Below are 216,818 nucleotides of genomic sequence, written 5' to 3'. Positions count from 1 at the left end.
GAAGGACCTACCGATGAACTGAAGTCAATTTTACCATTCACCGAGACCGTGTGATGACGATCTATTACGTCGACGCATCTTCGTCCGCAGCGAGCGACCAGAACAGCGGCCGTTCCATGGCCACTCCGTTCGCGAGCCTCGACGCGGTCAACAAGCTCAAGCTGCAGGCCGGCGACACCGTCGCGTTCAAGGCGGGCACGACCTACACCGCCTCGGCGGCCGGAACGGGCGCCCTGAACATCGCGGCATCCGGCACGGAGGCGGCRCCGATCACCTTCACCACCTATGGACTGGGTGCCGCGGCCGTCATCAACAACAACGCCKCGGGCTACTCGGATGGCATCAACATCGCCAATTCGAAATAYATCGTCGTCGAAGGYCTGAACATCGGCGCGGCCGGACARGCCGGCATCAACGTCATGAAGACGTCGAGCTACGTGACGRTTCGAAACATCGAGGCGAGCAACGTCGGCGAAGGCGTCATGCTCAACGGCACGAACAACCTCGTCACGCGGAGCTATTTTCACGATCTGAAGATGATCAAGAATACGCCCGACATCAAGGATGACGATTACGGTGCGGTCGGGATCCTGATCGGCAACAGCAACAACGAAGTCTCGTTCAATCGCGTCACCAACGGCAAGGCCGCCAGCTACGACTACACCTACGACGGCGGCGGCATCGAGCTGTTCGGCAACATGGACAACATCAAGATCCACGACAACTGGGTCGARAACAGCGTCGGCTTCATCGAGGCCGGTGGCTACAACAATTCCTTGACGAACATTTCCATCACCAACAACGTCAGCCTGAACAACAACGGCTTCATGGTCCTGCACAAYGGTGGCGGCGGATTCGCCAGCAAGTTCTCCAACGTGGACGTCAGCCACAAYTCGGTCATCGAACAGAACAACAGCACSAAGCAGATGGCCAGCGTCTTCCTGGACGCCGCCTACAAGGCAGGGCAGATCGCGTTTCACGACAAYGCCATGTACCTGAAYACGGGCGATTCGTTCTTCAAGCAGACCGGCGACTATCACTACAACAACGTCTTCTACATGCCCTCGTCGGCGACGCATCTCTACAACAAYTGGGAGATGACGCTGAATGCCGGCGAACGGTTCTCGACGCTGAGCCTGACCGGGGACGTCTCCATCGTGCAGGCCCTCGCCGCCCAGTCAGGGGGTGCGGGCGCCACGCTCGTGACGACTTCCGTGGTCCCGGCGGCAAGCCCCACCACCGCGGCCACGGCGGCAGCCACCGACGGGAGTTTCCGCGCCATCTACCGGTTCTTCGACACCAACACGGGGGATCATTTCTACACCACGAGCGGCGTCGAAAAGCAGCAGATCCTGAGCACGATGCCGACGTTCAACTTCGAGGGCTCCCCCTGGGGGACGCCCGACCAGAGCGCGCTCACCCACGACGTGTTCCGTTTCCTGGAGACGAAGTCCGGCACGCACTTCCTGACGGACAGCGTCGCGGAACGGGACCAGCTGATCAATTCCGCCTCGAGCTACCATTACGAGGGCGTCGCCTTCCAGGCCTACAACGATGCGAGCGGTGCCGGGCACATGACCCTGGAGCGCTTCTACAACAAGGTGACGGGGCTGCATCACTATGCGGGCAGCGCCGAGGAGGCCGCCGGCATCAACAACGGCGCGGCCGGCGCCGGCTGGGTCGACGAGGGCAAGGCCTTCGTCGTCCATGCTCCGTCCGACACCATGCTGTTCGCCTAAGGGCTTTGCCGGGAGACCGGGCTCGGGACGGGCGCTCGACGCGGCATTGGCCCGCTCCCGGCGCCGGCTCGATCGGGCCGATTTTCACCCTGGCGGATCCGCGAAGCGGCACCAGTCCTGCTTGCCCGGACGAGGCGCCCCTTCAACCCGCCACGGAGATCCCAGGCATGAAGCGCGAAGACCTCACCGAGAAACTCCTCGACATCAAGCGCGAGAAGGGCTGGACCTGGAAGTACATCCAGGACGAGATCGGCGGCATCTCGCCGATCCTGATCACCGCCGCCTGCATGGGGCAGATGAAGCTGCCGAAGGCCCAGGCCGCCAAGGCCGCCGCCCTGTTCGGCCTGTCGCCGTCCGAGGAGCGGATGCTGAACGAGGCGCCCTACCGCGGCTCGATCGCCCAGATGCCGCCGACGGACCCGCTGATCTACCGCTTCTACGAGCTGGTGATGGTCTACGGCACCACCTGGAAGGAGCTGATCCAGGAGGAGTTCGGGGACGGCATCATGTCGGCGATCGACTTCAACATGACCATGGAACGCGAGCCCAACAACAAGGGCGACCGGGTGAAGATGAACCTCTCGGGCAAGTTCCTGCCGTACAAGTACTACGGCAACGAAGAGGGCGTGCCGGAATACGGCTTCAAGGAAGGCTGAGCGGCCGGCCGGCGCGCAGCGCCGCGGCAGCGCTCCGCGCCGGCACGCGCAGGGTGCACCGCGTCACGGTCCGCTGCGACCGCGACGCCATCCTGGCCCGGCGATCCGACCGCGGCGCGCCCTGCGTCGTTCCGGGGCGCCGCAGGCGCGCCCCGGATGGCGTCCCGGTACTGCCGGGGATAGGAGGCGAAGCCCCCCGGCCGGGATGGGTCGCACCGACGCGAATGGTGTCCTTCGAACCTCACTCCATCGTCGGCGCGAGCTTCTTCACGCTCTCGACGTCCTCGCCGAGCCAGGCCGCGTTCTTGGCCGTGCCGTCGAAGGTGGCGGAGGTCTTGAACAGCTCGTACTTGCCCTGGAGCGCGTAGGGCTTGCTGCGCTCCAGGAGTTCGGCCACCGTGGCCTTGTCCATCGGCCGATAGGTCTTCACCGCCTCGAAGGCCTGGTCGAGGTCGCGCTGGCTCTCGATGCCGGTGATCACGACGCTGGTCGGCAGGTTCAGGGAGAAGTGCAGGTATTCGAGCGGCTTGATCGGCGCGTCGCTCTTCAGGATGACCCCGTCGCCGAAGGTCTTCATGCCCAGCGCCGCGATGCCGTGCTGGACGAGATAGGGCAGCACCAGGTGCCCGAACGAGCGGAAATGCGCGTCCATCACGTTGAGGGGCATCTGCACGGAATCGAACTCGAAGCCGCGCTCCGCGGCGACCTCGAGCATCTGCAGGTGGATGCGCGGATCCTTGTGGCCGGTGAAGCCGATGTAGCGCAGCTTGCCGGCCTTCCGCGCCTCGACGAAGGCCTCCATGGCGCCGCCCTCGGCGAAGACCCGGTCCGGGTCGTCGAAGCGCAGGATCTCGTGGTGCTGCACGAGGTCGATGCGGTCGGTGCGCAGGCGCTTGAGGGATTCGTCGATCTGGCGCATCGCCTCCTGCTTGGTGCGCCCGTCCATCTTGGACATCAGGAAGACCTTGTCGCGGTAGCCGCCCTGCGCGAGGGCGGCGCCCATGCGCAGCTCCGAGCGTCCGCCGTTGTAGTCCCAGCAATTGTCCATGAAGGTGATGCCGCGATCGATGCCGGCATGGATGAGGCGGGTCGCCTCGTCGTCGGAGACCGCGTTCTTGCCGAGGTGGAAGCCCCCCATGCCGATCGCCGAGATCTTCTCGTCGTGGCGGCCGAACGGACGGTAGAGCATCTCGCCCCGGCGCTCGCCGAGATCGGTGCGGAGCGGCAGGTCGGCCGGGTCCCTCGGCCGGGTATCGGGCAGGCCGGGGGCGGTCACGGCCGCGCCGGCGCTGGTGGTGGCGGCGAGGCCGGCGCCGGCGGCGGCGCCCTGAAGGAAGCTGCGGCGTTCCATGTCTGCTCTCCGGTGTGATGGGGGGTAATGCGGAACGGGCGCGGCATGTCAGGCCCGCGCTCCGTCGCTGGACGTGAGATCCGAGAGGGCCCGCGCGGCCTGGAGCAGGCGCATCGCCGCGCAGGCGGCCCCGTAGCCGTTGTCGATGTTGACCACGGTGATGCCGGGGGCGCAGCTCGCCAGCACGGCGTCGAGGGCGGTGCGGCCGCCCGCGGCCACCCCGTAGCCGACGGAGGTCGGCACCGCGATCAGGGCGCTGGCGACGAGGCCGCCGACGACGCTGGGCAGGGCCGCATCCATGCCGGCGGCCACGATGAGAATCGGGTGGGCGCAGATCTCGTCGAGCCGCCGGGTCAGGCGCCAGAGCCCCGCGACGCCGACATCGGCGAAGAGGGTCGAGGCGTGGCCCTGATAGGCCAGAGTCCGCTCGGCCTCGCGGGCGACCGGAACGTCGGAGGTGCCGGCGGCGACGATGCCGATCCGGGCCGGCCCGGTGATCGGGCGGGCCTGCCCGAAGATCGCCGTCCGCGAGACCGCGCAGTAATCGATCCGCGCGCGGTGCGGCGCGGCGAGGGCCGCGTGCTTGTCGGCGTCGAGGCGCGTCAGCAGCAGCGGCGCACCGCGCGCGGCGGCGGCGTCCAGGATCGCGTCGATCTGCACCGGCGACTTGCCGGCGGCGTAGATCGCCTCCTCGAGGCCGATCCGCTCGGGTCGGGCGAAGTCGAGGACGAACTCGTCGGCGACGCTCATCGGGCCGCCCCCGTCAGGAAGGCGCTGCCGGTGCGGTAGGCCATGAAGCGCACCGGTGCCTCCGGCAGGTTCGCCGGCGCGCCGGCCAGGATCTCCGCCGCCAGGGCGCTCCGGCGCGAGCCGTCGAGCGCCGCGAGACTGTCGGGGTCGAGCTCCACCACGATCCCGGCGGCCCGGACGCGGCAGCGCACGGCGCGCCTCGGACCGGTCGACGCGTCGAGGGTGCGGCTGACCAGGCCCTCGACGGCATGGATGAAGGCGAGGGTCTCGGGCTCGATCCGGATTCCGGTCTCGACCCGGCTCGACAGGCAGGGCGCCGCCGGGAGTTCCGCCACCGCCCCGAGGCCGAGGTCGCGGGCGAGCGCCCGCACCGCGGCCTTGTCCAGTCCGGCCTCCACGTAGGGATGGCGCACGCCGTGCTCGCGCGCGGCGTCGAGACCCGGCCGGTACTCGCCGAGATCGTCGAGATTGGCCCCCGACACCATGGTCCGGTCGGTCACCCGGCGAATGGTGGCGTAGAGGTTGGTCTTGCAGAAGAAGCAGCGGTTGACCGGGTTGGCGCGGTAGTTCGGATCGGCGAACTCGCCGGCCTCGACCACGCGCAGGGACCAGCCGGCCCGGGCCGCCGCGTCCCGCACCCGCCGCGTCGCCTCCGCGGGCACGGCCGGCGAGGCCGCGTGCACCATCAGCGCCCGGTCGGCCCCCAGGAGGCGGTGGGCGGTCTCGGCAAGAGTCAGGCTGTCGACGCCGCCGCTGACCGCGACCGCGAGCGGCCGGGTCTCCCGGAGGGCATCGTTCAGGCGCTGCCGGGGATCGAGGCTCATGCCGCGCCCCCGTTCTCCGAATCGGCCCGGAGCGCGAGCGCCTCGGCCGCGCGGCGCAGGCCCGCGCGGGTCGCGTGGGTCTCCTGCGGGACGGCATCGTCGGCCTCCGCCTTGGCGGTGCGCCCGCCCGGCCGGTCGACCACCTTCACCCGCACGGGCCGGCCCTCGACCGTGACCGTGTGCATCCGGCGCGGCAGGGCGGCGCCGGAGACGACGCGATGGCGCAGGCCGATCGTGGTGGTCTCGCGGAAGCAGGCCGCCACCGCCGCGTCGAGGGCGCCGGCGCGGGCGAGCGCCCGGACATGGGTCATCATCCGCCCCTTCTTGCCGAAGACCGGCATCTGCACGACGTCGAAGATGTCGGGATGCGCGCGCAGGCGGTCGAGGCCCATGCCGAGATCCTCCGCCGACTGGTCGTCCACCTCGAACTCGATCACGCCGAGGTCGCGGTGCTCGCCGCTCCCGCGGGCCGCCGCCGCCTCGTAGACCAGGACGCGCAGGCAGTTGCTGAGGCCGGGCAGGACCTTGGTGCCGAAGCCGATGCCCGAGCCCTTCAGCAGCCGCGGCGCGGCGGCGCGCGGCGGCGCGATGTCCCGCAGGTGGCGCAGGATCGCGGCGCCCGTGGGGGTCACCCGCTCGCCCGGCACGCCGTCGTCCAGGGTCTCGAAGCCTTCGAGGAGGAGGCTGGTGGCGGGGGCCGGCACCGGCAACGGCCCGTGCTGGGTCCGGACCCGTCCCGAGCCGAGGGGCAGCGCCGACACGCTCCAGGCCTCGGCGTCGAGGGCCGCGATCAGGTGGGCGGCCGCCACGATGTCGGCGATCGAATCCCAGGCGCCGACCTCGTGGAAGGCGACGTCCGCGACCGCGATGCCGTGGACCCGCGCCTCGGCCTCGGCCAGGCGGGTGAAGATGCCGATGGCGTGATTCCGTACGGCCGGATCGAGGGGCGCGGCCTCGAGTTCCGCGCGGATGCGCGACCAGTGCCGGTGGCCATGCGCCGCGGCTGCGTCGCCGTGGGGATGCCCGTGCACGGATTCGTGCGCATGATCGTGATCGTGATCGTGATCGGGGTGCCGGTGGACGGGCGCGGCCTCGGCGCGGCCGCCCTCCGTCCCGCGGCGCGCCACGCGGAAGCGCCGGCCGGCCAGGATGCCGTCGTTGTGGCGGACGAGTTCGCAGGACACCTCCGGCAGGGTGGCGCGGATGCTGTCCAGCACTCCGGCTTCCCGATCGGGAAAGGCATCGAGGAGCGCGGCGGCGAACATGTCGCCGGCGATGCCGCCGAGGGCGTCGAGGTGGATCTGCATGCGCGTTCGCGTTCGTTGTCCCGTCACCGCAGAGGGCGAACGCGACATCGTTCGGAAAGGTCCGGCGGCAAGCGCCCGGGCGTGGGGACCGAAGGCCGCAGCGGCCGCGCTCAGTCCGCCCGCATCTGCTGCGGCCCGCCGGTCTTGGCTCCGGGCGAGCAGCCGCAGGCCAGGGGCCGGCCGCCGGCCTTGGTCGGCAGGGTCTCGCAGGTGACGAGGTGCCGGAGCAGCCGCTCCATCTGGGCGATCTGGTAGGGCTTCTGCATCACCGGCACGGCACCATAGGCCGGCTCGATGCCGGCCAGGCCGTAGCCGGTGGCGAAGATGAACGGGATCCTGCGCTCGAAGAGCACGTCGGCCACGGGGTAGCTGCAGGTCTCGCCGAGATTCACGTCGAGGATCGCCATGTCGATGTCGGCACCGCGGGCCAGGGCCACCGCCTTGTCGAGCCGCATGGCGATCTCGACCTCGCAGCCGAGGTCGAGCAGCATGTCCTCGCCGAGCATGGCGACCAGGCTCTCGTCCTCGACCAGCAGAACGCGTCGTCCCCCGAGGTCGATCATCGTGCGGCCCGCCCCGTCACCAGGTCCTGGCCGTGCCAGCCGAGGGCCGTGAGCGGGACGCACAGGTGACAGGTCACGCCGGTCGGCGCGAAGGCGAGGGTCGCGGTGCCGTCGAACTCCATCGGCAGCTGCCGCTCGATCAGGCGGCTGCCGAAACCCTTCCGCGTCGGCTCGGTGACGGGCGGACCACCTTGCTCCGTCCAGACGAGGTCGAGCCGCTCGCCCGCACCGGTCGGCTCCAGGGTCCAGGACACGCCGACCCGTCCCTCGGGGACCGAGAGCGCGCCGTACTTGGCCGCGTTCGTCATGAGTTCGTGCAACGCCATCGCCAGGGTCACGGCGACCTTCGGGTGCAGGCGGGTATCGGGGCCGACGAGATCGAAGCGGCCGGTATCCACCTCCGCCAGGGCATGCGGCGCTAGGGCGCCCTCGACCACGCTGCGCAGGTTCGCGCTCTGCCAGTTCTGCGCGGTCAGGACGTTGTGGGTGTTCGACAGGGCGACCATGCGGGCGTCGAAGGTCTGGCGCGCCGCCGTGTCGGTCTTGCCCCGGAACGTCTGCGCCGCGATCGACTGGACCGTCGCCAGGGTGTTCTTGACCCGGTGGTTCAGCTCGTTGGTGAGCAGGCGCTGGCGCTCGGCCGCCGCCTTCTCCTCGGTGATGTCGCGGACCTCGATGATCGTGCCGATGATCCGGGCCTCGTCGTCGCGGATCGGGCTCGCCGTGAAGCCGACCGGATAGAAATGCCCGTCCTTGTGGACGAACACCTCCTCGCCGCGCTCCTGATTGTTCTCCGGGAAAGCCCGGTCGATCGCGCATTCGGCGAGCGGAAAGGGCCGCCCGTCCGGATAGGTGTGGTGGACGATGTCGTGGAGCGGGCAGTCGCGGGCGAGCACCTCGGTCAGGCTGTATCCGGTGAGGAGTTCCGCCGCCCGGTTCATGTAGACGCAGTGCTGGCGGTCATCCATCAGGAAGATCGCCACCGAGGCGTTGTTCAGGACCGCGTTGAGGCGTCGCTCGGTCTCGTGAAGCTGCGAGTCGCGTCGCAGGGTGGGCAGGGTAGTGGTCGTCGTATCGAACGTCTGCATCGGTCCAAGGCTCGGCACGAACGATCGTTTCTCGGAAATGGACAGCGCGGGAGCTGGCCGTGAGCGGTTCAGCGGCATTGCGTGTCGCGGACCGCGGGGCGGGAACCTCGCCCTGCAGGCATAGGTCAACGGTCGGCGCCTACCGCAATCCACGGTTTGGGCATTGGTTCCGATTCCGCCGCGATCGTCCCGGACGGTGCGTCATCGACGGGCTGCCGGGCGTCGGCTAGGGAGGCGTCAGGCACCGCGAATCGTGTCGGGGAGCGGTGGCCCCCGGTGCGAACGGCTCCGCCCAGGACGAAACGGGGGCTCATGGACGACGCGCTCGAACGGCTTCGTCTGAAGGAACAGGCACTCGAAGCGGAGATCGCGGCGCTGCGGGCGCAGCGCGACGCCATGGTCCGCTCACCCGAACCGGGCCAGCGAACCTCGGCCGCGAGCGCCGACCTCCTGTTCACGGCGGCGGAGAAGACCCGCATGCCGATGATCATCACCGACCCGAACCAGCCCGACAACCCGATCGTCTTCGCCAACCGGGCGTTTCAGGACCTGTGCGGCTACGGGGCCGAGGAGCTGCTCGGGCGTAACTGCCGCTTCCTCCAGGGCGCCGGCACCGATCCGGCCGAGGTCGCCCGGGTCCGCGACGCCATCGCGGCGCGGCGCGACGTGGTGGTGGAGATCGTCAATTATCACCGTGACGGCGGCGCGTTCCGCAACGAGCTCTACGTCAGCCCGGTCTACGACCCGGACGGGCGGCTGATCTACTTCTTCGGCAGCCAGCTCGACGTCACCCGGTTCCGCACCGAGGAGGGCAAGCTCGCCGAGAGCGAGGCGCGCTACCGGACGCTGTTCGACGCCATCGATGCCGGGTTCTGCATCGTCGAGATGCGGTTCGATGCCGGCGGCCGTCCGGTCGACTACCGCTTCCTGGAGGTGAACCCGGCCTTCGAGCGTCAGGCGGGCCTCGGCGACGTGGTGGGCTGCTGGGTCAGCCAGGTCATCCCGGACCTCGAGCCGCGCTGGCTCGAGACCTACGGCGAGGTCGCCCTCACGGGTCGGCCCGCGCGGTTCGAGAGCGGCGCGGTCGCCCTCGGGCGCTGGTTCGACGTCCACGCCCTGCGGGTCGGCGAGCCGGTCCAGCACCGCGTGGCGATCCTGTTCAACGACATCACCGACCGGCGCGAGGCCGAGACGCTGCTGCGGACGACGGCGCGGGATCGGACGGCCGAGCGCGACCTCGTCTGGCGTGCCAGCCGCGACCTTCTGGTGGTCTGCGGGTTCGACGGCCTCTACCGGGCCGTGAACCCGGCCTGGTCCGAGATGCTGGGCTGGCCGACGGACCTCCTCGCCGGATCGCGCTTCGACGACTACCTCCATCCGGACGACGTGCCGGCCGCGACCGCCGCGTTCACGCGCCTGACCGAGGGCGGCGTCCTCGACAACCTGGACGTCCGCATGCGGACGGCGGACGGCGACCTGCGCTGGGTGTCGTGGAACGCGATTCCGCAGGGCGACCACTTCTATGCCGCCGGGCGCGACGTCACCGAGCGCAAGGCCCTGGAGGAGCAGCTGCGCCAATCGCAGAAGCTCGAGGCGGTGGGCCAGCTCACCGGCGGCGTCGCCCACGACTTCAACAATCTCCTCACGGTCATCAAGTCGTCCACCGACCTCCTCAAGCGGCCCGACCTGCCGGAGGAACGCCGCCAACGCTACATCGGGGCGATCTCCGACACGGTCTCGCGCGCCGCCAAGCTCACCGGGCAGCTCCTCGCCTTCGCGCGCCGACAGGCCCTGAGCCCGGAGGTCTTCGACGTGGCGCGCGGCGTCGCCTCGGTGGCGGACATGGTCGGCACCCTCACGGGCGCCCGGATCCGGGTGGAGACCGAGGTCGATCCGGGGCTCGCCGCCGACGGCACGCCGCTGACCTGCCTCGTCGATGCCGATCCGAGCCAGTTCGACACCGCCCTCGTCAACATGGTCGTGAACGCGCGTGACGCCATGGACGGCGAGGGCCGGCTCCGGATCCGGGTGAGCCGGGCGCTCGCGATCCCGGCCGTGCGGGCGCATCCGCGGGTGCGCGGCGATTTCGTCGCGGTCTCGGTCTCGGACACGGGGTCGGGCATCCCACCCGAGGTCATGGAGCGGATCTTCGAGCCGTTCTTCACCACGAAGGGCGTCGGCCAGGGCACCGGCCTCGGCCTGTCCCAGGTCTTCGGCTTCGCCAAGCAGTCCGGCGGCGAGGTCGTGGTGGAGAGCGCCGTGGGACACGGCACGACCTTCACCCTGTTCCTGCCCCGCGTCCGGGGCGCGATGCCGCCGCAGGCGGTCCTGCCGGAGCCGGCCTCCCTGGCCGATGGGCACGGGACCCGGGTGCTGGTGGTCGAGGACAATCTCGAGGTCGGCGCCTTCGCCACCCAGGCGCTTCAGGAACTCGGCTACGTCACCCGCTGGGTCACCGATGCCGAGCAGGCCCTTCAGGTGCTGGAGCCGGCGGAGCGCGCCTTCGACGTGGTGTTCTCGGACGTGGTGATGCCGGGCATGAACGGGATCGACCTCGGACAGGCGATCCGGAGCCGCCATCCCGGACTGCCGGTGGTCCTCGCCTCCGGCTACAGCCACGTCATCGCCGAGCGGGGCACGCACGGGTTCGAGCTGCTGCGCAAGCCCTACTCGGTGGAGGACCTCTCCCGCATCCTGCGCCGGGCCGTGGCCCAGGGTCAGCGCGGCGACGCGTGAGGAAGCCGGCCGGATCGCCGGCCTGCGACCCCGCCGGGAAGAACCCGGGCGCCGGGATGAACCCGGGCGCGGGCCTCCGGGTTGACCCGCGACACGGCGGCGTGACGGACCGGTCCTCGGCCCCGTCGCGCCGTGCAACCATCGGGACACCAGACATGAGCGACGGCGCCACCGCGAGCGACAGCCCCTTCATCAAGGGCCGGAATGCCCGCCTCTACGGCAAGCAGCGCGAGAGCTGCCCCTATGCCGAGGGAAGCGAGGACCGCGCGGCCTGGATCCAGGCCTTCGACGAAGCGGCGGATGACCGCCCGGAAACCGAGACCGGGACCATCGACCCCCAGGCCGCCGCGAAGCCCTGACCCGCCTCGACGGGCCGGGGCGGCCAGGTGCCCCGGCTCGCATCAGCCGTTGAGGATGCGCCGCTCGGCCTGGAGGTAGCTCGGGCTGAATTCCGCCAGTTCGCTGAGGCGCTGCCAGTCGAGAATGGTCAGCCGCCTGCCGGAGAGCGCGATGAGGCGCTGCTTCCGAAGGGCCTGGAGCGACCGGTTGACGTGCACGTTCGACAATCCGACCGTCACGGCGATGTCGGTCTGCGTCACCGGCAGGTCGTAGGTCATGCCCCGCACCAGTCCGACACTGCTCAGGCGCAGGTGCAGTTCGCAGAACAGGTGCGCGATGCGCTCGATCGCCGTCCGGCAGCCGATGTTGACGATCCACTCGCGCAGGGTCGCCTCGTTGATCAGGATGCACATCCGAAGCGCCTGGCGGACGGCCGGATGTTGCCGCACGACCGCCTGCAGCGCTTCCGAGGGCACCCGTGCGACCCGGCAGGGCGAGAGCGTGCTGATGGTGTGATCCATCCGGTTGATCAGCCCGGTCTCCAGCCTGCAATGATCGCCCGGCAGGAGAAAGGCGGTGATCTGGCGCGCCCCGTTCTGACGGAACTGGTTGCGGCAGGCGAACCCCCTGAGGACGATCAGGACCCCGTCCGCCGGCTCGCCCTCGCGCAGGATGTCGGTGTGGGCGGGGTAATCCTTGGCGCTCGCCACGAGGCGCGAGACCGCCTTGCGCGCCTCCGCCGAGAGGTCCTGGAAGGCTTCGAGCTTCTGCAACAGGGCCGAGGCCGGCACTTCCGCCGCCGGGAAGACGGGGCGATCCTCGACCGCCGGATGTCTGAGGGCCTGCACCATCTCACAAATTCCGGATCGCGGTTTCGTCGAGGGCGCTGACGATGTCCGCGGGCCTCGCGGATCTCTCCGGCCCCGGGGCGCCGGAGGCCCTTTGCCTCACGGGGCCGTCCCGCCGATCGGACGCGTGAATCACGAAGGCAACTCCGCGGCGGCGCAGGCTGCGCGTCGCCCATGCGCGGCCGGCGTCCCTGAGCCGCGCTTCGAGTCCGGTGCGTTCGCCCGGCCCTGGCGGCGTTTCATCCGAATCGGCGGCAACGGCCTCGTCGGCCGGCAAGACCAGCCCGCGTGGCGGTCCATCCCTATCCATGAAACGCCTCCCCGATGTCAGAAGTCGACCAATTCCAGAGATATTGCACTCCAGATAAGACCTTAAACACCAATCGACGCAAGTGCAGCTTTCGATTCCGATCTGTACGAATTCACGCAATGAACTGAGGTATGATACCCGACAATTCATCCTCGAATCCGATTGGCGAGCGCGTCCCAACCTAGACTTGTCGATCGCTCGCTCGCCTGGCAGGTTGGTGCCACCTGGACGGCCCCATGGCGTTCGGCCTTCATCGCTGGTGACCGGCCGCGTCGGAGCGCGATCCTCCGTGACGACAGAAGACGCCTGCCATGCGGTCTGGGGACCCGAATCTCCCGCGCGCCGGGCGGCGTCGCTCGCCCGCCGCCCTCTCCACACAACGGGCTCGGTCTGGCGATGATGCCGACGGATACCCGCGCACGCCCCGGCGGACGGTCTTGGCGATGGGTGGATTCGCTCATCGGAATCCGTCACGCCCCGCAGGGCCTCGAAAAGGCCGTGACCTCGACACGTGCTCGTGGTCGACCGACGCGCAATCGGCCCCTCCGCAGCGGGCCGCCCGGCCTTCGGATCACCGGGCGGATAATCCGTCGATCGGTCTCGAAATGCGTACGTTGGTTTATAAAATTTGAATTCAAGAGATTAATAACTGTTCTATACAGATAACCAGACCTATCTACGACACGAACTTGCGATTTCGAGCCATATCCGCGACCCTGATTCGAGCGTGATACCGAGGACTTGGAATGGAAATCGCCCGTTTACTTCACACTTTCGCGGGTCCGTTGATGGCCCTCGCGGGAACGATGCCGTCCTGGCGCCGACCTTCCGCGCCGCCGCCGCCGCTGCTCGCGGGCCCGGTGGAGCGGACGCATGACTTCCCGGCCGTCCAGCCGAAAGAAACGCCCTATTGGCCGGAGCGGTCTCACATCCTTTCGGGCAAGCCGGAGCAGAGTGCGACCTACATCTACAAAAGTCCCGACGGATTGTTCGCGGCCGGAATCTGGACCTGTCAGCCGGGCAAGTTCCGCATCGACTTCGGGCGAGCGGAGTTCATCCAGCTCATCGAAGGCGTGGTCACGGTCACCGACGCGGAAGGCGTGTCGAAGACTTACCGGGCCGGCGACGCCTTCGTGACGCCCGCGGGCTTCTCCGGCACCTGGGACGTGGTCGAGCCGGTCAAGAAGCACTTCACCTGGTACGGCCCCGAGCCGGTCTGGTAGCGCGGGCGCCCTATTCCGCGGCGTCGATGATCCGGAAGCCCTCGATGCCCTGGCGCTCCGGATTGATCGCCGCCAGCGCCCGCTTGGCGGCCTCCAGCGGGTGCTCCGCCTCGATCCTCACGGAGGTCAGGTCGGGACTCTTGTAGACGGTGACGATGGTGTCCATCACCTCCGTCAGCGTCGTGCGCTTGTCCTCCGGCGCCGCGATGAGGAGTTGCAGGCCCCAGGCCTGGTAGAGGTCCACCAGGGCCTGGCTGTTGCGCACGTCGAGCTTCGAGAACGCCTCATCCAGTAGGCAGAGGCCGAGACCCGGGTTCTCGTCTCCGGTCCGATCGCCCGGATAGTAGGCCGAGGCGAGCGAGGCGGCGATGGCGACGTAGAACGGCGCCTGTGCCTCGCCCCCGGACCCGCGCAGGGCGCGGTTCGACATCGTGGTGCGGTTGCCCGCCCGGTCGCGCATGCCGATCTCGTAGACGAAGTAGTTGCGGTAATCGGCGAGCCGCGCCGCGCTCTCCTCCCCGGCGATCAGGGCCGTGATCTCGTCGATGGCCGCGGAGAGCGGGCCGTCGGGGATCGCGCCGCCCTCGTCCGGCAGGATCGCCTGGGCGGCGTCCGGCGAGCGCGCGACCTCGGTCGCCAGGGCGTGGACGGCAGCGTAGCGACGGTCGACCTCCGCCTCGAAGGCGTAGGTCTGCCCGGTGAAGGTCTGGCTCGACAAGCGCTCGTTCAAGGCATCGAGGCGCGCGCGGACGCGCTCGAACTTGTCGGCGAGCCGGGTCAACAAGTCCTCGATCATCAGGCGGCGCATCTCGTTCTCCGCCCGCCGCGCCTGGTCGCGATAGCGGCGCAGCTCGTGTCCCGCCACCTCGTCATGGGCGCGCTGTGCCCAGCCGTAGCCGAAAGAGGCCGGCGCATCGCCGGTACCGAGCGGATTCTCGATGCGCCACTGGACGCAGTACTCGGCAAGATCCCGCTCCGCGGCACGTCCCTGGGTCCGGGCCGTCTCCGCCGCCTCGCGAGCCCGCGCGCGGGCCGTGTTGGCGAGACTTGCCAACGCCTTCGCGTCGAGGTCCGACCGCTCGGCGCGCAACCCGGCCAGCGCCTGCGGGTCGAAGGCGCCCGGGCGGACGAGGCGGATGCGCATGCTGTCGCCGCCGGTCCAGCGCTGGTAAGCGGTCCGGCGCGCCTGCAGCGCGGCGCGGGCCGCCTCGCGGCTCGATGCCACCTTGGCCTTCAGGCCAGCCTCCTCGCCCAGGAGGAGGTCGCGTTTCGGCTCCAGCACCTGGACGAGTTCGGTGAGGTAGGCCGAACGCTCCTTGGCGAGCTCGACGAGTTCGGCTTCCAAGACGCCGGTCTCGGCGCGCTCGACGCTCTCCCGCTCGGTGGTCAGGCTGCGGCGCCGGCCCTCGATGGCGTCCGCCTCGGCGCGGAGTTCCGCGAGATCGAGGCTGGTCTCGGAGAGCCGACGCGTCAGGGCGGCGGCGATCCGGGAGGCTTCGCGCAGGACGTCCGCTTCCGCCCGCGCCCGGCGCGCCTCGGCCACCGCCTGTTCCCAGTCCTGGCGGCTCTCCGCCGTGGGTCCGCGATGCCCGCGCGTCATCATCAGCTGGACGGGCCGAACCACGGAATAGGCCATCCCCGAAGTCGAGCGCCCGCTCGGGGCCACGGCGCGGCTCATATGAACGAGCGCTGCATCGTTCGGAGCGAGGTCGTAGCCGCCGAGGCGTGCACCGAGGAACGCCTGGGCATGGGGATCCGCCGTCGCGATCAGCGCGAGGGGACCCTCGTCGTCGCGCCCGCCGCGGCGCCGTGCCGTATCCGTCGTCTTCACGAGCAGGCAGCGATAGAACTGGCTCTTGCGCGCTTCGAGGTGAGCGAAGGCCTCGTTGAGCCGGTCGGGCTGCACCACCAGCGCCTCCCGTGCCCCGCCGAGGAGGCCTTCCAGCGCCTGCCCCCACTTCGGATCGGTGATCTCGGCGAGTTCGCAGATCGGCGTCGCGACGATGCCGCGGCCCGCCAGTTCCTCGCGAAACGCCGCTACGTCGGCGGACAGGCGCGGCGCCGAACTCCGACCTGCGCTCGGCGCCGGCGCGCGCGCCTGCGCCTCGTTCTCCAGAGACCGGGCGCGCAGGGCCGCATCTTCCGCTGCCCGTTCGAGGGGCGTCGCGATCTGCGGCATTCCCGCAAGTCCGCCGATGAGCGCCGCGAGGGGACCGTCCGAGCGCAGGGTTTCTTCCGGATTGGCCTCCCGCCGCAGACCGGACCGGGCGCAGGCTTCCACCAGACGGGCGGCCTCGGGCGAAACCTTACGGATCTCGCCGATGTTCACCGTAAGCTTGCCGGCGTCGAGCACGATGCCGACCAGTTCGCCGACCCGGGCGGCGAGGTCGCGTCGATCGCGGGCCAGCATGGCGAGACCGGCATTGGAGGCGGCGAGCCGGCCCTCGGCGGCGGTGCCCGCCAGGAGCGCCTTCTTGCCGGCGATCTCGCCGTCGATCTCACGGACGAAGCCCTGACTCGTGGCGACGCTCTCCCGGGCGATCCGCAGGCGCTCGGCGACATCCCTGAGGGCCTGGCGCGCGGTGACGTTGTCGAGGATACGACGCCGCAGGTCGGCATCTGCGGCGCGCAACTCGCCGAGGGCCGAGGCGAGGCTCGCCTCCGCCCAGGTTTCGTAGCGCCCCAGGATGCGGGCAAGCTGGGACAGGCGCCGCTCGAGCTCCTCAATGGTCTCGAGGAGGCGCCGCCAGGTTTCCACCGATTGGCGGATGCGCGCGACATCGAGGGGCTCGGGCTCGAGCACGAAGGAGCGGACGAAGGCCGAGGAGTCGAAGATCGGCTTGAAGGCGACCGCATTGGAGAAGGTGCGCAGGAAATGGCGCGGCTCCGGCACCGCGGCCCCCTCGCGCAGCATGCCGAGCAGCTCGGTGGTGAAGCGCTCGCCCGACGCCCGGTACTCGTCGAAGGTCTCGCCGCGGGTCCGCAGGTCCTTGGCGATCTCGGCCCAGGGCGCGACGAAGCTGCCGCCCGGCGCCTCGCGGACGTAGTCGGCGACTTCGAAGCGGTGTCCGACATGGACGAAGCGCGACAGCGTGGTCTCCCGGCTGTCCTCCGCTCGGGCCGCCAAGGCGAGCCCGGCCGAGACGACCCGGCCCGTGGTTTCGTTCTCGAAGACCAGGACGATCAGGGTCTCACAGGCCTCGCGAGTGGGACGCCCGCCCTCTGCCGGGTCGCTGATCCAGCCGAGACAATAGTCCCGCACCGTGCGGGCGCTGCGCCCGGAGGCCGAGGCGTTCAGGGCGAGCCGGCTCGCGTTGTTACCGGCGAGCACCGTGCCGACCGCGTCGAAGATCGTCGACTTGCCGGCGCCCGTGGGTCCCACCAGCGCAGCGGCGCCCCGGATCCGGATCTGCTCGCGGCGGATCAGGTACCAGTTCGAGAGAACGATGTCGGTGAGGCGGTACACGGCCGGTGCTGGAAGTCCCGAAGCGAATGTGATCGCCTCGGAATGGACGCTGTGCGCCGCCGATGCAAGCCGCGGCCCGACCCGGCCTGGGGACGTATCACCCGAGTCCCCGTGGGGTGGCGCAGTCCGGCGGCCACGGACCGGTGCTGGCGACGGCACCCGCTTTCCCCGGTACGTCCGCCCCGGAAGGGGCCTGATCCGTCAGGCCTCGGCGTCGCCGCGCGCGGCGCCCCAGGCCCGGACCTGATCCATCCAGGCATCCGGCGACAACACCGCGATCCCCGGCAGCACCATCAGGGGCGTGATCTTCTCGACCTTGTCGCGTTCACCCAGGCGCAGGCCGCCCTTGCGGGAGAACAGGCGCAGGATCTCGGTGAGGCGCGCCTCCTCCGGCGGATCGCTGCGCGTTGCGGTACGGATCGACTCGACGATGTCGTCCGTGGTGCATTCGACGACGCCGTCGGTTGTGACCCGATGGGCGCGCAGGCCCTCCTCGTAAGCGAGGCGGAGGGCGAGCAGCACCAGCGTCTCGTCCTTGCGGAGGCGCTCCGCCTGGGCATCGTGGCGGACGCCTTCGGGTGGGACCCGCAGGCACACCATCTGGTCGCGGTGCATTACTTCGAAGCCGTAGCCGAGGCACGCGAAATAGGCCTGGAAGAAGGGTGCGTAGTGTCGGGCCAACTCGTAGGAACGCCCGATGCCCGGCGTTCCGCCATAGATGCACTGGCTCTTCAGCATCACCTGAAGGGCGCGCGTGAGTTCTTCTTCCGAAGGTGCACGCGCGCCGGGCGGGGGCGGCTCCTCGCCGTCGAGAATGGCGCGAAAGGCTTCGAGCATGACGGACTCCGCGGACGCGGAAGGCGCCCGCGCCGGTCGGTGTCTCTAGCCCCTCCCCGCGCGTCGCGCCAAGGGCGGGACGCGCGTCCGCGTGCGCCGCTCAGGCAGCGACGGCCGGTGTCGCCCGGAACAGCGAGAGACAGGCTGTGTCGCGATGCATGCTGAGGATCGAGGCGCGGTCCAGGGAGGGATTGGCCGCGAGGACGCGTTGCACCTCGGCCACGATGGTCTCGTACCGGGCTGAATCGTAGTTCGGCTCCAGCGGACTCACCGCGATGTAGGTCTCGACCACGAGAACCCGCTCGCAGCGCTCCCGACCGACTTCAGCGGCAATCCAGGCCGATTTGATGAGGCATTTGGCGGTGGTCATGGGCGAACGCTCCCGCAGACTTTCGTCTCTCCGGTTTCGCATCTTGCGCGCGAAATCCCGTGAAGCATGAACCCGTCCCGGAATTTTGCCAAGGGCCAGGATTAAAACACATCGAGTCGTCGACACTTGAACGAAAGCAAAGAAAATCGGAGTCGAGTGCCCCCCGAACGTAACGGTGCAAGACGCGATCACCGCCGGAGCGCGGGCGCCCTTTCAAGCAGGAAATCCGGGCAGTCGAGCCAGCCGTTCGAGACCCGTCCCTCCACACGGGAGAGCCGATAACGGGCACGCAAGGTCCCATCGAACAGGACGTCGATCTCGCGCAGACGCTGGAAGACGACGAAGTCGTCGACGTCGGCGATGTGGATCTGCGATCCGCGAATGGCACGCTCACGCCCGAGGTGGGTCTCGATGAAGGTGACGATGCGCTCCGGAGTCACGGCGACACGCTCGCGGAAGGCATCCTTGGCAGCGATGAAGGCTTCCACAACCGGGTCGAGGGCGATCTCCGGCAGGGGCTCGGATTCGATCGCCGCCCTTCGCAGGCGCGGGGCGTAGCAATGCGGCTCCCCGATCGGCGGCCGGAAGAGTGAGACCTGCGGGTCGGGAATCCCGTCGAGGTCATCGTCGGCGCCGGCTACCGCGCGCAGGGCCGCGGCGGTTCTCTCGATCCGGTCGGAATCGCGGTGATCGAGATAGCGCAAGGTGGCGGCGATCCGGCGCTCGAGCCGGGCGACGATGTCGGCGACGGCGTCGATGTGACGGTCGAGCCCCTCGAAGATCGCCAGGATCTCGGCAAGGTCGCCCCGGACGGCCCGCTCGGCGCTCTCTCGGTCGGGCGCTCGCCCCTCGCGCAGGCCCGCATCGGTGAGCGCCCGCAAGGTCAGGGGATCGCGCAGGGCCCGGCCAGCCTCGCGCACGATGCCGGACCGGAAGCGAAACGGATTGAAGCGGGTGTGCAGCGTCCGGTAATCGCTGACGAGGTGCCGGGCCACGAACTCCTCGAAGTACAGGCGTAGGGCGACCCCCTGGTCCGCCTCGCACAGGATGCGCTCCTCGCTCTTGCGCATCGACCCGGCGAGACTGCGCAGGTGGCTCAGGAAGGTCCGCGCCGACTTGGCGGCGTTGACCAGCGCCTCGGAACGTTCGGTCGGATTGGCAATGGCGCTTTCGAGGCTGCCCAGCACGTCGAGCACGGCACCGCCGTAAGAGCGCCGCTCACCCCTGTCGAGGCGCGCCAGTTCCTCGATCACCATCCGCGCTTCGGGGTCGAATTCGACGACCGGGACGTAGCGCTCGCGCCGCTCGACCAGCCAGCCGGCGTCGAGAAGGCGGCGATAGACCACCGAGCGCCGCTCGCCGGGCTCGAGCGGCGCCGCGCCCTCGTCGTCGACCTCCCGGTCGACAAAATCCGCGGTGAAGTCGCCGATCGCGGTCAGGAGTTCGCTTTTGCGCAGGGGCTCGGCGGTATCCCCGAAGACGCGACCGTGCAGGTGTAGCAGCAGAGCTGCGTTGAAGGCCCGGCTCGGCGAGGCGAGCGGCTTGAAGAGGTCGTCGGAAAGATGCGTGAACAGCATGATAGGCCCGGCAGAGATGAGCCTCGACCGGCGCGGAGAGTCAAATCGCTGGCGGAAAGACGCGTGCGTCTCCTTGAACTCGGGCCGCCGTCGCCGCGTTGATCAATGGTCGTTCGCGTCCCGCGAAGCCGTCCGTTTTCGTGGAGCCTGCGATGCCACCCCACCACCGGAGCGCCCTGCTCCTCGCCTTGTCCGTCCTTGCGGCCCCGACCCTGTCCGGAGGCCGTGCGTACGCGCAGCCGGCCGCGGAACAGCCCGGGGCGGGCTTCCTGCAGGCACGTCCCGGAGCGATGCGCGGCTCGAAGATCATCGGCCTGCCGGTGGTCGGCATGGATCACGTACGGGTCGGCTCGATCGAGGACGTGCTGATCGGCGACGACGGCAAGGTTCAGGCGGTGGTGATCGGAGTCGGCGGCTTCCTCGGCATCGGCGAGAAGCTGGTGGCCGTTCCCTACGACGCCGTCGCCTGGAACATGAAGGATGTCCCGCTCACGGGCGGTCCGACCTCGGTGGCGACGCCCGAGACGAAACCAGGCCCGCAGGCCGCCGCCGAGGTCAAGCCCGAGACCATGCCCGGTGCCGACACCACGCGCGACGTGCTCGGCGCCGTGCAGGACAAGCATACCGATCGCGTCACGTCCGCCACCGGCACCATCGATGAAACCAAGAAGCCGGCGGCCGGTCGCGCCACGGCCCTGGCCGGCGGCGTGCCGTTGGAGGCGGAGATCCGCCTGACCAAAGCCCAGATCAACGCCGCGCCGGCCTTCCAGTACGGCGCGGCCCGCAAGGCCGAGCAGTAGCACGGAGGGAGGCCTCACCGATGAACCGCACCCTGACACCAAGTGCCTTCCTCTGGATGGCGACCCTCGGCACGGCCCTCGCACAAGCGACGAACCCGGCGCCCCCGATCCCGGAACGCGGGCCGGCCGGCTCGAACTCCTCGGCCGCGAATGCGGCGGCCACGGATTTCAACTGGGTCTGGCTCAGCCTCGTGATCGCGGTGGTTGCCCTCGCCATCTGGTACGTCGCGCGTCGGCGCCAATCGGGCAACATCCGCTGAGTGCCATCGACGGCGGAGCGATCTGGCATCCGCGCGGCCGTCGGTTCGATGGGTGATCGCCTACTGGCCAGCGCTCGGGAAAAAGAGTTGCTTGCCCTCGATCTTGTAGCTCGCGATGGCTGCCTGGCCATCCCGGGAGACCAGCCAATCGATGAAGGCTTGGCCCTCCTTGGCCTTCACGCTCGGGTACTTGGCCGGGTTCACCAGCATCACGCCGTAGGGATTGAAAAGGCGCTTGTCGCCCTCGACGAGGATGGTGAGATCGCCGCGGTTCTTGAACGAGAGCCAGGTTCCGCGATCGGCCAGGAGGTAGGCTCCCAGGGCAGAGGCCGTGTTGAGGGCCGGTCCCATTCCCTGGCCGATGTCCCGGTACCAATCACCCTTGACCGCGCCCAGATCGACGCCCGCCTCCTTCCAGGTCCGCAACTCTGCGCTATGGGTGCCGGAGCGGTCACCGCGCGAAACGAAGGGAACCCGAGCGGTGGCGAGCTTGCCGAAGGCCGCGACCACGTCGCCGCCGCGTACGCCGGCCGGGTCGGTTTTCGGGCCGATGAGGACGAAGTCGTTGTACATCACGTCCCACCGCTTGGTGGCGAAGCCCTCGGCGAGGAACTTCTCCTCGGCCGCGCGGTCATGGACCAGCACCACGTCGGCATCACCCCGCCGGGCCGCATCGAGGGCCTGACCGGTACCGAGTGCTACGACCTTCACGGTGATACCCGACTTCGCTTCGAACAGCGGCAGCAGGTGCTTGAACAGGCCGGATTGCTCGGTCGACGTGGTGGAAGCGACGACGATCGAGGCCGGGTCGGCCTGGACGGCGGAAGCGGCGCCGAGGGCGAAGAGCAGGCCGAAGGTCAGGAGGCCGCGGCGAAAGATGTCCAAGGGAGTTCTCCGGTGATGTAGGCCCGCGTCTCGGGAGCCTGGGGCGAGGTGAGGAGGGCTCTGGTCGGACCCTGCTCGACGGCGCGTCCGCGCGCGAGCACGACGGCCTCGGCGGCGAGCCGCGTGACCTGACCGAGATTGTGGGAGACGAGTACGACCTTGGTACCCCGGCGCGCGATGTCGAGGATCAGGCCCTCGACCAGTTCGGTGGCGCCGGGATCGAGATTCGCCGTGGGCTCGTCGGCCAGCAGGAGATCGGGCTCGACCGCCCAGGCGCGCGCCAGGGCCAGGCGCTGCTGTTCACCGCCGGAGAGGCGCGTCGCTGGCGCTTCCGCACGATCGCCGAGGCCGACGCGGGCCAGGGCCGCACGGGCGCGGCCCGTTCGCTCGGAGCGCAGCAGGCCGAGGGGTTCCAGCGCGATCGCGACGTTGGCGAGGGCGCTCGCGCGCAGCAGGGCCGGTCGCTGAAAGACGAAGGCGCGGCGCATGGGACCGTCGCCGACGATCCGCACGGACCCGGCATCGGGCCTGAGCAGGCCATCGATGACCCGCAGGGTCGCGCTCTTGCCAGCGCCGTTCGGGCCGATCAGTGCGGTGATGCCGGCCGCGGAGATGTGCGCGCTGAGTCCATCGAGGATGGTGGTGCCGTTGCGGGCGAGCGCGAGGTCGCTGAGTTCGATCGCAGGCATCCGGTCAGCCGTAGGCACGCGCGGCGTGCGAACGCAGGAGCGCCGCCACCGCGTTGACCAGGATCACGAGGACGATCAGCACCAGACCCAATGCGAGCGCGAGGCTGAGGTCCCCCTTCTGGGTCTCCAGGGAAATCGCCGTCGTCATCGTGCGGGTGTGCCCGTCGATGTTGCCGCCGACGACGAGGACGGCACCGATCTCCGAGATCGCCCGTCCGAAGGCGGCGAGCGCCGTCGTCACCAGCGAGAAGCGGGTGTCGTGAATGAGCGCCAGCGCTCGGCGCGGCGCCGAGAGCCCGAGCGAGCGCAGCTGCTCGCCGAGATGCGCCTCGGAATCCGCCACCACCTGCCGCGTGAGGGCCGCGACGAGGGGCGTCGCCAGCACGACCTGAGCCGCCACCATGGCGCCCGGGGTGAACAGCAATCCGAGGGAGCCGAGTGGACCGGAGCGCGACAGCACGAGGTAGAGCACGAGCCCGACGATGACCGGAGGCAGGCCCATGAAGGCGTTGAGGAGACCGACCAACACCGGCCGGCCCGGAAAGTCGGCCACCGCCAGGAACGCGCCGACCGGAATCCCGATGCAGAGCCCCAACCCAACCGCCGTGAGGCTGACGCGCAGGGAAAGCCACGCGATCGCGAGGACGTCGCGGTCGAGGGTCGCCAGACGCGAGATCGTTTCCTGGAAGGTCTGAAACATCGGAACCGGGCTGTGCGAACCCTTGCGGGATGATACGGGGTCACCAGAAAGATCAATAGGAAAGTACTTGCCGATGCGCGCGTCGATGCCCCTGGCGCTGCAAGCCGACGGCGACTGGAACGGCCTCGCTCTGCGAGCCACCTTCGCCCTGCTCGACGCCCTGGCCCGCTCGAACTCCCTGCTCGCCGCCGCGCGACGACTGGGGATTTCCTATCGCTCGACCTGGAGTCGGGTCACCGCCCTGGAGACGGCACTGGGACAGCCGGTGGCGGTCAAGACCAAGGGGCACGGCACCGTGCTCACTCCCTACGGCCGCGCCCTGCACGCCACCCTGGCGGAGATGTACGACCGGCTCGGCCCCGTCCTTGCCGCCGAAGCGGCGCGAACGGCCGAAGCGCTGCGGGGCCTGGACGTCCGGTCGCCGGCGCCGTTGCGACTCGCGGCGAGCCACGATCCGCTGCTCCTCCGCATCATCGACGCGAATCCCAGCATCGAACTCGCGGTCGCCGGGAGCCTCGATGCGCTCGCGCATCTCCGCGCCGGGACGACGGAGGCCGCCGGCTTCCACTACGGTTCGGAAGGCCCAGTACCGCCGCCGTTCGATGCCCTCTTCCGCGACCCGGATCTGACCGTGAGGCCGCTGTTCCGGCGCCAGCAGGGGCTGATGCTGCCGCAGGGCAACCCGCACGGCGTGACGGGCGTCCGGGACATCGCCCGCCTCGGCCTGCGCTTCGTCAACCGCCAGCGCGGGGCCGGCACCCGCATCTGGTTCGAGCGGCTCTGCGCAGAAGCCGGCCTCGAGACGGGAGCCATCAGGGGCGCCCAGACCGAGGAATTCACCCACCAGGCCGTCGCGGCGCTGATCGCCACCGGGACGGCGGATGCCGGGATGGGAACGCCCGTGGTCGCCGAGCGCTTCGGCCTCGCCTTCCACCCGTTGGGCTGGGAGACCTACTACCTCGCGGCCCGAACCACCGTCGATGAGACGGTGCTGGCGGGACTGACGGAAGCCGCCGACGACGCGGCTGGAGCCACCCTCGGCTACCAGAGCACGGCGTGCGGATAGAAGGTGAGGATGTCCCCAGGCGCCACGGCCGTCACCCCGTCGCCGAGTTCGACGAGCCCGTCGCTCTCCGTCAGCGACGAGAGCACACCGGCGCCCTCGCGGGGATACTTCACCGCCTCCAGGACGGCATCGGAGCCGAGGGCGACGCTGACGCGAACAAATTCGCGCCGGCCCGCCTTCTTGCGATAGGCGAAGGCGGCTCGGACGGGCTGGCCGAGGGGCGCGACGTCCCTGCCTCCCCCGAGGCGCGCGAGGAGCGGGCGCACCACGAAGAGCAGCGTGACGTAGACGGCGCCGGGATTGCCCGGCAGCCCGACGAACGGCGTCCCGTCGACGACACCCATCGCGACCGGACGGCCGGGCTTGATCGCCAGACGCCAGAACATCAGGGCGCCGACCGCCTCGACCGCTGCCTTGACGTGGTCCTCCTCCCCGGTCGAAACGCCGCCCGAGGTCAGGATCAGGTCATGGTCGCGTGCGGCCTGCCGCAGACGCGCGGCGAGCGCGCCCGGCTCGTCGCGCAGGATCCCGAGATCCGCGACCTCGGTACCGAGGCGGGTGAGCAGCGTCGCGAGCATCACCCGGTTCGAATCGTGGATCGCGCCGGAGGGCAGCGGCGCACCAGGCTCGGCGAGTTCGTCGCCCGTTGAGAACAGGGCCACGCGCAGGCGCGTGCGCACGGCGATCCGGTCGTGCCCCGAGGCTGCCGCAAGAGCAAGGTCCTGCGGCCGCAGGCGCCGCCCGGCCGGGATCGCGCAGGCGCCGCGGGCAATGTCTTCGCCGGCATCCCGGGCATTGGCGCCGCACTTCAGCCCGGGGGGCAGTGCGACCACGTCGCCTTCGCGGCGCACATCCTCCTGCATGAACACCGTGTCGGCCCCGGGTGGCATCGGGGCACCGGTGAAGATCCGGATCGCCCCGCCATCGGTCGCGATCGCCCCGGCGGCGGCGCCTGCCGGAAGCCGGCCTCGGACCGGAAGCCGCGTCTCCCCCTCGGGAGCGAGATCGCGATGGCGGATCGCGTAGCCGTCGACGGCCGAATTCGGAAACGGGGGCACGTCGTGCAGCGCCAGGACCGTTTCGGCAGCGATCCGCCCATCGGCCTGGACAAGGGGCAGCCATTCGGTGCCGGCGAGAACGGGCAGGCGCTCGCCGATCAGCGCCACGGCGTCCTCGATGCGCATCAGGGCACCGCCGAAGGCGAAGCAATCGTCGGTCAGCTGGGCCATGGCCCCTCCACATGCGCCAGCGCCGTCTCCAACGGCTCTGCCAGGGCGAGAACCAGATCGGCAATTTTCGCGATGGCGTCGAGGTCGACCACAGGTACGGCGGCATCCGCGAAGGCCCGGTCGCTCGCCACGGCGACGATGCGGGGGTCGTCGGGGTGGATCGGCGGCTTGCCGTTGGCGACGCGATGGACCTCCAGCTTGGCGTGGGCCTCGCGCTTGAAGCCCTCCACGATCACGAGGTCACAGGGCGAGAGCCGGCGCAGAAGGTCGCCGAGTCGCGCTTCCGGCGCGTCGCCGACCTCATGGATCTGAACCCAGCGCCGCGACGAGGACACGATGATTTCGGAGGCCCCCGCCTCGCGGTGAACATAGGAATCCTTGCCCGGCTGGTCCACGTCGAAGGCGTGGTGCGCGTGCTTGATCGTCGCCACCTTCACGCCGCGGGCGACCAGCAGCGGGATCAGACGGGACAGGAGCGTGGTCTTGCCTGCTCCACTCCACCCGGCGAGGCCGATGACCCGAGCGGGATTCACGATGCCTCCGCGGGCGAGAACCCGGCTTCGCTGAGGCCTGCGCGCGTCTCGGGCTCGCGCAGGCAGGCGAGGAAGGCGCCGAGGGCTGGCCGGTCACGGTGCTCGGCCCGATAGGCGAAATCGTAGCGCTCGTCGGCGAGGGGCAGGAAACCGAGGCCGTAGGCCCGCGCCACGGTGGCGATGGCGACGCCCCAGTCGGCCCGTCCCTGCGCCACCGCCGCCGCGACGGCGTTGTGCGAGCGCGGCTGGTTCCAGAAGCCCGGCGGGCGGGCACCCTTGAGGAGGCCGTCGACGAGGGCGCGGGTGCCCGAACCGGTGTTGCGGTTGACCAGGACGGTCTCGGGTTCCGCCAGGGCCGCCGCCACGGCCTCCTCCGCTGAGCGGCCTTCGAACAGGGGATGGCCCGGCCGGAAGACGACACCCTGAAGGCGCCCCCATCCCTCGGCCAGCACCATGCCGGGCGAGAGGAACGGGCGGTTGTAGATTCCCGTCTCGGCATCGAGCAGATGCATCGCCGCGAGGTCGCACTCGCCCCGGGCCAGGGCGGCGAGGCCACCGGCGGAGCCGACCCAGATGGGCCGCGCGCGAATCCCCCGCTCCGCCAGCCGACCGATCACCCGGTCCAGGCCGACGCAGTGGCTGCCGATGATCGTGAGGTCCGGCGGCCGGACGCCGGCGCCGAGGCGGGTGACGGACACCGACTCACCGGCCTCCGTGCCGGCACGGGCGGCAGGGATCGTGAAGAAGCCGTCGGCCTGCGAGAAGGCCGTCACCGAGCCGGAGCCCTTGGGCAGCGGCAGGGCGCGCAGGCCCGTCTCCGTCTCTGCCAGGGCGGTCATCACGAATTCCGTGCGACCGCGCTCGGAGGGAACCCGCTGGGGCAGGATCGCCGCGACGCTGGTCTCCTCCCGCGGCGGCAGACCGGCCATCGCCCGCACCAGCGGCACCACGACATCGTGGAACGTGAACATCGCCGAGGTCGGAAAGCCCGGCAGCACGACGATCGGGGTTCCCTCCGCCACCGCGAGGCAGAGCGGCTTGCCGGGCTTGAGGGCAACGCCGTGCACGAGAATGCCAGGCTCGCCGAGACGCTGGAGAATGCGGTGCGAGACGTCCCCGGCGCCCTTCGAGGTCCCGCCCGACAGAACGACGATGTCGCTCCTGGCGATGGCATCGCGAAGCGCGGCCTCGAGGGCCGGCTCCTGATCTCGAACGATGCCGAGCGGCCTCACCGTGCCGCCGTTCTCGGTCACCGTGGCGGACACGATCGGCCCGTTGGAATCGTAGATCGCTGCCGCCACCAGCGCTTCGCCCGGAGCGACGAGTTCGTCGCCGGTGGAGAGCACCGCGACGCGTGGGCGGCGGACGACGTCGATGGCCGCGAGACCGCAGGCGGCCAGCATGCCGATCTCCCGCGCGGTGATCAGCATCCCCTTGCGCAGAACGGTCTCGCCCGCGGCCATGTCGGAACCGGCATAACCGATGAACTGGCCCGGCCGCGCTGGCTGGGCGAGGTCGATCGAGGGGCCGTCCGGCCGAAATTCGGTCTGCTCGATCATCACGACCGCGTCGGCGCCCCGCGGAACAACCCCGCCCGTGGCGATCGGCGTCGCGGTGCCGGGCGTAACGGCCAAGGCCGGCGCGACCCCGCAGGCGAGGATCTCGCGATTGAGGGCCAGCCGGCGCGGCAACGCCTCTCCGGCGCCCTCGGTGTCGGCGGCGCGCAGCGCGAAGCCATCGACCAGAGCGCGGTCGAAGGGCGGCACGTCGATGGGCGAGGCGACGTCGTGGGCGAGAACCCGTCCGAGCGCGTCGGCGAGTTCCACGGTCTCGGCTGGCAGGGCTCGGTGCGGCACGGCCGCCCGGAAGCGCTCGACCGCCTCCTCACGACTGACGACGGTGAGGAACTGCTCCTGGCGGGCGGCCTGGGCCAGACGGTCGAGGAAGGCGCTCTCGTCAGAGGCGATGGCGGTGGGCATGGCGGCGCTCAAAGGGGCAGGCCCGAGACGATGCTGCCGGCCGGGGATCCTTCGGAATCCGGTCCGACGAGGATCGCCGCGTCGGCCTGGATCAGGCTGGTGAGTGCCAAGTCGCTGCTGCCGAGCGGCAGCAGCCCGTCGGGCATCCTTCGGGCATAGACGACCTCGCTCAGTCCGATGGTGGAGACGACCTTGCGCAGGAGCGGCGCGGAGATGCCGGCGACCGGCACGGCTCCCGACAGCGTCGCGATCAGAGCGCGGCCGAGGGTCAGGAACGCGCTCAGCGCCGCATCGGGTCGTCCCGGCAGCAGCAGGACCGCCCGTCCTCCGACCTCGCCGAAGCCCGTGGTCTCTCCCGGCTTCAGCGCGATTCCGTGTGCCTTCAGGGTTCCGGCCAGCGATAGTCCGGCGGCAGCGTGATCGTCTCGGCCGAACCCGGTGCCGCCGATCACCAGGACGGCGTCGCCGTCCTGCATCCGGAGCACGTCCGCGAGCGCCTCCGGGCTCCGAGCAGCCGCAATCTCGGCGACCGTCGCACCCGCCTCGACGATGAGGTCTGCGAGGAGCGACGACAGGGTCTCACGCTCCTGTGCTCCGGCGACGATCAAGGTCAGCCGCGGACGGCGCAGGGGCAGGCTTCCGATCCCGGCCGCCTGGACGGCCAGGCGATGCAGGGGCGTGATCCGCTGGCCGGTCGCCACGAGAAGAGCGCCGGAAGCGGCCTCCGCGCCGGCGGCACGGACTCCCTCACCGACCGGCGCATCGGCCACGATGGACGCGCCCTCGATCGCCTCGGGCGGTAAGATCGTATCGGCGCCTTCCGGCAAGCGGTCCCCGGCCTCGATCCAGGGCGGCTTACGCTGAGCGGGGATCGGGGCATAGGGCGAGGCGCCGACGACATCGGCCCCACGCACGACCCAGCCGTCCCGCAGGGCGATCGGGACATCCGGCATGGCACGCGGCGCATGACAATCGTCCGCACAGATCCCGCCGACGACCTCGCCGAGGGGAACCGCCTCGGGAGCAACCGGTGCCACCCGTTCCATCAGCGAACGGACGGCCTCCGCCAGAGGCATCAGGGCCGAGGACGCGGTACGATGTGAGCCGGTTTCCGGTGCGGGCGAGCCGGACTTCGTCGCGATGGCGCTGCGGGCGTGAGCGATCATGTCCCGAGCGATGCGCCATCGACGAGCGATGATCAAGCACCTCCCGAGCATACCGCGTCACCGGGTCCCGTCCTCGTGCAGGGACATCGACGAGGCGGATCGTCTAGATTCGGATGCCGGGCTGATCTGCCGGCGCGTCGTGGCGGGAACAGCGTTGCGGGAAATCATCAAAGCCTTCGTGTTGCGGATGCCTGCCCTGCGGACACTCGCCCTCTGCTGGCTCGCCCTCGGCGTGTCCGGGTCTGCGGCTCATGCGCAGATGCACGGGCATGGCGGCCCGGTCCGAGCCCTGGCCGTCGCTCCCGGGGGCGGCCTCGCGATTTCCGGCGGCTTCGATCAGGCCGCGATCCTCTGGGCGATCGACATGGCGACGGCGCTCACCGTCCTGCGTTTCCATGACGGAGCGGTCAACGCCGTCGCGGCGCTCGCCGATGGCGGGTTCGTCACGGCCTCGGAGGATGGCCGCATCGCCGTCTGGCGCGCCGGTCGGCCCGAGCCCGAGCGGATCTTCGCCGAGCATGCAGGGCCGGTGGCAGGCCTGGCCATTTCTCCCGACGGGATGCTGTTGGCCTCGGCCTCGTGGGATCGAACCGCGCGCATCCGGCCGATCGCCGGTGGTCCGGCGCGGGTGCTCGAAGGACACCAGGGCAACGTCAACGCGGTCGCCTTCCTGCCGGACGGGCGGCCGGTCACCGCCGGCTACGACGCGACGCTGCGGATCTGGCCGTCTGCCGAAGATCGGCAGAGCGTTCCGGTGGTCCTCACGCTGCCCACTATCCTGAACGCCCTGGCGGTGACCCCGGACGGCGAGGTCGCCGTCGCCGGCGGAGACGCGATCGTACGCCTGCTTGGCTCGGACGGGACGGTCCGAGCGGCCGTCGAGGTCGGGCCGAACCCGGTGATCGCCCTTGCACCCTCCCCCGACGGCACCCGGATCGCGGCGGCGACAGCCGGCGGCGCAGTCGCCGTCATCGATCGCGCGGCAGGCACGATCTTGCACCGCCTCGTCGGTCCCGGCCTCCCGGTCTGGTCCATCGCCTGGCGACCGGACGGACGCGAACTGCTCACCGGGGGCGGCGACCGTCTGGTTCGGCGGTGGAATGCACTCACCGGCGAGCCGATCGGCCCCCTGGCGATGCCGCGCCCGGCCGATGCGCTGGCCGCGTATCACGGAGATCGCGGCGCCGAGGTGTTCCGGGCCTGCGTCGCCTGCCACGCCCTCACCCCCGAAGACGGGCCCCGAGCCGGTCCGACGCTCGCCGGCATCATGGGCCGGCGGATCGCGACCGCACCGGGCTACCGCTATTCCGACGCCCTGAAGGGCATGGACCTCGTCTGGGACGCGCGAACCATCGCGCAGCTCTTCGAGGTCGGCCCCGCCCGCTACACCCCCGGAACGCGCATGCCGGAACAGACGATCACCCGGGTGGAAGATCGCGAGGCGCTGGTGAAGTTCCTGGAGAGCGCCACGGCGACCCGCTGAGGCGGCCTCACAAATCCCGGATCATGTAACGCGCCTCGCTTCCGTAGCTCGCGAGTTTCGCGGCCATCGCAGGATCGGCCTCGCAGATCTCGAAGCCCTGGCCCTGCCAGAACGGCACCGTCCGGTTGACCGCGACCAGAGCGAGGCGCCGGAGACCGGCCACTCGTGCCCGCTCGACCAACATCGCGAGGCCGGCGCGGGCATGTCCGGATCTGGAAATGGCGGGCTCGATCCCGAAATCGTGCAGGTAGGCGCTCCCCTCCGCCATGGGCACCGGCGCCAACGATTCGTTCAAAGGCGGGATCTGCCCCGGTGGCCAGGGATACGCCACGGCGTAGCCCCCGACGTCTCCAGCCTGATGGCTGAGGGTCAGGCAGAGGCGGGCGCCCAGCGCCAGCCGCTCGGCGAAATGCACCGCCTCCTCCGGATGGTCCGGGAACAATCGGTCGGCCAGGGCGACGACTCGATCAAGGTCGCGAGGCGCCATGCTTCGCCACGTCCAGGCGTTCACGGCCGCGATCCGCCCAGCTAGATCGCCTCGCCGCGAGCGGCTCGCTCACGCAGGTAGTCTTCCGTGGTGCGCGGACGATCGCGCTCCGGTCCGGCATGGGGATCGAAGCCCTGATTCACCGCGACCTCGACACGACAGTCTTCGCACATCATGAGCGCCTGAACGCGCGCTTCGCCCGCCTCGCCACGGAACATCCAGTGCCGATCGCGCAGCTTTTCCACGACCCGTTCGATGGTGCTGCGCGTGCCGAAGGGCTTGGCGCAGGCGAGGCAGGCGAAGGGCTCCTCCTCCTTCACCACCCGGCGCGGCGCGGCCCAAGCCTCGAAATCGACCCCGGGCTTTAGCGTGATGACGTTCTCGGGACAGGTATTGGCGCACAGGCCGCACTGGACGCAGAGGCTCTCCTCGAAGGCGAGCAACGGCCGATCGGCGCTGTCCGAGAGCGCATGAGTCGGGCAAGCGCCGACGCAGGCGAGGCAGAGGGTGCAATCCGCGGTGCGGAAGTCCAGACCGCCGAACGGTGCTCCGGCGGCGAGCGCTATCCGCGCCACCGGCTCGGGCGCGGCCGCATGCATCTCGTTGAAAGCGAAGCGTAGAACCTCGCGCTTGCCGCCGATGGGCATGAACCGTGACGGCGCGCGGGCCGTCCGTCCGGCGGAGATTGCAGCCAGAGCAGCTCCCAGTAGGTCGGGGTCATCCGTCTCGATCAGCGAGACGACGGGATCGGCCGCAGCACCGCCGTAGCCGAGGCCGCGCGCCAGGGTGTCTCCGAGGGTCGCCGCCCGGCGCAGGCTGTCGAGATCGTGCTTCGGACGGCCGCGGGCGAGGATCCGGACGCCCGCAGCGCCGTGGGCGAAGAGCGCCGCGAAGGATTCCGGTCCGAGCTGGGTGATTTCGTTCAACCGCACGGGCAGGACCCGGGCCGGCAGCCCGTCGCCATGGCGGGCCAGCGCATCGATCAGGGGTTCGCCATGCGCGCCATCATGGAAGAGCACGACCGCGTCACGTCCCCCGGCCGCCTCATAGGCCAGCATCAGCGCACGCAGGCGGCGCATCAGCGCATCGGCCGGCGGCAGGGCGTAGGCGGCGGCCCCGGTCGGGCAGACCGAGGCGCAGTTTCCACAGCCGGCGCAGATGTAGGGGTCGATCGTCACCGTATCCCCGGCCGAGCCGATCGCCCCGGTGGGACAGACTTCGAGACAGCGGGTGCAGCCGGTGATGCGCGACCGCGAATGCGCGCAGAGGTCGGCGTGAAAATCCACGAAGCGGGTCTTGTCGAAGATGCCAACGAGGTGCGACGCCTCCGCGATCACGCGCTCGACCGCCGCCGGGTCACGCGGATCGGCCCGCATGTAGCCGAGCCGGACCTCGTGGGCGGGAAACAGGGCGGTGCCCGCGCTCACGTCGATGACGATGTCGCAGGTCGACGTGGCACCGTTGCGGCTCGGACCGAACAGGAGGTGCGATCGGGAGGACGGCGCCGGCAACGCATAGTCGTCGATCCGTAGCTCGAAGGCGCCGAGGCGGCCCTTGGCACCGGCGACGGTGCCCTGCACGATCGGAAAGTCGTTGCGCAGCGGCGGCTCGACGGACTCGGGCCGGGTCAGCAGCACCGTCACGTCGAGGTGCTCGGCGAGCCGGCGTCCGACCTCGATGGCGGTCGCGTCGCGACCGTAGATCAGCGCCACGCCGTGGCTCTCGATCGGCACCGTCACCGCATCCGGGACGGGCTCGGCGGAGGCCGCGAGCAGCGCCGCTATCTTGGGACCGGCCTCGCGCGCTTGCGACGACCAGCCTGCCGTCTCGCGGATCTTGGCATAGGCGACACGGTCTTCTGCGCCGAATTCGGACGCGACCTCTTCGAAGAGCGGAGATTGCAGCGTGCAGGACACCGTCACGGGCCCGTCCGCCCGCAGAGCGTTGCGAAACAGGTCGAGCTCTCGGCCACAGAGTTGGTCGGCAAGCTTCAGGGAGCCCGTGCAGCCGCGCGCGATCGCATCGGCATCGAGCGGCATCGTCTTCTCGCAGGAGCAGGCGAATACGATACGGTCTGACACGGACGGATCCTGGATCGAGCGGAAGAAGGATTACGACGGCGGATGCGCGTGCGTGGCGTCGCCTCTTCGCGTCGTCGTTCGTATGCCATATACTCAAATGGTTCAAAACTATGATCCGGCATCACCGCGCAGCGACGTCGCGTCCCGCGCGCATCTTGCGACTTGTGACGCCGTCGTCGGCAGGACATGTCGTGGACGGGCGTCTGCCACCCAGAATCCAACGTCGAGCTCCTTCCGCCTTCCGATGACAGTCCGCCACGCCACGACCGCGACAAACCTGGTCCTGCCTCCCGCCTTCACCGCCCGGGTGGTTTCGTCGGCTGCCGGCACGTTCCGTGAAGCGGTGGCGCTGGCGAAGCGCGATGGGGCCGACGCTGCCGGAGCGCTGCTTCTCGCCGAGCGCGCGGACGTGCTCGACGTCGCGGTGATCCTGGCGCCGGAGGAACCGCTGTCCTCGGCTCGGCGCGCCTTCCTCGCGGCCATGACGGCGCTGGCCGATGCGGTCGGTGCCCACGGGCCACCCGAGATGCCGCTGACTTTCGGCTGGCCCGATGTCCTGATCTTCGACGGCGCGCGGCTCGGCGGTGGGCGCTTGGGCTGGCCCGACGGCTGCGACGAGCATTCTGTCCCGGACTGGCTCGTCTTCTCCGCGATGCTGCTGCTCTCGAAGGCGGAGATCGGCGATCCGGGGCTCACCCCGGGCTCGACCGCGCTCGACGAAGAGGGATTTCCGGCCGACATCCGCGATGCGCTGGTGGAGAGCTTCGCGCGCAATCTCAGCCGCACGTTCTCCGTTTGGACCGAGGACGGCTTCGAGGGAATCGCGGCGCGCTACCTGGCGCACCTTCCCACCCCGGTGGGTGTGCCGGTGCGCATCGACCGAGCTGGCGACGTCGTCCTCGGCGGGTCCGAGCACTGGCCGCTGGCATCCCTGCTGCGCGCGTCAGCATGGCTCGATCCGGAGACGGGATCGGTCCGGCTATGACTTCACTCAAGCTGCCGCGTACCCTGCGGCTCGACCCTTCGGACACCTTCGTCTTCGCGCATCCGGCCGAGCCCGGCGAGTGGGCGGTGACGGGATCGTTCCTGTTCTGGGACCAGGACCTGACCGTGCTCGAAGGCAAGGCTCGCTCCGCCTTCCGCTCAGGGTTCGTCGGGGTCAACTCTCTGGGCTTCTCGACCCTCGTGGTGGTGAGCGAGGCCACCGAGGCCGAGCGCGACGCAGCGGTGGAGGCCCTTGCCCACCACATCCACGAACGTCTCGGCGCACCGAACCGCGAAACCGCGCGGGCGTCGGCCCGCGAAGAAATCGATTTCGCCGCCTCGCTCTGCTTCGTGCCGATCGGGAGCGTCGTGGCGATGCACCGGACGCAAAAAGCGGGCGAGATTTCGGAAGCGTTCCGGACGCTCCACCAGCGGACTGGCGGAACGCCGGGTGCCGATCGCCTGCACGCCCAGGCCCGCGCCTTCCGCTTCGTGGAGACAGATGACGAGGAGCACGAGGAGCGGGCCGACCTCATCGGCCTCGCGCGGTCTCCGACAGCCTCGGGAGCCTGATCGATGGCGCATTTCGCAACCGGAGAGGCCCCGCGATGACCGAATTCTGGGTCTCCAGCGGCCACCACCTGACGCAGCGCACGGCGGGCGGCGGGCTGGCGGTCACCGATGAACTGATCCTCGCCTACCTCGCTCGTCCCGAGCTGGTGCCGCCGGAGGAGGCCTGCGCGGCGGAGCGCAGGCTCTACGCCGACCTGGTCGCCGCCCCGCGCCGCGCGGTGCCGCCCGAGACCGTGGCGGCCATCGCGGACTCGGATGCACGGGAGAACTGGGAGGTGCTCCTCGCCTTCCGCGACCGTCTGCTCGACGCACGCTCGATCGAGGCGGCCTATCTCGGGATGGTCCGCCAGGGCCTGCAGGGAATCCCGTCCCTGTTCCTCAATCAGCTCGTGCACCTGATCCTGCGCAACGCCCTCGACGGCTGCGACGACCCGTTCGTGCTGCGGGCCGCCGAGTTGATGTTCCGGCCCCAGCGGATCAGCCGTCTCGATGGGGCCGTTCTCCTGGCCGATGCCGAGGTGATCGAGGCGCGAGAAGGCAGTGCGCCGCTCTCGCCGCTGGTTGCCATGCTGGGCAAGGACGCGGCGAACGAGCTCGACATCCTCAACGAGGACAACGCTTGGAGCTATTGGAGCCGGTCCGATGCCTTCTCAATGGCCCTGAACCTCGGTTCCAGCACGCGCAGCCGCGAGGGCCTTGCCCGGGTGATCGAAGCCTTCGTCGGGCACCTCCTGAACGTCGAGGTTCGGGTCGCGCCGCTCGACCGGCTGGAAGATCCCGATTGGCGCTGGTTCGTCGGCCTCGACGCCGAGGCGACCCGGATCGGCAACGCCCTGTGGCGAGGCGAGACAGTCTCGGGCGATGACCGGGAGCGCGTGATCGCGATCTTCAGCCTGAGCTTCGCGGACCGAAGCCGCCTGGACGACTCGATCGGTGACCGGCCCGTCTACCTGTTGCTGGCCGCGAACGAGGCGAAGCTCGTCGCGATGAAGCCGCAGAACCTGATCGTCGGCTTCCCTTTCAAAAAGACCGAGGCGTCCTGCTGATGCCGAACGATTTATCAAGCGTTGATGCAATGAACGCCGGGCAGGTGTCCCGCGGACCCATGCAGGATCGGGCCATGCCCCAGAACCACTTCGAGGTCGGCATCCTCGTGGCACGTCGGCGCCTGCGCGGCCCCTGGGCGACGCATGCCTGGCTTCCCGTCGCCGCACTTCCGGCTGCGCCCCCTGTGGCGAACTGGACGATGCTCTCGGAGACGGAGGAGGAGACGGTTTTCTATGCAGGCGCCTATGAGGTCCTGCTGCACCCTGCGGAAACGTCCCATTACCGCGACAATCTCGTCTCGGGTCGACCCTCTCTGTGGGTCGCCCTCCGGAAGCTCGGCGAAGACGCCTACGAGATCGCAACCGTGACGGCGGACCCCTACGAAGGTGAGGCGATGGCCGAAGGCATCGGTGAGATCGTGGAGACCGTGCCGATGCCGACGGAGTGCCAGGGGATCCTGCTCGCCTTCTTCGAGGCCTTCCACGTCGAACGGAAATTCGAGAAGCGCAAGCGCGACCGCGCCGACCCGGAAGCGCTCGCACGCGGCGGTCAGGGCAAAGGGCGCGGCGAATGAGCGAAGGGATCCTGTCGCGCTGGGCGCGGCGCAAGCGAGAGGTTCGTCGCCAGGAACGCGTGCAGGCGGTGCCGGTGATGGAGACGCCCCATTCCCCGCCCGAACCTCAGTCGACCATCGAAGCGCAGTCCACGCAGGAATCGACGACGCAGGCCGAAAGCTTGGCGGAAGCGATCGCCCGATTGCCCAGGATCGAGGACTTGACCGCCGAGACCGAACTCGCGCCCTTCCTCCGAGCCGGTATTCCGGCGGTCCTACGGAAGGCCGCCCTTCGGAGGATGTGGTCCGTTGATCCGGCCATTCGCGACTTCGTCAGCGAAGCACGGGAATACGCCTATGACTGGAACACGCCCGGCGGTGTTCCCGGACTCGGTCCGATGCTGCCCACGGACGACATCAAGGCAATGGTCGAGCGCATCATGACGGGCCATGCCCCGCAGCCCGCCCCTGAAACCTCCGCGAGCCAGGAGGAAGAACACGAAGCGGAGCTCGTTGTCGCGCCGGTCGCGGAAGAGGATCCGAGCGCGCCTCAAGTGCTTGCGGCACAGGTCGAGCCAAACCCGCACGTTGTCGAGGATGGCTGTCATCCGTCCGAAAAAGCCACGCGCACGTTTCAATCGCCACCGATTGTATCGCGCCTGCGACGCCATGGCGGCGCGATGCCAAGCTAATCCCAAGAAACGCGATTGCCGTTGCGCGAAACGCTTTTTATTATCAATCCAAACTAAGCTGTCTCTCAGGTGGAGCGGCGCGGGGCCGGAAGGGTAGAGGAGTCGAATGCGTTCCGGTGCGTCGTTTTCAGAGCCCTCGGCCGAAGCGGGTCTCGGCGTGGCGGACTGGATCGACCCGGCCGAGGCAAGGAACTTGGCCGTGGATGAGGTCGATTACCTTCGCGCCCAGCAATACGATCTTCTCGCGGTCCTCCTCGGACGTTCTCCGACGTCACAGCTCCTCGATGCGCTGGCAGGCCTCAAGGGCGGGGATAGCGTGCTGGGACGGGAGGTGGGCGCTCTTGCCTCCGCCGCCAGGACGAATTCTGCGGATGTCGTCGAGCAGGAATACTTTTCCCTCTTCGTCGGTGTCGGACGCGGAGAGCTTCTCCCCTACGCTTCCTACTACCTGACCGGCTTCCTGAACGAGCGTCCCCTCGCCCGGGTTCGCGAGGATCTTTCGGCGCTTGGCATCGAGCGAGAGCCAGGGACGACCGAACCCGAGGATCACCTCGCGATTCTCTTCGATGTGATGGCGGGCCTCACGGCCGGACGGTTCGAGGCGAAGCCCGGCGCGGCACGCGCGTTCTTCCTCCGGCACATCGCGCCGTGGGGCGAGCGCTTCTTCGCCGATGTGGAGCACGCCAAGTCGGCGCGCTTCTACCGTCCGGTGGGGGCGCTGGGACGCGCCTTCCTCGAGATCGAGGCGGCGGCTTTCGCGATGGATGCCTGAGGCATTCATCCCTTTGGATCATCGCGTTCCGCCCATTTCGGGCGAGAGTCGCTTGAGGAGTTTGAGCGATGGGACAGGATCAGAAGGACCAGCTCGGCCGTCGCCAGTTCTTCCGTGCGCTCGGCGGCGGCACGGTGGCGGCTGCGGCCGGCATGGCCTCGCCGCTCTCGGTCACCGAGGCGCAGGCCTATGACCCCGGCACGGACGAGACCCGGTCGCGCTACCGCCTCACGGACGAGGTGAAGGCGTTCTACCGGACGAACGGCTACGAGACCCTCCAGAACAGCACGAACGCCGGAAAGAAGTGAGCCTGCGATGCTGACGAAGCGCAAGAGCGGCGAGGCGAGCCGCACCAAGCATCAGGCCGTCGCCGCGGGCCTCGCGGCCGGCGTGCTCGACCGGCGCGGCTTCCTGAAGAAGTCCGGCCTGACCGCCGGCGCCCTCGCGGCGGCCGGCACGATCCAACTGGGGTCGGTTCGTCAGGCGCGCGCGGCCGGGTCTTCGGCCACGTCGCCGGACGTGCAGATCAAGAAGAACGTCTGCACTCATTGCTCGGTCGGCTGCACCGTCACGGCCGAGGTGGTGAACGGCGTCTGGGTCGGCCAGGAGCCGTCATACGCGAGCCCGATCAACCGCGGCACGCACTGCGCCAAGGGCGCGGCCATCCGTGAGCTGGTCTCGTCCGACCGCCGCCTGAAGTACCCGATGAAGCTCGTCGGCGGGCAGTGGCAGCGCGTCTCCTGGGAGCAGGCGATCGAGGAGATCGGCGACAAGCTCGGTGCCATCCGTGAGAAGAACGGCGCGGATTCGGTCTACTGGCTCGGGTCGGCCAAGTTCACCAACGAGGCGGCCTACCTGATGCGCAAATTCGGTGCCTTCTGGGGCACTAACTCCGTCGATCACCAAGCGCGCATCTGCCACTCGACCACGGTGGCGGGCGTCGCCAACACCTGGGGTTACGGCGCCCAGACCAATTCCTACAACGACATCCGCAACGCCAAGACGATGATCATCCTGGGCGGCAACCCCGCCGAGGCGCACCCGATCTCCATGCAGCACGTGCTGTCGGGCAAGGAGATCAACCGCGCGAACATGATCGTCATCGATCCGCGCTTCACCCGCACGGCCGCCCATGCCACCGAGTACGTGCGCATCCGCTCCGGCACCGACATCCCGGTGGTCTGGGGCATTCTTTGGCACGTCTTCCAGAATGGCTGGGAGGACAAGGAGTTCATCAGCCAGCGCGTCTACGCCATGGACGATGTCCGCAAGGAGGTCGCCAAGTGGACGCCCGAGGAGGTCGAGCGCGTCTCCGGCGTGCCCGGCGAGCAGCTGCGCCGGGTGGCTGAGAAGTTCGCCAAGGAGAAGCCCGCGACCCTGATCTGGTGCATGGGCGCGACCCAGCACACGGTCGGCACAGCCAACGTGCGCGCCCTCTGCATCCTGTGTCTCGCCACCGGCAACGTCGGCAAGCCCGGCACCGGCGCGAACATCTTCCGCGGCCACACCAACGTTCAGGGCGCGACCGATCTCGGCCTCGATGTCACGTCGCTGCCGCTCTACTACGGTCTCGTCGAGGGCGGCTGGCGCCATTGGGCCCGTGTCTGGGACGTGCCCTACGAGTGGCTGCAGTCCCGCTTCGACGAGGTTCCCGCCGCCGCCGGCCGCAAAGCCCGCTCGCGCAAGGAGAACATGGAGGCGCCCGGCATCACCTCGACACGCTGGTTCGACGCCGTGAACCTGCCGCCGGAACAGATCGACCAGCGCAGCCCGATCAAGGCGTTCATGGTGTTCGGCCACGGCGGCAACACCGTGACCCGCCTGCCCGAGGCGATCGAGGGCATGAACAAGCTGGAACTGCTGGTGGTCGCCGACCCGCACCCGACCACCTTCGCGGCCCTCGATGCCCGGCAGGACAACACCTACCTGCTGCCGATCTGTACCTCCCTCGAGATGGAAGGCTCCCGCACGGCCTCGAACCGCTCGCTGCAATGGGGCGAGCAGATCGTGAAGCCGGCCTTCGAGTCGAAGAACGACTACGAGGTGCTCTACCTCCTGGCCAAGAAGCTCGGCTTCGCCGAGACGCTGTTTAAGAACATCAAGGTCGAGAACAACGTCCCGTCCGCCGAGGACCTGCTGCGCGAGATCAACCGTGGCGGCTGGTCGACTGGCTATTGCGGCCAGAGCCCGGAGCGGCTGAAGGCGCATATGCGCAACCAGCACAAGTTCGATCTCATCACCCTTCGGGCGCCCAAGGACGACCCGGAGGTGGGCGGCGACTATTACGGCCTGCCCTGGCCGTGCTGGGGCAAGCCGGAGTTGCGCCATCCCGGATCGGCGATCCTCTACAATACGTCGTTGCACGTGAAGGACGGCGGCAGCACCTTCCGGGCCCGCTTCGGCACCGAGCGCAACGGACAGACCCTGCTGGCCGAGGACAGCTTCACCAAGGATTCGGACCTTACCGACGGCTACCCGGAATTCACCTTCGGGGTGTTCAAGAAGCTCGGCTGGGACAAGGACCTGACGGCGGACGAACTCGCCACGATCCTGAAGATCGGCGGCGACAAACCCGACACCGTGAGCTGGGCCACCGACCTGTCGGGCGGCATCCAGCGGGTCTGCCTCGACCATGGCGTGATCCCGTTCGGCAATGGCAAGGCTCGGGCGAATGCCTGGAACCTGCCCGACCCGGTGCCGGTGCACCGCGAGCCGGTCTACTCGCCCCGTCCCGATCTCGTGGCCAAGTACCCGACCCGGCCCGACGAGCGGCAGTTCCGCATGCCGAACATCGGCTTCTCGGTGCAAAAGGCGGCCGTCGAGCGCAACGTGGCGCGCGACTTCCCCATCATCCTCACCTCGGGCCGGCTCGTGGAATATGAGGGCGGCGGCGAGGAGACCCGGTCGAACCCGTGGCTCGCCGAGCTGCAGCAGGACATGTTCGTCGAGATCAACACGGGCGATGCCGCCGAGCGCGGCATCAAGGACGGGTCCTGGGTCTGGGTCACCGGCGCCGAGAACAGCTCGAAGGCCAAGATGAAGGCGCTCGTCACCGACCGCGTCGGCAAGGGCGTTGCGTTCATGCCCTTCCACTTCTCGGGTTGGTACGAGGGCAAGGACATGCGCGACTACTACCCGAAGGGCACCGACCCGGTGGTGCTCGGCGAGAGCGTCAACTCGGTCACCACCTACGGCTTCGATCCTGTGACGGGCATGCAGGAGACGAAGTGTACCCTATGCCAGATCAAGGCCGCGTGAGAGGAGCGCATCGACCATGGCCCGTATGAAGTTCCTCTGTGACGCCGACCGTTGCATCGAGTGCAATGCCTGCGTCACCGCCTGCAAGAACGAGCACGAGGTGCCTTGGGGCATCAACCGCCGTCGCGTGGTCACGCTGAACGACGGCAAGCCCGGCGAGCGCTCGGTCTCGATGGCGTGCATGCACTGCACCGACGCACCCTGCGCGGCGGTCTGCCCGGTGAACTGCTTCTACACGACGGCCGACGCCGTGGTGCTGCACTCCAAGGACATCTGCATCGGCTGCGGCTACTGCTTCTACGCCTGCCCCTTCGGCGCGCCCCAGTATCCGCGCGTCGGAAACTTCGGCTCGCGCGGCAAGATGGACAAGTGCACCTACTGCTCGGGTGGTCCTGAGCCGGACCTGTCGGTGGCCGAGTACGAGAAGTACGGCTCGAACCGCCTCGCCGAGGGCAAGCTACCCCTCTGCGCCGAGATGTGCTCGACCAAGGCGCTGCTCGCCGGCGACGGCGAGATGATCGCCGAGATCTACAAGCAGCGCGTGATCAAGCGCGGCTACGGCTCCGGCGCCTGGGGCTGGAAGACGGCCTATCGCGAGACCGTGGCGCTCTGATCGCCTCCTCGCCCCAAGGGCCGGCGGCAATCCGCCGGCTCCGCGACGACACGCCATCGAAAGGAACGCCGATGCGGCGGTCAGTTACGCTCCTCAGCACCCTCGTCGTCGCGTCGACGCTCCTGGCCGCGCCGGCAGCGTTCGAACCGGTGCAGGCCCAGAATCCGATGACGCAGGACGGGCAGAACCCCATGGGCGCCAAGCCCACGGCGGATTCGGTGAACGAAGAGTTTCTCTTCAAGAACGCGGACAAGATCACCGGTCGGATCAGCATTCCGGACCGGAAGGCCGCGAACCTGATCCAACCGCAGGGTCGCGAGTACCAGTCGTTCCGCGAGCATTACCTGCCGTGGATCGGTGCCGCCTTCATCCTCGGCATGATCGCCGCGCTGGGCGCGTTCTTCCTCTGGCGCGGGCGCATCCTCACGGAGCACAGCCAGGAATCTGGCCGGAAGATCCTGCGCTTCAACACCTTCGAGCGCTTCACCCATTGGATGACGGCCGTGTGCTTCATCATCCTGTCACTCTCGGGCCTGAACTACATCTTCGGCAAGCGCCTGCTGATGCCGCTGATCGGCCCCGAGGCCTTCGGCGCCCTGGCGCAGTGGGCGAAGTACAGCCACGTCTATCTCGCCTGGCCGTTCATGTTCGGCGTGGTGATGATGTTCGTGGTCTGGATCAAGGACAACATCCCCAACCGTCTGGACTGGGCCTGGATCAAGGCCGGCGGCGGGTTCATCGGCAAGAAGCACCCCCACGCGGCCCGCTTCAACGCGGGTCAGAAGGGCGTCTTCTGGATGGTCGCCGGCTTCGGCGTCGCCATGAGCGTGACCGGCCTGATGATGCTGTTTCCCTTCGCTCTGCTGGACATCAACGGCATGCAGGTCATGCAGGTGATCCACTCGTTGATCGGCATCGCCTTCATCGCGGGCATCCTGGCCCACATCTACATTGGTACGCTCGGCATGAAAGGCGCCTACGATGCCATGGGCAGCGGCAAGGTGGACCTTGCCTGGGCGCGCGCGCACCACGATCTCTGGGTGGAGCAGGAGCAGGCGAAGACTGCGAGTGGGCCACAGCTGTCCGGGCGCCATCCCGCTGCTGCCGAATGACCATTCCAGCTGCCTGACGATGCCGGGACGGCAACGAGGAACCCAATTATGAAAGCCTTCATCCTCGCCGTCATCGCGGCCATCGGGCTCGGCGTCGTCGCCATGTACGCGCTGACGAGCAATCAGAAGTTCGCCTACCAGGCCTTCGCGACATCCGGCGCCCGCGTGTCGGAGCCGGGCACGAACTTGGTCGGCGAGAAATGGAACGGCGATCCGCGGACCAACGACACCAGCGAGTCGGCTCACGGCAAGGCGACCGGCGAGCCGTCACATCCGAAGCGGTCCTAAGCCTCCTACGATCTCGCACCGAACCAAGAGCCCGGACTTCAGGGGACCGCAGATGATCCGACACCTGCCCATCGCCGCGCTGCTGCTGTCGAGTTCCGTGCTGGCGCCCGCGGCCTACGCCCAGGACGCGGCGGCCGCGCAGGTTTCGAAGGGGCCGGCGAACCTGTGTAAGGAGTTGGTCGTCTTCGTGCAGAAGCCCGAGGAGAAGAAGCAGGAGGCCGCGACGCCTCCGAAGCAGGCGACAGCCGTATCGAATGCCTCGGGCAAGAGCGACGGACAACCGTCGGCGGCCGGTGGTGATCCGCAGCAGAAATCCGGTCTGAGCGGACCGGCAAACGCCGATACGAAGGCTCCGACCAGCGACACACGGGCGCCCGTCAGCGACGGCAAGACCGTCCTTGCGCAGGCCAATGCTGCCGCCAAGTCGCCGCCACCGGCGGGTGCCACCGCGCCGAGCCCCAAACCCGATCCGGCTCTCATGGCGCAACTCGATGCGGCGGCTGGAGCGAACGATCAAGTCGCTTGCCGCGCGGCGGCTCGCGCCATGCGGGTGGCCGGCGTCATTATGCCCCCGCCCCTTCTCGCCCTCGCGGCCCTGAACCCGAAATTCTTCGCGGAGCCCCGACCCTGAGCGTGGTCGACGACGTGGATCGCAGGGTCGAAGCCCTCCCCCGGCGTCCGCCGATCGGACGCGATACAACCCTGTGCATGTCATTGTCGGCGCGACCGGGGCATTTCGGCTCCCGTTTCCACAACCGACTCTACGCACTTCTCGGGCTCGACTACATCTACAAGGCCTTCGCCACCAACGACCTGCCGGGAGCGGTCGCCGGAATCCGCGCCCTCGGCATTCGCGGTTGCGCGGTCTCGATGCCGTTCAAGGAATCGGTGATCCCCCTCCTCGACGCCCTCGATCCGTCCGCGCAGGCGATCGACAGCGTCAACACCATCGTGAACGAAAGCGGCCGGCTCACCGGTTCGAACACCGACTACGTCGCCGTACGTGGCCTGCTGGCGCAGCACGGCATCGATCCGGCGACGCGCTTCCTCCTGCGCGGGTCCGGCGGCATGGCCAAAGCGGTCGTGGCGGCCCTGCGCGACGCCGATTTTCGGGACGGGACGATCGTCGCGCGCAACCGCGCGGCGGGTGCTGCCCTGGCGGAACGATACGGATACTCCCACGCGACCGAGCTTGGCGACCGGACGGCACCGCTCCTCATCAACGTGACACCGCTCGGGATGGAAGGCCCGGATGCCGCGACTCTCGCATTCCCGGAACCGACGATCGTCGCCGCTTCGATCGCTTTCGATGTCGTCGCCCTACCCTCGCGGACACCGTTCCTGATCGCCGCGGAGCGTCTGGGAAAGTCCTGCATCACGGGGCACGCCGTGCTCGTGCGACAGGGCCTCGAGCAGTTCATCCGCTACACCGGCGTGACGCCGACGCTTGCGCAGGTGGCCGACGCGGCGGCCTTCGCCCGGACCTGACCGGGCGACGGCGCGCGGCCGATCAGCCCTCGGCCACCGGGTGATTGCCCATGATCTCCAAGGCGCGCACGAGGGCGGAATGGTCCTTGTCGCCGGCGCCGTTGGCCACGCAGACCGAGAAGAGCTGCTGGGCCAGCGCCGTTCCGGGCAAGGCGAGGCCGAGGGACTTGGCGCCTTCCAGGGCGAGGTTCAGATCCTTCTGATGCAGGGCGATGCGGAAGCCCGGATCGAAGGTCCGCTTGATCATGCGCTCGCCGTGCAGTTCGAGGATGCGCGAGGTGGCGAGGCCGCCGGTGATCGCCTCACGGACCTTGGCCGGATCGGCTCCGGCCTTCGAGGCGAAGAGCAGCCCCTCGGCCACCGCCTCGATCGTCAGCGCGACGATGATCTGGTTCGCGACCTTGGCGACCTGGCCCGCGCCGGTGTCGCCCACATGCGTCACCGTCTTGCCCATCAGGTCGAAGAGCGGCTTCACCCGCTCGAAGGCGTCCGCCTTGCCGCCGACCATGATCGAGAGCGCGGCGTTCTTGGCGCCGACCTCGCCGCCCGAGACCGGCGCATCGAGGTATTCCACGCCTCTCTCGGCGAGGCGCGCCGCGAAGTCACGGGTCGCGATGGGCGAGATCGAGCTCATGTCGACCACCACCGTCCCGCGCTTGACGCCCTCGGCGACGCCGTCCCCACCGAACAGCACGGCCTCGACGTCGGGTGTGTCGGGCAGCATCAGGATGACGACGTCAGAGCGCTCCGCGACCTCCGTGGCGGTCGCACAGGCGTTACCGCCGGCCGAGACCAAGGCCTCGGGGACCTGCCGGCGAGTCTTGAGGGCGAGGCTGTGTCCGCCAGAGATGAGGTGGCCGGCCATGGGCGCGCCCATGATTCCGAGGCCGATGAATCCGACGTTCATGTCCGTCTCCCAGGTGGTTGCGTCAGCGGAAGCGTGCGGCGAGCGCTTCGGATGTGCGGGCGAGCAGACCCATATCCGAACCGACGGCGGTGAAGCGGGTGCCCGCCTCGATGTAGCGATGGGCGAGTTCCTCGTTGGCGGTGAGGATGCCGGCATGCTTGCCGCTGCCGCGGATGCGGGCGATGGTTTCCTGCACCACCTTGACGACGTCGGCATGGTTCTGCTGGCCGAGGTAGCCGAGGCTGGTGGAGAGGTCTCCGGGTCCGATGAAGACACCGTCGACGCCCTCGACACCCGCGATCTCCTCCAGGTTGTCCAGGGCGCGGCGCGACTCGATCTGCACCGCGACGAAGATCTCCGCTTCGCAGCGAGCATGGTAATCGGGGATGCGGCCGAAGCGGGCGGCCCGGGGCGCCTGCGAGAATCCGCGCACGCCGCGCGGGGCATAGCGCGTCGCGGCGACGGCGCGACGCGCCTGGTCGGCATCGTCGATGTTGGGGATCATCAGCGACTGCACACCGGTGTCGAGAATGCGCTTGATGGTGATGGGCTCGTCGCTCGGCACCCGAACCATCGCGTGGGCCCGGCTCTCCATCATCGACTGCACCTGCGCATAGACGTCGCGCAGGTCGTTGGCCGAGTGCTCCATGTCGAGGAGCAGCCAGTCGAACCCCGAACCGGCGACGACCTCGGTCGAGATCGGGCTTGCGAGGCTGCACCACAGGCCGATCTGCTGCTCTCCGGCGTTCAGGGCCGACTTGAACCGGTTGGTGAGGATGTCGGTCATCGTCGCGTCTCCAAGATTTCTGCGGTTCGCGTGGACGAAGGGGTCATCTGACGAGGCAGGGGCGCTTGTTGTCGAAGGTCCAGTCGGGAATCAGGAACTGCATCGCCGTGGCGTCGTCGCGGGCGCCGAGGCCGTGGCGCTGGTAGAGTGCATGCGCGGCCTCCACCTCGCCCCAATCGAGTTCGATCCCGAGGCCGGGACGCTCGGGCACCTTCACGAGGCCGCCCTTGATCTGCAGGGGCTCCTTCGTCAGGCGCTGGCCGTCCTGCCAGATCCAGTGCGTGTCGATGGCTGTGACCTGGCCGGGCGCGGCGGCGGCCACATGCGTGAACATCGCCAGCGATACGTCGAAGTGGTTGTTCGAATGCGAACCCCAGGTCAGCCCGTGGTCGCGGCATAGCTGGGCGACGCGGACCGATCCGGCGAGAGTCCAGAAATGCGGATCGGCCAGCGGAATGTCGACCGAGCCGAGTTGGATGGCGTGGTTCATCTGCCGCCAGTCGGTAGCGATCATATTCGTCGCGGTGGGCAGGCCGGTGGCACGCCGGAACTCGGCCATGATCTCGCGGCCAGAAAATCCATCCTCGGCGCCACAGGGGTCCTCTGCGTAGGCGAGCACGTCGCCTCGGCCCTTACACAACGCGATCGCCTCCCTCAGCGACCAGGCGCCGTTCGGATCGAGGGTGACGCGTGCCTTCGGAAAGCGCTCGTGGATCGCGGTCACCGCCGCGATCTCCTCTTCGCCGGACAGGACGCCGCCCTTCAGCTTGAAATCGTTGAAGCCGTAGGTCTCGTAAGCGGCCTCCGCGAGGCGTGCCACCGCGTCGGGAGTCAGGGCCTCTTCGTCGCGCAGGCGGAACCAGCCATCGCCGTGCTCCGGCTCTCGGTAGGGAAGATCGGTGCGGCGGCGGTCGCCGATATAGAAAAGGTAGCCCAGCATCTCGACGGCGTCGCGCTGCTGGCCCTCACCGAGAAGGGCCGCCACCGGTACGTCGAGGAACTGCCCGAGCAGGTCGAGGAAAGCGGATTCGACGGCCGCGACGGCGTGGATGGTCACGCGCAGATCGAAGGTCTGGAGACCCCGGCCACCGGCATCGCGATCGGCGAAACGCGTACGCATCGCGTTGAGCACCGCCTGCCAATCGCCGATCGGCCGGCCGATGACGAGGTCGCGGACATCCTCCAGCGTGCGGCGAATGCGCTCGCCGCCGGGCACTTCGCCCAGGCCCGTGGCGCCGGTGGAATCGGAGAGAATGACGAGATTGCGCGTGAAGAACGGGCCGTGGGCGCCGCTGAGGTTGAGCAGCATGCTGTCGCGACCGGCGACCGGCACCACTTTCATGGCGGTCACGGTCGGGGTGCGGGAGGCGCCTTGCGGAGATGGAGCTGTCGAATCGAAGACCATGAGCATTCTCCCGAACCAACTGCCGCGGCGTCTGCGCACCGTCTGGCGTCCAGAGTTCTAGAAATCTCGACGATGTCGGTCCAAGCCAAAGGATGGATCGATCGATGCCGACATCGCATCGATCGCCGGTCCGTTTCAGCTCAGCTCTCGCAGGAGCGCGCGCAGATGAGTCAGGAGCGGGACATCGCTATCCCGCTTCCAGGCCAAGTGAAGCTCGGCCGGTCGTGACACAGCAAGGGTGAGAGGCCGAAAGGCGATGCCCTCGAAGCGCAGGCGCTCGGCCGCCGCCGGGACCAGGGCGATCCCGATACCGGCGCGCACCAGGGCCAGGATCGAGTGGATCTGGGTGAGTTGCTGGACGACGCGCGGTTGCAGGCCGGCTCCGGCGAAGAGACCGGTCAGCAGATCGTGGAAGTAACTCGCCTCATGTGGCGCGTAGCCCACGAGGGACTCGCTGCGTAGGTCTTCGAGGCCGAGGGTCGTTCGGTCGGCCAGAGCATGATCCGCCGGCAGCGCGACGACCAGCGGCTCGGCGAGCGCCTGCTCGGCTTCGAGTTCGGGATGGTTGACCGGCGGGCGGATGAAGCCTGCATCGATCTGGCCCGAGAGGATCGCCTCGATCTGATCCTTGGTCACCATCTCGCGCAATGAGAGGGTCACCTCCGGCATCGCGCTTCGACAGGCGATGACGAGGCGCGGCAGGAAATCGTAGGCCGAGGCCGCAGTGAACCCGAGCTTGAGGACGCCTGCCCGTCCGGCAGCGACCTGACGCGTCACATAGGTCGCCGTCTCTGCGAGTCTCAGGATCCGCAGCGCTTCGGGCAGGAAGCTGCGTCCGGCGGCGGTGAGCCGTACCGAACGGCTTGTCCGATCGAGAAGCTGGACATCGAGAACCCGTTCCAGAACCTGGATCTGCCGCGACAGCGGCGGCTGGGTCATGTTCAACCGAGCGGCGGCCCGGCCGAAATGCAGCTCCTCCGCGACGGCGGCGAAGCAGCGGAGTTGGCCGAAATCGAGCATCACGCCTCGCAGCGACGATGCGGCCGCGGGGTTCCCCACGGCCGCGGTTCCATGCCGGTCCGAGGAAAAGGCGCCGTCTAGCGCAGTTCCACGCGTTTGATCTCCCCGACGATGACGAGATAGCAGAACACCGCAACGAGTGCGTTCAGGCCAACGAATACCAGGGCGCCGTTGAACGACCCGGTCTGCTGGACGATGTAGCCGATGGCGATCGGCGTGGTGATGCCGGCGGTGTTCCCGAAGGTATTGAAGAGGCCACCGTTCAAACCGCCGGTAGAGCGTGGCGACGTGTCGGAGACCACCGCCCAGCCGAGAGCCCCGATGCCCTTGCCGAAGAAGGCCAGAGCCATCAGGCCGATCACCACGGCATCTGCCTGGACGTAGTTGCAGCCGATGATGCTCATCGAGAGCAGCATACCGCCGACGATTGGAATTTTCCGTGAGGCGGTCAGCGAGTAGCCGCGCTTGAGCAGCAGATCGGAGAGCCAACCACCCAGGATGCCGCCGATGAAGCCGCAGAGCGCCGGCAGCACCGCGGCGAAACCGGCCTGCAGGATCGACAGGCCGCGTTCCTTCACGAGGTAGACCGGAAACCACGTGAGGAAGAAGTATGTCAGCGTGGTGATACAGTACTGGCCGATATAGATGCCCAAGAACATGCGGTTCGAGAGAAGCTGTTTGATCGCTTTGCCCGCATCGGCCTGCGCACCGGCCCCACGCCCGTCCATGTCGAGCAGCGCCCCACCCTCTTCGATGTAGTCACGCTCGGCCTGGTTGATCGCCGGGTGCTCCTTCGGCCCATGGATCACCTGGGTCCAGAGCAGAGCGAAGGCGATGCCGAGGGCACCCATCAGCGTGAATACATGGTGCCAGCCGTAATGGTGCACCACCCAGCCCATCAGGGGAGTGAACAGCACCGTCGCGAAGTATTGCGACGAGTTGAAGAAGGCCGAAGCGGTGCCGCGCTCGGAGGTGGGAAACCACGCCGCAGTGATGCGCGCGTTGGCCGGAAACACGGGGGCTTCGGCCAGACCGACGAGAAGGCGCAGGCTGAATAGCACGGCGACCGCGGCGAAGCCGGTGAAGAAGCCCACCGCCCCCTGCATCAGGGTGAAAGTCGACCACAGGAAGATGGCGGCGGCATAGACCCACTTGGCGCCGTAGCGGTCGAGGAGCCATCCGCCGGGCAGCTGTGCAAGGACGTAGGACCAGGCGAAGGCCGAGAACACGTAACCCATGGAGACGGCGTCGAGGCCGAGATCCCTAGCAAGCGATGGACCGGCAATCGAGAGCGTCGCGCGGTCGGCATAGTTGATGGTGGTGGCGATAAACAGCATCGTGACGATGAGGAGCCGTACACGGCTCCGCTTCGCCGCGGTCATGACCAGACCGGCGCCCATGGCGTCTCTCCCTGAGAGCGGACCACCCGGCCTTCGCCTCGGTGGACATCGGTCATTCTCGTCGGCGCCCTGGCGGGACCTCGGCGACCGTTTGCAGGACGAAGGCTACGGCGCGTTTCTGCTGCCCGTCCAACTCAAAGACTGGATGGATCGATACCGGAACGGCATGGATAGCGTGGGGTATCGGCACCGCTCTACGGGAGGCCCGGTCCCGTGCCGTCGGGGAATCGAGGCGCCGTCAGGGTCTTCCCCGAGGACTTTCGGGCTCGTGGATCCTCGGTGAAGAATACCTGCAACACGCGCTCCAGCTCGCGGTTCGGCCTCTTCATACCGGTGATGAAGCGCGAGATCCGCGGCTGGTTAATGCCGAGTTCCCAGGCAAGGCGCGCTTGGCTCCATCCGGAGCGATCGAGAAACTGACAGACGTCGATCGGCTGGATCGGCATCGCTCCACTCAATCCAATCGATTGCGCACGATCTGCTTAGGGTAGTGATCGAGCCCGTCGGCGCCTATACGAATGTCCGAATTAATCCGATCCAAGTTCATCACGTTGCCGTGAACGCCGTGATCGTTCGGATTACTTTCGGCTATCGCGCTTTACGTATGTCAGGTCACCAAAGTGATCTGAGAGGAAACTCCATGCGGTATACGATCTTCGGTGCCCTGTTCGCCGCACTACTCCCGATGGCAGCGCACGCGGAGGGCGATGCCGCAGCAGGCGAGAAGGCGTTCGCTCCCTGCAAGGCCTGCCATGCGTTCGGCAAGAATGGCGTCGGGCCCAACCTGACGGGCGTCGTCGGGCGCAAGGCGGCCTCCGAGGAAGGTTACACCTATTCGGCAGCCCTCAAGGGGGCCGGGATCACCTGGGACGAGGCCAACCTGCACGAGTGGCTGAAGAATCCGAAGGCGAAGGTGCCCGGAACCAAAATGGTCTTCGCCGGCTATCCCGACGACAAGAAGATCGACGACGTGATCGCCTACCTGGCGACCAAGAAATAGGGCGGAAGAGGTCTTCCCCGACCTCCACCAACCTAATCGTCAGAGATCGAAACGCCGCTGGGATGGCCCCAGCGGCGTTTCTCCTCATACATAAGGCGGCATTATTTATTGCGGCGCCGGCACCGGCTGTTGCATCGGAGCTGTCGTTTCAGGCGCTTTGGGGTCAGCCGCACTCGCGGTCTCGGTGGATTTCGCGAGTTCCGGATAGGCATCGATCACGTGAGCCCCGTTCAGCGGCTTGCTGACCCCGTTGTGACAGGTGGTGCAGTTCACCTTCGGCACGTCGCCAAGGGCGCCGAGGCGGTTCGGCGGGAAGGTCGACAGCAGCGGCTCAAGATAGTTGCCGTTGATGTCCCGCACCATCCGGATGCCGTGCCAGGCGGTGGTCCTCTGGGGCGTGCTCTGCGACCAGTTCGAGATCGCCCGGGTGTTGTGGCAGAAGGTACAGTTCACCCCAAGACCTTCCGACATATGGATCATCAATCCGTAGGTCTTCTCCGCATCCTGGATCGGCTTGCCCTTCGTCGTCGGCAGCGCCGTTGTCGCGTTCACACGGATCGCGTTGTTGTCGATGTTCTTGTCGGCGAGATACTCTGTGAGCGTATCGTAGGGCAATGAAGCCAGGCCGACCGAGGGCGCGGCCATGTTCTGCCCGTTGTTGCGGGCGATGAAGCCGCCTGGCCGGTTGGGACCCGGCTGGGTGAACCAGATGTTGGCCGGCACCGGCTGCCCGCGGTGACAGGTGTAGCAGGTCACGCCGGCGCCACCCACGTGATTGTCCTTCCAGGAACTGTTGATGTGCTGCGTCATCTGCAGCATCCGGCGCGCGACCTTCTTCTGATATAGGCTGTCGTCGGCCATGTTCTCGGTATTGTGACAGTAGGTACAGCCCTGCTCGGGGCTGACCCATTCGGTCATCGAAGCCATCAGCCGATTGAATTCATTGACGCTGACGTTCTTGAGGACCTGGACGTTCTCGTAGGTCGTGCCGGCGAGTTCCTCGCCGGGCTCGGCCGGATCGGCGGGAGCCGGCGCGAGGTTGGCCGCCTTGGTTTCCTCGACGCCTTCGCGGGTATGGACCTGTGCCATCGCAGTGCCACGAAAGCCGTTCTGATGGACCGCCAGCGGCGGTCGATCCCAATCGGTCAACCCCACCATCGCCACCGTGAGAAAGAAGGCGATGGAGGCTCCGAGGACGGTGAAGAAGGTCTTCATGGAGCTCCCCCGGGAATGGTGGTGGGCGACACGCTCAACGGATCGATGACCGGCGGATAGACCTGCGGATAGGACGGGGCGACGCCGTGCTTGACCGCCCAGAGGTACCAGTTGTCGACGACGGTGCCGGTGAGCAGGATGCCGATGCCGCCGGTGAGCGTCGTCAGGACCGCGAACCACCAAGCCCAGCGGTGAACCGACTCCATGGTGGCGTTGAAGCCCATGGTCCAGCGCCAAAATAGGGCGGCGCGCTCCGTTGCGGTCCCGCGGTCGACGATCTGGTCGATCTCACGCTCGCCGCCGAAGCGGCTCACAGCAAGGATGGTCCCGCCATGCATCGCGAAGAGCAGCGTCGACCCGTAGAGGAAGACGATCGAGAGCATGTGGAAGGGATTGTAGAACAGGTTGCCGTAGCGCAGTGAGAACGCGGCGGTCCAGTCGAGGTGCGGGAAGATGCCGAAGGGCACCGCCTCGCTCCAGGACCCCATCAGCACCGGCCGGATGAAGCCGAGGACGAGGAACAACCAGATCGCAGAGGCGAAGGCCCAGGGCACGTGGTAGCCGAGGCCGAGTGCCTTGGCCCGGCGAAACAGGCGCAGCCACCAGAGCAGCACCGAGGCGGTGAGGAAGAACCCCGCGATCAGCCACCACCCGCCCTCGGCCAGGGGTGGCAGGACCCGCAGGCCGTATTGCGGTCGAGGCGGCTCGAGGGCAAGCCAGGGAAGCTGGCGCACGAATTGAATCGGGTCCCAATTCACGCTCGCCCACATGTTGAGGCCGATGATCTCGAAGGCGATCAGGCCGCAGGCGAAGGAGAGTGCCCCGAGATAGCCGATATAGATCGGGCCGACCTGGGCGTTGCCGATGAGGCCGAACAGGTAGGAGTTGAATGGTGTGCCCCAGCGCTTGTTCGAGTCGACTGGGATGCCGAGGTCCGGCGAGATCGGGCGGACCTGAACTTCGGAGAAGATGTTCTGGTAGTAGGCCATGGTGTCGCGAGCCTCCCTTTTTCGAGATCAGCGCCAGACCGGGAGATTGAGCCACCAGCCCCACCACTCGGGCCAGCCACGGGTCCAGATCGGACCGCTGATGACGATGCAGACCGCGCTCCAGAAACCCGCCGACAGGGCCAGGAACAGGCCGAGCCGATGGATGCCCAGGGTTCCGATCGAGTAGCCGATAGTGTCGCGGAAGAAGGTGTCCTCGTGCTCGGGGGTCTTGACCACCTCTCCCTTGCCTGGATTGGTAGAGGACAGGATCAATGAGCCGTGGAGCGAGAGCGCCAGCGTCGTCGTGAAGAAGAACGTCACCGCCAGCATATGCGCTGGATTGTAGTGGAAGTGCAGGTACTGGTATCCGGTGTTCGAGACCCAATCGAGATGGGAGAGGATACCGTAGGGGAAGCCGTGTCCCCAGGCACCCATCAGCAGGGGCCGGATCACCACCAGCGTGACATAGGCGAAGATCGCAACCGAGAAGGCGAAGGGCACGTGGTAGCCGATGCCCAGCTTACGACAGATCTCGACCTCCCGCAGAGCCCAGGAGGAGAAGGCGCCCACCGCGCAGAAGGTGATGATCTGCCAGAGGCCGCCCTCCTGGAGGGGAGCCAGAGCGAGCCCGTATTTCAGGTCGGGCGGCGCAATGTTGATCTGCCAGATGTTCCAGGTCGGCCCGAGCGCCGCGCCGTAGATGATCAGGGCCGTGCCGAGCACAGAGAAGAACAGCGTTGTGACGCCGAAGAAGCCGACATAGAACGGCCCGACCCAGAAATCGAACAGATCTCCGCCGACCAGCGTGCCACCGCGGACGCGGTATTTTCGTTCGAAACTCAGCATCGCCATCGCGACCTCCCAGGCCCATCACCAGACTTGTCGGCGATGGTCGACGGGTGGCTCGTGGCCAGCCCGCCGATCATCCGTTTTCGAGGTACTCTGCTTTCGATGCCGGCCTGGTCAGGCGGGCATCGTCGGCAGAACCAGTGTCTGCGCGTTGGCGGCGCGCGGCGCCTTGGGACCCTCCAGCCAGTTGAACCGGTCGGTGCTGAGTAGAATGAAGTGGATCAGCAGCGCCAGAATGAACAGGAAGGTGAAGAGCGCCACCAGGGTGCGGCGCGGATCGAAGAGAAGCCAGACCTTGTGCATGATGAGGGTCCTTCTCAGGAGAGCAGGGAGACGACGCCCTGGGCCGCCGTCTCGAGGGCGGCGTAGCCCTTCGGTCCGGGCAGCCACGGGCGCCATAGCCACACGAGGATGTGGGCGACCACGGCGATCGCCGTGAAGATGATGAAGCTCGTCAAGAAGATCGCGTGGAACTCCTTGGCTTCCGGTTCCGTCAGCCCGGACAGGCTGCTCGGTTTCTCGACAATGCCATTGGCCATCGGTTCAAACCTCCGCTTTGACTAGCCGCGCCCGTGGGACGGGAGACGGCGGGGTGCGCCTGCGGCCGCGCGGCGCGGCTTCGGCGGTCCTTCCCGCCAGTTCGGACGGGAGGTCGATCGGGGGCGGGCATAGGGCCTCGACCCGAGGGCAAAACAGGTCAGGGAGGCGCCGCAGCGAACTGCGGTTCCTGCCTGGGGAGGGTCACCCCATGAAGACGAAGGGGATCGCCGAGACGGCCATCGCCCGCGCCTCCGCGAAGACCGAGCGACGTTGCTGCGGCAATGTGCTCTTGGCCTGGGGAATCACACGCTGCGCGAGTGCGGCGACCAGGAAGAAGGGATAGGTGGAGGCCAGGATGATCCGAAACTGGACCTCGTCCTGATGCAGGCGCGACACCGGATTCAGCGAACGTTGCATGGGATGAGTCTCCTCCTGGCGTTTCGCGGCGGGGCGCATCTGGTTCGGGACGCGCGGGGTCGGCATCGACCAGCTGGACGGCGCCGCGCCGTACCAGCCGGAAAGGGAATGGGGGTTGAGGCCGGAAGGTGCGCTCATGCGGCAGCTCCCAGGCTGGCTTCGGCGCGGGCGCGCTCGACATGGTCGATGCCGACACGCGTCCCGCCCTCGACCCGGGCGACGCGCTCGGCCGCGTCGCGCAGACGCTTGGCCGCCGAAATCCGCACCAGCACGGGATGGGCCTCGACGAGCTCGTCGAGACGGGCGCGGGCCGCCTCGTCCCAGGCCAGCTCGCGGTGGAGGCGCGCCGGGGTCGCCTCGACCTTGTCCATGTCGCGCGCGAGCGGCAGGATGTGGAAGAGCATGTCGAAGAGCGCGTTGCAGACCTCCTGGACGAGGTAGGTCGCCCCGGAAAAGCCCATGAAGGGCGTGCCGGTGTGCCGCCGGATGATCGCTCCAGGGAACGAGGCCGGCACGAACACGGCGCGGGCGCCCGCTTCGGCCGCGTACATCCGCTCGTTGAAGGACCCGAAGAGGACCAAGGGCGGATTCTTCGCGATCATCTCGCGAATGGCGGCGTTGTCGGTCTTCGCACCGGCCCTACGGGACACCGAAAAGTGGCAGGGCAGCCCCATCTCGTCCTCGAGAAAGTGCCGGACACCCCGCGCATAGGTCTCCGAGGCCACGATCCCGAAGCTCGCCGTCCCGAAGAAATCCTGCGTCACCGAGCGCCAGAGATCCCAGATCGGCTTGATCGTGGTGTGCTTCTCGCGCTCGATGAACGGCTCGGGATCGAGGCCGAGTGCCTCGCCGAGAGCACGCAGGAACCGCGTCGTCGAGAGGATGCCGATCGGCGCCTGGAAGTAGGGACGCTCCAGGGCCTCGCAGAGCAGGCGGCCGAACTCGCGGTAGAGACAGATGTTGGCATCGGCATTTACGAGCGCGGGCACGTCGGCGAGGTGCGAGCCGAGGGGAAAAACGAGGTTCACCTCGGCGCCGATGCCCTCCACCAGGCGGCGGATCTCAGCCAGATCCGAGGGCATGTTGAATGTGCCGTAGGCGGGCCCGATCAGGTTCACCCGCGGCTTCACGCCCTCCTGGCGCTCAGGTCGCGCCGGAATGCCCTTCTTGGCAAAGCGCTTCGCGCCGTATTCCTGCCAGAGCCAGGACATGGCCCGGTCGGCGGTCTGCCACTGGTCCTCGTCGATGGTGCGCGGCAGGAAGCGTTGGAGGTTGGTGCCCTCGGGGGTCACGCCGCCGCCGATCATCTCGGCGATGGAGCCGGTGACGACCACGCTCGGCTGAGCCGGGTCCAGGGTGGCGTGCGCCCGCTTCATCGCGGCCTCGGTGCCGTGGCGGCCGAGTTCCTCTTCGGCGAGGCCCGTGACCACGATGGGCAGTTCGTGCGGCGGCAGGGCGTCGGTGTAGTGCAGCACCGAGGTCACCGGCAGGTTCTCGCAGCCCACCGGACCGTCGATGACGACCTGCAGCCCCTTGATGGCGGTGAAGACGTAGACGGCGCCCCAGTAGCCGCCCGCCCGGTCATGGTCGAGGACGAGCATCAGGCCATCTCCCCGATCGGATCGTGGGCGGGCTTCGCTCGTACCGCGGAAGCGACGTTTCGACGGAGCTTCGGCACGTCTTCCCAAATGCCGGCGGCGTGGCCCTCGCCGACGCCGTCAAAGAAATCCCGCATGGCATCGAAGCGCGCGCGGTTGCCCAGCGCGGCATTAATGACCTTGGCGAGGGAGCCGGCTCCTGCCACGCCCATGAGCGGACGGGCCGAGATCAGGTTGGTGAAGTAGAGGGCGGGAATACCGAGCGCCTTGGCCTTCTGCACCACGGGCGTGGTGCCGATGGCGAGGTCGGGTCGGACATCCATCAGGGCCGCGAGGTCGTCCTCGAGGGACGCCCGGTAGCGAACCGTGACGCCACGGGCCTCGAGCCAGTCCCGGTCGGCCTCGGAATGGGGGGTACGTGGGCAGGCGGTGCCCACATAGGCGAGGTCCGCACCACTCTCCACAAGGAGGCGGCCAACCAGCAGTTCGGAGCCTTCGTAGCCCGACAGCGTGATTCGTCCCCGAATGGGGTTGGCGGCAAGCGCACCCTGGATCATGGGCAGGACGCGGTTCTTGGCCGCCTCCACGGTGGCGCGCGGCACGGCGCAGGCCTCGCCGATGCGATCGAGCCAGTCGGCGGTGCCGTCGTGCCCGACGGGTGCCGAGCCGACGATCGGCCGACCGGCCGCTGAGAACTCGCGGAGCGACGCGGTATAGAAGGGATGGATCGCCGCCACGGCGGTGCAGTCGAGCGCCGCGTAGAGCTCGCGCCATTCCCGTGTGGGCACCACGGGACCGGCACTCAGGCCCAGCGGCTCCAGCAATCCGCCGATGACGACCGGATCGGCCGGGAACATCTCGCCGAGGAGGGCGACGGTCGGGCGCTCGGCCCGGCCGGTGCGGGGCGCCTGGACGGGTCCCTGCTCGGCCTCGGCGCGCGCGAACTTCAGCATCGCGCCGGCCAGGACGTCCTTGGCCTCGGCATGGGTGGGGACCCCGAAGCCGGGAACGTCGATCCCGATGATGCGGACTCCGTCGATCTCCTTCGGCAGCAGGCGCAAGGGCACGCCGGAGGCCGTTGGCACGCAGAGATTGATGACGACAACCGCGTCGTACTCGGTGGGCTTGGCCACATGGAAAACCGCTTCGCGGATATCTTCGAACAGCTTTCCGGTAACGAGGGTCTCGGAGTTGAACGGCACGTAGCCGACGCTCCGCTTGGCGCCATAGAAATGCGAGGTGAAGGTCAGGCCGTAGACGCAGCACGCCGAGCCGGAGAGGATCGTCGCCGTGCGGCGCATCCGCAGGCCGACCCGGAGCGAGCCGAAGGCCGGGCACATGCTCTGGGGCTGATCGTGCGGGCCGGTCGGATAGTCCTTCCGGAGTTGCTCCAGGGTGTCGGACATGCCGGCGGCCTCGGCGGCCGCCCGCATCGTGTCCTTGCCGGAATGGCAGCCGAGGCCGTCCCCCTTCACGGCCGCAAGGTTCACGACCTCGGCCGAAGCGGACGGCACCGGGGCGAGGCTCGAAGCCGGACGCTCCTTACGGGCGCGGAGATCGGCGATGTCGAGGGTGACGGCCATGATGCGTCAGACCTCGTCGTAGACGACTTCGAGGGATGGCTTCACGACCTGCGCCGTGCCGCACATGTCCTCGAAGGTGGCGGGTACCAGGGTGACGCCGCGGCCGACGGCCTCGCCCTTGAACAGGCCCAGGAGACCGTCCTGGTTCAGGGGCGTCGGATGGTTGGGGGTCGCCGCATGGACGTTCTGCGCCAGGTCGGCGAACAGCGATCCCCATTGGCTCTCGGGGCGCCCGATGATCTCGTAATTCGCGCTCTTCTTGCGGATGTCGTCGTCGGCCGGGATCGAGGCGAGGACCGGGATGCCGACGGCGGCCGCGAAGGCCTGGGCCTCGCCGGTGCCGTCGTCTTTGTTGATGACGAGGCCGCCGACGCCGACGTTGCCGCCGAGCTTGCGGAAGTATTCCACCGCCGAACAGACGTTGTTGGCGACGTAGAGCGACTGGAGATCGTTCGAGCCGACGACGATGACCTTCTGGCACATGTCGCGGGCGATCGGCAGGCCGAAGCCGCCGCAGACCACGTCGCCGAGGAAGTCGAGCAGGACGTAATCGAAGCCCCACTCGTGGAAGCCGAGCTTCTCCAGCAGCTCGAAGCCGTGGATGATGCCGCGTCCGCCGCAGCCACGCCCGACCTCGGGCCCGCCGAGTTCCATGGCGTAGACACCATCGCGCTTGAAGCACACGTCGCCGATCGCGACCTGCTCGCCGGCGAGCTTCTTCCTGGTCGAGGTCTCGATGATCGTCGGGCAGGCGCGTCCGCCGAACAACAACGAGGTGGTGTCGCTCTTCGGATCACACCCGATGAGCAGGACTTTCTTGCCCTGCTGGGCCATCATGTAGCTGAGGTTGGCCAGCGTGAACGACTTGCCGATTCCGCCCTTGCCGTAGATCGCGATGATCTGCGTCTCCTTGGTGGCCTTCACCGGTACGGGATCCGGTTCGATGCCGGCCTCCGCGCGGAGCGCCTCGGAGGCCTTCAGGGCCGCGCCGTTCAGCTGCATGTTCATGCGGCTCTCCAATCCAGGATCATCTTCAGGCACTCCGGCTCGCCGAAGGCCGTGCGATAGGCGTGAGGAGCGTCCGCGGCCGGGCGCCGATGAGTGACGAGGCCGTCGAGGGAGAGACGGTCCGCAGCGATCAGCGCCAGGGTCGCCGTGAGGTCCTCCGGCCGCCATTGGGCAGCGACGCGGATACGCGCTTCGCGCAGGAAGGCCGGAGCGAAGTCGAACTCGAGTCGACCCTCGTAGAATCCGGCGAGGACGATCTCGCCGCCTTGGGCGAGGCGCGCGATGGCCGTATCGAGGATCGCGCGGTCGCCGCTGACATCGAGGATCGTCGCGTAGTCCCGCCGGGCATCCCCATCGGGCGCGACGACCAGATAGGCATCACCGCTCGAGCGGCGGACGGGATTGGTTTCCCAAACCTTGGGGCTCCCGCCGAGCGCCCCGGCGATCCGCGCGACGAGACGCCCAAGGACGCCGTGGCCAACGATCAAGAGAGGACGCTGCAGATCGATGCCTGCGAGGGCATGGCGTGCGGTGGCCGCCAGCGCGATCAAGGTTCCGCGCTCGCCCAACGCGTCGTCGATCGGAACCAGCCGGCCACCAGCACTGACGAGATGAGAGGCCGCCCCGCCGAACAACCCGCGCACCGGGCCAAAGCAGCGGGCGCCGGGGACGAACACGGTCTGTCCGACCCGAACTCCACTGTCGGCCCCGGCCTCCACGATTTCGCCGACGGATTCGTAGCCGGGCACCAGCGGGTAGCCCATTCCGGGAAACGGGGGCATCCGGCCCGTCCAGAGCAGGCGCTCTGTTCCGGTGCTGATCCCGCTCCACCGCACGGCGACCACGGCGTCGGCCGCGGTGGGATCGTCGAGCACCAAGCTCTCGATGCTGAGCTTGCCGGGATCGTGGAGGACGACAGCGTTCGTCTGCATCGAGCCTGCCCTCCCCTGATCCACCGACTCGGCTCGTTTCGCTTCGAACCTGTTATGTCATCCTAGATAGACACTTTTGAACGTCAAGCATAACTTACACTGGTCGGTGTCTTATTGCGTGGACACCAGAAGGCGGGCCAGGAGTGGACGACGGGTGGAGATCTCGCGGGTCTGCCCGAATCCGGCCTCGCGAAGCAGCGCGGTCAGTTCTTCACGGGTGCGGCAATGCCCGCTGCCCATCGCCAGAAGGTAGAATCCGAAATACGCGTCGGTGATCTGTTCGGCGCCGGGCGTGCCACTCATGGGTTCGGCGAGGACGAGGCGCCCGCCCGGCGGCAGCGCGTCCCGGACGGCCCGAAGCAGGATGCGAACGGTCGCATCGTCGTGATCGTGAACGATCCGCACCAGGGTGATGACGTCGGCGCCAGGCGGTAGGGGGTGGGAAAGGAAGCTGCCGCCGAAAGTCTCGAAGCGGCCATCGAAACCGGCCCGGGCCAGTTGCCCGTGCGCGCGTCGCGCGACCGCCGGCAGGTCGAACAAACGGAGCCGGAGGGCAGGTGCCGTTCGGCCGGCCGCAGCAAGAAAGGCGCCTTCGCCACCGCCGACATCCATCAGGCAGGCGTGTCGCCGCATCGGGTAGGCATCGAGAATATCCTCGGCGATCAAGGCCTGTGACGCCGACATCAGACCGCTGTAGGGCGCGACCGCGTCCGTCTGCAGGGCGGCCCCATCCTCACCCGCATAGGGCCAATAACCCGCCAGACGCGTCCGCCCCGCTTCCCCGCGCAGGAGTGCAACGGGATCGCGCAGATCGTCATAGAGCAGGGCGTGGTGCTCGATCATTCGGCCAATCGACGGATTGCCCACCAGGGCAGCACCGAGATCCGCCAGCAGGTAGCGGCCATCCGGTAGACGCCGGATCAGGCGCAGCGAGGCCGCCGCCTTGAGGAGTCGCGCGGCAGCCTCGGAGGATAGCCCCATACGGGCGGCCAGAGCCGCCTCGGACATGGGTCCATTCGAGAGCAGGCCGAAGAGATTCAGGCGGACGCAGGCGAGAAGCGTCTGCGAGTAGGTGAACCCGGCGCAGAGATCGAACAGCGCTCGCGTATTCGAACGCGCGATGCGTCGCGTCAGCGGGAAGCCGGCGGCCCAGCGCTGGAACCGCGGGTCGGCCACGATGCGGGCCCGAAGGGCATACCATCGGGCGCGGAGTCCGCCGCGGCCGAGCGGCATCTGGGGATCGAGTGCGGCGCTCCGCGCCACGTCAGGCCAGTTCCTGCGCAAGGCTCGCCGGAAGGAAGAGGCGCGTCTGCGCCACGATCTCGGCACGAAGGATCTCCGCACCGGGACAGTCGGGAATCACCTCGACGGCCTCGCGCACGAGGCGCTTCAGGCGCGCCAGTGCTCCACCCATGCCGAGAAGTGCAGCGGCGTTCGGTCGGCCCAGGGTCGAGTCGCGACCAACGGGCTTGCCGACCTCTTCCTGTCGGCAGGCGACATCGCGCAGGTCATCGGCCACCTGATAGGCTTCCCCGAGGCATTCCCCCAGGAGACGCCAGGGCAGCGAGGGTGCGCCGGCCGCGGCCGCACCCGTCACCGTCGCGGCGGCGAACAAAGCCCCGGTCTTGGCCTGCTGGTACTCGGTGAGCGCGACGGTCGGTTCGGATTCCCAGGCCTGGCCCGCGGCGATTCCGGACGGTGAGCCGGCCGCCCGGGCGACGAGGCCGACCAATGCGGCCAGACGCTTGGGGCTGCGCGCCGCGCCGCGGGCGAGAGTCTCGAAGGCGGAGACGATCAGTGCATCCCCAGTCAGCACCGCCAGAGGCTCGCCGAACGCCGCATGGACCGAGGGCTGGCCGCGCCGAAGCGGCGCATCGTCGAAGCAGGGTAGATCGTCGTGCACCAGCGAAGCGCAGTGCAGAAGTTCGATCGCCGCAGCCGCAGCGTCCGAGGCTGACGGATCGTCGTCACCGCAGGCGCGAGCGACCGAGAGACAGAGGCGCGGACGGATCCGATGTCCACCCGGGAAGACAGCATACCGGATGGATTCTGCGAGCCGGGGCGGAGCACCGGGAGCCTCGAGATGGGCGACGGCGGCGTCGAGGGCCTGCTCGATGCGACGGTTGGCGTCCATGGCCGTCTCTCCTGTGTCACTTGTACTTGCTATTACAAACTGTCAGTATTTATTGACAGTCGTCAAGACAGAACCGCATGACGGAGAAACCTGCGTGAAGGTCGTCATCATCGGCGCCGGAATCGGGGGGCTCGTGGCGGCCTTGAAGCTCGCCGCCGCTGGGCTCGACGTGACGGTGCTGGAGACCAGCCCGCGACCGGGGGGCAAGATGCGCCGCGTTCCGGTGGGCGACAGCGCCGTCGATGCCGGGCCGACCGTCTTCACCATGCGCTGGGTCTTCGAGGAGATCTTCGCGGAGTGCGGCGCCGACCTCGCCGCCCATGTCGGGCTGGAGCCGGCCGCGATCCTGGCCCGTCATGCCTGGGGTCCGGGCGAGCGATTGGATCTCCACGCAGACCCGGAGGCCTCGGAGGCGGCGATCGCGGACTTCGCCGGGCCGCGCGAGCGCGACGGATACCGTCGCTTCCGCGCCCGGGCCGCCGAGGTCTACGCGACCCTGGAAGGGCCGTTCATCCGCGGCGAACGCCCGAGCCCGATCGACCTGACGCGCCGGGCTGGGCTCTCCGGGATGGGCGACCTCTGGCGGATCCAGCCTTTCACAACTCTCTGGCGCGCGCTCGGCGACTACTTCGCCGATCCGCGCCTCAGACAACTGTTCGGCCGCTACGCGACCTATTGCGGCTCGTCGCCCTTCGCGGCGCCCGCGACCCTGATGCTGGTGGCACATGTGGAGAGCCAGGGCGTCTGGCACGTGGCCGGCGGTCTCAGCCGGCTCGCCGGCGCGGTGGCCGACCTCGCGGCGGAGCGCGGCGCGGGGTTCCGCTACGGTACCGCGGCCCGCGGCATCGCCCTGCGGGGCGGCCGCGTCGTCGGCGTCGACCTCGACGACGGTGAGCGATTGCCGGCCGATGCCGTGGTCTGCAATGCCGACGTGGCGGCCCTCGCCGATGGCCTGCTCGGACGCGAGGCCGCTCGGGCGGCAGAGTCCGTTCCGGCCGCCGACCGTTCGCTCTCGGCGGTCACGCTCTGCCTGCAGGCGCGTGCCGACGGCTTTCCGCTGTCACGGCACACGGTGTTCTTCTCCGGCGACTACGCGGCCGAGTTCGCGCGCATCCGAGCCGGGCACCTGCCGGACGATCCCACCGTCTACGTCTGCGCGCAGGACCGGAACGAGGCGCATGCGCCGTCGGGCCGGCCCGAGCGCCTGCTCTGCCTCGTCAACGCCCCGGCCCGGACCTTCAGATCCTCGGAGATCGAGACATGCGTGACCACGATGCGGCGGCGCCTGAGCGCGAGCGGGTTGACCCTCTCGGAGATCGCGGAGCCGGTGACGACGGGACCGGCGGAGTTCGCGCGCCTGTTCCCGGGGTCGGGGGGAGCGCTCTACGGGCGGGCGTCCCACGGCTGGATGGCGTCGTTCAAGCGCCCGGGCGCCCGCACCCGGATCCCGGGCCTCTACCTCGCGGGGGGCAGCGTGCATCCGGGGCCGGGGGTGCCGATGGCGGCGCAGTCCGGGCGAATCGCGGCGGACAGCCTGCTGCGGGACCGGAGTGGCGCCCGCGCTTCGATACGCGGGTGGATCGCGACGGCTACGTCTGGTGGTACGTCGATGCCCTGAGCGAGGACGGACGCCAGGGCCTGACCATCATCGCCTTCATCGGAAGCGTCTTCTCGCCCTACTACGCCTGGGATCCGGCCCGCGACCCGTTCAACCACTGCGCCGTCAACGTCGTGCTCTACGGGGAGCGGGCCAACCGCTTCTGCATGACCGAGCGCGGCCGCGCGAGTCTGAGCCGCGATGCCGACCACATCCAGATCGGGCCGAGCGGCCTGTCGTGGGACGGGACCACGCTGACGATCCGCCTCGACGAGGTGACGGCGCCGATCCCCTCGCGGGTTCGAGGAACGGTGCGCCTGCGGCCGCCTGGCTTCACCCCGGGACCGCACCACCTCGATGTGCGGGGCCAGCACCGGTGGTGGCCGATGGCGCCCTCGTCGCCCGTGGAAGTGGCCCTGGAGGAGCCCGGGATCGCCTGGCGCGGGACCGCCTACTTCGACACCAACCACGGTGACACCGCGCTCGAGGCGGCCTTTCGCGACTGGACCTGGTGCCGGGCCGACCTGCGCGACGGGGCGGCGATCCTCTACGACGTGAACCGGACCGACGGCACCCGGCAGGAGCTGACCCTGTGCTTCGCCGCCGACGGAACGCCCCGGGACATCGATCCGCCGCGGCGGGTCGCGCTGCCGCCGACGCGGTTCTGGCGCATGCCGCGCGACACGCGCAGCGACGATGAACGTGTCGAGGTCGCGCGGACTTTCGAGGACACCCCCTTCTATGCGCGCTCGTGTATACGGTCGACCTTGCGCGGCGAGCCGGTCCGGCCGATCCACGAGAGTCTGTCACTCACGCGTTACAGTCATCCGCTGATCCGGTTGATGCTGCCGTTCCGGATGCCGCGCCGGACGCGCTGAGGCGGCTCAGGCCGGCGGGTCCTTCGCCCGCTCGGCCGCGGCGCGTTCGGCCTCCGCGCGGTCGCGCCGGATGCCGCGCTTGAGGACGACGAGCTGCCAGATCGCCAGCCCAAGGGCGAGGGCGAAGACCAGGCCGATGTCGAAGGCGGCGAAGAGCGGGTCGGTCACGGACCGACCGGCACGGCGCCCTCGCGCTCGCGCAGGGTCTCGATGAGGTCGAGGACCCGGGCGACCTGACCGGGAACGTTCCACCAGGCCGGCGGCACCGGTACGGGCTGGGCGGCGACGGCCTCCACCAGGAAGGCGGTCTCGGCCAGGGCCGGCGCGGCATGGGCCGGTACGGCGGCGAGCGGCAACAGGGCGCGGACCATCAGCGCGGCCTTGCGGCGGCCCGGAACGCGGGCGCGGGTGGTGACCGGGTCGAGCCCGCCGCGCTCGAGGTCGCGGCCGATCTCGGCGTAGATCAGGCGGGCGGCGCGGATGGCGGGCCGGCAATCCAGGGGCAGCCCGGGGATGCCGGCCTCCGCGCGGAGGTAGAGGGTTTCGGCGACGGCGAGGAGGCGCCCGACCACCGCCCGGAGTTCCGGGCCGGCGACGGGGTCCGCCAGGAAGGCGTCCGGGTCGAGGCCGGCCTCGCGCATCCAGGCGAGCGGCAGGTAGAGGCGCCCCGCCCGGGCGTCCTCGCCGACGTCGCGGGCGATGTTGGTGAACTGCATGGCGACGCCGAGGTCGCAGGCGCGGGCGAGGACGGCGCCGTCGCGCACGCCCATCAGCACGGTCATCATCGCGCCGACGCTGCCGGCGACCCGGGCCGCGTAGGCGGTGAGGTCGGACAGGGTCTCGTAGCGCCGCCCCTGGGCATCCCAGGCCAGGCCCTCGATGAGGGCGGCCGGCAGGGCCTGGGGCAGCTTGTGGGCGACGACGAGGTCGGCCATGGCCCGGTCGGCGGGCGCGTCGCAGGGGGCGTCGTCGTAGATGCGCGCGAGGCGCGTGGCGAGGCGGCCCAGGGCCGCCGGCCGGTCTCGGGCCGGCACGTCGTCCACCGCGTCGTCGGACAGGCGGCAGAAGGCGTAGAGCCCGTAGGCCGGCCGGCGGATCCGGGCCGGCAGCAGAGCCGAGGCGGCAAAGAAGCTGCGCGAGCCGTCCCGGATCGCGGCCCGGCAGGCGGCGTGGTCGGCGGCATCCGCGTGGAGCGTCGCCCAGAGCGGGGGCCGCTCCGGTCCGGGCCTGATCGCGTCGAACAGGGTGCGTTCGGACCGAAGGGATTCGGGCCGGACGTTGTCAAGCGAAGAGACGCGCATCCGGCACCACCGTGTCGAGGACCTTGGCCGAGGACAGGACGCCGGGCAGCCCGGCACCCGGATGGGTGCCCGCGCCGACGAGGTAGAGATTGCGGAACGCCGAGGAGGCGTTGTGCGGCCGGAACCAGGCCGATTGCGTCAGCACGGGCTCGAGACCGAAGCCGGAGCCGCGGAAGCTCAGGAAGTCGTCGGCGAAATCCGCCGGCGTGGTGACGCGGGAGGTGACGATCGATTCCGAAAGGCCCGGCATCACCGAGGCCTCCAGGCTGTCGGCGATGGCCTTCCGGTAGGGCTCGGCCAGCACCGACCAGTCCTGCCCGCCGGCGAGGTTCGGCACCGGCGCCAGCACGTAGAACGCGTCGCAGCCCGGCGGCGCCAGGAGCGGGTCGGTGGCGGTGGGACGATGCAGGTAGAGGCTGAAATCCGGCGCCAGCACCTTCCGGACGAAGATGTCCTCGATGAGTTCGCGGTAGCGCGGTCCCATCAGGATGGTGTGGTGGGCGATGTCGGGAAACTGCCGGTTCGTGCCGAAGTACCAGACGAATAGGCCCATCGACGAGGACGAGGCCTTGAGCTTCGCCCGGTGCCAGGACCGGCCCTCCCCGCCCAGGAGGGTCAGGTAGGTCTCGGCGGAATCGGCGTTCGAGACGACGATGTCGGCGGCGATGCGGGTACCGTCGGCCAGCGTCACCCCGGTGGCGCAGCCCGCCGCCACGTCGATGCGGGCGACCTCCGCCCGGTAGCGCATGGCGCCGCCCTGTCCCTCGATCAGTCCGACGAGGCCGTCGACCAGGCGGCCGGTGCCGCCCATGGCGAAGTGCACGCCCCAGCGGCGCTCCAGATGGGCGATCAGGCAGTAGATGGCGCTGGCCCGGAAGGGCGAACCGCCGATCAGCAGGGGATGGAAGCTGAAGATGGTGCGCAGGCGCTCGTCGCGGATGTGGCGCGCCACGAGGTCGTAGACCGAGCGATGGCCGCCGAGGCGCAGCAGGGACGGCGTGATCCGCAGCATGTCGCGGACCGAGGAGAAGGCGACGTGCCCGAGTTCCTCGAACCCGACCCGGCAGATCGCGGCGCTGCGCTCCATGAAGCGCTCATAGCCGGGGACGTCCTCGGGGGAGAACCGGGCCACCTCGGCCCGCATCGCCTCCGGGTCGCCGCTGTAGTCGAAGGTGGCGCCGTCGGGGAAGCGGATGCAGTAGAAGGGCAGCATCGGCGCCAGGGTGACGTCGTCGGCCATGCGCCGTCCGCACAGGCTCCACAACTCCTCGAACAGGAAGGGCGCCGTCACGATGGTCGGCCCGGCATCGAAGGTGAAGCCGTCCTGCCGGTGGACCCGGGCCCGGCCGCCGGGCTGCTCCAGGCGCTCCAGCACCGTCACCCGGTAGCCCCGCGCCCCGAGGCGCACCGCTGCCGCCAGCCCGCCGAAGCCGCTGCCGATCACTACCGCGTGCGGGCGCGGAGACCGGGTCGTCGCGAGGCTCGGCGAGTCGGCGAGTGTCAACATAGAGTGACACTATTCCTGTCAGCCCGTCGGGTGCAAGCGCGATTCTGTGTGCGCCCGATCCGAAGGCCGCCCGGCTTGGTCCCCCCAAGCTGCGGGTGTTGGAAAAGCTAGCGCCGAGACTCGGTCATCATCCGCACGGCGAGACCGGCCAGGACCGTCCCCATGATCCAGCGCTGGATTATGGCGAAGGACGGGCGGCGGATCAGGAACACGGCGATCGACCCGGCCGAGATCGCGATCAGGGCATTGACGAGGACGCTCAGCACGATCTGGATGGCTCCGAGGCTCAGCGCCTGGGCGAAGACGCTGCCGTGGGCCGGATCGATGAATTGCGGCAGCAGCGACAGGTACATCACCGCGATCTTCGGATTGAGCAGGTTCGTCAGGAAGCCCATGAGGAACAGCTTCCGGGGGCTGTCCTGCGGCAGGGTCTTCACCTCGAAGGGCGAGCGCCCGCCGGGTCGGACGGCCTGCCACGCGAGCCAGAGCAGGTAGACCGCGCCGACGATGCGGATCGCGTCGTAGGCATAGGGCACGGCCAGAACCAGGGCCGTGATGCCGAAGGCGGCGCAGAGCATGTAGACCACGAAGCCGAGGGCGACGCCGCCCAGCGAGATCAGGCCCGCCCGCGGTCCCTGACAGATCGAACGCGAGATCAGGTAGACCATGTTCGGCCCCGGCGTCAGGGCCATGCCGAGGGCGATCGCCGCGAAGGCGAGGAGGCTCGTGGTTCCGGGCACCGTGTGGTCCATCTGCGTGAGAGGTCGGGGGCGGCCGGCGGCGGGATCCGCGTTCCGGCCGGGCGGCTCGACGGGCCGAGGCCCCGTCATCGGGGATCGGCGTCGGGAGTGCGCTGCAAATCGTGGGCAGGCGGCGCTGCGGATCATCGGGGAACATTCGCGCGCGACGACGGGTCGATATCACGAAGCCGCCGAACGAAAGGACCTAGCCATGCCGCAGATGTTCGATTGGATCTTCTTCGCGATCGTCCTTCCCCTGCCGGCCTATCTTCTCTGGGACTGGTATCAGCATCGTTCCGATCCCTCGGCGGGGCGGCAGGCCGGGCCGCGCTAGCGCGGCTTCTCGAGCTGCCAGGTCAGGTGGGTCCGCACGGTCGGCCAGTCCGGCGCGACGATGCTGTAGACGCAGGTGTCCCGCAGGGAACCGTCCGCGAGGCGCTGGTGGTGGCGCAGGATGCCGTCGAGCCGCGCGCCCAGGCGCTCGATCGCCCGCCGGCTCGCCTGGTTCATCACGTGGGTGCGGAACTCGACGGCGAGGCAGCCGAGCCCGTCGAAGGCGTGGGCGAGCAGCAGGCGCTTGGCCTCGGTGTTGAGGGGGCCGCGCTGGACGCTGGCGGCGTACCAGGTCGAGCCGATCTCCACCCGCGGCCCGGCGGCGTCGATGTTCATGTAGGTGGTCATCCCGACGGGGCGTCCGCCGGGTCCGTCGAGGACGGTGAAGGGCAGCATCGTGCCCGCGGCCTGCAGGTCGAGGCGGCGCTCGATCTCGGCCGCCATCCGATCCGGGGCCGGAACGGCCGTGTACCAGAGGCGCCAGACTTCGCCGTCCCGCACCGCCTCGGACAGGGCCGCGGCATGGTCCTGCGCCAGCGGCACGAGTTCGACATGCCGGCCGGTGAGCGTGAGGGGCGTCAGGGCCATGGGGAGAAACCTCGCGGACGGGCGCCGGGCCGGCGCCGTCGTCGGACAGCCCGCAGCGGACATCCTGCGCCCGTCGGTGCGGCCGGGCCGCGTCCGCGTCAAGTCCCGGCGGGAGGGTGCTCGGCGGCCTGCTCCCGGTAGGCCGCGACGATCTCGTGGGCGATGCGGTCCGGCGCCTCCTCGTGGGCGAGGTGCCCGAGGTTGCGGAGGAGGCGGACCCGGGCGTTGGGCAGGCGGTCCTTGAGGGCGAAGGCGGTCTCGGGGGCGATGGCCTTGTCGTCCCCGCCGACGAGCAGCAGCGTCGGCACCGCGAGCCGGGCGATGTCCCGGTCGAGGGCGGCGAGGTTCCAGTTCGCCATCATGCCGAGGGCGCCGGCGACGTGGCCCGGGCGGCGGAAGAGGCGCCGATAGAGGTCGAGGCCGCGGGCATCGAGGCGCGAGCCGGTGCCGCGGATCAGGCGCTCCACCGCCGGGCGGTCGGCGGTCCAGGCGAAGATCCGCGGGGTGACGGGGTTCAGGAACAGCATCCGGGCGAGCCCCGGGAACAGCACGGAGGCGAGGCCGGGAAACGGCGTCAGCGCGCCGTTGAGGGCGACCAGCAGGCGGGGCGTCAGACCGTCGAGGCAGAGCCGCACCAGGATCGCCGCGCCGGCGGAATGCCCGACCACGAGATCGGGAGACAGGTCGAGGGTCCACAGCAGGTCGCGGATCGCCGCGGCCATGCCGGGCAGGGACAGGCGCCCGGCGGGCAGCGGGTCGGTGAAGCCGTGGCCCGGCAGGTCCGGGGCCACGACCCGGAAGTGCCCGGCGAGCAGGGGCGCGAGGCCGGCCCAGGAATGGGTGGCTGCGCCGGTGCCGTGCAGGAGCAGGACGACGGGGGCCTCGGGCGCCCCGAATTCCTGGACGTGCCAGGTCAGGTCGGAGGCGCGGACGAACCGGCTCGCGGCGCGGTTAGGCCAATCCGCGCCGTCGCGCTCCCATTGGGGCCGGTCGCTCGGCGCAGGCATCGCGGATCCTTCAGCGTGCCGAGCGGATCGCGGTGCTCATGGCCGCGGCATCGGCATAGGGAAGCGGGACATAGCGCGCGCCCATCGCTTCGGCGAGGCGCCGCGCGGCCTCCTGCGGCCGCGCGGCGGTGTCGATGAGGATCGAACGGATGTCGGCGGCGCGCAGGAGGCCGGCTGCGTTCAGGGCCTCGGCGCCGGCCGCGGCCCGGCCGGGCGCACCGGAGCGGGCGATGTTGGCGCGCCCGTCGGTGAGCACCACCACCACCGGGGTGCCCCCGCCGCGCCGGACGGCGCGGGCGAGGTCGACGGCCGCGTCGAGGCCGGCGGCGAGGGGCGTGCCCCCGCCCCCCGGCAGGGCCGAGAGGCCGCGCCGGGCGCGCGCCAGGGCGCGGGTCGGCGCCAGCACCACCTCGGCCCCGCTCCCCCGGAAGGCCACCAGGGCGACCCGGTCGCGCCGGACATAGGCCTCGGCCAGCAGCAGCTCGACGGCGCCCTTGGCCTCCGCCAGGCGTTCCAGGGCGGCGGAGCCGGAGGCGTCCACGGCGAAGATCGTGGTGGTCTCGCTGCGCTGCCGGAACCGGGTGATGCGGAAATCGGCGCTGCGCACCTCGATGAGACGCGGGGCGCCCTGCGCGCCGGTCCGCAGTCGCTGCCAGGGCGCGGCCGCCCGCAGGGTGGGCAGGAGGGCGAGGCGGCCGGCGCGGGGCGAGCCGGGCCGGGTTCCGGCGGGACGCCCGCTGCGGGGCGCCTGCATGACCGCGCCGACGCGGCCCGCCTTCGGCGACGACGGCGCCGAGCCGGCCTGGGCCAGGCGGGCGAGGAGATCCGGCGGGATCGCCGCGCGGGCGGCCTCGACGAGGCTCTCCGCGCCCGGTTCGAGGCCGGCGTCGGAGGGCGCGGACTCGTCCGGCGCGGGCGGCTCGGGGCGCTCCGGGGGCGCGGCCTGCGCCTCTTCCGGGCTCGGGGGCAGGCGCATCGCGCGCGGGGCGAGGACGAGGCAGGCGGCCTCGCGCAGGTTCTTGGGGCGGAGCGTCCGGCCGCCCGCCAGCAGGCGGGCGACCCGCAGCGCCAGCAGGGGCGCGCGCAACGAGAGGATCCCGAGTTCGGCCGCGACCGCGCAGAGGTCGGCGACCGCACCGTCGGGATCGACGTCCGGCGCGGCCGGGTCCGGCGCGGGTTCCGGTCGATCGCCGCGGGTGTCGCCCCAGGCGATGCCGGTCAGGTCGAGGCGGAAGGCCAGGCGGTCGGCCAGGGCCTCGGGAACCCGCGCGTCGTCGCCCTCTCCCTCGTCGAGGAGGATCAGGCCGATCCGCGCCGGTGCCCGCGCGGCCAGTCCGTCGCGCTCGGCGCGGATCTCGCCGGCATCCAAGGCGGCGGCGAGGCGGGCGGCGGTGCCGGGCGACAGGCGCTCGGCCATCGGCACGACCACGCACCCGCCATCGGCCTCGGCGAGGAGGCCGGACTGGGCGATGGGCCGCCCCGCCGCCAGGGTCGCGGTGAGGTCGAGGCCGCCGAGAAGGCGGTCGTCGGCGATCCCCGCCGGCATCCGGCGCAGGGGCCGGCCGGGTCCGAGTTCGCCGGCGAGGTGGTCGAGCCAGAGGTCGCGCACCGGGCCGGCCCCGGCCCGGACGAGGACGCCGCCGCAGCCATGCGGATCGGCGGCGGCGAGGCGCGCCACGCGCAGGGCGTCGGCCCAGGCCGGGCTCATCGGGCGGGGCTCATGGGGCGAGGAGGTCCTCCACGGCGCGGGCGACCCGCGCGGTGGAGCCGGATTCGTCGAGGGGGTTGCGGCGCAGGCGGTGGCGCAGGGCCGAGGGGGCGATCCGCGCCAGATGGTCGAGATCCACCGTCTCGGCGCCCTCGTAGGCGGCGAGCGCCCGGGCCGTGCGCATCAGCGTGAGTTCGCCGCGCAGGCCGTCGGTGCCCAGCGCGAGGCAGAGGCGCGCGGCGGCCTCCAGGGTGGCGTCGGGAACGCTCAGGCCGGGAAGCCGGGCGCGGGCGGCGGTGAGCGCCTTCCGGATGGCGCGGTCGGCCTTGGCGTAGCCCGCGCAGAACGCGGCCGGATCGCGCTCGTAGGCGTCGCGGCGGCGGACCACGTCGATGCGGGTCGGCAGGTCTGTGGGCGTCGTCACCTCGACGGCGAGGCCGAAGCGGTCGAGGAGCTGGGGCCGCAGCTCGCCCTCCTCCGGATTGCCGCTGCCGACGAGGACGAACCGGGCGGGATGGCGGATGCTCAGCCCCTCGCGCTCCACGGTGTTCACGCCGGAGGCGGCGACGTCGAGGAGGAGGTCGACGAGATGGTCCTCGAGGAGGTTGACCTCGTCGATGTAGAGGAAACCGCGATTGGCCCGCGCCAGCAGACCCGGCTCGAAGGCCTTCTCGCCGCGCGTCAGGGCCCGCTCCAGGTCGAGGGCGCCGACCACCCGGTCCTCCGTGGCGCCCAGGGGCAGATCCACCACCGGGACCGGGACGGACTCGGCGGGCAGCACCGCCTGCTCGCGGCAATGGTGGCAGTGCTCGGCCGGCCGGCCGGGATCGCAGGCATAGGGACAGCCCACCACCGCCGCCATCGGCGGCAGCAGGGCGGCGAGGCCCCGGATGGCCGTGGACTTGCCGGTGCCGCGGTCGCCGAACACCAGGACGCCGCCCACCGACGGGTCGACCGCGGCGATAAGCAGCGCCCGGCGCATCTCGTCCTGGCCGACGATCGCGGAGAACGGAAAGGTCGGTGCGGCAGCCGGGAGGCTGCGCGGTGCCTTGTCCGGCGCCGCGGCCCGAAGGATCGGCGGCTTCTCGCGCGCGGACACGGTGGAGACCGGTTTCAGAGGCATCGCGCGGATCGATCCGTTCAGGTTCATGCGCTTGGTCTTTCCTGGTCCCGGCGCCCGGTGTGCAGCGCCTTCTGCCCTCCCCGGGAGACCGCGGCCCGCGTCGGCGGGATCGATGAAGGGGGGCGTGGCGTTCGGAAAGGCCGCCCCCTCTCGCGGGACGTCGTCCCGGCCCGCACGCTCCGCAGGCACCCTCCCTCGAACCGCGGGAGGGCTCGTGGCGCGGCCTACTCGGCCGCGACCCGCTGCACGCCCATCCGGCTCCAGATTGCGCTCAAGGCGCCGACCAGGTGGTCGATGTCCTCGTCCGAGTGCAGCGGCGAGGGCGTGATGCGCAGGCGCTCGGTGCCGCGCGGCACGGTCGGATAGTTGATCGGCTGGACGTAGATGCCGAACTCGTCGAGCAGGGTGTCGCTGATCGCCTTGCACAGCACCGGATCGTAGACCATCACCGGCACGATGTGGCTCTCGTTGGACAGGTAGGGAATGCCGGCGGCGTCGAGGCGCGCCCGCACCGTGGCCGCCCGCTCCTGATGCCGGGCGCGCTCGGCGCCGCTGGCCTTGAGGTGGCGGATGCTGGCCGCCGCACCCGCCGCGACGGCCGGCGGCAGCGAGGTGGTGAAGATGAAGCCCGAGGCGAAGCTGCGCACGAAGTCGCAGAGCCTGGTCGATCCCGTGATGTAGCCGCCATGGACCCCGAAGGCCTTGCCGAGGGTGCCCTCGATGACGTCTAGGCGATGGGCGAGGCCGTCGCGCTCCGAGATGCCGCCGCCGCGTGCCCCGTAGAGCCCGACCGCGTGGACCTCGTCGAGATAGGTCAGCGCGCCGTGCGCCTCGGCGACGTCGCAGATCTCCGCGATCGGGGCGATGTCGCCATCCATCGAGTAGACCGATTCGAAGGCCACGATCTTCGGGCGGGCCGGGTCGACCAGGCGCAACTTGCGGTCGAGGTCCTCGGGATCGTTGTGGCGGAAGATGTGGCGCTCGGCCCGGCTGGCCTTGATCCCCTCGATCATCGAGGCGTGGTTGCCGGAATCCGAGAAGACGGCGCAGCCGGGCATCTGCGACCCGAGGGTGCCCAAAGCCGCCCAGTTCGAGACGTAGCCGGAGGTGAAGAGGAGGGCCGCCTCCTTGCGGTGCAGGTCGGCGAGCTCGCCCTCCAGCAGCACATGGTAGTGGTTGGTGCCCGAGATGTTGCGGGTGCCGCCGGCTCCGGCGCCGCAGCGGTCCAAAGCCTCGTGCATGGCGCCGAGGACGGCCGGGTTCTGGCCCATGCCGAGATAGTCGTTGGAGCACCAGACCGTCACGGGCCGCGTCCCGGCCGGGGTGTGGTGCGTCGCGTGCGGGAACCGGCCCGCCTGCCGTTCGAGGTCGGTGAAGACGCGGTAGCGCCCCTCGCGATGCAGGCCGGCCAAAGCAGAGCCGAAGATCTCTTCGTAGTTCATGCCCGTCCCCTTCCCTCGTTGCACGGCGGGTTCTGGCCCGCTCGCCTCTCCTGCCGCCGCGGCGGCGTCGATTGGGCCGGTCCGCCGGGGCGGTCCGGGTGACGTCAGTGGCTCTCCGCCTCGGCGAGGCGCGGCTCGCTCGCGCGGGCGCCCTCCCGGCGCGCGGCCGGGACCGGCGACGGCAGCGGACCGGAGCGGGACACCTTCGGCAGGCTCCACTGCCAGAGGGCGGCCGAGGGCAACGGCAGCATCAGGAAGCCGTGCTCCAGGGTGGCGAGCGCCATCAGGGTCGCCAGGATGCTGAAGCCCGCGACCTCGTGGGCCGTGATGCCCTCGGCCAGAGCCGCCAGAGCCAGGGCGGCGGTGGCGAGGCCGGCCGCCGTCACCGAGACCGGGAACAGCGGGTTCATGGCGCGCACCCGCAGGTAGCTGCCGAGATAGGCGAGGTGCTCGGGCAGGAACTCGGCGTTGAGGTTGCGAACCCCGAGGAACAGGTTGAGGCGGGCCGAGAGGTTCATCCCCCAGAGGACGAGGTAGGTCCACAGGGCGAAGTGGTTCGGCTGGCGCCAAGTCAGGGCGAGAATCGCGAGGCCGCCGGCGACGATGGCCGCCTCGTGCCACAGGCTGGTGGCCGCCGCCGCCCGGAAGCGCGCCAGGCCCCGGGCGCCCGGGGGACAGCCGACGGCGCGCGGGCCGGAGACGAAGCCCATGTAGTAGCTCATCTCCTGCCAGCCCCAGACCACCAGGGCCGCCGTGAAGGCGACGTACGCGCTTCCCGCGCTGGCGTCCCCGGCCGAGGCGCCGATGGCCCAGAGCGCCAGGGCGAGCACGCCCGTGCCCGCGACCATGCTGGCCGCGTGGGTGGCGCGCGGGCGATGGTCGAGGAGCAGGATGAGGCCGGTGGAGAACCACCAGACCAGCACCGCGTAGAGGGCGGGGAGCGCGTAGGCCGCCATCCTACCAGACCGGCTCGAGGCGGATCTCCGCCGGCATCGGGTTGTCGAGGGTCGGCAGGGCGTAGAGCCGGGCGAAGTTCACCGCCGAGGCGGCGATCCAGGCGCCGTGCTTCAGCTTGCCCAGGAGGCCGCCCTGCGCCTTGGCGTCGGCGATCCCGATGGAGCAGGCCAGGAGCCGGTCCAGCGCCTGCTTGAAGCGCGGGTGTTCGAGGTCGAGGGTGAGCGGGAAGGTCTGCTTCGAGATCTCGGAGGTGATCCGGAAGACCTGGAAGTCGTAGTCGCTCGGATCGACGCCGAGCGCCTCGTGGAAGGCGGGGCGGCAATGGTCGCGGACATACATGGTCGCGAAGACCGCGAGCAGGAAGAACTTGATCCAGTAGCGGTTGACGCCGGAGGTCAGCTTCGGGTTGGCGCGCATCAGCAGCGCGAACGCCTCGCCGTGGCGGAACTCGTCGTTGCACCACTTCTCGAACCACTTGAAGATCGGGTGGAAGCGGCGGTCCGGGTTGCGCTCCAGCTCGCGGAAGATCGTGATGTAGCGGGCGTAGCCGATCTTCTCGGACAGGTAGGTGGCGTAGAAGATGAACTTCGGCCGGAAGAAGGTGTACTTCTTCGACTTGGTCAGGAAGCCCAGATCGACGCCGATGCCGAAATCCTTCAGCACGTCGTTGATGAAGCCGGCATGGCGCGCCTCGTCGCGGCTCATGAAGCCGAACAGCTCGCGGATGTCGGGATTCTTCGCGCGCTTGCGCATCTCGGCATAGAGCACGCAGCCCGAGAACTCGGCGGTGATCGACGAGACCAGGAAGTCCATGAACTCCTTGCGCAGGGCCGGGTCGAGCCCGGACATGTCGAGATCGAATTCCGCGTTGCGGGTGAAGTGGCGCTTGTTCGGGTCGGCGCGCAGCTCGGCGATGAGCTTGTTCCACTCCGCCCGCACGGGCTCGACATCGGTGCGGTCGAGCTCCTCGAAATCGGTGGTGTAGAATCGCGGCGACAGGAAGGTCGTCTCCTGGGCGGCCTTGGTGCCCTCGTTCATGGGGAACTTGTGTGCGATTTTCGGGGTGGGCTGCTGGATCGCTGCGGTCACAGGCGCCTCCTCTCGGAAAAGCTGACTTCGTAGAGTTCGGTGAGTTCGAGATGGCCCGCGAGCTTCGTCCAGAGGCGTTCCAGGCGTCCGGCGCGGGTCACGGTGGCGGTGCGCCGGACGACGAGGCGCTCGCCGTAGGGGACGGAGGTCGGGGCGTCGTGCACCTGCACGGCGTCGCCGGGCTCGATCTCGAAATTGGCGTCGAGGACCACGTGGGCATGCAGACTTTCCGAAGTCTGCTCGATCTCGACGGTACAGGGGACGTCGACGGTGCGGCGTCCGTTCAGCCAAGCCATCATGGTGCGGCTCCCTTCGCGCCCTTCGCCGAATTCCTTGACGGTTCGGCGTTCGTGGGCGCCCTGTCACAAGACCCCGGAATACTGTCCGATGGCAAGGCGGTCGGGCACACATCTTGGGCGAGCCTGGATTCGGCGGGCATCAACCGGGCGAAGGCGGCGTAGTTCGACGGACCGAAGGCGCCGAAATCCACGCTGCGGCCGGTGAGCGAATCCTCGAGGCGCAGCGAGCCGTCGTCGAAGCGTGTCAGCCGGAACGGCACCCCGCGGGAGAGGCCGGCCCGCAGGCGGCCCTGCGCGAAGCCCCGCAGGGTGGCGCGGATGAAGTTGTCCTCCCCCGGCCGGACCGTGGCGACGAGGTCGCCCCGCTCCGCGTCCCGCAGCGCGATCGAACCGTCCGCCGCATCGTCCACCCGCAGGGCCAGGCTCTGAACCGGCCGGGCCGGCTCCATCCGCGTGAGGCCGACGCTCTCGACCCGGCCGACCGTGATGGCCAGGACCACGAAGGCGACGAGGAGGCCGACCCCGGCGACGAGGCCTCGCGAGGTGCGGCCGGCGGTCCGTGCGAGGGGATGCGGGTTCATCGGATCAGCTCGCCGTCGCGAGACGGGGACCGGGTGCCACGCGCGGCCGCAGCACGATGGGTCCGGCCACCTCCTCCGGCACTTCGCGGTGCGCCGCGAGGGCACGGGCCAGGATCTTGGCGACCTCGCCGCCCTGCGCGACCGTACGCAGCATCGGCTCGGGCCGGTTGACGTGCCAGGGCCGGGCATGCGGCCAGAGGTGCAGGTAGGCGATGCGGTTGCCCGGGCGCAGGCGTAGGGGCAGGTCGGCGCTGCCGTCGCCGTAGAGGTGGCAGCCGGCCGCCTCCACCAGGGCGAAGGGCAGGTTCAGGGTCATCGGCAGGGCGATGCCCACCCGCATGACCACGCGGCGGTTGGTGATGGTGTAGGTGGTGGTGCGGGCCGAGAGCCAGCCGAGGAGGGCCAGGAGCAGAACCGCGCCGGTTCCGATCGCCAGGGTGGGCAGCGCCAGGGACGCGGCCTCCAGCGTCCGTCCGGACAGGGCCGCCGGGAGCGCCGCCCAGAGGGCGAGCCCGGCGAACCAGACACCGACGAGGGTGAGATGCAGCGCCCGGAAGGCGATGCCGAAGCCGCAGGGGCGGCCCTGCCAGAGGATATGCTCGCCGGCCGGCAGCGGGGCCGGCAGGCCGGGCGGTGCATCGAAGGCGTTGGCGGGGAGGTGCGGCGCGGGCCGCTCGGTGGACCGGCTCACAGGATGGCCTCCTGGCGGGTGGGGGTCGCGTAGAGGGTGCCGCCGCCGAAGAAGGCCATGATCCGCTCCTCCTCGTTGAGGGTGACCGAATCCGGATCCTTGGTGGTGGGGATGTCGGCGAACTGGTGCGCCAGCAGCGCCTCGGTCGTGACCTTCTGCGAGAAGCGGCCGGTCCGGCAGAAGGTGGCGGGCATCAGCACCCGCCGGCCGCCGGCCCCGAGCTCGACCTCGTAGTAGCGCACCATCGACTCGCCCCGGTCGACCCAGAGGTCGCTCACCGTGCCGGCCACCTGCCGGTCGGCCCCGAACACCGACATGCCGATGGGGTTCGGCCCGAGCTCGTGGACCACGAAGTGGTCGGCCACCCGCAGGGGCACGATGCGCTTCTCGCGGTTCCAGGTCTCGTCGTGGCTGCTTTCCCGGTCGGCGTAGGAGCCGGGGCCGATGGCGTCGTGCAGGCCGTCGGTGTCGGGCTCCAGGGGAGCGCCCGGCCAGACCTCGTGCTTGTGGCCGCGGTAGTTCCAGGGGGTGCGCTCGCCGGTCTGGGGCGCGTGCTTCACGTGGCCGTTGGAGAGGAGGAATTCCTTCGGCGACGGGATCAGGAACGGATCCGGCGGCATCGCCCGGCCGCGGGCGGCTTCGGATTCGAGCGGGTAGCCCTCGCGGCGGTCCTCGCGGCGCAGGTAGAAGACGAGGCCGGCGAAGAAGATCCAGAACGCGTAGAGGACCACCTGCGCGACGTCGACGTAGCCCGTGATTTCACCTCTCGGCATGGCCGGTCTCCTTCAGGCTGAGCGGGGCAAGGATCGAGGAAGAGGCGCGCGGCTCTCGGCGCGGACGAGCGGGCCGATGGCCAGCAGCGTCGCGAACAGCAGCGCGATCTCGATGTGGTAGACGATGAGGTATCCGGTGGAGGGCAGGTTCAGCGCCTCGCCGAGATGTCCGGATTCGGCCAGATGCGCGCCGAGGTCGCGCAGGATGCCGCTGGCCGCGATGGCGAGGCCGGCCGCGCTCGCCTGGACGGCGCCCCAGGCGCCGAGCGCCAGGCCGGTATCCTCGGGGCCGGCCTTGGCCATGGAGGCCGTGAGCGTGCCGTGGGCGAACAGGCCGCCGCCGAGGCCGATCAGGGCGACGCCGACCGCGAACAGGCGGGCGGAATCCAGCGGCGCGGCGAAGACCACGGCCGAGAAGGCCGCGATGCCAACCCCCGCGCCGGAGGCCGCGACCCGGAAGGCGTCGCCGCCCCGGTCGAGCCAGCGGGCCGCGATGAGGAGGCCGAGGCCGCCGCCGGCGGCCAGCAGCGCGGTCAGCGCCGTGGTAGCGGCCACCGGCAGGTGCAGGATCTGCCCGCCATAGGGCTCCAGCAGGATGTCCTGCATCGAGAAGGCGGCCGTGCCGAGCCCGGTGGCGACGAGGCGGCGGCGCGCCCGGCCCTTGCCGGCATAGAGCGCCCAGGATTCCGAGAAGCCCGGCCGGGGCAGTTCGCGCGCCGTGCGGCTGGGCGAGCGCGGCTCCTGCTTCCACAGGGCGATGCCGTTGAGCACGACGGTGAGGAGCGCCGCGCCCTGGATCACCTTGATCAGGCGCAGGGCCGAGAAATCCGCCAGCAGCAGCCCGAAGGCGACGGCGCTCACCACCATGCCGGCCAGCAGCATGACGCAGAGGAGCGCCACCACCCGGGGCCGGGCATGGGCCGGGGCGAGGTCGGTGGCCAGCGCCAGGCCCACGGTCTGGGTGGTGTGGAGGCCGGCCCCCACCATGACGAAGGCGAGCGCAGCGGCCACGTGGCCGGGCCAGGCCGGCCCGGTGGTGTCGCCCGACAGGATCAGCAGGGCGAAGGGCATGATGGCCAGCCCGCCGAACTGCAGCAGCGTGCCGAACCAGATGTAGGGCACCCGGCGCCAGCCCAGCACCGAGCGATGGGTGTCCGAGCGGAACCCGACGAGCGCGCGGAACGGCGCGAAGATCAGTGGCAGCGACAGCATCACGGCGACGATCCAGGCCGGGACCGCCAGCTCGACGATCATCACCCGGTTGAGCGTGCCGATGAGGAGCACGGCGGCCATGCCGACCGTGACCTGGAACAGGGCGAGCCGCAGCAGGCGCCCCATGGGCAGTTCCGCCGTCGCCGCGTCGGCGAAGGGCAGGAAGCCGGGGCCGACGCGCTGGATCGCGCGGGCCATGGACGCGCCGAGGCGGGTCATGGCGCCCGCCGGAGTTCGAAGGCCTGGGACAGGTAGAATCCGCTGTTCACCCGGTGTGCGCGGCCGATCCGGATATCGGCCAGGGCCGGCTCCGCGGCCACGCGCCGGCGCAGATCCGCCTCGCCGACGGGGACGATGGCGGGCGCCCTGTCGCCGCGTGGGAAGGCCCGGCCGGCCATGTGCATCAGGGTGAGGAGCGGCGTGCGCGGCGCCACCGTGAACAGGATCCCGTCATCGGTCCGCGCCGCCAGGGCCGCCAGGGCCTGGACGATGTCGGGCGTGGCGTAGTGGATCAGCGAATCCATCGCGACGACTACGTCGAAGCGGCCGAGGGCGGGATCGAGCATGTCGCCGACCCGGAAGTCGATGCGCCCCGGCCCCGACAGGGTGGTGCGCTCCCGCGCGAGCCCGATCAGCGTCGGCGAGACGTCGATGGCGACGACCTCGGCGCCGCGGCGGGCGGCCTCCAGGCTGAGCGCTCCGGTGCCGCAGCCGGCATCGAGCAGGCGCCTGCCCGTGAGGTCGGCGGGAAGCCAGGACAGGAGGTTGGCCCGCATGGCGTCGCGCCCGGCCCGCACGGTGGCGCGGATCTTCGAGACCGGCGCGTCCGAGGTCAGGCGCGCCCAGGCCTCGACGGCGGTGCGGTCGAAGTAGGTGGTGAGCTGGGAGCGGCGGGCGGCGTAGCTGTGCGAGGTCATGGTGCGGCGCCCGCTCAATCGAAGCCGAGGAATTCGAACAGGTCGCGATCCTTCATCGGGATCGCGTCGAGCGGCTTGCCGCCGGCCCAGAGATGCGCGGCGAGGCGCATGTACTCGGTGGTGACGGCCAGGAGTTCGGGCGTCTCCTCCATCTCGAACAGCGTCGCCTTCTTCAGGCGTGAGCGCCGGACCACGTCGAGATCGGGGAAGTGCGCGATGCGCTCGAGGCCGGTCGCCGCATTGAAGCGGTCGATCTCGTCGGTCTTGGCGGAGCGGTTGGCGATGACCCCGCCGAGCCGCACGGGGTAGTTCTTCGCCTTGGCGTGGATCGCCGCGACGATCCGGTTCATCGCGAAGATCGAATCGAAGTCGTTGGCCGTGACGATGAGGGCCTGGTCGGCATGCTGGAGGGGCGAGGCGAAGCCGCCGCAGACCACGTCGCCGAGCACGTCGAAGATCACCACGTCGGTGTCCTCCAGGAGGTGGTGCTCCTTCAGGAGCTTCACCGTCTGTCCGACGACGTAGCCGCCGCAGCCGGTGCCCGCCGGGGGACCACCGGCCTCGACGCACATGACGCCGTTGTAGCCTTCCGCCACGAAGTCCTCGATGCGCAGCTCCTCGGAGTGGAACTGCACCGCCTCCAGGGCATCGATCACCGTCGGCGCCAGGCGCTTCGTCAGCGTGAAGGTCGAATCGTGCTTCGGGTCGCAGCCGATCTGCAGGACGCGCTTGCCGAGCTTGGAGAACGCCACCGACAGGTTCGACGAGGTGGTCGACTTGCCGATGCCGCCCTTGCCGTAGACCGCGAACACCTTGGCGGTGCCGATCTTGAGGTTCGGGTCGAGTTCGACCTGGACACTGCCCTCGGGGCGGCGCGCGGCGACCGGATTGCGGATGGCGATGTTCATGCGGCGACCCCTGCGGTGATGCCTTCGACGCGGTCCTCGAGTTCCTCCTCGGCGCGGTCGAGCGCGTCGCGCGTCTCCGCGTCGGGGGTCCAGAAGCCGCGCTGGTGCGCCTCGATCAGCCGGTGAGCCACCTTGGCCGAAGCGGTCGGGTTGAGGGCCGCCATGCGCTCGCGCATGGCGGGGTCGAGGACGTAGGTCTCGGTGATGCGCTGGTAGACCCAGGGGGCGACGCCGTTGGTGGTGGCCGACCAGCCCAGGGTGTTGGTGAGGTGCGCCTCGATCTGGCGCACGCCCTCGTAGCCGTGGCCGAGCATGCCCTCGGTCCATTTCGGGTTGAGCATCCGGGTGCGGGTCTCCAGGGAGACCTGCTCGGTCAGCGAGCGCACCACGCCTTCGCCGCGGGTCTGGTCGCTGATGAAGATCGGCACGGCCTCGCCGCGGGCCTTGGCGACGGCGCGGCCCATGCCGCCGAGGCCGTCGAAGTAATGGTCCACCGAGGTCACGCCGACCTCGACCGAGTCGAGGTTCTGGTAGGCGAGGTCGACGGTCGCCAGCACGCTGCCCATGAGGGCGCGCTGGGCGGTGGGCACGCCGGTGCGGCCGTAGGCGAAGGACTTGCGCCGGGCGAAGGTCTCGGAGATCTCGTCGGCATCCTCCCAGCGGCCGGATTCGACCAGCTGGTTGACGTTGGCCCCGTAAGTCCCCTCCGCGTTGGAGAAGACCCGGAGCGCGGCGGTCTCGAGGTCGATGCCGTGCTCGGCCTGGAGCGCCAGGGCATGCTTGCGGACGAAGTTCCGCTCCTCCGGCTCGTCGGCGATGGCCGCGAGGTAGGAGGCCTCCGCCAGGAGCTTGGTCTGCAGGGGCAGAAGATCGCGAAAGATCCCCGACAGAGTGACGACCACGTCGATGCGCGGACGCCCGAGGGTCTCCAGCGGGATCAGCGTCGCGCCGCAGAGGCGGCCATAGCCGTCGAAGCGCGGCGCCGCGCCGATCAGCGCGAGTGCCTGGGCGATGGGGCCACCCTCGCTCTTCAGGTTGTCGGTGCCCCACAGGACGAGGGCGATGCTCTCGGGCAGCGCCGCGCCCTCGTCGCGGTAGCGCGCCAGCAGGCGGGCCGCCTGGCGCGCGCCGTCGGCGAGCGCGAAGGCCGAGGGCAGCCGGTAGGGATCGAAGCCGTGCAGATTGCGCCCGGTGGGCAGGATGTCGGGGTTCCGCAGTAGGTCGCCGCCGGCCACGGGGGCGATGAAGCGACCGTCGAGGGCCGCGAGTAATCCCCGGATCTCATGATCCTGTGACAACAGGAGATCGGTCTCGCGCAGGGCGGCGAAGGCCGCGCGGTGGGCCTCGGTGAGATCGAGGCCGGACTGCGCCAAGGCGGAGTCGATGGCCTCGCCGTCGACCAGGGCGCGGATGCCGGCGCGGCTCGGCATCAGGCCGTGGCTGGCCTCCGCGAGGGCGAGCAGGATGTCGACCCGCTCCTCGGGCGGGGTGGCCGCGCCGGTCACGTGAAGCCCGTGCGGGATCAGGGTGTGCTCCAGCTCGTGCAGGGCGACCGCCAGGCGATGGACGTGACCGGCGAGGTCGACATTCCAGGCCGGTTCAGCGGCCACGAGGTCGAGGCCGGCGCCCTGGGCCTGGATCAGCTCGGCGAGGTCTCGGCGCTCGCCCACGGCCTCGGGCTCCAGGGCGCGCCAGCGCTCGATGGACGCCTTGAGGTCGATGAGGCCGCGATAGAGCCCGGCCTGGGCGAGGCTCGGGGTCAGGTAGCTCACGAGGGTCGCGGCGGAGCGGCGCTTGGCGAGGAGGCCCTCGGAGGGGTTGTTGGCGGCGTAGAGGTAGATGTGCGGCAGCGCGCCGATCAGGCGTTCCGGCCAGCAGGCGCCCGAGAGGCCGGTCTGCTTGCCGGGCATGAACTCGAGCGCCCCGTGGGTGCCGAAATGCAGCACCGCGTCGGCCCGGAAATCCTCGCGCAGGTAGCGGTAGAAGGCCGAGAAGGCGTGGGTTGGGGCGAAACCGCGCTCGAAGAGCAGCCGCATCGGGTCGCCCTCGTAGCCGAAGCCCGGCTGGACGCCGACGAAGACGTTTCCGAACTGGGCCCCGAGCACGAAGATCTGCGCGCCGTTGCTGTTCTGGCGCCCGGGCGCCGGACCCCACTGGGCCTCGATCTCGGCCAGGTGCCGCTCGCGCCGGACGTGCTCGTCGGCGGGAATGCGGTGGTGGACGTTGGCGGGCGTTCCGAACCGGGCGGCGTTGCCGGCGAGCACCGCCTCGCGCAGGGCGTCGACGCTCTCGGGCACCTCGACCGCGTAGCCCTCGTCCTTCATGGCGGTGAGGGTGTTGTGGAGCGAGTGGTAGACCGACAGGAAGGCAGCGGTGCCGATGCTGCCGGCATTGGGCGGGAAGCCGAACAGGACCACGGCGACCCGGCGCTCGGCCCGCGCCTTGCGGCGGAGGGCGACGAGGCGCTCGATGCGGGCGGCGAGCATGTCGGCGCGCTCGGGATGCACGACCATGTCGCGGGCGCTGGCGCCCAGCGAGCGGCTGGAACGTCCGCCGAACACCATCGGGGCCGTGGCGCCGTCGAGCTCGGGAATCGCCACCATCATGGTGGCCTCGACCGGCGAGAGGCCCCGGTCGGACGCCTCCCACTGCTCCAGGGTCTGGAACTCCAGGGCGTGGGCCGCGAGGTAGGGGACGTCGAGCTCCGAGAGCAGCGCCTGTGCCCCGGCGGCATCGTTGTAGGCGGGGCCGCCCACCAGGGAGAATCCGGTCAGCGAGACCAGGGCGTCGATGGTCGGGCGCCCGTCGCGGCGGAAGAACGCGTCGACGGCGGGGCGGTTGTCGAGGCCGCTAGCGAAGGCCGGCACGACGGCGAGGCCCCGTGCCTCCAGGGCCGCGACGACGCCGTCGTAATGGGCGGTGTTCCCGGCGAGCACGTAGGAGCGCATGACGAGGAGGCCGACGCGGCCCTTCAGGGGGCCGGTGGGCGCCGGCACCTTCGCGACGTCCTCGCCGATCCGGCCAGCCATGCGGGGATGGTAGAGGCCGGTCTCCGGGTAGCTCAGGGGCGCCGGGGCGGCGGCGATCCGGCGCCAGCCCTCGCGCGGGCCGGCGGCGTAGCGGCCGACCAGGAAGCGCACGAGGTTGGCGATGTTCTCGTCCGAGCCCGAAAGCCAGTACTGCAGGGTGAGGAAGTAGGCCCGCACGTCCTGGGCCGAGCCCGGGATGAAGCGCAGGATCTTGGGCAATTTCCGGATCATCGCCATCTGGCGGGCGCCGTTGCCCTGGGCGCCGGGCTTGCCGCGCAGCTTCTTGAGGAAGTCCAGGGCGCCGCGCTTGGTGCCGTCCATGTCGAAGCGGTTCAGCCGGGTGGTCTTCACCACCTCACCAGCCGAGAGGCAGCCGACCATGGCGTCGCAATGCGGACGCCGCGCGAGGAGCGACGGCAGGATCGCCCGGACGTGCTCGTCCATGAACAGCATCGTGGAAACGATGATGTCGGCGCGCGCGATGTCGGCCTTGCAGGCCTCCAGGGACGCGGGGTCCGTGTCCCAGGCGGCGGCGGCGTGGAAATCGAGGACGAGGCCGGGCAGGTCGCGGGTCAGGCGCTGGCGTGCGCGCTCCAGCGCGCTCGCCACATGATTGTCCATCGTCACGAGGACGACCCGGAGCGCCGGGCGCTCAGCGTCCGAAATGCGCTTTGGCATCGTACAGGGTCTCGAGAGTGATGAGCGGCAGGGCGCGTTCCCGCGCGAAGCGCTCGGTGTTCGCGCGGGCTTTGCCCCGCACGAAGAACGGGATCTTCTTGAGTTCCTTCTCGGCCTCCGTGGCCCAGGTGAGGATGATCGGTCCGGCCGGAGCGGAAAGGGCATCGGCGGCGACGGGTGGTTCAGCCGGGCCGGGCGCCTCTCCGGCGACCGCGACCGCCTCGGTGCCGTGCCGGGGCAGGTGCGAGGGCGCGGCCGCGCCGTGGAACTCGACATCCTCGCGGAACATGCCGAGCAGGTGCTCTTCCAGGCCCATCATCAGGGGATGGACCCAGGTGTCGAACAGGACGTTGGCGCCCTCGAACCCCATCTGCGGCGAGTGCCGGGCGGGAAAATCCTGGACATGGATCGGGGACGAGATCACCGCGCAGGGCAGCCCCAGGCGCTTGGCGATGTGGCGTTCCATCTGCGTGCCGAGCACCAGTTCCGGCTGGGCGGCCTGGATGGCGGCTTCCACGTCGAGGTAATCGTCCGTGATCGTGGCCTCGATGCCGTGGAGCGCGGCCTCGGCCCGGACTTCGCGGGCGAATTCCCGGGTGTAGGTGCCGAGACCCACCACCCGGAAGCCGAGCTCGGTGGCGGCGATCCGGGCGGCGGCCAGCGCGTGGGTGGCGTCGCCGAAGATGAAGACGCGCTTGTCGGTGAGGTAGGTCGAATCGACCGAGCGCGAGTACCAGGGCAGGCGCGAGGGCGCGCCGTCGAGCACCGGCGCCGGGTCGACCCCTGCGGCGGCGGACACCTCCTCGACGAAGCGGAGGGTGGCCCGGACGCCGATCGGGACGGTCTCGACCATCGGCTGTCCGAAGGTCTTCTGGAGGTGCAGGCCGGCGGCGCGGGCGATCTCCGGATAGAGCACGACGTTGAAGTCGGCCGCGCCGAGGCGTCCGAGATCGGCCGGGGTCGCGCCGAGCGGGGCGATCACGTTCACGTCGATGCCGAGGCCCCCGAGGATCTTGGTGATCTCGACGAGGTCGTCGCGGTGGCGGAAGCCCAGGGCCGTCGGGCCGAGGACGTTGCAGAGGGGGCGGCGCTCCGTGCGGGGCGTCGGCGTGCCGCCGGCGAGCGCCCGGACCAGCCGGTAGAAGGTCTCCGAGGCGCCCCAGTTCTCTTTCTTCTGGTAGGCCGGGAGCTCCAGGGGAATCACCGGGATCGGCAGGTCGAGGGCGCGGGCGAGGCCGCCCGGATCGTCCTGGATCAGTTCGGCGGTGCAGGAGGCGCCGACGATCATCGCGTCCGGGCGGAAGCGCTCGTAGGCCTGCGCCACGGCATCCTGGAAGATCGCGGCGGTGTCGGCGCCGAGGTCGCGGGCCTGGAAGGTGGTATAGGTCACCGGCGGGCGGGCGTCGCGCCGCTCGATCATGGTGAAGAGCAGGTCGGCGTAGGTGTCGCCCTGCGGGGCGTGCAGCACGTAGTGCAGGCCCTTCATCGCGGTGGCGATCCGCATGGCCCCGATATGCGGAGGCCCCTCGTAGGTCCAGAGCGTGAGCTGCATCGCGTCAGACCTCCAGCCGGGTGCGGCGCTTCAGCGGGCGCGCGAAGAGTTCGGCGAGGTCCCCGGCCTGGTCGTAGCCCTGGATCGGGGTGAACAGCAGCTCGATCGACCACTTGGTCGCCAGACCCTCGGCTTCCAGCGGATTGGCGAGGCCGAGGCCGCAGACCGTGAGGTCGGGCTTCGCCGCCCGGCAGCGGTCCATCTGCGCATCGAGGTTCTGGCCCTCCACCACCCGGGTGCCGACGGGCAGAAGCGCGAGCTCGGGCGCATGGTGCTGGCGGTGCAGGTAGGGCGTGCCGACCTCGATCAGTTCGGCGCCCATCTCGCGCGCGAGGAAGCGGGCGAGCGGCAGTTCGAGCTGCGAATCGGGGAAGAAGAACACCCGCTTGTCGGCGAGCCGCTCCCGGTAGAGGTCGAGGGCGACCGCGGCCCGGGCGCGCCCCGGAGCCGTGACCCGCGCGAAGCGCTCCGCCGGCACGTCGAAGGCCGCGGCGGCGGCGGCGAGCCAGCCGGTGGTGCCCTCCGAGCCGAGGGGGAAGGGCGCGGCGATCCGCTGGGCGCCGCGCGCCTCGAGGGCGCGGGCGGTGTCGGCCAGGAACGGCTGGGCGAGGAGGATCCGGGTGTTGGGTCCGACCGCCGGCAAGGACCCGGCGCGGCGCGCCGGCAGGAAGGCCACCTCGGCGAGGCCGAGATCGGCGAACAGGCGGGCGAACTGGTCCTCGACCACGTCGGCCAGCGCCCCGACCACGAGGAGCGCGGGGGCGGCGGTCTCGGGCGCGCGCGGCATCTCGGGGACGAGGGCGGCCAGGCAGGCATCCTCGCCCTGCGTGAAGGTGGTCTCGATGCCGCTGCCCGAGTAGCTCAGCACCCGCACGTCGGGATGGAAGCTCTGCGACAGGCGCTGGGCCGCGCGCGACAGGTCGAGCTTGATCACCTCCGAGGGGCAGGAGCCCACGAGGAACAGGAGACGGATGTCAGGGCGACGCTCGATGAGGCGGCGCACCACCCGGTCGAGCTCCTCGTTGGCGTCGACCAGACCGGCGAGGTCGCGCTCGTCGAGGATCGCGGTGGCGAAGCGCGGCTCGGCGAAGATCATCACGCCGGCGGCCGACTGAATGAGGTGGGCGCAGGTGCGCGAGCCGACCACGAGGAAGAAGGCGTCCTGGATCTTGCGGTGCAGCCAGACGATGCCGGTGAGACCGCAGAACACCGCGCGCTGGCCGCGCTCCTGGCGGATGTCGCAGCCCGTCTCGAGACCGGGGGCGGCAAGATCGGGAATCGGCGCGTGGGCGTTCATCGCGCGGCCTCCGCGACGAAGCCGGCCGGCATCGCCTGGAGCCGGGCGGCCCTGAGCTTCAGCACGAACTGCGCGGCGTTGACGGCGTAGGAGGCGTAGGCCGCCAGCGCCAGGAGCATCAGCCCGCCGGTGTCGAAGGCGGCCGTCGCCAGCGCCACGAGGTAGGCGCTGTGCAGGGCCAGCACCAGCATGCTGACCATGTCCTCCCAGTAGAAGGCCGGCGCGAACAGGTAGCGGCCGAACACGGCCTTCTCCCAGATCGAGCCCGTGACCATGATCGCGTAGAGGAGGAGGGTCTTGACCACCACGGAGGCGTTGGCCGCCGTCGCGCCCTCGCCTGTCCACAGGGTGCGCAGGACGAGGCCGAGACTCACGGCGAACACGAGGAATTGAAGCGGGGCGAGGACACCCTGGACGAGGGTCCAGCGGGTCGCGTCACGACGGGCGCGCTGCTCGGCGTCGTAGAGAGGTCGCCTGGGCCTGTCCGCTCTCCGGATCATGCTGTCCGCCCCCCTTTCGGAGCCCCTTGCGACCAGGTCGCCGGGTCTCGTTGAAGGGAGGTTAGGAAGGCGGTCCACGAGTGTCAAGCCAGCTTTACGTCAAAAGCTGATGACAGATTGAATGCAAAATAGTTATAGTCGTCGTATTGATAAAGCGCATTTCGAGCGTATCGTGCAGCTTCATTGCAGGGACCGGCAAAGCTGTCCCTCCCCGGCGCCGGGGTACTGAGGCGTGTGCTCAGACGTCCCGGAATTCGACGCGCAAGATCGAACCGACACAAAGCCGTCAGCCACATTGGGAGGGACCAATGGATGATGTGAGGCAATTCGGTGATCGCTTGCGCTACGAACCATCCAGCCGGGATGTCGCGGACCTGTGCGAGGCTGGGATCAGTGCGCAGCTCGCGGTGTTCGGGCAGGCGATCCGCCTGCAGCGGGACCTCGCGCGCGTCGTCGAATCCGAGATCATTCCGCGCCTGATGCTCGCCCACCGGATCGAACCGGCTCCCGCGCCCACGGACGTGCTGCCGAGCGAGGAGCAGATCGCGGCCTTCACGGCCCTCATGCTCGATCCGGCCGGCGACGACCTTGAGAATCGGCTCGCCGATCTCCTGGCGAGCGGCCTCGGGACCGACAGCCTTCTCCTCGATCTCCTGGCGCCGACCGCCCGCCACCTCGGCACCCTGTGGGAGGAGGACCTCTGCGACTTCGTCGAGGTCACGCGCGCGATGGGCCGGCTTCAGCGGATCATGCGGGAGGTCACCAGCCGTTTCCGCAACGAGCCGGAAGCCCCGCCCGTCAACCGGAAGATCCTGCTGCTGCCCTGCCCCGGAGATTCCCACAGGTTTGGCCTGACGGTCGTGGAGCAGTTCTTCCGCGAGGCCGGCTGGTCCGTCACCTGCACGGTCTCGCAGCCGGAGGAGGACAGCCTCCGGTGCATCCGCGAGGAATGGTTCGACATCGTCGGCCTGTCCCTCGCCTGCGAGACCCTGTTCCCGACCATGATCGAGACCGTGGCGGCGTTGCGCCGAAATTCCCGGAACGATGCGCTTCGGGTGATGGTTGGAGGTCCAGCCTTCGCGGCGAATCCCGACAGCTTCCGGCGCGTCGGCGCCGACGCGAGCGCGGGCGACGCCCGCTCGGCCCTGTCCGTCGCAGAATGCCTGCTTGATCTGCCCGTCAGACCCTGCTGAAAGACGTACCCGATCGAGTTAGCCTCCCTTCCCGATCCGACCTGCCCGACCACATCCAGACGTGGTGACCCGTGACCAGCCTGGCGCTTCCTGCCACGAGCCACGCGCTCGCGGCGCTTCAAAAGTCACTCGGCCCCCTCGACGCGCAAGCGGCGGGCTTGCTGGTGGCTGCCGCGACGGACCTGTCCCTGGTCATCGACGGCGAAGGTGTGATCCGGGAAGCGACCTTCGGCAGCGCCGACCTGGCGGATGAGGGCTGCGAGACCTGGCTGGGCCGGCCCTGGGTCGACACGGTGACGGTCGAGAGCCGCCCGAAGATCGCCGCCCTCCTCAAGGATGCCGCCCCCAACGCGGTCACGCGCTGGCGCCAGGTCAACCACGTCTCACCGACCGGCACCGACCTGCCCGTCCGCTACGCCGCGATGCGGCTGGCGAAGGACGGGCAGATCCTCGTCCTCGGCCGAAACCTGCGCGCGATGGCGTCGCTGCAGCGGACCCTGGCGGAGACCCAGCAGGCGCTGGAGCGCGATTACCTGCGCATGCGCGGGGCCGAGACCCGCTACCGCCTGTTGTTCCAGCTCGGATCGGAGCCTGTCCTCGTGGTCGACGCCGCGACGCGGCGGGTCACCGAGGTGAACCCGGCCGCCTCCCGCCTCATCGGACGCGCCGAGAAGCGGATCGTCGGTCAGGACGCCGTCGACCTGTTCGACGCGGTCGGCGCCCGCGACCTCGAAGCGCTGTTCGCGGGCCTCCGGGTGACCGGGCAGGCCGCCGACCTCGAAGCCAAGCTCGGGCACGGGCGCGGCGCGGTGCGGGTTTCCGCCTCGCTGTTCCGTCAGGAGAACGCCACCAGCATCCTCCTGCGCCTCGCCTCGCCGGAGCCGGTGGAGACCGGTGCGGCCCGCACCGGTGCCGGCGCCCTCGATGTCCTCCGGAACCTGCCGGAGGGCTTCGTCGTCACCGACCAGTCCCGGCGCGTGCTCATGGCCAACCCGGCCTTCCTCGATCTGGTGCAGCTCGCGACCGAGGAGCAGGTTCGCGGCCAGCCGCTGGACAACTGGATCGGGCGCGAGGAATCGGAGGCCGCGGCCCTGTTCGCGACGCTGGTCCAGCACGGCTCCGTCCGCCACTTCCCGACACACATCCGTGGGGCCTACGGCAATCTCGAGGACGTGGAGGTGGCCGCCGTCTCGGTGACGGGCGGCAGTCAGCCCTGCATCGGCTTCACCCTTCGCGCCACCCCCCGGCGGGCGGCGGCCGTGTCCGGCGGCCGCGAGTTGCCTCGGTCGGTCGAGCAGATGACCGAGCTCGTCGGGCGCGTCTCGATGAAGAACCTCGTGCGCGAATCGACCGATCTCATCGAGCGTCTCTGCATCGAGGCCGCCCTGCGGATCACCCGCGACAACCGCGCCTCGGCCGCCGAGATGCTCGGCCTGAGCCGGCAGGGCCTCTACGCCAAGATGCATCGCTACGGCATCGGCGACCTCGACGCACGGGACGTCACCGACGAGGCGTGACGCTTCGCAGGTGGGTGCGCGACGCGCCGACCCCCTTCCCGATCGGCAATATATTTCCCGGACCGTCCCGGCTCACGACAATGTTGTAAATCAAACTTGACACTCGCGGGTGTGAAAATCTAGCGTCGTCTCCATGGCAACGCCTGCACCCAGCGCCCTCGTCGAGCTTCTGAAGCCGATCACATGGTTCGCGCCGATGTGGGCCTTCACCTGCGGCGTCGTCTCCTCCGGGGCCTCGCCCTCCGGACAATGGCCGGTCATCGCCGCCGGCGTGATCCTGGCCGGTCCCCTGGTCTGCGCCACCTCGCAGGCGGTCAACGACTGGTACGATCGCCACGTCGACGCGATCAACGAGCCGCACCGGCCGATACCCTCCGGCCGCATGCCGGGGCGATGGGGCCTCTACGTCGCCTTCGGCTGGACCCTCCTGTCTCTCCTCGTCGCCGCGGCCCTGGGGCCGTGGATTCTCGGCGCCGCCCTCTTCGGCCTGGTTCTGGCCTGGATCTACAGCGCGCCGCCGCTGCGCCTGAAGCGCAACGGCTGGTGGGGCAACACGGCGGTCGCGCTCTGCTACGAGGGCCTGCCCTGGTTCACCGGGGCCGCCGTGATGGCGGCCGCCGTTCCGGACTGGCGGGTGCTCCTCGTGGCGCTGCTCTACTCGGTCGGTGCCCACGGCATCATGACCCTCAACGACTTCAAGTCGGTGGAGGGCGACGGCCGCACCGGTATCCGCTCCCTGCCCGTGCAGCTCGGCACCCTGGGCGCCGCCCGCCTCGCCTGCCTCGTCATGGCAGTGCCGCAGGTCGCCGTCATCCTCGGCCTGTTCGCCTGGAACCGTCTCTGGCACGGCACGGTGATCGGCGTCCTGCTGCTCGGGCAGTTCGTCCTGATGCGCCGCCTCCTGGCCGCGCCCCGCGAGCGGGCCGCCTGGTACAACGGCACCGGCACCACCCTCTACGTGCTCGGCATGCTGGTGGCGGCCTTCGCCCTGCGGCCCCTCGTCCAGGGAGGTCCGTGATGCCGAACCCGTCCTTCGGCTGGCTCGCCATCGTCCGGCTCGGCCTCGTGCAGACCGCGCTCGGCGCCGTCGTGGTCCTCATGACCTCGACCATCAACCGCGTGATGGTGGTGGAACTCGCCCTCCCGGCGATCGTGCCGGGTGGACTCATCGCCCTGCACTACGCGGTGCAGCTGCTGCGCCCGCGCTGGGGCTACGGCTCCGACCGCACCGGCCGGCGCACGCCCTGGATCATCGGCGGCATGGCGGCCCTGGCGCTGGGGGGCTTCGGCGCCGCCGTGGCCACCGCCCTCGCCGAGACGCACCAGAATGCGGGCCTTGCCCTGGCGGTGCTCTCGTTTCTCACCGTCGGCATGGGCGCCGGCGCCGCCGGGACCTCGTTGCTGGTGCTGCTCGCCACCGGCGTCGACGCGCGCCGCCGCGGGGCCGCCGCCACCGTGGTCTGGGTGATGATGATCGCGGGCTTCGCCATCACCGCGCCCCTGGCCGGGCACTTCCTCGATCCCTTCTCGGGCGCACGGCTGGTCGCGGTCTCCGGCACGGTCTCCCTCGTCGCGTTCACGCTGGCCGCCCTCGCTCTGCGCGGCGTCGAGCCGGCATCGCGCCCGTCGGCCGGCACCGACGCGGCCGAGAAGCGCCCCTTTCGCGAGGTGCTGGCACGGGTCTGGGCCGAGCCCGAATCCCGGCGCTTCACGATCTTCATCTTCATGGCGATGCTGGCCTACAGCGCGCAGGAACTGATCCTCGAACCCTTCGCCGGCCTCGTCTTCGCGATGACGCCGGGGGTGACCACCAAGCTCGCGGGCCTGCAGCACGGCGGCGTGCTCGCCGGCATGCTCACGGTCGCGGGCGTCACCATGGGCATCGGCGGTCCGGTGCTCGGCTCCCTCAAGGTCTGGACCACGCTGGGCTGCGTCGGCTCGGGCATCGCGCTCCTCGCCATCGCCGGCGGCGGCCTCGCGGGCGCCGACTTCCCCCTGCGGGTGCCGGTCTTCGCCCTCGGCCTGTTCAACGGCATCTTCGCGGTGGCGGCCATCGGCTCGATGATGGCGCTGGCCGGGGCCGGCGGCGAGGCCGAGCGCGGCACCCGGATGGGTGTCTGGGGCGCGGCCCAGGGCGTGGCCTTCGGGGCCGGCGGCTTCCTCGGCACGGTCGCGGTGGACCTCGCCCGCCTCGTCACGCCCCGGGTCGTCGACGCCTATGCCAGCGTGTTCGCCGCCGAGGCGCTGCTCTTCGTGCTCGCCGCCGCCCTCGCCCTGCGCATCGCCCACGCCCCGGCGACGCAGGTGCCGCGGGGCCTGCGCCGCCCTTCGTCGTTCGAGGCATCGCTTTCCACGAGGTGAGATCATGGCTGCCGTCCGGGACACCGACCTCGAGACCTACGACGTAGTGGTGGTGGGCGGCGGCCCGGCCGGCGCGACGGCGGCCACCGACCTCGCGCGGAGCGGACGGCGCGTGCTGCTCCTCGACAAGCCCGGACGGATCAAGCCCTGCGGCGGCGCGATCCCGCCCCGCCTGATCCGCGACTTCGCCATCCCCGACCATCTCCTTGTCGCCCGCATCCGCTCGGCCCGCATGGTCTCGCCCAAGGACAAGCGGGTGGACATGCCGATCGGCGACGGCTTCGTCGGCATGGTCGACCGGGCCGACTTCGACCCGTGGCTGCGGGAGCGTGCGGCCGCGGCCGGCGCGGTGCTCCGGCCCGCCACCTTCCGCCACATCGAGCGCGACGCGGAGGGCGCCTACGTGCACTACCTCCAGGACGGCTTTCCCCGCGCGGCGCGGACGCGGCTCGTCATCGGCGCCGATGGGGCGAGTTCCCCCGTCGGCCGGGCGGAGATCCCCGGCCACGCCGCCATGCGGCAGGTCTTCGCCTATCACGAGATCGTCCGGCTGCCGGAGGCGGGCCCCCACGACGTCGAGGCGACCCGCTGCGACGTCTACTACCAGGGCAAGCTCTCGCCCGACTTCTACGCCTGGGTCTTCCCGCACGGGGACACGGTGAGCATCGGCACCGGCAGCGCCCGCAAGGGCTTCTCCCTGCGCGGCGCGATCCGGGCGCTGCGCGCCTCCACCGGCCTCGAAGGCGGCGAGACTGTCCGGCGCGAGGGTGCCCCCCTCCCCCTGAAGCCCCTGCGCCGCTGGGACAACGGCCGCGACGTCCTCCTGACCGGGGACGCCGCCGGCATCGTGGCCCCGGCCTCGGGCGAAGGCATCTACTACGCCATGCTCGGCGGCCGCCTCGCCGCGGAGGCGGCCCAGACCTTCCTCGCGACGGGGCAGGCCCGGGCGCTCGCCGGGGCGCGGCGCAGCTTCATGCGCCTGCACGGGCGGGTCTTCCTGATTCTGCGGATCATGCAGGCGGTCTGGTACCGCAACGACGGCCTGCGCGAGCGCTTCGTCTCGATCTGCCGGGACCGCGACGTGCAGCAGCTGACCTGGGATTCGTACATGAACAAGGAGCTGGTCCGGGCCAAGCCCGCGGCCCATGCGCGGATCTTCTTCAAGGATCTCGCGCACCTGTTCCGCTGGGTCTCGCCATGACCCTCGACGGAGCGGGGGGCTGGGGACCGGCCGCCATCGCGGCCGTGGCGGCGATCCTCGTGGCGCTGGCGGGCGGGCTCCTGACCACCACCGGACCCTGGTACCAGGCCCTGCGGCGCCCCGCCTGGAAGCCGCCGGACTGGGCCTTCGGCCCGGTCTGGACCACGATCTTCACGCTGACGGCGGTCTCGGCCGTGCTCGCCTGGAACGCCGATGCGAGTGCGTCGGCCCGCACCGCCCTGGTGGTCGCCTACGCGGTCAACGCCGTCCTCAACATCGCCTGGAGCGGCCTGTTCTTCCGCCTGCGCCGTCCCGACTGGGCCTTCGTCGAGGTGCTGTTCCTCTGGCTCTCGATCGGGGTGCTCATCATTGTCACAGGGCGCGTGCACGGGATGGCTGCCCTCCTCCTGCTGCCCTACCTCGTCTGGGTCGGGGTCGCCGCCTGCCTGAACCGGGCGATCGTCCGCCTCAACGGCCCGTTCCGGAGCGCGTGAGCGATGGAGGCACTGCTTGCCAGCGGTCACCTGGTCGATGCCATCCTGGTCCTCGTCGCGATCGAGGCGCTGGGGCTGATCCTCTGGAGCCGTCGGAGCCGGGGCACCTGGCCGCTCGCGCTCCTGTGCAACCTGACCTCCGGCGCGGCCCTGATGCTGGCGCTGCGCTGTGCCCTGACCAGCGCCGGCTGGACCGTGATCGCCGGATGCCTCGCCCTGGCCGGGCTGGCCCACGTCACCGAGATGGCCCTGCGCCTCGGCCGCCCCGCCTTTCCCGCCTCGTCCGTCCGCCTTCGCGAACCCCGCGACACGCGCGCCTGACCGCCCCCGACCCCACAGACCCGGAGAGACGCCATGGAATACCGCCGTACCGCTCTCCGTCTGGGGGCCGGCCTCGTTCTCGGACTGGGCGCCCACGGCGTCTCGGCACAGGACGCCGACCTGATCAAGCGCGGCGAGTACCTCGCGACCGCCGGTGACTGCGTCGCCTGCCACACCGCGCCGGACGGCAAGCCCTTCGCCGGCAACTACGTGCTCAACACGCCGATCGGGAAGATCCGCACGCCGAACCTGACCCCGGACCCGGAGACCGGCCTCGGCAAGTGGAGCGCCGACGACTTCTACCGGGCCTTCCACGAGGGCATCACCAAGGACGGCTCCTACCTCTACCCGGCCTTCCCCTTCGCCTGGTACACCAAGGTCACGCGCGCCGATTCCGACGCGATCTTCGCCTACCTGAAGTCGCTGCCGGCGGTGCACGAGCCGCGCAAGCCCTCCGAGATCCCGTTCCCCTTCAACATCCGCACCGCGCTCATCACCTGGCGGACCGCCTTCTTCACGGCCGGCGAGTTCCAGCCCGACCCGCAGGCGAGCGCCGAGGTCAACCGCGGCGGCTACCTCGTCGAGGGGCTCGGCCATTGCGGCATGTGCCACAACGCCAACAAGATCGTCGGCAACAGCGGCCTGGCCGGCAAGCTCGGCGGCGGCGTCATCGACGGCTGGTACGCGCCCAACATCACGCCCGACGATCACACCGGCATCGGCGGCTGGAGCGACGAGCAGGTCGTGACTTACCTGAAGACCGGCGCCGCCCCCGGGAACCAGCCGGGCGTCGCGGCCGGCCCGATGCGCCAGACCATCGAGGAATCGCTGTCGAAGATGACCGACGCGGACCTGAAGGCGATGGTGGCCTACCTGCGCACGCAGAAGGCCAAGGAGAGCTACAAGGTCAAGGACATCCAGGCCTTCAACCAGGCGGACGCGCCGGGCGCCGCCACCTATCTCAGCTACTGCTCCTCCTGCCACAAGCCGGACGGCAAGGGCGTCGAGGGCGCGATCCCGGCGCTCGCCGGCAACACCTCGGTGCAGGCGCAGGGACCCGAGACGGTGATCCGGGTGATCCTCGGCGGCCTCTCGGCCCAGAACGGCTACGCACCGATGCCGGCCATCGGCGCCGGCATGACGGACCAGGAGGTGGCCGACGTCACCGACTACGTCCGCAACGCCTGGGGCAACGCCGCCCCGGTGATCAGCGAGCGCGGCATCGTCGCCACCGCGCGCAAGGCGACCGAGACCATGCTGGCTGGCACCGCGCCCTGTGCCGAGATCGCTCAGCCGGACATCGCCAAGGCGGTGGCCGATTCGGGCGCGGCGCAGAGCCTCGCCGGCCTCGATCCCGAGAACTTCATCCCGACGGTCAACGCGCTGCTGCCGAAGATCAAGGCGGCCGTTCCGGACGCCAAGGGCGACGACATCGTCAACGGGCTGACCACGGCCTTCTGCAAGGCGGGCCGGAACGATACGCGCTACGACAAGGCCGGCTGGCACGCCGTGATCGGCAGCTTCGCCAGCATCACCTATGCGCAGCTGAAGAATCCCGAGCGCAAAGCCGCCGGCATGGGCACGACGCCGACGCCGTGATCGGATCGCGCGGGCCGTCGCCCGCGGTGTCGACCCGGCCGTCGCCGGGCCTCGGACGAAAGCCGGCGTTCGCGTGGCGGCGGCAGACACGACACGTTTCGCAAAGAGACGCGCCGCGACCCGAGAGGCCGGACACCGGACCGGATCGGTCCGCAGGACGGCGACGGCCCGTCCCCGTCGCTCCATCGTGGCAGATCGCAGCTGCCGGACCGCGGTCACGCCCCGGGACGGCCGGAGGATTTTTCAAAGTTCGGACAATGTCTTGCATCAGGAAGGAGGAACGCACGGAGAAACCCGGTCATCTCGCCGGGGTTCACGGCCTCGAGCGGGGACGTCGGCATGACCTTGAGCAGGAGAGACGTTCTTGCCGCAGCATCGACGCTGATCGGCATCACGGACGCCGTGGCAGCCTCGGGAAAGGCCGTCGGCCCGGCCGAGCCGGCGGCGCGGGCGACAGCGGCGAACGGGCCGTCCTCCAGCGGGTACCGAGCGGTCGACAACAACGCCTTCGTCACCCTGGCGGGCCAGAAATGGCAGGCCCAGACCGGCGCGCCCGGTGGGGTTTCGGTGAACGACGCCGACATGGTGCGGTTCGCCGCCAGGACCGGCGAGCGCGCGAGTTTCGATCCGCCCCGGAAGATCCGCGCGGAACTCTGCGGCCAGCAGCGCTACGCGAAGGGCGAACCCATCCGGTTCTCCGGAGCGGTCACGGTCGACCGGGCCAGCCGGATCACCGGGACGGATTGGTGCTCGTTCCTCCAGATCCACCAGGCCGACCCGGTCCGGTCCAACGGCCAATTCGCGATGGCCTCGCCCCTGTTCGCGGTCGACCTGAGCCTGGATCGATCGGGCAAACCGGTCCTGCGGGCGCGCGGCGAGACCGGGAAGGGCGAGCAGCGGACCTTCTCGCCGATGCGGATCTTCGGATCGGCGCCCTTCGCCTTCGGCGTCGAGCACAGCTTCTCGCTGGAGGCGACCGACGGTCACGGCGATGCGGGACGGATCCGGTTCCTGCTCAATGGACGGCCGGTCTGCGACTTCAGCGGACCGACGGGATACGAGTACGTGGATCTCCTGAAGGACGCGCTCCCCGGGCGGCAGCAGCTGACCGGCTCCTATCTCAAGATGGGCATCTATGCCGGCAAGTTCAGCGGCAACGCGCCGCCGCCCGACGTGTTCGTAGCCTATACGTTCCGGCGCCTGAAGACCGGTTGATCGGTCGCATCGGCGGGCGATCCCGCTCGCCACGGCCTGCCCTCCGCATGTCGGGATGCGCGACGCCGGGTCACCCGGCCATGGTGATGATGAGCGGGCCGTTTCGGGTGGCCACCACCGTGTGCTCGTACTGGACCGTGAGCGCGTTCGGCCGGCTGTAGAGGGTCCAGGGATCGTCGCCGTCCTCGGCGAATTCGGCGCCGAGGGAGAGGAAGGGCTCCACGGTGAAGACCAGGCCCTCCGTCGCGATCCGCCGCTCGGAAGCGTCGGGCCAGGTGGCGATCTCCGTCGGCTCCTCGTGGAGGGAATGGCCGACGCCGTGGCTGGCGAGGTTGCGCACCAGGGTGTAGCCGTTCCGGCGCGCGAAGGCCCCGACCGCCTGGCCGATGGCCGCGATCGGCTTGCCGGTGCCGACTTGGCGCAGGCCGGTCCACATGGCCCGCCGTCCGTCCTTGCACAGCCGCTCGACCGCCCGGGTCACCGGCGGCACGGGGAAGGAGGCGCCGGTATCGGCGAAGTAGCCGTTCTTCTCCGCGGAGACGTCGATGTTGACGAGGTCGCCCGGGTTGATACGGCGCGGCCCCGGGATGCCGTGCGCGATCTCCTCGTTGACGCTGATGCAGGTGGCGCCGGGAAAGCCGTAGGCCAGTTCCGGCGCCGGACGGGCGCCGGCGGCTTCCAGGAGCCGGCGCCCGATCACATCGAGCTCCAGCGTGGTCATCCCGGGCTCGATCGCCCCGCCCATTGCCTCCAGCGTGGTGGCGACGATTCGCCCGATCCGCTTCAGTGCCGCCAGGTCGTCCTCACCCGCTACCGTCATGTCGCTGTCCCTCAAGGGCCGCCCGGAGAGGCCGGCCGCTCGCGCGTTCGCTTCCGTCGGAAAACCCATAGCCGACCTGGTGCACCTGGACGAAGCCGCGTTCCTCCGGGGCAGCGCCGCGGCTTGCGGATCGCGCCGGATCGCGTCACCAGCAACGTGATGGCCCATCCCGCCCCCGTCGCCGTATCCGACCTGCCCATCGAGGCCGCCCTTCCGGCCCTGCGCGCGGCGCTCGCGGCCGGCCCCGCCGCCGTGCTCGTCGCCCCCCCGGGCGCCGGCAAGACCACCCGTGTGCCGCTGGCCCTCCTCGATGCGCCCTGGCTGCGGCCGTCCGACAAGATCGTCCTGCTGGAGCCGCGCCGCCTCGCCGCCCGCGGGGCGGCCGAGCGCATGGCCGCCACCCTCGGCGAGCTGGTCGGCGACACCATCGGCCTGCGGGTCCGCCTCGGCTCGAAGATCTCGGGCCGCAGCCGGATCGAGGTGGTCACCGAGGGCGTGTTCACCCGGATGATCCTCGACGATCCGGAGCTGACCGGCATCGGCGCGGTCCTCTTCGACGAATTCCACGAGCGCTCCCTCGACGCGGATCTCGGCCTCGCCCTCGCCCTCGACGCGCAGGGCGCCCTGCGCGAGGACCTGCGCCTCCTCGTGATGTCGGCGACCCTCGACGGCGCCCGGGTCGCCGGGCTCCTCGGCGCGGCCCCGGTGATCGAGTCGGAGGGACGCGCCTACCCGGTCGAGACGCGGTACTGGGACCGCGACCCGAACCGGCGGATCGAGGACGTGATGGCGGAGGCCATCCTGCGGGCCTTGCGCGCCGATCCCGGCTCGGTGCTCGCCTTCCTGCCGGGCCAGGGCGAGATCCGCCGGGTCGCGGCGCTGCTGGCGGACCGGGTCGACGAGGCCACCGAGGTCGCGCCGCTCTACGGCGCGCTGACACCGGCCGAGCAGGACCGGGCCGTCGCCCCCGCGCCGGCGGGTCGTCGCAAGGTCGTGCTCGCCACCAGCATCGCCGAGACCTCGCTGACCATCCAGGGCGTGCGCATCGTCGTCGATTCCGGCCTGTCGCGCGTGCCCGTCTACGAGCCCGGCCTCGGCCTGACCCGCCTCGTCACCGCGCGGGCCTCGCGCGCCTCCGTCGACCAGCGCCGCGGCCGTGCCGGCCGCACCGAGCCGGGCCTCTGCCACCGCCTCTGGGCGGAGGCGGCCACCAACGCCCTCGAGCCCTTCACCCGCCCGGAGATCCTGGCCGCCGACCTCTCGGGCCTGGTCCTCGACTGCGCCGCCTGGGGCGTCTCCGATCCCGCGACGCTCGCCTTCCTCGACGCGCCCCCCGCCCCCGCCCTGGCCGAAGCGCGGGCGATGCTGCGCGACCTCGGCGCGATCGAGGCGGATGGCCGCCTGACCGAGACCGGCCGCGCCCTGCGCGCCCTGCCCCTGCCGCCGCGCCTCGCCCGCATGGTCGTCGGCGCGGCGGGATACGGCACGGCCCGCGCGGCGGCCGATCTCGCGGCGGTGCTGGTCGAGCGCGGACTCGGCGGTGACGACACCGACGTCGCCCAGCGGGCCGAGCGCTTCGCCCGCGACCGCGCCCAGCGGGCCGCGGACATGCGCCGCCTCGCCCAGGGCTGGGCACGGCAGGCGGAGGGTTTCGCGGCCCGGCGCGCGGGCGCGCCCGCCGGCCTCGACATGAGCGAGGCCGGGCCGCTCCTCGCCCTGGCCTATCCCGACCGCGTCGCGCGGGCCCGCGGCCGCGACGGCGAGTTCGTGATGGCCAACGGACGGGCCGGGCAGGTCGACGCGGCCTCGGCCCTGGCCCGCGAGCCGTTCCTCGTGGTCGCGGACATCACCGGCACCGCCGCCCAGGGACGCATCCTCGCGGCGGCCCCGATCAGCCTGGAGGCGATCGAGGCCCTGTTCGGACAAACGATCGAGGCCGCGACGCAGGTCGCCTTCGACCGGACCGTGCGCGCCCTGCGTGCCCGGTCCCTGCGGCGCCTCGGGTCCCTGACCCTGGGAGAGCGCACCCTGCCGGTGCCGGCGGACCTCACCTCGGCGGAGATCCTGGCGCGGAGCGTCGCCGAGATCGGCCTCCAGGTCCTGCCGTGGACACCGGACCTGACCCAGTGGCGCGCCCGCCTGCGCTTCCTGCGCGAGGCCGATCCCGAGACCTGGCCGGACCTCTCCGACGCCCGGCTCCTGGGCACGATCGAGGCGTGGCTGGCCCCCGAGATCGTCGGGCGCACCAGCCTCGACGCGATCAACGCCGACGATTTGGCGCGGGCCCTCCAGGCGCTGCTGCCCTGGACCCTGCGCGCCCGGCTCGACACGGAGGCGCCGACCCATGTCGAGGTGCCCACCGGGTCGCGGATCGCTCTGGACTACGATGCCGAGGGGGGGCCGGTGCTCGCCGTGCGGGTGCAGGAGCTGTTCGGGCTCGAACGCCACCCGAGCATCGCCGCCGGGCGCATCCCGCTGGTGCTGCACCTGCTCTCGCCGGCCTCGCGGCCGATCCAGATCACCCGCGACCTGCCGGGCTTCTGGCGCGGATCGTGGAGCGCCGTGCGCTCGGAGATGCGCGGGCGCTACCCGCGCCATCCCTGGCCGGAGGATCCAATCGCCGAACCGCCGACCCGGCGGGTGAAGCCGAGGGGTCCGTGACGCCGCGCCTCCGTGCCGCCCTCGCCCTCTACGATCCGCGCGGGCGGCTCGCCGCACCGGCCTATCGGCAGCGCCTGATCCGGACGCTCCTCCTCGGCTTCGGGCTGCTCTGCCTCGGCATCTGGCTCGCGAGCCTCGGCCTGCGCTGGGCGGGATTTCTCGCGGTCGCCGGCATCCTGCCGGTCCTGGCCGCGCTCGCGATCCAGACGATCCGGCGCCTGCACGACCGGAACCGCAGCGGCCTCTGGCTCGCGGCCTATGCCGTGGCGGAGGCCGTGAGCGTGCTGCCCCTGGAGCGGGCCGTGGACACCCATCCCCTCCCCGTCATCGCCCTGGTGCTGGCGATGCTCGGCTTCCTCGTATGGTTCTTCGTCGAGACGGTCGTCCGGTCCGGGAGCCCGGGCGCCAACCGCTACGGCCCGGACCCCCGCGCGCCGTGAGCGCTCAGGCCGCGCGGCGGGCGGCGAGGACGATGCGGGCGGCGCTGCGGCTCGGCAGGTCGTCGTCGGGCAGGCGCATCAGGCTGTCGATGCGGGCGAGTGCGGCCACCTGCGCCTCCCGCGCCGCCTCGCCCGCGAGCAGCGGTGCGACGGCGTCGGCGAGGCGCGGAGCGGTGCACTCGGCCTGAATGAACTCGGGCATGGCGTTCTGGCCGAGGATCAGGTTCGGCAGGACGATCGTGGGAACCTGGATGAGGCGGCGGGCCACCGCCTCCTCGATCCGCGAGACCTTGTAGGCGACCACCATCGGCACGCCGGCCAGGGCCAGTTCCAGCGTGACGGTGCCGGAGGCCGCGAGCGCCGCCCGCGCCCGGCGGAAGGCGGCGTACTTGGCCGCCTCGCCATGGACGAGGGTGACCGGGCCGTCCCAGGCGAGGGCGAGGCGCTCGATCAAGGTCCTGTGCCGGGTGACGGCCGGCAGGACCGCCTCGATCGGTCCGAAGCGCGCCGTGAGCCGCGCCAGGGTCGCGCCGAAGACCGGCATCAGGCGCTCGATCTCGGAGCGGCGCGACCCGGGCAGGATCATCAGCACCGGGCGCCCGGCCATGCGGGCCTCGGCCTCGGCGCCGCTCGGCCGCAGCTCGGCGAGCCGCTCGATCAGCGGGTGGCCGACATAGGTGCAGGCCGGTCCGTTCAGACGACGGTGCGCCTCCGGCTCGAAGGGAAGCAGGGCGAGCACGTGATCGATGAAGGGCCGCATCTTCGCCGCCCGCCATGGACGCCAGGCCCAGACGCTCGGCGAGACGTAGTCGACGATGGGCAGATCCGGCATCCGCTTGCGCACCCGGGAGGCGACCGCATGGGTGAAGCCGGGACTGTCGATGATGACGAGGACGTCCGGCCGGGCCTCGACGACGTCGCGCACGGTCTGGCGGATGCGCCGCAGCAGGGTGCGCAGGCGGGCGGCTACCGGCAGGTAGCCCATCACCGCCACGTCATCGATGGGAAACAGGGAGGCGAACCCCTCCGCCGCCATGGCCTCGCCGCCGACCCCGCCGAAGCGGATCGGCCGATCGGAGAGCTCGCGCAGGCCGCGCATCAGCTTGGCGCCGAGCTGATCCCCGGAATCCTCGCCCGCCACCAGCCAGACCGTCCGCTCGCTGCGCGGTTCGCTCATGAATCCGATCCCGTGCTGGCCTCCGGCCCGCCCGCTTCGGCGCCCAGGCCGAGGAGGAACAGGCCCGCCCGGTCCGCGGCCGCGATCGTGGCCGGACGGTCGATGATCAGGGTGAAGCCGGCCTGGATCGCCAGGCCGGCACAGCCCGCCGCCGCCGCGTTGGCGACCGTGCGCGGGCCGATCGCCGGCAGGTCGACGCGCAGGTCCTGGCCGGCCTTGGCGCATTTCACCAGGACGGTGCCGGCCTGGGCGCTGCCGTAGCCGAAGGGTCGGCGACCGAGCATCCGCGCCCGCGCCAGCATCCGGTCGGTCCCCTCCGGCCCCTCGACCGCCAGAGCCCGCTGCCCGACGATTACGGTCGCCTGGCCGACGTCGAAATCCGACAGGGCCGCCAGCAGGGACCGCCCCGTGGCGATGGACTCGCGCGCCGCGGTATCGGGCGCGTGCCGGCCGAGCAGGCCCTCCGGACTGAGGAGATCGGGCGCGACGTCGTGCACGCCGACCACGCCGTGACCGTGGTCCTCCAGGAGCGCCAGCGCGCCGCGCAGAAGGCGGTCGTCGCCTCCGCCCGAGATGGCCTTCAGGGCGTCGCGGTTTCGCAGGGCCGCGGCGGCGTTGAGGATGGCGGCCGGGTTCGGCCGGGACACGCCGCCGGCCGGGACCACGCTCACCGGTCCCCAGGCCTCGAGGATCGCCAGGATGCCGGCGATGTCGAGGAGGTCGACGGTGGCCTCCGCGCGGGCGCGCATCGCCCGTTCGGCGAAGCCGCGGATCGCGAGCACCCGGAAGGGGCGTCCCGCCCGGTCGAGGGAGGCGGCCACGAGCGCGGGCAGGCGGCCGGCACCCGCCACCAGGACCAGCGCCGCCGGGGCGGGCGCGATGCGTGCGGCCGGCGCCGGATTCGCGCTCAAGCCGCGCTCGGCGTCTCGCGCGGGGTGCAGAGCGAACGCTTGCCGCCCGCGCGGATGAAGGCGACGATCTCGGCCACGGCCGCGTGGGTCTCGAACTCCGCGGCGACGTCCTCCAGGCGCTCCATCAGCGTGCCCTCGTTGGCGAAGAGCAGGCGATAGGCCCGGCGCAAGGTGTGGATGTCCTCCCGGGCGAAACCACGCCGCTGCAGGCCGATGATGTTCAGGCCCGACAGGTAGGCGCGATTGCCGAGTGCCATCCCGTAGGGGATGCAGTCGTTCTCCAGGCCGGACAGGCCGCCGACGAAGGCGTGGGCGCCGACGCGCGCGAACTGGATCACCGCGGCGCCGCCGCCGAGGATCGCGTAATCGCCGACGCTGCAATGGCCGGCGAGCATGACGTTGTTGGAGAACACGACGCCGTCCCCGACGCGGCAATCATGGCCGACATGGGAATTGGCGAGGAAGGTGCAGTTGTCGCCGACCGTGGTCTCGAGCCCGCCCCCGGCCGTGCCGGGATTCATGGTCACGCCCTCGCGGATCAGGCAATCGGCGCCGATCGTGAGGGTCGAGGCCTCGCCCTTGAACTTCAGGTCCTGCGGCGGATGTCCGATGGAGGCGAAGGGATAGAGGCGCGTCCGGGGACCGATCGTGGTCTGGCCCGCCACCACCACGTGACTGACCAGCTCGCAGCCTGCCCCGAGAGTGACGGCCGGGCCGACATGGCAGAACGGACCGATCCGGACCCCCTCGCCCAGGGTCGCGCCGTCCTCGATCACCGCGCTCGGGTGGATCTGCGCGGCGGTGCTCACTCGGTCACCAGCATCGCGCCGATCTCGGCCTCGGCGACCAGGGTGCCGTCGACCCGCGCCTCGCCGCGGAACCACCACATGGTGCGCCGGTGATTCATCTTCGTCATGTGGTAGCGGACGGTATCGCCGGGTACGACGGGCTTGCGGAACTTGCACTTGTCGATGGTCATGAAGAACACCTGCTTGGCGCGCAGGTCGTCGCCCATGATGTGCCGGCAGCAGATGGCGCCGGCGGTCTGGGCCATGCCCTCGATCAGCAGGACGCCGGGGAACACCGGCAGGCCGGGAAAGTGTCCGGTGAATTGCGGTTCGTTGATCGTGACGTTCTTGATCCCGACGCAGCTCCGGTCGCCGTCGATCTCGATGATCCGGTCGATCATCAGGAAGGGATAGCGGTGCGGCAGGAGTTCCAGAACCTTCTGGATGTCAGCCGAGCCGAGTTCACGCGGCATGTCGTTCATCGCTTGCATTACCCTACTGCGCGTCGGCGCCCCCGCCGCCCCGCCTCGTTCCCGTTCGCCGTCAGACCTGGAGGATGCGCCTTCATTCGGCAGAAGGACCGCGGATGCAAGCCCTCAGGCATGAATGCCACGCGATCGGGCCGTCCCGGCGAGCGAAGCGGAGTGACCGATCGCCACGTTTTCGACGCTCTGCGCAGGCTAACGCGCCAGTAAAACCGCGTCGAGCTTGACGTTGCCGCGGCTCGCCCCAGAATGCAATCGAGCCGACGCAGCGACGGCATTCATCCGACGACTTCCCTTGCCGAGAACAAGACCTGATGGTTTCGTCTGATATGGATCGGCTCGCCCGCAGCGAAACCGTGGGATCAGGAAACAGCCGCGTCTCGACGGACAACAACGTTCAGGCTCTCCGGCCCGGCGATGTCATCATCTCCGATCGTCTCGCCGAACGCCCGGCCAAGCCGACGGATGTCGGCGCCATGGCGGAGGCCCTGGCCGAGATCGCGCCCTGCCTGGTCCCGGACCCGGATGCGGCCGGGCGAACCCTCCTCGACGCGGTCCTTCGGCTCTGCGGATGCGGCTCGGCCGGTCTCAGTCTCGTCGAGCCGGATTCCGGGGCGCTGGTCTGGCGCCGCGTCGCCGGCCTTGTCGCGGACCAGACCGGCCTGCGCCTTCCCCCCGATCTCGATGCGGGCCGCAGCTGTATCGCGGCGGGCGCCACGATCCTCGTGAGCCGTCCCTTCGCCGGGCTCACGGACGATGTGCGCGCGCCCCTGCTCGAAGGCCTGTTCACGCCCCTGCGCGACAGCGCCGGCCAGGCCCTCGGCGTGCTGTGGGCCATCCACCACGACGTGACCGCCCGTTTCGACGGGGAGGATGTGCGGATCCTGGAGCAATTCGCCGGACTGCTGGTCCTCGCCCTCAAGGCCCCGGACGGGCCCCGGCCCCCTCCGCTGGCGAGGTCCGTCCGCGCGGCGCGCCCATCCGCCAGGGCGGAGTCTGCGGCCAATCCGTTCATCTGCAAGCTTCACGGCTTCGTGCCGCTCTCCGCCGCCGATCGCGAACACCTGCGACAGCTCACCGAGAATGCGGTCGCGGTGCCGGCCCGGACGGACCTGATCCGCGAGGGCGACCGTCCCGGCGGGGTGTTCCTGATGATGGAGGGGGTGGCCTGCCGCTATCGACGGATCGGTGCGGCACGGCGGCAGGTGACCGCCTTCCTGCTGCCGGGCGATTTCTGCGACCTCGACGTCGCCCTGCTCAGCCGGATGGATCACACCATCATGACCCTGACGGAGGGGCGGATCGCGCAGCTCGACCGTTCGACCGTTCTCGACTTGACCCGCAACCATCCCAACATCGCGGCGGCGCTGCGCAAGACCGCCCTGGTCGACGAAGCGACCCTGCGCGAATGGCTGGTCGGTCTCGGGTCGCGCGGGCCGATCGAGCGGCTCGCCCATCTCCTCTGCGAGTTGCAGGCCCGGTTCGCGGTCGTCGGGCTGGCAGGTCCGCAGGGCTTCGCGCTGCCCCTCTCGCAATCCGACCTGGCGGACGCGACCGGCCTCTCCGGCGTGCACGTGACCCGGGCGATCCAGGATCTCACCGGCCGCGGCTTCGTCGCGCAGACCGCCGGGATGCTCGTCATCCGCGACCCCGCCGGGTTGAAGGCGCTCGCCGGCTTCGGCGGCGACTACCTTCACCTGGAGGACCGGCACCCGCTCGGCTGAGGCTCAGGCCTTGGGCTCGTCCCCGCCGGTGGACCGCTCGGCCAGGCGGGCCAGCGTGGTCAATTCGCGGAACCAGGCCCGAACCGGCTTGGCCGGGGTTCCGCCCCAGCGACTGCCCGGGGGAACGTCCCGGTTCACGTTCGACGACCCGGCGATCTGCGAGCCCATGCCGATGCGCAGGTGGCCGACGACGCCGACCTGGCCGCCGAGGACGACGTAATCCTCCAGCGTGGTCGAGCCGGAGATTCCGACGCCCGAGACGATGACGCAGTGGCGTCCGATGACGACGTTGTGGGCGATCTGCACCAGATTATCGATCTTGGTCCCCTCGCCGATCACCGTGTCGCGGCTGGCGCCGCGATCGATGGTCGTGTTGGCGCCGATCTCGACATCGTCCTGAACGATGACGCGGCCGATCTGCGGCACCTTCAGGTGCCCGCCCGCGCCCATGGCGAAGCCGAACCCGTCCTGGCCGAGGCGCGCACCCGGATGGACGATGACGCGGTTGCCGAGGAGGGCGTGGGTCAGGGTGGCGCCGGCGCCGATGCTGCAGTCGCGCCCGACCCGGACCTGCGGGCCGATGCTGGCGTTCGGGCCGATCACGGTCCCGGAACCGATCTCCGCTCCGGGACCGATGACGGCGCCGGGATCGACCTGCACACCGGGCTCGAGGCGGGCCTCCGGATGGATATGCGCCCCCGGCGCGACGCCGGCGGCCCCGAAGAGCGAGCCCGGCCGCATCGCCTCCGGATGCAGGCGCGCCAGCAGGCCCGCATAGATCCGGTAGGGGTCGCGCAGGACCAGGGCCACGGTCTCGACCGGAACCCTCGGGGCGAAGCGCGGCGAGACGAGGCAGATCCCGGCCCGCGTCGCGGCGAGCGCGTCGCCGTACCGGGCATTGTCCATGTAGGCGACGTCCTGCGGCGTGGCGGATTCCAGCGGCGCGGCGCCGGTGATCACGCCCGCCGGGTTCGCGCCGTCGGGAAGCGGAACGCCAGCAGCCTCGGCGATGGCGCCGAGGCTGAGGGTGGTGGTCGCGGAGAAGAAGATCGGATCTGACATGCCGTCACAACGCGCCGCCTCCCCGAAAGGAGGCAGCGCTCCGGGTCAGAACCGCGAGCCGCCGGAGAACCGGAAGGCCTGCAGCTGATCCTTGCCGACGCGGCCGAGGAAGTTGCCGGTCGCATCGTAGGCCTTCACGCCTTCGTCCTTCGAGAGGGCGTAGGCGTAGTCGAAGCGGATCGGACCGAGCGGCGAGTTCCACAGGATCGACGCACCGACCGAGGAGCGGATCGTCATCTTGTCGCGAACGTTCACGCATTCGGGTTCGACGCCGATGGTGTTCTGGTTGAAGTTACAGGCTCCGCCCGGCGCGATGCCGTTGATGAAGGCGTCGCCGTTCACGTTGAACTGCGTGCGGCCGTTATAGCCGAACAGCGTACCGGCGTCGGCGAACACCGCACCCTTCAGGCCGAGGTCCCGCGGCACGCCGGGGAGCGGGAACTGAACTTCGAGGGTTCCGCCGAAGTAGGTCGAGCCGCCGATGGCGTTCGAACGGCTGTCGCTGATGCCGACGTCGCGCGGGCCGATGCCGTTGGGCGCGAAGCCGCGGACCAGCGACGGGCCGAGGAAGAACTGGTCGGTGATGCGCAGCGGCTGGTCGTTCAGCGCCGTGATGTGACCGCCCTGGAAGCGGACGAAGCCGACCACGTCCTCGTAGAGCTCCTTGTAGTACCGGGCGTCGCCGGTCACGCGGAAGAACTTCGAGTCGCCGCCGAGGCCCGCGACATCGGGCTTCAGCTCGGCGTAGAGGCCGTTGCGGGGAGAACCCAGGTTGTCGAGGGTCGAGTAGGCGAGCGTCAGACCGGCGAGCGAGGTCAGCGTGCTGCCCTGCGAACCCTTGAGCGCGATCGAAGCTTCGCCGTCGAAGGCACAGGCCGGGTAGGCAGCCAACTCGCCCGCCGCACCCGTCGCGCGTGTCCCGTTCGTCAGCAGCGTATAGCCGGGGATCGGGTTCGAACAGTCGTTGTACGGCCGCTTGACCGTGTTCGGGACCTTGAGCTCGGTGTTGTAGAGCGAGTACCGCATCGTGATGCCGAACTCTTCCGTGATCGGCAGGCCGACGCGGAGCTGGCCGCCATAGACCGTGGTCTCGTAGCGCGAGTAGCGGGTCTGGTCGCTGTACTTGTAGAAGGCGTCGAAGCCGGCGGCGAGACGGTAGCCGAGGAAGTACGGCTCGGTGAACGAGAAGTCGAAGCCGCGCGAGTACTGACCGCCGGTGCCCGCCACGCGGACGTACTGGCCGCGACCGAGGAAGTTCGACTCCGAGACCGAAACCTCGCCGATGATGCCGTCCTGGGTGGAGTAGCCGCCCGCCACCGAGAACGAGCCCGTGGGCTGATCCTCGACATCGATGTTGATGATCACGCGGTCGGCCGAGGAGCCCGGCTCGTTGGAGAAGCGCACCTTCTTGAAGAAGCCGAGGCCGTTCAGGCGACGCTCGGCCCGGTCGGTCAGCACCCGGTTGTAGGCATCGCCCTCGGTGATATCGAGCTCGCGCCGGATGACGTAGTCGCGGGTGCGGGTGTTGCCGCGGATGTTGATGCGCTCGACGTAGACGCGCGGGCCGTCCTCGACCACGAAGCCGAGGGCCACGGTGTGGGTGGCGCGGTCGCGCTGGCCGGTCGGACGCACCTGGGCGAAGGGGTAGCCCTGGCGGCCGACCTGGTTGGTCACGCCGTTGAGCGTGCGCTCCACGTCCTCGGCGTTGTAGACGTCGCCGACCTGGGCGCGGATCTCGCCGTCGAGGACCTGGGTGTCGAGGCCCGGCAGGCGGGAATCGATCGCCACCGCGCCGACGCGGTACTGCTCGCCTTCCTCGACGGTGACGGTGATGACCCAGCCGGCGTCACCTTCGCCCTCGACGTAGCGGGCATCGGCATTGATGACGCGGAAGTCGGCGTAGCCGTTCTTGAGGTAGTAGCGCCGGACGATGTCGAGGTCGTTGGTGATGCGATCCGGATCGTAGACGTCCGAAGTCTTGATGAAGCTGAGGAAGTTCATCTCCGACGAAGACATCAGCTCGCGGAGCTTGGATGCCGAGTAGGCGTTGTTGCCGACGAAGTTGATCGCCTTGATGCCGGTCTTGTCGCCTTCCTCGATGACGTAGATCACGTCGAGGCGGCCGTTCGGCAGGTCCACCGTCCGGAAGGTCACCTTCGCGGTGCCGCGGCCGGCCCGGCGGTAGACTTCCTTGATGCGCTGCATGTCGGCCTGGACCACGGCCTCGCTGAAGGCGCCGCGCGCCTTGGCCTCGACCTCGCCCTCGAGGGTGGCCTTCTCGATCTTCTTGTTGCCCTCGAACACCACCCGGTTGATGAGGTTGTTCTCGCGGACGCTGACGACGGTGCTGGCGCCACTGCGCGAGACCTTTACGTCGGAGAACATGCCGCTCGCCAGCAGGTTGCGGCGGGCTTCCTCGGGCGATCCGGAGGCGGTCCCGGTTACGTAGGACCGGATGGTGTCGGCATCGACACGCTTGTTCCCCTGGACGACGATCTGCTGCGCCTGGGCGGTTCCACCGAGAACGAGGCCAGCGGCCGCCGCGGCGACTAGGACGATGGTCTGTTCCGCCGACTTACGCCGGCGCTTCCCCGTCATCGACATCATGTAATCGCCCGTCTCTTTATATCTTCAGCGCGAGTTTGCACCCGCAGCCAGGCGCCCGTTTTCCGGACGTCCTGACACCTGGTCCCAAGCTCAGCTTCTATCGGGATTCCCCCGTTAAGCAAACGCCGGGGGGTCCCGCTCACTGGGGATTTTGGGGAGACGTGGCCTTCCGGTCACTTAACGCCCCGGACCGATCGCCGAACAGGGTCAACAAACGGTTGCGCGCGAAACCCGGGGGTTCCGCGCGCGAGGCCGATTGTGGTTAAGATCGAGGCCTTTGCGTGTCCCGAAGCGGGACCGTCCCCGGAATTCCCAGGCGCCGCTCAGGTCCCGCGCGCACCCCAGGAGGCGCCGAGATTGAGGATGTCGTTCCAGGCCGCGAACAGCATGAGGAACAGGACCAGGGCGAGGCCGATCCGGAAACCGATCTCCTGGGCCCGCTCGCTGAGCGGACGGCCGCGCACCGCCTCGAAGGCGTAGAACAGCAGGTGCCCACCGTCGAGCAGGGGAACGGGGAAGAGGTTGAGCAGGCCGATCGAGACCGAGAGCAGCGCGATCAGCCCGATCAGGCCACCGAGACCGCCGCTCTGGGCGACCGCACCGGAGACCCGGGCGATCCCGATCGGGCCGGAGAGCTGGTCGGGTGATTCCCGCCCGGTGACCAGCTTGCCGATGTAGTCGATGGTCCGGTCGACCACGAAGTAGGTCTCGTAGGTGCCGAGGCCGAGGGATTGCAGCGGGCCGTAATGGACGAGCTTGGCCTCGTTGGCCTTCGGCCCCTGGATGCCGAGGCGGCCGAAGCGATGGCGGCCGAAGGGCGTCACGTCCTCCTTGCGCTCCGGAACGGCCACGAGTTCGCGCGTCTCGCCGGCGCGCTCGACCGTGAAGGTGAGGCTGGAGCCGGCCGCGCCCGAGACCGTGCGCTGCATGTCGGTGAAGCTGTCGACCCGCGATCCGCCGATGGCGCGGATCACGTCGCCGGGCTGGAAGCCGGCGCGGGCGGCGGCGCTGTCGGGCATCACCGCCTCGACGCGGGCCGGCGTCTCGTAGCGGCCTCCGAAATAGATAGCGCCGGAGAAGAGCGCGATGGCGAGGATGAAGTTGGCGATCGGCCCGGCGGCCACGATGGCGGCGCGCTTGGGCAGGGACTGCGTCGGAAAGCTCGTCGCCCGTTCCTGCGGGGTCATCCGCGCCACGGCCTCGGGGTCGGGGACGCTGGCGCCGTTGGCATCGCCGTGGAACTTGACGTAGCCGCCGAGGGGAATCGCCGAGAGCTTCCAGCGCGTCCCGTGGCGGTCGTTGAAGCCGAACAGTTCCGGTCCGAAGCCGAGGGAGAAGGCGTGGACGCCGACGCCGCACCAGCGGCCGACCAGGAAATGTCCCATCTCGTGCACGAAGACGACGATGCTCAGCACGATCAGGAAGGGGATCACGGCGCCGAAGAAACCGCTCGCCGTGCCGCCCATGGCGTTCAGGAAGTCCATTGGTCGATCCTCTCGGCCTCCCCCGGGGCCGTTGCTCCGCTGTAGCAGATCGGATGCGGTGGACGCGAACGCAAACCGTCCGCGCCGGATTTGGGGTCGCAGGGGCGCCGTGCGCGGGCCCGTCCCCGCTTTCCCGGCGACAGGGTAAAGAGCCGGGCCCGCTTCGGGTGGCGGATCGCGCCCGTCAGTGCCCGCCGCCCGCGCCCGCCGCCCCGCGGGGCCGCCGGATGAAGGGCACGGCGCAGGCCATGGCCACGAACAGGAAGGTCAGCACCAGGAACACGTCGGTGAAGCTCATCACCAGCCCCTGCAGGCGCACGGTGTTCATCATCGCCTTCAGCGCCATCGCGTCGGCATTGCCGCCGAGCCCCTCGAATTGCCGGCGCGTCATCTCCAGCCGCTCGAGGACGGCCGTGTTGGTCCAGGTGAAGCGCTCGTGCAGCCGGGCGAGGTGGAGGTCCCAGCGGTCGTTGAGCACGGTGTTGATGAGCGCGAGGCCGACGGCGCCGCCGAGGTTGCGGGTGAGGTTGTAGAGGCCGGAGGCGTTCTTCATCCGGGCCGGCGGCAGGGTGCCCAGCGCGATGTTGTTGATCGGGATCATGCACAGCATCAGCGAGCAGCCGCGCAGGATCTGCGGCACCAGGAGCTCCCAGAAATCCCAGTCCTTGGTCAGGCCGGTGACCATCCAGGTGCCGGTGGCGAAGCCCAGGAAGCCGAGCCCCATCATCAGGCGCGGGTCGACCTTGCCCGAGAGGCGTCCGGCGATCGGCGCGGTGGCGAACATGCAGAGGCCCGAGACGAACATCGTCTCGCCGATCTGCAGCGCCGAGTAGCCGCGCACCCGCCCGAGATAGACCGGGTAGAGGTAGGTGAGTCCGTAGAGGCCGATGCCGAGCACGAAGCTGAAGATGCAGCCGGCCGCGAAGTTGCGGTCGGAGAAGGCGCGCAGGTCGACGATCGGCTCGGCGGCCGTGAATGCGCGGTAGAAGAAGGCCGGGCCGGCGGTCAGGCAGACGACCGCGCAGGCGAACACCGCCTCGTCGGCGAGCCAGTCGTGGTTCGGCCCCTCCTCCAGCACGTATTCGAGGCAGCCGAGCATGAGCGCCATGAAGACGAGGCCGAACCAGTCGAAGCGCTTGAACAGGGCGAGGTTGGGCTCGTCGAAGTCGACCAGCAGGTAGGTCGACACCGTGACGAAGATCCCCGGCACGACGTTGATGAGGAACAGCCAGTGCCAGTCGAACAGGTCGGTGAGGTAGCCGCCCACCGTCGGCCCGATCGTGGGGGCCAAGGTCGCCACGAGGCCGATCATCGGCGAGACGATGGAGCGCTTCGAGGGCGGAAAGATCGTGAAGGCGGATGCGAATACCGTCGGGATCATGCCGCCGCCGATGAAGCCCTGCGCCGCGCGCCAGACGATCATCTCGTTGATCGAGGTCGAGGTGGCGCACATCAGGCTCATCAGCGTGAAGCCGCCGGCCGAGATCACGAACATCCAGCGCGTCGAGACCACCCGCGACAGGAAGCCGGAAAGCGGGATCGAGATCACCTCGGCGATGAGATAGCTGGTCTGGACCCAGGGGATCTCGTCGCCCGAGGCCGAGAGGCCGGCCTGGATCTCGGCCAGCGACGCCGAGACGATCTGGATGTCCAGGATCGCCATGAACATCCCGAAGACCATGCAGACGAACGCCACCATGCGGCGGCGGTCGAGTGGCGGCTCGATGGCCGGTGCGGCCGGTCCGAGGGCGGCTGTGGCGGCCATCTGCGGATCCTGGTCCTAGCGCCGGGAAGCCGTGCGGACGCGGTCGTCTCCGGCCGCCTCCGAACCCTCGCGGGTATCGACCCGGACCGTCACGGAGAGGCCGGGGCGCAGGATGCCCTCGCGGGCCACGTCCGCCGGCACGTGGACCCGCACCGGCAGGCGCTGGACGATCTTGGTGAAGTTGCCGGTCGCGTTGTCGGGCGGCAGCAGGCTGAAGACCGAGCCGGAGGCGGGCGACAGCGACTCGACCTCGCCGACGATGTCCCGGTTCGGATAGGCGTCCACCGCGATGTGGACGCGCTGGCCCGGACGCATGCGCTCGACCTGCGTCTCCTTGAAGTTGGCGTCGATCCGGACGCTCTCCAGGGGCACCAGGGCCGCGACGCGCGAGCCCGGCGAGACGTAGGCCCCGGCCTCCACGGCCTTGTTGCCGATCACCCCGTCGAACGGCGCCCGGATCGTCGTGAAGTCGAGGTCCCGCTCGGCCCGCGCTTCGGCCGTCCGTAGCTCGGCGGCCAAGCCTTCCGCCTCCTTGCCCTGCGCCCGCAGCACCTCGACATTCGCCCGCATGGCGACGAGGGAGGCCTCCGCCCCCTTCACCGCAGCCTCGGTGCGATCACGGTCGGCCCGCGCCTGCTCGATGCGCGCCTTGGCGACGAAGTCGACCTTCTCGAGCTGCTGCTGGCGGGCATAGTCGGCCGCGGCGCGCACCGCGTCGGCCTTGTTGGCGTCGATCTGGGCCGAGGCCTGGAGCATCTGCGCCTGGGCGGCCTCGACCTGCCGGGCGATGCGGGCGATGGCCGCCTGCTGCGTCGCCAGCTTGTCGTGCGCGGCCTGCGCGGCCAGGCGATAATCGCCGTCGTCGAGCCGGGCGATCACGTCGCCCTTGCGCATCAGCTGCCCGTTCACGACCGGCACGGCGGCGAGGTAACCCGGGACCTTCGCGGCCAGGACCGAGATGTCGGCCTGCACGTAGGCGTCGTCGGTGCTGACGAAGAAGCGCCCGACCGTCCACCAATCATGGGCCTTGTAGGCGCCGCCGCCGAGGGCGGCGAGAAGCAGCGTCGCCAGAACGAGCTTGCGCGTCCGCCGCGGCTTGGGCGAAGCTTCGGCCGGTGCCGCCGCGATGAGCGCGGGCGTTCTTAGCGCGGTCGTCACGGCCGCCTGGGGTGGGGACGTCGATCCGCTCGGCGCACCCTCGTCGACCAGGGCCGGCTCGGCCCGAAATCCGTCGTCCTCGCGCAAACTCATGGCGTCGATCCGGCTCTCGCAAGGGATTGACCGAACCGTTCGGTCATTTTTCGAGCCGCGAACTCTGGTGCGGCCCGGCACACTCAGATATTATGACCGAACCGTTCGGTCAATCAGGATCATGGCCATGTCGACCGCCGAAGCCACCCGCGATGCGCGGGAACGCACATCACCCGACACCGACAAGCGTCGCCAGATCCTCGAGGGCGCGCGCGCGGTCTTCATGGCGTCGGGATTCGATGGCGCCAGCATGGGCGAGATCGCCAAGGCGGCGGGGGTCTCGAAGGGGACCCTCTACGTCTACTTCGACAGCAAGGAAGCCCTCTTCGAGGCCCTCACGCTCGCGGAGAAGCGCGGACTCGCCGAGGTGCTGTTCCGGCTCGATGCCGACGATCCCGATATGCGCGGCGTGCTCACGCGCCTGGGACGCAGCTACCTCGCCGAGATGATCCGGCCCGAGCACGTCACGCTGATCCGGATGGTCATCGGCGCCTGCGAGAAGTTCCCGCGCCTCGGCCAGGCCTTCTTCGAGGCGGGGCCGGTGCAGGGCACGACGCGGCTCGCCGCCTATCTCGACGCCCAGGTCGCGGCGGGGCGCCTGCGCCCGGCCGACACCGACCTCGCCGCGCGCCAGTTCCTGCAGATCTGCCAGGCCGGACTCCTGACCCGGCTGCTGTTCAATGCCGGCGACGGCGTCGCGCAGAGCGAGATCGAGCACAATGTCGGCGAGGCCGTGCGGGTGTTCCTGGCCGGCTACAGCCCGGACCCCTGACGGGTGGCTCCGGGCGCCGCGGCGATACCGGTGGATCCAGTTCAGGCCGCCGCGACGGCCTGGCTGCTCCAGCGGCGGACTTCGGCATCGATGGCCAGGGCCTCGTCGACGTCCTCGGGCGCGGTCCGATACAGGCCGGCGAAGTGCTCGCAGGCGCGCTCGACGAGATCGGCGATGCCGTAGAAGCCGATCGCCCCCGCGATGAAGGCCGCCACCGCGATCTCGTTGGCGGCGTTCATCACGGTCGGAGCGGCCCCGCCGGCGGCCAGCGCCGCCCGGGCGATGCGCAGGCACGGAAAACGCGCCTCGTCGGCCGCCTCGAAGGTCAGGCTGCCGGCGGCGGCGAGGTCGAGATGGCGCCCGCGGGCGATCGTCAGGCGCTCGCCGAGACCGAGGCAATGGGCGATCGGCACCCGCATGTCCGGCATGGCGAGGCCCGCCGTCACCGCGCCGTCGCGCCAGTAGACGAGGCCGTGCACGATCGATTGCGGATGGACGATGACGTCGAGCCGCTCCGGCTCCAGGGCGAACAGGTGGTGGGCCTCGATCAGTTCGAGCCCCTTGTTCATCAGGGAGGCCGAATCGATGTTGATCTTCATGCCCATCGACCAGGTCGGGTGGGCGGCGGCCTCCGTGGGCGAGGCGGCGGCGATGCGCTCGCGGGTCCAGGTCCGGAACGGGCCGCCCGAGGCCGTGATCGTCATCTTCGAAACGTCGTCGAGGCGGCCGTCTCCCAGCGCCTGGGCCAGGGCATTGTGCTCGGAATCCACCGGCAGCAGGGTGGCACCGTAGCGCTTGGCGTCGCGCATGAAGGCGTCGCCGGCGCAGACCAGGCTCTCCTTGTTGGCCAGCGCCACGGTGCGGCCGAGCTTCAGCGCCTCGTGCGTCGGGCGCAGGCCGGCGGCCCCGCTCACCGCCGCCACGACGATATCGGCGTCGCGGGCGACCGCTTCGAGGACGGCGGCCTCTCCGGCCCCGTTTCGGATCGTCGTATGGGCCAGCGCCTGGCGCAGGGCGGGGCCGGCGGCTTCGTCGGCCAGGGCGACGAAGTCGGGCTGGAGGTTGCCGGCGAGCCGGGCGATGGCCGCGACGTCCCGGCCCGCCACGAGACCGCCGATGCGGAAGCGGTCGGGATGCTGCAGCAGCAGGTCGATGGTCGATTGGCCGATGGAGCCGGTGGCGCCGAGGATGGTGACGGTCAGCAACGGAAGGGTCCTTCAGGCCGCCACGAAGCGGCGGGCGATGAGATAGAAGCCGGCCAGGACGGCCACGGCGAAGAAGCCGTCGAGGCGATCCATCACGCCGCCGTGGCCGGGAATGGCACGGCCCGAATCCTTCACGCCGTAATGGCGCTTCAGGGCGGATTCCACGAGGTCCCCGCCCTGGCTCAGGATCGAGGCGACGGCGCTCACGAGGGCGACCGCGGCGAGCGAGGTGGTGGCGAGGTCGCTCCAGCCATGGTCGCGCGCGACCATCACCAGGGCGACACCGGCCAGCGTGCCGGCGACGAGGCCACCGAGGGCGCCGGACCAGGTCTTCTTCGGGCTGACCCGCGGCATCAGCTTGGGACCGCCGAAGGTCCGGCCGGTGAAGTAGGCGATGATGTCGGTGGACCAGACCACCGCGAACATCCAGGCCGGGCCGAGGATGCCGAGGGCGGGATCGTCGCGCAGGGCCGCCGGCACCAGGGCGATCACCGCCGAACTCGCGAGGCCCGCCAGGGCACGAGCCCGGCCGGCGCCGCCGCGCGCCGCGACCGCCACGAGGACGGCGCCGACCGCGCCGACCGCCAGGGTGGTCCCGGGCCCCGCGTCGCCGTGCAGGCACAGGACGAGGCCGAATAGGGTGGCGGCCGTCAGCGCCAGCACGAGGCGCCGGGGCGCCACCGCGCTCATGCCGATCCATTCGGCCGCGAACACGATGCCGGCGGCGAGCCAGATCACCGCGAAGGGCCAGCCGCCGAGGACCAGGGCCGAGAGCACGATGGCCCCGAGCAGGATCGCCGACACCAGCCGGGCCTGGAACTCGCGGCCCGCGAAGAGGCCGCGTTGCGAGGCGGGAGCCGCCTCTCCGGGCGCCATGATCAGCCGGCCTTGCCGCTGAGGCCGCCGAAGCGACGGTCGCGGCGATGGTATTCGTCGATGGCGGCGCGGAAAGCGGCGTGGTCGAAGTCCGGCCAGAACTCCGGCACGATCACGTACTCGGCATAGGCCGTCTGCCAGGTGAGGAAGTTCGACAGGCGCTGCTCGCCGGAGGTGCGGATCACGAGGTCCGGGTCCGGGATGCCGGTGGTGTCGAGGGCGTCCGTGAGGACGTCGAGGTCGATCGCGTCGGGCGCCAGCGTCCCGGCCGCCACGGCCCGGGCGAGCGTGCGGACGGCGCGGAGAATCTCCTGGCGGCCGCCGTAGTTGAAGGCCACGATCAGGGTCAGGCCAGTATTGGCCCGGGTGCGCTGCTCGGCCTCGTCGAGCAGGCCCGCGATGTCCGCCGGAAGACCCTCGCGCGCACCGATGATGCGGATGCGGACGTTGTTGCCGTGCAGATCCGCCAGGTCGCGGCGGACGAAGAGCTTCATCAGGCCCATGAGATCGGCGACCTCGGCGGGCGGGCGGCGCCAGTTCTCCGAGGAGAAGCTGTAGATCGTCAGGTAGCGCACGCCGAGTTCGATGGCGGAGCGCACCGCCCGCCGGACGGCCTCGACGCCGCGCCGGTGGCCCTCGACCCGGGGCAGGCCGCGGCCGGCGGCCCAGCGGCCGTTGCCGTCCATGATGATGGCGACATGGGCCGGCGCCGGCGCGACGGCGGGCACGGCCGTGCCCGGGTAGACCACCGCGGCGTCCGATACGCCCAGCGTGGCCTCCGTGCCGTGCACCCTCGCCGCCTCGATCTGACGCGCGCCTTCTGAGCGACCCAACGCGCTTCTCCCCCAACCGTCACTCGTGCCGATCACACGTGGTCCCGATCCCCGATACGGGAACTCAGACCTGCATGATCTCCTTCTCCTTGGCGGCGAGCACGCCGTCGATCTCGGCGATGAACTGGTCGGTGGCCTTCTGGACCTCGCCCGCCTGACGCTTCTCGTCGTCCTCGCTGATGGCGCCGTCCTTCTCGAGCTTCTTGAGATGGTCGAGCCCGTCGCGGCGCACGTGGCGGACGGCGACCCGCGCCTCCTCGGTGTACTTGTGCGCGACCTTGACCATCTCTTTGCGGCGCTGCTCGTTCATTTCCGGAACGCGCAGGCGGATCGTCTGGCCCTCGGTCTGCGGGTTCATGCCGAGGTCGGATTCGCGGATCGCCTTCTCGACGGCGCCGATCATGCCGCGGTCCCAGACCGAGATGCTGAGGAGGCGCGGCTCGGGCACACTCACGGTCGCGACCTGGGCCATCGGCATCATCGCGCCGTAGGCATCGACCTGGATCGGATCGAGGATGCTGGGCGTCGCCCGGCCGGTGCGGAGCGATCCGAGATCCCCCTTGAGCGAAGCCACGGCGCCCTGCATGCGACGCTTGATGTCATTCAGGTCGAATTCTGGAATGGCTGCCATGCTGGACTATCCCGACGCGAACTTGAGGGAATGGGTCGGGCCGCCGGGGCCCGTTCGTGGGCCTCAATGAACCAAAATCCAGTAGGTCGCAAATGGCGTTCACGCCGTTTGGGCAGGAAAGGCTTTCACGCCCTCGGCCGCCCTGCCGGCTACGCCTTGGCCGCGGCGGGAACCGCGGGGCCGGAGCGCTGCACGAAGTGGTTTCCCTCGACTTCGGTGAAGGCCCGCAGGAGGCCGACGGCGCCGGCCAGCGACATCCGGGTCGGGTCGAGCTGCGGTTTGGGACCGTAGCGGAGGTAGAGGGTGTCGAGGGGTTCGGAATGTCCGGCATAGCCGACGGTCCAGCCCCGGAAGTCCCGCTGCTCGATCGTCCGCGCCGCGATCAGCACCATTCCGTTGTGGCGGCTATCGGCCGCAAGAGTCCAGAGCTGGTCCGACAGGGCGACCGCGTCTCCCTCCATGGCCTGGAGGAAGAACTTCTCGTTGAAGACCAATGCGCCGGTGAAGCCGGAGGCGCGGTCGTAGCGACTGCACGAGGCGAGGATGTCCCGCACCATGTCGCGCAGAGTCCCCCCGTGCAACGTCAGAAGGTTGTGACTGTAGAAGACAATCTGCGAGAGAGACATCGACCGTGCTCAGCGACCGTACCACCTGATCGCAGGCGGTTCGATGCGACAGCACATCCGAAAGATCTCAACAAATTCTGATCGGCCTCGGACGGAAGGCCGCGGCGACTTCCGGAGACTTCACCGCTCGGGAAGCGACACCTGCCGACCGAGCGCCGGCAAGGCAACTTACGGGACGACCTGGGTGGCCGGAGCGGCTCCGGTGAGGATCGCCAGGATCGAGCTCGGCGCATGGACCGAGCCGACGACGATCGACAGGCGGCTCTCGCGCGCGAGTGCGAAGGCGGCGGTGTCCATCACCTTGAGATCGCGGGCGATGGCCTCGTCATGGGTCAGGCGATCGTAACGGGTCGCGGTGGGGTCGCGGTTGGGATCGGCGGAGTAGACGCCGTCCACCTGCGTCGCCTTCAGGACGGCATCGCAGCGCAGCTCGGCCGCCCGCAGGACGGCGGCGGTGTCGGTCGTGAAGTACGGATTGCCGGTGCCTCCGGCGAGGACGACCACCTGTCCCTTGTCGAGGTGGTGCAGGGCGGGCTGGCGGGCATAGGTCTCACAGATGGTCGGCATCGACACCGCCGACATCGTGCGGGCCGGAACACCCGCGGCATTCAGGGCCGTCTCCAGGGCCAGGGAATTCATGACCGTCGCCATCATGCCGAGCGAATCACCGGTGGCGCGGTCGATCCAGCCGGCGGCCGAGATGCGCGCGCCGCGGATCATGTTGCCGCCGCCGACCACCAGGGCGATCTGCACGCCCGCCTCGCGGGTCCGGGCGATGTCGTCGGCGATGCCGGCCAGGGTCGGGGGGTGCAGCCAGTACCCGTCGGGAGCGGCCAGGGCCTCGCCGGAGAGTTTCACGAGGACGCGGCGAAACGGTGTGGTCTCCGGCATCGAGCCAGTCCCCTCTAACCCGGCCTGGATCAGGTCGGGGAGCCAATCGGAAGCGGAGGGGTGTCTAGCCCAAGGGAGGCCGGAACGTCGAGGGGCGGCGGCATCGCTGCCACCGCCCCTCCTGACAATTCGATGGTTTCCTGCCGGCTCCGTCCCGGAGCGGCAGGAACCGGGCGGGATAGGCTCAGCCGCGGGCGGCGGCGGCCACCTCGGAGGCGAAATCGGGGGCCTCTTCCTTCTCGATGCCCTCGCCCAGGGCGTAGCGCACGAAGGCGGTGAGCTTGACCGGCGCACCGGCCTTGCCCTCGGCCTCCTTCAGGACCTGGCTGATCGTCTTGGAGCCGTCATGCACGAAGGGCTGCTCCAGGAGGGTGACCTCCTTGTAGTAGCTCTTCAGGCCGCTCTCGACGATCTTGGCGAGCACGTTCTCGGGCTTGCCGACGTTCTTCTCGCGCAGGATGTTGATCTCGCGGTCGAGGGTCGCCTGGTCGACGCCGGCGGCGTCGAGCGCCACCGGGTTGGTGGCGGCGACGTGCATGGCGATCTGCCGGCCGAGGGTGGAGAGCACCTCGACGTCGCCCTCGGATTCCAGCGCGACGAGCACGCCGATCTTGCCGAGGCCCTCGACCACCTGGCCGTGGACGTAGGAGGCGATCACGCCCTTGGTCACGTCGAGCTTGGCGACGCGGCGCAGGGTCATGTTCTCGCCGATCGTGGCGATGAGGTTGGCGAGGCTCTCCTTGACCGTGGTCGAGGCGCCGGGGAACGTGGCGGCCTCGAGGCCTTCCAGCGTGCCGTCGGTGTTCAGGGCGAGCTTGGCGGCCTCGCGGGCGAAGGCCTGGAAGCTGTCGTTGCGGGCGACGAAGTCGGTCTCGGAGTTCACCTCGACGATCGCGGCGTGGTGGCCGGCGGATTCGACGGCGACCAGGCCCTCGGCGGCCACCCGGCCGGCCTTCTTGGCGGCCTTGGCGAGGCCCTTCTTGCGCAGCCAATCGACCGCGGCTTCGATGTCGCCGTCGGTCTCGTTGAGCGCGCCCTTGCAGTCCATCATGCCCGCGCCGGTCTTCTCGCGGAGCTCTTTCACCAGTGCGGCGGTGATGTTGGCCATGGCGGGTCCTTTCCGTGTCCTGTCGGAGCCCGAGCCTTCCTGCGGGGAAGCCTGCGGAGAGCCGACGTTTCTTGAGGGGTAAGTCTTTGAAGCGACTGAGCCCGGCGCTCAGGACAAGCGCCGGGCTTCAGGAAGCAATGTCCGATCTGGCGATGGCGGCCCGATGACGGGCCGCCGAAGCAGGATCAGGCCGCGGCGGCGGCCTCGACGAAGCCGCGGGCCTGGTCGACCCAGCCGTCGCGGACGATGCGGCCGTTCAGCTTGAGGTCGGCATCGACCTTGGCGACGTCGTCGGCGCTCATGGAGGCCAGCTGCCAGTAGTGGTAGATGCCCGCCTCGTTGAGCTTCTGCACGATCTGCGGGCCGGCGCCGTGGAGCTTCGACAGGTCGTCGGGCGCGCCGCGGGGCGCCGAGAGCAGCTCGAAGTGCTCGGTGGACTCGACGAGGGCGGCGACGTCGGCCTGGTTGACCGAGCCCGACTCGACGGAGGTCGCCGCGTCGTCGTTGGCCGGCAGCTCCTCGGCGACCGGCTCCTCGGAGGCGCCGAGATCGACGCCCATCGAGCCCTGGCCGCGCGAGATGCCGTCGATGGCGGCGCGGGCGATCAGGTCACAGTACAGGGCGATGGCGCGGCCGGCGTCATCGTTGGCGGGCACGACGTAGGTGATGCCGTCCGGGTTGCAGTTGGTGTCGACGATGGCCGCGACCGGGATGCCGAGGCGCTGGGCCTCCTTGATCGCCAGCTGCTCCTTGTTGGTGTCGATCACGAACAGCAGGTCCGGTACGCCGCCCATGTCCTTGATGCCGCCCAGCGCCTTCTCGAGCTTATCCTTCTCGCGGGCCAGCATCAGGCGCTCCTTCTTGGTGAGGCCCTGGGCCCCGCCGTCGAGGGTCTCGTCGACCTTGCGCAGGCGCGCGATCGAGCCCGAGATGGTCTTCCAGTTGGTCAGCATGCCGCCGAGCCAGCGGGAGTTGACGTAGTACTGGGCCGAGCGCTTGGCCGCCTCGGCGATGGTGTCGGCCGCCTGGCGCTTGGTGCCGACGAACAGGACGCGACCGCCCTTTGCGACGGTGTCGCTCACCGCCTGCAGGGCCTGGTGGAGGGCCGGCACGGTCTGGGCGAGGTCGATGATGTGGATGTTGTTGCGCGTCCCGAAGATGTAGGACTGCATCTTCGGGTTCCAGCGGTGGGCCTGGTGTCCGAAGTGGGCGCCGGCCTCGAGAAGCTGACGCATGGTGAAATCAACGGCCATGTCTTTGTACTCTCCGGTTGATACCGCCGCGGAGGAAGCGATCGCGCCCGAGGGACGACGACCACCGGAAACGCCTCATTCAGGCATGAGGCCGGCTCCGCGTGTGGAATGGGCGGGGCCTTAACAGAGGCCGGCCGCCGAGGCAAGATTCATGGACCACGTTCCTGAAGCCGGCTGATCGGTTCCGGCGCTGTCCGCCCCGGGACCGACCCACATCAGCGAATCGACGCCGCGATCGCCTGCTGGATGCCCAGGATGTTGGCGCCCCGCTTCAGGGTCTTGCGAATCGGCTCGGCCCGGCCCGACACCCAGATCGCGAGTTCGGAATCGAGATCGAAGCTGCCCGCCGTCTCCACGGAGAACGCGGTGATCGCCCGGTAGGGCACGGTCAGGTACGAGACCTTGCGGCCGGTGATGCCCTGCTTGTCCACCAGGATCAGGCGGCGGTCCGTGAAGACGATGAGGTCGCGGATCAGCCGGAAGGCGACCTGGACCGGCTCGCCCTCGGTGAGGATGCCGGCCATCTGCTCGTTCACCTCCGCGGGCGTGAGGTCGCTGCCGTGGCCGAGCAGTCCGTCGAGAAATCCCATCGCGCGCCGTATCCCCCTGAAGCCCCGCCTCGCCTATGTAGGGGCGCGTGCGCCGTTCCGTCAGGGCGCAGGTTCGTGTCCGGAGTCCGCCTCGATGTCCTCCCCCGCCTCCCGGCCGCGCCGCCTCCGGCTCGGCGTCAACATCGACCACGTCGCGACCGTCCGGAACGCCCGCGGCGGCAGCGCGCCGGATCCGATCCGGGCCGCCCGCGAGGCGGTCGCGGCCGGGGCGGACGGCATCACGGCGCATCTGCGCGAGGACCGCCGGCACATCCGCGACGCCGACATGGAGACGCTGGCGCGCATCCTCACGGTGCCGCTCAATTTCGAGATGGCCGCCACCGACGAGATGATCGAGCTGGCGATTCGCCTGAAGCCGCACGCGGCCTGCCTGGTGCCGGAGAAGCGCGAGGAGCGCACCACCGAGGGCGGCCTCGACATCGTCGGGGGCCACGATGCGCTCCGGCCCCGCATCGCCCGCCTGTCGGAGGCTGGCATCCGGGTCTCGCTCTTCGTCGAGCCGGACGAGGCGGTGATGGACGCGGCGCGTCGCCTGGAGGCGCCGGTGGTCGAACTCCACACCGGCAGCTACTGCGAGGCGGTGGCCGAGGGCGACGCAGAGCGCACGGCGCACGAACTCGATCGGATCGCCCGGGCGGCCGCCTACGGGGCCGGGATCGGCCTCGAGATCCACGCCGGCCACGGCCTCGCCCTCGACAGCGTCGGTGCGGTGGCGGCCCTGCCCGAGATCGCCGAGCTCAACATCGGCCACGCGCTGATCGGCGAGGCGATCTTCGTCGGCCTGCCCCAGGCGATCCGCGACATGCGTGCCGCGATGGCGGCGGCCCGGGCATGATTCTCGGCATCGGCTCCGACCTCTGCGACATCCGCCGGATCGAGAAGTCGCTGGAGCGCTACGGCGAGCGCTTCACCCACCGGGTCTTCACCGAGGGCGAGCGCGCCAAGTGCGATGCGCGCGCGGCGCGGGCGCCGTCCTACGCCCGCCGCTTCGCCGCCAAGGAGGCCTGCGCCAAGGCGCTGGGCACCGGCATCGCCCGGGGCGTGTTCTGGCGCGACATGGAGGTGGTGAACCTGCCGGGCGGCCGCCCGACCCTCCGCCTCACGGGGGCGGCGGCCGAACATCTCGCGGCGATGACGCCCGCCGGACACGTGCCGAAGCTGCACGTCACCCTCACGGACGACCCGCCCATGGCTCAGGCGTTCGTGATCATCGAGGCGGTGCCGGACAGCACGACGGAGTCTTAGCCGACGAGGCCCCGCGTTGCGGCGCCTTTCCGCATGGTCTATGCCGCCGGTCGACCGTCGACGACGGAAGCCGCCCGGAATCCGGGTGCCAGCGTCGATCCGGAGATGGCAGCCAGATGGAACGTGCCCGCGTGGACCAGCAGACCAAGCATGACCTCAAGGCTGCCGACACCGGCACCTGGGCGAGCATCAAGGAGACGCTGAAGGTCGGCGGACAGGCGCTGCTGATCGCCCTCGTGGTGCGCACGCTGCTCTTTCAGCCCTTCAACATTCCCTCGGGCTCCCTCGTCCCGACGCTTCTGATCGGCGATTACCTGTTCGTCTCGAAATATTCCTACGGCTACTCGAAATACTCCCTGCCCCTGAGCGAGTACCTGCCCTTCACGGCCGATGGACGGATCTGGGCGGCCGAGCCCAAGCGCGGCGACATCGCGGTGTTCAAGCTGCCGAAGGACAATTCCACCGACTACATCAAGCGGGTCATCGGCCTGCCGGGCGACAAGGTCCAGATGAAGGCCGGGCTGCTCTACATCAACGACGTGCCGGTGAAGCGCGAGAAGATCGCGCCCTTCGAGACCACCGGCCCCTACGGCGAGCAGGCCAAGGCCGAGCAGTATCTCGAGACCCTGCCCAACGGCGTCACCCACCGGGTGATCGAGCGCGACGGCGACAACGGCTACTGGGACAACACCGAGCCCTACACCGTGCCGCAGGGCCGCTTCTTCATGATGGGCGACAATCGCGACAACTCGACGGATTCGCGCGATCTGGCCAATGTCGGCTTCGTGCCGTTCGAGAACTTCGTCGGCCGCGCCGAGATGATCTTCTTCTCCATCGACGAAGGCACGCCGGCGTGGCAGATCTGGAACTGGCCGGCGAAGGTGCGCTGGAACCGGCTGTTCACGACCATCCACTAGGACGTTGCGCATTGTGACCGAAGAGGCGCGTCCCTCCAGCCGGGCGCGGCGCGCGCCCCGTCCGAAGCCCGACCTCGCGGTGCTCGAGGCCCGGATCGGCCACGCCTTCGCCGACCCGAAGCTGCTCGCCCAGGCGCTCACCCACGTGAGCAAGGCCGGCGGCAACGGCCGCCTCGGCAGCTACCAGCGCCTGGAATTCCTCGGCGACCGCGTCCTCGGCCTCGCCATCGGCGACCTGCTCTACGCGGCCTTCCCGCAGGCCGACGAGGGCGAGCTCTCGCGGCGCCTGGCCGGCCTGGTCCGGCGCGAGACCTGCGCCGCCGTCGCCACCGCCTGGGACGTCGGCCCGCACCTCGCCCTCGGCCCCGGCGAGGTCCAGAGCGGCGGGCGGCGCAACCAGACCATCCTCGCCGACGTCTGCGAGTCGATCCTCGGCGCCGTGTTCCTCGATGCCGGCTACGAGGTCGCCAAGGGGATCGTCAACGCCGCCTTCACCCCCGACACCGACACGGCGGCCCCGCGCGGCCGCGACGCCAAGTCGGCCCTGCAGGAATGGGCGATGGCCCGTGCCCTGCCGATCCCGGTCTACGACGTGGTCGACCGCTCCGGGCCCGACCACGCGCCGGTGTTCCACATCGCCGTGCGCGTCGAGGGGTTGGAGGCCGGCATCGGCGTCGGCCCCTCGAAGCGTCTCGCCGAGCAGGAGGCCGCCCGCCTCGTGCTGGAGCGCGAGATCACCGGCCCCCATCCCTCACGAACCAAGGAGACGTCGGCGGACGTCGCCGAAGGACATGCCCCAGATGCCTGACGTCGATGTGCCCGACGACGATTTCGACGGCGACGACGACTTCGCCCCGCCGCCGCTGCAGCCGCTGCCCGCGGTGACGATGCCGGAGAACACCACCGCGGGCTTCGTCGCCCTGATCGGGATTCCCAATGCCGGCAAGTCGACCCTGCTGAACAGCCTCGTCGGCACCAAGGTCTCGATCGTCTCGCGCAAGGTGCAGACCACCCGCGCCCTGGTGCGCGGCATCGTCATGCACGAGACCGCGCAGATCATCCTCGTCGACACGCCCGGGATCTTCGCGCCGAAACGGCGCCTCGACCGCGCGATGGTGCATTCGGCCTGGAGCGGCGCCTCGGATGCCGACGCCGTCTGCCTGCTCATCGACGCCCGCAAGGGCGTGACCGAGGAGGTCGAGGCGATCCTGGCCAAGCTGCCGGACGTGAAGCGCCCCAAGGTGCTGATCCTCAACAAGATCGACCTGATCCCGCGCGACCGCTTGCTGGCCCTGGCCGCCTCCCTGAACGAGCGGATCCCGTTCCAGCACACCTTCATGGTCTCGGCGCTCAACGGCGACGGCATCGAGGCGCTGAAGACGACGCTGGCCGGCATGATGCCGAAGAGCCCCTGGCTCTACCCGGAGGACCAGGTCTCGGACGCGCCGATCCGGATGCTGGCCGCCGAGATCACCCGCGAGAAGCTCTACGACCGCCTGCACGAAGAGCTGCCCTACCGCTCCACCGTCGAGACCGACCAGTGGCAGGTGCGCCCCGACGGCTCCGTGCGGATCGAGCAGACGATCTTCGTGGAGCGCGAGAGCCAGCGCTCCATCGTGCTCGGCAAGGGCGGCCAGACCATCAAGGCCATCGGCCAGGCGGCCCGCCACGAGATCGCGGAAGCGGCCGAGCAGACGGTGCACCTCTTCCTGCACGTCAAGGTGCGCGAGAACTGGGCGGACGATCCGGCGCGCTACCGGGAGATGGGTCTGGAGTTCCCGCGCGGCTGAGCATGGGCTATGAGAAAGGGAGATCGACGCCGCGGCGATTCTTGTCGCGCGCTGGCCGAGCCTCCCGATTTCCTGTCACGCCCTGAGCCGTCGAGGCGCGCGCGCCGTCGCGCCGGATCCCGTTACGATGTCCACCATGCCTGTCTCGGAAGCCGTCTACGGCGCGCCGCCCCTGGAACTGGTGGAGGTGCCCCCGCACGCGGCGCAAGTCTCACCCCTGAGCCCCGGGGCGGCCCGCCTCGAGGATCTGGCGCCCGCGAGCCTGGAGCGCCTCGACGTGCTGGCGCCGGCCGGGACGATCGAGCGGCGCTACGTGCTGGCGCTCGGGCTGAAGGCCCTGCGGCCGGGCGGGCGCCTGACGGCGCTGGCGCCGAAGGATCGCGGCGGCAGCCGCCTCGCCAAGGAGATCACCGGCTTCGGCTGCACCGTCCAGGAGGAGGCGCGGCGCCATCACCGGATCTGCGTCGCCATGCGTCCGGAGGCGGTCGCCGGTCTCGAGGACGCCCTCCACGAGGGCGGCCCGCGCCACATCGACAACCTCGCCCTCTGCACGCAGGCCGGGATCTTCTCCTACGACCGCCTCGACCCAGGCACCGCCCTCCTCCTCGCCAACCTGCCGCCGCTCGCCGGCAGCGGCGCCGATTTCGGCTGCGGCCTCGGCATCCTGGCCCGGGCCGTCCTGAACTCCCCGAAGGTGACGGCCCTGACGCTGATCGACCTCGACCGGCGCGCCATCGAGATGGCCACGCGCAACGTCAGCGATCCGCGCGCCACCCTGCGCTGGGCCGACATCCGCGCCGGCGGCCTCGGCCTCGCGCGCCTCGACTTCGTGGTGATGAACCCGCCCTTCCACGATGGCGGGGCCGAGGATCAGGCCCTCGGCCAGGCCTTCATCGGCCGGGCGGCGGAAGCCCTGCGTCCGGGGGGCAGCCTCTGGCTCACCGCCAACACCCACCTGCCCTACGAGGCGCCCCTGAAGGCGGCCTTCAAGAGCGTGGAGCTGCGGGCCTCGGCCGGCGGCTACAAGATCTATGAGGCGCGCCGGTGACGCGGCCGGCCAAGATCCCGCAGCTGCGCCTCGACCGGCTGCTCGCCAACATGGGCTACGGCTCGCGCCGTGAGATCGCGCTCCTCACCCGTGCCGGACTCGTGGTCCTCGACGGCGCGGCCCTGCGCGACGCCGACCGGCGCATCCCGGTCACGCCGGACCTCGCGCAGCGGATGACCGTCGACGGCGCCCCCCTCGACCCGCCGCCCGGCCTGACCCTGATGCTGCACAAGCCGCTGGGCGTCACCTGCTCGCACAAGGAGGCGGGTCCCCTCGTCTACGGCCTGCTGCCCGAGCGCTGGCGCCGGCGCGACCCCGCCCTCTCGACGGTCGGCCGCCTCGACAAGGAGACCTCCGGGCTCCTGCTCCTGACCGACGACGGCGCCCTGCTGCACCGGATCATCGCCCCGAAGGCGAACGTGGCCAAGCGCTACCGCGTCACCCTGGACCGCCCGCTGACGGGCAGCGAGGGCGCGGCCCTCGCCTCCGGCACGCTGATGCTGGAGGGCGAGGAGAAGCCGCTCCTGCCGGTGGAGTTCGAAGCCGAGGGCGAGACCGGCGCGGTGGTGACCCTGCACGAGGGGCGCTACCATCAGGTCCGGCGGATGTTCGCGGCGCTGGGCAACCACGTCACCGCCCTGCACCGCGACCGCGTCGGCGGGCTCGGCCTGCCGGACGACCTGGCGCCCGGGGCGCACCGTGTCCTCGGCGAGGCCGAGATCGCCGCGATCTTCGCGGGCGACGCGGCCTGACCGGCCCGGAACCGGATTTTTCGCGACCCGTTGGATCGGAAAACGCCGACCCGACGGATGGACCCCATGAACCGATTCTCGACGCTCCTCCTCGCGCTCGCCCTCAGCACGGGCCCGGCCGGCCTCGCCCTGGCCGATACGCCGGGCGCCGACTGGATGCCGGCCGGTCAGGTCAAGCAGAAGCTGATGGCCGCCGGGTACACCAGCATCACCGAGTTCGAGGCCGATGACGGCCATTGGGAGGGCGAGGGCGTGAAGAACGGCGTGAAGATGCAGTTCCATGCCGACCCGAAAACCGGCGCGATCCTCTCGGAGAAGCCCGACAAGTGAGTCGAGTATTCGAACGCGCGGCGCGGGGCCTGGGCCTCGTCGCGCTGGGGCTGATCGGATGTTCCGCTCCGGCCCCCGCGGGCGAGCCCCATCCCTGCACGATGCGCCCGACGCAGGTCGATCGGACGCTCTGTCTCGCGGATGCCCTGAAGGCCGCGGACGTCGACCTGAACCAAGTCTATCGGACGCTGAACGACCGGCTCGACACCAACGGGAAGCGGAACCTGGTGGCGGCCGAGCGGGCCTGGATCGCCTTCCGCGACCGGGAATGCGATCTGCGCACCGGCTACGACACCGTCGATCTCGCCAACAACGGCACCCTCGCGCCCTACCTCGTCGGCGATTGCCGGCTCGGCCTGACACGGGCGCGGACCACGGAGCTGCGCCGTCAGCTGACATGCCCGGGCGGCGATCTGTCCTGTGCGCCATAGGTTCCGGCGGGCGGGTCGGGCCGTTCCCGAGGCCCGGGCCGCCTTGCCAATCCCGGCCGACTCGTTTATGCGCCACCCCTCGCGTTCGCTCCGGCTGGGGGCTGAACGGACGGTGCCGGTTCCATCGGCACAGGGCTTGACCCTGAAGAGGGTTTTCCCGTCGTCCCGTGTCTCCGCCTTCGATCAACCGCTCGGGCCTTCAAACGGCTCGAAGGGCTTGGCGCCGGGCGATTGCGTGTGAACCGGCCCGACGCTCCCTTTCCCGCACGTTCACCGTGCCGTCGGGTCCCTTTGGATATGAAGGGCCCGTTAATGCCTCTCTACGAACACGTCTTCCTGGCGCGCCAGGACGTGACGGCCCAGCAGGTCGAGACCATGGTCGAGACCTACAAGGGCGTCATCGAAGCCAATGGCGGCAAGGTCGAGAAGATCGAGATGTGGGGCGTGAAGTCCCTCGCCTACCGCATCAAGAAGAACCGCAAGGCGCATTTCACGCTCCTCAACGTCGACGCCCCCCCGGCGGCGCTCGCCGAGATGGAGCGCCAGATGCAGATCTCCGAGGACGTCCTCCGCTTCATGACCGTCCGCGTCGAAGAGCTCGAGTCCGAGCCGTCGGCGATGATGCAGAAGCGCGACCGCGACGACCGCAAGGATCGTGAGCGCGGCCGTCGTCGTGACGACGAGGGCTTCGGCGGTGGTGGTGGATTCGGCGGCGACCGCGATCGCGGCGACCGGGGTGACCGCGGCGACCGGGGTGACCGCCCCGAGCGCAGCTTCGGCGGGGAGGCTTAAGTCATGGCATTTGGTGCTGGACCCGGTGCGCCCGCCGCTGGCGGAGCTGGTGGTGGTGCGGGCGGCGGACGCCGCCCCTTCTTCCGTCGTCGGAAGACCTGCCCCTTCTCGGGCGCGAACGCGCCCAAGATCGACTACAAGGACGTCAAGCTCCTGTCGCGCTACGTCTCCGAGCGCGGCAAGATCGTGCCGTCGCGCATCACGGCGGTGTCGGCCAAGAAGCAGCGCGAGCTCGCCCAGGCGATCAAGCGCGCCCGCTTCCTCGGCTTCCTCCCCTACGTGATCAAGTAACGACGATCGCCCCGGTCCGGGCCTTCCGGACCGGGGCACCGGCGCGTGCCCGGCATGCGCATTCGTACCGGCCCTGCTGAACGGGTGCCGGGAGTCGTTGGGGCGCCAAGGTTCGCCTCTAACCCTGCCCGGAACGGGACAGTGGGACAGCGGGATTGATGACACAGTTTCTCGGCATCGGTATCGGCGCGGGCCTCGTCTCCGCCCTCCTCTTCGGCGTCCTGCTGAAGGCGACGGCGCTCGCGATCCTGCTCTACCTGCTCGCCCCGCTCCCGATCCTGATCGTGGGGCTCGGCTGGAGCCACCGGGCCGCCCTGGTCGCCGCCGTCACCGGCGCGCTGGCCCTCGCCCTCGTGGTGCAGCCCTTCCTCGGCCTCGGCTTCTTCGCCTATCTCGCCCTGCCCGCCTGGTGGCTCGCCTATCTGGCCCTGCTCGGCCGCGCGAACGCCGACGGGACGATGGAATGGTACCCGACCGGGCGCCTGCTCGCCTGGACCGCCGGGACGGCCGGCCTCGCCTTCGTCGCCATCGCGGTGATCGCCGCACCGAACTACGAGACCTTCCAGTCCCAGCTGCGGGGCATGACCCGGACGCTGATCCAGGTCCGGGTCGACCGCGCCGCCAATCCGGGCGCTTCGATTCCGAAGCCGGCCGCTCCCGAGTCCGGCGCCGAGGCTCCGGCCGAGCCGGCTCCGCAGGATCCCGCCGAGGCGACCCGGACCGAGGTCGCCAACGCGCTGGCCGCCATCGCACCGGGCCTGGCCACCCACGGCCTCACGGTCCTGCTGACCTTCTACCTCTGGGCGGCGGCCCGCATCGTGCGCATCTCCGGGCGCCTGCTCCGCCCCTGGCCGGACCTCGCCGCGACGATGATGCCGCGTCGCGTGATGGCCGTGCTGGCGGGCGCGATGCTGCTCGGGCTGGTGCCGGGCTATCCGGGCGTGCTCGGCATCGCCGTGGCGGGGGCGCTCAGCGCCGCCTTCGCGATCCAGGGCCTCGCCGCCTTCCACGACCGCAGCCGCGGCCGGCCCGGGCGCCTCGCCCTCCTGTTCGGCCTCTACCTGATCCTCTTCTTCACCCAGGGCGTCGCCCTCCTCGCCCTGACCCTGTTCGGCATCGCCGATACCGCCCTCGACCGCCGCCGTCCCCGCGACGCGGCCGGACGACCCTGACCCTCCCCGCAGACCAAAGGACCTAGACCATGGAAGTCATCCTCCTCGAGCGCGTCGCCAAGCTCGGCCAGATGGGCGAGACCGTGAACGTGAAGCCGGGCTACGCCCGCAACTTCCTCCTCGCCCGCGGCAAGGCCCTGCGCGCCACCGAAGGCAACAAGAAGCATTTCGAGACCCAGCGTGCCCAGCTCGAGGCCCGCAACCTCGAGCGGAAGTCCGAGGCGCAGTCCGTCGCCGAGACCCTCGAGGGCAAGAGCTTCGTGCTGATCCGCCAGTCGGGCGAGACCGGCGTGCTCTACGGCTCGGTCTCGACCCGCGACCTCGCCGAGGTCGTCACCGCCGACGGCTTCTCCGTGGGCCGCGACCAGTTCGCCCTCAACCAGCCGATCAAGACCCTGGGCCTGCACACCGTTCCGGTCGTGCTGCACCCCGAGGTCGAGGTCAGCATCACGGTCAACGTCGCCCGTTCGCCGGAAGAGGCCGAGCGTCAGGCCCGCGGCGAGTCGACCACCGAGCGTGAGGCGTTCAACCTCGACGACCTCGGCCTCGAGGTCGGCGCCGCCCTCGCCGAGGCCGGCGACGACCGCGAGTAATCGCGTCACAGGTCGGTGAACAATGGGGATGACCGCCCTTAGCGGTTGACTAGTTCCTCGTTTGTTCCAGCATGGACGCCCGTCATCCGCGAGGATGGCGGGCGTTTCCGCGACCGGTCCCCGGCCCGCCCCGCCCCGGCGGGCGGCCATGACGGGACGCCAGGCCGCAAAGCGCGAATCGGCTAAGGTTCGGCTAACCATGCCGGCGCCATGGTCGGGCGATAGCGACGCGCGGCGGCGGACCACCGCGCGGACGTGTGAATCGACGAGTCGGAGCCTCGAATCAGCCCATGGCCCTGCCCAACGCCCTGACGGCCAACCTTCAGCCCGTCGCGCAGGAATTCCGCGTCGCGCCCCACAACATCGATGCCGAGCAGGCCCTGCTCGGCGCGATCCTGGTGAACAACGACGCCTATTACCGGATCTCGGACTTCCTCCTGCCCGAGCACTTCATGGAGGACGTCCACCGCAAGATCTTCGAGGTCGCGGCGCAGCTCATCAAGGCCGGCAAGCTCGCCACGCCGATCACCCTGAAGACCTACCTGGGCGATGCCGATCTCGGCGGCCAGACGGTGATGCAGTACCTCGCCCGCCTCGCGGCCGAGGCCACCACCGTGATCAATGCCGGCGATTACGGCCGCACCATCTACGACCTCGCCATCCGCCGCCGGCTCATCACCATCGGCGAGGACCTCGTCAACGGCGCCTACGAGGCGCCCGTCGAATCCTCCCCCCGCGACCAGATCGAGGGGACGGAGCGGCGGCTCTACGAGCTCGCCGAATCGGGCAAGTACGACGGCGGCTTCCAGAAGTTCTCCGAGGCGCTCACCACCGCCGTCGACATGGCCGCCAAGGCCTACCAGCGCGAGGGCAAGCTCTCGGGCATCGCCACCGGCCTGTCCGACCTCGACGCCAAGATGGGCGGCCTCCAGCCGTCCGACCTCATCATCCTCGCCGGCCGCCCGGCCATGGGCAAGACCTCGCTCGTGACCAACATCGCGTTCAACATCGCCAAGGCCTACCAGGGCGAGAAGGGGCCCGACGGCGTCGTGAAGACCGTGAACGGCGGCATCGTCGGGTTCTTCTCCCTCGAAATGTCGGCCGAGCAGCTCGCCACCCGTATCATCGCCGAGCAATCGGGCGTGCCGTCCTACAAGATCCGCCGCGGCGACATCCAGCCGGCGGAGTTCTACAAGATCACCGATGCCGCCCGGGACATGCAGACCATCCCGTTCTACATCGACCAGACCGGCGGCATCTCGATCGCGCAGCTCGCCGCCCGTGCCCGCCGCCTGAAGCGGCAGAAGGGCCTCGATCTCCTCATCGTCGACTACCTGCAGCTGCTCTCGGGCTCGGGCAAGCGCAGCGACAACCGCGTGCAGGAGATGACCGAGATCACCACCGGCATGAAGGCGCTGGCCAAGGAGCTCGCCGTGCCGATCATCGGTCTGTCGCAGCTCTCCCGTCAGGTCGAGAACCGCGAGGACAAGCGCCCGCAGCTCTCGGACCTGCGTGAATCGGGCTCCATCGAGCAGGACGCCGACGTGGTGATGTTCGTGTTCCGCGAGGAATACTACGTCAACAACAAGAAGCCCCGCGAAGGCACCGAAGAGTTCTTCGCCTGGGAGGCCGAGATGAACCGCGTGCACGGCAAGGCGGAGGTCATCCTCGGCAAGCAGCGCCACGGCCCCACCGGCACGGTCGAGCTCCAGTTCGACGCCAACATCACGCGCTTCTCGAACCTCGCGCAATCCGATCGCCTGCCGGAGCAGATGTAGGCCGGCGGCTCCCGGATCGATGATCTTCCGTGCCTCGGACGAAGCCGGGACATTGTCCGAAGCGGCGGGATCCTGTTGAACGACGCCAGGCTCTGACCTCGTCGAGACGCCACGCCGTCCCGGGGCCGCGAAGCGGCGCCCGGGATCCGGAAACGCAGGGTGTTCGACGCTTCCCGCCGTCGGCGGCTCTGGATTCCGGGCTCGCCGTCGGCGCCCCGGAGTGCCGGTGTGCTATGGCTTGCCATGTGCGCGCGCGGTGCCGCCGTCGGATGGCCGCGCAGTGAATGAAATGGATCGGACGATCGAACAGCCAGCGACCCACGGCGCCCGCCTGACCATCGATCTCTCGGCCATCGCCGAGAATTGGCGACGACTCGGCGCCCAGGCGCCCGAGGCGGCCTGTGCCGCCGTGGTCAAGGCGGACGCCTATGGCTGCGGCCTCGCCCGGGTCGTGCCGGTCCTGTGGGCGGCCGGCTGCCGGACGTTCTTCGTGGCGCATCTCGGCGAGGGGGTCGAGGCGCGGGCGGTCCTGCCCGGGGCCACCATCTACGTGCTGAACGGCCTGCTGCCCGGCCTCGGTCCGACGCTCGTCGCGCACGACCTGCGCCCCGTCCTCGGCAGCCGGGACGAACTCGCCGAATGGGCGGCCCTGGCGCGCTCCGCCGGACGGACCCTCCCGGCGGCCCTGCACGTCGATACCGGGATGAACCGCCTCGGCCTCTGCCTGCCCGAGGCCCTGGCGCTCTCGGGTGATCCGCTGATCGGACAGGCCGGCATCGGCCTGCTGATGACCCACCTCGTCAGCGCGGAACTGGCGAGCGATCCGGTCAATGCGCGCCAGATAGCCGATTTCACCCGGGTTCGGGCCGCCTTTCCCGGTGTCCCGGGCTCCTTCGCCAATTCCTCCGGGATCTTCCTCGGCGAGGCGGCGCATCACGACCTCCTGCGGCCCGGTTACGCCCTGTTCGGCGGCAACCCGACGCCGTGGAAGCCCAACCCGATGCGGCCGGTGGTGCGCCTGGAGGCGCGGCTCGCGCAGATCCGGGACGTCGCTCCCGGCGAGACCTGCGGCTATAACGGCCGCTGGCGGGCGCCCGAGCCGCGGCGGCTGGCGACCCTGTCGATGGGCTACGCCGACGGCTATCCGCGCGCGGCGAGCGGACGCGGGGTCGCCCTGGTGGATGGCGTGCGCTGTCCGATCCTCGGGCTGATCTCGATGGATCTCATCATCATCGACGTGACCGACGCGCCGGAGGTGCGGCGCGGCGCGACCGCCACGCTGATCGGCGAGGGGCTCGACGTCGACGCCGTCGGGCGGGCCGCCGGCACCATCGGCTACGAGATCCTGACGGGGCTGGGTTCTCGCTATGTTCGCCATTATGTGACAGGACACGACGCCTGAGACCTGCCTGACGGGGCGGCGTCGGATCGTCCCTTCCAGCGGAATCGCGATGGCCAAGATCCAACAGACCTTCGTCTGCCAGTCCTGCGGGGCGGTCTACAATCGCTGGCGCGGCCGCTGCGAGGCCTGCAACGGCTGGAACACCATCGTCGAGGAGACCGGCGCCACCGGCCCGCAATCCGGGCCGGTCAAGACGCGCCCGAGCCGCGCCCGCGGCCGGGTCTTCGCCCTCGAGGGCCTGACCGGCGAGGTGAAGGAGGCCCCGCGCATCCCCTCGGGCATCAACGAACTCGACCGCGTCACCGGCGGCGGCTTCGTGCGCGGCTCGGTGATCCTCCTCGGCGGCGATCCCGGCATCGGCAAGTCGACCCTCCTGATGCAGGCCTCCGCCGCCATGGCCCGCACCGGCGAGCGCGTGGTCTACATCTCGGGCGAGGAGGCGGTGGCGCAGGTGCGCCTGCGCGCCGAGCGACTCGGCCTGTCCTCGGCGAACGTGGAGCTCGCGGCCGAGACCAACGTCGAGGACATCGTCGAGACCCTGTCGCAGGGACGGCCCCCGGCCCTCGCGATCATCGACTCGATCCAGACGATGTGGACCGAGACGGTGGAATCCGCCCCCGGCACGGTCACGCAGGTGCGCGGCTCCGCCCAGACCTTGATCCGCTTCGCCAAGACCACCGGCACGGCGGTGATCCTCGTCGGCCACGTCACCAAGGACGGGCAGATCGCCGGCCCGCGCGTGGTCGAGCACATGGTCGACGCCGTCGCCTCCTTCGAGGGCGACCAGGGCCACCATTTCCGCATCCTGCGCGCGGTGAAGAACCGCTTCGGTCCCACCGACGAGATCGGTGTGTTCGAGATGACCGATGGCGGGCTCGCCGAGGTGCCCAATCCCTCCGCCCTGTTCCTGGCGGGGCGCGACCACGCCGCCCCCGGAACCGCGGTCTTCGCCGGCATGGAGGGCACGCGGCCCCTGCTCGTGGAGATCCAGGCCCTCGTCGCCCCTTCCTCCCTCGGCATGCCGCGCCGGGCCGTGGTCGGCTGGGACCCGAACCGCCTGTCGATGGTGCTGGCCGTGCTGGAGGCCCATGGCGGCATTCGCCTGGGCACCCACGACGTCTACCTCAACGTGGCGGGCGGCCTGCGCATCTCCGAGCCGGCGGCCGACCTCGCGGTCGCCGCGGCCCTGGTCTCGTCCCTGTCCGGGGCGACGCTGCCGCCCGAGACCGTCTATTTCGGCGAGATCGGCCTCTCCGGGGCGGTCCGCCCGGTGGCGCAGGCACCGGCCCGGCTCAAGGAGGCCCTGAAGCTCGGCTTCGCCAAGGCCGTGACTCCGCAGGGCCGCGGCGAGGGCGGCGACCATGCCCTGTCGACGGAGGCCCTGCGCCACATCGCCGACATGGTCGCGGGCATCGCCAGCAGCGGTCCGCGCCGGGGCGCCCAGCGGCGCAGCCACAACCCGCCCGATTACGGCGACGACGATTAGGCCTTCAGGCGGAACGGGTTGAAGTCGGTGTCGCGGTCGTCCGCATCCTCGCCCTCCTGCCGCTTCAGCCAGCGGATCAGGGGCAGGCTCAGGGGCAGGGCGACGATTTCCCAGAGCACCTTGAGGACCCAAGCGCTGAGCCCGATGCGGATCAGGTCCGCCGCCGCGAACGTTCCCGCGAAGGCGATCGTCACGAACAGGGCGGTATCGAGGGCCTGCCCGAACACCGTCGAGGCGACGAGCCGCGCCGCCAGATGGGCGCCGGCGAAGCGCAGCTTCAGCCTGGCCAGCACGTAGGCATTGGCGAATTCGCCGACGAGGTAGGCGGCCATGCCGGCGAGCGCCAGGCGCGGCGTCGCGCCGAGCACGGCCTCGAAGGCGGCCTGATGCGGCCAGAACGGTGCCGGCGGAAGCGCCGCCGCGATCGTGTAGCTCCCGATCCAGACGATCTGCGCCGCGAACCCCGCCCACACGACCCGTCGGGCGCTGGCATAGCCGTAGACCTCGGTGAGGATGTCGCCGAACAGGTAGGAGAGCGGGAAGACGATCACCGCCGCGCTGAAGGTGAGGCCGGCCAAGGAGACGATCTTGCCGGCCAGGATCAGCGAGACGATCAGCACACCACTGAACAACCCCGCGATGGGCACGAGGTATTGCCGTCCGGAAACGCGCGGCGATGCGGTCATGTCATCCTCGGGCCGCCGGGAACAGGCGCTGAACCCGGGCGGGATTGGGCCTTCACGCCAGGGTGACGGCCGAGTTTCCGCAGGATATACAGGGCCGCGGCCGGGGGAAGCCGCACGATCCGGTCATCGTCGCCGCTCCGCCCCATGAAGTGACAATCGTCAGAGATGCCGTTCTCCGTTCTCGATCTCGTCGTGCTGGGTATCGTCGTGGTCTCGGCGCTGTTGGCTGCCGTGCGCGGTGCGACCCGCGAGGTGCTCGCCATCATCGCCTGGGTCGCGGCCGCCGCCATCGCCTGGAAATTCCATCCGCTGCTGCTGCCCACCGTCAGCCAGCACGTGACGAACGCCACCGTCGCCCTGGTGGCCTCGATCGCCGCGATCTTCCTCGTGACGCTGATCGTGGTGTCCATCATCACCGTGAAGGTGTCGGACATGATCCTCGATTCGCGCATCGGCGCGATCGACCGGTCGCTGGGCTTCCTGTTCGGGGCCGGCCGCGGCTTCCTGATCTGCGTGATCGGCTGGGTGTTCCTGGCTTGGCTGGTGCAGGGCAAGATGCCGCCCTGGGCCTCGGAGGCCCGCAGCCGCCCGATGCTGGAGAAGTCCGGCGACGCCCTGGTGGCGCAGCTGCCGGAGAATCCGGAAGGTCTGCTCAAGCAGTTCAAGAAGCCGAAGGGCGAGGCGCCGGCCGACCCCGTCGAGCCGCCGGAGGGCGAAATCCCGGCCCAGCGCCGCACCGAGGCGCCAGCCACGCCCGCCCCGCGACGCTGACCTGCGTCGCCGCGCGCTTGGTTGCGGCGCGAAGGCCGATTACATGACGGTCATCTGACGGTGCCTGGGCGGGGATTCGTGCGGGGCCAAGCAGGGAACGACATCATCATGTCTGTAGCCAAGTCGAGCGCCCGCCCCCCCGTCGAGGTCGTGGACGGGCTCGACCGCGACGGCGATACGCTGCGCGAGGAGTGCGGCGTCTTCGGCATCTTCGGACATCCGGATGCCTCCGCCATCGTCGCCCTCGGCCTGCACGCCCTGCAGCATCGCGGCCAGGAGGCGGCCGGCATCGTCTCCTTCGACGGTGCCGTGTTCCATTCCGAGCGCCGGCCCGGCCTCGTCGGCGATTCGTTCTCGGACCGCTCGACCATCGAGCATCTCGAAGGCCCGGCCGCCATCGGCCACGTCCGCTACTCCACCACCGGCGGCACCATCCTGCGCAACGTGCAGCCGCTCTTCGCCGAGCTCGCCAGCGGCGGCCTCGCCGTCGCCCATAACGGCAACCTGACCAACGCCCTGTCGATCCGCCGCGACCTCGTGCGCGACGGCGCGATCACCCAGTCGACCTCCGACACCGAGGTGATCCTGCACCTCGCCGCGCGCTCCCGGGCGCCGCGCATCGTCGAGCGCTTCACCGAGGCCCTGCGCCAGATCGAGGGCGCCTACGCCATCGTGGCCCTGACCAACAAGAAGCTCATCGGCGCCCGCGATCCCCTGGGCATCCGCCCCCTGGTGCTCGGCGAGCTCGATGGCCGCTACATCCTCGCCTCCGAGACCTGTGCGCTCGACATCATCGGCGCCAAGTTCATCCGCGACGTCGAGAACGGCGAGATCGTGGTGATCTCGGAAGAGGGCATCGAGTCGATCCGCTTCGCCCCGGCGCAGCCGATGCGCCCGTGCATCTTCGAGTACATCTACTTCGCCCGGCCGGATTCGGTGGTGAACGGCAAGAGCGTCTACGCCGTGCGCAAGAACATCGGCCACGAGCTCGCCCGGGAATCGGCCACCGCCGCCGACGTGGTCATCCCGGTGCCGGATTCGGGCGTGCCGGCGGCGCTGGGCTTCGCGCAGGAGACCGGCCTGCCCTTCGAGATGGGCATCATCCGCAACCACTATGTCGGGCGCACCTTCATCCAGCCGACCCAGTCGGTGCGCGAGCTCGGCGTGCGCATGAAGCACTCGGCCAACCGGGCGGTGGTGGAGGGCAAGCGCATCGTGCTGGTCGACGACAGCCTCGTGCGCGGCACCACCTCGGTGAAGATCGTGCGCATGATGCGCGAGGCCGGCGCCTGCGAGGTGCATTTCCGGATCGCCTCGCCGCCGATCACCTACCCGGACTTCTACGGCATCGACACGCCGGAGCGGGAGAAGCTGCTCGCCGCCACCCACGATCTCGAGGGCATGCGCCGCTACATCGGCGCCGATTCACTGGCCTTCCTGTCCATCGACGGGCTCTACAAGGCGATGGGCGAAGAGCGCCGCGACGAGGCCTGCCCGCAATACACCGACCATTGCTTCACCGGCGACTACCCGACCGGCCTGACCGACCTCGCCATCGCCGGTCCGCGCCGCCTCGCCATGCTCGCCGAAGCCGATTGAGCGCAGGATGACCAGCCCGACCCAGCCGCTCGCCGGCCGCCTCGCCGTCGTCACCGGCGCCTCGCGCGGCATCGGGCGCGCCGCCGCCCTCGCCCTGGCGGAGGCCGGCGCCCACATCGTCGCCGTCGCCCGGACGCAAGGGGGATTGGAGGAGCTCGACGACGCCATCCGGGGCGTCGGCGGGAGCGCCACCCTCGTGCCCCTCGACCTGACGGATTACGACGCCATCGACCGCCTGGGTGCGGGCATCCACGAGCGCTGGAAGCGGCTCGACATCCTGGTCGGCAATGCCGGCATCCTCGGCAACCTGACGCCGATCGGGCACGTGACGCCGAAGACCTGGGCGCAGGTGATGGAGATCAACGTGACGGCGAATTACCGCCTGATCCGCTCGTTCGATCCGCTGCTGCGGGCCTCCGATGCGGGCCGGGCCATCTTCGTCACCTCCGGCGCCGCGCAGAAGTGCCGGGCCTATTGGGGACCCTACTCGGTCTCCAAGGCCGCCCTCGACGCGCTGGTCCGCACCTATGCGGCGGAGACGGCCACGACTCCCGTGCGGGCCATGCTGCTCAATCCCGGCCCCCTGCGGACCGCGATGCGCAAGGCGGCGATGCCGGGCGAGGACGAGATGACCCTGAAGACCCCGGACGACCTCGCGCCGCACTTCGTGCGCCTCGCGAGCTCGGACTTCGCGGAATCCGGCAAGATCTACGATTTCCCGAGCGACCGCATCCTGACGCCGCAGATGGCGTGCTGACGCCGGACGCCGTCCCGCCTCCCCGCTCCCCGAGACGCCCATGATCGACGTTCGCTGCATCTGCGCCATCGGCCTTCGCGGGCAGCTCGGCCTGAACGGGCACCTGCCCTGGGAGGGCAACACCGACCCGCTCTTCGTCGAGGACGTGACGCGGTTCTTCGCCGTCACCATGGGCCACGTCCTGATCGCCGGGCCGAAGACGATCGCCTCGGTGCCGGACTTCGCGTTCAAGGACCGCACCATCGACGTCATCCGCAGCCACGAGGACCCGGAGGCCGTGCTGGCGCGCTATCCCGGACGACGGATCTTCGTCGGCGGCGGCATCGCGGTCTGGGACGTCTACGCGAAGTACATCCAGCACTGGGACATCACCCGGCTGCCCTATGACGGCGAGGCCGACCGCTGGTTCGACCCGGCCTGGCTCGTCGGCGGCCCCGCGCGGGCACAAACGGGCGCCTGACGGGTTGAGGGGAGCGACCCATTCCACAAGGCTCCCGATGACCTCGACCCCCTACCGTTTCGGCATCGAGGAGGAATACTTCCTGGCGGATGCCGAGACGCGCGGCACGCCGCGCCGCTCGGTGAAGCCCTTCCACGTCCAGGCCGGCGAGGAACTGCCCGAGATCGGGCGCGAATTGCTGCAGTGCCAGGTCGAGGTCTGCACGCCGCCCTCCACCGACTTCGCGCAGGCGCGCGACGTGCTCGCCCGCCAGCGCTCGGCCCTGGCCAAGCTCGGGCGCGAGCACGGCCTCCTGGTCTTCGCCGCCGGCACCCATCCGGTGGCGGACTGGGCGCGCCAGCTGCCCACCAAGGGCGACCGCTACCGCGGCATCCTGCGCGATGTCGGCCTCGCCGGGCGCCGCAGCCTGATCTGCGGCATGCATGTCCACGTGGAGGTGCCAGACCCCGACGCCCGCGTCGACCTGATGAACCGGCTCCTGCCCTACCAGCCGCTGCTGCTCGCCCTCTCGGCCTCGTCGCCGTTCTGGCAGGGCAAGCCGACGGGGCTCAGCGCCTATCGCCTCAGCGCCTTCGGCGAACTGCCCCGCACCGGCCTGCCGGACCTCTTCGCCGATCAGGCCGCCTACGAGCGCTACGTCCGCATCATGACCCGCGCGGGCTCGATCCAGGATGCGAGCTTCCTGTGGTGGTCGCTCCGCCCCTCGATCAAGTTCCCGACCCTGGAGCTCCGCATCGCCGATTCCTGCACCCGGCTGGAGGACGCCCTCACCATCGCGGCCCTCTACCGCTGCCTCGTCCGCCTCGTGGTGCGCCGGCCGGACCTCGATGCCGGGCTCGACGGCGTCTCGCGGGCGCTCGCCCAGGAGAACCTGTGGCGCGCCCAGCGCAGCGGCACCGAGGCGGAGTTGATCGACGAGGCGAGCGAGGAGGCCCTGCCCTTCGCGCAGGCCCTCGAGAACCTCCTCGCGCTCATCGCGGAAGACGCGGCGGCCCTCGGCTGCGAACGGGAAGTCGCGCAGGCCCGTCTCATCGTCGAGCGCGGCACCAGTGCCGGGCGCCAGATCGCGACCTTCGAGGCGACCCGCAACGGCGACACCTCGAACCGCCAAGCCCTCGACGCCGTCGTGGATTGGCTGGCGGAGACGACGGGCGGAGCGGCCTGACCCCAGGCCTCGGCGCTGAGGCCCGCCCCCGGCCTCAGCCCTTGTTCTCCCGGTCGAACGGGTTCTTCGAGGTCCGGAGCGAGAGCCGGATCGGCGTCCCCGGCAGTTCGAACGATTCGCGCAGGCCGTTGACGAGGTAGCGGGTGTAGGATTTCGGCAGGCCGTCGAGCTGGTTGCCGAACAGGGCGAAGTGCGGCGGGCGGCTCTTCACCTGGGTGGCGTAGCGGATCTTGATGCGCCGGCCCGAGACCGCCGGGGGCGGATTGCGCTGCAGCGCCTCGCTCAGCCAGTCGTTGATCCGCGAGGTGGAGATGCGGGTGCTCCAGATCGATTCGGCGTTGGTCACCGCCTGCATCAGCTTGTCGATACCCTCGCCCGCGAGGCCGGAGAGCGGCACCACGGCGACGCCGCGGACCTGGGGCAGCAGGCGCGTGCAATCCTCGCGCAGCTTCTTCAGAAGACCGTTCTGGTCGGCGACGAGATCCCACTTGTTCAGGCCGATCACGAGGGCGCGGCCCTCGCTCTCGATCAGGTCGACGATGGTCAGGTCCTGCTTCTCGAACGGGATCGTGGCGTCGAGGAGCACCACCACCACCTCGGCGAAGCGCACGGCGCGCAGGCCGTCCGAGACGGCGAGCTTCTCGAGCTTGTCGTCGATCCGGGCCTTGCGGCGCATGCCCGCGGTGTCGTGCAGCTTGATCCGGCGGCCGCGCCACTCCCAGTCGAGGGAGATCGAGTCGCGGGTGATGCCGGCCTCGGGGCCGACGAGGAGGCGTTCCTCGCCGAGCATCCGGTTGATCAGGGTCGACTTGCCGGCATTGGGCCGTCCGACGATGGCGACCTTGAGGGAGCGGTTGGCGGGATCGTCGTCGTACTCCTCGTCCTCGTCGTCGGGCTTCGGCAGCGATTCGATCAGGGCGTCGTGCAACTCGCCGATGCCCTCGCCGTGCTCGGCCGAGAACGGGATCGGGTCGCCGAGGCCGAGGGAGAACGCCTCGTAGGCGCCCGACATGCCGGCGCCCCCTTCCGCCTTGTTGGCGATGAGGATCACCGGGCAGCCGGCGCGACGCACCATCTCGGCGAAGGGCTGGTCGGCCGGAAGCACGCCGGCGCGGGCGTCGATGACGAACAGCACCACGTCGGCCTCGAGGATCGCGGCCTCGGTCTGCGCCCGCATGCGGCCCAGCAGGGAGCCGGGATCGGCTTCCTCGAGGCCGGCGGTGTCGATGATGCGGAAGACGAGACCACCGAAATTGACGTCGCCCTCGCGCCGGTCGCGGGTCACGCCCGGACGGTCGTCCACCAGGGCGAGCTTCTTGCCCACGAGGCGGTTGAACAGGGTCGACTTGCCGACGTTCGGCCGTCCGACGATCGCGACGGTCGGCATATCCATGGTGTGCTCGTTTCAGTCAGGCGTCCGTGAGAAGCGGGTCGAGGGCTCAGCGCGTGACGGGTGGGGGAGCGGCCGGCGCGGCGGGTGCCGCGGCGGTCACGGCGACGGGTCCGCCGGCCACCAGGGCCGCGTAGACCTCGATGCGCTGGCGCAGGTTCTGCGGCGTCTGCAGGTCGGCGTTGATCTGGTCGAACCAGCGGCCGGCGCCGTCGTAGTCGCCGCGCTTCAGGGCGACGAGGCCGAGCATCTCGCGGGCCGTGTGGCGGAAGGGGCCGTTCGGGGCGGCGAGACCCTGCAGCGTCGCCAGGGCGGCGTCGGGCTCCGTACCGTCGAGGCGCAGCAGGGCCGAGCGCAGGCGGGCGAGGTCGCGCAGGCCGGTGCTCACCTTGGTGTCGTTGGCCAGCGCGTCGTACTCGGCCGCACCCGCCTTCGGATCGCGCTTGGCGGTCTCGGTGGCGGAGCGGAAGCGCGCCAGGAGGGCGTAGCCCGACGGCGCATCGCTCTCGATCGCCTCGAAGGCCTTGTCGGCTTCCGCCGACTTGCCTTCGCGGGCGAGGCGGTTGGCGACCTCGAAGCGCTCGGAGGCGGCCTCGGCGCGTACGCGCTGGTCGTGCTGCCAGTAGCGCCAGCCGCCGACGGCGGCCACCACGAGGATCGCGAGGGCGATGATCACGCCGCTGTAGCGGCGCCAGATCTCGGCGACCTGATCGCGGCGATAGTCCTCGTTGACCTCGCGGATGAACTCGTTGTTTTCGGCCATGTCGTCTCACGCCGATCGGGAACCGAGCGGCCGCTGCAGGAAGGTGAAGGCCTGCGCCTATCACAGGCGCGGGCCGTTGGCGACCGGCTTCGACGCGGCGCGACCGGCTTCGACGCGGCGCGTCGGTGCGGCGGTGCCTCAGGCCTGGCCCGGCCAGGCGGCGACGCCGATCAGCAGCGGATGCAGGTAGCGGGCGAAGGCGAACCAGACCGCGAGGCCGATCACCACCGCCAGGGCATCGTTGCGCCAGCCGGCGGGTGCCGCCGCGGGCCCGGCATGCTGCGCGACCACGGCGCCGGGGGCGAGCGCCCGGCGCTTCGCGCTGATCCGCGCGATGACGGCCCAGGCGAGGAAGCTGCCGAACAGCAGGATCGAGCCGAGGTCGCCGTTGGCCAGCAGGTGCGCGGTGGCCCAGATCTTCACCGCCAGCAGCATCGGGTGCTTGGCGCGCGCCCGGATGTGCCCCGGCAGATAGGCGGAGGCCAGGGCGACGAAGGCCAGGGCGGTCAGCAGCAGGGCCAGGTGGCGGGTCCAGACCGGCGGATCCCACACGGCGATGTAGCCGGACTCGCGATAGAGGTGGAAGCCGTAGCCGATGAGCACGAGGCCGAGGAGCGAGGTCAGGGTGTAGGCGAGCTTGTAGCGGCCCTCGCCGACCTCACCGATCACCCGCGCCCGCCGCGCCCGCGCCATGGAGAAGGCGTGCGTGCCGAGGAAGAGCACGAGCCCGAGGATGAGGATCAGCATGGAAGGCCTTCGCGGGGAGACGGGGGTTCGGGCGGATGTGGATAAGGCCGGGAGCGGACGCGCGCGCACAATCCAACTGTAACGGTTCAAAACGCAATCTGCGGCCGATGTCCAGGCACCCCCGATGACGCGCCCCCTCCCCCTCGCGGCCCGGCTCCTGCTCGGTCTCGTCTGCCTCGCCGCCCCGGCGCGGGCCGCTCCGGAGCCGCCGCTCTCCGCCCTGACCCTGGTCGGCCCCCCGGTGGTGATGTTCAAGGCCGGGCGCGACGCCTGCGACGGCGTCGACGTGCCCGACGCTTCGGCCCGCGCCTTCCGCGAGGCCTCCGGCGCGGTCGCCCTCTTCGGCATGCATTACCGCAACCGTGCCTTTCGCGGCCCCCGCCTCGACGCGCTGAAGCTGGACTGTGCCATGGTGCTCGAATCCGGCGGCAAGGCCGACCCGGCCGCCTACGACGACGCCTCCTGGATCACCGCCACCTGGACCGAGGACGGGCGTGCCGTCGCGGCCCTCGTCCATCACGAGTACCGCGCCAACGAGCATCCGGGCCGCTGCCGGGCGAAGGACTACATGGCGTGCTGGTACAACAGCGTGGTGGCGGCCGCCTCGACCGATGGCGGACGCAGCTTCACCCGCGCGGCGCCGCCGGTGGTCGTCGCCGGCGCGCCCTTCCGCCAGGAGGTCGGACAGGGCAGCCACCGCGGGTTCTTCAACCCGTCGAACATCGTCTCGGACGGGACCTGGCGCTACTTCCTCGCCTCCACCACCGGCTGGACCCTGCCGGGGAGCGACCAATCCGCCGGCGTCTGCCTGTTCCGCACGCGCGACCCGGCCGATCCGGCGAGCTGGCGGGCCTGGACGGGCACCGGCTACACGGCGGCCTTCCCGGACCCCTACGCGAAGCCGGTGAAGGGGGCGGCGACCTGCGCGCCGGTGGCGCCGTTTCCGACTCCGGTGGGCGCCGTCGTGCGCCACCGGGGCAGCGGCGCCTGGATCGCGGTCTTCATGGCCAAGGCCGGGACCGGCTTCCCGCAATCCGGCTTCTACTGGACGACCTCCCGCGACCTCCTGGCCTGGGACACGCCGCGCCTGCTCCTGGCCGGCGCCACCTTGTACGACGATCCCTGCCGGGCGCCCGGCGGGCTCATCGCCTATCCGTCCCTGCTCGATCCCGAGGCCCGGGGCCGCAACTTCGACGATACCGGCGACGCGGCCTTCCTCACCTACGTGACGCTGCGCACCGAGGGCTGCACCATCACCTCCGATCGGGATCTGCTGCGGCGCGACCTGGCGATCAAGGTGTGGCCGTAGGCTCGGTCCGGGGCCGCCGCACCAGGTCGATGAAGGCCTTCAGCGGCGGCGGGATCTGGCGCCGGCCGGCATGGTACAGGAACAGGCCGGGGAAGGTCGGGCACCAATCCGGCATCAGCCGCAACAGGCGCCCGGATGCGAGGTGGTCGGCGACGCCGTCCTCGAACACCAGGCCGAGGCCGAGGCCCGCGAGCGCCGCTTGCACGATCATCTCCTGATCGTTGACGATGAGCGGACCGTCGACGGACACCGTCACGTCCCGCCCGTCCTTCCCGAGCTCCCAGCGATAGATCGCGCCGCCGGGAAAGCGTTGCCGGATGCAGAGGTGACCGGCGAGGTCCGCCGGATTCGTGGGCGCCGCGCGGCCGGCCAGGTAGGCGGGCGCGCCCACCAGCGCGAAGCGCTGCGGCCCCCCGAGCGGCACCGCGATCATGTCGTCGGCCAGATGCTCCCCGAAGCGGATTCCGGCATCGAAGCCGCCGGCGACCATGTCGGTCAGCGCGTCGTCCGCCACGACCTCGACGCGGACCCCCGGATGCCGGGCGAGGAAGCGCGCCACCAGCGGCATCAGGACGAGCCGGCAGGCCGAGCGCGGAGCGTTGATGCGCAGGGCGCCGCCCAGGGTCTCGCGGAACGCGCCCGCCGCGCCGACCGCCTCAGCGATCTCGTCCAGGGCCGGCCCGATTCGCGCGAGCAGGGCCGCCCCGGCCTCGGTCGGGGCGACGCTCCGGGTGGTGCGATGGAGCAGCCGCACGCCCATCCGGGTCTCCAGGCCCCGCAGGGCGTGGCTCAGCGCGGAGGTGGAGACGCCGAGATCGAGGGCGGCCCGCCGGAAGCTGCCGTGCCGGGCGATGGCCGCGAACACGGAGAGGTCGGCCAGATCGGCCCGCTGCATCGATGAACCCCGCTCAACGGTTCGTCCAGGAGTGTTGCTCTTATCGCCCTTCGTCCGGCGTGGCACATCACTGCGGCGACCCGCGGATCCAGGAGCCTCCATGCAGCGACGTCCTCTCGGCCAGACCGGCCTCACCGTGTCCGTCCCCGGCCTCGGCTGCATGGGCATGTCGGAATTCTACGGCCCCTCCGACGAGACGGAATCCCTCGACGCCCTCGCAGCGGCCCTCGACCTCGGCTACGATTTCCTCGACACCGCCGATACCTACGGCCTCGGCCACAACGAGACCCTGCTCGGCCGCTTCCTGAAGGGCCGCCGCGACCGGGTCGTGCTCGCCACCAAATTCGGCATCGTCCGCCCATCCAACAGCCCGGACGACAGCGCAAAGCGGCGGATCGACAACACGCCGGCCTATCTGACCGCGGCCTGCGAGGCGTCGCTGACCCGGCTCGGCGTCGAGACCCTCGATCTCTACTACTGCCACCGCCGCAATCCGGAGACCCCGCTGGCCGAGACGATCGGCGCGATGGCGCGCCTGGTCGAGCAGGGCAAGGTGCGTGGCCTCGGCCTGTCCGAGGTCTCTCCCGAAACCCTGCGGGCCGCCCACGCCATCCATCCGATCGCGGCGGTCCAGAGCGAATACTCCCTGTGGAGCCGGGCGCCCGAGGACGGAATGCTGCAGACCTGCCGCGACCTCGACGTCACCTTCGTGGCATACGCACCGCTCGGACGCGGCTTCCTCACCGGGGGCCTCGACCCGGCACAGCTCGCGGCGGACGATTTCCGCAGGGGCAATCCACGCTTCCAGGCCGACGCCCTGGCCCGGAACCAGGCTCTCCTCGACGGGCTCGCTGCCATCGCGGCCCGCCGGGGCGCCAGTCCAGCCCAGATCGCCCTCGCCTGGCTGGTCGACAAGGCGCCGGCGGTGGTGCCGATCCCGGGCACGCGGCGGGTCGCCCGCCTCGCGGAGAACGCGGCGGCGATGGACCTCGCGCTGACGGCGGCCGAGATCGCCGCGCTCGACGACCTGTTCAGCCCCGGTGCGGTCGCCGGCGCGCGCTACGCCGATGCGGGAACGGCCGGCATCGAGGTGCTGTGACCATTCCGCTCAGAACTGGCGCAGATACGGCGCTGGTTTCTGCCCGAGGATGCGCCAGGTTCCGGCGAGACCGAGGACGATCGCGAAGGCGACCGCAAGGGTCGCCGCGAGAATGGCGCCCGACAGGTCGAGGGTGAATTCGAGTTTCATCACCCGGGTGACGATGACCCAGCCCGCCAGGGTGCCTGCGGCGAGGCCGAAGATCGCGGCGGCGAGGCCGAGGGCGCCGTATTCGAGGGTGTAGGCCGCGAGCAGCCGACCCCGCGTGGCCCCCAATGTCTTGAGCACTACCGCGTCGTAGAGCCTGGCCCGGTGGCCGGCGGCCAGGGCGCCGGCCAGCACGAACAGGCTCGCCACGACGGCGATGCCGCTCGCGCCGCGGATGGCCAGGACCAGCTTGGCGACGATATCGCTCACGGCCTCAAGGGCCTCCTTCACTCGCACGCTGGTGACGGATGGGTAAGCCTTTGCCACATCACGAAGAATTGCTGCCTCGGCTTTGGTGTCGGTGCCGTTCGGCAGAGTGAGGGTCGCCAGATCGGAATGCGGCGCCCCCCGGAAGGTCCCAGGCGAGAACACCATCACGAAGTTGATCCCCAGCGAGCGCCACTCGACCTTGCGCAGGTTGGCGATCCTGGCCTTCAGCGTCCGTCCCAGGACATTGACCGTGACCGTGCTGCCGACCGCGAGGCCGAGCTTGCCCGCGAGCTCCGCGTCGAAGGAGACGAGCGGCGTGCGCGCCTCTTCGGCGTTCCACCACGAGCCCGAGACCAGTGACGAGCCCTCCGGCAGATCGTCGGCGTAGGTGATGCCGCGGTCGCCGTCGAGCACCCAGGCGGCATCCTCGGGCGCCTTGATCTCGCCGGCCGGAACATCGTTGAGGGCGGTGATGCGCCCGCGCATCATCGGAACGCGCTCGATCTTCGCCCCGGGCGACAAGCCGCCGAGGAAGGCGTGGAAGGCATCCGCGTCACTCGACGGGATGTCGAGGAAGAACAGGTTGGGCGCCTTTGCGGGCAGAGAATTCGTGAGCGTTCGCCGGACATTGGCGTCGATGAGGCTCAGGGTCACCAAGAGGGTCACGCCGAGTCCGAGGGAGAGCACGATGGCGGGGGTGAGTGCCCCCGGGCGGTGCAGGTTCGCCAGGGCCATGCGGGGAGCCGCCAGGCGCGGGCGTGGCAGGCGCCGTGCCACCGCCATCAGGCCGAGGGCGACGAGGCGCAGGAGCCCGAAGGCGAGACCGGCGGCGACGATGAAGATGAGGGCCAGACGTTGGTCGAAGGCGGTGATCAGCGCGAGACCAACGAGCCCCGTAAGGGCGGCCGCCAGGATCAGGCGATAGCGCAGGCGGGTACTGGCGGAGCCGGGATCGACCACGTCCCGGAAGAGGCCCGAGACGGGAATGTCGTGGGCGCGACCCAGGGGCAGGATGGCGAAGGCGAGCGCCGTCAGGAAGCCGTAGGCCGCCGCAAGGCTGAGCTCGCCAAGTGCGATCGTCGGATTGAGCGGCAGCGGCAGGGCGTCGTGGAACAGCACGTCGAGGCCGAAGGGGAGCAGCGCCCCGACTATCAGGCCGATCGCGATGCCGAGGCCGGCTATCAGGAGGACCTGGGTCAGGTAGAGGACGACGACCTGTCCGCCCGGCGCACCGACGCTCTTCAGGGTGGCGATGGAGCCGCGCTTGCGCTCGACGAAGGCCGCGACGGCATTGGCGACCCCGACCCCGCCGACGATCAGCGCGGTCAGACCGACCAGGGTGAGGAACTGCGTGAAGCGCTCGATGCTCTTGGCAAAGCGCGGATCGGCGTTGGTGCGCGCCCGCATCTCCCAGCCGGCGTCCGGCGCGGCCTTGGCGATGGCGGCCGCGCGCGTCTTGAGGTCTGAGTCGGCAGTGCCTGGTAGCTGGAGCCGGTAGCTCCAGCGGTTCAGGCTGCCCGGACGGATCAGGCCCGAAGCGGCCAGGGCGTCGTGCGTGATCAGCACCCGTGGGCCGAAGCCGATGCCGTTGGCGATGCGGTCCGGCTCCGACACCAGAGTGGCGCGGATGACGAAGGGCCGTCCCGCGATCATGATGCGGTCACCGACCTTCCGGTCGAGGCGGGTCAGCAGAGCCGGGTCGGCGACCGCACCCGCGGCACCATCGCGCTCGGCCAGGAGATCCGCGAGAGGCCGAGCGGGATCGGTGACGAGTTCGCCGGTCACGGGATAGTCGGCGCCCACCGCTTTCAACTCGACGAGGGCCGCGCCGGTCTCGCCGGCGACGGCCATGGCCCGCAGGGTCGTCACCACGGAAACGCGGCCCTGCGCGTCGAGGGCGGCGCGCTCTTCGGGCGTCGCTTCCCGGTTGATCAGGCTGTAGGTGAGGTCGCCGCCGAGGATGCGCGCGCCCTCCCGGCCGAGGCCTTCGGTGAGCGAGCGCGAGATCGAGGCGACGCCGGCGATCGCCGCGACGCCGAGGGCGATGCAGGCGAGGAATACGGTGAAGCCCGCCAACCCGCCGCGCAGCTCCCGGAGGGCGAGGCGCAGAGTCAGCGGGACGCGGCCGCGCGAAGAACGGGCGCTCGGCTTGGGCAGGGTCCCGTGCATCGAATCAAGCCTCGACCGGCACCGGCGCTTCGACCCGACCGGAGCGGAGGCGAACGGTGCGATCGCAGAGACGCGCGAGGCCGGGATCGTGGGTCACGAGGACGAGAGTCGCGCCGCGGTCTCGCTTCAACGCGAAGAGCAAGTCGACGATCTGCCGGCCGGTCGCTTCGTCGAGGTTGCCGGTTGGCTCGTCGGCCACGAGGATCGCCGGGTCGGGCGCGATGGCACGGGCAATGGCGACGCGCTGCTGCTCGCCTCCCGAGAGTTGCGCCGGATAGTGATGCAGGCGGTGGCCGAGGCCGACCGCCTCCAGCTCGGCCTGTGCCCGCCGATGGGCATCGGGCTGGTCCGCAAGTTCGAGGGGCAGCGCCACGTTCTCCAGGGCCGTCATCGTCGGCACGAGGTGGAAGGCCTGGAACACGATGCCGATACGGCGCCCGCGAAAGCGCGCCAGGGCGTCCTCGTCGAGGTTTCCGAGATCGGTACCCTCCACGACGATGCGACCCGAATCGGGCCGCTCCAGGCCGGCCATGACCATCAGCAGGGTCGACTTGCCGGAGCCCGAGGGACCCACGAGCCCTACCGCCTCACCCGCCGCGACGTCGAGGGAGATGCCCCGCAACACGTGGACGCGGGCCGCGCCGCGGCCCAGGCTCAGGTCGATGTCGGACAGGGCGATGGTCTGCGCCGTCGGCGCGGTGGGGTTGTCGGACTTCAACGGGCGACCGATCTGTGAACAGCTGGCATCATGACGGATGCGGGCGACGTGGATGCAAGGGTCGGGGTCTTGATCGAATGGGTCTGTGTGGAGTCTCACGCCTCGCCGATATGGTCCGCCGGCGCGCGGCGCGCCATGCTGCTTTCGGCCTCGCCGCTCTGATGACGCTCTTTGCCGCACTCGGCCTTGGCATCCTGCCCTCGGACGCTTCGCCCGATGCGCCGCCCGTGAAGCTGGTGGCCTTCGGCGACAGCCTGACCGCCGGATATCGCCTGGCCGCGAACGCGGCCTTTCCGGTGGTTCTGGAGCGAGCCCTGAAGGCACGCGGACGTGCCGTCTCGGTGGCGAATGCCGGTGTGTCGGGCGACACCACCACGGGCGGGCTCGACCGCCTCGACTGGTCGATCCCGGATGGCACCGACGGCGTCATCCTCGAACTCGGCGCCAACGACATGCTGCGCGGTACCGACCCTGCCGTGACCCGCAAGGCCCTCGATGCGATGATCGCCCGACTGAAGGCACGCGGCATCCCGGTCCTCCTCGCCGGGATGAAGGCCTCACCCAACCTCGGGCCGGACTACGTGGCGCGCTTCGACGCGATCTATCCCGACCTCGCCAAGAGCTATGGTCTCGTCCTCTATCCGTTCTTCCTCGACGGCATCGTCGGCGACCGGCAGGCCCACCTGGACGACGGGCTGCATCCGAATGCGAAGGGCGTCGAGACGATCGTGGCCGCCATGCTGCCGACCGTCGAGACCTTCCTCGACCGCCTCAAGCCGCAGGCCCGCTGACTCCGTGCCGCGCCTGTTCACCGGACTTGAGATCCCACCCGAAATCGGCCGGGCGCTGGCGTTGAAGCGCGGAGCCCTGCCCGGAAGCCGCTGGATCGAGCCCTCGGACTACCACATCACCCTGCGCTTCCTCGGAGACGTCGAGGTCGAGGTCGCCGAGACGCTGCACGAGCGGCTGATCGAGGCGCGGCCCCGAGCCCCCTTCGCCGTGACCCTCGACGGCCTGGCGAGCTTCGGCGGTGACAAGCCCCGCGCGATCCTCGCGACGGTGACGCCGAACCCGGAGCTTCTCGATCTCCAATCCGAGCAGGAACGTCTGGCTCGCCAGGCCGGGGCGGATCCGGAGCGGCGCAAGTTCACGCCCCACGTCACCCTCGCCCGCCTGCGCCGCGAGGCCGGCGCGGAGGATGTCGCTGCCTATCTGGGCGAACGCGGCCTGTTCACGCCCCTCACCTTTACGGCCGAGCGGGTGGCGCTGTTCTCGGCGCGGGAATCGAAGGGGGGCGGCCCCTACGTGGTCGAAGCGGCCTATCCGCTGAACTAGCGCTCCGGAGCGACGGCGTCGTCAGAGCCGGCGCAGCGCCACCGATTCGATCCGGTGACTGGCCCCCTTGGCGAGGATCAGGCTGGCCCGCTGCCGGGTCGGCAGGATGTTGTCCCGCAAATTCGGCAGATTGATCGTCGTCCACAGCGTGTCGGCGATCTCGATCGCCTCGCCCTCCGTCACCTCAGCATACTTGCGGAAGTAGGACAGCGGATCGCGGAAAGCGGTCTGCCGCAGGCGCAGGAAGCGGTTGACATACCAGCGGTGCAGGTCGTCCTCGTGTCCGTCGAGGTAGATCGAGAAGTCGAAGAAGTCGGAGACGAACGGGATTGCGGTCCCGTCGCGCGGCAGGCGTGCCGGCTGCAGGACGTTCAGGCCCTCGACGATGAGGATGTCTGGCGACTCGATAATCCGTTCCTCACCCTGCATCACGTCGTAGACGAGGTGGGAGTAGAGGGGGGCCGCGACCCGCTTCTTGCCGGCCTTGATGTCGGTGAGGAAGCGCAGCAGGGCGGCGGTGTCGTAGCTCTCGGGAAAGCCCTTCCGTTCCATCGCGTCCATCCGCTTCAACTCGGCGTTGGGCAGGAGGAATCCGTCGGTGGTGATCAGGTCGACCTTCGGAGTGTTGGGCCAGCGCGCCAGCAGGGCCGCGAGCACGCGGGCGGATGTCGATTTGCCCACGGCCACGGACCCGGCGAGGCCGATGATGTAGGGGACCTTGGTCTCGTGCTCGGCCAGCAGAAAGCGCTGTGTCGCCTTGAACAGCCCTTGTGTCGCCGCGACGTAGAGCGAGAGCAGGCGCGAGAGCGGCAAGTAGATCGCCTCCACCTCCTCGACCGAGATCGGATCGTTGAGGGATTGCAGGCGCGACACCTCCTCCGCCGCCAGGGTGAGGGGCGTATCGGCACGCAGCTGCGCCCATTCCTCGCGGGTGAAGAGACGGTAGGGCGACAGCCGCTCGGAACCCTGGCCGGTGACCGGGTCCTGGCCCTGGGCTGGCGGCCGCTCGGCCCGGCCGACCGCCAGGGGAGGCACGACCAAGGGCGACACGGAGAAGGGTGGCTCGGCGTTCACGCGGGGCTCCGGGAAGCCTTCTCGGCGATCCCGCTCTGCGCCGTGCGCCGCTCGAGCTCGGCCATCACCTCCGCCAGAGGAATGCCGCCGCCCCGCAGCACGACCATGAGGTGGTACAGGACGTCCGCCGCTTCGGCGACGAGGCCCGCGCGGTCGCCCTGGACGGCCGCGATCGCCGCCTCGACCGCTTCCTCACCGAGCTTCTTCGCGGGCTTGGCCGGCCCGCCGGCCAGGAGCTTCGCGGTGTAGGAGGACTCGGGCGTGGCTGTCGCGCGATCCGCGACGAGGGCTTCGAGGTCGCTGAGAGTGAACTGGGTCATACAATCCTGGTCCCGGCGAACCGGGCCTATCGTGCCATGCAACCGAGCGTGCGGCACGATGGATCATGACGCAAGGGGTGCGGAAGTCGGCCTCAGAGATCGAGGCGCATGGAAAGGCCGGCCGCGGCCATGTGGGCCTTGGCCTCGGAGACGGTGTGCTGCCCGAAATGGAAGATGGACGCCGCCAGGACTGCGCTGGCGCCGCCCTCGCGGACGCCCGCCACCAGGTCGTCGAGGCCGCCGACGCCACCCGAGGCGATGACCGGCACGGAGACGGCATCGGAGATGGCCCGCGTCAGGCCGATATCGTAGCCTGATCGCATCCCGTCGCGATCCATCGAGGTCACCAGCAATTCGCCGGCGCCGCGGGCGGTGACGGTGCGGGCGAATGCGATGGCGTCGATCCCGGTCGGCTTGCGCCCGCCATGGGTGAAGATCTGCCATTCCGGCGGCTCGCCGGGTCCGGAGGTGCGCTTGGCGTCGATCGCCACGACGATGCACTGACTTCCGAACTTCTCGGCCCCACGAGCGACGAAGTCGGGATCGTTCACGGCCGCCGTGTTGATCGAGACCTTGTCGGCCCCGGCCAGCAGGAGGGTACGAATGTCCGCCACGGTGCGGATGCCACCGCCGACGGTGAGCGGCATGAAGCAGGCCTCGGCCGTGCGGCTGACGACATCGAGGAGCGTGCCACGATCCTCATGGCTCGCCGTGATGTCGAGGAAGCAAAGCTCGTCGGCACCGGCCGCGTCGTAGGCCTTGGCCGCCTCCACCGGATCTCCGGCATCGCGCAGTTCGAGGAACTGCACGCCCTTGACGACCCGGCCGTCCTTCACGTCGAGGCAGGGAATGATGCGGGTCTTGAGCACGATCGGCCTCGGACGCGTCAGGCCGCCGGCGCGGCGTCGGCCGCGCCGGTCGCGCGACGGATGGCGTCCAGGGCCTCGCGCGGGTCGATCCGGCCGTCATAGAGGGCACGACCCGTGATGGCCCCGGCCAGGAGCGCGCAATCTGGTTCCAGGATGCGGTGAACGTCCTCGATCGAGGCGAGCCCGCCGGAGGCGATCACCGGGATCGTCACGGCGCGGGCGAGTCCCAGGGTCATCTCGATGTTGAGGCCCTTCATGATGCCGTCCCGCGCGATGTCGGTGTAGATGATCGCCGCGACTCCGGCATCCTCGAACCGGCGGCCAAGCTCCTCGGCCGTCATGCTGGACGTGGTGGCCCAGCCCTCGACCGCGACGCGGCCGTCCTTGGCGTCGATGCCGACGGCGATCTTTCCGGGGAAGCGGCGGGCGGCCTCGCGCACGAAGGCCGGATCGCGCACGGCGGCGGTGCCGATGATGACGCGGCTGACGCCCTTGGCGAGCCAGCCTTCGAGGGTCCGCATCTCGCGGATGCCACCGCCGAGTTGTACCGGCAGCTTCGTCCGCGCCAGGATCGCGTCGACGGCGCCCGCGTTCATCGGCGCGCCCGCGAAGGCTCCGTCGAGGTCGACCACGTGCAGCCAGGAGAAGCCCTGCTCCTCGAAGACCGCGGCCTGGGCGGCCGGGTCGTCGCTGAACACGATGGCCTGCGCCATGTCGCCCTGCACGAGGCGGACGCAGCGCCCTTCCTTGAGATCGATGGCCGGAAACAGGATCACGCGTCGGTTCGCTTTCGGGTGGGACGGTTCAAAGGTGGGGTCTGCGCCTCAGGGGCGCCAGCGCAGGAAGTTGGCGAGGAGCGCGAGGCCGAGGCGCTGGCTCTTCTCCGGATGGAATTGGGTGCCGGCGACGTTGTCGCGCGCCACCATCGCGGTGACCGGGCCGCCGTAATCACTGTGGGCGACGCGGTCCTCCACCCGCTCCGGCGACAGCGCGTAGCTGTGCACGAAATAGGCGTGCAGGCCGCTCCCGCCGGTCGGAATGTCGGACAGGAGCGCGTGCGGCCGGTCGATCTCCAGGGTGTTCCAGCCCATGTGGGGCACCTTGAGGCCCGGGTCCGCCGGCCGGATCGGGCCGACATCACCGCGGATCCAGCCGAGACCGGCGGTCACATCGTGCTCCAGACCGCGCGTCGCCAGGAGTTGCATGCCGACGCAGATTCCCAGGAAGGGGCGCCCACGCGCATGCGCGGCGTGGGTCATCGCCTCGACCATTCCGGGCACGGCATCCAGCCCGCGGCGGCAATCGGCGTAGGCACCGACTCCCGGCAGCACCACCCGGTCGGCCGTGGCAACCGTCTCGGCCTCGCTCGTCAGGACGACGCGGGTTTCGTCGAGGCCGGCCTCCCGTGCTGCCCGCTCGAACGCCTTGGCGGCGGAGTGAAGGTTGCCCGAGCCGTAATCGATGATCGCGACGGTCTCAGCGCTCACTGCCGCCCCTCGCTGAAGGGGAACATGCCAATGGCGAGGTCGCCCGGCGGCACCGAGACCCCGACCTGAGACGCGGGCCCGGCCCGCCCCACCGACGCGCCGGCGAGCCAGCGGGCAGCGGCCTTCATCTCGGCCTCCTCGGCGTTCGCGGCGGTGATCGCGTCGCGCACGGGGCGTCCTGCTCGAGCATAGGTCCAGCGCCGCAGCGACGAGGCTTCGAGGCCGATCAGGATCGAGATCAGCAGCGTGATCACGGAGCCGGCGATGGGCGTGAGCCCGAGGAACCGTCCCCCGAAAGCCACAAGGACGAGGAGAGCCAGCACGCCGAGGCCGGCGAGCCAGAGACGGTGAAAGAAGAACCACAGGGGGCCGAAAGCGAAGGCCGGCCAGGAGAAGCCGTCCGGCACGAGGTGTGCCCGCTCGAGGCCGTGGGCCTCGCCGGCGAGAGCGCCCCGCGCGGGGTGCAACGTATAGGTGCGCATCACGTCTCGCATCCTCCCTGCCGACCCGCGCGGCGGATCAGAGCGACCCCTTCGTCGAGGGGACGCGGCCGCCCTCGCGCGGATCGATCGCCACAGCCTGCCGCAAGGCGCGGGCCAGCCCCTTGAAGCAGCTCTCGGCGATATGGTGGGCATTGTCGCCGTAGAGCGTCTCGACATGCAGCGTGATGCCGGCATTCATCGCGAAGGCCTGGAACCACTCGCGAACGAGCTCGGTGTCGAATTGCCCGATCTTCTCGACCCGGAACTGAGTCCGGAATACGAGGAATGGCCGGCCCGAGATGTCGATGGCGACCCGGGTCAGGGTCTCGTCCATCGGCAGGTGGATGTCGGCGTAGCGGCCGATGCCGCGCTTGTCGGACAGAGCCTGGGCGAAGGCCTGTCCGAGGGCGATGCCGGTGTCTTCGACTGTATGGTGATGATCGACATGAAGATCGCCGGTCACGGCCACGTCGAGGTCGAACAGCGCGTGACGCGCGAACAGTTCGAGCATGTGGTCGAAGAAGCCGACGCCCGTCGATACCTGTGCACGCCCCGTCCCGTCGAGGTCGACGGCGACCTGCACGTCGGTCTCCGCCGTCTTGCGGTTGATGCGGGCGGCGCGCTTGGCCTCTTGTGTCACGGTTCGGATCCGGTTCGGGGACGAACCCGCCTTCTAGAGGGAAGACCGGGTCGCGGAAAGGGCGGGCGGCGCCGAATTCACCGGCGCTCCGGCCGGCTCAGCGGTTCAGGACTCGGCCCGCCACCGCGTCGAGCCTGGCCAGCAGGGCCGGATCGCGCTGCGCGGGCGCGGTCATGATCGCGCCATCGAGCGCGCGCTCGGTCCCGACGGGGCACGGCTCGCGCTCCGCCGGAAAATCGCGGGCCAAGCGGGCGACGAGGCGTGCCGCCTTGTCGGCATTGGCACGGGCCACCGCGACCACGGCGGCGACGTCGACGGCATCGTGGGTCGGGTGCCAGCAGTCGAAGTCGGTCACCATGGCGATCGTCGCGTAGGTGATCTCGGCTTCCCGGGCGAGTTTGGCTTCCGGCATGTTGGTCATGCCGATCACGTCGTAGCCGAGCGCCTTGTAGGTGGTGGACTCGGCGTAGGTGGAGAATTGGGGCCCTTCCATGCAGACGTAGGTCCCGTCACGATGAATCGCGATGTCCTCCGCCTGCGCCGCCGCGGCGATGCGTGCCTGCAGCGCCGGGCCGACCGGGTGCGCCAGGGAGACGTGGGCGACGCAGCCGTCGCCGAAAAATGAGCTCGCGCGGCCGTGGGTCCGGTCGACGAACTGGTCGACGAGGACGAACAGGCCGGGATGCAGCTCGGCCTTGAACGAGCCGCAGGCCGAGAGCGAGACGAGGTCGGTAACACCGGCCCGTTTCAGGACGTCGATGTTCGCCCGGTAATTGATGCCCGACGGCGAATAGCGGTGACCGCGGCCGTGACGAGCCAGGAACACCACCTTGGTCTCGCCGATGCGGCCGATGCGCAGGGCGTCGGAGGGCTCGCCCCATGGGGAGGCGATCCGCTCCTCGCGGACATCCTCCAGGCCGGGAAGGTCGTAGACCCCGGACCCGCCCATCACGCCGAGCACCGCTGCCGTCATCCTGATCTCCATAAGATTTGCGCCGGTCGCCCCTCCTTGGGGCGCCGGCGCGGATCGTGTCAACGGAGGGCGGGCGGCCCGGACGGACCGCCTCGACCGGATCAGTAGGTCTTGTGCAGCTCGGGCTGGAGGCCGTGGACCTCGCCGCCGACCTTCGCCCAGATCTTCTTCTTCACGTAGTAGAGCAGGCCCGACAGCACGAGCAGGAACAGGATCACCCGCAGGCCGAGCGCCTTGCGTGCCATCATGTGGGGCTCGGCGGCCCAGGCCATGAACGCCGCGACGTCGCGGGAATACTGCTCCACCGTCTCGGGCACGACCGGCTCGCCCTTGTCGTTCTTGGCGTAGGTCACCTGGCCGTCGCTGATCGGCTTCGGCATCGCGATCAGGTGACCGGCATAGTACTTGTTGTAGTAGGTCCCCGCCGGGATCTCCTTGCCGTCCGGCGGATCCTCGTAGCCGTTCAGAAGTGCATGGATGTAATCCACGCCCTGCTCGGAGAATCCGATGAACGGCATCGCGTCGAACACGAACCAGGGAAAGCCGCGCTCGTAGGTGCGGGCCTTGGCGAGCACCGAGAAGTCCGGGGGCGCCTTGCCGCCGTTGGCGGCAGCGGCCGCCTTCTCGTTCGGGAAGGGCGACGGGAAGGCATCGGCGGCGCGGGCGGGACGATCGACGTCTTCGCCCGCATCGTTCTGCTCCTTCACCTTGTACTGGGCGGCGAGCTCCTTAACCTGCCCGGTGGAGAAGCCGGGGCCACCCTCCTCCGAGAGGTTGCGGAAACGCACCAGGCTCATGCTGTGGCAGCTCGAGCAGACCTCCTTGTAGACCTGGAAGCCGCGCTGGAGCTGGGCTTGGTCGAAGCGGCCGAAGGTGCCGGCGAAGCTCCACTGCTCGCGGGGCGGATGAGGGGTTCCCTCATCCGCGGAAGCGACGGTGACGCTCAGGACGGCCGCGAGCAGGGACGCGGCGAGGACGCGGGTCGTTTTCATGGTTCTCAAAAGTCCCCTGCCCTCAACCCTGAGATGACGGTGCGGCCGCGGCACCCACCGGCATGCCGGACCCGCCCACCTGCTTGCCGGGGCCCGTCACGGTCTCGAGGATCGAGCCGGGAAGCGCCTTCGGCGTCTCGAACAGGCCGACGAGCGGCATGACGAGTAGGAAGTGCAGGAAGTAGTAAGCCGTGCAGATCCGGGCCGCGATGACGTAGCCTCCTTCCGGCGGCTTGGCACCGAGCCAGCCGAGCACGACGCAGACCACGACGAAGAGCCAGAAGAACTGACGGTAGATCGGCCGGTAGTTGCACGAGCGGACCCGCGAGGTGTCGAGCCACGGCGCCAGCGCCAGGATCAGCACCGCGCTGAACATCAGGATGACGCCGCCGAGCTTGTCCGGCACCGCGCGCAGGATCGCGTAGAACGGCAGGAAGTACCATTCCGGAACGATATGGGCCGGTGTCACGGCCGGGTTGGCCGGCACGTAGTTGTCGGCGTGTCCGAGGTAGTTCGGCTGATAGAAGATCCAGTAGGCGAAGAAGGCGAAGAACACGACCGAGGCGAAGACGTCCTTTATCGTCGCGTAGGGCGTGAAGGCGACCGCGTCCTTGCCCGACTTGATCGGAATGCCGGCCGGATTGTTCTGCCCCGTCACGTGCAGCGCCCAGACGTGCAAGATCACCACACCGGTGATCATGAACGGGAGCAGGTAATGCAGCGAGAAGAAGCGGTTCAGGGTGGGGTTGCCGACCGAGTATCCGCCCCAGAGCAGGCTCTGGATCGTGTCGCCCACGACGGGGATCGCGGCCAGGATGTTGGTGATGACGGTGGCACCCCAGAAGCTCATCTGGCCCCACGGCAGGGTGTACCCGAGGAAGGCGGTCGCCATCATCAGCAGGTAGATGATCACGCCGAGGATGTAGAGCACCTCGCGGGGCGCCTTGTACGAGCCGTAGTAGAGCGCCCGGAAGATGTGCACGTAGACGGCCACGAAGAACATCGAAGCGCCGTTGGCGTGCATGTAGCGCAGAAGCCAGCCGTAGTTCACGTCGCGCATGATGTGCTCGACGGAATTGAAGGCGTTGGCGGCGGACGGGTCGTAATGCATCGCCAGCCAGACGCCGGTGACGATCTGGGACACGAGCATGGCGATCAGGATCGCGCCGAAAGTCCAGAAGTAGTTGAGGTTCCGCGGCACCGGGAAGGAGACGAAGGAGGAATGCACCAGCCCGATCAGGGGCAGGCGCGATTCGAACCACTTCGCCAAGGCGCTCTTGGGAACGTAGGTATTGCCGTGTCCGCTCATGGGGCGACCCGCTCCAAATCCTGTTTCAGGGTGTCAGGCGACGGCCTTGCCGCCCTCTTCACCGATCCGGATCTTGGAATCCGACTCGAAGACGTAGGGCGGGATAGGCAGGTTCGTCGGGGCGGGACCCCGGCGCACCCGGCCGGACGTGTCGTAGAGGGAGCCGTGACAGGGGCAGGACCAGCCCTCGTACTGTCCCTGGTGGCCGATCGGCACGCAGCCGAGATGGGTGCAGTTGCCGTAGACGACGAGCCACTTGGCGTGACCCTGCTTCACGCGGGCCGAGTCGGGCTGCGGATCGATGAGATCGGACAGCTTCACCTCGGAGGCCTCCTTGATCTCCTTCTCCGAGCGGCTGCGCACGAAGATGAGCTTGCCGCGCCAGAACACATTGACGATCTGACCTTCCTGGATCGGCGTCAGGTCGACTTCCAAGGGAGCACCGGCCGCGATGGTCTCGGCATCGGGCGCCATCGAGGCGACGAAGGGCCACGCGAGGGCACCGGCCCCCACAGCCAGACCCGCGCCCGTTGCGAGGAACATGAAGTCGCGTCGCGTGCCGTCCGGCGCGCCGTGGGAGCTCTCGGGATCGGCTGCCGTGTTCGCCAAGTGTCAAACTCCAAGCATGATTGCGCCGGGCGACCCTGATCTCGACCGTGCGGCAAGGGCCAGCCGAGACCTTAGAGGCTTTCAAAGGAATGTCAGCCCGGCGGGACGGAAGCACCATCCGACATGATTGTGCAATGCGACCCCGCGTCACCCGAAGTCAAGGCGCGAAACAATTCAGAACGCGCGGTTTTTTATCCGTGGCACGACCCGGTCCAGGCGGTGGCGTACGAAGACCACAGGAGGCATGCACACGAGCCGCAAAACCCACGGATCTGGTCCAGTGCCATGCACGCACCGAGGACGGCGCGGCGCGGGCCGGCAGGTCGATAGTCTCATCTGCCTAAGTCGGACCCTCGGCGTCCGCCAACCGAGTGGATCAGACACGAAAGCCGTTGGACTCGGTCGTGGATCGAGCGGACCATCCGTTGCTGCGTTCGCGCGCTGAGGTTGTATCGTGGCGCATCGACATCCGCTCTTTGCCGCCTGTGCGGGGCCGCGCGGATGCGCTACCCGAGCGGGGTCGCTGGGCGGTCCCGTCAGGCCGACAACGCCGAAAGATCCGATGGACATCAGTGATCCGCAGTTCCTCCTGGCCGTGCTGCAGATCGTGTGGATCGACCTGCTGCTCTCGGGCGACAATGCGGTGGTCATCGCGCTCGCATGCCGATCCCTGCCCGAGCATCGCCGGCGCACCGGCATCCTCCTGGGCGCCGGTACGGCGGTGCTCCTGCGCATCGTATTTGCATTGGTGGTGTCGTCCCTGCTCGCAATCCCCCTGTTGCGGATCGTCGGCGGCCTTCTCCTGATGGTCATCGCGGTGAAACTCGCGGTCGGCGAAGACGAGGCCGATCCGACCGTGGCGGAGAGCACGACGCTCTGGCGGGCGGTCCGGACCATCGCGATCGCCGACGCCGTGATGAGCCTCGACAACGTCGTCGCCGTTTCGGCCGCCGCGAAGGGGCATGCCGCTCTCTTCGTGTTCGGCCTCCTCCTCTCGATCCCCCTGATCATCATGGGCGCCTCACTGATCACGGCACTCCTCGTCCGGTTTCCGCTGATCCTCTGGGCCGGAGCGGCCCTGCTCGGCTGGATCGCCGGGGAAATGATCGCCACCGATCCGCTGGTCGCCGGTGCGATAGCGCCCGTGGGCCACGCGAGCGAGATCGCGGGCACGGCCGCCGCGCTGCTCGTGGTCGGCGTCGCTCGCATTCTCTCGCAGCAGCGCACCGTGCGGGCAGGAGGCGCCACGTGAGCGGACGCCTGCCATGGCTCGGCTCGTTCGCACGGAGGGGGCGTGAACTCCTGCGCGGCGGGCGAACCTCGGCCAGAAAGCTGGATCGCTCCGGGGCCAGTGCCCTGCGCGCGGCGTTCGCGGCCTCGCCCGATCGACAGTTCCTCTTCGCTCGGCTGCCGGATGGCGGGTTTCGCCTCTCGGCCTGGAACGCGGCGGCGGCCCACGCCGTCGGCCGCGACGACGAGGCGATCGGCTGCGAGCTCGCGGCGCTCCTACCGACGGCGCAGGCCGCGCCGTTGCGCGCAGGCCTTGAGCGGGCGGTCGCCACGGGCGCGATCCTGCGGATGCAGGACCAGACGACGCTTCCGGGTTCCGGCTTCGCCATGGAAGCCACCTACGTACCGCTGCACGAGCCGGATCTGTGCCCGATCCGGCTCGTGCACGTGAGTCTCCGCGACATCCGCCCGCCGAACCTCGCCGATGCCGAGGCGCGGGAAGCCAACCGACTCCTCGTCATGGCCGAGCAGGTGGCTCATGTGGGCCATTGGCACCTGCACATTCCCTCCCGCGTCCTGCGGTGGTCCGAAGAGGTCTACCGAATCCATGGGCTCGACCCACGGACCTTCGACCCGACGATCCAGGACAGCATCGCCGCCTGTCATCCGGACGATCGCCTCGCCGTATCGCGGCAAATCGCAGGCGCGATCCGTCGCGGCGCGGATTTCGACATGTCCCTGCGCCTCGTGCGGCCCTCCGGCGAGGTCCGGGAGGTGCAGGTCCGCGGCGTCTACCAGGGCGAGCCCGGACTTTCCGGGCGTGCTGCGCTGCGTGGGTCCATCTTCGGCGTCTTCGCCGACGTCACAGAGCTGAAATCCGCCGAGCGTGCCCTCGCCGAGAAATCCGCCCTCCTGGAGGCGACCCTGGAGAGCATGGACCAGGGCCTGCTGATGATCGACGGAAGGGGGCGCATCCCGGTCATCAACAGGCGTGCCATCGAGATCCTGGCGGTCTCGCCCGAGCTGATCGCGCGCGCGCCGGACTACCGGGCCCTGCGCCGGCACCTGCGCGAGACCGGAACCTGGGGTACCGCGATCGAGGCGCCGAGCCTCTGGCGCCTGGACGAGGACCGGCGCACCACCGAGTTGCGGTCCGAGCGCAGCCGGGCCGACGGCCGTGTGATCGAGACGCGGTCTGTGCCGATGCTGATGGGCGACGGCCACGTCCAGACCCTGACGGACGTGACGGAGCGGCGGCGAGCCGACGAGCGTCTGCGCGAGAGCGAGGCGCGCTATCGCCTGCTGGCCGATCACACCTCCGACCTCATCGTCCTCGACGACGCCAGCGGACGCCACCTCTACATCTCGCCCGCGGTGACGACCATGCTCGGCTACGGCGTCGAGGAGGCCAACCGCGTCGGCCTGCGCACCCTCGTGCATCGCGAGGACATCGCGAACCTCTCGGCCACCCTGCATGCCCTCGGCCCCGAGCGGCCGGCGGGATCGGTGATCTACCGGATGCGCCATCGCTCCGAGCGGGACATCTGGGTCGAGGCCGCCTTCCGGCGCATCGAGGACCAGGGGGAGGTCCAGATCATCCAGGCGATCCGCGACGTCTCGCAGCGCCAGAAGCAAGAGGCCGATCTCCAGAGCGCTCGCGCCGCCGCCGAGGCCGCCGTGCTGGCGAAAGCCGAGTTCCTGGCCAATATGAGCCACGAACTGCGCACGCCGCTCGCAGGCATCCTGGGCGTCCACGATCTGCTGCGGAGCGACGCCAGCCTCGGCCGGGACCAGACGCGTCTCGTCGGACTCGCCCAGGAAGCCGGCCGATCCCTGCTGACGATCGTCAACGACATCCTCGACTTTTCGAAGATCGAGGCGGGTCACCTCGTGATCGAATCGCTACCCTTCAGCCTCAACGACCTGATCGAGGGATGCCGCGAACTCAGCGTCGAGATCGCGCAGGGACGCGACGTCCACGTCGCCACCGATGTCGGTCCGGACGTCCCCGACTGGGTTCTGGGCGACCCCACCCGGCTTCGGCAAGTCATCCTCAACCTCGCCACCAACGCGATCAAGTTCACGCCCCGCGGCTCCGTCATCCTGCGGGTACGCTGGACCCCGGCAGCGGAGGCGTTGACGCGGCGGCCATCGTCCCTGCGGATCGAGCTCGTGGATACGGGGATCGGCATCGCACCCGAGGTGCTGCCGCAGCTGTTCGAACGCTTCGCGCAGGCCGACGGCTCGACCTCCCGACGCTATGGCGGGACCGGCCTCGGGCTGACGATCTGCAAGCGCCTGGTTCATCTGATGGGGGGCGAGATCGGCGCGGAAAGCCGGGTCGGCGCGGGCTCCGTGTTCTGGTTCGTGGTGCCGCTGCGTCTGGCGGCAGCGCAGAACGAGGCCGACCTCCCAAGGCCTGCGCTCCTCAACCGCCCCTCCCCCGTGCGTTGGCGCGTCCTCCTGGCAGAGGACAACCCCATCAATCAGGAGATCATCGGCACGGTGCTGCGCCAGAAGGGGCACGCGGTCACCGTGGTGGACGACGGCGAACGGGCCGTGACGGCGGCCTTCGCACAGGAACGCCCGGAGTTGATCCTGATGGACGTGCAGATGCCGGGACAGGACGGGCTCGCGGCGACGCAGGCGATCCGTGCCCGGGAGCGGCAGGAGAATTGCTCGCCGACACCGGTCATCGCCCTGACCGCCAATGCGATGCCCGAGGAGATGGAACGATGCCGCGCCGCCGGCATGGATGCGCACGTTCCCAAACCGATCGAGTGGCCGGTGCTGTTCGCCACCATGGAACGCCTCGCCGCGCGGGGCGGACCGGACCCGGGCGTTCCCCGGACAGCGGAACGCCCCGCTCCGTGAGGAGCGAGGCGTCCAGACGACGGGAGCCGCTGCGGTCGACTCTCAGTAGGCGGCGGGGTCCGCGCTGTCGCTCGGCGACGCGAAGGCCTTCACCATGGCCTCGCTCATCGGGAGGTTCAGGTTGATGCCCCGCGGCGGAATCGGCTTGGTGAACCACTTATCGTAGAGCGCCTTGCCCTCGGCGCTCTTGTAGAGCTTGGCGGTGGCTTCGTCCGCGACGGCCTTGAACGGGGCATCGTCCTTGCGCAGCATGATGCCGTACGGCTCAGGCTTCGACAGCGCCTCGCTGGAGATCGCGTAGGCGCCGGGCTCCTTCGAGCTGGCGGCCAGCGAGGCCAGGAGCACGTCGTCCATGACGAAGGCCACGGCGCGGCCGGTCTCGACCATCAGGAAGGCCTCGGCATGGTCCTTGGCCGGAAGTATGGTCAGGCCGAGGTTGCGCGCAGTGTTGGCCTCGTTGATCTGGCGGATGTTGGTGGTGCCCGAGGTCGAGACCACGGTCTTGCCCTTCAGATCCTCGATCTTGTCGAGCTTGGCCGACTTCTTGGCGACGTAGCGCGTCGCGGTCAGGAAGTGGGTGTTGGTGAAGGTGGCCTGCTTCTGGCGATCGGCATTGTTCGTGGTCGAGCCGCACTCGAGATCGATGGTGCCATTGGCGATCAGCGGGATGCGGGTCGCCGAGGTGACCGGATTCAGCTTCACCTCGAGGTTCGGGAGCTTGAGGTTGGTCTTCACGGCCTCGGCGATCTTCTGGCAGATTTCCAGGGCGTAGCCGACGGGCTTCTGGTCACCGTCCAAGTAGGAGAACGGAACCGACGCATCCCGGTAGCCGATGGTGATCGTATTGGTTTCCTTGATCTTCTTCAGGGTTCCGGTGAGCTCTTGCGCCTGGGCGCTCCCTGCCGCGAGCACTGACAGCGCGACGCTGACAGCAACGGCGGACAGGGTGGATCTCTGGTGACACGAACGCATCTGCGGGCTGACTCCGGGAGGTCGATCACGGGACGGCGATCGACGGGACTGACCTGGGCAACGTAGCAGCGGTGCGAACCGCCGCAATCGTTGATTTCGCGCTGTCCAAGCTGGCAACGCGCCTGCCCCTGGCAAACCCCGTGCCGTTGGCCCACGCTGCGTAGTTTCCGCCCCAACCCTTGGCGCAGCGAGAGGGGTGCCCACGCAAAAAGGCCCGACTTTTCAGCCGGGCCAAATCGCATGTCTCGAAGTGTCGGATCCATGAAGATCCGGGCTCACGAGGAGCCCGGATCGCGCCGTTCCGTCGGCTTAGAAGTCGCGCTGGACGCGGCCGCGGATCTGGAAGGTGTCCGCGGAGGTGACGGTGCGCAGACCGGCCGCCTGGGCAGCGGTCAGGGTGTTCACCGTAGCGGCCGTCAGGACGCCGTTGCTGTACTGGTCGATCACACGGCCGTTCTGCAGAGCGACACGGGTGTAGAAGCCCTCGACACCGATATCGAGGTCCTTGACCGGCGACCAGATCAGGCTGCCACCGGCAACGAACTGGTTGTTATCACGCAGCACCGGGCTGAGAGCGAACGAGCGGGTCCCCGGCGCACCAAGGAACGTGTTGAGGTTCACGCTACCGGAATTGCCGTACGCGAGAGCGTTCGCCTCGCGAGCACCACGAGCGAAGGCCATCTCGCCGTAGCTGCCGAACACGGCCGAGCGCCACTCGGGCGACCAGTAGTGCAGGTAGGCAGCGGTGACGGTCCAGCTGTTGGACAGCTCGATCTTACCCGTCAGCGGGTTCAGCGTGGCATCGGCCATGTAGGGGTCGAAGCCAGGACCGTTGATGGTGCTCGCTGCCCGGGTGTAGCTGCCGTTGTACGAAGAGTAGCCGGTGTAGAGGGTCGCGCCCTCGCCGTAGGCGCCCTGCAGGTACAGGGTGTCGCCCGGGGCGATGAAGGGCATGTTGATCTTCACGCCAGCCTGCACGGCCCAGCCGTACTCGCTCGAAGCGGACGGGCCGGGACCGATGAGGCCCGGGGCGAAGCCCGTCGCCGCACCAAGGACTGTCGGATTACCGATGATGTGGCTGGTGTTAAGCTCCTTGACCGCAGCGGAGAGCTGCGCAGAACCCCAGGCGGCGTCGTAGCGCAGAACGCCGACGAAGTCGGGCATGCGGTTACGCTGAGAGACGTCCACCGTCGAGAAGGTCGGGATGCCGTTCGCATCCGTCGAGATCAGAACGCGAGAGGGGGCGCCGACGGTCGTCGATTCCTGCGAATTGATCCAGTTACGGCGGAAGGACGGGTCTTCCAGCGAGACCGTGGCCGAGAGGCCGCTGCTGCCGAGCTTGCTCGTGTAGGCGAGCAGGTTGGTGGACTGCACGTCGGAGTTGGCGGTGGCGCCGGCGAACTCGAAGTCGTGGGCGTAGAAGTCGAAGAACGAAGAGGCGCGACCAGCGGTCAGGCCGGCGAACTGGATGAACGCCTTGTCGGTGTTCACGAACTGCTGGACGCGACCGTTCTGGTCCTGGCCCGTGGCGGCGAAGGCGTTGCCAATGCGCTCCTGGGTGCCGGAGCGGAGACCGCCGGTGGCGCCGGTGCGCGAAGAGAACTGGAGACGCACGAAGGCGCGCAGGGTGCCGTAGGCGGTCTGCGTGCGGGCATCGACGTTGATGCGGGCGAGGCCGATGTAACCGGTGGTGTCGCCCTGCGAACCCTGCGAGGACCGGGCAGAAGTCGGCTGGTAGCCGACGTCGAGGCGGGCGCGGCCCGAGAGACGGATGCAGGTGTCGGTGCCCGGGATATAGAAGAAGCCGGCGCCATAGGCAGAGCATACGCGGACGTATTCGATCGGAACAGCCTTCTTGACCGGGAGGTCGGCTGCCTGTGCTCCGGCGACCGCGGCAAACCCTGCCGCGGAGGCGAGAAGCGAGCTCTTCAAGAGCTTCATTGATATCTCCAAAAGCTTCGAGACCCGAGGGAAGGCTTACTACGCCCAGGATCTCTATGGATCCCGGTGTCGCGTGGCCCTTTGTTCTTGAATGACCGAGCGTTGACCGCTGGAAATTGTCTTGCTGCCCTGGCGTTGCCCCCAGTGCACGATCACTCTGTGCGAGCGGGTTCCCGGCGGCAACTCGGAATCGTGATCGGCGTGGCGGTTCCGGGGCGCTGTTGCGGCGTTGCAACGTTCGGCAGGTGGCTAAGTGACTGTTCCGAGGGCAGGTTTTCCAGGCCGACGTGGCGTCGGGCAGCCGGGCCGAAGAGCCCCGATGTCGCGGCAAGTCTCAGGAAATACGGAATAATCCGTGATCTATGACACATCGCAGCCGCGTATGAGGCCGTTGATCTCGACCGGCGCTGGTCATGATTGCGGCAGGCCGAGGCGCATCGGCGCCCAAAGGGCTAGGCAGGAGCGCAGGGGATCACCGAGCCCGGTCCGCGTTTCGCCACTGCCTGTCCAAGACACCGAATCGACTAATCCTGTCCTCGGCGGATTAGGATCGATCCCGCGAGCCGGTCCCGTTCATCGTCCGTCCGACGCCATCGTCAATCCTGGAGGCCGATCACCTGAAAATTGGTGTGAAGCTCGTCCGACATCGGCACGTTGAGGCGGATGCCGGTGGGCAGGCGCTTGAGGAACCAGCGCTCGTAGATCCAGCGCAGTTCACGGGATTCGGCGAGGCGCTGGAAGGTCGCAGTCACGAGGCCGGCGAACTGCGGGTCGTCCTTGCGGAACATCAACCCGTAGGGCTCGAACGACAGCTTGTCGGGGAGCACGGTGTAGGCCGAGCCATCGGGGCCGGCAGCGGCGATCAGGCCGTAGAGCAGGACGTCGTCCAGCCCGAGAGCGTCGGCGCGCCCATCCCGGACCATGGCGAACGATTCGGCGTGGTCATGGCCGGTGACGATGGTGGCGGGAATGCCCAGACGAGCGAAGAGGGCACGCAGGACGCCCTCGTTGGTGGTCCCGGCGGTGACCGCCACCGTCCGCCCGGCCAGATCGCGGAACGAACCCACCGGTGCGCCGCGCTTCACCAGCAGCTTGGTGGCGCTGAAATAGGTGACGGGCGAGAAGCCCACCAGCTTTCGCCGCTCGGCATTGGCCGTGGTCGATCCGCATTCGAGGTCGATCCGGCCGGACGTGACAGCCTCGATCCGCGTCTCCGAGGTGACGGGCTCGTACAGAACCTTCAGATCGTTGCGCCCCAGCTCCTTGCCGATGTCGTCTACGACTTCCAGGCAGAGGTCGAGGGCGTAGCCGACCGGCCGGCCGGCCGAGTCCTTGAAAGAGAACGGCAGGGAGCTCTCGCGATAGCCGAGGCGCACGGTGCCTGTCTCGCTGATGATCTTCAGCGTACCGGCGAGCACGTCGATCGCCCGAGCCGAGCCGGCTCCGGCCATCAGGCCGATTCCCGCCAGTACCCCGATGATGACGCGACGTGCTGGCATGTGCGACCTCGACACGAACCTGAACCCGGGCAGCGCCCGCTGCCGCGCGCGATCGCTACTCCGCCGGCTCCGGCAGGGGGCTGACGTCGCGGTCCAGGCGCTGGTCGGACAGCGTCAACTGCCCCTCCCACTTGGCCACGGCCACGGTGGCCACGCTGTTGCCGAGGACGTTGGTGGCCGAGCGTCCCATGTCGAGGAACTGGTCGATGCCGATGATGAGGAGCAGGCCCGCTTCCGGAATCTGAAAGGTGGTCAGCGTCGCGGAGATGACGACCAGGGAGGCGCGCGGCACGCCGGCCATGCCCTTCGAGGTCACCATCAGGAGCAGGAGCATCGTGAGCTGCTGCCCGAGCGTCAGGGGAATGTTGTAGGCCTGGGCGATGAACATCACCGCGAAGGTGCAGTACATCATCGACCCGTCGAGATTGAACGAATAGCCCATCGGCAGCACGAACGAGGTGATCTTGTTCGGAACCCCGAAGCGCTCGAGGTTGGTCAGGGTCTTCGGATAGGCCGCCTCGCTCGATGCGGTGGAGAAGGCCAGCAGGAACGGCTCCTTGATGAGGTCGAGGAGGCGCTTCATCGCCGATCCGACCAGCAGGAATCCGACGAAGGCGAGCAGGCACCAGAGCAGGGCCAGGCTGACGTAGAACTCCAGCATGAACTTGCCGTAGGTGACGAGTACGCCGATGCCCTGGGTGGTGATGGTGGCCGCGATGGCCGCGAACACGGCGATCGGCGCGAAGCCCATGACGTAGCCGGTGATCTTGAGCATCACGTCGGCGAGGCCCTCGATGCCCTGCGCGAGGAGCTTGCCCTTCTCGCCGAGCGCGGCCAGGGCCACGCCGAAGAAGATCGAGAACACCACGATCTGCAGGATCTCGTTGTTGGCCATCGCCTCGACCGGGCTCTTCGGCACGAGGTGGGTGACGAACTCCTTCAGGGACAGCGAAGCGGCCTTGAGGTTCGTGGTGGCGCCGGCATCGGGGAGCGGCAGGTTCAGGTTGTCGCCGGGCCGGAGGATGTTGACCATCACGAGGCCGAGGAGCAACGAGCAGAGCGAAGCGCCGACGAACCACAGCATCGCCTTGCCGCCGACGCGGCCGACCGAAGCAGTGTCGCCCATGTGGGCGATGCCGACGACGAGGGTGGAGAAGACAAGCGGGGCGATGATCATCTTGATCAGGCGCAGGAAGACGTCGCTGATCAGCGCGATGTATCCGGAGATCTCCTTCGAGGTCTGCGGATCCGGCCAGGTGATGTTGCAGAGATAGCCGACGGCAATCCCGAGCAGCATGCCGATGAAGATGTACGTGGTGAGCCTGGACTGCATCGCTTCCCCCACCGCCGCACCCGACGACGCCCCGCGCCGGGAACCAGAAGCCTGGTTCCATCGGACCGGTACTGCACGAGGCATGCCAGGCTCGAGATCACGAAGCCGGCCAGGGGATTAAGTCCCGGACCGGAACGTGCCCTTCCAGGCGCTCGTCAGGGGGAGGCTAGCCTTTTTCCGGCCACAATCAAGCAGGGCCTTCGTGGGCGCCCATCCGCGTGAGGCTCCTCAGGCCGCTCGCAGGCGGGCCGCGGCCTCGGCCGAGCGCCGGATCAGATCGGTCTCGGGCGCTCCGGGTGGGACGACCCAGCTTCCGCCGACGCAGAGCACCGGCTTCAGGGCGAGCCAATCCGGCGCGGTCGCCTCCGAGATGCCGCCGGTCGGACAGAATCGAACCTGGCCGAAGGGGCCGGCGAGCGCCTTCAGCGCCTTGATGCCGCCGGCGGCTTCGGCGGGAAAGAACTTGAACCGGTCGAGGCCATGGTCGAGGCCGCGCATGATGTCGGCCGCATTCGCGACGCCCGGCAGATAGGGCACACCGCGCGCGAGGGCGGCGCGGGTCAAGGGATCGGTCAGGCCGGGGCTCACGATGAAGCGCGCGCCCGCCTCCAGGGCGGCATCAAGGTCGCGCGCGTTCAGCACCGTACCGGCGCCGACCACGGCGCCGTCGACCCGCGACATGGCACGGATGACGTCCAGGGCCGCCGGCGTGCGCAGGGTGACCTCCAACGCGGTCAGCCCGCCTGAAACCAGGGCGCGGGCGATCGGTTCGGCGTGGGCGACATCCTCCACCACCAGCACCGGGATGACGGGAACGGAGCGCATCAGGGCGTCGATGGAGGTCATGGGCAGCGTCCTTGGCAGCGGAGGCGGTGGGATCAGAGGCCGGCGGCAGCGAGCATGGCGGAGGCACCCTGCTCGGCCCCGTCGGCGCCGTGGCGCATGAAGGCGAAGAGCTCGCGCCCGGTACCGAGGGCCGGCGGCGGCGCGGTGGCCTCCGCCCGGGCTTCCCACTCGGCCGGATCGACGAGGGCTTCCAGGGAACCGTCCTCCGCGCTGAGACGCACCACGTCGCCGTCGCGGATCCGGGCGAGGGGACCGCCGCCGAGGGCTTCGGGGCTGAGATGGATCGCCGCCGGCACCTTGCCGGAGGCGCCGGACATCCGCCCGTCCGTGACCAGGGCAACGCGGAAGCCGCGGTCCTGCAGCACGCCGAGTTGCGGGGTGAGCTTGTGCAACTCGGGCATGCCGTTGGCCCGCGGCCCCTGGAAGCGCACCACCACCACGACGTCGCGTTCCAGCTCGCCCGCCTTGAAGGCCGCCATGACGTCGTCCTGGTCGTCGAAGACGCGCGCCGGCGCCTGGATCGTCCAGCGCGCGGGATCGACGGCACTGGTCTTGAAGGTGGCCCGGCCGAGATTGCCCTTCACCAGCCGCATGCCGCCATCGGGCTGGAAGGCATTGGCGGGGCTGCGCAGGATGGTCTCGTCGTGCGAGCGCTCGGGCGCATCCTCGAAGACGAGTTCGTCATCGATGAGCTTCGGGTCGCGGGCGTGATCGCGCAGGCGCGTGCCGGCCACTGTTAGGATGTCGTCGTGCAGCAGCCCGGCATCGATCAGGCTGGCGATGACGTAGGACATCCCGCCGGCCGCATGGAAGTGGTTCACGTCGCCCGAGCCGTTCGGGTAGACCTTGGCGACCTGCGGCACCACCGCCGAGAGCCGGTCGAAATCCGCCCAATCCAGGACGATGCCGGCGGCCCGCGCGATGGCGGGCAGGTGGATGGCGTGGTTGGTCGAACCACCCGTGGCCAGCAGGCCGACCACCGCGTTGACGATCGCCTTCTCGTCGATGCAGCGGCCGAGGGGCCGGTAGTCGTTGCCGTCGGCGCCGATCTCGGAGAGGCGGTGGACCGCCGCGCGCGTGACGGCCTGGCGCAGCTTGGTGCCCGGATTGATGAAGGAGGCGCCGGGCATGTGCACGCCCATCACATCCATCATCATCTGGTTCGAGTTGGCGGTGCCGTAGAAGGTGCAGGTGCCGGCACCGTGATAGGAGGCCGATTCGCTCTCGAGCAGCTCGTCGCGGCCGACCTTGCCCTCGGCATAGAGCTGGCGGATGCGCTGCTTCTCCTTGTTGGCCAGCCCCGAGGGCATCGGTCCGGCCGGGATCAGGATCATCGGCAGGTGGCCGAAGCGGAGCGCGCCGATGAGCAGGCCCGGAACGATCTTGTCGCAGATGCCGAGCAAGGCCGCGCCGTCGAACATGCCGTGGCTGAGCGCCACAGCGGTCGAGAGCGCGATGGTGTCGCGCGAGAAGAGCGACAGTTCCATGCCGCGCTGACCCTGGGTGACGCCGTCGCACATGGCCGGCACGCCGCCGGCCACCTGCGCGGTGGCGCCGACCTCCCGCGCGAACAGCTTCATCTGCTCGGGGTAGCGGCCATAGGGCTGATGCGCCGAGAGCATGTCGTTGTAGGCGGTGACGATGGCCATGTTCATCGCCCGGCCGGACTTGATGACCGCCTTGTCCTCTCCCGAGGCCGCGAAGCCGTGGGCGAGGTTGCCGCAATTGAGCATCGGGCGGTGGACGCCCGAGTCCCGCTCCCGCGCGATCAGGTCGAGATAGGCCTTCCGGGTCGGTCCGGAGCGTTCGATCACGCGCGCCGTGACGGCGGCGATTTCCGGATGAAGCGCGCTCATGGCCAATCTCTCCTCGCGTCCAGGCGAAGCCCGCTCCCAACTCGCGCCGGGTGCGGCGGGTCCCGCCAGCAACAATCTACCGCGCCAGCGCGACAGCGGCGCGATGACGTGGGCCTGATCTCGATTCCGGCCACCCGCGGTCAATGGCGACTGGGCGCCGTGCTGGCCCGCCTCCGCTGCAGGTCGCGGGCCAGCCTACGCCTCAGTGACCGCCGGCCGCCAGGGCCGCACCGGGCTTGTGATGGGTGCCGAGGCGTTCCACCATCGTGGCCGTGGCATCGTTCATGCCGACGAGTTCGACCCCGATGCCGTGGCGGCGAAATTTCAGGACCACCCGGTCCAGGGCGTTGACGGCGGTGATGTCCCAGAAATGGGCGGCCGTCAGGTCGACGACGATCCCCGTCAGCCCGGCCTCCCGAAAGTCGAAGGCGCCGTGGAAGGCCTCCGCCGTGGCGAAGAAGATCTGCCCGGTGACGCGGTAGGTCCTCACCGTGCCGCTCCGCTCCGAGGACACCGAGAAGTAGCGGGTGACCTTGTGGGCGAAGAACAGGCCGCTGAGCACCACGCCGAACAGGACGCCCTTGGCGAGATCGTGGGTCGCCACCACCACGGCGACGGTCCCGACCATGACGAGGCTTGAGCTCTTCGGATGCGTCAGGAGGGTCTTGAGCGACCCCCATTGGAAGGTGTTGATCGAGACCATGATCATCACCGCCACCAGCGCCGCCATGGGAATCTGCGCCACGTACGGCCCGAGCACCACGATCAGGAAGAGCAGGAACGCCCCGGCCCAGAGCGTCGAGAGGCGGCCGCGACCGCCGGAGGAGACATTGATCACCGACTGGCCGATCATGGCGCAGCCCGCCATCCCGCCGAACAGGCCGGCGCCGATATTGGCGAGGCCCTGACCGGCACATTCCCGGTTCTTGTCCGAGCCGGTATCGGTCATCTCGTCGAGGATCGCCGCGGTCATCAGGCTCTCCAGCAGGCCGACCATGGTCAGCGTCAGCGCGTAGGGCAGGATGATTCGCAGCGTCTCCCAGGTGAGCGGCACCTGCGGCAGGGCGAAGACCGGGAGTTCGGTGGGGAGAGCCCCCATGTCGCCGACCTTGTGGATCGGCAGGCCCATGGCCATCGAGAAAGCGGTCAGGACCAGGATGGTGATGAGCGGCGATGGCACCGCCCTGGTGATGTAGGGGAGACCGTAGATCAGCCCGAGGCCGACGGCCGTCATGAGATAGACGGTGGTCCCCTGCCCGATCAGTTCGGGCATCTGTGCGAGGAAGATGAGGATCGCCAGGGCGTTGACGAAGCCGGTGACCACGGAGCGCGAGACGAAACGCATCAGATTGCCGAGCCGGAGGGCGCCGGCCGCGATCTGCAGGAGCCCCGTCAGGATCGTCGCGGCGAAGAGATGGCCGAGGCCGTGCTCCTTGACGAGGCTGACCATCACCAGGGCCATCGCCCCGGTGGCGGCGGAGATCATCGCGGGTCGACCACCCGCGAAGGCGGTGATCACCGCGATACAGAACGAGGCGTAGAGGCCGACCTTCGGATCGACCCCTGCGATGAGCGAGAAGGCTATGGCCTCCGGAATCAGGGCCAGGGCGACCACGGTGCCGGCCAGGATCTCGCGCGTGATATCGGGAGCCCACTGGCTCCGCAGGTTCGTCAGGGACATGGGTGACAGACATCCAATCGTCCCCGCGCAGGTTGGGCAGAGGGGAATCGAGCGGGAATCCCGGCACCTGTGCGGGCCGGGCATGACGGTGTCTCGAGGAACAGACGGGCGTCGGGGAGAGCGGCTACGGCGGCGTAGGCCGGGCGTACAATCTGGCTCGATCCTTCAACATGGTTCGGGTCTTAGCAGGATTGTGCGACGATGCAATGGAAGGCGTCGGCAAGACGGGACTGGCCGCCTCGTAGACGCTGCAACCGTTTACGCACCTGCAAGCAGGGCTGGCATAAGGTCCCGGGGTCGTCGGTAAACCGAGCCTATGCCCGAATCCACTCCCAGCCTGATTGAGGCGGCCCGCCAGAGGCCGTGGTATCGCCTGCGCCTGCCGGCGGACCTCGAATCCCGGTTCGCGGAGACGACCCGCCGGTCCCGGGCCACCTACATCCAGTCCTGGCTGCTGGTCTTCATGGTCTTCAACGTGATCTCGTTGAAGATGGATTTCGATCAGTTCGGCCCCGATCGCTTCGCGGTTCCGGCCTTCCTCACCCTGGGTGTGTTCCTGCCGTCCGGCCTGCTGGCGATCCTGGCGCTGCACGGCCTCACCAGCGCCCGGCGGCAGGCCGGGATCGTGGCGGGCATTGCGCTGCTCGACATGGCCATCGTCCTGAACAGCGCCCGGATCGCACCCGCCGCTCACGCGGATACCTACCTAATCCTCGCGGTGATCGTACCGATGGCCGTGGGCATGATCGCGCCCCTGTCGTTCCGGCACAGCCTCGTCCTCTGCGGCAGTGCCTTCGGCCTCTATGCGACCTACGTCGTCGGCTTCGTTCTGCCGCGCAGCGAGGCGACGGGCCTGCCGCTGCTGATCGCCGGGCTCACCCTCGTGCCGATCAAACTCGCCTATTCACGCGAATGGACCTGCAAGGAGGCCTTCCTGCTCACTCTCGAGAAGTCGGCCCGCGACGTGGATCTCGCTGCCGCCAATGCGCGCCTGACGATCCTGTCCGAGACCGACAGTCTCACCGGACTGCGCAACAGGCGGAGTGCCACTGCGCGCCTGCAGACGGGCTGGGCCGAGGCCTCCCACGAGGGCGGCTGGGTGATGCTCGCCCTCATCGACATCGACGCCTTCAAGCGCCTGAACGATACGGCCGGACATCCGGCGGGCGACCGCTGCCTGAGGCAAGTCGCGCAGGCCCTCGAGACGGAAGCGGCCCTCCACGGCGCTCAGCTGGCACGTTACGGCGGAGAGGAGTTCATTCTCTTCCTGTCCGGCGTCGAGCCGGTGCGGGCGACCGCGATCGGGGAGAGCCTGCGGCGGGCAATCGAGCGCCTTGCCTATCCGCATCCAGGATTGCCGGACGGCGCCTACGTCACGGTGAGCATCGGCGTGGCGGCGGCGCATGGCAGCCTCGGCGCCCTCGGCATCGGCGCCGCCGATCTTCTGAAGGCGGCCGACGACGCCCTGTACTGCGCCAAGCGCGGCGGCCGAAATCGTGTTGAGTCCGCACGCCTCTCCCCAGCATCGGCCAACTCCGATCTGGTTCCGGCCAGCGCGCTCGGGTGACGATAGGGTCTCCGCGGCAGGTCCGCGGCGCAGCCCCGGATGGGGTCAGTCGAGACCGTCGCTGACGAAGTCGGCGTCGCCGTAGCCGGCCGGATCGCGCACATCATAGACGGGAGCCCGGCGTTGAACCGGCCGCGCAACGGCCACCGGCCGGTAGGCGCGCCCATAGGGCTCGCGCCCCATCTGCATCCCGGCCGACATCACGCCATCGTCTTCGCCACGGCGGCGTCGCGAAGCCATGACCGTCCTGCCGTCGATGACGACGCGCGTCCGGCCCATACCCTGTGCCTTGACGAGACTGAACAGGGTCGCGGCATTCTTCGGTGCGAGCCGAACGCAGCCATGCGAGGCCGCGCTGCCGAGGCGCCGGGTGTGGTTCGTGCCGTGGATGGCGTGGCCCTGGCCGGTGAAGAAGATCGCGTTCGGCATCGGCGCATCGTCGAATTCACGCGAGAAATGCGTGCGCTCCATCCGGAACGGGCGATGGTTCCCGGTCGGCGTGTCATAGCCGTCGACGCCCGTCGAGACCGGCCAGTCGTAGCGCGTCTGCCCATCGACCGTGACGGTCATGCGCTGGGCGTCCTTGTCGACGGCGATCAGGATGTCCGCCCAAGCGGGGCAGGCCAGAATCGTCGCCACAGCAAGTCCGGGGAGGACGGACGTCAGACGGAAGCGCATCGTATCCCTTTGGCCGAACGGATCAAATTCGAACGCCTACGCTTGTGGCGCGCGTTGGTTCCACCCGGGCGGATGGCTGGACTGCGCAGACCCTGGATCAGGCACCCGGAGCGGCCTCAGGGCGCCGGACCTCCGCGGCGGCCGCCTTCATCACGCGCGCGACCAGGCCGTAGGTTTCCACCCAGGCGTCACGGACCTCGGGCGTGAAGTCCGGACCCAGCCCCTGCTCGAGGGTCCAGAGCAGGGCGGAGCCCACCGGCTCGTAATGGGCGGCCTGGGTGCCGAAGGAGACGTGCTGGCGGCCCAGGGTCTGCAGGGCCGGAACCACCATGTCGGGCTTGTGGAGATTGGTCACCGCGAGCCCGAGCATCGTCATCAGCTTCTTCTTCTGCTCGCGCATGTCTTCGGGAAACATCGACCGGACCTCGGGCGCGATCTCGAACAGGCGCCCGTAGAACAGGTCGGCCGCCGTATCGGCGATCGGCCGCACCTTGGCGAAGCTGTCCTGGACGAGGGTGACTTGATCCGGGGTCATGCGGGACTCTGTATGGGAGGAACGGGCGCGCCGGGGCGCTCACACCCGTTGTTGCGCCGGCCACAGCATCTCTCAAGGAAAAACGGCCGCGTCCAGCAGGAAGGCCGTCACCTCAGGTTCTTGCGTCCGAAGCCGTACCGACTTCGCGAAGCTGAACGGATCCTGCCAACAAGCTTCAGCATGGGTGCAGCGCCGCCCTGTCAATCTGTTCTTCGACAGCCGGAAGATCACCGACTGGGCCACCGAGACCGGGCACGATGCCGGCCTCCTCGACGCAACAGGGGATGGGCGATGACGAAATTGGCAGCACTGACAGCCGCTGCACTGGTGGCTCTGGGCACGTTCGGATCACCGGCGGCGCAGGCCCGCGGCAGTGGCGGCGCGATCGCGGCCGGCGTCATCGGTGGCCTGGCGGCGGGAGCCCTCCTCGGCGCCGCCGTCTCCGAGGCACACGCGGCCCCTGGATACGGATACGGCTACGGACGGCCCGCACCGGCCTATGGATACGAGGAGGAGGCCCCGGTGGTGCGCTATCGGCCGGCGCCCGTCATGCACAGCTACGAGTACGACGAACCTCCGGGCTACCGCAGCCCGCGCGCCGTCCGGGCCTACGACGACGACTTCGGCCATTACGGCTATCGTCGGGCCGGGTATGGCTACCGGAGGGATTGCGACCGGCCGCACTGGCGCGGCGGCTGGTAACGGGATCGCTGCGCGAGGCCGCACGGGCAATCCGACGGCCTCGCCGCGCATCAGTGGATCGGGCCGCCGCAACCGTCATGACCGGGCCGCGTTGCCTTGGTTCGCGGATAGACACGCTATCCGTCAGCGAACGGCGCCGTAGCCGACCGATGAGATGGACCTCGAATACTCCTCCCTGTGCTTTCCGCGCCCCGACAACTGTAATCGAAGTCCGTTTCGGATCGGGGTCGACCGCGCCCTGGCTCTCTCGTTCCCGCCTCCGGTCGGCGCCGATCTGCCGGACCGGATGGCCCTCGCCCTCGACGCCCTGATCTCCGCCCTGCCCTCCGACCGCGAACCGGATGGCGGCTCCGGCCACCCTTGAGATCAGACGGCTCGGACATCCGGGGATCGACGCGTAGGGACTCTTCGCGGGCGTGATCGAAATCGCGCTTGGGACCCCTCGCTTTCGCGACGGCGTTCTCCGGTCAGATGGTGGCAGACTCGGAGACCGGGACCTTGGCGCATGACCTCAGCTATCCGCCCCTGAATATCCCCAAGCCGGTTGCCGACGGTGTTTGGATCGTCGACGCGGCCCCCATCCACGCGGGCGGCATCCCGCTGCCCCTCCGGATGACGGTTCTCCGGCTCGCCGGCGGCGAGTTGCTGCTGCATTCGCCGGTGGCCCACCACCCCGAACTGCAGCGCGCCCTCGAAGGGCTGGGCCGCATCGGTCACCTCGTGGCACCGAGCATGGGCCACTGGATGTTCCTCGAGGATTGGCAGACGGCCTGCCCGAACGCGATCACCTGGGCGGTGCCGGGACTCGAGGATCGCGGACAGGTCCGTCGCTCGGGCGTGGTGATCGACGCCGAACTGACCGATACGCCACCCCGTGCCTGGGCGAACGAGATCGATCAGGTTCTGATCGCCGGTCCGGTGTTCAAGGAGGTCTGCCTCTATCATCGACCGAGCCGGACACTCCTGCTGACGGACCTCGTCATCAATCTGGAAGGGGACCTCCTGCCGGTCTTCGCGCGCGCCCTCGCGCGCCTGCTCGGGATCGTCGCGCCGGACGGCAAGGCGCCGCTCTACCTCCGGCTTCTCCTGCGCACGAATTATCGGGACACGCTCGAGGCGGCCCAGCGCCTCGTGGCCTTCGAGCCGGCCCGAGTCATCTTCGCCCATGGCCAATGGTTCGATCGCGACTCCGCGCGCGAGTTGCGACGCTCGCTCGCCTGGATCCTCGGAGGACACTCCGCGGAAGGTCGGCGCGTCCGGTCGGGCGGAGCCGTCGGCCCGCAGGCCTCGAACGCGACGGCACTCGCCGGCTTGGCCGTCATCGGCGCACTCGGGCTGATCGCCTATATTCGACGGGCACGGCGCTGAAGATCGCAACCCGGACGCGACCGTCGCGGGAATGGTGCGGACGGCGGGACTCGAACCCGCACAGCCAAAGGCCGCAAGATTTTAAGTCTCGTGCGTCTACCGGTTTCGCCACGTCCGCATGCCGTGACCAGCGGTAGCGGGGCGGCCGTCGCAGATCAAGGCGTCCAGCCGTAGAGCCATGCGTAGCGCTGGTTCATGCCATCGGGACCGAGGCGGCGCATCATCGCGTTGCGGATCGCGCCGACGAACGGACCGGCGTGGTAGGTCCGGCCGTTGGCGCGAGCGGCCCGGCGGACCTGGCGGACCCGCTTCGTCCGAAGGGCGGCGTAACGGGCCAGCGCCATGCCGGGTTCGGCGCCCTCGTCGGTCAGCACCTGGGCGAGGATCGCCGCGTCCTCGATCGCCAGGGCGGCGCCCTGGGCGAGGAATGGAAGGATGGGATGGGCGGCATCGCCGATCAGCACGAGCCGGCCGCGCGCCATGGGACGGGCCGCACCGCGATCCTCCAGCGACCAGACCAGCCAGGAATCCGGGACGGCCAGAAGAGCGGCGAGGGGCGCGGCGGCATCGCGGAAGCGGGCGCGCAGCACGGCCGGCTCGCCGAGTTGGCCCCAGCCCTGGCTGCCCGTGCGCTCCGGGATCACCGCCACCACGTTGACGTGCTGACCACCCCGGATCGGATAATGCACCACGTGCCGTGCCGGCCCGAGCCAGAGACCGGTGGCGTCTCCGTCGAGTTCCGGCGGCAGCGCCTCGTGCGGCACGATCGCCCGCCACGCCGCGGCGCGGCCGGAGCGCAGGTCCTGCCCGTCGAGGTGGCCCCGCAGGCGCGAGCGGACGCCGTCGGCCCCGACGACGAGATCGGCCGAGAAGAGCTCGGTCCGTGTCCCGGCACCGCTCTCCAGGGTCAGGTCGATGCCGTCCGGCCGCTCGGCCAGGGCGGTGACGTCGCGCCCGACGAGGAGCCTGATGCCGGGCCGGCCGCGCACCGCGTCGAGGAGCAGGGTCTGCAGGTCGGCCCGGTGGATGACGTAGTAGGGCGCACCGAAGCGCTCGCGCAGGCCGGCACCGAGGGCGACACCGCCGATGATCCCGCCGCTTCGCAGAGCGCGCACGACCACGGCCGGCGGCTCGCTGGCCGCGCGCCGCAGCGCCGCGCCGAGCCCGAGACCGATCAGCACCCGGCTCGCATTGGGCGAGAGCTGGATCCCGGCCCCGACCTCGCTGAATCCGGTGCGGCGCTCGATCAGGGTGACGGAATGGCCGGCGGCGTCGAGGGTGAGCGCGGCCGTCAGGCCGCCGATTCCCGCGCCGACGATGGCGATGTCCAGGGCCGGCACGGGGCCGCCGCGCCGACTCAGGCGGCGGCCGGGGTCCGGTCGTCCCAGACACAGATCGCCGGGTCGGCGTTGCCGGCCGCTAGGGTCGGCCGGTAGCGGAACAGCGTCGAGCAGTACTGGCAGATGGTCTCGTCGTCCGTGCCCATGTCGAGGAAGATGTGCGGATGATCGAACGGGGGCTTGGCCCCGATGCACATGAACTCCTTCGAACCGACGTGGATCACCGCCACGCCGGGCTCGTTGTGGAAATGCGGGACCGCTTTGTCAGCCATCGCCTCGTCCTGCCTGCCGGCCCGCCGAAGACGCGTCCTCGGGCGGGCATCCGTGTTGCCGGGGTCTGCCGGGAACCGTCTCTAGCCGCTCCCCCGGCCCAAGCCTAGTGTGGCGCGTGCCAAGGGTTGGCCTCACGCGCGCCTCACCATACATAAGGTGCGACCCCGCCCCGGTGCCCTCCGCGAAACGCCCCCATGACCCAGAACGAACAGGCCGTGTCCGAGAGCGGACGCCGCGCGCCCCAGCCGCCGATTCACGGACCGGACGCGTTCGAGGGCATGCGCAGGGCCGGCCGGCTGACGGCCGAGGCCCTCGACGTCCTGATGGAGGCGACCGCCCCGGGCGTCACCACCGAACATCTCGACAAGCTCGCCTACACCTTCGCGATGGATCACGGCGCCTATCCGGCCTCGCTGCTCTACCGCGGCTATCCGAAGTCGATCTGCACCTCGATCAACCATGTGGTCTGCCACGGCATCCCGAACGACAAGCCCCTGCGCGAGGGCGACATCGTCAACCTCGACATCTGCCTCATGGTGGATGGCTGGCACGGCGACTCGAGCCGGATGGCCTATGTCGGCGACGTTCCGCGCAAGGCGCAGCGCCTGTGCGAGATCACCCACGAGTGCCTGATGCGCGGCATCGCCGCGATCAGGCCGGGCGGCTCGACCACGGATATCGGGCGGGCGATCCAGACCTATGCCGAGGCGGAGCGCTGCTCCGTGGTGCGCGACTTCTGCGGGCACGGCCTCGGGCGCACCTATCACGATGCGCCCACCATCCTGCACTACGTCGAGCCGAGCTACGACGTGAAGTTCCAGCCCGGCCAGTTCTTCACCGTGGAGCCGATGATCAATCTCGGCCGTCCCGCCGTGAAGGTGCTGTCCGACGGCTGGACCGCGGTGACCCGGGACCGCTCGCTCTCGGCGCAGTTCGAACACACCGTCGCGGTGACGGAGACAGGGGCGGAGATCTTCACCCTGTCGCCGAAGGGCCTGCACCAGCCTGCACCCACCGCCGGCTGATCCGCCTCCCATGACCGCCCGGCCGCCGTCCGCTCCCGACCGTCCGGACGAGGCACCGAAGGAGGCGGACCCGCACTATCTCGGCCATCGCGACCGCCTGCGCGCCCGCTTCGCCCAGGGCGGCGCCGACGCCCTGCCGGACTATGAATTGCTCGAGCTCGCTCTGTTCCGGGCGATCCCGCGCCGCGACGTGAAGCCCCTCGCCAAGGCGCTGATCGGGCGCTTCGGCAGCTTTGCCGAGGTCCTGAGCGCCGAACCCGCGCGACTTGCTGAAATTGAAGGCATCGGTCCCGGGGTCATCGCCGACCTGAAGCTCATCGAAGCGGCAGGGCACCGGCTGGCCCGCGGTGCCATAGCCGCACGCCCCCTGCTCTCCTCGTGGGGCGCCGTCCTCGAATATTGTCGCGCCACCATGGCCTTCGCCGCGCGCGAACAGTTCCGCGTGCTGTTCCTGGACCGTCGCAACCACCTCATCGCCGACGAGGTCCAGGGACGGGGCACCGTCGATCACACGCCGGTCTATCCCCGCGAGGTGGCGCGCCGGGCCCTCGAACTCTCGGCCACCGCCATCATCCTCGCCCACAACCATCCCTCCGGCGATCCGACGCCCTCGGCGGCCGACATCCGGATGACGCGCGAGATCGTGAGCGTGCTGGACCCCCTCGGCATCGTCATCCACGATCACATCATCCTGGGTCGCGAAGGACATGCGAGCTTCAAGGGCTTGAAGTTGATCTGAACGTGCTACCGTACACGCAAGGGCGGTGCGCGCAGGCGTCGATCTCCGGTCGCTGGCGCGCCTCTTGCCTAGACAAGAACGGTGTTCAAGGGGGAGACGCGAATGGCGCTCGCTGCATTCGACGAGATGACCGGGCTGCCCGACGGGGCGCTGAGCAACCCCGCCGTGCGCGAAGCCTACGACAGCCTCAAGCACTGGCTCGACACCACGCCGCCCGAGCATTTCAACACCCGCCGCAGCCAGGCCGAGATGCTGTTCCGGCGCATCGGCATCACCTTCGCGGTGTATGGGGCGAACGAATCCACCGAGCGCCTGATCCCGTTCGACATCATTCCCCGCGTCATCACCAAGCCCGAATGGGGCTTCCTCGAACGGGGCCTGAAGCAGCGCGTCACCGCCATCAACGCGTTCCTGAAGGACATCTACGGGGCGCAGGAATGCATCAAGGCCGGCGTGATCCCGGCCGACCTCGTCTACCGCAACCCGCATTACCGCATGGAGATGCGCGCCTTCCGGGTGCCGCACGACCTCTACGTCCACATCGCCGGCATCGACATCGTGCGCACGGGCGAGAACGACTTCTTCGTGCTGGAGGACAATGCCCGGACACCATCCGGCGTCTCCTACATGCTGGAGAACCGCGAGGTGATGCTGCGGCTCTTCCCCGAACTGTTCTCCCGCCACCGCGTGGCTCCGGTCGAGAACTATCCGGACGCCCTTTTGGCGACCCTGCGCAGCCTCGCGCCGTCGACCGCCACCCGCGACCCCACCGTCGCCCTGCTCACGCCCGGCCGCTACAACTCGGCCTTCTACGAGCACTCGTTCCTGGCCGACAAGCTCGGCGTCGACCTCGTCGAGGCTTCGGACCTCTTCACCAAAGACGACGTCGTCTACATGCGCACGACCGAGGGCCCGCGCCGGGTCGACGTGCTGTACCGCCGCCTCGACGACGACTTCCTCGATCCGCTGGTCTTCCGCCCGGATTCGGTGCTCGGCGTCCCCGGCATCATGAACGCCTACGAGCGCGGAACCGTGACACTGGCCAACGCGGTCGGCACCGGCATCGCCGACGACAAGGCGGTCTACAGCTACATGCCGGAAATCGTGAAATTCTTCACCGGCGAGGAGCCGATCCTGCACAACGTGCCGACCTATCGCTGCCGCGAGAAGGATGCCTTCGCCTACGTGATGGACAATCTCGGCGACCTCGTCGTGAAGGAAGTCAACGGTTCGGGCGGCTACGGCATGCTGGTGGGTCCGCACGCCACCAAGCGCGAGATCGAGGAGTTCGGGCGCAAGCTCAAGCACGCCCCGGACGGCTTCATCGCCCAGCCGACCCTGGCGCTCTCCACCTGCCCCACCTTCGTCGCCTCCGGCGTCGCGCCCCGGCACGTCGACCTGCGCCCCTTCGTTCTCTGCGGCTCCGACGAGATCCGGATCGTCCCCGGCGGCCTCACCCGGGTCGCCCTGAAGGAAGGGTCCCTGGTCGTCAATTCGAGCCAGGGCGGCGGGACCAAGGACACCTGGGTCCTCGACGCCTGAGATCGCGCCGGGCATCCGGCCCGGCCTTTCGCGCCGGATGCCTTTCCAAGCCCGTGCCGCCTCCGGCATAGTCCTTTCAGCCCTGCGGCCTGCGTTCCCGACGCTGGTCGACGTCCCGATGGAACCCCATGCTGTCCCGGACCGCCGACAACCTGTACTGGCTCTCGCGCTACGCCGAGCGGGCGGAGTTCGTCGCCCGCATCCTCGATGCCGCCCTGCGGCTGGCCGCCCTGCCGTCGAGCTACGGCGGTGGCGAGACCAACGAGTGGGCCTCCGCCCTGGCCTCGGCGGGTGATCCGGAGGTGTTCAAGCCCCTCTATGACAGCGTCACGGAAGCCACCGTCTGCGACTTCCTCGCCTTCAGCCCGCACAATCCGTCCTCGATCCGCTCCTGCATCGAGACCGCCCGCGAGAACGCCCGCAGCGTGCGCACGGCGCTCACCACCGAGATGTGGGACGCCATCAACGGCGCGTGGCTCGAGCTGCGCAACTACGAGGGGCGCGACCTCAACCGCGACGAGTTCACCCGCTTCCTCGACTGGGTGAAGGGAGTCTCCCTCGCCTTCGACGGCTCGGCCTACCGGACGATGCTGCGCAACGACGCCTACTGGTTCACCCGGCTGGGCACCGCCATCGAGCGGGCGGACAACACCGCGCGCATCCTCGACGTGAAGTACCGCATCCTGCTGCCGGCCTCGGAGAAGATCGGCGGCAGCCTCGACTACTTCCAGTGGACCACGATCCTGCGCGAGGTCTCGGCCTTCAACGCCTATCACTGGGTCTACCGCGAGAGCGTGAAGCCCCTGCTCGTGGCCGACCTGCTCATCCTGAACCGGCAGATGCCGCGTTCCTTCACCAACTGCTACGGCATGCTGGTGGAGCATCTCGACCTCATCGCCGACGCCTATGGGCGGCGCGGCGCGAGCCAGCGCTTGGCCAGCAACACCCTGGCCCGCCTGGAGGGCGAGAACATCAACCGCATCTTCTCCTCCGGCCTGCACGAGTTCGTGACGGAGTTCATCGTCGAGAACAATCGCCTCGGCGCAGCGGTCATCGAGCAATATCTGGTATAGGGCCGGCCCCGGCCCGACGCCGCGCAAAGGTCGCCGCATGCGAATCCGCGTCTTCCACGAGACCAACTACACCTACGAACAGCCCGCCCGCGGGCTGATTCAGGTCCTGCGCCTGCGTCCGCGCGACCATGACGGGCAGTATGTCCGGCGCTGGCGCATCGAGCCTTCCGTCGACGGCCGCGTGAGCGAGCGCGAGGACGGCTTCGGCAACGTGGTGCACTGGTTCACGGCGGACGAGCCGGCCGAGGCGCTGTCGATCCGCGTCACCGGGGAGGTCGACACCCTGGAGATGCACGGCATCGTGCGCGGCACCATCGAGCGCCTGCCCGACGTGTTCTACCTGCGGGACTCGGACCTCGCCCTGGCCAACGACGCCATCCAGGCCTTCGCGCAGGAGGTCGCCGCGGCCGGCGATCCGGCCCCCCTGCCCTGCCTGCACCGGCTCCTGGCGGCCGTGCACGAGCGGGTCGCCTTCGTCCCGGGTCCGGCCAGCGCCAGCACCAATGCGGCCCAGGCCTTCGCGCAGGAGAAGGGCGTCTGCCAGGACGTCACCCACCTCTTCATCGCGGCAGCGCGCCACCTCGAGATTCCCACGCGCTACGTGTCCGGCTACTACCACCATACCGACCGGGACGCGGACCAGGGCTCGGGCCATGCCTGGGCGGAAGCCCTGGTGCCGGGCCTCGGCTGGATCGGCTTCGACGCAGCCCACGGCATCGCCACCACGGAGGCGCATATCCGCGTGGCCGTCGCCCTCGACTATCTCGGGGCGGCACCGATCCGTGGCAGCCGCATGGGCGGCGGGACAGAAACACTCGACGTGACGCTCCGCGTCGAGCAGGCACAGGCTTCCGTCCAGTCCTGATCGCGGACGGACGTGCGAGAAAGACCGCACCATGACCTACTGCGTCGGTGTCCTCGTCGAGGAAGGGCTGGTGATGATCGCCGACACCCGGACCAATGCCGGGCTCGACGACATCTCGACCTACCGCAAGCTGCACCACTTCAACGTCCCGGGCGAGCGCGTGATGATGCTGGCCTCCGCCGGAAACCTGTCGATCACCCAGTCGGTGCTCAGCCTGCTGGCCGAGGGGGTCGAGGGCGATGCCGGCGAGCCGAAGATGAAGCTCGTCGAGGCGCCGACGATGTTCCAGGCGGCGCAGCTCGTCGGCCGCGCCATCCGCCGCGTCCGTGAGATCGAGAAGGCCGGGTTCGAGGCGGCAAATCTCCGATTCTCGGTCTCGCTGCTGTTCGGCGGCCAGATCGGCACCGATCCGATGAAGCTCTACCTGATCTACTCGGCGGGCAATTTCATCGAGTGCAGCGGCGATGCGCCCTTCCTGCAGATCGGCGAGCACAAGTACGGCAAACCGATCCTCGACCGGGCGGTGAAGTACGAGACCGACCTCTACGACGCCCTGAAGGTCGGCCTCGTCTCGATGGATTCGACGATGCGGTCGAACCTCGGCGTCGGCCTGCCCATCGACATCGCGGTCGCCCGCCGCAACGCCCTCGACCTCGAGGTGAACCACCGGATCGAGGCCGGCGAGAGCTACTTCCACGACCTGCGCGAGCGCTGGTCGGCGGCCCTGCGCGCCGCCCACCGGGCGATCCCCCGGCCGCCCTACGGGCCGGCGACGGCGAAGTGATCAGCCCTTCGGGCCGCCCAGGAGCTTGAGCGCGCCCTCAGCCAGCTCGATGGTCAGAGACCCCGCCTCCGTTTCACGAGCGAGCGGCGCGCCCTGGCCGGCCCAGAGAGGCGAGAAGTCGCCCGACCCGCGCCGCTCGGCCTCGATCCGAAGGGGTTGGAGGCCGATGGCGGCGGTGGGGAAGACGGGCGCATCGGCCCGCAATGGGCCGAGTTCGCGGATGACGCGATTCACGAGGCCCCGGGCGGGCTTACCGGTCAGCACGTTGGTCATGGTCGTGTCCTCGTCTCGCGCCCGGCGCAGGGCCTCGCGGTGCGGCAGCGAGAGTCCGGCCTCCGTGCAGCGGAGATAGGCTGTCCCCAGCTGGACGGCCGAAGCGCCGAGCATGAAGGCGGCGGCGATGCCACGCGCATCGGCGATGCCCCCGGCCGCGATGACGGGCACGTCCACAGCGTCGACCACCTGGGGCACCAGCGCCATCGTGCCGACCTGCGTCGCGGGATCGCTGCCGAGGAACAGGCCGCGATGCCCGCCCGCCTCGGCTCCCTGCGCGATGATCGCGTCGACCCCGCGCTCGGCGAGCCAGCGCGCTTCCCGCACGGTGGTGGCGGACGAGAGAACGAGGCAGCCGAGCGCCCGGACGCGGTCGAGGAGCGACGCCTCCGGCAGGCCGAAATGGAAGCTCACCACCGCCGGCCGGACCTCGGCGACGACCGCGAGCATCGCCGAATCGAAGGGCGCCCGCTGCGCCATGGTGATCGGCGCCGCCGGATCCAGGCCGAACTCCGCGTAGTAGGGCGCGAGGCGGCTGCGCCAGGCGGCGTCGCACGCCGCATCCGGCGTTTCCGGCACGTGGCAGAAGAAGTTGAGGTTGAACGGGGCATCCGTCCTGGCCCGGATCGCCGCGGCTTCGCTGCGCACGGCATCCGGATTCATCGCCGCGCAGGCCAGGGAGCCGAGGCCGCCCGCCGCGCTCACGCTGGCGGCGAGCGCCGGCTTGGGTCCGATCATCGGCGCCTGGATGATCGGGTGCCGCACCGGCACGCGTTCGAGGAAACGGTTCTGGCCCCACATGTGCCGGCTCCCTGTTCATCTCCGCTCGCCGGATCCCGCAGCGAGGCGGGCCAGATAGGCGCGCGCCGCGGCCGTCGGATCCGGGGGGCGCATCAGCGCGCCCATCACCGCGACGCCGGCGGCACCGGCGGAACGGCAGGCCTCCACGCGATCGACCGTGATGCCCCCGAGGGCGATCACCGGCATGCCGAATCCGGTCGCGATCCGGATCGCTTCCGGCCCGAGGGCCGGACCGTAGCCCGGCTTGCTCGGGGTCGGAAAGATGGGGCTGAGGGTGGCGTAGTCTGCACCGGCACGCGCCGCCATCGCGACCTCGTCCGGCGCATGCGCCGAAACTCCGATCCAGCCGTCCGGCAAGCGCCGACGGGCCTTTGCGAGTTCGGCCGCATTCGTTCCGCCGGGCAGATGGACGCCGTCGGCTCCGAGCTCGGCGGCGAGGGCCACATCGGCGCCGATCGTCAGCGCGCCGCCCCCGGCCTTCACCAGGCGAACGACGTCACGGGCCAGCGCGCGCCGCGCCTCCGGCGCGAGGTCCCGCTCGCGAAACCAGATCCAGCGGGCGCCGGCCCGCAGGAGGCGCGCGAGGGTGTCGTGGAGGAGCCGGGCGGCGACGTCCGGCGAGTCGGTCGCGGACCTGTCGGTCACCACCAGTAGCCGCGACGGCAGCTCGCTCATCGCGGCGTGCCGGCGGCAGCGGGCGCGCCGGCCGCCGGCCGGTTCACGAGCCCACGAGTCCGAGTTGCGGGCTCGACGGCTCGGCCCGGCCCCGCTTCGGGATGCGGCCAGCGAGGTAGGCATCCCGGCCGGCCTGGACGGCGGCGCGCATGGCGCGGGCCATCCGCACGGGATCGTCGGCCTTGGCGACCGCGGTGTTGAGGAGGCAGCCGGCGGCGCCGAGCTCCATGGCGATCACCGCGTCGGAGGCGGTGCCGATGCCGGCATCGACGATCACCGGCACGGGCAAGCGCCGGCAGATCAGCTCGAGGTTCGCCGGGTTGGCCACGCCCATGCCGGAGCCGATCAGCGAGCCCATGGGCATCACGGCGGCGCAGCCGAGATCGGCGAGGCGCTGGCAGACCACCGGATCGTCGTTGCAATAGGGCAGCACGGTGAAGCCGTCGTCGACGAGGTGGCGGCAGGCCTCCAGCAGTTCGGCCACGTCGGGATAGAGCGTCTCACGGTCGCCGATGACCTCGACCTTGATCCAGTTCGTGTCGAGGGCCTCGCGGGCGAGTTCGGCGGTCATGATCGCGTCGCGGGCGGTCTCGCAGCCGGCGGTGTTGGGCAGGACGCGGTGCCCCTTCAGCCGGCGCAGGGTGTCCGAGCCGTGCCCCTGGAGCGAGACGCGGCGGATCGAGGCCGTGACCACCTCGGCCCCGCAGGCCGCCACCGCATCGAAGAGGATGCTCTGGGTCGGGTAGCCGGCGGTGCCGATGAACAGGCGCGAGCCCAGGCTCACGCCTCCGATCACCAGAGCATCGGTGTCGTTCGCGATCTCGGTCATTCCTGGCCTCCCAGCCATCCCATCCACCTGGCCAAATGTCTCATCCGATCACCTATCCGCCCTGCATGGCGCGGACGATCTCGACACGGTCGCCGTCGCTGAGGGCGGTGGCGGCCCAGTCGCGGCGGCGGACCACGGCGCCGTTGAGCGCGATCGCGATGCCCTGCGGGCTGTCGATGCCGGTCTCCTCGGCCTCTTCGCGGAACAGGGCATCGAGGTCGGCAGCGGCGCTCTCGCGAGCCTCTCCGTTGACGGTGAGCCTCATGCGAAGGCCCTCTGCGGTGCCGACGCGAAGCGGGCTCGGCCGAACTGGCGCGCGTAATCCGGCAGCGCCCCTTCGGCGACCAGTGCGGCCACGGCGTCGGCGGTGGCAGGGGCCAGCAGGTAGCCGTTGCGGTGGTGGCCCGTGGCCACGACGAGGCCCGGCGCCAGGGCGTCGATGATCGGCGCATCGTCGTCGGAGGTCGGCCGGAAGCCACTCCAGACCGCCTCGACCGCCATCTCCTCGATGCCGGGCAGGACCCGGCGGGCGCCCTCGAGCAACGCGTAGAGTCCGCCGGCCGTGACACCGGGCACGAATCCGCAATCCTCCACCGTCGCACCGACGATGAGATGCCCGTCGGACTTTGGTGCCATGTGGACCTGTTCGGTCCAGACCATATGGGCGAGGGTGCCGGTGCGGGCGGTGGTCCGCAGGGCGAGGGACTGTCCGCGCAAGGGGCGGACCGGCAGGGCGAGATGGTCGGGCAGGAGGCCCGCCTCCCCGCTCCAGGCGCCGGAGGCGAGCACGACGGTGTCGGCCCGGGTCAGCCCCTGGCCCGTGCGCACGCCGGTGACCCGGCCGGCGGTCCAGTCGAGGGCCTCCACCGCGCAGCCCTCGACGATGGCGACGCCGGCGGCGAGGCAGGCGCGCACGAGGGCGGCCATCACCCGGCTCGGATCGACCTGATGGTCGTGCGGGCAGAACAGGCCGGCGGTGACGGCCGGGCGCAGGCGCGGCTCGCGGGTCCGGACTTCGGGGCCTGTCAGCCAGCGCGCGTCGAGGCCGGAGCGCTTCTGGAGGTCATAGCGGAAGCGCAGGCGCTCGACCTCGTCGCGGCCGATGGCGAGCACCAGGGTGCCCTCCTCCCGGTAGTCGATGTCGAGACCCGCCGCTTGCTCGAGCGCATCGCGAAAACCCGGCCAGCGCGACAGGCTCTCCAGCGCCAGGGGCAGCAACGGGTCCGAGCCGGGTTCGTGCTCGGCGGCGGGAGCCAGCATGCCGGTGGCGGCAAGGCTCGCCCCGGCGCCGACGATGTCGCGCTCCAGGACGGTCACGGAGAGCCCGCCCTGCGCCAGGCGCCAGGCGGCGGACAAGCCGATCAGGCCGGCGCCGACCACGACCACGTCGCTGCGTGCCGGGACCGTGGCGGCCGGCGGCGCGGCACCGTGCGTCCGTCGCAGGTTGAGGAAGGAGTTCGGGGTCACGTCCAACGCAATCTCCGCTACAGCGTCGAGATTGGTGGGCTGCAGCTTCGAGCGGTGAAGCGTGCCGGGCTCGTGGAGAAACCCGCGGTCCAATCCCTACGCCGGTATGAACCGGGTCAGGTTCGAAGGATTTCCGCGCCGCCATCCGCGAACGGACGGCCATCGGTTTCTCAGCCCCTTGCCGGGGATCTCCCTGGAACGCCCTTGATGTGGGCCGTCCGTGCGCCGGGGTCAATCCCCACAGGCGCTTCGGCCCGCCTGCGATTCACGAGGCCGGTGGACGCACGGGACGATAGACGCCCATCGGTTCGGCGAAACCGTCGAGGGCGTGTTCGCCCAGGGGTTCCGGCATGTCCCAGAGGAAGTCGACGAAGGGCTTCGTCATCAGGATGGGCTCGCCCAAAGTCCGGTTCAGGCGGGCGACGCGGCTGGCGAGGTTCACGTCACGCCCGATCACGGTGAAGTCGAGGCGCGCGCCCGAACCCACATTGCCGTAGGCGGCCTCGCCGTGATGCAGGGCGATGCCGGCCGCGACCGGATTGGCGAACCGGCCGAGCGCGTTGGCCTCGGCCAGCGCCGCCATGGCACTCTGCGAGGCCGTGAGTGCCCCTTTCGCGGCGCCGCCGAGGTCGTCCCCAGGCTCGCGAAAGATCGCCAGCAGGCCATCGCCGAGATATTTCAGGACCTCGCCGCCCTCGCGCTCGATGGCCGGCACCAAGCAGTCGAAGAAGATGTTCAGGAGGTCGACCGCCTCCTCCGGCGTCATGTCGGCGGAGATGCGGGTGTAGTCGCGCATGTCCGCGAACAGGATCGCCGAGCGGATGCGCTGGACGTGCCCGCGCCGGATGGAGCCGCCGAGGATCGCCTTGTGCGGCTCGTCCCCGACATAGATCCGCAGGACGTGATCCAGCTGCTTGTTGACGCTGCGCATCTCCATGACGGCGGCCAGCGTCGGCATGATGAAGCGCAGGATCGCCACGTCCTCGTCGCGAAAACCGAGTTCGGACCGGGTGGCGAACGAGATCCCGTTGCGGGTCCCGTTGGTGAAGAACAGCGGCGCGACGATGTAGTACCGGTAGCCCTCCGCCTTCAGGTCGGGGATCACCGCGAAGGCATCGTCCGGCGTCTCGGCGAGGTCGAGGATCAGCCACTCGCCGGTCTCGTGGACGCGAAAGAACGGACTTTCGCGGTAGGCCTTGTCGGAAGCTTCCCCGTGCGGGAACAGGCGCACGGAGGAGCCCGCCTCGCGGGTCCAGAACCGGCCGACGCCGGAATACTCGGAATGCAGGGCATCGATCGCGGTGGTGGCCCGATCGACCGGCACATCGAGCCGGATCAGACGCTCGGCGAGGCCGGAGAGCAGCTCCTCGGCCTTCGGCATCCGGGCGCCCTCGCTCAGCAGCCAGTCGCGCAGGGCCACGCACGCCTGAAGCGCGCCGAACGGGACATCGGCCGCCTCCGAGCCATCGGCTTCGGCGGTGGGGGAAGGCTGGGGCGGGCCTCGATCGAGCATATGGCCAAGGTGGGTTGGGCAGCGGCGTCCGGCAACGGCGACCGTTCGGGTTTTGTGAGTATCGTGCGGGCGTGAGCGCTTCAACCGCGCAGACCAGACGTCGAACATCGACGCCAAACTGGCGACACGGGCTTCGCCCGGCGCGTCGACGACTGGTCTCCGGTGACAGACCCGTTGCCCGCGCAGCGCCGGATGCTGTCTCGTTCCTGTGTCGGTACCGTGCCCCATCATCGAAAGGAAAGAGCCGGCCCCGAGGGGAGCCGGCTCCTTCGAAAGATCGGGGCACCGGGCCGAGCCGGCGCGATCGGATACCTCAGTTGTCGAGGAAGCTCCGGAGCTTGCGCGACCGGCTCGGGTGCTTGAGCTTGCGCAGGGCCTTCGCTTCGATCTGACGGATACGCTCGCGGGTCACCGAGAATTGCTGGCCGACCTCCTCGAGGGTGTGGTCGGTGTTCATGCCGATGCCGAAGCGCATGCGCAGCACGCGCTCCTCGCGGGGCGTGAGCGAAGCGAGCACGCGCGTGGTCGTCTCGCGCAGGTTCGACTGGATCGCCGCGTCGATCGGCAGGACGACGTTCTTGTCCTCGATGAAGTCGCCGAGGTGGCTGTCCTCTTCGTCACCGATGGGCGTCTCCAGGGAGATCGGCTCCTTGGCGATCTTGAGGACCTTGCGCACCTTCTCCAGCGGCATCGCCAGCTTCTCGGCCAGTTCCTCCGGGGTCGGCTCGCGGCCGATCTCGTGCAGCATCTGGCGCGAGGTTCGGACGATCTTGTTGATCGTCTCGATCATGTGCACCGGAATGCGGATGGTGCGGGCCTGATCGGCGATCGAGCGGGTGATCGCCTGACGGATCCACCAGGTGGCGTAGGTCGAGAACTTGTAGCCGCGGCGATACTCGAACTTATCGACGGCCTTCATCAGGCCGATATTGCCCTCCTGGATCAGGTCCAGGAACTGCAGGCCGCGGTTGGTGTACTTCTTGGCGATCGAGATCACGAGGCGGAGGTTGGCCTCGATCATCTCCTTCTTGGCCTGGCGGGCTTCGCGCTCGCCCTTCTGGACCATGTTGACGATCTTGCGGTACTCGCCGATCTCCAGGCCCGTCTCAGAGGCGAGGGTCAGGATCTGCTCGCGCAGACGGGCGACCTCGTTCGAGCCCTTCTCGACGAGGTTCTTCCAGCCGCGGCCGCCGAGGCTGCCGACGCGCTCCATCCAGTTCGGATCGAGCTCCCAGCCCTGGTAGTGGCGCAGGAACTCGTCGCGGGCGACGCCGTGGCTCTCGGCGTAGCGCATCAGGCGGCCCTCGTGGGAGATGAGGCGCTTGTTGATGTCGTAGAGCTGCTCGACCAGGGCCTCGATGCGGTTGGCGTTGAGGGAGAGCGACTTCACGTCGGTGACGACGGCGTCCTTCAGCTCGTCCTGCTTGCGCTCCTGCGCGTCGGTACGGGTGCCGCCCGCCGCCTTGAGCTCGGCATGCTCGATCTGCAGCTTGCGCAGCTTGCGGTAATTGTTGGCGATGTTATCGAACGTCTCGAGGACGCGCGGCTTGATCTCGGTCTCCATGGCCGCCAGGGAGACGTTGTTCTCCATGTCGTCCTCGTCGTCGCCCTCGGGCGGCGCCGGCGTCTCTCCCTCGGATTCCTCGCTCTCCTCGGCGCCGTCGGCGATCTGCATCGCGTTCTTCGCGTCGGGGCCCGCATAGGTGGCTTCGAGGTCGATGATCTCGCGCAGGAGCACCCGGCCGTCGACGAGCTCGTCGCGCCAGATGATGATGGCCTGGAAGGTCAGCGGGCTCTCGCAAAGCCCGGCGATCATCGCTTCGCGCCCGGCCTCGATCCGCTTGGCGATGGCGATCTCGCCCTCGCGGGACAGGAGCTCCACCGAGCCCATCTCGCGCAGGTACATGCGCACGGGATCGTCCGTGCGGTCGGTCGGCTCCTTGGCGGTGGTCTCGCGCACGGCGAGAGGCTTGGCGGGCGCGATCTCGGCGACCTCCGTCCCCTCCGCGCCCTCCTCGTCCTCGTCGTCGCCCTTGGCCTTGGCCTCGGTCGTCTCCTCGGTCTCCTCGGCCTCGACGACGTTGATGCCCATCTCGGAGAGCTGCGACAGCACGTCCTCGATCTGGTCGGGGTCGGACTGGCCGTCGGGCAGAACCTCGTTGATCTCCTCGTAGGTGATGTAGCCGCGCTTCTTGGCGAGCTTCACCATCCGCTTGACGGAGGCATCCGTCAGATCGAGGAGCGGCCCGTCGGTCTGTTGCTCCGGCGCAGCATCCGTCTCGTCCCGTTCCGTTGCCTTCGTCGCCATGGTCCGCCTATGGTTGTCGTGTCCGCGCCGCGCGGGAGCGTGTCGCTCACTCCGCGTCGTCGACGCTGAAATGCATGTGATGTGCGGACCGCCGAAGCGACAGCCGCGTCGATGTCAGATCCCGGTATGCAAGCGAGACGCTTGACCGATTGTTAACCATGAGCCGCCAGAGGCGACCGAATTCGTTCGCGGCGCACGTTTCAGGGTGCCGATGCCTCATCCGCATCCGGCACCACCTCGTCCGCCTCCGCACCAGCGATGACGGCCATACGGGCCTTCACGTCGCACAGCCAAGCGAAGTTCGCCTCCGTCTCGTCCTCGACCAGGGCCCGCTCAGCCAAGCGGAGTTCGCTATTTAGCGCTCCAGACTTGCGGTGCAAGATCACGGCCTGACGCAATGCGTCTTCGAGACGCACAGGATCGGCATGCGCGTCAAGTGCTTTCGGATCTTTCCTTCGACCCAGCGCTCGAACGCGCTCAGCAGCGTGCTCCAGTTTCGCGCGCTGCAGACGGCTTTCCAAAACTTCGGGATCTAAATGCGTGGCTTCAGACACAGCATCGAGCAGAAAAGTCTGGATTGATCGAGCATCTTCATTTTCAAAATCGAGTTCGGAAAACTGCTCAGCCCATTCGTCCAGTAGGGATGGATGTGTGAGGAGCGCGCCAACGATCATGCCTTCCCTAATCGATTGAGCCCCGTTGAAGCCGGCAGACTGCGCCAGATTATTGCTAGCCCGGCCGTGGAAAGTCGGCGAGGGCGGCGGATCACCGGGCCGGGGCGTGCGCTGGAAGGCAGGCCGCGCCGCGCCCGTCCGCGGCTCCCAGGGGCCGCGGCGTCCGGAGGCGGCCTGGGGCGACAGGGCGCGCAGGCGCCCCTCGATCTCGTCGCGGTAGAACCCCCGCACGGTCTCGTCGCGGATGGAGGCGACCATCTCGCGGAGCGACTTGGCGAGGCCGGCCCGCCGTTCGGGGGTATCGAGGGAAGCGCCGTCGGTGGCGCGCGACCACAGCACCTCGACCAGGGGGCGGGCCGCATCGAGCACCCGATCGATGGCCGACTTGCCCTCGGCGCGCAGGAGATCGTCGGGATCCTGCCCCTCGGGCAGCATGGCGAAGCGCAGGGACTTGCCCGGCGTCAGGCCGGGCAGCGCGACGTCGAGGGCCTTGAAGGCAGCCCGCTGGCCGGCCCCGTCGCCGTCGAAGCAGAGGATCGGCTCGTCGGCATTGCGCCACAGCAGGCCGATCTGCTCCTCGGTGAGCGCCGTGCCGAGGCCCGCCACCGCGTTGGGATGGCCGGCCAGGGTCATGGCGATGACGTCGACGTAGCCCTCGACGGCGATGATCACGCCGCGGTCATGGGCGGGCTTGCGGGCCTGGTGCAGGTTGTAGAGCAGCTGGCCCTTGTGGAAGAGCGGCGTCTCCGGCGAATTCATGTACTTCGCCTTGGCGTCCTTCTGCATCGCCCGGCCGCCGAAGGCGATGACGCGCCCGCGCGAATCGGCGATCGGAAACATCACCCGGTCGCGGAACTTGTCGTAGGGCACGCGGATGTCCTCGCCGGCCACGAGCAGGCCGAGCTCGATCATCAGGTCCCGGTCGACATCCTTGGCGGCGAGATGGTCGCGCAGGGCATAGCGGTCGCCCGGCGCATAGCCGAGGCGAAAGCGGCTCCGGATCTCCGGCCCGAGCTGGCGCCGGTCGAGATAGGCACGCGCTTCGGTGCCGGCGCGGCCGCGCAGCTGCTCCTCGAAGAAAGCCGCGGCCATCTCCATGACCTCGAAGGCGCCGGCACGCTTGGTCTCCTGCTCGCGGGCATCGGCGCTCGGCGCCGGCAGGGTCACGCCGGCTTCCGCCGCCAGGCGCTCCACCGCCTCGGGGAAGCTCAGGCCCTCGGTCTCCATCAGGAAGGTGAAGACGTCGCCGTGCTTGCCGGAGGAGAAGCAGTGATAGAACTGCTTCTGGTCGTTCACGTAGAACGACGGCGACTTCTCGGCATTGAACGGCGACAGGCCGCGCCACTCGCGGCCCGCTTTCTTCAGCCGGACGCGCCGCCCCACGATGTCGGATGCGGGCAGGCGCGCACGGATCTCTTCGAGGATGTGGGGCGGGTAACGCACGGCAAGAACCGGACCTCTGCGGCCGCCGATACTAGCGGACCCGGCTTAAAGAGTCCCCAACGCCGACGCGCGGCGCCGGGACGCCCTCACGCCTTGGCGTTCAGCGCCTCCTTCACGAGGCCGCTCGCCTTGGCGAAGTCCATGCGGCCGGCATAGGCGCCCTTCAGGGCGGCGATGACCTTGCCCATGTCCTTGGGGCCGGCGGCCCCCACCTCGGCCACGGCCTTGTCGATCGCCGCCCGGGTCTCGGCCTCGTCCATCTGTTGGGGCAGGAAGCCCGCGATGATCGCGACCTCGTTGCGCTCGTTCTCGGCGAGCTCGGGCCGCCCGCCCTGGTCGTAGACCGCGGCCGATTCGTTGCGCTGCTTGATCATCTTCTGGAGGAGCGCGAGGATCTCTTCCTCGGAGGCCGGCTCCTTGCCGAGGCCGCGCGCCTCGATGTCCTTGTCCTTCAGGGCGGCCTGGATCATCCGGACGGTGGCGAGCTTCGCCTTGTCGCCGGCCTTCATGGCTTCCTTCATCTCGGTGGTGAGACGGGCGCGCAGCATCGTGTGACTCCTGAAAAAGCGGGACCCCGGACGGCGGATCGATGGCGTGGTCTGCGAATTGCTGCGCGAACCGGGGTTCTTGAGACGCGCCGACGCCAGGGCCACATTGACCCTAACGCGGCACGCTCGCTATGAGCGCCGCACGACAAGCCGCCCGCACGCGCCGCTCACGGCGCCGGGATCGGCCGGACATAAGCGAGATCACGCCGATGCTGCAAGATGAAGGCGTCCACACGCCTGCTGTGCCCGCGCCCCCCGCTCCCTGGGCCGAGCCCCTGGCCACCGCCCTCCTGGTCCTGGCGGACGGGACCGTGCTGGAGGGATTCGGCATCGGCCAGACCGGAATCGCCGACGGCGAGGTCTGCTTCAACACCGCGATGACCGGCTACCAGGAGATCCTGACCGACCCGTCCTATGCCGGCCAGATCGTGACCTTCACCTTTCCGCATATCGGCAATACCGGCACCAACGACGAGGACCTCGAGAGCCTCGACGCGGCGCCGGCCTCCGGGGTGCGCGGCACCGTGATCGCGTCCGCCGTCACCAACCCGTCGAACTGGCGCTCGTCGAGCCACCTCGATTCCTGGCTCAAGGCCCGGGGCATCGTCGGAATCACCGGGGTCGACACCCGGGCGCTGACCGCGCTGATCCGTGACCACGGCATGCCGAACGCGGTCATCGCCAACGATCCGGAGGGGCGCTTCGACCGCGAGGCCCTGAAGGCCCGCGCCGCGGCGCTCGCGCCGATGGAGGGCCTCGACCTCGTGCCGCCGGTGACCAGCCGCGCGCGCTCGGAATGGTCGCAGACCACCTGGGGCGTGAAGACCGGGTACGGCGACCGCAAGCCCGGCACCGGCCTCAAGGTGGTGGCGATCGACTACGGCGTGAAGCGCAACATCCTGCGCCTGCTGGCCGAGGCCGGCTGCGACGTCACGGTGGTGCCCGCCACGACGACGGCCGACGAAATCATGGCGATGAAGCCGGACGGCGTGTTCCTGTCGAACGGCCCCGGCGACCCGGCGGCCACCGGCGAATACGCGGTCCCGGTGATCCGGGCGCTGCTGGACGAGAAGGTGCCGACCTTCGGCATCTGCCTCGGCCACCAGCTCATGGGCCTGGCACTGGGCGGCCGCACCGTGAAGATGGCGCAGGGCCACCACGGCGCGAACCATCCGGTGAAGGACAAGACCACCGGCAAGGTCGAGATCGTCTCGATGAACCATGGCTTCGCGGTCGACCCGGCGAGCCTGCCCGAGACCGCGCTCGAGACGCATGTCTCGCTGTTCGACGGCTCGAATTGCGGCCTCACCCTCACGGACCGCCCGGCCTTCTCGGTGCAGCATCACCCGGAGGCCTCGCCCGGGCCGCGCGACAGCCACTACCTGTTCGAGCGCTTCGTCGCCCTGATGAAGGCCGGCAAGCCCGAGACCCTGGTCACCACGGCCGACTGATCCATCGCGGCCGGACGGGGCGACACCCGCCCGGCCGCCGCGGCGCCTGCAGGGCTGCCCTGCACGCCTGCGATGCGAACCGCGAAAAGGTTCCCGCTCCGTCACAAAAAATCCGGCATTCCGGAGCATCCCGGCATCGTTAACGGCCCGCTAAGGACGGCGTTCGAAGATCGTCGCCGGGTCGATTCCGACGCTTGCCGGGGATTTTCCACATGACGTTCGACGACGCGCGCGACGACTTCTCGCGCCTGCATCGCCTCTTCACGTTCCATCTCGGCGTGGCCGTGAGCCTCGCGTGGATGACCGCGCTGACCTCGGCCTGCTACGCCCCGTGGGTCCGCAACATCCGGGCGCTGATCGACCCCGCGACGGGCCTCGACCGGGTCGAGAGCACCTGGTCCTTCCTGTTCGCGATGCCGGTGGTGATGACCCTGGCCTGGATCGGCCTGTATTTCGGCCGCGAGATGCTGCGCCGCAGCCAGACGCTCTCCAATGCAGCCCTCGAATTCGCCGCCGCGGCCGTCGTCGCCTTCGGTGTGTTCTACCTGTCCATCGATCGCGCGGTCTCGGCCCTCTATCTCGGCTTCTGAGACCCGCCGGCGCTTCACCGGTAACCCGCGCCCTTCCAATGGAAGCGGGCTGCGTGTAAGTGCCAAGATCAACGATAATCCACGCCGCTAGCGCCCCCAGGCCCGTGCCGTTTCTCCGGCACCGCGCCTGGCCGGGCGCGCGTGCTTGCAGCCAAGGCGCCCGATGCCGAAACGCACCGACATATCCTCGATCCTGATCATCGGTGCGGGGCCGATCGTCATCGGTCAGGCCTGCGAGTTCGATTATTCCGGTACCCAGGCCTGCAAGGCTCTCCGCGAGGAGGGCTACCGGATCGTGCTGGTGAATTCGAACCCGGCCACGATCATGACCGACCCGGACATGGCGGACGCCACCTACGTCGAGCCGATCACGCCCGAGATCGTCGCCAAGATCATCGAGAAGGAGCGCCACGTCGTTCCGGGCGGCTTCGCCCTGCTCCCCACGATGGGCGGCCAGACGGCGCTGAACTGCGCCCTCTCCCTGAAGAAGATGGGCGTTCTGGAGAAGTTCGACGTCCAGATGATCGGCGCCACCACCGAGGCGATCGACAAGGCGGAGGACCGCCACCTCTTCCGCGACGCGATGACGAAGATCGGCCTGGAGACGCCGAAATCGGCGCTCGCCAACGCCTCGGCGGCCAAGAAGGCCGACCGCGCGAAGTACCTCGCCGAGATCGCCCGCATCGAGGCGGCGAACGAGGGGGAAGCCCGGGCCGCCGCACTCGCGGCCTTCGAGAAGACCTGGCACCGGGGCGAGTCCGAGCGGCGCAAGCGCTACGGCGAACACGCCATCGGGCAGGCGCTGATCGCGCTCGCCGAGGTCGGCCTTCCGGCGATCATCCGCCCCTCCTTCACCATGGGCGGCACCGGCGGCGGCATCGCCTACAACCGGGAGGAGTTCCTCGACATCGTCGAGCGCGGCATCGACGCCTCGCCGACGAACGAGGTCCTGATCGAGGAGAGCGTCCTCGGCTGGAAGGAATACGAGATGGAGGTCGTTCGCGATAAAAACGACAACTGCATCATCGTCTGCTCCATCGAGAACATCGACCCGATGGGCGTCCACACCGGCGATTCCATCACCGTCGCGCCGGCCCTGACGCTGACGGACAAGGAATACCAGGTGATGCGCGACGCGTCCCTGGCGGTGCTGCGCGAGATCGGCGTCGAGACCGGCGGCTCGAACGTGCAGTTCGCCATCGACCCGGCCACGGGCCGGATGATCGTCATCGAGATGAACCCGCGCGTCTCGCGGTCGTCCGCCCTGGCGTCCAAGGCCACCGGCTTCCCCATCGCCAAGGTCGCGGCCAAGTTGGCCGTCGGCTACACCCTCGACGAGATCGCCAACGACATCACCGGCGGCGCCACCCCGGCCTCGTTCGAGCCCTCGATCGACTACGTCGTCACGAAGATCCCGCGCTTCGCCTTCGAGAAGTTTCCCGGTGCCGAGCCGACCCTGACCACCGCCATGAAGTCGGTGGGCGAGGCCATGGCGATCGGCCGCTGCTTTGCCGAATCGCTCCAGAAGGCCCTGCGCTCCCTGGAGACCGGCCTGACCGGCCTCGACGAGATCGAGATCGAGGGCCTGGGCAAGGGCGACGACCACAACGCGATCAAGGCGGCGCTCGGCACCCCGACGCCCGACCGGCTGCTGAAGGTCGGCCAGGCGCTGCGCCTCGGCGTCAGCCACGAGGAGGTCCACGCCTCCTGCAAGATCGACCCGTGGTTCCTGGAGCAGCTCCAGGCGATCATCGACCTGGAGAACCGCGTCAAGGCACACGGCATCCCGAACACCCCCGGGGCGTTGCGCCAGCTCAAGGCCGCCGGCTTCTCGGATGCCCGTCTCGCCGTGCTCGCCAAGACCGACGAGGACAGCGTGCGGGCGGCGCGCCGGGCCCTGGATGTGCGCCCGGTGTTCAAGCGCATCGATACCTGCGCGGCCGAGTTCCAGGCCCCGACCGCCTACATGTACTCGACCTACGTGGCGCCCTTCGCCGGCACGGTGGTGGACGAGGCCCGGCCGACCGACGCCAGGAAGGTGATCATCCTCGGCGGCGGCCCGAACCGGATCGGCCAGGGCATCGAGTTCGACTATTGCTGCTGCCACGCCTGCTTCGCGCTGTCCGAGGCCGGCTACGAGACCATCATGGTCAACTGCAACCCGGAGACGGTCTCGACCGACTACGATACCTCCGACCGGCTCTACTTCGAGCCGCTGACCCAGGAGGACGTCCTCGAGATCATCGAGACCGAGCGGCAGGCCGGGACGCTCCACGGCGTCATCGTGCAGTTCGGCGGCCAGACCCCGCTGAAGCTGGCGCGCGCCCTGGAGGCTGCCGGCGTGCCGATCCTCGGCACCTCACCGGACGCCATCGACCTCGCCGAGGACCGCGACCAGTTCAAGCGCCTCCTCGACAAGCTCGGCATGAAGCAGCCGAAGAACGGCATCGCCTACTCGGTGGAGCAGAGCCGGCTCATCGCCTCCGATCTCGGCCTGCCCTTCGTGGTGCGCCCGAGCTACGTGCTGGGCGGCCGCGCCATGGCGATCATCCGCGACGAGGCGCAGTTCGCCGACTATCTCCTCGACACCCTGCCGAGCCTGATCCCGTCGGACGTCAAGGCGCGCTACCCCAACGACAAGACGGGGCAGATCAACACGGTGCTGGGCAAGAACCCGCTCCTGTTCGACCGCTACCTGTCGGACGCCACCGAGATCGACGTCGACGCCATCTGCGACGGCAAGGACGTCTTCATCGCCGGCATCATGGAGCACATCGAGGAGGCGGGTATCCACTCGGGCGATTCCGCCTGCTCGCTGCCCTCGCGCTCGCTCTCGCCGGAGATCGTCGCCGAGCTGGAGCGGCAGACCCGCGCCATGGCCCTGGCCCTGAAGGTCGGCGGCCTGATGAACGTGCAGTACGCGATCAAGGACGGCACGATCTACGTGCTGGAGGTGAATCCGCGCGCCTCGCGCACCGTGCCCTTCGTCGCCAAGGTGATCGGGGATCCGATCGCCAAGATCGCCGCCCGCGTCATGGCCGGCGAGTCGCTGGCGAGCTTCGACCTGAAGGCGAAGGTCCTGGATCACATCGCCGTCAAGGAAGCGGTGTTCCCCTTCGCCCGCTTCCCCGGCGTCGACGTGCTGCTCGGCCCCGAGATGCGGTCCACCGGCGAGGTCATCGGCCTCGATTCGAGCTTCGGCGTCGCCTTCGCCAAGAGCCAGCTCGGCTCGGGCACCCTGGTGCCGAAGGGCGGCGCGGTGTTCGTATCGGTGCGCGACGCCGACAAGGAGCGCATCCTGCCGGCGATCCGCCTGCTCTCGGAACTCGGCTTCTCGATCGTCGCGACGGGGGGCACCCAGCGCTTCCTCGCCGACGAGGGCGTCCCGACAGAGCGGGTGAACAAGGTCTTGGAAGGCCGGCCGCACGTCGTCGACTCGATCAAGAACGGCGACATCCAGCTCGTCTTCAACACCACCGAGGGCGCCGGCGCATTGTCGGACTCGCGCTCCCTCCGGCGGGCCGCCCTCTTGCATAAAGTGCCGTACTACACCACTCTTGCAGGAGCGATGGCGGCGGCCGAGGGGATCAAGGCCTATCTCGGAGGCGATCTCAAGGTCCGCGCCTTGCAGGAATACTTCGCGGCCTGAATTCTCGCGCGGCTTCCGTGTTGATCGGAAGCCGTGTTGTTGGCGGTTCGGGAGTAATTTACTCTGGCCCGGAAGGAGCGACATGCTCCGGCCGGGCTTATTCATTGTGGCGCGAGACGATGACGATAGACAAGGTTCCGATGACGGTGCGCGGTTACGCAGCGCTGGAGGAGGAGTTGAAGCACCGCCAGCAGGTGGAGCGCCAGCGGATCATCCAGGCCATCGCCGAGGCCCGCGCCCTCGGCGACCTGTCGGAGAACGCCGAGTACCATGCCGCCAAGGAGGCGCAGTCCCATAACGAGGGCCGCGTCCTGGAGCTGGAGAGCATGATCTCGCGCGCGGAGGTGATCGACGTTTCCAAGCTCTCGGGCACGAAGATCAAGTTCGGCGCCACGGTGAAGCTCCTCGACGAGGACACCGAGGAGGAGAAGACCTACCAGCTCGTCGGCGAACCGGAGGCGGACGTGCGGTCCGGCCTGGTCTCCATCACCTCCCCGATCGCCCGCGCGCTGATCGGCAAGGGTGTCGGCGATACCGTCGAGGTGACGACGCCGGGCGGCGGCAAGTCCTACGAGGTCGTCGCCGTCCAGTACGGCGGCTGAATTGCCGATGCGGCCGGGCTTCCTCCGGGCGGCGGGGCCGCTGCTCGGTCTCGTCGCGCTGCTCGGAGCGGCCCGGGCCGAGGAGCTTCCGAGCCTCGGGGGCGCGCGGCTCTCCGGCGTCCAGGTCGATGTCCGGCCGCTGATCGCCCTCGGCGGCGGCACCCCCGCCCTCGAGTTGCGTGAGGATCTGCTCGCCGCCCTGCGGACCGCGTTCGCCGACCGGCTCGGCGGCCGCGGTCCCGTCCTGCTGGTTCGGATCAAGGGTCTGTCGATCAATCCCTATGCCGGGGGCGACGGCGGACGCGGGCGTCTCGGCGGCGGGACCCAGAGCGACTACCTCGACGGCGAGGCCCTTCTCGTCGGGCGCCGAGGTGAAATCCTCGCCCGCCACCCCCAGCTCTCCGCCGTCCCGGCGAGTTCGGGCGGTGCCTGGTACGACCCGGATTCCGAGCGCCGGCGGTTGACCGCCATCGCCGAGCACTATGCGGGGTGGCTGCGGCGCGCCCTGCCCGCGGATTAGGTGGACGGCGCCGCGGATGATTTCGCCCGAGGATTGACCTGGATCACCTGATGTCGGCAGCGTCCGCGATGCCCTCTCCCATCGGCACCTCCGCGCCGCTCCCCGAACTCGCCCAGGCCAGGACCTGGATCGTCACCGACGGCAAGGCGGGCGACGAGAACCAGTGCATTGGTCTCGCCGAAACCCTCGGCCTGCCGTTCGAGATCCGTCGGATCGCACCGCGGCCGCCCTTCGGCTGGATGGCGCCCTGGGGTCCGACCGATCCGCGGGACCGGGCGGGCAGTCCCCGTGGCGTCCTCGCCGGCCCCCTCCCCGACCTGCTGATCGCCTCAGGACGCCGGTCCGTGCCGTACCTGCGCGCGGTGCGGGCCGCCTCGCAGGGCCGGACCTTCACGGCGTTCCTGAAGGATCCGCGCATCGGGCACGATGCGGCGAACTTCATCTGGGTGCCCGATTACGACGACCTGCGCGGACCCAACGTCTTCACGACGCTGACGCCGCCGCACCAGGTCACGCCGGAGCGCCTGGCCGAGGCCCGCGCCAACGCCGACCCCCGCCTGTCCGCGCTGCCCTGGCCCCGCATCGCGGTGCTGGTCGGCGGCGACAGCCGGCATCTCAGCTATCGCCCGGCGGACATGCGCCGGCTCCTGCGCGACCTCGACAAGCTGACCGACGGTGGCTGCTCGCTGATGGTCACCGTGTCCCGGCGCACGCCGCAGAACCTGCGGGACGCCCTGCGGACCATGGTCGCGACCAAGGGCGGCTTCTTCTGGGACGGCGGCAGCCCGAACCCCTATGTTCCGATGCTGGCGATCGCCGATTCGATCGTCGTCACGTCGGATTCGGCGAACATGGTGGGCGAGGCCGTGAGCACCGGCACACCCGTTCTCCTGTTCGACCTGCCGAAGACCTATATCCGTCACAGGCGGCTCTTCGCCGGACTCGCGATGGCGGGGGCCCTGAAGCCCTTCGTCGGCCGCCTCGAGGAACTGCACTACCGGCCCCTGGATGCGACCCCCGTCATCGCAGACGCGGTGGCCAAGGCCTATGCCGATCACCGGGCGCGATGGGCCTGAAGGAGACGAGAGCGATGGCGCACACCCACTCCAAACTCATCATCATCGGCTCGGGTCCCGCCGGCTACACCGCCGCGATCTACGCCGCCCGCGCCATGGTCGAACCGCTCATGATCTCGGGCTTCCAGCCCGGCGGGCAGCTGATGATCACCACGGACGTCGAGAACTACCCGGGCTTCGCCGAGGCGATCCAGGGTCCCTGGCTGATGGAGCAGATGCGCCTTCAGGCCGAGCACGTCGGCACCAAGATCGTGTCCGAGTACATCACCAGGGTCGATCTGAACGTCCGCCCGTTCCGGCTCGAGGCCGATTCCGGCGAGACCTACTCGGCCGACGCCGTGATCATCGCCACCGGCGCCCAGGCGAAGTGGCTCGGCCTGCCCTCCGAGGCCAAGTTCCAGGGCTTCGGCGTCTCGGCCTGCGCCACCTGCGACGGTTTCTTCTTCCGGGGCAAGGAGGTCGTGGTGGTCGGCGGCGGCAACACCGCCGTGGAGGAGGCGCTCTACCTCGCCAATCTCGCCGCCAAGGTCATCGTCGTCCATCGCCGCGGCGAGTTCCGCGCCGAGCGCATCCTGCAGGAGCGGCTGTTCAAGCATCCGAACGTCGAGGTGGTGTGGCACCACGCGGTCGAGGAGATCTGCGGTAGCGAGAAGCCGCCGTCCGTGACCCATGTCCGCCTCAAGGACACCCGCACCGGCGAGATCACGGAGCGCCGGACCGACGGCGTGTTCATCGCCATCGGCCACCAGCCGGCCACCGGGATCTTCGAGGGCCAGCTCGCCATGCGCGATGGCGGCTACATAGACACCGCGCCGGGCACGACCCATACGGCGATCCCCGGCGTCTACGCGGCGGGCGACGTCACCGACGACGTCTACCGTCAGGCGATCACCGCCGCCGGCATGGGGTGCATGGCTGCTCTCGACGCCGAGAAGTACTTAGCCGCCCTCGAAGTCGGCGAAACACCCCAGCAAGCGGCCGCAGAATAGGAAAATTCCGGCGGACGACGGCGCCATGCGTCTTGCGCGCGGCGTCAAGACAATCGCAAGGTCGAATCACTAACCTAAGCGCTGACGGCATGCGCCGTCGGCGTCACCCGCATGACTCGAAGCCCGCCCCTCCTGCGCTCCGCGCACCCCGGGCGGGTCGAGTCGATCGGGCCTGTCATGGATGTCCGGATCGCGGCTCGGCGGGACGGGAGGCATGATCAGCCGGCGTCGGGTTGCGTATGGGAGTGGACGCCTTGGACTGGGACAAGATCCGCATCTTTCTCAACGTCGCGGAAGCCGGCAGCTTCACGCGCGCGGGCGACGACATCGGCCTGAGCCAGTCGGCCGTGAGCCGGCAGATCAGCGCCCTCGAGCGGGAGTTGAAGGCGCCGCTGTTCCACCGCCACGCCCGCGGCCTGATCCTGACCGAGCAGGGCGACCTGCTGTTCCGCGCGGCGCGCGACATGAAGCTGCGCCTCGAGAACACCAAGGCGCGCCTGGTCGAGACGAGCGAGCGGCCGACCGGCGACCTCAAGGTAACGACGACGGTCGGTCTCGGTACCGCCTGGCTTGCCCAGCGAATCGCCGAGTTCCTCGACCTCTACCCGGACGTGCGCGTCGAGCTCATCCTCACCAACGAGGAGCTCGATCTGGCCATGCGCGAGGCGGACGTGGCCATCCGCATGCGACGCCCGGCCCAGCCGGACCTGATCCAGCGGCGGCTGTTCACGGTGCACTACCACGCCTTCGCGTCGCAGGATTACGTCAAGCGCTTCGGCGAGCCGAAATCCATCGCCGACCTCGACAACCACCGCCTGGTCTCGTTCGGCGGCAACGAGCCGTCCTACCTGCTGGCGACGCACTGGCTCTCCACCGTCGGCCGCGAGGGCCAGGAGCGCCGGACGATCCACTTCACGGTGAACAACATCACCGCCCTGCAGCAGGCCATCGACACCGGCGCCGGCATCGGCATCCTGCCCGACTACGCGGCGGAGGGTCAGGCGGGGTTGGTGCAGGTCATGCGCGAGACCGAGATGCCGCACATGGAGAGCTACCTCGTCTATGCCGAGGAGATGCGCTCGGTAGCCCGCGTCCAGGCGTTCCGCGACTTCCTCGTCGCGAAGGCCCAGCGCTGGACCTATTAGGGCCGGCGCTGGACCTATTGATCCGACGGGGCGATCTCCACCCCGTCGGCCGCCGGCTTCAGACGAACAGGCGCTCCTTCTCGAGCCCCTTGTAGAGGCCGGCGACCTGCTCGCCGTAGCCGTTGTAGATCAGGGTCGGGACGCGCTGGTCGGTGCCCAGCACGCGTTCCGTGGCCTGGCTCCAGCGCGGATGCGACACCGCCGGGTTGACGTTCGCCCAGAAGCCGTACTCGGCCGATTGCAGCCCTTCCCAGAAGGTCTTCGGACGCTCGGCCACGAACGAGATCTTGGTGATCGATTTCACCGACTTGAAGCCGTACTTCCACGGCACCACGAGGCGGATCGGCGCGCCGAACTGGTTGGCGAGCGGCTTGCCGTAGACGCCGGTGGCGATGAAGGCGAGGTCGTTGCCAGCTTCCTCCAAGGTCAGGCCCTCGGTGTAGGGCCAGGGATACAGGAACGACTTCTGGCCCGGCGCCATCGACCGGTCGAGGAAGGTCTGCATCTGAATGTACTTCGCGCCCGAGGTCGGCTTGGCCAGGGCCACGAGCTTCGAGAGCGGGAACCCGGTCCAGGGCACCGACATCGACCAGGCCTCGACGCAGCGGTGCCGGTAGAGCCGCTCCTCCAGCGGCATCTTGCGGATCAGGTCGTCGATCCCGAGGGATATCGGCTTCTCGACGAGGCCGTCGATCGCCACCGTCCATGGGCGAGTCTTCAGGGCGTTCGCGGCCGGGAGGACCGACTTCGAGGTGCCGTACTCATAGAAGTTGTTGTAGTCGGCGCTGTACTTCTCGGGCGTCAGCGGGCGGTCGAGGGTATAGGCCTCGTTGCGCTTGGCCGGGTAGAGGTCGGCGGTGGGATCGGACGCCGCCCGGGCGCCATCCGTCCCGATCAGCGAGGCGGCCGCCAGGCCCGCCGCACCGCCCAGGAGGCGCCGGCGGTCGAGGAAGACGCTCTCCGGCGTCGCGAGATGTTCGGGCATCTCCCATGCCCGGGTGCGCCTGATATGCATGTCGATCCCTCCGTGCGGCGCGAATCGCGGCGCGCCGGCCTGTCGCCCTGACATTGGCCGCACGCGGCGAGCGCGCAAGCCGTCTCGATGTCACCCTTCGCCGGCAGGGATGCGAAGGTTACGGGCGCCGGGGCGTCACGGCGGGGGCGGATCGTCGCGCAGGGCCCGGCGCAGCACCTTGCCCACATTGGTCTTGGGCAGGGCGTCGTGGAAGACGACCCGGCGGGGCACCTTGTAGCCGGTGAGCTGCGAGCGGGCGAAGGTCCGCAGCACGTCGGTGGTCGTCGCGTCGTCCCTGCGCACCACGTGGGCGACGACCATCTCGCCGGTCTCGTCGTTGACGGCGCCCACCACGGCGCATTCGAGCACGCCCGGATGGCTCGCGAGCACGTCCTCGATCTCGTTCGGGTAGACGTTGAAACCCGAGACGAGGATCATGTCCTTCATCCGGTCGACGATGCGGACCTGCCCATCGGGGTTGAGCACCGCCACGTCGCCGGTGCGGAAATAGCCGTCCGCCGTGGTAGCCCGGGCGGTCTCGTCCGGCCGCTTCCAGTAGCCGGCCATGACCTGGGGCCCTTGCACGCAGAGTTCGCCGGGCTCGCCGATCTCGACCTCCCGACCGTCGAGCCCGCGGATCGAGACGTCGGTGGAGGGCAACGGGTAGCCGATGGTGCCGCTCCACTCGGTGAGGTCCGGCGGGTTGACGCAGACCACCGGCGAGGTCTCGGACAGGCCGTAGCCCTCGACGATGGCGCTGCCGGTGATCGCCTTCCACTTCTCGGCGACAGTGGCCTGCACCGCCATGCCGCCGGCGATGACGAAATCGAGCTTCGAGAAGTCGACCTCCCGGATCCTCGGATGGTTGATCAGCAGGTTGAACAGGGTGTTCACCCCGGAGAAGTGGGTGAAGCGCGTACCCTTGAGCATCTTGATGAAGCCGTCGGCATCGCGCGGATTGGCGATCAACAGGCAGCAGCCGCCGACCTTCATGAAGAAGAAGAAGCAGCAGGTCAGTGCGAAGATGTGGTAGAGCGGCAGCGCCGTGACCATGACGCGCGCCTGCCCGTCATCGGCGGAGACGCGGAACCAGATCCGGCTCTGCTCGACATTGGCCATGATGTTGCGGTGGGTGAGCATCGCCGCCTTGGCCACCCCCGTGGTCCCGCCCGTATATTGCAGGAACGCCAGATCGTCCGGCCCGACGCGGACCCGGACCTTGGGCTTGCCGGTCCCCGCGCGGATCACGGCGTCGAAGCGGACCGCGAGACCGTCGGGGAAGCGATAGGGCGGAACCGCCTTCTTCAGGTGGCGCGAGGCGAGGGTGATCAGCCGTCCCTTCAGGCCGAGGCCGTCGCCGGGGCCGGCCAGGACGATGCGGTCGAGGGCGAGGTCCGGCAGGGCCTGCATCACCGTGTGGGCGAAGTTCTCCAGGACGAACAGGATGCGCGCACCCGAATCGTTCAGCTGCGCCGTCAGTTCGCGCGGGGTGTAGAGGGGATTGACGTTGACGACGGTGCAGCCGGCGAGCAGCACGCCGAAGATCGTCGCCGGATAGGCGGCGACGTTCGGCATCATGATCGCGACGCGGTCGCCCTTGGCGAGGCCCTGCGCGGCGAGCCAGGCCGCCACGGCCTCGGACGATGCGCCGAGGGCCGCGTAGGAGACCCGGGCGCCGAAACTCTCCAGGGCCGGACGCGCGGCCGAGCGCGCCATGCAATCCTCGAACAGATCGACCAGCGTCCCGAGGCGGTCGACGTCGAGCTCCGCGGGAATGCCCGGCGGATAAGCGGTCAGCCACGGGCGCGCGGCGCTCCGGGTTTCGGCCATGTGGATCCTCCCTGCGACGCGACCCGGCGGCTTCCTGCCCCCTTAGTTCACATCTAAACCATCCTCGGCCATCCCGGCGGCGGGATCAAGCGGCGGCATGGAGCCGACGGGAACGATCCTGACGCATCGTCAGCCCATTACAGCTCAGGTGCGGCAGAAAGGCGATGCAGGCCAGCGCCACCGCTAACACGGCATCGGTCATCGTCATCGAACGGCGCGGCCAGATGCCGAAGCCCGCCGCATGGGCGAGACCGAGCACCGCCAGGGCGAACCAGAGGGTGAGGTAGCGCAGCAGGATCCCGGCGATCGTCCGCAGCCAGCGCCGCGGGCGCTGCGGCGGCCGGTTGCCGATCAGCAGGGCGCCGATGCCCAATGACGTCGCGAACAGGGTGGCGGCCAGTGCCGACCCGAGGGCGTAGGCGGCCGGCATCGCCTGCTGAGTCAGGAAGGCGGTGCCGCCGCTGGCGAAGGCGAGGCGCAGGGTCACGCCACCGAAGGTGGGATGCAGGCAGACCGCCAGGAACAGCGCCAGGGCGAGCGCCCCGCCGACGAGGCGACGGGGCCAGCCGGCGGGGCCCGGCCGGACGACCCGCAGGCCGAGGCAGGCGAGCCCGTAGACGATCGCCACGGCGAAGAGCGGGTAGCGATCGAGGAAGAAGCCGTAGAAGCGGGCTTCGAGCTCGGGCGGCAGGGCCGCCCGCTGGTCGAAGCCCGTGACGAAGGCGACGGCGACCGCCAGGATCGCGGCTGCCAGCGGGATCGCGGCCGGCAGCACGCGGCTCAGGCCTCGTAGTTGTCGCGCACCAGGCGGTCAAGCAGGCGCACGCCCCAGCCCGCCCCCCAGCTCCGGTTGATCTCGCTCGCCGACGAGGACATCGCGACGCCAGCGATATCGAGATGCGCCCACGGCACGTCGTTCACGTAGCGCTTCAGGAACGAGGCCGCCGTGGCGGCACCACCGTGGCGGCCGCCGGAGTTCTTCATGTCGGCGAACTTCGAGTCGATGGCCTTGTCGTAGGCCGGGATCAGCGGCATCCGCCACACGGCCTCGCCCGTCGCCTCGCCGGCCGCCGCGATCTTGGCCGAGAGGGCGTCGTCGTTGGAGAACATCCCGGCGATGTCCTGGCCGAGCGCCACGATGATCGCGCCCGTCAGGGTGGCGAGGTCGATCATGAACTTCGGCTTGTAGGAGCCCTGGATGTGCCAGAGCACGTCGGCGAGGACGAGGCGGCCCTCGGCGTCGGTGTTGATGACCTCGATGGTCTGGCCCGACATCGAGGTGATGATGTCGCTCGGGCGCATGGCGTTGCCGTCGGGCATGTTCTCGACGATGCCGATGGCGCCCACGACGTTGACCGTCGCCTTGCGGCTGGCAAGGGCGTGCATCGTGCCGACCACGCAGGCGGCGCCGCCCATGTCGCCCTTCATGTCCTCCATGCCGCCGGCGGACTTGATCGAGACGCCCCCGGAATCGAAGCACACGCCCTTGCCGATGAAGGCGATGGGCGCCTCCGACGGATCGGCGGCGCCGTTCCAGCGCATCACCACGACGCGGGCCTCCTTGGTGGAGCCCTGAGCCACGGCGAGGAGGGCGCGCATGCCGAGCGCCTCGAGCTTGCCGGGGCCGAGCACCTCGACCTCGACGCCGAGCTGCGTCAGCGCCTCGGCACGGCGGGCGAATTCCTCCGGGTAGAGGACGTTCGGCGGCTCGTTGACGAGTTCGCGGGCCAGGATGACGCCGTCGGCGACGGCCTCCGAGACCTTCGCGGCGGCCTCGGCGGCGGCGACATCCGCCACCATCAGGGTCAACGCGGTGCCCTTCGCATCCTCGCCCTCGGGCTTCTTCTTGGTCTTGTAGCGGTCGAAGCTGTAGTGGCGCAGGCGGGCACCGAGGGCGAAGTCGGCGGCATTCGCCGCGGTGACGTCGAGGCCGGCGAAGATCAGGGCGACATGGGCGCTCCGGCCCGAGACCTTGCTGGCGGTGAAGCCGCCGAGCGCCGGCCAGTCGATCTTGGCGCGATCCTTCTCCGAGCCGAGGCCGATCACCAGGAGGCGGTCGGCGTCGAGGCCGGCCGGCGCGGGCAGCGCCAGGGCCGACAGGGACTTGCCCTTGAAGCGCTCGCCCGCGGCCGCGCGGGCGACGAGATCGGCCACGCCGCCACCGATCGCCTTGGCCACGGCCGGAGCCAGGGCGAGATCGTCGCCGACGAAGAGGACGACGTCGCCTCGGCCCACCGGACCCAGGGACCCGAACGCGATCGTAATTCCGTCCGCCATGACGCTAGCTTTCCGAGGATTGGGCTCGAACGAACGGTGCGTTCGAAGTCGTGCGTGCAAGATGTGCGGAGCGGCACGGCATTGGACGTGCCCCTCCAGGCGCTTCTGTGTACCTGTTGAGGCAGAGAACGCAACGCGACCGGACGGCCCTGAAAGGGCCCGAATCGGCGCGCCCGGATCGGAGTCGACGGCCGGGGGGCGGGACGGGTAGAAACGGGCGGGGCCGAGCCTCGCCAGGCGAGGCGGGAGGCGATCCGCGGGAC

General features: G+C 69.7%; 205 protein-coding genes, 1 tRNA gene and 1 riboswitch. Of the genes, 84 read left to right on the top strand and 122 right to left on the bottom strand.

Annotated features, from left to right (window positions below; translation table 11 throughout):
• Positions 1-53 precede the first annotated feature (53 nt).
• The gene (locus tag ASF49_RS03885; protein ID WP_056467829.1) at positions 54-1,739 is read left to right on the top strand and encodes a right-handed parallel beta-helix repeat-containing protein; all 1,686 of its coding nucleotides are present in this window, start codon (positions 54-56) and stop codon (positions 1,737-1,739) included.
• Between the two features lie 167 nt (positions 1,740-1,906).
• Positions 1,907-2,395 (top strand): cyanase, encoded by a 489-nt coding sequence (gene cynS / locus ASF49_RS03880; protein WP_056467827.1) that lies wholly within the window; start codon positions 1,907-1,909, stop codon positions 2,393-2,395.
• A gap of 241 nt (positions 2,396-2,636) precedes the next feature.
• On the opposite strand, the gene ASF49_RS03875 is transcribed toward cynS, so the two are convergent.
• The 6 genes from ASF49_RS03875 to ASF49_RS03850 form a co-directional block, all read right to left on the bottom strand.
• On the bottom strand, positions 2,637-3,746 hold the full coding sequence (locus tag ASF49_RS03875) for an aldo/keto reductase (RefSeq protein ID WP_056467824.1): 1,110 nt from the start codon (positions 3,744-3,746) through the stop codon (positions 2,637-2,639).
• Between the two features lie 48 nt (positions 3,747-3,794).
• Positions 3,795-4,496 carry a nickel pincer cofactor biosynthesis protein LarB gene (gene larB, locus ASF49_RS03870; protein ID WP_056467820.1) on the bottom strand — a complete coding sequence of 234 codons (702 nt, stop codon included), beginning with the start codon at positions 4,494-4,496 and terminating at the stop codon, positions 3,795-3,797.
• Positions 4,493-5,320, bottom strand: coding sequence for an adenine nucleotide alpha hydrolase (locus ASF49_RS03865; protein WP_056467816.1), 828 nt, complete (start codon positions 5,318-5,320; stop codon positions 4,493-4,495). Before ASF49_RS03865 ends, larB begins: the two co-directional genes overlap by 4 nt.
• Positions 5,317-6,627: a LarC family nickel insertion protein gene (locus ASF49_RS03860; RefSeq protein ID WP_056467813.1), complete on the bottom strand. Its 1,311-nt coding sequence runs from the start codon at positions 6,625-6,627 to the stop codon at positions 5,317-5,319. Before ASF49_RS03860 ends, ASF49_RS03865 begins: the two co-directional genes overlap by 4 nt.
• A 110-nt stretch (positions 6,628-6,737) precedes the next feature.
• On the bottom strand, positions 6,738-7,190 hold the full coding sequence (locus ASF49_RS03855) for a response regulator (RefSeq protein ID WP_056467809.1): 453 nt from the start codon (positions 7,188-7,190) through the stop codon (positions 6,738-6,740).
• Positions 7,187-8,278 (bottom strand): sensor histidine kinase, encoded by a 1,092-nt coding sequence (locus tag ASF49_RS03850; protein ID WP_056467806.1) that lies wholly within the window; start codon positions 8,276-8,278, stop codon positions 7,187-7,189. The genes ASF49_RS03855 and ASF49_RS03850 overlap by 4 nt, the downstream gene beginning before the upstream one ends.
• 312 nt (positions 8,279-8,590) lie before the next feature.
• On the opposite strand from ASF49_RS03850, the gene ASF49_RS03845 reads away from it, so the two are divergent.
• Together ASF49_RS03845 and ASF49_RS03840 are read left to right on the top strand one after the other, a co-directional pair.
• Positions 8,591-11,014 carry a hybrid sensor histidine kinase/response regulator gene (locus tag ASF49_RS03845; protein ID WP_056467803.1) on the top strand — a complete coding sequence of 808 codons (2,424 nt, stop codon included), beginning with the start codon at positions 8,591-8,593 and terminating at the stop codon, positions 11,012-11,014.
• Positions 11,015-11,169: 155 nt separating this feature from the next.
• Positions 11,170-11,373, top strand: coding sequence for a ribosome modulation factor (locus ASF49_RS03840; protein WP_056467799.1), 204 nt, complete (start codon positions 11,170-11,172; stop codon positions 11,371-11,373).
• 42 nt (positions 11,374-11,415) lie between these two features.
• On the opposite strand, the gene ASF49_RS03835 is transcribed toward ASF49_RS03840, so the two are convergent.
• Positions 11,416-12,204 carry a Crp/Fnr family transcriptional regulator gene (locus ASF49_RS03835; RefSeq protein WP_082510793.1) on the bottom strand — a complete coding sequence of 263 codons (789 nt, stop codon included), beginning with the start codon at positions 12,202-12,204 and terminating at the stop codon, positions 11,416-11,418.
• Between the two features lie 1,053 nt (positions 12,205-13,257).
• Here ASF49_RS03835 and ASF49_RS03830 point away from each other — a divergent pair.
• Positions 13,258-13,734, top strand: a complete 477-nt coding sequence (locus ASF49_RS03830; RefSeq protein ID WP_056467797.1) for a cupin domain-containing protein — start codon at positions 13,258-13,260, stop codon at positions 13,732-13,734.
• A gap of 10 nt (positions 13,735-13,744) precedes the next feature.
• Here ASF49_RS03830 and ASF49_RS03825 read toward each other — a convergent pair whose 3' ends face one another.
• The 4 genes from ASF49_RS03825 to ASF49_RS03810 all read right to left on the bottom strand — a co-directional run bounded on the left by ASF49_RS03825 (position 13,745) and on the right by ASF49_RS03810 (position 19,984).
• On the bottom strand, positions 13,745-17,200 hold the full coding sequence (locus ASF49_RS03825; protein ID WP_056467794.1) for an SbcC/MukB-like Walker B domain-containing protein: 3,456 nt from the start codon (positions 17,198-17,200) through the stop codon (positions 13,745-13,747).
• A 201-nt stretch (positions 17,201-17,401) separates the two neighbouring features.
• Entirely contained in the window at positions 17,402-18,037 is a 636-nt protein-coding gene (locus ASF49_RS03820; protein ID WP_056467790.1) for a DUF4194 domain-containing protein, read from the bottom strand.
• Between the two features lie 100 nt (positions 18,038-18,137).
• Positions 18,138-18,407 (bottom strand): hypothetical protein, encoded by a 270-nt coding sequence (locus ASF49_RS03815; RefSeq protein WP_056467786.1) that lies wholly within the window; start codon positions 18,405-18,407, stop codon positions 18,138-18,140.
• Positions 18,408-18,595: 188 nt separating this feature from the next.
• Positions 18,596-19,984, bottom strand: a complete 1,389-nt coding sequence (locus tag ASF49_RS03810; protein WP_056467783.1) for a Wadjet anti-phage system protein JetA family protein — start codon at positions 19,982-19,984, stop codon at positions 18,596-18,598.
• Between the two features lie 152 nt (positions 19,985-20,136).
• On the opposite strand from ASF49_RS03810, the gene ASF49_RS03805 reads away from it, so the two are divergent.
• Together ASF49_RS03805 and ASF49_RS03800 are read left to right on the top strand one after the other, a co-directional pair.
• Positions 20,137-20,784 carry a PRC-barrel domain-containing protein gene (locus tag ASF49_RS03805; RefSeq protein ID WP_056467780.1) on the top strand — a complete coding sequence of 216 codons (648 nt, stop codon included), beginning with the start codon at positions 20,137-20,139 and terminating at the stop codon, positions 20,782-20,784.
• Between the two features lie 20 nt (positions 20,785-20,804).
• Positions 20,805-21,044, top strand: a complete 240-nt coding sequence (locus tag ASF49_RS03800) for a hypothetical protein (protein ID WP_056467778.1) — start codon at positions 20,805-20,807, stop codon at positions 21,042-21,044.
• Positions 21,045-21,104: 60 nt separating this feature from the next.
• Here ASF49_RS03800 and ASF49_RS03795 read toward each other — a convergent pair whose 3' ends face one another.
• Genes ASF49_RS03795 through ASF49_RS03785 form a run of 3 tightly spaced genes read right to left on the bottom strand, consistent with a single transcriptional unit; the run spans position 21,105 to position 23,318 of the window.
• Positions 21,105-21,929, bottom strand: coding sequence for a substrate-binding domain-containing protein (locus tag ASF49_RS03795; protein ID WP_056467775.1), 825 nt, complete (start codon positions 21,927-21,929; stop codon positions 21,105-21,107).
• Positions 21,902-22,618, bottom strand: a complete 717-nt coding sequence (locus ASF49_RS03790; protein ID WP_056467774.1) for an ATP-binding cassette domain-containing protein — start codon at positions 22,616-22,618, stop codon at positions 21,902-21,904. The genes ASF49_RS03795 and ASF49_RS03790 overlap by 28 nt, the downstream gene beginning before the upstream one ends.
• Positions 22,619-22,622: 4 nt before the next feature.
• On the bottom strand, positions 22,623-23,318 hold the full coding sequence (locus ASF49_RS03785; protein WP_056467771.1) for an ABC transporter permease: 696 nt from the start codon (positions 23,316-23,318) through the stop codon (positions 22,623-22,625).
• Between the two features lie 73 nt (positions 23,319-23,391).
• On the opposite strand from ASF49_RS03785, the gene ASF49_RS03780 reads away from it, so the two are divergent.
• Positions 23,392-24,384, top strand: a complete 993-nt coding sequence (locus tag ASF49_RS03780; protein ID WP_056467768.1) for a substrate-binding domain-containing protein — start codon at positions 23,392-23,394, stop codon at positions 24,382-24,384.
• Here ASF49_RS03780 and ASF49_RS03775 read toward each other — a convergent pair.
• Genes ASF49_RS03775 through ASF49_RS03760 form a run of 4 tightly spaced genes read right to left on the bottom strand, consistent with a single transcriptional unit; the run spans position 24,360 to position 29,291 of the window.
• Positions 24,360-25,613: a molybdopterin molybdotransferase MoeA gene (locus ASF49_RS03775; RefSeq protein ID WP_056467763.1), complete on the bottom strand. Its 1,254-nt coding sequence runs from the start codon at positions 25,611-25,613 to the stop codon at positions 24,360-24,362. The two genes, ASF49_RS03780 and ASF49_RS03775, sit on opposite strands and share 25 nt — an antisense overlap.
• Positions 25,601-26,146 (bottom strand): molybdopterin-guanine dinucleotide biosynthesis protein B, encoded by a 546-nt coding sequence (gene mobB, locus ASF49_RS03770; RefSeq protein WP_056467761.1) that lies wholly within the window; start codon positions 26,144-26,146, stop codon positions 25,601-25,603. Before mobB ends, ASF49_RS03775 begins: the two co-directional genes overlap by 13 nt.
• Positions 26,143-28,125 (bottom strand): molybdopterin biosynthesis protein, encoded by a 1,983-nt coding sequence (locus tag ASF49_RS03765; protein WP_056468098.1) that lies wholly within the window; start codon positions 28,123-28,125, stop codon positions 26,143-26,145. The genes mobB and ASF49_RS03765 overlap by 4 nt, the downstream gene beginning before the upstream one ends.
• Positions 28,126-28,133: 8 nt before the next feature.
• Positions 28,134-29,291 (bottom strand): molybdopterin-binding protein, encoded by a 1,158-nt coding sequence (locus tag ASF49_RS03760; protein WP_082510791.1) that lies wholly within the window; start codon positions 29,289-29,291, stop codon positions 28,134-28,136.
• Positions 29,292-29,478: 187 nt separating this feature from the next.
• Between ASF49_RS03760 and ASF49_RS03755 the strand changes: the two genes are divergently transcribed.
• The gene (locus ASF49_RS03755; RefSeq protein WP_056468092.1) at positions 29,479-30,774 is read left to right on the top strand and encodes a c-type cytochrome; all 1,296 of its coding nucleotides are present in this window, start codon (positions 29,479-29,481) and stop codon (positions 30,772-30,774) included.
• 7 nt (positions 30,775-30,781) lie between these two features.
• On the opposite strand, the gene ASF49_RS03750 is transcribed toward ASF49_RS03755, so the two are convergent.
• Positions 30,782-31,189, bottom strand: a complete 408-nt coding sequence (locus ASF49_RS03750) for a GNAT family N-acetyltransferase (RefSeq protein ID WP_162240955.1) — start codon at positions 31,187-31,189, stop codon at positions 30,782-30,784.
• A 113-nt stretch (positions 31,190-31,302) separates the two neighbouring features.
• Positions 31,303-33,300 (bottom strand): 4Fe-4S binding protein, encoded by a 1,998-nt coding sequence (locus tag ASF49_RS03745; protein ID WP_056467756.1) that lies wholly within the window; start codon positions 33,298-33,300, stop codon positions 31,303-31,305.
• A gap of 286 nt (positions 33,301-33,586) precedes the next feature.
• Here ASF49_RS03745 and ASF49_RS03740 point away from each other — a divergent pair, with 286 nt between their 5' ends.
• From ASF49_RS03740 to ASF49_RS03680, 13 genes are all read left to right on the top strand, one after another.
• Positions 33,587-34,327: a biotin/lipoate--protein ligase family protein gene (locus ASF49_RS03740; protein ID WP_056467753.1), complete on the top strand. Its 741-nt coding sequence runs from the start codon at positions 33,587-33,589 to the stop codon at positions 34,325-34,327.
• Complete coding sequence (locus tag ASF49_RS03735; protein WP_056467750.1) at positions 34,324-34,899, top strand: DUF6505 family protein; 576 nt, start codon at positions 34,324-34,326, stop codon at positions 34,897-34,899. The genes ASF49_RS03740 and ASF49_RS03735 overlap by 4 nt, the downstream gene beginning before the upstream one ends.
• A gap of 35 nt (positions 34,900-34,934) precedes the next feature.
• Positions 34,935-35,945, top strand: a complete 1,011-nt coding sequence (locus tag ASF49_RS03730; RefSeq protein WP_056467747.1) for a DUF6352 family protein — start codon at positions 34,935-34,937, stop codon at positions 35,943-35,945.
• Between the two features lie 74 nt (positions 35,946-36,019).
• Entirely contained in the window at positions 36,020-36,520 is a 501-nt protein-coding gene (locus ASF49_RS03725) for a DUF3305 domain-containing protein (protein ID WP_156652802.1), read from the top strand.
• Entirely contained in the window at positions 36,517-37,191 is a 675-nt protein-coding gene (locus ASF49_RS03720; protein WP_082510787.1) for a DUF3306 domain-containing protein, read from the top strand. The genes ASF49_RS03725 and ASF49_RS03720 overlap by 4 nt, the downstream gene beginning before the upstream one ends.
• 106 nt (positions 37,192-37,297) lie before the next feature.
• Positions 37,298-37,963: a TorD/DmsD family molecular chaperone gene (locus ASF49_RS03715; protein ID WP_082510785.1), complete on the top strand. Its 666-nt coding sequence runs from the start codon at positions 37,298-37,300 to the stop codon at positions 37,961-37,963.
• Between the two features lie 68 nt (positions 37,964-38,031).
• Positions 38,032-38,271, top strand: a complete 240-nt coding sequence (locus tag ASF49_RS03710) for a formate dehydrogenase (protein ID WP_056219196.1) — start codon at positions 38,032-38,034, stop codon at positions 38,269-38,271.
• A 7-nt stretch (positions 38,272-38,278) separates the two neighbouring features.
• The gene (locus ASF49_RS03705) at positions 38,279-41,221 is read left to right on the top strand and encodes a formate dehydrogenase subunit alpha (protein ID WP_056467741.1); all 2,943 of its coding nucleotides are present in this window, start codon (positions 38,279-38,281) and stop codon (positions 41,219-41,221) included.
• Between the two features lie 16 nt (positions 41,222-41,237).
• Positions 41,238-41,834: a formate dehydrogenase FDH3 subunit beta gene (gene fdh3B / locus ASF49_RS03700; RefSeq protein WP_056467736.1), complete on the top strand. Its 597-nt coding sequence runs from the start codon at positions 41,238-41,240 to the stop codon at positions 41,832-41,834.
• 71 nt (positions 41,835-41,905) lie between these two features.
• A complete protein-coding gene (locus ASF49_RS03695; RefSeq protein WP_056467733.1) occupies positions 41,906-42,946 on the top strand; it encodes a formate dehydrogenase subunit gamma in 1,041 nt (346 codons plus the stop codon).
• A 48-nt stretch (positions 42,947-42,994) separates the two neighbouring features.
• Positions 42,995-43,234, top strand: coding sequence for a hypothetical protein (locus tag ASF49_RS03690; RefSeq protein ID WP_056467730.1), 240 nt, complete (start codon positions 42,995-42,997; stop codon positions 43,232-43,234).
• A gap of 52 nt (positions 43,235-43,286) precedes the next feature.
• A complete protein-coding gene (locus tag ASF49_RS03685; RefSeq protein ID WP_056467727.1) occupies positions 43,287-43,865 on the top strand; it encodes a hypothetical protein in 579 nt (192 codons plus the stop codon).
• 2 nt (positions 43,866-43,867) lie between these two features.
• Positions 43,868-44,722: a shikimate 5-dehydrogenase gene (locus ASF49_RS03680; protein ID WP_335338452.1), complete on the top strand. Its 855-nt coding sequence runs from the start codon at positions 43,868-43,870 to the stop codon at positions 44,720-44,722.
• Positions 44,723-44,744: 22 nt separating this feature from the next.
• Here the strand turns inward: ASF49_RS03680 and ASF49_RS03675 are convergent, their stop codons facing one another.
• The 6 genes from ASF49_RS03675 to ASF49_RS03650 all read right to left on the bottom strand — a co-directional run bounded on the left by ASF49_RS03675 (position 44,745) and on the right by ASF49_RS03650 (position 50,687).
• A complete protein-coding gene (locus tag ASF49_RS03675; RefSeq protein ID WP_056467724.1) occupies positions 44,745-45,629 on the bottom strand; it encodes a 2-hydroxy-3-oxopropionate reductase in 885 nt (294 codons plus the stop codon).
• A gap of 22 nt (positions 45,630-45,651) precedes the next feature.
• Positions 45,652-46,416 carry an HpcH/HpaI aldolase family protein gene (locus ASF49_RS03670; protein WP_056467721.1) on the bottom strand — a complete coding sequence of 255 codons (765 nt, stop codon included), beginning with the start codon at positions 46,414-46,416 and terminating at the stop codon, positions 45,652-45,654.
• 43 nt (positions 46,417-46,459) lie between these two features.
• Positions 46,460-47,821, bottom strand: a complete 1,362-nt coding sequence (gene gudD / locus ASF49_RS03665) for a glucarate dehydratase (protein ID WP_056467718.1) — start codon at positions 47,819-47,821, stop codon at positions 46,460-46,462.
• 135 nt (positions 47,822-47,956) lie between these two features.
• Entirely contained in the window at positions 47,957-48,841 is an 885-nt protein-coding gene (locus tag ASF49_RS03660) for a LysR substrate-binding domain-containing protein (RefSeq protein ID WP_056467714.1), read from the bottom strand.
• Between the two features lie 77 nt (positions 48,842-48,918).
• On the bottom strand, positions 48,919-50,241 hold the full coding sequence (locus tag ASF49_RS03655) for an MFS transporter (protein WP_056467711.1): 1,323 nt from the start codon (positions 50,239-50,241) through the stop codon (positions 48,919-48,921).
• 194 nt (positions 50,242-50,435) lie between these two features.
• Entirely contained in the window at positions 50,436-50,687 is a 252-nt protein-coding gene (locus ASF49_RS03650) for a helix-turn-helix domain-containing protein (protein ID WP_056467708.1), read from the bottom strand.
• A 194-nt stretch (positions 50,688-50,881) separates the two neighbouring features.
• On the opposite strand from ASF49_RS03650, the gene ASF49_RS03645 reads away from it, so the two are divergent.
• Positions 50,882-51,241, top strand: a complete 360-nt coding sequence (locus ASF49_RS03645) for a c-type cytochrome (protein ID WP_056467705.1) — start codon at positions 50,882-50,884, stop codon at positions 51,239-51,241.
• A gap of 105 nt (positions 51,242-51,346) precedes the next feature.
• Here the strand turns inward: ASF49_RS03645 and pufC are convergent, their stop codons facing one another.
• The 12 genes from pufC to ASF49_RS03585 form a co-directional block, all read right to left on the bottom strand.
• Positions 51,347-52,456, bottom strand: a complete 1,110-nt coding sequence (gene pufC / locus ASF49_RS03640) for a photosynthetic reaction center cytochrome PufC (RefSeq protein WP_056467702.1) — start codon at positions 52,454-52,456, stop codon at positions 51,347-51,349.
• The gene (gene pufM, locus ASF49_RS03635) at positions 52,453-53,445 is read right to left on the bottom strand and encodes a photosynthetic reaction center subunit M (RefSeq protein ID WP_056467699.1); all 993 of its coding nucleotides are present in this window, start codon (positions 53,443-53,445) and stop codon (positions 52,453-52,455) included. The genes pufC and pufM overlap by 4 nt, the downstream gene beginning before the upstream one ends.
• A gap of 27 nt (positions 53,446-53,472) precedes the next feature.
• On the bottom strand, positions 53,473-54,297 hold the full coding sequence (gene pufL, locus ASF49_RS03630; RefSeq protein WP_056467695.1) for a photosynthetic reaction center subunit L: 825 nt from the start codon (positions 54,295-54,297) through the stop codon (positions 53,473-53,475).
• Positions 54,298-54,408: 111 nt separating this feature from the next.
• Complete coding sequence (pufA, locus tag ASF49_RS03625) at positions 54,409-54,597, bottom strand: light-harvesting antenna LH1, alpha subunit (RefSeq protein ID WP_018043293.1); 189 nt, start codon at positions 54,595-54,597, stop codon at positions 54,409-54,411.
• A gap of 14 nt (positions 54,598-54,611) precedes the next feature.
• Positions 54,612-54,833: a light-harvesting antenna LH1, beta subunit gene (gene pufB, locus ASF49_RS03620; protein ID WP_055956020.1), complete on the bottom strand. Its 222-nt coding sequence runs from the start codon at positions 54,831-54,833 to the stop codon at positions 54,612-54,614.
• Positions 54,834-55,035: 202 nt separating this feature from the next.
• Positions 55,036-55,251, bottom strand: coding sequence for a hypothetical protein (locus ASF49_RS03615; protein ID WP_056467693.1), 216 nt, complete (start codon positions 55,249-55,251; stop codon positions 55,036-55,038).
• Between the two features lie 134 nt (positions 55,252-55,385).
• Positions 55,386-56,852 (bottom strand): chlorophyllide a reductase subunit Z, encoded by a 1,467-nt coding sequence (gene bchZ / locus ASF49_RS03610; RefSeq protein ID WP_056467690.1) that lies wholly within the window; start codon positions 56,850-56,852, stop codon positions 55,386-55,388.
• Positions 56,852-58,432, bottom strand: coding sequence for a chlorophyllide a reductase subunit Y (bchY, locus tag ASF49_RS03605; protein WP_056467687.1), 1,581 nt, complete (start codon positions 58,430-58,432; stop codon positions 56,852-56,854). The genes bchZ and bchY overlap by 1 nt, the downstream gene beginning before the upstream one ends.
• A gap of 6 nt (positions 58,433-58,438) precedes the next feature.
• Positions 58,439-59,440 carry a chlorophyllide a reductase iron protein subunit X gene (locus ASF49_RS03600; protein ID WP_056467683.1) on the bottom strand — a complete coding sequence of 334 codons (1,002 nt, stop codon included), beginning with the start codon at positions 59,438-59,440 and terminating at the stop codon, positions 58,439-58,441.
• The gene (bchC, locus tag ASF49_RS03595) at positions 59,437-60,372 is read right to left on the bottom strand and encodes a chlorophyll synthesis pathway protein BchC (RefSeq protein ID WP_056467680.1); all 936 of its coding nucleotides are present in this window, start codon (positions 60,370-60,372) and stop codon (positions 59,437-59,439) included. The genes ASF49_RS03600 and bchC overlap by 4 nt, the downstream gene beginning before the upstream one ends.
• Before the next feature lie 111 nt (positions 60,373-60,483).
• A complete protein-coding gene (locus ASF49_RS03590) occupies positions 60,484-61,605 on the bottom strand; it encodes a methyltransferase (protein WP_056468083.1) in 1,122 nt (373 codons plus the stop codon).
• Between the two features lie 31 nt (positions 61,606-61,636).
• A complete protein-coding gene (locus ASF49_RS03585; protein WP_056467676.1) occupies positions 61,637-62,506 on the bottom strand; it encodes a polyprenyl synthetase family protein in 870 nt (289 codons plus the stop codon).
• A 94-nt stretch (positions 62,507-62,600) separates the two neighbouring features.
• Here ASF49_RS03585 and crtD point away from each other — a divergent pair, with 94 nt between their 5' ends.
• Both crtD and ASF49_RS03575 read left to right on the top strand, forming a co-directional pair.
• Positions 62,601-64,124 (top strand): 1-hydroxycarotenoid 3,4-desaturase CrtD, encoded by a 1,524-nt coding sequence (gene crtD / locus ASF49_RS03580; protein WP_243214301.1) that lies wholly within the window; start codon positions 62,601-62,603, stop codon positions 64,122-64,124.
• Positions 64,082-64,981 carry a carotenoid 1,2-hydratase gene (locus tag ASF49_RS03575; RefSeq protein ID WP_200930003.1) on the top strand — a complete coding sequence of 300 codons (900 nt, stop codon included), beginning with the start codon at positions 64,082-64,084 and terminating at the stop codon, positions 64,979-64,981. The genes crtD and ASF49_RS03575 overlap by 43 nt, the downstream gene beginning before the upstream one ends.
• Before the next feature lie 6 nt (positions 64,982-64,987).
• Here ASF49_RS03575 and ASF49_RS23480 read toward each other — a convergent pair whose 3' ends face one another.
• The 4 genes from ASF49_RS23480 to ASF49_RS03560 form a co-directional block, all read right to left on the bottom strand.
• Positions 64,988-65,149: a hypothetical protein gene (locus ASF49_RS23480; protein WP_156652800.1), complete on the bottom strand. Its 162-nt coding sequence runs from the start codon at positions 65,147-65,149 to the stop codon at positions 64,988-64,990.
• A complete protein-coding gene (locus tag ASF49_RS03570) occupies positions 65,146-66,282 on the bottom strand; it encodes a phytoene/squalene synthase family protein (protein WP_082510781.1) in 1,137 nt (378 codons plus the stop codon). Before ASF49_RS03570 ends, ASF49_RS23480 begins: the two co-directional genes overlap by 4 nt.
• Positions 66,263-67,789, bottom strand: coding sequence for a phytoene desaturase (locus ASF49_RS03565; protein WP_056467673.1), 1,527 nt, complete (start codon positions 67,787-67,789; stop codon positions 66,263-66,265). Before ASF49_RS03565 ends, ASF49_RS03570 begins: the two co-directional genes overlap by 20 nt.
• A 107-nt stretch (positions 67,790-67,896) precedes the next feature.
• The gene (locus ASF49_RS03560) at positions 67,897-68,529 is read right to left on the bottom strand and encodes a LysE family translocator (protein WP_056468060.1); all 633 of its coding nucleotides are present in this window, start codon (positions 68,527-68,529) and stop codon (positions 67,897-67,899) included.
• 211 nt (positions 68,530-68,740) lie between these two features.
• Between ASF49_RS03560 and ASF49_RS24690 the strand changes: the two genes are divergently transcribed.
• On the top strand, positions 68,741-68,863 hold the full coding sequence (locus ASF49_RS24690; protein ID WP_272481486.1) for a hypothetical protein: 123 nt from the start codon (positions 68,741-68,743) through the stop codon (positions 68,861-68,863).
• Here the strand turns inward: ASF49_RS24690 and ASF49_RS03555 are convergent.
• The 18 genes from ASF49_RS03555 to bchF form a co-directional block, all read right to left on the bottom strand.
• A complete protein-coding gene (locus ASF49_RS03555) occupies positions 68,860-69,450 on the bottom strand; it encodes a GNAT family N-acetyltransferase (RefSeq protein WP_056467670.1) in 591 nt (196 codons plus the stop codon). The genes ASF49_RS24690 and ASF49_RS03555 overlap by 4 nt on opposite strands.
• A 98-nt stretch (positions 69,451-69,548) precedes the next feature.
• Positions 69,549-70,457 carry an alpha/beta fold hydrolase BchO gene (bchO, locus tag ASF49_RS03550; protein WP_056467667.1) on the bottom strand — a complete coding sequence of 303 codons (909 nt, stop codon included), beginning with the start codon at positions 70,455-70,457 and terminating at the stop codon, positions 69,549-69,551.
• A 10-nt stretch (positions 70,458-70,467) separates the two neighbouring features.
• Positions 70,468-72,165: a magnesium chelatase subunit D gene (locus ASF49_RS03545; protein WP_056467664.1), complete on the bottom strand. Its 1,698-nt coding sequence runs from the start codon at positions 72,163-72,165 to the stop codon at positions 70,468-70,470.
• A 10-nt stretch (positions 72,166-72,175) separates the two neighbouring features.
• Positions 72,176-73,147, bottom strand: coding sequence for a magnesium chelatase ATPase subunit I (bchI, locus tag ASF49_RS03540; protein ID WP_243214370.1), 972 nt, complete (start codon positions 73,145-73,147; stop codon positions 72,176-72,178).
• A 365-nt stretch (positions 73,148-73,512) separates the two neighbouring features.
• Positions 73,513-74,730 carry a 5-aminolevulinate synthase gene (hemA, locus tag ASF49_RS03535; protein ID WP_056467659.1) on the bottom strand — a complete coding sequence of 406 codons (1,218 nt, stop codon included), beginning with the start codon at positions 74,728-74,730 and terminating at the stop codon, positions 73,513-73,515.
• Between the two features lie 104 nt (positions 74,731-74,834).
• The gene (gene puhE / locus ASF49_RS03530) at positions 74,835-75,686 is read right to left on the bottom strand and encodes a putative photosynthetic complex assembly protein PuhE (protein ID WP_056467655.1); all 852 of its coding nucleotides are present in this window, start codon (positions 75,684-75,686) and stop codon (positions 74,835-74,837) included.
• Between the two features lies 1 nt (position 75,687).
• A complete protein-coding gene (gene acsF, locus ASF49_RS03525; RefSeq protein ID WP_272481487.1) occupies positions 75,688-76,743 on the bottom strand; it encodes a magnesium-protoporphyrin IX monomethyl ester (oxidative) cyclase in 1,056 nt (351 codons plus the stop codon).
• Between the two features lie 29 nt (positions 76,744-76,772).
• Complete coding sequence (locus tag ASF49_RS03520; RefSeq protein WP_056467648.1) at positions 76,773-77,072, bottom strand: hypothetical protein; 300 nt, start codon at positions 77,070-77,072, stop codon at positions 76,773-76,775.
• Positions 77,072-77,656 carry a photosynthetic complex assembly protein PuhC gene (gene puhC / locus ASF49_RS03515; protein WP_082510779.1) on the bottom strand — a complete coding sequence of 195 codons (585 nt, stop codon included), beginning with the start codon at positions 77,654-77,656 and terminating at the stop codon, positions 77,072-77,074. The genes ASF49_RS03520 and puhC overlap by 1 nt, the downstream gene beginning before the upstream one ends.
• 4 nt (positions 77,657-77,660) lie before the next feature.
• Positions 77,661-78,347: a photosynthetic complex putative assembly protein PuhB gene (puhB, locus tag ASF49_RS03510; RefSeq protein WP_056467638.1), complete on the bottom strand. Its 687-nt coding sequence runs from the start codon at positions 78,345-78,347 to the stop codon at positions 77,661-77,663.
• The gene (puhA, locus tag ASF49_RS03505) at positions 78,344-79,120 is read right to left on the bottom strand and encodes a photosynthetic reaction center subunit H (RefSeq protein WP_056467634.1); all 777 of its coding nucleotides are present in this window, start codon (positions 79,118-79,120) and stop codon (positions 78,344-78,346) included. Before puhA ends, puhB begins: the two co-directional genes overlap by 4 nt.
• A gap of 12 nt (positions 79,121-79,132) precedes the next feature.
• On the bottom strand, positions 79,133-80,551 hold the full coding sequence (locus tag ASF49_RS03500) for an MFS transporter (protein WP_056467631.1): 1,419 nt from the start codon (positions 80,549-80,551) through the stop codon (positions 79,133-79,135).
• The gene (gene bchM / locus ASF49_RS03495) at positions 80,548-81,249 is read right to left on the bottom strand and encodes a magnesium protoporphyrin IX methyltransferase (protein WP_056468053.1); all 702 of its coding nucleotides are present in this window, start codon (positions 81,247-81,249) and stop codon (positions 80,548-80,550) included. The genes ASF49_RS03500 and bchM overlap by 4 nt, the downstream gene beginning before the upstream one ends.
• Positions 81,250-81,263: 14 nt before the next feature.
• Positions 81,264-82,157: a ferredoxin:protochlorophyllide reductase (ATP-dependent) iron-sulfur ATP-binding protein gene (gene bchL, locus ASF49_RS03490; RefSeq protein WP_056467628.1), complete on the bottom strand. Its 894-nt coding sequence runs from the start codon at positions 82,155-82,157 to the stop codon at positions 81,264-81,266.
• The gene (locus ASF49_RS03485) at positions 82,154-85,864 is read right to left on the bottom strand and encodes a magnesium chelatase subunit H (protein ID WP_056467625.1); all 3,711 of its coding nucleotides are present in this window, start codon (positions 85,862-85,864) and stop codon (positions 82,154-82,156) included. The genes bchL and ASF49_RS03485 overlap by 4 nt, the downstream gene beginning before the upstream one ends.
• Positions 85,839-87,416, bottom strand: a complete 1,578-nt coding sequence (gene bchB / locus ASF49_RS03480) for a ferredoxin:protochlorophyllide reductase (ATP-dependent) subunit B (RefSeq protein ID WP_056467622.1) — start codon at positions 87,414-87,416, stop codon at positions 85,839-85,841. Before bchB ends, ASF49_RS03485 begins: the two co-directional genes overlap by 26 nt.
• A gap of 4 nt (positions 87,417-87,420) precedes the next feature.
• Entirely contained in the window at positions 87,421-88,713 is a 1,293-nt protein-coding gene (locus tag ASF49_RS03475; protein WP_056467619.1) for a ferredoxin:protochlorophyllide reductase (ATP-dependent) subunit N, read from the bottom strand.
• Positions 88,710-89,213, bottom strand: coding sequence for a 2-vinyl bacteriochlorophyllide hydratase (gene bchF / locus ASF49_RS03470; protein WP_156652790.1), 504 nt, complete (start codon positions 89,211-89,213; stop codon positions 88,710-88,712). Before bchF ends, ASF49_RS03475 begins: the two co-directional genes overlap by 4 nt.
• A gap of 338 nt (positions 89,214-89,551) precedes the next feature.
• Here bchF and ASF49_RS03465 point away from each other — a divergent pair, with 338 nt between their 5' ends.
• The 9 genes from ASF49_RS03465 (at position 89,552) to ASF49_RS03425 (ending at position 99,114) form a co-directional block, all read left to right on the top strand.
• A complete protein-coding gene (locus tag ASF49_RS03465; RefSeq protein WP_243214305.1) occupies positions 89,552-90,406 on the top strand; it encodes a cobalamin B12-binding domain-containing protein in 855 nt (284 codons plus the stop codon).
• A gap of 71 nt (positions 90,407-90,477) precedes the next feature.
• A complete protein-coding gene (gene ppsR, locus ASF49_RS03460) occupies positions 90,478-91,923 on the top strand; it encodes a transcriptional regulator PpsR (protein WP_056467616.1) in 1,446 nt (481 codons plus the stop codon).
• Between the two features lie 133 nt (positions 91,924-92,056).
• Positions 92,057-92,941 carry a chlorophyll synthase ChlG gene (chlG, locus tag ASF49_RS03455; protein ID WP_056467613.1) on the top strand — a complete coding sequence of 295 codons (885 nt, stop codon included), beginning with the start codon at positions 92,057-92,059 and terminating at the stop codon, positions 92,939-92,941.
• Positions 92,941-94,284: a BCD family MFS transporter gene (locus tag ASF49_RS03450; protein WP_056467609.1), complete on the top strand. Its 1,344-nt coding sequence runs from the start codon at positions 92,941-92,943 to the stop codon at positions 94,282-94,284. The genes chlG and ASF49_RS03450 overlap by 1 nt, the downstream gene beginning before the upstream one ends.
• Positions 94,285-94,288: 4 nt before the next feature.
• On the top strand, positions 94,289-95,485 hold the full coding sequence (locus ASF49_RS03445; protein WP_056467606.1) for a geranylgeranyl diphosphate reductase: 1,197 nt from the start codon (positions 94,289-94,291) through the stop codon (positions 95,483-95,485).
• Entirely contained in the window at positions 95,482-95,979 is a 498-nt protein-coding gene (locus ASF49_RS03440; RefSeq protein WP_056467603.1) for a TspO/MBR family protein, read from the top strand. The genes ASF49_RS03445 and ASF49_RS03440 overlap by 4 nt, the downstream gene beginning before the upstream one ends.
• A 3-nt stretch (positions 95,980-95,982) precedes the next feature.
• On the top strand, positions 95,983-96,300 hold the full coding sequence (locus tag ASF49_RS03435) for a hypothetical protein (protein WP_056467599.1): 318 nt from the start codon (positions 95,983-95,985) through the stop codon (positions 96,298-96,300).
• Positions 96,301-96,333: 33 nt separating this feature from the next.
• Positions 96,334-97,899, top strand: coding sequence for a c-type cytochrome (locus tag ASF49_RS03430; RefSeq protein ID WP_056467596.1), 1,566 nt, complete (start codon positions 96,334-96,336; stop codon positions 97,897-97,899).
• Between the two features lie 402 nt (positions 97,900-98,301).
• A complete protein-coding gene (locus ASF49_RS03425) occupies positions 98,302-99,114 on the top strand; it encodes a heparin lyase I family protein (protein WP_056467591.1) in 813 nt (270 codons plus the stop codon).
• A gap of 70 nt (positions 99,115-99,184) precedes the next feature.
• Here ASF49_RS03425 and map (ASF49_RS03420) read toward each other — a convergent pair whose 3' ends face one another.
• Complete coding sequence (gene map / locus ASF49_RS03420; RefSeq protein ID WP_056467588.1) at positions 99,185-99,934, bottom strand: type I methionyl aminopeptidase; 750 nt, start codon at positions 99,932-99,934, stop codon at positions 99,185-99,187.
• 159 nt (positions 99,935-100,093) lie between these two features.
• Between map (ASF49_RS03420) and hrpB the strand changes: the two genes are divergently transcribed.
• Positions 100,094-102,595: an ATP-dependent helicase HrpB gene (gene hrpB, locus ASF49_RS03415; protein WP_056468037.1), complete on the top strand. Its 2,502-nt coding sequence runs from the start codon at positions 100,094-100,096 to the stop codon at positions 102,593-102,595.
• Positions 102,592-103,035, top strand: coding sequence for a DUF805 domain-containing protein (locus ASF49_RS24045; protein WP_056467584.1), 444 nt, complete (start codon positions 102,592-102,594; stop codon positions 103,033-103,035). The genes hrpB and ASF49_RS24045 overlap by 4 nt, the downstream gene beginning before the upstream one ends.
• Positions 103,036-103,039: 4 nt before the next feature.
• Here ASF49_RS24045 and lpxB read toward each other — a convergent pair whose 3' ends face one another.
• Genes lpxB through fabZ form a run of 4 tightly spaced genes read right to left on the bottom strand, consistent with a single transcriptional unit; the run spans position 103,040 to position 106,384 of the window.
• A complete protein-coding gene (gene lpxB, locus ASF49_RS03405; RefSeq protein WP_056467580.1) occupies positions 103,040-104,212 on the bottom strand; it encodes a lipid-A-disaccharide synthase in 1,173 nt (390 codons plus the stop codon).
• A complete protein-coding gene (locus ASF49_RS03400; protein WP_082510773.1) occupies positions 104,209-105,123 on the bottom strand; it encodes an LpxI family protein in 915 nt (304 codons plus the stop codon). Before ASF49_RS03400 ends, lpxB begins: the two co-directional genes overlap by 4 nt.
• The gene (gene lpxA / locus ASF49_RS03395) at positions 105,120-105,932 is read right to left on the bottom strand and encodes an acyl-ACP--UDP-N-acetylglucosamine O-acyltransferase (RefSeq protein WP_056467577.1); all 813 of its coding nucleotides are present in this window, start codon (positions 105,930-105,932) and stop codon (positions 105,120-105,122) included. Before lpxA ends, ASF49_RS03400 begins: the two co-directional genes overlap by 4 nt.
• Positions 105,929-106,384 (bottom strand): 3-hydroxyacyl-ACP dehydratase FabZ, encoded by a 456-nt coding sequence (gene fabZ / locus ASF49_RS03390; RefSeq protein WP_431739876.1) that lies wholly within the window; start codon positions 106,382-106,384, stop codon positions 105,929-105,931. Before fabZ ends, lpxA begins: the two co-directional genes overlap by 4 nt.
• A 326-nt stretch (positions 106,385-106,710) precedes the next feature.
• On the opposite strand from fabZ, the gene ASF49_RS22895 reads away from it, so the two are divergent.
• Positions 106,711-108,120 (top strand): helix-turn-helix domain-containing protein, encoded by a 1,410-nt coding sequence (locus ASF49_RS22895; RefSeq protein WP_156652786.1) that lies wholly within the window; start codon positions 106,711-106,713, stop codon positions 108,118-108,120.
• Positions 108,121-108,123: 3 nt separating this feature from the next.
• On the opposite strand, the gene lpxD is transcribed toward ASF49_RS22895, so the two are convergent.
• From lpxD to ASF49_RS03360, 5 genes are all read right to left on the bottom strand, one after another.
• The gene (gene lpxD, locus ASF49_RS03380) at positions 108,124-109,182 is read right to left on the bottom strand and encodes a UDP-3-O-(3-hydroxymyristoyl)glucosamine N-acyltransferase (RefSeq protein WP_056467573.1); all 1,059 of its coding nucleotides are present in this window, start codon (positions 109,180-109,182) and stop codon (positions 108,124-108,126) included.
• A gap of 45 nt (positions 109,183-109,227) precedes the next feature.
• Positions 109,228-111,789, bottom strand: a complete 2,562-nt coding sequence (bamA, locus tag ASF49_RS03375) for an outer membrane protein assembly factor BamA (protein WP_056467569.1) — start codon at positions 111,787-111,789, stop codon at positions 109,228-109,230.
• Between the two features lie 323 nt (positions 111,790-112,112).
• Complete coding sequence (rseP, locus tag ASF49_RS03370) at positions 112,113-113,273, bottom strand: RIP metalloprotease RseP (RefSeq protein WP_056467567.1); 1,161 nt, start codon at positions 113,271-113,273, stop codon at positions 112,113-112,115.
• A 184-nt stretch (positions 113,274-113,457) separates the two neighbouring features.
• The gene (locus tag ASF49_RS03365) at positions 113,458-115,038 is read right to left on the bottom strand and encodes a DHA2 family efflux MFS transporter permease subunit (RefSeq protein ID WP_056467562.1); all 1,581 of its coding nucleotides are present in this window, start codon (positions 115,036-115,038) and stop codon (positions 113,458-113,460) included.
• A 15-nt stretch (positions 115,039-115,053) separates the two neighbouring features.
• The gene (locus tag ASF49_RS03360; protein ID WP_056467559.1) at positions 115,054-116,289 is read right to left on the bottom strand and encodes an HlyD family secretion protein; all 1,236 of its coding nucleotides are present in this window, start codon (positions 116,287-116,289) and stop codon (positions 115,054-115,056) included.
• A 127-nt stretch (positions 116,290-116,416) separates the two neighbouring features.
• Between ASF49_RS03360 and ASF49_RS03355 the strand changes: the two genes are divergently transcribed.
• Positions 116,417-117,061: a TetR/AcrR family transcriptional regulator gene (locus ASF49_RS03355; protein ID WP_082510771.1), complete on the top strand. Its 645-nt coding sequence runs from the start codon at positions 116,417-116,419 to the stop codon at positions 117,059-117,061.
• A gap of 41 nt (positions 117,062-117,102) precedes the next feature.
• Here the strand turns inward: ASF49_RS03355 and dxr are convergent, their stop codons facing one another.
• From dxr to ASF49_RS03310, 9 genes are all read right to left on the bottom strand, one after another.
• Positions 117,103-118,266: a 1-deoxy-D-xylulose-5-phosphate reductoisomerase gene (gene dxr / locus ASF49_RS03350; RefSeq protein ID WP_056467553.1), complete on the bottom strand. Its 1,164-nt coding sequence runs from the start codon at positions 118,264-118,266 to the stop codon at positions 117,103-117,105.
• Between the two features lie 12 nt (positions 118,267-118,278).
• Positions 118,279-119,142 carry a phosphatidate cytidylyltransferase gene (locus ASF49_RS03345; RefSeq protein ID WP_056467550.1) on the bottom strand — a complete coding sequence of 288 codons (864 nt, stop codon included), beginning with the start codon at positions 119,140-119,142 and terminating at the stop codon, positions 118,279-118,281.
• A gap of 2 nt (positions 119,143-119,144) precedes the next feature.
• Positions 119,145-119,975 carry an isoprenyl transferase gene (locus ASF49_RS03340; protein ID WP_082510769.1) on the bottom strand — a complete coding sequence of 277 codons (831 nt, stop codon included), beginning with the start codon at positions 119,973-119,975 and terminating at the stop codon, positions 119,145-119,147.
• Between the two features lie 64 nt (positions 119,976-120,039).
• On the bottom strand, positions 120,040-120,606 hold the full coding sequence (gene frr / locus ASF49_RS03335) for a ribosome recycling factor (protein ID WP_056189640.1): 567 nt from the start codon (positions 120,604-120,606) through the stop codon (positions 120,040-120,042).
• 149 nt (positions 120,607-120,755) lie between these two features.
• A complete protein-coding gene (locus ASF49_RS03330; protein ID WP_082510767.1) occupies positions 120,756-121,232 on the bottom strand; it encodes a BLUF domain-containing protein in 477 nt (158 codons plus the stop codon).
• A gap of 168 nt (positions 121,233-121,400) precedes the next feature.
• Positions 121,401-122,123, bottom strand: a complete 723-nt coding sequence (pyrH, locus tag ASF49_RS03325) for a UMP kinase (protein WP_056467544.1) — start codon at positions 122,121-122,123, stop codon at positions 121,401-121,403.
• A gap of 184 nt (positions 122,124-122,307) precedes the next feature.
• Positions 122,308-123,231: a translation elongation factor Ts gene (gene tsf / locus ASF49_RS03320; RefSeq protein ID WP_056467541.1), complete on the bottom strand. Its 924-nt coding sequence runs from the start codon at positions 123,229-123,231 to the stop codon at positions 122,308-122,310.
• Positions 123,232-123,416: 185 nt separating this feature from the next.
• A complete protein-coding gene (locus tag ASF49_RS03315; protein WP_056467538.1) occupies positions 123,417-124,484 on the bottom strand; it encodes a 30S ribosomal protein S2 in 1,068 nt (355 codons plus the stop codon).
• Between the two features lie 215 nt (positions 124,485-124,699).
• Positions 124,700-125,074, bottom strand: coding sequence for a PH domain-containing protein (locus ASF49_RS03310; protein ID WP_056467535.1), 375 nt, complete (start codon positions 125,072-125,074; stop codon positions 124,700-124,702).
• Between the two features lie 94 nt (positions 125,075-125,168).
• Here ASF49_RS03310 and ASF49_RS03305 point away from each other — a divergent pair, with 94 nt between their 5' ends.
• From ASF49_RS03305 to radA, 16 genes are all read left to right on the top strand, one after another.
• Positions 125,169-125,930: a pyridoxine 5'-phosphate synthase gene (locus ASF49_RS03305; RefSeq protein ID WP_056467533.1), complete on the top strand. Its 762-nt coding sequence runs from the start codon at positions 125,169-125,171 to the stop codon at positions 125,928-125,930.
• Complete coding sequence (gene acpS, locus ASF49_RS03300; protein ID WP_056467530.1) at positions 125,927-126,340, top strand: holo-ACP synthase; 414 nt, start codon at positions 125,927-125,929, stop codon at positions 126,338-126,340. Before ASF49_RS03305 ends, acpS begins: the two co-directional genes overlap by 4 nt.
• 116 nt (positions 126,341-126,456) lie before the next feature.
• Positions 126,457-127,257 carry a signal peptidase I gene (gene lepB, locus ASF49_RS03295; RefSeq protein ID WP_056467527.1) on the top strand — a complete coding sequence of 267 codons (801 nt, stop codon included), beginning with the start codon at positions 126,457-126,459 and terminating at the stop codon, positions 127,255-127,257.
• Positions 127,258-127,270: 13 nt separating this feature from the next.
• A complete protein-coding gene (gene rnc, locus ASF49_RS03290; protein ID WP_056467524.1) occupies positions 127,271-128,065 on the top strand; it encodes a ribonuclease III in 795 nt (264 codons plus the stop codon).
• Positions 128,066-128,144: 79 nt separating this feature from the next.
• The gene (gene era / locus ASF49_RS03285) at positions 128,145-129,047 is read left to right on the top strand and encodes a GTPase Era (protein ID WP_156652835.1); all 903 of its coding nucleotides are present in this window, start codon (positions 128,145-128,147) and stop codon (positions 129,045-129,047) included.
• A 127-nt stretch (positions 129,048-129,174) separates the two neighbouring features.
• The gene (locus ASF49_RS03280) at positions 129,175-130,095 is read left to right on the top strand and encodes a class I SAM-dependent methyltransferase (protein ID WP_156652784.1); all 921 of its coding nucleotides are present in this window, start codon (positions 129,175-129,177) and stop codon (positions 130,093-130,095) included.
• Between the two features lie 14 nt (positions 130,096-130,109).
• Positions 130,110-130,847 (top strand): pseudouridine synthase, encoded by a 738-nt coding sequence (locus tag ASF49_RS03275; RefSeq protein ID WP_156652834.1) that lies wholly within the window; start codon positions 130,110-130,112, stop codon positions 130,845-130,847.
• A 66-nt stretch (positions 130,848-130,913) separates the two neighbouring features.
• Entirely contained in the window at positions 130,914-131,177 is a 264-nt protein-coding gene (locus ASF49_RS03270; protein ID WP_056468013.1) for a PepSY domain-containing protein, read from the top strand.
• Positions 131,174-131,608 carry a lysozyme inhibitor LprI family protein gene (locus ASF49_RS03265; RefSeq protein ID WP_056467521.1) on the top strand — a complete coding sequence of 145 codons (435 nt, stop codon included), beginning with the start codon at positions 131,174-131,176 and terminating at the stop codon, positions 131,606-131,608. Before ASF49_RS03270 ends, ASF49_RS03265 begins: the two co-directional genes overlap by 4 nt.
• 312 nt (positions 131,609-131,920) lie before the next feature.
• A complete protein-coding gene (rpsF, locus tag ASF49_RS03260) occupies positions 131,921-132,400 on the top strand; it encodes a 30S ribosomal protein S6 (RefSeq protein WP_056190048.1) in 480 nt (159 codons plus the stop codon).
• 3 nt (positions 132,401-132,403) lie between these two features.
• Entirely contained in the window at positions 132,404-132,691 is a 288-nt protein-coding gene (rpsR, locus tag ASF49_RS03255; protein ID WP_056173092.1) for a 30S ribosomal protein S18, read from the top strand.
• Positions 132,692-132,849: 158 nt separating this feature from the next.
• The gene (locus tag ASF49_RS03250; protein WP_056467518.1) at positions 132,850-133,863 is read left to right on the top strand and encodes a DUF2232 domain-containing protein; all 1,014 of its coding nucleotides are present in this window, start codon (positions 132,850-132,852) and stop codon (positions 133,861-133,863) included.
• A gap of 29 nt (positions 133,864-133,892) precedes the next feature.
• Positions 133,893-134,456, top strand: coding sequence for a 50S ribosomal protein L9 (rplI, locus tag ASF49_RS03245; RefSeq protein WP_056467515.1), 564 nt, complete (start codon positions 133,893-133,895; stop codon positions 134,454-134,456).
• A 290-nt stretch (positions 134,457-134,746) separates the two neighbouring features.
• Positions 134,747-136,234 carry a replicative DNA helicase gene (locus tag ASF49_RS03240; protein WP_056467512.1) on the top strand — a complete coding sequence of 496 codons (1,488 nt, stop codon included), beginning with the start codon at positions 134,747-134,749 and terminating at the stop codon, positions 136,232-136,234.
• Between the two features lie 289 nt (positions 136,235-136,523).
• Positions 136,524-137,636 carry an alanine racemase gene (alr, locus tag ASF49_RS03235; protein ID WP_082510763.1) on the top strand — a complete coding sequence of 371 codons (1,113 nt, stop codon included), beginning with the start codon at positions 136,524-136,526 and terminating at the stop codon, positions 137,634-137,636.
• Between the two features lie 49 nt (positions 137,637-137,685).
• Positions 137,686-139,122 (top strand): DNA repair protein RadA, encoded by a 1,437-nt coding sequence (radA, locus tag ASF49_RS03230; RefSeq protein ID WP_056467509.1) that lies wholly within the window; start codon positions 137,686-137,688, stop codon positions 139,120-139,122.
• On the opposite strand, the gene ASF49_RS03225 is transcribed toward radA, so the two are convergent.
• Entirely contained in the window at positions 139,119-139,808 is a 690-nt protein-coding gene (locus ASF49_RS03225; protein WP_056467506.1) for a queuosine precursor transporter, read from the bottom strand. The genes radA and ASF49_RS03225 overlap by 4 nt on opposite strands.
• 165 nt (positions 139,809-139,973) lie before the next feature.
• Between ASF49_RS03225 and ASF49_RS03220 the strand changes: the two genes are divergently transcribed.
• The 5 genes from ASF49_RS03220 (at position 139,974) to ASF49_RS03200 (ending at position 144,560) form a co-directional block, all read left to right on the top strand.
• Positions 139,974-140,579, top strand: a complete 606-nt coding sequence (locus tag ASF49_RS03220) for a CvpA family protein (RefSeq protein ID WP_056467503.1) — start codon at positions 139,974-139,976, stop codon at positions 140,577-140,579.
• Between the two features lie 108 nt (positions 140,580-140,687).
• Complete coding sequence (gene purF, locus ASF49_RS03215; protein ID WP_056467500.1) at positions 140,688-142,178, top strand: amidophosphoribosyltransferase; 1,491 nt, start codon at positions 140,688-140,690, stop codon at positions 142,176-142,178.
• Positions 142,179-142,185: 7 nt separating this feature from the next.
• On the top strand, positions 142,186-142,935 hold the full coding sequence (locus tag ASF49_RS03210; RefSeq protein ID WP_056467497.1) for an SDR family NAD(P)-dependent oxidoreductase: 750 nt from the start codon (positions 142,186-142,188) through the stop codon (positions 142,933-142,935).
• Positions 142,936-142,975: 40 nt separating this feature from the next.
• Positions 142,976-143,395 (top strand): dihydrofolate reductase, encoded by a 420-nt coding sequence (locus ASF49_RS03205; protein ID WP_056467493.1) that lies wholly within the window; start codon positions 142,976-142,978, stop codon positions 143,393-143,395.
• Between the two features lie 37 nt (positions 143,396-143,432).
• A complete protein-coding gene (locus ASF49_RS03200; protein ID WP_056467490.1) occupies positions 143,433-144,560 on the top strand; it encodes a carboxylate-amine ligase in 1,128 nt (375 codons plus the stop codon).
• Between the two features lie 34 nt (positions 144,561-144,594).
• On the opposite strand, the gene der is transcribed toward ASF49_RS03200, so the two are convergent.
• The 3 genes from der to ASF49_RS03185 all read right to left on the bottom strand — a co-directional run bounded on the left by der (position 144,595) and on the right by ASF49_RS03185 (position 147,460).
• The gene (der, locus tag ASF49_RS03195) at positions 144,595-145,953 is read right to left on the bottom strand and encodes a ribosome biogenesis GTPase Der (RefSeq protein WP_056467488.1); all 1,359 of its coding nucleotides are present in this window, start codon (positions 145,951-145,953) and stop codon (positions 144,595-144,597) included.
• Between the two features lie 46 nt (positions 145,954-145,999).
• Positions 146,000-146,713: a tetratricopeptide repeat protein gene (locus ASF49_RS03190; protein ID WP_056467485.1), complete on the bottom strand. Its 714-nt coding sequence runs from the start codon at positions 146,711-146,713 to the stop codon at positions 146,000-146,002.
• A 138-nt stretch (positions 146,714-146,851) separates the two neighbouring features.
• Positions 146,852-147,460, bottom strand: a complete 609-nt coding sequence (locus ASF49_RS03185; RefSeq protein ID WP_056467482.1) for an NnrU family protein — start codon at positions 147,458-147,460, stop codon at positions 146,852-146,854.
• Positions 147,461-147,584: 124 nt separating this feature from the next.
• On the opposite strand from ASF49_RS03185, the gene ASF49_RS03180 reads away from it, so the two are divergent.
• Positions 147,585-148,769, top strand: a complete 1,185-nt coding sequence (locus ASF49_RS03180) for a hypothetical protein (protein ID WP_056467479.1) — start codon at positions 147,585-147,587, stop codon at positions 148,767-148,769.
• On the opposite strand, the gene ASF49_RS03175 is transcribed toward ASF49_RS03180, so the two are convergent.
• Complete coding sequence (locus tag ASF49_RS03175; RefSeq protein ID WP_056467476.1) at positions 148,753-149,664, bottom strand: LysR family transcriptional regulator; 912 nt, start codon at positions 149,662-149,664, stop codon at positions 148,753-148,755. The genes ASF49_RS03180 and ASF49_RS03175 overlap by 17 nt on opposite strands.
• A 100-nt stretch (positions 149,665-149,764) precedes the next feature.
• Here ASF49_RS03175 and ASF49_RS03170 point away from each other — a divergent pair, with 100 nt between their 5' ends.
• Positions 149,765-150,763: an aldo/keto reductase gene (locus ASF49_RS03170; RefSeq protein ID WP_056467473.1), complete on the top strand. Its 999-nt coding sequence runs from the start codon at positions 149,765-149,767 to the stop codon at positions 150,761-150,763.
• Positions 150,764-150,772: 9 nt separating this feature from the next.
• Here the strand turns inward: ASF49_RS03170 and ASF49_RS03165 are convergent, their stop codons facing one another.
• Positions 150,773-153,349, bottom strand: coding sequence for an ABC transporter permease (locus ASF49_RS03165; protein ID WP_056467469.1), 2,577 nt, complete (start codon positions 153,347-153,349; stop codon positions 150,773-150,775).
• A 4-nt stretch (positions 153,350-153,353) separates the two neighbouring features.
• Positions 153,354-154,067: an ABC transporter ATP-binding protein gene (locus tag ASF49_RS03160; protein ID WP_056467466.1), complete on the bottom strand. Its 714-nt coding sequence runs from the start codon at positions 154,065-154,067 to the stop codon at positions 153,354-153,356.
• Positions 154,068-154,228: 161 nt separating this feature from the next.
• Here ASF49_RS03160 and ASF49_RS03155 point away from each other — a divergent pair, with 161 nt between their 5' ends.
• Positions 154,229-154,858, top strand: coding sequence for an arylesterase (locus ASF49_RS03155; RefSeq protein WP_056468005.1), 630 nt, complete (start codon positions 154,229-154,231; stop codon positions 154,856-154,858).
• A gap of 4 nt (positions 154,859-154,862) precedes the next feature.
• A complete protein-coding gene (gene thpR / locus ASF49_RS03150) occupies positions 154,863-155,402 on the top strand; it encodes an RNA 2',3'-cyclic phosphodiesterase (protein ID WP_056467463.1) in 540 nt (179 codons plus the stop codon).
• Positions 155,403-155,423: 21 nt separating this feature from the next.
• Here thpR and coaA read toward each other — a convergent pair whose 3' ends face one another.
• From coaA to petA, 11 genes are all read right to left on the bottom strand, one after another.
• On the bottom strand, positions 155,424-156,428 hold the full coding sequence (coaA, locus tag ASF49_RS03145) for a type I pantothenate kinase (RefSeq protein WP_056468002.1): 1,005 nt from the start codon (positions 156,426-156,428) through the stop codon (positions 155,424-155,426).
• Positions 156,429-156,472: 44 nt separating this feature from the next.
• Positions 156,473-156,796 (bottom strand): phosphoribosyl-ATP diphosphatase, encoded by a 324-nt coding sequence (locus tag ASF49_RS03140; protein ID WP_056467460.1) that lies wholly within the window; start codon positions 156,794-156,796, stop codon positions 156,473-156,475.
• Between the two features lie 92 nt (positions 156,797-156,888).
• A complete protein-coding gene (hisF, locus tag ASF49_RS03135) occupies positions 156,889-157,665 on the bottom strand; it encodes an imidazole glycerol phosphate synthase subunit HisF (RefSeq protein WP_056467457.1) in 777 nt (258 codons plus the stop codon).
• Between the two features lie 17 nt (positions 157,666-157,682).
• Positions 157,683-158,441 (bottom strand): 1-(5-phosphoribosyl)-5-[(5-phosphoribosylamino)methylideneamino]imidazole-4-carboxamide isomerase, encoded by a 759-nt coding sequence (hisA, locus tag ASF49_RS03130; protein WP_056467454.1) that lies wholly within the window; start codon positions 158,439-158,441, stop codon positions 157,683-157,685.
• Between the two features lie 48 nt (positions 158,442-158,489).
• Positions 158,490-159,152, bottom strand: a complete 663-nt coding sequence (hisH, locus tag ASF49_RS03125; protein ID WP_056467451.1) for an imidazole glycerol phosphate synthase subunit HisH — start codon at positions 159,150-159,152, stop codon at positions 158,490-158,492.
• Positions 159,149-159,634: a DUF2628 domain-containing protein gene (locus tag ASF49_RS03120; protein ID WP_056467448.1), complete on the bottom strand. Its 486-nt coding sequence runs from the start codon at positions 159,632-159,634 to the stop codon at positions 159,149-159,151. The genes hisH and ASF49_RS03120 overlap by 4 nt, the downstream gene beginning before the upstream one ends.
• A gap of 37 nt (positions 159,635-159,671) precedes the next feature.
• Entirely contained in the window at positions 159,672-160,274 is a 603-nt protein-coding gene (gene hisB, locus ASF49_RS03115) for an imidazoleglycerol-phosphate dehydratase HisB (RefSeq protein ID WP_056467445.1), read from the bottom strand.
• A gap of 97 nt (positions 160,275-160,371) precedes the next feature.
• Positions 160,372-161,247, bottom strand: coding sequence for an S-methyl-5'-thioadenosine phosphorylase (locus ASF49_RS03110; RefSeq protein ID WP_056467999.1), 876 nt, complete (start codon positions 161,245-161,247; stop codon positions 160,372-160,374).
• A gap of 101 nt (positions 161,248-161,348) precedes the next feature.
• Positions 161,349-162,239 (bottom strand): cytochrome c1, encoded by an 891-nt coding sequence (locus ASF49_RS03105; RefSeq protein WP_056467442.1) that lies wholly within the window; start codon positions 162,237-162,239, stop codon positions 161,349-161,351.
• A 22-nt stretch (positions 162,240-162,261) separates the two neighbouring features.
• Positions 162,262-163,548, bottom strand: a complete 1,287-nt coding sequence (locus ASF49_RS03100) for a cytochrome b (protein WP_056467439.1) — start codon at positions 163,546-163,548, stop codon at positions 162,262-162,264.
• A gap of 33 nt (positions 163,549-163,581) precedes the next feature.
• Entirely contained in the window at positions 163,582-164,157 is a 576-nt protein-coding gene (gene petA / locus ASF49_RS03095; RefSeq protein ID WP_056467436.1) for a ubiquinol-cytochrome c reductase iron-sulfur subunit, read from the bottom strand.
• Between the two features lie 562 nt (positions 164,158-164,719).
• Here petA and ASF49_RS03090 point away from each other — a divergent pair.
• Both ASF49_RS03090 and ASF49_RS03085 read left to right on the top strand, forming a co-directional pair.
• Positions 164,720-165,409: a TerC family protein gene (locus ASF49_RS03090; protein ID WP_056467433.1), complete on the top strand. Its 690-nt coding sequence runs from the start codon at positions 164,720-164,722 to the stop codon at positions 165,407-165,409.
• Positions 165,406-168,261 (top strand): ATP-binding protein, encoded by a 2,856-nt coding sequence (locus tag ASF49_RS03085; RefSeq protein WP_056467430.1) that lies wholly within the window; start codon positions 165,406-165,408, stop codon positions 168,259-168,261. Before ASF49_RS03090 ends, ASF49_RS03085 begins: the two co-directional genes overlap by 4 nt.
• A gap of 42 nt (positions 168,262-168,303) precedes the next feature.
• Here the strand turns inward: ASF49_RS03085 and ASF49_RS03080 are convergent, their stop codons facing one another.
• The 7 genes from ASF49_RS03080 to ASF49_RS03050 form a co-directional block, all read right to left on the bottom strand.
• On the bottom strand, positions 168,304-169,233 hold the full coding sequence (locus ASF49_RS03080) for an amino acid ABC transporter substrate-binding protein (protein ID WP_056467427.1): 930 nt from the start codon (positions 169,231-169,233) through the stop codon (positions 168,304-168,306).
• A 309-nt stretch (positions 169,234-169,542) separates the two neighbouring features.
• Entirely contained in the window at positions 169,543-171,174 is a 1,632-nt protein-coding gene (locus tag ASF49_RS03075; protein WP_056467424.1) for a porin, read from the bottom strand.
• Between the two features lie 596 nt (positions 171,175-171,770).
• On the bottom strand, positions 171,771-172,673 hold the full coding sequence (locus tag ASF49_RS03070) for an amino acid ABC transporter substrate-binding protein (protein WP_056467421.1): 903 nt from the start codon (positions 172,671-172,673) through the stop codon (positions 171,771-171,773).
• A 55-nt stretch (positions 172,674-172,728) separates the two neighbouring features.
• On the bottom strand, positions 172,729-174,006 hold the full coding sequence (locus tag ASF49_RS03065; RefSeq protein ID WP_056467417.1) for a dicarboxylate/amino acid:cation symporter: 1,278 nt from the start codon (positions 174,004-174,006) through the stop codon (positions 172,729-172,731).
• A 228-nt stretch (positions 174,007-174,234) separates the two neighbouring features.
• Positions 174,235-174,852 carry a bifunctional 4-hydroxy-2-oxoglutarate aldolase/2-dehydro-3-deoxy-phosphogluconate aldolase gene (eda, locus tag ASF49_RS03060; protein WP_056467414.1) on the bottom strand — a complete coding sequence of 206 codons (618 nt, stop codon included), beginning with the start codon at positions 174,850-174,852 and terminating at the stop codon, positions 174,235-174,237.
• A gap of 32 nt (positions 174,853-174,884) precedes the next feature.
• Positions 174,885-176,708: a phosphogluconate dehydratase gene (gene edd / locus ASF49_RS03055; protein ID WP_056467411.1), complete on the bottom strand. Its 1,824-nt coding sequence runs from the start codon at positions 176,706-176,708 to the stop codon at positions 174,885-174,887.
• 202 nt (positions 176,709-176,910) lie between these two features.
• Positions 176,911-178,389: a SulP family inorganic anion transporter gene (locus ASF49_RS03050; RefSeq protein ID WP_056467408.1), complete on the bottom strand. Its 1,479-nt coding sequence runs from the start codon at positions 178,387-178,389 to the stop codon at positions 176,911-176,913.
• A 316-nt stretch (positions 178,390-178,705) separates the two neighbouring features.
• Here ASF49_RS03050 and ASF49_RS03045 point away from each other — a divergent pair, with 316 nt between their 5' ends.
• The gene (locus ASF49_RS03045; protein WP_056467405.1) at positions 178,706-179,956 is read left to right on the top strand and encodes a GGDEF domain-containing protein; all 1,251 of its coding nucleotides are present in this window, start codon (positions 178,706-178,708) and stop codon (positions 179,954-179,956) included.
• Positions 179,957-180,001: 45 nt separating this feature from the next.
• Here ASF49_RS03045 and ASF49_RS03040 read toward each other — a convergent pair whose 3' ends face one another.
• Together ASF49_RS03040 and ASF49_RS03035 are read right to left on the bottom strand one after the other, a co-directional pair.
• Positions 180,002-180,634: a L,D-transpeptidase gene (locus ASF49_RS03040; RefSeq protein ID WP_056467402.1), complete on the bottom strand. Its 633-nt coding sequence runs from the start codon at positions 180,632-180,634 to the stop codon at positions 180,002-180,004.
• A gap of 97 nt (positions 180,635-180,731) precedes the next feature.
• Positions 180,732-181,169 (bottom strand): globin family protein, encoded by a 438-nt coding sequence (locus ASF49_RS03035; RefSeq protein WP_056467399.1) that lies wholly within the window; start codon positions 181,167-181,169, stop codon positions 180,732-180,734.
• 291 nt (positions 181,170-181,460) lie between these two features.
• Here ASF49_RS03035 and ASF49_RS24350 point away from each other — a divergent pair, with 291 nt between their 5' ends.
• The 3 genes from ASF49_RS24350 to ASF49_RS03020 all read left to right on the top strand — a co-directional run bounded on the left by ASF49_RS24350 (position 181,461) and on the right by ASF49_RS03020 (position 183,239).
• Entirely contained in the window at positions 181,461-181,871 is a 411-nt protein-coding gene (locus ASF49_RS24350; protein ID WP_082510761.1) for a hypothetical protein, read from the top strand.
• 154 nt (positions 181,872-182,025) lie between these two features.
• A complete protein-coding gene (locus ASF49_RS03025) occupies positions 182,026-182,235 on the top strand; it encodes a hypothetical protein (RefSeq protein ID WP_056467393.1) in 210 nt (69 codons plus the stop codon).
• Between the two features lie 134 nt (positions 182,236-182,369).
• Complete coding sequence (locus tag ASF49_RS03020; RefSeq protein WP_243214308.1) at positions 182,370-183,239, top strand: DUF4336 domain-containing protein; 870 nt, start codon at positions 182,370-182,372, stop codon at positions 183,237-183,239.
• A 32-nt stretch (positions 183,240-183,271) separates the two neighbouring features.
• Here ASF49_RS03020 and ASF49_RS03015 read toward each other — a convergent pair.
• The 3 genes from ASF49_RS03015 to ASF49_RS03005 form a co-directional block, all read right to left on the bottom strand.
• Positions 183,272-183,357 (bottom strand) — tRNA-Leu (locus ASF49_RS03015).
• A 37-nt stretch (positions 183,358-183,394) separates the two neighbouring features.
• A complete protein-coding gene (locus ASF49_RS03010) occupies positions 183,395-184,579 on the bottom strand; it encodes an FAD-dependent oxidoreductase (protein ID WP_056467388.1) in 1,185 nt (394 codons plus the stop codon).
• 17 nt (positions 184,580-184,596) lie between these two features.
• Positions 184,597-184,851 carry a zinc-finger domain-containing protein gene (locus ASF49_RS03005; protein WP_056467385.1) on the bottom strand — a complete coding sequence of 85 codons (255 nt, stop codon included), beginning with the start codon at positions 184,849-184,851 and terminating at the stop codon, positions 184,597-184,599.
• A 195-nt stretch (positions 184,852-185,046) separates the two neighbouring features.
• Here ASF49_RS03005 and map (ASF49_RS03000) point away from each other — a divergent pair, with 195 nt between their 5' ends.
• The 6 genes from map (ASF49_RS03000) (at position 185,047) to ASF49_RS02975 (ending at position 190,880) form a co-directional block, all read left to right on the top strand.
• A complete protein-coding gene (gene map / locus ASF49_RS03000; protein WP_056467382.1) occupies positions 185,047-185,877 on the top strand; it encodes a type I methionyl aminopeptidase in 831 nt (276 codons plus the stop codon).
• Positions 185,878-185,887: 10 nt separating this feature from the next.
• The gene (radC, locus tag ASF49_RS02995) at positions 185,888-186,616 is read left to right on the top strand and encodes a RadC family protein (RefSeq protein ID WP_056467381.1); all 729 of its coding nucleotides are present in this window, start codon (positions 185,888-185,890) and stop codon (positions 186,614-186,616) included.
• A 102-nt stretch (positions 186,617-186,718) separates the two neighbouring features.
• Positions 186,719-188,158: a circularly permuted type 2 ATP-grasp protein gene (locus ASF49_RS02990; protein ID WP_056467379.1), complete on the top strand. Its 1,440-nt coding sequence runs from the start codon at positions 186,719-186,721 to the stop codon at positions 188,156-188,158.
• Between the two features lie 128 nt (positions 188,159-188,286).
• The gene (locus tag ASF49_RS02985) at positions 188,287-189,231 is read left to right on the top strand and encodes an alpha-E domain-containing protein (protein WP_056467374.1); all 945 of its coding nucleotides are present in this window, start codon (positions 188,287-188,289) and stop codon (positions 189,229-189,231) included.
• Positions 189,232-189,268: 37 nt separating this feature from the next.
• Positions 189,269-190,096: a transglutaminase family protein gene (locus ASF49_RS02980; RefSeq protein WP_056467372.1), complete on the top strand. Its 828-nt coding sequence runs from the start codon at positions 189,269-189,271 to the stop codon at positions 190,094-190,096.
• A 31-nt stretch (positions 190,097-190,127) separates the two neighbouring features.
• Positions 190,128-190,880, top strand: a complete 753-nt coding sequence (locus ASF49_RS02975; RefSeq protein ID WP_056467368.1) for a hypothetical protein — start codon at positions 190,128-190,130, stop codon at positions 190,878-190,880.
• Here the strand turns inward: ASF49_RS02975 and ASF49_RS02970 are convergent, their stop codons facing one another.
• The 9 genes from ASF49_RS02970 to ASF49_RS02930 form a co-directional block, all read right to left on the bottom strand.
• Positions 190,881-191,954 (bottom strand): NAD(P)H-dependent flavin oxidoreductase, encoded by a 1,074-nt coding sequence (locus ASF49_RS02970; protein WP_056467365.1) that lies wholly within the window; start codon positions 191,952-191,954, stop codon positions 190,881-190,883.
• Between the two features lie 15 nt (positions 191,955-191,969).
• A complete protein-coding gene (locus ASF49_RS02965) occupies positions 191,970-192,629 on the bottom strand; it encodes a thiamine phosphate synthase (protein WP_056467362.1) in 660 nt (219 codons plus the stop codon).
• Positions 192,630-192,672: 43 nt separating this feature from the next.
• Positions 192,673-193,458, bottom strand: a complete 786-nt coding sequence (locus tag ASF49_RS02960; protein WP_056467359.1) for a thiazole synthase — start codon at positions 193,456-193,458, stop codon at positions 192,673-192,675.
• Between the two features lie 52 nt (positions 193,459-193,510).
• Positions 193,511-193,723: a sulfur carrier protein ThiS gene (thiS, locus tag ASF49_RS02955; RefSeq protein ID WP_056467356.1), complete on the bottom strand. Its 213-nt coding sequence runs from the start codon at positions 193,721-193,723 to the stop codon at positions 193,511-193,513.
• On the bottom strand, positions 193,720-194,925 hold the full coding sequence (thiO, locus tag ASF49_RS02950) for a glycine oxidase ThiO (protein WP_243214310.1): 1,206 nt from the start codon (positions 194,923-194,925) through the stop codon (positions 193,720-193,722). The genes thiS and thiO overlap by 4 nt, the downstream gene beginning before the upstream one ends.
• Before the next feature lie 75 nt (positions 194,926-195,000).
• Positions 195,001-195,129: riboswitch (TPP riboswitch) on the bottom strand.
• 61 nt (positions 195,130-195,190) lie between these two features.
• Positions 195,191-196,438, bottom strand: coding sequence for an adenylate/guanylate cyclase domain-containing protein (locus tag ASF49_RS02945; RefSeq protein ID WP_056467353.1), 1,248 nt, complete (start codon positions 196,436-196,438; stop codon positions 195,191-195,193).
• Between the two features lie 313 nt (positions 196,439-196,751).
• Positions 196,752-198,746, bottom strand: coding sequence for an RNA polymerase sigma factor RpoD (rpoD, locus tag ASF49_RS02940; protein WP_056467350.1), 1,995 nt, complete (start codon positions 198,744-198,746; stop codon positions 196,752-196,754).
• Between the two features lie 200 nt (positions 198,747-198,946).
• Positions 198,947-200,863, bottom strand: a complete 1,917-nt coding sequence (gene dnaG, locus ASF49_RS02935; protein WP_056467347.1) for a DNA primase — start codon at positions 200,861-200,863, stop codon at positions 198,947-198,949.
• A gap of 86 nt (positions 200,864-200,949) precedes the next feature.
• The gene (locus ASF49_RS02930) at positions 200,950-201,411 is read right to left on the bottom strand and encodes a GatB/YqeY domain-containing protein (protein WP_056218815.1); all 462 of its coding nucleotides are present in this window, start codon (positions 201,409-201,411) and stop codon (positions 200,950-200,952) included.
• A gap of 209 nt (positions 201,412-201,620) precedes the next feature.
• On the opposite strand from ASF49_RS02930, the gene carA reads away from it, so the two are divergent.
• The 8 genes from carA (at position 201,621) to ASF49_RS02890 (ending at position 211,433) form a co-directional block, all read left to right on the top strand.
• Positions 201,621-202,862 (top strand): glutamine-hydrolyzing carbamoyl-phosphate synthase small subunit, encoded by a 1,242-nt coding sequence (gene carA, locus ASF49_RS02925; RefSeq protein WP_056467344.1) that lies wholly within the window; start codon positions 201,621-201,623, stop codon positions 202,860-202,862.
• Positions 202,863-203,074: 212 nt separating this feature from the next.
• Positions 203,075-203,452 (top strand): hypothetical protein, encoded by a 378-nt coding sequence (locus ASF49_RS02920; protein WP_056467341.1) that lies wholly within the window; start codon positions 203,075-203,077, stop codon positions 203,450-203,452.
• A gap of 163 nt (positions 203,453-203,615) precedes the next feature.
• Positions 203,616-207,101 carry a carbamoyl-phosphate synthase large subunit gene (gene carB, locus ASF49_RS02915; RefSeq protein WP_056467337.1) on the top strand — a complete coding sequence of 1,162 codons (3,486 nt, stop codon included), beginning with the start codon at positions 203,616-203,618 and terminating at the stop codon, positions 207,099-207,101.
• Between the two features lie 125 nt (positions 207,102-207,226).
• Positions 207,227-207,703, top strand: a complete 477-nt coding sequence (gene greA, locus ASF49_RS02910; RefSeq protein WP_181017364.1) for a transcription elongation factor GreA — start codon at positions 207,227-207,229, stop codon at positions 207,701-207,703.
• Positions 207,704-207,710: 7 nt separating this feature from the next.
• A complete protein-coding gene (locus ASF49_RS02905) occupies positions 207,711-208,223 on the top strand; it encodes a hypothetical protein (protein WP_056467994.1) in 513 nt (170 codons plus the stop codon).
• A 50-nt stretch (positions 208,224-208,273) separates the two neighbouring features.
• The gene (locus ASF49_RS02900; RefSeq protein WP_056467334.1) at positions 208,274-209,299 is read left to right on the top strand and encodes a mitochondrial fission ELM1 family protein; all 1,026 of its coding nucleotides are present in this window, start codon (positions 208,274-208,276) and stop codon (positions 209,297-209,299) included.
• A gap of 14 nt (positions 209,300-209,313) precedes the next feature.
• Positions 209,314-210,288 (top strand): thioredoxin-disulfide reductase, encoded by a 975-nt coding sequence (gene trxB, locus ASF49_RS02895; RefSeq protein WP_056467991.1) that lies wholly within the window; start codon positions 209,314-209,316, stop codon positions 210,286-210,288.
• Between the two features lie 254 nt (positions 210,289-210,542).
• On the top strand, positions 210,543-211,433 hold the full coding sequence (locus tag ASF49_RS02890; RefSeq protein ID WP_056467988.1) for a LysR family transcriptional regulator: 891 nt from the start codon (positions 210,543-210,545) through the stop codon (positions 211,431-211,433).
• A 58-nt stretch (positions 211,434-211,491) separates the two neighbouring features.
• Here ASF49_RS02890 and msrP read toward each other — a convergent pair whose 3' ends face one another.
• The 4 genes from msrP to ASF49_RS02870 all read right to left on the bottom strand — a co-directional run bounded on the left by msrP (position 211,492) and on the right by ASF49_RS02870 (position 216,555).
• Positions 211,492-212,448, bottom strand: a complete 957-nt coding sequence (gene msrP, locus ASF49_RS02885; protein ID WP_056467332.1) for a protein-methionine-sulfoxide reductase catalytic subunit MsrP — start codon at positions 212,446-212,448, stop codon at positions 211,492-211,494.
• Between the two features lie 135 nt (positions 212,449-212,583).
• The gene (locus ASF49_RS02880; protein WP_056467329.1) at positions 212,584-214,278 is read right to left on the bottom strand and encodes an AMP-binding protein; all 1,695 of its coding nucleotides are present in this window, start codon (positions 214,276-214,278) and stop codon (positions 212,584-212,586) included.
• Between the two features lie 85 nt (positions 214,279-214,363).
• Positions 214,364-215,053, bottom strand: a complete 690-nt coding sequence (locus ASF49_RS02875; RefSeq protein ID WP_200930002.1) for a hypothetical protein — start codon at positions 215,051-215,053, stop codon at positions 214,364-214,366.
• A gap of 5 nt (positions 215,054-215,058) precedes the next feature.
• On the bottom strand, positions 215,059-216,555 hold the full coding sequence (locus ASF49_RS02870; protein WP_056467327.1) for a leucyl aminopeptidase: 1,497 nt from the start codon (positions 216,553-216,555) through the stop codon (positions 215,059-215,061).
• Between the last annotated feature and the right edge of the window lie 263 nt (positions 216,556-216,818).

It is taken from the genome of Methylobacterium sp. Leaf104 (assembly GCF_001422885.1).
GTDB lineage: Bacteria > Pseudomonadota > Alphaproteobacteria > Rhizobiales > Beijerinckiaceae > Methylobacterium.
This window is presented reverse-complemented; position numbering and strand designations above follow the sequence as displayed.

What these genes read in the sequence shown, in the direction of transcription:
- ASF49_RS03875 (WP_056467824.1), bottom strand. Translation starts at nt 3,746, where the DNA reads ATGGAACGCCGCAGCTTCCTTCAGGGCGCCGCCGCCGGCGCCGGCCTC.
- ASF49_RS03815 (WP_056467786.1), bottom strand. Translation starts at nt 18,407, where the DNA reads ATGACCACCGCCAAATGCCTCATCAAATCGGCCTGGATTGCCGCTGAA.
- ASF49_RS02930 (WP_056218815.1), bottom strand. Translation starts at nt 201,411, where the DNA reads ATGCTGCGCGCCCGTCTCACCACCGAGATGAAGGAAGCCATGAAGGCC.
- tsf (WP_056467541.1), bottom strand. Translation starts at nt 123,231, where the DNA reads ATGGCCAACATCACCGCCGCACTGGTGAAAGAGCTCCGCGAGAAGACC.
- radC (WP_056467381.1), top strand. Translation starts at nt 185,888, where the DNA reads ATGACCGCCCGGCCGCCGTCCGCTCCCGACCGTCCGGACGAGGCACCG.
- bchM (WP_056468053.1), bottom strand. Translation starts at nt 81,249, where the DNA reads ATGACCTCGCACAGCTACGCCGCCCGCCGCTCCCAGCTCACCACCTAC.
- pufA (WP_018043293.1), bottom strand. Translation starts at nt 54,597, where the DNA reads ATGCACAAGGTCTGGCTTCTCTTCGATCCGCGCCGCACCCTGGTGGCG.
- ASF49_RS03545 (WP_056467664.1), bottom strand. Translation starts at nt 72,165, where the DNA reads ATGAGCCCGGCCTGGGCCGACGCCCTGCGCGTGGCGCGCCTCGCCGCC.
- ASF49_RS03475 (WP_056467619.1), bottom strand. Translation starts at nt 88,713, where the DNA reads ATGAACGCCCACGCGCCGATTCCCGATCTTGCCGCCCCCGGTCTCGAG.
- ASF49_RS03615 (WP_056467693.1), bottom strand. Translation starts at nt 55,251, where the DNA reads ATGCAACGTTCGCTGAATCCGGTGTCGCGCCTGCATCAGGACGAGGTC.
- ASF49_RS02980 (WP_056467372.1), top strand. Translation starts at nt 189,269, where the DNA reads ATGCGAATCCGCGTCTTCCACGAGACCAACTACACCTACGAACAGCCC.
- bchZ (WP_056467690.1), bottom strand. Translation starts at nt 56,852, where the DNA reads ATGCTCGTCCTCGACCATGACCGGGCGGGCGGCTACTGGGGCGCCGTC.
- ASF49_RS03365 (WP_056467562.1), bottom strand. Translation starts at nt 115,038, where the DNA reads ATGGCCGCCACAGCCGCCCTCGGACCGGCCGCACCGGCCATCGAGCCG.
- ASF49_RS03500 (WP_056467631.1), bottom strand. Translation starts at nt 80,551, where the DNA reads ATGACCCGCCTCGGCGCGTCCATGGCCCGCGCGATCCAGCGCGTCGGC.
- ASF49_RS03775 (WP_056467763.1), bottom strand. Translation starts at nt 25,613, where the DNA reads ATGGCCCAGCTGACCGACGATTGCTTCGCCTTCGGCGGTGCCCTGATG.
- ASF49_RS03310 (WP_056467535.1), bottom strand. Translation starts at nt 125,074, where the DNA reads ATGGGATTTCTCGACGGACTGCTCGGCCACGGCAGCGACCTCACGCCC.
- ASF49_RS02920 (WP_056467341.1), top strand. Translation starts at nt 203,075, where the DNA reads ATGACGTTCGACGACGCGCGCGACGACTTCTCGCGCCTGCATCGCCTC.
- ASF49_RS03305 (WP_056467533.1), top strand. Translation starts at nt 125,169, where the DNA reads ATGTCCTCCCCCGCCTCCCGGCCGCGCCGCCTCCGGCTCGGCGTCAAC.
- lpxB (WP_056467580.1), bottom strand. Translation starts at nt 104,212, where the DNA reads ATGAGCGAACCGCGCAGCGAGCGGACGGTCTGGCTGGTGGCGGGCGAG.
- ASF49_RS03865 (WP_056467816.1), bottom strand. Translation starts at nt 5,320, where the DNA reads ATGAGCCTCGATCCCCGGCAGCGCCTGAACGATGCCCTCCGGGAGACC.
- rpsR (WP_056173092.1), top strand. Translation starts at nt 132,404, where the DNA reads ATGGCATTTGGTGCTGGACCCGGTGCGCCCGCCGCTGGCGGAGCTGGT.
- edd (WP_056467411.1), bottom strand. Translation starts at nt 176,708, where the DNA reads ATGAGCGCGCTTCATCCGGAAATCGCCGCCGTCACGGCGCGCGTGATC.
- pyrH (WP_056467544.1), bottom strand. Translation starts at nt 122,123, where the DNA reads ATGCCGGAGACCACACCGTTTCGCCGCGTCCTCGTGAAACTCTCCGGC.
- ASF49_RS03435 (WP_056467599.1), top strand. Translation starts at nt 95,983, where the DNA reads ATGGAGGCACTGCTTGCCAGCGGTCACCTGGTCGATGCCATCCTGGTC.
- ASF49_RS03445 (WP_056467606.1), top strand. Translation starts at nt 94,289, where the DNA reads ATGGCTGCCGTCCGGGACACCGACCTCGAGACCTACGACGTAGTGGTG.
- gudD (WP_056467718.1), bottom strand. Translation starts at nt 47,821, where the DNA reads ATGGTCTTCGATTCGACAGCTCCATCTCCGCAAGGCGCCTCCCGCACC.
- chlG (WP_056467613.1), top strand. Translation starts at nt 92,057, where the DNA reads ATGGCAACGCCTGCACCCAGCGCCCTCGTCGAGCTTCTGAAGCCGATC.
- ASF49_RS03075 (WP_056467424.1), bottom strand. Translation starts at nt 171,174, where the DNA reads ATGAAGCTCTTGAAGAGCTCGCTTCTCGCCTCCGCGGCAGGGTTTGCC.
- eda (WP_056467414.1), bottom strand. Translation starts at nt 174,852, where the DNA reads ATGACCTCCATCGACGCCCTGATGCGCTCCGTTCCCGTCATCCCGGTG.
- ASF49_RS03355 (WP_082510771.1), top strand. Translation starts at nt 116,417, where the DNA reads ATGTCGACCGCCGAAGCCACCCGCGATGCGCGGGAACGCACATCACCC.
- ASF49_RS03240 (WP_056467512.1), top strand. Translation starts at nt 134,747, where the DNA reads ATGGCCCTGCCCAACGCCCTGACGGCCAACCTTCAGCCCGTCGCGCAG.
- ASF49_RS24350 (WP_082510761.1), top strand. Translation starts at nt 181,461, where the DNA reads ATGACGAAATTGGCAGCACTGACAGCCGCTGCACTGGTGGCTCTGGGC.
- ASF49_RS03050 (WP_056467408.1), bottom strand. Translation starts at nt 178,389, where the DNA reads ATGTCCCTGACGAACCTGCGGAGCCAGTGGGCTCCCGATATCACGCGC.
- ASF49_RS03090 (WP_056467433.1), top strand. Translation starts at nt 164,720, where the DNA reads ATGGACATCAGTGATCCGCAGTTCCTCCTGGCCGTGCTGCAGATCGTG.
- ASF49_RS03565 (WP_056467673.1), bottom strand. Translation starts at nt 67,789, where the DNA reads ATGTTGACACTCGCCGACTCGCCGAGCCTCGCGACGACCCGGTCTCCG.
- ASF49_RS03080 (WP_056467427.1), bottom strand. Translation starts at nt 169,233, where the DNA reads ATGCGTTCGTGTCACCAGAGATCCACCCTGTCCGCCGTTGCTGTCAGC.
- bchO (WP_056467667.1), bottom strand. Translation starts at nt 70,457, where the DNA reads ATGCCTGCGCCGAGCGACCGGCCCCAATGGGAGCGCGACGGCGCGGAT.
- ASF49_RS03840 (WP_056467799.1), top strand. Translation starts at nt 11,170, where the DNA reads ATGAGCGACGGCGCCACCGCGAGCGACAGCCCCTTCATCAAGGGCCGG.
- ASF49_RS03170 (WP_056467473.1), top strand. Translation starts at nt 149,765, where the DNA reads ATGCAGCGACGTCCTCTCGGCCAGACCGGCCTCACCGTGTCCGTCCCC.
- purF (WP_056467500.1), top strand. Translation starts at nt 140,688, where the DNA reads ATGTCTGTAGCCAAGTCGAGCGCCCGCCCCCCCGTCGAGGTCGTGGAC.
- ASF49_RS03430 (WP_056467596.1), top strand. Translation starts at nt 96,334, where the DNA reads ATGGAATACCGCCGTACCGCTCTCCGTCTGGGGGCCGGCCTCGTTCTC.
- thiS (WP_056467356.1), bottom strand. Translation starts at nt 193,723, where the DNA reads ATGAGGCTCACCGTCAACGGAGAGGCTCGCGAGAGCGCCGCTGCCGAC.
- puhC (WP_082510779.1), bottom strand. Translation starts at nt 77,656, where the DNA reads ATGAACCCGCATCCCCTCGCACGGACCGCCGGCCGCACCTCGCGAGGC.
- fabZ (WP_431739876.1), bottom strand. Translation starts at nt 106,384, where the DNA reads ATGCCGCGTGAACTCGGCTCGGCTGACATCCAGAAGGTTCTGGAACTC.
- ASF49_RS03800 (WP_056467778.1), top strand. Translation starts at nt 20,805, where the DNA reads ATGAACCGCACCCTGACACCAAGTGCCTTCCTCTGGATGGCGACCCTC.
- ASF49_RS03820 (WP_056467790.1), bottom strand. Translation starts at nt 18,037, where the DNA reads ATGCTCGAAGCCTTTCGCGCCATTCTCGACGGCGAGGAGCCGCCCCCG.
- ASF49_RS03745 (WP_056467756.1), bottom strand. Translation starts at nt 33,300, where the DNA reads ATGCCGCTCGATGCCGATGCGATCGCGCGCGGCTGCACGGGCTCCCTG.
- bchY (WP_056467687.1), bottom strand. Translation starts at nt 58,432, where the DNA reads ATGGCCGTCACCCTCGACATCGCCGATCTCCGCGCCCGTAAGGAGCGT.
- ASF49_RS03555 (WP_056467670.1), bottom strand. Translation starts at nt 69,450, where the DNA reads ATGGCCCTGACGCCCCTCACGCTCACCGGCCGGCATGTCGAACTCGTG.
- ASF49_RS02970 (WP_056467365.1), bottom strand. Translation starts at nt 191,954, where the DNA reads ATGTGGGGCCAGAACCGTTTCCTCGAACGCGTGCCGGTGCGGCACCCG.
- hemA (WP_056467659.1), bottom strand. Translation starts at nt 74,730, where the DNA reads ATGAACTACGAAGAGATCTTCGGCTCTGCTTTGGCCGGCCTGCATCGC.
- era (WP_156652835.1), top strand. Translation starts at nt 128,145, where the DNA reads ATGCCGGAGAACACCACCGCGGGCTTCGTCGCCCTGATCGGGATTCCC.
- rseP (WP_056467567.1), bottom strand. Translation starts at nt 113,273, where the DNA reads ATGGACTTCCTGAACGCCATGGGCGGCACGGCGAGCGGTTTCTTCGGC.
- ASF49_RS03315 (WP_056467538.1), bottom strand. Translation starts at nt 124,484, where the DNA reads ATGGCCGTTGATTTCACCATGCGTCAGCTTCTCGAGGCCGGCGCCCAC.
- msrP (WP_056467332.1), bottom strand. Translation starts at nt 212,448, where the DNA reads ATGCATATCAGGCGCACCCGGGCATGGGAGATGCCCGAACATCTCGCG.
- ASF49_RS03140 (WP_056467460.1), bottom strand. Translation starts at nt 156,796, where the DNA reads ATGACCCAGTTCACTCTCAGCGACCTCGAAGCCCTCGTCGCGGATCGC.
- ASF49_RS03715 (WP_082510785.1), top strand. Translation starts at nt 37,298, where the DNA reads ATGCGTTCCGGTGCGTCGTTTTCAGAGCCCTCGGCCGAAGCGGGTCTC.
- ASF49_RS03585 (WP_056467676.1), bottom strand. Translation starts at nt 62,506, where the DNA reads ATGGACGCCAACCGTCGCATCGAGCAGGCCCTCGACGCCGCCGTCGCC.
- ASF49_RS03730 (WP_056467747.1), top strand. Translation starts at nt 34,935, where the DNA reads ATGACCGAATTCTGGGTCTCCAGCGGCCACCACCTGACGCAGCGCACG.
- ASF49_RS03755 (WP_056468092.1), top strand. Translation starts at nt 29,479, where the DNA reads ATGCCTGCCCTGCGGACACTCGCCCTCTGCTGGCTCGCCCTCGGCGTG.
- ASF49_RS22895 (WP_156652786.1), top strand. Translation starts at nt 106,711, where the DNA reads ATGGTTTCGTCTGATATGGATCGGCTCGCCCGCAGCGAAACCGTGGGA.
- ASF49_RS03190 (WP_056467485.1), bottom strand. Translation starts at nt 146,713, where the DNA reads ATGGCCGAAAACAACGAGTTCATCCGCGAGGTCAACGAGGACTATCGC.
- map (WP_056467382.1), top strand. Translation starts at nt 185,047, where the DNA reads ATGACCCAGAACGAACAGGCCGTGTCCGAGAGCGGACGCCGCGCGCCC.
- ASF49_RS03590 (WP_056468083.1), bottom strand. Translation starts at nt 61,605, where the DNA reads ATGCCGCTCGGCCGCGGCGGACTCCGCGCCCGATGGTATGCCCTTCGG.
- ASF49_RS03675 (WP_056467724.1), bottom strand. Translation starts at nt 45,629, where the DNA reads ATGAACGTCGGATTCATCGGCCTCGGAATCATGGGCGCGCCCATGGCC.
- carB (WP_056467337.1), top strand. Translation starts at nt 203,616, where the DNA reads ATGCCGAAACGCACCGACATATCCTCGATCCTGATCATCGGTGCGGGG.
- ASF49_RS03780 (WP_056467768.1), top strand. Translation starts at nt 23,392, where the DNA reads ATGCGCGCGTCGATGCCCCTGGCGCTGCAAGCCGACGGCGACTGGAAC.
- ASF49_RS03205 (WP_056467493.1), top strand. Translation starts at nt 142,976, where the DNA reads ATGATCGACGTTCGCTGCATCTGCGCCATCGGCCTTCGCGGGCAGCTC.
- ASF49_RS03155 (WP_056468005.1), top strand. Translation starts at nt 154,229, where the DNA reads ATGACGCTCTTTGCCGCACTCGGCCTTGGCATCCTGCCCTCGGACGCT.
- der (WP_056467488.1), bottom strand. Translation starts at nt 145,953, where the DNA reads ATGGATATGCCGACCGTCGCGATCGTCGGACGGCCGAACGTCGGCAAG.
- ASF49_RS02975 (WP_056467368.1), top strand. Translation starts at nt 190,128, where the DNA reads ATGACCTACTGCGTCGGTGTCCTCGTCGAGGAAGGGCTGGTGATGATC.
- ASF49_RS03005 (WP_056467385.1), bottom strand. Translation starts at nt 184,851, where the DNA reads ATGGCTGACAAAGCGGTCCCGCATTTCCACAACGAGCCCGGCGTGGCG.
- pufC (WP_056467702.1), bottom strand. Translation starts at nt 52,456, where the DNA reads ATGAAGACCTTCTTCACCGTCCTCGGAGCCTCCATCGCCTTCTTTCTC.
- ASF49_RS03765 (WP_056468098.1), bottom strand. Translation starts at nt 28,125, where the DNA reads ATGCCCACCGCCATCGCCTCTGACGAGAGCGCCTTCCTCGACCGTCTG.
- ASF49_RS03180 (WP_056467479.1), top strand. Translation starts at nt 147,585, where the DNA reads ATGACGCGCCCCCTCCCCCTCGCGGCCCGGCTCCTGCTCGGTCTCGTC.
- ASF49_RS03735 (WP_056467750.1), top strand. Translation starts at nt 34,324, where the DNA reads ATGACTTCACTCAAGCTGCCGCGTACCCTGCGGCTCGACCCTTCGGAC.
- ASF49_RS03065 (WP_056467417.1), bottom strand. Translation starts at nt 174,006, where the DNA reads ATGCAGTCCAGGCTCACCACGTACATCTTCATCGGCATGCTGCTCGGG.
- ASF49_RS03120 (WP_056467448.1), bottom strand. Translation starts at nt 159,634, where the DNA reads ATGCGCACCTATACGTTGCACCCCGCGCGGGGCGCTCTCGCCGGCGAG.
- ASF49_RS03830 (WP_056467797.1), top strand. Translation starts at nt 13,258, where the DNA reads ATGGAAATCGCCCGTTTACTTCACACTTTCGCGGGTCCGTTGATGGCC.
- ASF49_RS03810 (WP_056467783.1), bottom strand. Translation starts at nt 19,984, where the DNA reads ATGCTGTTCACGCATCTTTCCGACGACCTCTTCAAGCCGCTCGCCTCG.
- ASF49_RS03670 (WP_056467721.1), bottom strand. Translation starts at nt 46,416, where the DNA reads ATGACCGACATCCTCACCAACCGGTTCAAGTCGGCCCTGAACGCCGGA.
- ASF49_RS02905 (WP_056467994.1), top strand. Translation starts at nt 207,711, where the DNA reads ATGCGGCCGGGCTTCCTCCGGGCGGCGGGGCCGCTGCTCGGTCTCGTC.
- ASF49_RS03740 (WP_056467753.1), top strand. Translation starts at nt 33,587, where the DNA reads ATGACAGTCCGCCACGCCACGACCGCGACAAACCTGGTCCTGCCTCCC.
- rplI (WP_056467515.1), top strand. Translation starts at nt 133,893, where the DNA reads ATGGAAGTCATCCTCCTCGAGCGCGTCGCCAAGCTCGGCCAGATGGGC.
- ASF49_RS02900 (WP_056467334.1), top strand. Translation starts at nt 208,274, where the DNA reads ATGTCGGCAGCGTCCGCGATGCCCTCTCCCATCGGCACCTCCGCGCCG.
- rpoD (WP_056467350.1), bottom strand. Translation starts at nt 198,746, where the DNA reads ATGGCGACGAAGGCAACGGAACGGGACGAGACGGATGCTGCGCCGGAG.
- bamA (WP_056467569.1), bottom strand. Translation starts at nt 111,789, where the DNA reads ATGATGTCGATGACGGGGAAGCGCCGGCGTAAGTCGGCGGAACAGACC.
- ASF49_RS03760 (WP_082510791.1), bottom strand. Translation starts at nt 29,291, where the DNA reads ATGATCGCTCACGCCCGCAGCGCCATCGCGACGAAGTCCGGCTCGCCC.
- ASF49_RS03685 (WP_056467727.1), top strand. Translation starts at nt 43,287, where the DNA reads ATGATCCGACACCTGCCCATCGCCGCGCTGCTGCTGTCGAGTTCCGTG.
- ASF49_RS02870 (WP_056467327.1), bottom strand. Translation starts at nt 216,555, where the DNA reads ATGGCGGACGGAATTACGATCGCGTTCGGGTCCCTGGGTCCGGTGGGC.
- ASF49_RS03600 (WP_056467683.1), bottom strand. Translation starts at nt 59,440, where the DNA reads ATGAACATGCAGCTGAACGGCGCGGCCCTGAAGGCCTCCGAGGCGCTC.
- ASF49_RS03175 (WP_056467476.1), bottom strand. Translation starts at nt 149,664, where the DNA reads ATGCAGCGGGCCGATCTGGCCGACCTCTCCGTGTTCGCGGCCATCGCC.
- pufL (WP_056467695.1), bottom strand. Translation starts at nt 54,297, where the DNA reads ATGGCGATGCTGAGTTTCGAACGAAAATACCGCGTCCGCGGTGGCACG.
- ASF49_RS03045 (WP_056467405.1), top strand. Translation starts at nt 178,706, where the DNA reads ATGCCCGAATCCACTCCCAGCCTGATTGAGGCGGCCCGCCAGAGGCCG.
- ASF49_RS03855 (WP_056467809.1), bottom strand. Translation starts at nt 7,190, where the DNA reads ATGATCGACCTCGGGGGACGACGCGTTCTGCTGGTCGAGGACGAGAGC.
- ASF49_RS02985 (WP_056467374.1), top strand. Translation starts at nt 188,287, where the DNA reads ATGCTGTCCCGGACCGCCGACAACCTGTACTGGCTCTCGCGCTACGCC.
- ASF49_RS03850 (WP_056467806.1), bottom strand. Translation starts at nt 8,278, where the DNA reads ATGCAGACGTTCGATACGACGACCACTACCCTGCCCACCCTGCGACGC.
- ASF49_RS02880 (WP_056467329.1), bottom strand. Translation starts at nt 214,278, where the DNA reads ATGGCCGAAACCCGGAGCGCCGCGCGCCCGTGGCTGACCGCTTATCCG.
- ASF49_RS03845 (WP_056467803.1), top strand. Translation starts at nt 8,591, where the DNA reads ATGGACGACGCGCTCGAACGGCTTCGTCTGAAGGAACAGGCACTCGAA.
- ASF49_RS03860 (WP_056467813.1), bottom strand. Translation starts at nt 6,627, where the DNA reads ATGCAGATCCACCTCGACGCCCTCGGCGGCATCGCCGGCGACATGTTC.
- ASF49_RS03805 (WP_056467780.1), top strand. Translation starts at nt 20,137, where the DNA reads ATGCCACCCCACCACCGGAGCGCCCTGCTCCTCGCCTTGTCCGTCCTT.
- bchL (WP_056467628.1), bottom strand. Translation starts at nt 82,157, where the DNA reads ATGAACATCGCCATCCGCAATCCGGTCGCCGCGCGCCGCCCCGAGGGC.
- ASF49_RS03165 (WP_056467469.1), bottom strand. Translation starts at nt 153,349, where the DNA reads ATGCACGGGACCCTGCCCAAGCCGAGCGCCCGTTCTTCGCGCGGCCGC.
- ASF49_RS03200 (WP_056467490.1), top strand. Translation starts at nt 143,433, where the DNA reads ATGACCTCGACCCCCTACCGTTTCGGCATCGAGGAGGAATACTTCCTG.
- ASF49_RS03720 (WP_082510787.1), top strand. Translation starts at nt 36,517, where the DNA reads ATGAGCGAAGGGATCCTGTCGCGCTGGGCGCGGCGCAAGCGAGAGGTT.
- ASF49_RS03520 (WP_056467648.1), bottom strand. Translation starts at nt 77,072, where the DNA reads ATGGCTTGGCTGAACGGACGCCGCACCGTCGACGTCCCCTGTACCGTC.
- ASF49_RS03345 (WP_056467550.1), bottom strand. Translation starts at nt 119,142, where the DNA reads ATGGCGCCCGGAGAGGCGGCTCCCGCCTCGCAACGCGGCCTCTTCGCG.
- ASF49_RS03655 (WP_056467711.1), bottom strand. Translation starts at nt 50,241, where the DNA reads ATGGGCGCCGGTCTGGTCATGACCGCGGCGAAGCGGAGCCGTGTACGG.
- hrpB (WP_056468037.1), top strand. Translation starts at nt 100,094, where the DNA reads ATGGCCCATCCCGCCCCCGTCGCCGTATCCGACCTGCCCATCGAGGCC.
- larB (WP_056467820.1), bottom strand. Translation starts at nt 4,496, where the DNA reads ATGAGCGTCGCCGACGAGTTCGTCCTCGACTTCGCCCGACCCGAGCGG.
- ASF49_RS02945 (WP_056467353.1), bottom strand. Translation starts at nt 196,438, where the DNA reads ATGCTCGATCGAGGCCCGCCCCAGCCTTCCCCCACCGCCGAAGCCGAT.
- ASF49_RS03185 (WP_056467482.1), bottom strand. Translation starts at nt 147,460, where the DNA reads ATGCTGATCCTCATCCTCGGGCTCGTGCTCTTCCTCGGCACGCACGCC.
- pufB (WP_055956020.1), bottom strand. Translation starts at nt 54,833, where the DNA reads ATGGCCAATGGCATTGTCGAGAAACCGAGCAGCCTGTCCGGGCTGACG.
- trxB (WP_056467991.1), top strand. Translation starts at nt 209,314, where the DNA reads ATGGCGCACACCCACTCCAAACTCATCATCATCGGCTCGGGTCCCGCC.
- cynS (WP_056467827.1), top strand. Translation starts at nt 1,907, where the DNA reads ATGAAGCGCGAAGACCTCACCGAGAAACTCCTCGACATCAAGCGCGAG.
- ASF49_RS03835 (WP_082510793.1), bottom strand. Translation starts at nt 12,204, where the DNA reads ATGGTGCAGGCCCTCAGACATCCGGCGGTCGAGGATCGCCCCGTCTTC.
- ASF49_RS03110 (WP_056467999.1), bottom strand. Translation starts at nt 161,247, where the DNA reads ATGACGGCAGCGGTGCTCGGCGTGATGGGCGGGTCCGGGGTCTACGAC.
- ASF49_RS03450 (WP_056467609.1), top strand. Translation starts at nt 92,941, where the DNA reads ATGCCGAACCCGTCCTTCGGCTGGCTCGCCATCGTCCGGCTCGGCCTC.
- ASF49_RS03650 (WP_056467708.1), bottom strand. Translation starts at nt 50,687, where the DNA reads ATGCCGATCCAGCCGATCGACGTCTGTCAGTTTCTCGATCGCTCCGGA.
- bchB (WP_056467622.1), bottom strand. Translation starts at nt 87,416, where the DNA reads ATGCAGCTCACGCTCTGGACCTACGAGGGGCCTCCGCATATCGGGGCC.
- ASF49_RS02960 (WP_056467359.1), bottom strand. Translation starts at nt 193,458, where the DNA reads ATGACCGAGATCGCGAACGACACCGATGCTCTGGTGATCGGAGGCGTG.
- ASF49_RS03710 (WP_056219196.1), top strand. Translation starts at nt 38,032, where the DNA reads ATGGGACAGGATCAGAAGGACCAGCTCGGCCGTCGCCAGTTCTTCCGT.
- pufM (WP_056467699.1), bottom strand. Translation starts at nt 53,445, where the DNA reads ATGGCCTACTACCAGAACATCTTCTCCGAAGTTCAGGTCCGCCCGATC.
- ASF49_RS03330 (WP_082510767.1), bottom strand. Translation starts at nt 121,232, where the DNA reads ATGTCTCTCTCGCAGATTGTCTTCTACAGTCACAACCTTCTGACGTTG.
- ASF49_RS03785 (WP_056467771.1), bottom strand. Translation starts at nt 23,318, where the DNA reads ATGTTTCAGACCTTCCAGGAAACGATCTCGCGTCTGGCGACCCTCGAC.
- puhE (WP_056467655.1), bottom strand. Translation starts at nt 75,686, where the DNA reads ATGGCGGCCTACGCGCTCCCCGCCCTCTACGCGGTGCTGGTCTGGTGG.
- bchC (WP_056467680.1), bottom strand. Translation starts at nt 60,372, where the DNA reads ATGCAGACGAACGCTGTCGTCCTCCACGATCCCGGCAAGCTCAGCATC.
- ASF49_RS03210 (WP_056467497.1), top strand. Translation starts at nt 142,186, where the DNA reads ATGACCAGCCCGACCCAGCCGCTCGCCGGCCGCCTCGCCGTCGTCACC.
- rpsF (WP_056190048.1), top strand. Translation starts at nt 131,921, where the DNA reads ATGCCTCTCTACGAACACGTCTTCCTGGCGCGCCAGGACGTGACGGCC.
- ASF49_RS03280 (WP_156652784.1), top strand. Translation starts at nt 129,175, where the DNA reads ATGTCCACCATGCCTGTCTCGGAAGCCGTCTACGGCGCGCCGCCCCTG.
- radA (WP_056467509.1), top strand. Translation starts at nt 137,686, where the DNA reads ATGGCCAAGATCCAACAGACCTTCGTCTGCCAGTCCTGCGGGGCGGTC.
- fdh3B (WP_056467736.1), top strand. Translation starts at nt 41,238, where the DNA reads ATGGCCCGTATGAAGTTCCTCTGTGACGCCGACCGTTGCATCGAGTGC.
- ASF49_RS03250 (WP_056467518.1), top strand. Translation starts at nt 132,850, where the DNA reads ATGACACAGTTTCTCGGCATCGGTATCGGCGCGGGCCTCGTCTCCGCC.
- ASF49_RS03070 (WP_056467421.1), bottom strand. Translation starts at nt 172,673, where the DNA reads ATGCCAGCACGTCGCGTCATCATCGGGGTACTGGCGGGAATCGGCCTG.
- ASF49_RS03725 (WP_156652802.1), top strand. Translation starts at nt 36,020, where the DNA reads ATGCCCCAGAACCACTTCGAGGTCGGCATCCTCGTGGCACGTCGGCGC.
- ASF49_RS03645 (WP_056467705.1), top strand. Translation starts at nt 50,882, where the DNA reads ATGCGGTATACGATCTTCGGTGCCCTGTTCGCCGCACTACTCCCGATG.
- lepB (WP_056467527.1), top strand. Translation starts at nt 126,457, where the DNA reads ATGGAACGTGCCCGCGTGGACCAGCAGACCAAGCATGACCTCAAGGCT.
- ASF49_RS24690 (WP_272481486.1), top strand. Translation starts at nt 68,741, where the DNA reads ATGCCGCAGATGTTCGATTGGATCTTCTTCGCGATCGTCCTTCCCCTG.
- acpS (WP_056467530.1), top strand. Translation starts at nt 125,927, where the DNA reads ATGATTCTCGGCATCGGCTCCGACCTCTGCGACATCCGCCGGATCGAG.
- bchF (WP_156652790.1), bottom strand. Translation starts at nt 89,213, where the DNA reads ATGATCCGGAGAGCGGACAGGCCCAGGCGACCTCTCTACGACGCCGAG.
- puhA (WP_056467634.1), bottom strand. Translation starts at nt 79,120, where the DNA reads ATGCCGAGAGGTGAAATCACGGGCTACGTCGACGTCGCGCAGGTGGTC.
- ASF49_RS03100 (WP_056467439.1), bottom strand. Translation starts at nt 163,548, where the DNA reads ATGAGCGGACACGGCAATACCTACGTTCCCAAGAGCGCCTTGGCGAAG.
- ASF49_RS02965 (WP_056467362.1), bottom strand. Translation starts at nt 192,629, where the DNA reads ATGAGCGAGCTGCCGTCGCGGCTACTGGTGGTGACCGACAGGTCCGCG.
- ASF49_RS03690 (WP_056467730.1), top strand. Translation starts at nt 42,995, where the DNA reads ATGAAAGCCTTCATCCTCGCCGTCATCGCGGCCATCGGGCTCGGCGTC.
- ASF49_RS03485 (WP_056467625.1), bottom strand. Translation starts at nt 85,864, where the DNA reads ATGCCAAAGCGCATTTCGGACGCTGAGCGCCCGGCGCTCCGGGTCGTC.
- ASF49_RS03570 (WP_082510781.1), bottom strand. Translation starts at nt 66,282, where the DNA reads ATGCGCGTCTCTTCGCTTGACAACGTCCGGCCCGAATCCCTTCGGTCC.
- carA (WP_056467344.1), top strand. Translation starts at nt 201,621, where the DNA reads ATGCTGCAAGATGAAGGCGTCCACACGCCTGCTGTGCCCGCGCCCCCC.
- ASF49_RS03790 (WP_056467774.1), bottom strand. Translation starts at nt 22,618, where the DNA reads ATGCCTGCGATCGAACTCAGCGACCTCGCGCTCGCCCGCAACGGCACC.
- ASF49_RS03705 (WP_056467741.1), top strand. Translation starts at nt 38,279, where the DNA reads ATGCTGACGAAGCGCAAGAGCGGCGAGGCGAGCCGCACCAAGCATCAG.
- bchI (WP_243214370.1), bottom strand. Translation starts at nt 73,147, where the DNA reads ATGCGCCGGGCGCTGCTTATCGCCGCGGTCGACCCGTCGGTGGGCGGC.
- ASF49_RS03035 (WP_056467399.1), bottom strand. Translation starts at nt 181,169, where the DNA reads ATGACCCCGGATCAAGTCACCCTCGTCCAGGACAGCTTCGCCAAGGTG.
- ASF49_RS03270 (WP_056468013.1), top strand. Translation starts at nt 130,914, where the DNA reads ATGAACCGATTCTCGACGCTCCTCCTCGCGCTCGCCCTCAGCACGGGC.
- lpxD (WP_056467573.1), bottom strand. Translation starts at nt 109,182, where the DNA reads ATGTCAGATCCGATCTTCTTCTCCGCGACCACCACCCTCAGCCTCGGC.
- map (WP_056467588.1), bottom strand. Translation starts at nt 99,934, where the DNA reads ATGACGGTAGCGGGTGAGGACGACCTGGCGGCACTGAAGCGGATCGGG.
- ASF49_RS03360 (WP_056467559.1), bottom strand. Translation starts at nt 116,289, where the DNA reads ATGAGTTTGCGCGAGGACGACGGATTTCGGGCCGAGCCGGCCCTGGTC.
- ASF49_RS03440 (WP_056467603.1), top strand. Translation starts at nt 95,482, where the DNA reads ATGACCCTCGACGGAGCGGGGGGCTGGGGACCGGCCGCCATCGCGGCC.
- ASF49_RS03660 (WP_056467714.1), bottom strand. Translation starts at nt 48,841, where the DNA reads ATGCTCGATTTCGGCCAACTCCGCTGCTTCGCCGCCGTCGCGGAGGAG.
- ASF49_RS03040 (WP_056467402.1), bottom strand. Translation starts at nt 180,634, where the DNA reads ATGCGCTTCCGTCTGACGTCCGTCCTCCCCGGACTTGCTGTGGCGACG.
- frr (WP_056189640.1), bottom strand. Translation starts at nt 120,606, where the DNA reads ATGGCAGCCATTCCAGAATTCGACCTGAATGACATCAAGCGTCGCATG.
- ASF49_RS03220 (WP_056467503.1), top strand. Translation starts at nt 139,974, where the DNA reads ATGCCGTTCTCCGTTCTCGATCTCGTCGTGCTGGGTATCGTCGTGGTC.
- ASF49_RS03695 (WP_056467733.1), top strand. Translation starts at nt 41,906, where the DNA reads ATGCGGCGGTCAGTTACGCTCCTCAGCACCCTCGTCGTCGCGTCGACG.
- alr (WP_082510763.1), top strand. Translation starts at nt 136,524, where the DNA reads ATGGATCGGACGATCGAACAGCCAGCGACCCACGGCGCCCGCCTGACC.
- ASF49_RS03225 (WP_056467506.1), bottom strand. Translation starts at nt 139,808, where the DNA reads ATGACCGCATCGCCGCGCGTTTCCGGACGGCAATACCTCGTGCCCATC.
- ASF49_RS02990 (WP_056467379.1), top strand. Translation starts at nt 186,719, where the DNA reads ATGGCGCTCGCTGCATTCGACGAGATGACCGGGCTGCCCGACGGGGCG.
- ASF49_RS03025 (WP_056467393.1), top strand. Translation starts at nt 182,026, where the DNA reads ATGGACCTCGAATACTCCTCCCTGTGCTTTCCGCGCCCCGACAACTGT.
- ASF49_RS03105 (WP_056467442.1), bottom strand. Translation starts at nt 162,239, where the DNA reads ATGAAAACGACCCGCGTCCTCGCCGCGTCCCTGCTCGCGGCCGTCCTG.